This window comes from Lactococcus garvieae, assembly GCF_016027715.1.
In the GTDB taxonomy this organism is placed as follows: Bacteria; Bacillota; Bacilli; order Lactobacillales; family Streptococcaceae; genus Lactococcus; species Lactococcus garvieae_A.
The window spans coordinates 1,268,771-1,499,456 of the sequence record NZ_CP065691.1 but is presented as its reverse complement, the minus strand read 5'-3'; the positions used below and the strand labels follow the sequence as shown (position 1 = coordinate 1,499,456).

Annotated in this window: 221 protein-coding genes, 18 tRNA genes and 3 rRNA genes (1 of these 242 only partly in view); 201 read left to right on the top strand and 41 right to left on the bottom strand. The window is 38.3% G+C overall.

The window, feature by feature from the left end:
* Positions 1-197: 197 nt before the first annotated feature.
* Positions 198-1,031 carry a putative RNA methyltransferase gene (locus I6G50_RS07505; RefSeq protein WP_197908403.1) on the top strand — a complete coding sequence of 278 codons (834 nt, stop codon included), beginning with the start codon at positions 198-200 and terminating at the stop codon, positions 1,029-1,031.
* Between the two features lie 27 nt (positions 1,032-1,058).
* Here I6G50_RS07505 and I6G50_RS07500 read toward each other — a convergent pair whose 3' ends face one another.
* Positions 1,059-1,337: a DUF3270 family protein gene (locus I6G50_RS07500; RefSeq protein ID WP_004259761.1), complete on the bottom strand. Its 279-nt coding sequence runs from the start codon at positions 1,335-1,337 to the stop codon at positions 1,059-1,061.
* A gap of 171 nt (positions 1,338-1,508) precedes the next feature.
* Here I6G50_RS07500 and I6G50_RS07495 point away from each other — a divergent pair, with 171 nt between their 5' ends.
* The 11 genes from I6G50_RS07495 (at position 1,509) to I6G50_RS07445 (ending at position 14,462) form a co-directional block, all read left to right on the top strand.
* Positions 1,509-2,432: a peptidase U32 family protein gene (locus tag I6G50_RS07495; protein WP_197908402.1), complete on the top strand. Its 924-nt coding sequence runs from the start codon at positions 1,509-1,511 to the stop codon at positions 2,430-2,432.
* Positions 2,429-3,367 (top strand): zinc-binding dehydrogenase, encoded by a 939-nt coding sequence (locus tag I6G50_RS07490; RefSeq protein WP_197908401.1) that lies wholly within the window; start codon positions 2,429-2,431, stop codon positions 3,365-3,367. Before I6G50_RS07495 ends, I6G50_RS07490 begins: the two co-directional genes overlap by 4 nt.
* Before the next feature lie 70 nt (positions 3,368-3,437).
* Positions 3,438-4,727, top strand: a complete 1,290-nt coding sequence (locus I6G50_RS07485; protein ID WP_081168513.1) for a peptidase U32 family protein — start codon at positions 3,438-3,440, stop codon at positions 4,725-4,727.
* 27 nt (positions 4,728-4,754) lie between these two features.
* Positions 4,755-5,627: an adenylyltransferase/cytidyltransferase family protein gene (locus I6G50_RS07480; protein WP_197908400.1), complete on the top strand. Its 873-nt coding sequence runs from the start codon at positions 4,755-4,757 to the stop codon at positions 5,625-5,627.
* A 14-nt stretch (positions 5,628-5,641) separates the two neighbouring features.
* A complete protein-coding gene (locus I6G50_RS07475; protein WP_004259744.1) occupies positions 5,642-6,382 on the top strand; it encodes a MurR/RpiR family transcriptional regulator in 741 nt (246 codons plus the stop codon).
* Between the two features lie 173 nt (positions 6,383-6,555).
* On the top strand, positions 6,556-7,953 hold the full coding sequence (locus tag I6G50_RS07470; RefSeq protein WP_197908399.1) for a glycoside-pentoside-hexuronide (GPH):cation symporter: 1,398 nt from the start codon (positions 6,556-6,558) through the stop codon (positions 7,951-7,953).
* 69 nt (positions 7,954-8,022) lie between these two features.
* A complete protein-coding gene (locus tag I6G50_RS07465; RefSeq protein ID WP_197908398.1) occupies positions 8,023-9,048 on the top strand; it encodes a galactose-1-epimerase in 1,026 nt (341 codons plus the stop codon).
* 15 nt (positions 9,049-9,063) lie between these two features.
* The gene (locus I6G50_RS07460; RefSeq protein WP_197908397.1) at positions 9,064-10,263 is read left to right on the top strand and encodes a galactokinase; all 1,200 of its coding nucleotides are present in this window, start codon (positions 9,064-9,066) and stop codon (positions 10,261-10,263) included.
* Between the two features lie 15 nt (positions 10,264-10,278).
* A complete protein-coding gene (gene galT / locus I6G50_RS07455; RefSeq protein ID WP_197908396.1) occupies positions 10,279-11,757 on the top strand; it encodes a UDP-glucose--hexose-1-phosphate uridylyltransferase in 1,479 nt (492 codons plus the stop codon).
* Between the two features lie 76 nt (positions 11,758-11,833).
* On the top strand, positions 11,834-12,817 hold the full coding sequence (galE, locus tag I6G50_RS07450) for a UDP-glucose 4-epimerase GalE (RefSeq protein ID WP_197908395.1): 984 nt from the start codon (positions 11,834-11,836) through the stop codon (positions 12,815-12,817).
* Between the two features lie 184 nt (positions 12,818-13,001).
* On the top strand, positions 13,002-14,462 hold the full coding sequence (locus I6G50_RS07445; RefSeq protein ID WP_081168527.1) for a basic amino acid/polyamine antiporter: 1,461 nt from the start codon (positions 13,002-13,004) through the stop codon (positions 14,460-14,462).
* 22 nt (positions 14,463-14,484) lie between these two features.
* Here I6G50_RS07445 and I6G50_RS07440 read toward each other — a convergent pair whose 3' ends face one another.
* Genes I6G50_RS07440 through I6G50_RS07430 form a run of 3 tightly spaced genes read right to left on the bottom strand, consistent with a single transcriptional unit; the run spans position 14,485 to position 16,137 of the window.
* Positions 14,485-14,706, bottom strand: coding sequence for a hypothetical protein (locus I6G50_RS07440; RefSeq protein WP_004259713.1), 222 nt, complete (start codon positions 14,704-14,706; stop codon positions 14,485-14,487).
* Positions 14,657-15,772, bottom strand: a complete 1,116-nt coding sequence (gene recF / locus I6G50_RS07435) for a DNA replication/repair protein RecF (RefSeq protein WP_197908394.1) — start codon at positions 15,770-15,772, stop codon at positions 14,657-14,659. The genes I6G50_RS07440 and recF overlap by 50 nt, the downstream gene beginning before the upstream one ends.
* A 2-nt stretch (positions 15,773-15,774) precedes the next feature.
* Positions 15,775-16,137, bottom strand: a complete 363-nt coding sequence (locus tag I6G50_RS07430) for an RNA-binding S4 domain-containing protein (RefSeq protein WP_004259706.1) — start codon at positions 16,135-16,137, stop codon at positions 15,775-15,777.
* Positions 16,138-16,271: 134 nt separating this feature from the next.
* Between I6G50_RS07430 and yfmF the strand changes: the two genes are divergently transcribed.
* The 8 genes from yfmF to I6G50_RS07390 all read left to right on the top strand — a co-directional run bounded on the left by yfmF (position 16,272) and on the right by I6G50_RS07390 (position 25,563).
* The gene (gene yfmF / locus I6G50_RS07425; RefSeq protein ID WP_197908393.1) at positions 16,272-17,516 is read left to right on the top strand and encodes an EF-P 5-aminopentanol modification-associated protein YfmF; all 1,245 of its coding nucleotides are present in this window, start codon (positions 16,272-16,274) and stop codon (positions 17,514-17,516) included.
* Positions 17,497-18,780 (top strand): EF-P 5-aminopentanol modification-associated protein YfmH, encoded by a 1,284-nt coding sequence (gene yfmH, locus I6G50_RS07420; RefSeq protein ID WP_197908392.1) that lies wholly within the window; start codon positions 17,497-17,499, stop codon positions 18,778-18,780. The genes yfmF and yfmH overlap by 20 nt, the downstream gene beginning before the upstream one ends.
* Positions 18,781-18,831: 51 nt before the next feature.
* A complete protein-coding gene (locus tag I6G50_RS07415; protein ID WP_197908391.1) occupies positions 18,832-19,725 on the top strand; it encodes a helix-turn-helix domain-containing protein in 894 nt (297 codons plus the stop codon).
* Positions 19,726-19,773: 48 nt separating this feature from the next.
* The gene (pgsA, locus tag I6G50_RS07410; protein ID WP_004259695.1) at positions 19,774-20,325 is read left to right on the top strand and encodes a CDP-diacylglycerol--glycerol-3-phosphate 3-phosphatidyltransferase; all 552 of its coding nucleotides are present in this window, start codon (positions 19,774-19,776) and stop codon (positions 20,323-20,325) included.
* 270 nt (positions 20,326-20,595) lie between these two features.
* Positions 20,596-21,879: a histidine--tRNA ligase gene (gene hisS / locus I6G50_RS07405; RefSeq protein ID WP_081168537.1), complete on the top strand. Its 1,284-nt coding sequence runs from the start codon at positions 20,596-20,598 to the stop codon at positions 21,877-21,879.
* A 58-nt stretch (positions 21,880-21,937) separates the two neighbouring features.
* Positions 21,938-23,686 carry an aspartate--tRNA ligase gene (gene aspS, locus I6G50_RS07400; protein ID WP_197908390.1) on the top strand — a complete coding sequence of 583 codons (1,749 nt, stop codon included), beginning with the start codon at positions 21,938-21,940 and terminating at the stop codon, positions 23,684-23,686.
* A 10-nt stretch (positions 23,687-23,696) separates the two neighbouring features.
* Positions 23,697-24,560, top strand: a complete 864-nt coding sequence (locus tag I6G50_RS07395) for a YitT family protein (protein WP_004259686.1) — start codon at positions 23,697-23,699, stop codon at positions 24,558-24,560.
* A gap of 121 nt (positions 24,561-24,681) precedes the next feature.
* Positions 24,682-25,563, top strand: a complete 882-nt coding sequence (locus I6G50_RS07390; RefSeq protein ID WP_004259683.1) for a YitT family protein — start codon at positions 24,682-24,684, stop codon at positions 25,561-25,563.
* Between the two features lie 55 nt (positions 25,564-25,618).
* Here the strand turns inward: I6G50_RS07390 and I6G50_RS07385 are convergent, their stop codons facing one another.
* The 4 genes from I6G50_RS07385 to hslO all read right to left on the bottom strand — a co-directional run bounded on the left by I6G50_RS07385 (position 25,619) and on the right by hslO (position 29,438).
* The gene (locus I6G50_RS07385; RefSeq protein WP_004259680.1) at positions 25,619-25,861 is read right to left on the bottom strand and encodes a hypothetical protein; all 243 of its coding nucleotides are present in this window, start codon (positions 25,859-25,861) and stop codon (positions 25,619-25,621) included.
* A gap of 66 nt (positions 25,862-25,927) precedes the next feature.
* Complete coding sequence (dusB, locus tag I6G50_RS07380; RefSeq protein WP_004259677.1) at positions 25,928-26,923, bottom strand: tRNA dihydrouridine synthase DusB; 996 nt, start codon at positions 26,921-26,923, stop codon at positions 25,928-25,930.
* Between the two features lie 86 nt (positions 26,924-27,009).
* A complete protein-coding gene (locus I6G50_RS07375; RefSeq protein ID WP_197908389.1) occupies positions 27,010-28,557 on the bottom strand; it encodes a ClC family H(+)/Cl(-) exchange transporter in 1,548 nt (515 codons plus the stop codon).
* Positions 28,554-29,438: an Hsp33 family molecular chaperone HslO gene (gene hslO / locus I6G50_RS07370; RefSeq protein WP_197908388.1), complete on the bottom strand. Its 885-nt coding sequence runs from the start codon at positions 29,436-29,438 to the stop codon at positions 28,554-28,556. Before hslO ends, I6G50_RS07375 begins: the two co-directional genes overlap by 4 nt.
* Before the next feature lie 242 nt (positions 29,439-29,680).
* On the opposite strand from hslO, the gene I6G50_RS07365 reads away from it, so the two are divergent.
* The 5 genes from I6G50_RS07365 to I6G50_RS07345 all read left to right on the top strand — a co-directional run bounded on the left by I6G50_RS07365 (position 29,681) and on the right by I6G50_RS07345 (position 36,320).
* Complete coding sequence (locus I6G50_RS07365; protein WP_004259668.1) at positions 29,681-30,970, top strand: adenylosuccinate synthase; 1,290 nt, start codon at positions 29,681-29,683, stop codon at positions 30,968-30,970.
* A gap of 131 nt (positions 30,971-31,101) precedes the next feature.
* Positions 31,102-31,905, top strand: a complete 804-nt coding sequence (locus I6G50_RS07360; RefSeq protein WP_197908387.1) for a DUF6273 domain-containing protein — start codon at positions 31,102-31,104, stop codon at positions 31,903-31,905.
* Positions 31,906-31,919: 14 nt separating this feature from the next.
* Positions 31,920-32,717, top strand: coding sequence for a DUF6273 domain-containing protein (locus I6G50_RS07355; RefSeq protein ID WP_197908386.1), 798 nt, complete (start codon positions 31,920-31,922; stop codon positions 32,715-32,717).
* Between the two features lie 110 nt (positions 32,718-32,827).
* Positions 32,828-35,533 carry a VWA domain-containing protein gene (locus I6G50_RS07350; protein WP_232252345.1) on the top strand — a complete coding sequence of 902 codons (2,706 nt, stop codon included), beginning with the start codon at positions 32,828-32,830 and terminating at the stop codon, positions 35,531-35,533.
* Positions 35,514-36,320 carry a DUF6273 domain-containing protein gene (locus I6G50_RS07345; protein ID WP_197908384.1) on the top strand — a complete coding sequence of 269 codons (807 nt, stop codon included), beginning with the start codon at positions 35,514-35,516 and terminating at the stop codon, positions 36,318-36,320. Before I6G50_RS07350 ends, I6G50_RS07345 begins: the two co-directional genes overlap by 20 nt.
* Positions 36,321-36,360: 40 nt before the next feature.
* On the opposite strand, the gene I6G50_RS07340 is transcribed toward I6G50_RS07345, so the two are convergent.
* Positions 36,361-36,933, bottom strand: coding sequence for a TetR/AcrR family transcriptional regulator (locus I6G50_RS07340; RefSeq protein WP_197908383.1), 573 nt, complete (start codon positions 36,931-36,933; stop codon positions 36,361-36,363).
* Between the two features lie 371 nt (positions 36,934-37,304).
* Here I6G50_RS07340 and I6G50_RS07335 point away from each other — a divergent pair, with 371 nt between their 5' ends.
* The 5 genes from I6G50_RS07335 (at position 37,305) to I6G50_RS07315 (ending at position 44,105) form a co-directional block, all read left to right on the top strand.
* Complete coding sequence (locus I6G50_RS07335) at positions 37,305-38,324, top strand: hypothetical protein (RefSeq protein WP_197908382.1); 1,020 nt, start codon at positions 37,305-37,307, stop codon at positions 38,322-38,324.
* A 96-nt stretch (positions 38,325-38,420) separates the two neighbouring features.
* Positions 38,421-39,071 carry a hypothetical protein gene (locus tag I6G50_RS07330; protein WP_197908381.1) on the top strand — a complete coding sequence of 217 codons (651 nt, stop codon included), beginning with the start codon at positions 38,421-38,423 and terminating at the stop codon, positions 39,069-39,071.
* Positions 39,072-39,374: 303 nt separating this feature from the next.
* The gene (gene pheS / locus I6G50_RS07325; RefSeq protein WP_004259649.1) at positions 39,375-40,415 is read left to right on the top strand and encodes a phenylalanine--tRNA ligase subunit alpha; all 1,041 of its coding nucleotides are present in this window, start codon (positions 39,375-39,377) and stop codon (positions 40,413-40,415) included.
* Positions 40,416-40,464: 49 nt separating this feature from the next.
* Positions 40,465-42,873, top strand: coding sequence for a phenylalanine--tRNA ligase subunit beta (pheT, locus tag I6G50_RS07320; RefSeq protein WP_197908380.1), 2,409 nt, complete (start codon positions 40,465-40,467; stop codon positions 42,871-42,873).
* A gap of 179 nt (positions 42,874-43,052) precedes the next feature.
* Positions 43,053-44,105 (top strand): 3D domain-containing protein, encoded by a 1,053-nt coding sequence (locus I6G50_RS07315; RefSeq protein WP_081168564.1) that lies wholly within the window; start codon positions 43,053-43,055, stop codon positions 44,103-44,105.
* 88 nt (positions 44,106-44,193) lie between these two features.
* Here the strand turns inward: I6G50_RS07315 and I6G50_RS07310 are convergent, their stop codons facing one another.
* The 4 genes from I6G50_RS07310 to I6G50_RS07295 form a co-directional block, all read right to left on the bottom strand.
* Positions 44,194-44,391, bottom strand: a complete 198-nt coding sequence (locus I6G50_RS07310; protein WP_232252344.1) for a hypothetical protein — start codon at positions 44,389-44,391, stop codon at positions 44,194-44,196.
* A 26-nt stretch (positions 44,392-44,417) separates the two neighbouring features.
* A complete protein-coding gene (locus tag I6G50_RS07305) occupies positions 44,418-45,191 on the bottom strand; it encodes an XRE family transcriptional regulator (protein ID WP_197908379.1) in 774 nt (257 codons plus the stop codon).
* Between the two features lie 286 nt (positions 45,192-45,477).
* Positions 45,478-46,827 carry an MATE family efflux transporter gene (locus I6G50_RS07300; RefSeq protein WP_197908378.1) on the bottom strand — a complete coding sequence of 450 codons (1,350 nt, stop codon included), beginning with the start codon at positions 46,825-46,827 and terminating at the stop codon, positions 45,478-45,480.
* A gap of 16 nt (positions 46,828-46,843) precedes the next feature.
* On the bottom strand, positions 46,844-47,125 hold the full coding sequence (locus tag I6G50_RS07295) for a metal-sensitive transcriptional regulator (RefSeq protein ID WP_197908377.1): 282 nt from the start codon (positions 47,123-47,125) through the stop codon (positions 46,844-46,846).
* 102 nt (positions 47,126-47,227) lie between these two features.
* Here I6G50_RS07295 and I6G50_RS07290 point away from each other — a divergent pair, with 102 nt between their 5' ends.
* The 20 genes from I6G50_RS07290 (at position 47,228) to I6G50_RS07195 (ending at position 74,411) form a co-directional block, all read left to right on the top strand.
* The gene (locus I6G50_RS07290; protein ID WP_197908376.1) at positions 47,228-47,413 is read left to right on the top strand and encodes a hypothetical protein; all 186 of its coding nucleotides are present in this window, start codon (positions 47,228-47,230) and stop codon (positions 47,411-47,413) included.
* A 481-nt stretch (positions 47,414-47,894) separates the two neighbouring features.
* Positions 47,895-48,776, top strand: coding sequence for a ribosome small subunit-dependent GTPase A (rsgA, locus tag I6G50_RS07285; RefSeq protein WP_004259631.1), 882 nt, complete (start codon positions 47,895-47,897; stop codon positions 48,774-48,776).
* A complete protein-coding gene (locus I6G50_RS07280) occupies positions 48,748-48,954 on the top strand; it encodes a hypothetical protein (RefSeq protein ID WP_197908375.1) in 207 nt (68 codons plus the stop codon). The genes rsgA and I6G50_RS07280 overlap by 29 nt, the downstream gene beginning before the upstream one ends.
* 8 nt (positions 48,955-48,962) lie before the next feature.
* Positions 48,963-49,622 carry a ribulose-phosphate 3-epimerase gene (gene rpe, locus I6G50_RS07275; protein ID WP_197908374.1) on the top strand — a complete coding sequence of 220 codons (660 nt, stop codon included), beginning with the start codon at positions 48,963-48,965 and terminating at the stop codon, positions 49,620-49,622.
* On the top strand, positions 49,619-50,905 hold the full coding sequence (rmuC, locus tag I6G50_RS07270; RefSeq protein ID WP_197908373.1) for a DNA recombination protein RmuC: 1,287 nt from the start codon (positions 49,619-49,621) through the stop codon (positions 50,903-50,905). Before rpe ends, rmuC begins: the two co-directional genes overlap by 4 nt.
* A gap of 1 nt (position 50,906) precedes the next feature.
* Positions 50,907-51,851 carry a 3'-5' exoribonuclease YhaM family protein gene (locus I6G50_RS07265; RefSeq protein WP_004259616.1) on the top strand — a complete coding sequence of 315 codons (945 nt, stop codon included), beginning with the start codon at positions 50,907-50,909 and terminating at the stop codon, positions 51,849-51,851.
* Between the two features lie 13 nt (positions 51,852-51,864).
* Positions 51,865-52,734: an aldose 1-epimerase family protein gene (locus I6G50_RS07260; protein ID WP_197908372.1), complete on the top strand. Its 870-nt coding sequence runs from the start codon at positions 51,865-51,867 to the stop codon at positions 52,732-52,734.
* A gap of 89 nt (positions 52,735-52,823) precedes the next feature.
* Positions 52,824-53,951: a cation:proton antiporter gene (locus I6G50_RS07255; protein WP_004259610.1), complete on the top strand. Its 1,128-nt coding sequence runs from the start codon at positions 52,824-52,826 to the stop codon at positions 53,949-53,951.
* A 74-nt stretch (positions 53,952-54,025) separates the two neighbouring features.
* Positions 54,026-54,655: a uracil phosphoribosyltransferase gene (upp, locus tag I6G50_RS07250; protein WP_003133406.1), complete on the top strand. Its 630-nt coding sequence runs from the start codon at positions 54,026-54,028 to the stop codon at positions 54,653-54,655.
* Between the two features lie 164 nt (positions 54,656-54,819).
* Positions 54,820-55,428, top strand: coding sequence for a nitroreductase family protein (locus I6G50_RS07245; RefSeq protein ID WP_081168582.1), 609 nt, complete (start codon positions 54,820-54,822; stop codon positions 55,426-55,428).
* A gap of 187 nt (positions 55,429-55,615) precedes the next feature.
* Positions 55,616-55,933, top strand: coding sequence for an ATP cone domain-containing protein (locus I6G50_RS07240; RefSeq protein WP_197908371.1), 318 nt, complete (start codon positions 55,616-55,618; stop codon positions 55,931-55,933).
* 324 nt (positions 55,934-56,257) lie between these two features.
* On the top strand, positions 56,258-63,034 hold the full coding sequence (locus tag I6G50_RS07235) for an LPXTG cell wall anchor domain-containing protein (protein WP_197908370.1): 6,777 nt from the start codon (positions 56,258-56,260) through the stop codon (positions 63,032-63,034).
* 231 nt (positions 63,035-63,265) lie between these two features.
* The gene (hemH, locus tag I6G50_RS07230) at positions 63,266-64,213 is read left to right on the top strand and encodes a ferrochelatase (protein ID WP_197908369.1); all 948 of its coding nucleotides are present in this window, start codon (positions 63,266-63,268) and stop codon (positions 64,211-64,213) included.
* A 368-nt stretch (positions 64,214-64,581) separates the two neighbouring features.
* Positions 64,582-66,522: a threonine--tRNA ligase gene (thrS, locus tag I6G50_RS07225; protein ID WP_004259574.1), complete on the top strand. Its 1,941-nt coding sequence runs from the start codon at positions 64,582-64,584 to the stop codon at positions 66,520-66,522.
* Positions 66,523-66,679: 157 nt separating this feature from the next.
* Complete coding sequence (locus I6G50_RS07220; protein WP_004259571.1) at positions 66,680-67,576, top strand: class II fructose-bisphosphate aldolase; 897 nt, start codon at positions 66,680-66,682, stop codon at positions 67,574-67,576.
* A 382-nt stretch (positions 67,577-67,958) separates the two neighbouring features.
* A complete protein-coding gene (locus I6G50_RS07215) occupies positions 67,959-68,483 on the top strand; it encodes a YcjF family protein (RefSeq protein WP_232252343.1) in 525 nt (174 codons plus the stop codon).
* A gap of 189 nt (positions 68,484-68,672) precedes the next feature.
* Positions 68,673-69,512, top strand: coding sequence for a BglG family transcription antiterminator LicT (gene licT / locus I6G50_RS07210; protein WP_197908368.1), 840 nt, complete (start codon positions 68,673-68,675; stop codon positions 69,510-69,512).
* Between the two features lie 77 nt (positions 69,513-69,589).
* Complete coding sequence (locus tag I6G50_RS07205; protein WP_197908367.1) at positions 69,590-71,512, top strand: beta-glucoside-specific PTS transporter subunit IIABC; 1,923 nt, start codon at positions 69,590-69,592, stop codon at positions 71,510-71,512.
* 15 nt (positions 71,513-71,527) lie between these two features.
* Entirely contained in the window at positions 71,528-72,973 is a 1,446-nt protein-coding gene (locus I6G50_RS07200) for a glycoside hydrolase family 1 protein (RefSeq protein ID WP_197908366.1), read from the top strand.
* Between the two features lies 1 nt (position 72,974).
* On the top strand, positions 72,975-74,411 hold the full coding sequence (locus I6G50_RS07195; RefSeq protein WP_197908365.1) for a glycoside hydrolase family 1 protein: 1,437 nt from the start codon (positions 72,975-72,977) through the stop codon (positions 74,409-74,411).
* Between the two features lie 190 nt (positions 74,412-74,601).
* Here the strand turns inward: I6G50_RS07195 and I6G50_RS07190 are convergent, their stop codons facing one another.
* Positions 74,602-75,288, bottom strand: coding sequence for an alpha/beta fold hydrolase (locus I6G50_RS07190; RefSeq protein WP_197908364.1), 687 nt, complete (start codon positions 75,286-75,288; stop codon positions 74,602-74,604).
* Positions 75,289-75,488: 200 nt separating this feature from the next.
* On the opposite strand from I6G50_RS07190, the gene I6G50_RS07185 reads away from it, so the two are divergent.
* The 4 genes from I6G50_RS07185 to I6G50_RS07170 all read left to right on the top strand — a co-directional run bounded on the left by I6G50_RS07185 (position 75,489) and on the right by I6G50_RS07170 (position 78,983).
* Positions 75,489-77,114 carry a glucosaminidase domain-containing protein gene (locus tag I6G50_RS07185; RefSeq protein ID WP_197908363.1) on the top strand — a complete coding sequence of 542 codons (1,626 nt, stop codon included), beginning with the start codon at positions 75,489-75,491 and terminating at the stop codon, positions 77,112-77,114.
* A gap of 153 nt (positions 77,115-77,267) precedes the next feature.
* Positions 77,268-78,356, top strand: coding sequence for a DUF4097 family beta strand repeat-containing protein (locus I6G50_RS07180; RefSeq protein WP_004259547.1), 1,089 nt, complete (start codon positions 77,268-77,270; stop codon positions 78,354-78,356).
* A gap of 35 nt (positions 78,357-78,391) precedes the next feature.
* The gene (locus I6G50_RS07175; protein ID WP_004259545.1) at positions 78,392-78,589 is read left to right on the top strand and encodes a PspC domain-containing protein; all 198 of its coding nucleotides are present in this window, start codon (positions 78,392-78,394) and stop codon (positions 78,587-78,589) included.
* A gap of 34 nt (positions 78,590-78,623) precedes the next feature.
* A complete protein-coding gene (locus I6G50_RS07170) occupies positions 78,624-78,983 on the top strand; it encodes a PspC domain-containing protein (protein WP_004259541.1) in 360 nt (119 codons plus the stop codon).
* A 75-nt stretch (positions 78,984-79,058) separates the two neighbouring features.
* Here I6G50_RS07170 and I6G50_RS07165 read toward each other — a convergent pair whose 3' ends face one another.
* Positions 79,059-79,808 (bottom strand): biotin--[acetyl-CoA-carboxylase] ligase, encoded by a 750-nt coding sequence (locus I6G50_RS07165; protein ID WP_197908362.1) that lies wholly within the window; start codon positions 79,806-79,808, stop codon positions 79,059-79,061.
* A gap of 143 nt (positions 79,809-79,951) precedes the next feature.
* Between I6G50_RS07165 and metK the strand changes: the two genes are divergently transcribed.
* From metK to pknB, 12 genes are all read left to right on the top strand, one after another.
* Entirely contained in the window at positions 79,952-81,145 is a 1,194-nt protein-coding gene (gene metK, locus I6G50_RS07160) for a methionine adenosyltransferase (protein ID WP_197908361.1), read from the top strand.
* Between the two features lie 209 nt (positions 81,146-81,354).
* A complete protein-coding gene (gene rny / locus I6G50_RS07155) occupies positions 81,355-82,971 on the top strand; it encodes a ribonuclease Y (RefSeq protein ID WP_197908360.1) in 1,617 nt (538 codons plus the stop codon).
* 149 nt (positions 82,972-83,120) lie between these two features.
* Positions 83,121-83,735, top strand: a complete 615-nt coding sequence (gene gmk / locus I6G50_RS07150) for a guanylate kinase (RefSeq protein ID WP_004259524.1) — start codon at positions 83,121-83,123, stop codon at positions 83,733-83,735.
* Between the two features lie 22 nt (positions 83,736-83,757).
* A complete protein-coding gene (gene rpoZ, locus I6G50_RS07145; RefSeq protein WP_042753039.1) occupies positions 83,758-84,117 on the top strand; it encodes a DNA-directed RNA polymerase subunit omega in 360 nt (119 codons plus the stop codon).
* A 144-nt stretch (positions 84,118-84,261) separates the two neighbouring features.
* On the top strand, positions 84,262-86,589 hold the full coding sequence (locus I6G50_RS07140) for a primosomal protein N' (protein ID WP_197908359.1): 2,328 nt from the start codon (positions 84,262-84,264) through the stop codon (positions 86,587-86,589).
* Between the two features lie 311 nt (positions 86,590-86,900).
* Positions 86,901-87,557 carry a deoxynucleoside kinase gene (locus I6G50_RS07135; protein ID WP_004259512.1) on the top strand — a complete coding sequence of 219 codons (657 nt, stop codon included), beginning with the start codon at positions 86,901-86,903 and terminating at the stop codon, positions 87,555-87,557.
* A complete protein-coding gene (locus tag I6G50_RS07130) occupies positions 87,554-88,108 on the top strand; it encodes a TIGR00730 family Rossman fold protein (protein ID WP_081168609.1) in 555 nt (184 codons plus the stop codon). The genes I6G50_RS07135 and I6G50_RS07130 overlap by 4 nt, the downstream gene beginning before the upstream one ends.
* Positions 88,092-88,571, top strand: coding sequence for a nucleoside 2-deoxyribosyltransferase (locus tag I6G50_RS07125; RefSeq protein ID WP_081168611.1), 480 nt, complete (start codon positions 88,092-88,094; stop codon positions 88,569-88,571). The genes I6G50_RS07130 and I6G50_RS07125 overlap by 17 nt, the downstream gene beginning before the upstream one ends.
* A 386-nt stretch (positions 88,572-88,957) precedes the next feature.
* Positions 88,958-89,911, top strand: coding sequence for a methionyl-tRNA formyltransferase (gene fmt, locus I6G50_RS07120; protein ID WP_197908358.1), 954 nt, complete (start codon positions 88,958-88,960; stop codon positions 89,909-89,911).
* Complete coding sequence (gene rsmB, locus I6G50_RS07115; protein ID WP_197908357.1) at positions 89,901-91,172, top strand: 16S rRNA (cytosine(967)-C(5))-methyltransferase RsmB; 1,272 nt, start codon at positions 89,901-89,903, stop codon at positions 91,170-91,172. Before fmt ends, rsmB begins: the two co-directional genes overlap by 11 nt.
* A gap of 22 nt (positions 91,173-91,194) precedes the next feature.
* Positions 91,195-91,968 carry a Stp1/IreP family PP2C-type Ser/Thr phosphatase gene (locus tag I6G50_RS07110; protein WP_004259478.1) on the top strand — a complete coding sequence of 258 codons (774 nt, stop codon included), beginning with the start codon at positions 91,195-91,197 and terminating at the stop codon, positions 91,966-91,968.
* Positions 91,968-93,887 (top strand): Stk1 family PASTA domain-containing Ser/Thr kinase, encoded by a 1,920-nt coding sequence (gene pknB / locus I6G50_RS07105; RefSeq protein ID WP_197908356.1) that lies wholly within the window; start codon positions 91,968-91,970, stop codon positions 93,885-93,887. Before I6G50_RS07110 ends, pknB begins: the two co-directional genes overlap by 1 nt.
* A 90-nt stretch (positions 93,888-93,977) precedes the next feature.
* On the opposite strand, the gene rpsO is transcribed toward pknB, so the two are convergent.
* Both rpsO and proC read right to left on the bottom strand, forming a co-directional pair.
* Positions 93,978-94,247 (bottom strand): 30S ribosomal protein S15, encoded by a 270-nt coding sequence (gene rpsO, locus I6G50_RS07100; protein WP_004259474.1) that lies wholly within the window; start codon positions 94,245-94,247, stop codon positions 93,978-93,980.
* A 143-nt stretch (positions 94,248-94,390) separates the two neighbouring features.
* Positions 94,391-95,182: a pyrroline-5-carboxylate reductase gene (proC, locus tag I6G50_RS07095; protein WP_197908355.1), complete on the bottom strand. Its 792-nt coding sequence runs from the start codon at positions 95,180-95,182 to the stop codon at positions 94,391-94,393.
* Positions 95,183-95,341: 159 nt separating this feature from the next.
* Here proC and glmU point away from each other — a divergent pair, with 159 nt between their 5' ends.
* From glmU to ileS, 15 genes are all read left to right on the top strand, one after another.
* Complete coding sequence (gene glmU, locus I6G50_RS07090; RefSeq protein WP_197908354.1) at positions 95,342-96,718, top strand: bifunctional UDP-N-acetylglucosamine diphosphorylase/glucosamine-1-phosphate N-acetyltransferase GlmU; 1,377 nt, start codon at positions 95,342-95,344, stop codon at positions 96,716-96,718.
* A 33-nt stretch (positions 96,719-96,751) separates the two neighbouring features.
* Positions 96,752-97,336 (top strand): NUDIX hydrolase, encoded by a 585-nt coding sequence (locus I6G50_RS07085; protein ID WP_197908353.1) that lies wholly within the window; start codon positions 96,752-96,754, stop codon positions 97,334-97,336.
* The gene (gene macP / locus I6G50_RS07080; protein ID WP_004259460.1) at positions 97,329-97,607 is read left to right on the top strand and encodes a cell wall synthase accessory phosphoprotein MacP; all 279 of its coding nucleotides are present in this window, start codon (positions 97,329-97,331) and stop codon (positions 97,605-97,607) included. The genes I6G50_RS07085 and macP overlap by 8 nt, the downstream gene beginning before the upstream one ends.
* A 100-nt stretch (positions 97,608-97,707) precedes the next feature.
* The gene (locus I6G50_RS07075) at positions 97,708-98,388 is read left to right on the top strand and encodes a 5'-methylthioadenosine/adenosylhomocysteine nucleosidase (protein ID WP_004259455.1); all 681 of its coding nucleotides are present in this window, start codon (positions 97,708-97,710) and stop codon (positions 98,386-98,388) included.
* A 75-nt stretch (positions 98,389-98,463) separates the two neighbouring features.
* Complete coding sequence (gene pepC / locus I6G50_RS07070) at positions 98,464-99,774, top strand: aminopeptidase C (RefSeq protein ID WP_197908352.1); 1,311 nt, start codon at positions 98,464-98,466, stop codon at positions 99,772-99,774.
* A gap of 48 nt (positions 99,775-99,822) precedes the next feature.
* Positions 99,823-100,551, top strand: coding sequence for a 23S rRNA (guanosine(2251)-2'-O)-methyltransferase RlmB (gene rlmB, locus I6G50_RS07065; RefSeq protein ID WP_197908351.1), 729 nt, complete (start codon positions 99,823-99,825; stop codon positions 100,549-100,551).
* Positions 100,552-100,561: 10 nt separating this feature from the next.
* Complete coding sequence (locus I6G50_RS07060) at positions 100,562-101,437, top strand: DegV family protein (protein WP_197908350.1); 876 nt, start codon at positions 100,562-100,564, stop codon at positions 101,435-101,437.
* Positions 101,438-101,557: 120 nt separating this feature from the next.
* Positions 101,558-102,922: a cell division protein FtsA gene (gene ftsA, locus I6G50_RS07055; protein WP_004259440.1), complete on the top strand. Its 1,365-nt coding sequence runs from the start codon at positions 101,558-101,560 to the stop codon at positions 102,920-102,922.
* 28 nt (positions 102,923-102,950) lie between these two features.
* Positions 102,951-104,219 carry a cell division protein FtsZ gene (ftsZ, locus tag I6G50_RS07050; protein WP_081168627.1) on the top strand — a complete coding sequence of 423 codons (1,269 nt, stop codon included), beginning with the start codon at positions 102,951-102,953 and terminating at the stop codon, positions 104,217-104,219.
* Positions 104,219-104,890, top strand: coding sequence for a YggS family pyridoxal phosphate-dependent enzyme (locus I6G50_RS07045; RefSeq protein ID WP_197908349.1), 672 nt, complete (start codon positions 104,219-104,221; stop codon positions 104,888-104,890). The genes ftsZ and I6G50_RS07045 overlap by 1 nt, the downstream gene beginning before the upstream one ends.
* Before the next feature lie 40 nt (positions 104,891-104,930).
* Complete coding sequence (locus I6G50_RS07040; protein WP_004259429.1) at positions 104,931-105,512, top strand: cell division protein SepF; 582 nt, start codon at positions 104,931-104,933, stop codon at positions 105,510-105,512.
* A 6-nt stretch (positions 105,513-105,518) separates the two neighbouring features.
* Positions 105,519-105,764, top strand: coding sequence for a YggT family protein (locus tag I6G50_RS07035; protein ID WP_042753038.1), 246 nt, complete (start codon positions 105,519-105,521; stop codon positions 105,762-105,764).
* Positions 105,761-106,558: an RNA-binding protein gene (locus I6G50_RS07030; protein WP_004259422.1), complete on the top strand. Its 798-nt coding sequence runs from the start codon at positions 105,761-105,763 to the stop codon at positions 106,556-106,558. The genes I6G50_RS07035 and I6G50_RS07030 overlap by 4 nt, the downstream gene beginning before the upstream one ends.
* 26 nt (positions 106,559-106,584) lie before the next feature.
* Positions 106,585-107,427, top strand: a complete 843-nt coding sequence (locus tag I6G50_RS07025) for a DivIVA domain-containing protein (protein WP_197908348.1) — start codon at positions 106,585-106,587, stop codon at positions 107,425-107,427.
* Positions 107,428-107,762: 335 nt separating this feature from the next.
* Positions 107,763-110,549, top strand: coding sequence for an isoleucine--tRNA ligase (gene ileS / locus I6G50_RS07020; protein ID WP_197908347.1), 2,787 nt, complete (start codon positions 107,763-107,765; stop codon positions 110,547-110,549).
* Between the two features lie 66 nt (positions 110,550-110,615).
* On the opposite strand, the gene I6G50_RS07015 is transcribed toward ileS, so the two are convergent.
* Positions 110,616-110,732, bottom strand: a complete 117-nt coding sequence (locus tag I6G50_RS07015) for a DUF4044 domain-containing protein (protein ID WP_004259413.1) — start codon at positions 110,730-110,732, stop codon at positions 110,616-110,618.
* A gap of 65 nt (positions 110,733-110,797) precedes the next feature.
* A complete protein-coding gene (locus tag I6G50_RS07010; protein ID WP_081168635.1) occupies positions 110,798-110,980 on the bottom strand; it encodes an SPJ_0845 family protein in 183 nt (60 codons plus the stop codon).
* Positions 110,981-111,163: 183 nt separating this feature from the next.
* Between I6G50_RS07010 and tuf the strand changes: the two genes are divergently transcribed.
* The gene (tuf, locus tag I6G50_RS07005; RefSeq protein ID WP_004259403.1) at positions 111,164-112,351 is read left to right on the top strand and encodes an elongation factor Tu; all 1,188 of its coding nucleotides are present in this window, start codon (positions 111,164-111,166) and stop codon (positions 112,349-112,351) included.
* A gap of 92 nt (positions 112,352-112,443) precedes the next feature.
* Here tuf and I6G50_RS07000 read toward each other — a convergent pair whose 3' ends face one another.
* The 4 genes from I6G50_RS07000 to I6G50_RS06985 form a co-directional block, all read right to left on the bottom strand.
* Positions 112,444-112,788: a DUF1831 domain-containing protein gene (locus I6G50_RS07000; RefSeq protein WP_197908346.1), complete on the bottom strand. Its 345-nt coding sequence runs from the start codon at positions 112,786-112,788 to the stop codon at positions 112,444-112,446.
* A gap of 2 nt (positions 112,789-112,790) precedes the next feature.
* Positions 112,791-113,909, bottom strand: coding sequence for a cysteine desulfurase family protein (locus tag I6G50_RS06995; protein ID WP_197909420.1), 1,119 nt, complete (start codon positions 113,907-113,909; stop codon positions 112,791-112,793).
* A gap of 230 nt (positions 113,910-114,139) precedes the next feature.
* Positions 114,140-114,730: a hypothetical protein gene (locus I6G50_RS06990; RefSeq protein ID WP_004259394.1), complete on the bottom strand. Its 591-nt coding sequence runs from the start codon at positions 114,728-114,730 to the stop codon at positions 114,140-114,142.
* A gap of 11 nt (positions 114,731-114,741) precedes the next feature.
* A complete protein-coding gene (locus I6G50_RS06985; RefSeq protein ID WP_197908345.1) occupies positions 114,742-115,086 on the bottom strand; it encodes a helix-turn-helix domain-containing protein in 345 nt (114 codons plus the stop codon).
* Between the two features lie 321 nt (positions 115,087-115,407).
* Between I6G50_RS06985 and I6G50_RS06980 the strand changes: the two genes are divergently transcribed.
* The 3 genes from I6G50_RS06980 (at position 115,408) to I6G50_RS06970 (ending at position 116,538) form a co-directional block, all read left to right on the top strand.
* Positions 115,408-115,602, top strand: a complete 195-nt coding sequence (locus I6G50_RS06980) for a hypothetical protein (protein ID WP_004259387.1) — start codon at positions 115,408-115,410, stop codon at positions 115,600-115,602.
* Between the two features lie 128 nt (positions 115,603-115,730).
* Entirely contained in the window at positions 115,731-116,033 is a 303-nt protein-coding gene (locus I6G50_RS06975) for a hypothetical protein (protein ID WP_081168645.1), read from the top strand.
* Between the two features lie 157 nt (positions 116,034-116,190).
* Entirely contained in the window at positions 116,191-116,538 is a 348-nt protein-coding gene (locus tag I6G50_RS06970; RefSeq protein ID WP_004259379.1) for a YxeA family protein, read from the top strand.
* A 38-nt stretch (positions 116,539-116,576) separates the two neighbouring features.
* Here the strand turns inward: I6G50_RS06970 and I6G50_RS06965 are convergent, their stop codons facing one another.
* Positions 116,577-117,542, bottom strand: a complete 966-nt coding sequence (locus I6G50_RS06965; protein WP_004259375.1) for a ribose-phosphate diphosphokinase — start codon at positions 117,540-117,542, stop codon at positions 116,577-116,579.
* A 204-nt stretch (positions 117,543-117,746) separates the two neighbouring features.
* Between I6G50_RS06965 and I6G50_RS10530 the strand changes: the two genes are divergently transcribed.
* The 5 genes from I6G50_RS10530 to I6G50_RS06945 all read left to right on the top strand — a co-directional run bounded on the left by I6G50_RS10530 (position 117,747) and on the right by I6G50_RS06945 (position 121,787).
* Positions 117,747-118,334, top strand: coding sequence for a glycosyltransferase family 4 protein (locus tag I6G50_RS10530; RefSeq protein WP_232252341.1), 588 nt, complete (start codon positions 117,747-117,749; stop codon positions 118,332-118,334).
* 63 nt (positions 118,335-118,397) lie between these two features.
* Positions 118,398-118,874 carry a glycosyltransferase family 4 protein gene (locus I6G50_RS10525; RefSeq protein WP_232252340.1) on the top strand — a complete coding sequence of 159 codons (477 nt, stop codon included), beginning with the start codon at positions 118,398-118,400 and terminating at the stop codon, positions 118,872-118,874.
* A gap of 193 nt (positions 118,875-119,067) precedes the next feature.
* Complete coding sequence (locus I6G50_RS06955; RefSeq protein ID WP_004259363.1) at positions 119,068-120,009, top strand: ABC transporter substrate-binding protein; 942 nt, start codon at positions 119,068-119,070, stop codon at positions 120,007-120,009.
* Positions 119,987-121,006, top strand: coding sequence for a FecCD family ABC transporter permease (locus I6G50_RS06950; protein WP_197908344.1), 1,020 nt, complete (start codon positions 119,987-119,989; stop codon positions 121,004-121,006). The genes I6G50_RS06955 and I6G50_RS06950 overlap by 23 nt, the downstream gene beginning before the upstream one ends.
* Before the next feature lies 1 nt (position 121,007).
* Entirely contained in the window at positions 121,008-121,787 is a 780-nt protein-coding gene (locus tag I6G50_RS06945) for an ABC transporter ATP-binding protein (protein ID WP_197908343.1), read from the top strand.
* Positions 121,788-121,867: 80 nt separating this feature from the next.
* Here I6G50_RS06945 and I6G50_RS06940 read toward each other — a convergent pair whose 3' ends face one another.
* Complete coding sequence (locus tag I6G50_RS06940; protein ID WP_197908342.1) at positions 121,868-122,782, bottom strand: glycosyltransferase family 2 protein; 915 nt, start codon at positions 122,780-122,782, stop codon at positions 121,868-121,870.
* 139 nt (positions 122,783-122,921) lie between these two features.
* Between I6G50_RS06940 and I6G50_RS06935 the strand changes: the two genes are divergently transcribed.
* Genes I6G50_RS06935 through I6G50_RS06925 form a run of 3 tightly spaced genes read left to right on the top strand, consistent with a single transcriptional unit; the run spans position 122,922 to position 125,968 of the window.
* Complete coding sequence (locus I6G50_RS06935; protein ID WP_197908341.1) at positions 122,922-123,752, top strand: LicD family protein; 831 nt, start codon at positions 122,922-122,924, stop codon at positions 123,750-123,752.
* Positions 123,749-124,699: a glycosyltransferase gene (locus I6G50_RS06930; protein WP_197908340.1), complete on the top strand. Its 951-nt coding sequence runs from the start codon at positions 123,749-123,751 to the stop codon at positions 124,697-124,699. Before I6G50_RS06935 ends, I6G50_RS06930 begins: the two co-directional genes overlap by 4 nt.
* A gap of 15 nt (positions 124,700-124,714) precedes the next feature.
* Complete coding sequence (locus I6G50_RS06925) at positions 124,715-125,968, top strand: glycosyl transferase (RefSeq protein ID WP_197908339.1); 1,254 nt, start codon at positions 124,715-124,717, stop codon at positions 125,966-125,968.
* A 65-nt stretch (positions 125,969-126,033) separates the two neighbouring features.
* Here I6G50_RS06925 and I6G50_RS06920 read toward each other — a convergent pair whose 3' ends face one another.
* On the bottom strand, positions 126,034-127,554 hold the full coding sequence (locus I6G50_RS06920; protein ID WP_197908338.1) for a lipopolysaccharide biosynthesis protein: 1,521 nt from the start codon (positions 127,552-127,554) through the stop codon (positions 126,034-126,036).
* A gap of 299 nt (positions 127,555-127,853) precedes the next feature.
* Here I6G50_RS06920 and pnp point away from each other — a divergent pair, with 299 nt between their 5' ends.
* The 31 genes from pnp (at position 127,854) to I6G50_RS06765 (ending at position 149,358) form a co-directional block, all read left to right on the top strand.
* Positions 127,854-130,142 (top strand): polyribonucleotide nucleotidyltransferase, encoded by a 2,289-nt coding sequence (gene pnp, locus I6G50_RS06915; RefSeq protein ID WP_197908337.1) that lies wholly within the window; start codon positions 127,854-127,856, stop codon positions 130,140-130,142.
* A gap of 61 nt (positions 130,143-130,203) precedes the next feature.
* Positions 130,204-130,803 carry a serine O-acetyltransferase gene (gene cysE / locus I6G50_RS06910; RefSeq protein WP_081168659.1) on the top strand — a complete coding sequence of 200 codons (600 nt, stop codon included), beginning with the start codon at positions 130,204-130,206 and terminating at the stop codon, positions 130,801-130,803.
* Entirely contained in the window at positions 130,787-132,139 is a 1,353-nt protein-coding gene (gene cysS, locus I6G50_RS06905; RefSeq protein WP_197908336.1) for a cysteine--tRNA ligase, read from the top strand. Before cysE ends, cysS begins: the two co-directional genes overlap by 17 nt.
* Positions 132,132-132,533: a Mini-ribonuclease 3 gene (locus I6G50_RS06900; protein WP_003134585.1), complete on the top strand. Its 402-nt coding sequence runs from the start codon at positions 132,132-132,134 to the stop codon at positions 132,531-132,533. Before cysS ends, I6G50_RS06900 begins: the two co-directional genes overlap by 8 nt.
* 84 nt (positions 132,534-132,617) lie before the next feature.
* Positions 132,618-132,989: a DUF1033 family protein gene (locus tag I6G50_RS06895; RefSeq protein WP_042753034.1), complete on the top strand. Its 372-nt coding sequence runs from the start codon at positions 132,618-132,620 to the stop codon at positions 132,987-132,989.
* A gap of 142 nt (positions 132,990-133,131) precedes the next feature.
* Positions 133,132-133,668 (top strand): hypothetical protein, encoded by a 537-nt coding sequence (locus I6G50_RS06890; RefSeq protein WP_197908335.1) that lies wholly within the window; start codon positions 133,132-133,134, stop codon positions 133,666-133,668.
* 156 nt (positions 133,669-133,824) lie between these two features.
* The gene (mnmG, locus tag I6G50_RS06885; protein WP_197908334.1) at positions 133,825-135,699 is read left to right on the top strand and encodes a tRNA uridine-5-carboxymethylaminomethyl(34) synthesis enzyme MnmG; all 1,875 of its coding nucleotides are present in this window, start codon (positions 133,825-133,827) and stop codon (positions 135,697-135,699) included.
* Positions 135,700-136,004: 305 nt separating this feature from the next.
* Positions 136,005-137,553, top strand: a 16S ribosomal RNA gene (locus tag I6G50_RS06880).
* 110 nt (positions 137,554-137,663) lie between these two features.
* A tRNA-Ala gene (locus tag I6G50_RS06875) sits at positions 137,664-137,736 on the top strand.
* A 167-nt stretch (positions 137,737-137,903) separates the two neighbouring features.
* Positions 137,904-140,806, top strand: a 23S ribosomal RNA gene (locus I6G50_RS06870).
* Between the two features lie 84 nt (positions 140,807-140,890).
* Positions 140,891-141,006, top strand: a 5S ribosomal RNA gene (gene rrf, locus I6G50_RS06865).
* Together the 16S, 23S and 5S rRNA genes with 16 tRNA genes alongside form the textbook arrangement of a ribosomal RNA operon.
* A 4-nt stretch (positions 141,007-141,010) precedes the next feature.
* A tRNA-Val gene (locus I6G50_RS06860) sits at positions 141,011-141,083 on the top strand.
* Between the two features lie 2 nt (positions 141,084-141,085).
* Positions 141,086-141,158, top strand: a tRNA-Asp gene (locus I6G50_RS06855).
* A gap of 38 nt (positions 141,159-141,196) precedes the next feature.
* A tRNA-Lys gene (locus I6G50_RS06850) sits at positions 141,197-141,269 on the top strand.
* Between the two features lie 46 nt (positions 141,270-141,315).
* Positions 141,316-141,397 (top strand) — tRNA-Leu (locus I6G50_RS06845).
* An 11-nt stretch (positions 141,398-141,408) separates the two neighbouring features.
* A tRNA-Thr gene (locus I6G50_RS06840) sits at positions 141,409-141,481 on the top strand.
* Between the two features lie 50 nt (positions 141,482-141,531).
* Positions 141,532-141,603: transfer RNA gene (locus I6G50_RS06835), tRNA-Gly, on the top strand.
* Positions 141,604-141,619: 16 nt separating this feature from the next.
* Positions 141,620-141,693 (top strand) — tRNA-Arg (locus tag I6G50_RS06830).
* 42 nt (positions 141,694-141,735) lie between these two features.
* Positions 141,736-141,809 (top strand) — tRNA-Pro (locus I6G50_RS06825).
* A gap of 28 nt (positions 141,810-141,837) precedes the next feature.
* Positions 141,838-141,911 (top strand) — tRNA-Met (locus tag I6G50_RS06820).
* A gap of 16 nt (positions 141,912-141,927) precedes the next feature.
* A tRNA-Ile gene (locus I6G50_RS06815) sits at positions 141,928-142,001 on the top strand.
* A 5-nt stretch (positions 142,002-142,006) separates the two neighbouring features.
* A tRNA-Ser gene (locus tag I6G50_RS06810) sits at positions 142,007-142,096 on the top strand.
* Positions 142,097-142,103: 7 nt separating this feature from the next.
* A tRNA-Phe gene (locus I6G50_RS06805) sits at positions 142,104-142,176 on the top strand.
* Positions 142,177-142,179: 3 nt separating this feature from the next.
* A tRNA-Gly gene (locus I6G50_RS06800) sits at positions 142,180-142,250 on the top strand.
* Positions 142,251-142,287: 37 nt separating this feature from the next.
* A tRNA-Ile gene (locus I6G50_RS06795) sits at positions 142,288-142,361 on the top strand.
* Positions 142,362-142,399: 38 nt separating this feature from the next.
* Positions 142,400-142,487, top strand: a tRNA-Ser gene (locus I6G50_RS06790).
* A gap of 74 nt (positions 142,488-142,561) precedes the next feature.
* Complete coding sequence (gene dnaG, locus I6G50_RS06785; RefSeq protein ID WP_197908333.1) at positions 142,562-144,445, top strand: DNA primase; 1,884 nt, start codon at positions 142,562-142,564, stop codon at positions 144,443-144,445.
* 36 nt (positions 144,446-144,481) lie between these two features.
* Entirely contained in the window at positions 144,482-145,864 is a 1,383-nt protein-coding gene (gene rpoD, locus I6G50_RS06780) for an RNA polymerase sigma factor RpoD (protein ID WP_004260131.1), read from the top strand.
* A gap of 210 nt (positions 145,865-146,074) precedes the next feature.
* Positions 146,075-148,327, top strand: coding sequence for an ATP-dependent Clp protease ATP-binding subunit (locus I6G50_RS06775; protein WP_081164933.1), 2,253 nt, complete (start codon positions 146,075-146,077; stop codon positions 148,325-148,327).
* A gap of 180 nt (positions 148,328-148,507) precedes the next feature.
* Complete coding sequence (locus tag I6G50_RS06770) at positions 148,508-149,110, top strand: hypothetical protein (RefSeq protein WP_197908332.1); 603 nt, start codon at positions 148,508-148,510, stop codon at positions 149,108-149,110.
* 2 nt (positions 149,111-149,112) lie between these two features.
* The gene (locus tag I6G50_RS06765) at positions 149,113-149,358 is read left to right on the top strand and encodes a hypothetical protein (protein ID WP_004260136.1); all 246 of its coding nucleotides are present in this window, start codon (positions 149,113-149,115) and stop codon (positions 149,356-149,358) included.
* A gap of 40 nt (positions 149,359-149,398) precedes the next feature.
* Here I6G50_RS06765 and def read toward each other — a convergent pair whose 3' ends face one another.
* Positions 149,399-150,025 (bottom strand): peptide deformylase, encoded by a 627-nt coding sequence (gene def / locus I6G50_RS06760; RefSeq protein ID WP_004260137.1) that lies wholly within the window; start codon positions 150,023-150,025, stop codon positions 149,399-149,401.
* Positions 150,026-150,131: 106 nt separating this feature from the next.
* Between def and I6G50_RS06755 the strand changes: the two genes are divergently transcribed.
* From I6G50_RS06755 to I6G50_RS06720, 8 genes are all read left to right on the top strand, one after another.
* Positions 150,132-150,587 (top strand): RNA pyrophosphohydrolase, encoded by a 456-nt coding sequence (locus I6G50_RS06755; RefSeq protein ID WP_042753187.1) that lies wholly within the window; start codon positions 150,132-150,134, stop codon positions 150,585-150,587.
* The gene (uvrB, locus tag I6G50_RS06750; protein WP_004260139.1) at positions 150,584-152,572 is read left to right on the top strand and encodes an excinuclease ABC subunit UvrB; all 1,989 of its coding nucleotides are present in this window, start codon (positions 150,584-150,586) and stop codon (positions 152,570-152,572) included. The genes I6G50_RS06755 and uvrB overlap by 4 nt, the downstream gene beginning before the upstream one ends.
* A gap of 229 nt (positions 152,573-152,801) precedes the next feature.
* Positions 152,802-153,272 (top strand): PTS sugar transporter subunit IIA, encoded by a 471-nt coding sequence (locus tag I6G50_RS06745; protein ID WP_197908331.1) that lies wholly within the window; start codon positions 152,802-152,804, stop codon positions 153,270-153,272.
* Between the two features lie 57 nt (positions 153,273-153,329).
* Positions 153,330-154,640, top strand: a complete 1,311-nt coding sequence (locus I6G50_RS06740; RefSeq protein WP_197908330.1) for a 6-phospho-alpha-glucosidase — start codon at positions 153,330-153,332, stop codon at positions 154,638-154,640.
* A 10-nt stretch (positions 154,641-154,650) separates the two neighbouring features.
* Positions 154,651-155,400: a chitin disaccharide deacetylase gene (chbG, locus tag I6G50_RS06735; protein WP_004260144.1), complete on the top strand. Its 750-nt coding sequence runs from the start codon at positions 154,651-154,653 to the stop codon at positions 155,398-155,400.
* A gap of 40 nt (positions 155,401-155,440) precedes the next feature.
* Positions 155,441-157,051: a PTS transporter subunit EIIC gene (locus I6G50_RS06730; RefSeq protein ID WP_004260146.1), complete on the top strand. Its 1,611-nt coding sequence runs from the start codon at positions 155,441-155,443 to the stop codon at positions 157,049-157,051.
* A 131-nt stretch (positions 157,052-157,182) separates the two neighbouring features.
* A complete protein-coding gene (locus I6G50_RS06725) occupies positions 157,183-158,355 on the top strand; it encodes an MFS transporter (protein WP_197908329.1) in 1,173 nt (390 codons plus the stop codon).
* A 103-nt stretch (positions 158,356-158,458) separates the two neighbouring features.
* Positions 158,459-159,214 (top strand): MurR/RpiR family transcriptional regulator, encoded by a 756-nt coding sequence (locus tag I6G50_RS06720; protein ID WP_004260148.1) that lies wholly within the window; start codon positions 158,459-158,461, stop codon positions 159,212-159,214.
* 53 nt (positions 159,215-159,267) lie between these two features.
* On the opposite strand, the gene fabZ is transcribed toward I6G50_RS06720, so the two are convergent.
* The 5 genes from fabZ to I6G50_RS06695 form a co-directional block, all read right to left on the bottom strand.
* Complete coding sequence (fabZ, locus tag I6G50_RS06715; RefSeq protein WP_004260149.1) at positions 159,268-159,726, bottom strand: 3-hydroxyacyl-ACP dehydratase FabZ; 459 nt, start codon at positions 159,724-159,726, stop codon at positions 159,268-159,270.
* A 73-nt stretch (positions 159,727-159,799) separates the two neighbouring features.
* Positions 159,800-161,248 carry a recombinase family protein gene (locus I6G50_RS06710; protein ID WP_197908328.1) on the bottom strand — a complete coding sequence of 483 codons (1,449 nt, stop codon included), beginning with the start codon at positions 161,246-161,248 and terminating at the stop codon, positions 159,800-159,802.
* 126 nt (positions 161,249-161,374) lie between these two features.
* On the bottom strand, positions 161,375-162,169 hold the full coding sequence (locus I6G50_RS06705) for an Ltp family lipoprotein (protein ID WP_004260152.1): 795 nt from the start codon (positions 162,167-162,169) through the stop codon (positions 161,375-161,377).
* Between the two features lie 47 nt (positions 162,170-162,216).
* Positions 162,217-162,654, bottom strand: coding sequence for an ImmA/IrrE family metallo-endopeptidase (locus I6G50_RS06700; RefSeq protein ID WP_004260154.1), 438 nt, complete (start codon positions 162,652-162,654; stop codon positions 162,217-162,219).
* Between the two features lie 8 nt (positions 162,655-162,662).
* Positions 162,663-163,175 (bottom strand): helix-turn-helix domain-containing protein, encoded by a 513-nt coding sequence (locus I6G50_RS06695; protein WP_004260157.1) that lies wholly within the window; start codon positions 163,173-163,175, stop codon positions 162,663-162,665.
* A gap of 179 nt (positions 163,176-163,354) precedes the next feature.
* Between I6G50_RS06695 and I6G50_RS06690 the strand changes: the two genes are divergently transcribed.
* From I6G50_RS06690 to I6G50_RS06450, 49 genes are all read left to right on the top strand, one after another.
* Positions 163,355-163,591, top strand: coding sequence for a helix-turn-helix domain-containing protein (locus I6G50_RS06690; protein ID WP_004260159.1), 237 nt, complete (start codon positions 163,355-163,357; stop codon positions 163,589-163,591).
* Positions 163,592-163,600: 9 nt separating this feature from the next.
* Positions 163,601-163,786 (top strand): hypothetical protein, encoded by a 186-nt coding sequence (locus I6G50_RS06685; RefSeq protein ID WP_004260161.1) that lies wholly within the window; start codon positions 163,601-163,603, stop codon positions 163,784-163,786.
* 16 nt (positions 163,787-163,802) lie between these two features.
* Entirely contained in the window at positions 163,803-164,000 is a 198-nt protein-coding gene (locus I6G50_RS06680) for a hypothetical protein (RefSeq protein ID WP_197908327.1), read from the top strand.
* Between the two features lie 9 nt (positions 164,001-164,009).
* Positions 164,010-164,294: a hypothetical protein gene (locus I6G50_RS06675; RefSeq protein ID WP_197908326.1), complete on the top strand. Its 285-nt coding sequence runs from the start codon at positions 164,010-164,012 to the stop codon at positions 164,292-164,294.
* Positions 164,295-164,374: 80 nt separating this feature from the next.
* Positions 164,375-165,652 carry an AAA family ATPase gene (locus I6G50_RS06670; RefSeq protein WP_197908325.1) on the top strand — a complete coding sequence of 426 codons (1,278 nt, stop codon included), beginning with the start codon at positions 164,375-164,377 and terminating at the stop codon, positions 165,650-165,652.
* Between the two features lie 10 nt (positions 165,653-165,662).
* Positions 165,663-166,310 carry an HNH endonuclease gene (locus tag I6G50_RS06665; RefSeq protein WP_197908324.1) on the top strand — a complete coding sequence of 216 codons (648 nt, stop codon included), beginning with the start codon at positions 165,663-165,665 and terminating at the stop codon, positions 166,308-166,310.
* The gene (locus tag I6G50_RS06660; protein WP_197908323.1) at positions 166,288-166,578 is read left to right on the top strand and encodes a DUF4313 domain-containing protein; all 291 of its coding nucleotides are present in this window, start codon (positions 166,288-166,290) and stop codon (positions 166,576-166,578) included. Before I6G50_RS06665 ends, I6G50_RS06660 begins: the two co-directional genes overlap by 23 nt.
* A gap of 9 nt (positions 166,579-166,587) precedes the next feature.
* Entirely contained in the window at positions 166,588-167,616 is a 1,029-nt protein-coding gene (locus tag I6G50_RS06655) for an ATP-binding protein (protein WP_197908322.1), read from the top strand.
* 18 nt (positions 167,617-167,634) lie between these two features.
* The gene (locus I6G50_RS06650) at positions 167,635-168,279 is read left to right on the top strand and encodes a hypothetical protein (protein WP_197908321.1); all 645 of its coding nucleotides are present in this window, start codon (positions 167,635-167,637) and stop codon (positions 168,277-168,279) included.
* A gap of 11 nt (positions 168,280-168,290) precedes the next feature.
* The gene (locus I6G50_RS06645; RefSeq protein ID WP_197908320.1) at positions 168,291-168,521 is read left to right on the top strand and encodes a hypothetical protein; all 231 of its coding nucleotides are present in this window, start codon (positions 168,291-168,293) and stop codon (positions 168,519-168,521) included.
* Positions 168,522-170,117 carry a DEAD/DEAH box helicase gene (locus I6G50_RS06640; RefSeq protein WP_197908319.1) on the top strand — a complete coding sequence of 532 codons (1,596 nt, stop codon included), beginning with the start codon at positions 168,522-168,524 and terminating at the stop codon, positions 170,115-170,117. It abuts the gene before it with no gap.
* A 5-nt stretch (positions 170,118-170,122) separates the two neighbouring features.
* A complete protein-coding gene (locus I6G50_RS06635; protein WP_197908318.1) occupies positions 170,123-172,417 on the top strand; it encodes an AAA family ATPase in 2,295 nt (764 codons plus the stop codon).
* A gap of 321 nt (positions 172,418-172,738) precedes the next feature.
* Complete coding sequence (locus I6G50_RS06630) at positions 172,739-172,957, top strand: hypothetical protein (RefSeq protein ID WP_197908317.1); 219 nt, start codon at positions 172,739-172,741, stop codon at positions 172,955-172,957.
* Positions 172,954-173,232 carry a hypothetical protein gene (locus I6G50_RS06625; protein ID WP_197908316.1) on the top strand — a complete coding sequence of 93 codons (279 nt, stop codon included), beginning with the start codon at positions 172,954-172,956 and terminating at the stop codon, positions 173,230-173,232. The genes I6G50_RS06630 and I6G50_RS06625 overlap by 4 nt, the downstream gene beginning before the upstream one ends.
* Positions 173,233-173,236: 4 nt before the next feature.
* Positions 173,237-173,593, top strand: coding sequence for a DUF1064 domain-containing protein (locus tag I6G50_RS06620; RefSeq protein WP_197908315.1), 357 nt, complete (start codon positions 173,237-173,239; stop codon positions 173,591-173,593).
* Positions 173,593-174,108, top strand: coding sequence for a DUF1642 domain-containing protein (locus I6G50_RS06615; RefSeq protein WP_197908314.1), 516 nt, complete (start codon positions 173,593-173,595; stop codon positions 174,106-174,108). Before I6G50_RS06620 ends, I6G50_RS06615 begins: the two co-directional genes overlap by 1 nt.
* Positions 174,105-174,311: a hypothetical protein gene (locus tag I6G50_RS06610; protein WP_197908313.1), complete on the top strand. Its 207-nt coding sequence runs from the start codon at positions 174,105-174,107 to the stop codon at positions 174,309-174,311. The genes I6G50_RS06615 and I6G50_RS06610 overlap by 4 nt, the downstream gene beginning before the upstream one ends.
* A 15-nt stretch (positions 174,312-174,326) precedes the next feature.
* Positions 174,327-175,085: a DNA-methyltransferase gene (locus tag I6G50_RS06605; protein ID WP_197908312.1), complete on the top strand. Its 759-nt coding sequence runs from the start codon at positions 174,327-174,329 to the stop codon at positions 175,083-175,085.
* Entirely contained in the window at positions 175,082-175,315 is a 234-nt protein-coding gene (locus I6G50_RS06600) for a helix-turn-helix domain-containing protein (RefSeq protein ID WP_197908311.1), read from the top strand. The genes I6G50_RS06605 and I6G50_RS06600 overlap by 4 nt, the downstream gene beginning before the upstream one ends.
* 98 nt (positions 175,316-175,413) lie before the next feature.
* Positions 175,414-175,659 (top strand): hypothetical protein, encoded by a 246-nt coding sequence (locus I6G50_RS06595; RefSeq protein ID WP_197908310.1) that lies wholly within the window; start codon positions 175,414-175,416, stop codon positions 175,657-175,659.
* An 11-nt stretch (positions 175,660-175,670) separates the two neighbouring features.
* Positions 175,671-176,024 (top strand): hypothetical protein, encoded by a 354-nt coding sequence (locus tag I6G50_RS06590; RefSeq protein ID WP_197908309.1) that lies wholly within the window; start codon positions 175,671-175,673, stop codon positions 176,022-176,024.
* Positions 176,025-176,126: 102 nt separating this feature from the next.
* On the top strand, positions 176,127-176,327 hold the full coding sequence (locus tag I6G50_RS06585; protein WP_003136595.1) for a hypothetical protein: 201 nt from the start codon (positions 176,127-176,129) through the stop codon (positions 176,325-176,327).
* 189 nt (positions 176,328-176,516) lie between these two features.
* Positions 176,517-176,861, top strand: coding sequence for a hypothetical protein (locus I6G50_RS06580; RefSeq protein ID WP_003136594.1), 345 nt, complete (start codon positions 176,517-176,519; stop codon positions 176,859-176,861).
* Between the two features lie 84 nt (positions 176,862-176,945).
* A complete protein-coding gene (locus I6G50_RS06575) occupies positions 176,946-177,380 on the top strand; it encodes a terminase small subunit (RefSeq protein WP_197908308.1) in 435 nt (144 codons plus the stop codon).
* Positions 177,367-178,638 (top strand): PBSX family phage terminase large subunit, encoded by a 1,272-nt coding sequence (locus I6G50_RS06570; protein ID WP_232252390.1) that lies wholly within the window; start codon positions 177,367-177,369, stop codon positions 178,636-178,638. The genes I6G50_RS06575 and I6G50_RS06570 overlap by 14 nt, the downstream gene beginning before the upstream one ends.
* On the top strand, positions 178,635-179,981 hold the full coding sequence (locus I6G50_RS06565) for a phage portal protein (RefSeq protein WP_197908306.1): 1,347 nt from the start codon (positions 178,635-178,637) through the stop codon (positions 179,979-179,981). The genes I6G50_RS06570 and I6G50_RS06565 overlap by 4 nt, the downstream gene beginning before the upstream one ends.
* Before the next feature lie 16 nt (positions 179,982-179,997).
* A complete protein-coding gene (locus I6G50_RS06560; protein WP_197908305.1) occupies positions 179,998-181,782 on the top strand; it encodes a minor capsid protein in 1,785 nt (594 codons plus the stop codon).
* A gap of 5 nt (positions 181,783-181,787) precedes the next feature.
* Positions 181,788-182,006 carry a hypothetical protein gene (locus I6G50_RS06555; RefSeq protein ID WP_197908304.1) on the top strand — a complete coding sequence of 73 codons (219 nt, stop codon included), beginning with the start codon at positions 181,788-181,790 and terminating at the stop codon, positions 182,004-182,006.
* Positions 182,007-182,179: 173 nt separating this feature from the next.
* A complete protein-coding gene (locus tag I6G50_RS06550; protein WP_197908303.1) occupies positions 182,180-182,788 on the top strand; it encodes a capsid assembly scaffolding protein Gp46 family protein in 609 nt (202 codons plus the stop codon).
* Between the two features lie 3 nt (positions 182,789-182,791).
* The gene (locus I6G50_RS06545) at positions 182,792-183,634 is read left to right on the top strand and encodes a N4-gp56 family major capsid protein (RefSeq protein WP_197908302.1); all 843 of its coding nucleotides are present in this window, start codon (positions 182,792-182,794) and stop codon (positions 183,632-183,634) included.
* Positions 183,597-183,896, top strand: a complete 300-nt coding sequence (locus I6G50_RS10555) for an Ig-like domain-containing protein (RefSeq protein ID WP_332262348.1) — start codon at positions 183,597-183,599, stop codon at positions 183,894-183,896. Before I6G50_RS06545 ends, I6G50_RS10555 begins: the two co-directional genes overlap by 38 nt.
* A 16-nt stretch (positions 183,897-183,912) precedes the next feature.
* Positions 183,913-184,140: a hypothetical protein gene (locus I6G50_RS06535; protein ID WP_197909434.1), complete on the top strand. Its 228-nt coding sequence runs from the start codon at positions 183,913-183,915 to the stop codon at positions 184,138-184,140.
* Complete coding sequence (locus tag I6G50_RS06530; protein ID WP_197908301.1) at positions 184,140-184,484, top strand: phage head-tail connector protein; 345 nt, start codon at positions 184,140-184,142, stop codon at positions 184,482-184,484. Before I6G50_RS06535 ends, I6G50_RS06530 begins: the two co-directional genes overlap by 1 nt.
* Positions 184,481-184,786, top strand: coding sequence for a hypothetical protein (locus I6G50_RS06525; RefSeq protein WP_197908300.1), 306 nt, complete (start codon positions 184,481-184,483; stop codon positions 184,784-184,786). The genes I6G50_RS06530 and I6G50_RS06525 overlap by 4 nt, the downstream gene beginning before the upstream one ends.
* A complete protein-coding gene (locus I6G50_RS06520; protein ID WP_197908299.1) occupies positions 184,779-185,147 on the top strand; it encodes an HK97-gp10 family putative phage morphogenesis protein in 369 nt (122 codons plus the stop codon). The genes I6G50_RS06525 and I6G50_RS06520 overlap by 8 nt, the downstream gene beginning before the upstream one ends.
* Positions 185,144-185,518, top strand: coding sequence for a hypothetical protein (locus I6G50_RS06515; RefSeq protein WP_197908298.1), 375 nt, complete (start codon positions 185,144-185,146; stop codon positions 185,516-185,518). The genes I6G50_RS06520 and I6G50_RS06515 overlap by 4 nt, the downstream gene beginning before the upstream one ends.
* Before the next feature lie 15 nt (positions 185,519-185,533).
* A complete protein-coding gene (locus tag I6G50_RS06510; RefSeq protein ID WP_197908297.1) occupies positions 185,534-186,061 on the top strand; it encodes a phage major tail protein, TP901-1 family in 528 nt (175 codons plus the stop codon).
* Entirely contained in the window at positions 186,030-186,413 is a 384-nt protein-coding gene (locus tag I6G50_RS06505; protein ID WP_197908296.1) for a fibronectin type III domain-containing protein, read from the top strand. Before I6G50_RS06510 ends, I6G50_RS06505 begins: the two co-directional genes overlap by 32 nt.
* A gap of 17 nt (positions 186,414-186,430) precedes the next feature.
* Positions 186,431-186,805 carry a tail assembly chaperone gene (locus tag I6G50_RS06500; protein WP_197908295.1) on the top strand — a complete coding sequence of 125 codons (375 nt, stop codon included), beginning with the start codon at positions 186,431-186,433 and terminating at the stop codon, positions 186,803-186,805.
* 104 nt (positions 186,806-186,909) lie between these two features.
* Positions 186,910-187,155 carry a hypothetical protein gene (locus tag I6G50_RS06495; RefSeq protein ID WP_197908294.1) on the top strand — a complete coding sequence of 82 codons (246 nt, stop codon included), beginning with the start codon at positions 186,910-186,912 and terminating at the stop codon, positions 187,153-187,155.
* On the top strand, positions 187,155-191,198 hold the full coding sequence (locus I6G50_RS06490) for a tape measure protein (protein ID WP_197908293.1): 4,044 nt from the start codon (positions 187,155-187,157) through the stop codon (positions 191,196-191,198). The genes I6G50_RS06495 and I6G50_RS06490 overlap by 1 nt, the downstream gene beginning before the upstream one ends.
* The gene (locus I6G50_RS06485; RefSeq protein ID WP_197908292.1) at positions 191,198-192,886 is read left to right on the top strand and encodes a distal tail protein Dit; all 1,689 of its coding nucleotides are present in this window, start codon (positions 191,198-191,200) and stop codon (positions 192,884-192,886) included. Before I6G50_RS06490 ends, I6G50_RS06485 begins: the two co-directional genes overlap by 1 nt.
* The gene (locus tag I6G50_RS06480; RefSeq protein WP_197908291.1) at positions 192,886-195,645 is read left to right on the top strand and encodes a phage tail protein; all 2,760 of its coding nucleotides are present in this window, start codon (positions 192,886-192,888) and stop codon (positions 195,643-195,645) included. The genes I6G50_RS06485 and I6G50_RS06480 overlap by 1 nt, the downstream gene beginning before the upstream one ends.
* 2 nt (positions 195,646-195,647) lie before the next feature.
* The gene (locus tag I6G50_RS06475) at positions 195,648-197,135 is read left to right on the top strand and encodes a DUF859 family phage minor structural protein (RefSeq protein WP_197908290.1); all 1,488 of its coding nucleotides are present in this window, start codon (positions 195,648-195,650) and stop codon (positions 197,133-197,135) included.
* A gap of 20 nt (positions 197,136-197,155) precedes the next feature.
* Positions 197,156-197,497 carry a hypothetical protein gene (locus I6G50_RS06470; protein ID WP_003136549.1) on the top strand — a complete coding sequence of 114 codons (342 nt, stop codon included), beginning with the start codon at positions 197,156-197,158 and terminating at the stop codon, positions 197,495-197,497.
* Positions 197,498-197,502: 5 nt separating this feature from the next.
* Positions 197,503-197,715 carry a phage holin gene (locus I6G50_RS06465; protein ID WP_003136244.1) on the top strand — a complete coding sequence of 71 codons (213 nt, stop codon included), beginning with the start codon at positions 197,503-197,505 and terminating at the stop codon, positions 197,713-197,715.
* Between the two features lies 1 nt (position 197,716).
* On the top strand, positions 197,717-198,421 hold the full coding sequence (locus I6G50_RS06460; protein WP_197908289.1) for a CHAP domain-containing protein: 705 nt from the start codon (positions 197,717-197,719) through the stop codon (positions 198,419-198,421).
* Between the two features lie 162 nt (positions 198,422-198,583).
* Positions 198,584-198,657 (top strand) — tRNA-Ile (locus I6G50_RS06455).
* Between the two features lie 32 nt (positions 198,658-198,689).
* A tRNA-Ser gene (locus I6G50_RS06450) sits at positions 198,690-198,777 on the top strand.
* A gap of 390 nt (positions 198,778-199,167) precedes the next feature.
* On the opposite strand, the gene I6G50_RS06445 is transcribed toward I6G50_RS06450, so the two are convergent.
* Positions 199,168-199,866 carry an N-acetylmannosamine-6-phosphate 2-epimerase gene (locus I6G50_RS06445; protein ID WP_197908288.1) on the bottom strand — a complete coding sequence of 233 codons (699 nt, stop codon included), beginning with the start codon at positions 199,864-199,866 and terminating at the stop codon, positions 199,168-199,170.
* A gap of 210 nt (positions 199,867-200,076) precedes the next feature.
* Between I6G50_RS06445 and fabI the strand changes: the two genes are divergently transcribed.
* From fabI to I6G50_RS06425, 4 genes are all read left to right on the top strand, one after another.
* The gene (gene fabI / locus I6G50_RS06440) at positions 200,077-200,829 is read left to right on the top strand and encodes an enoyl-ACP reductase FabI (protein WP_003136545.1); all 753 of its coding nucleotides are present in this window, start codon (positions 200,077-200,079) and stop codon (positions 200,827-200,829) included.
* A 214-nt stretch (positions 200,830-201,043) separates the two neighbouring features.
* A complete protein-coding gene (locus tag I6G50_RS06435) occupies positions 201,044-201,247 on the top strand; it encodes a hypothetical protein (protein WP_003136544.1) in 204 nt (67 codons plus the stop codon).
* Between the two features lie 60 nt (positions 201,248-201,307).
* Positions 201,308-202,531: an MFS transporter gene (locus I6G50_RS06430; RefSeq protein WP_081164920.1), complete on the top strand. Its 1,224-nt coding sequence runs from the start codon at positions 201,308-201,310 to the stop codon at positions 202,529-202,531.
* A gap of 11 nt (positions 202,532-202,542) precedes the next feature.
* On the top strand, positions 202,543-203,199 hold the full coding sequence (locus tag I6G50_RS06425) for a Crp/Fnr family transcriptional regulator (RefSeq protein WP_197908287.1): 657 nt from the start codon (positions 202,543-202,545) through the stop codon (positions 203,197-203,199).
* 55 nt (positions 203,200-203,254) lie between these two features.
* Here I6G50_RS06425 and yidC read toward each other — a convergent pair whose 3' ends face one another.
* From yidC to I6G50_RS06400, 5 genes are all read right to left on the bottom strand, one after another.
* Positions 203,255-204,208, bottom strand: coding sequence for a membrane protein insertase YidC (yidC, locus tag I6G50_RS06420; protein ID WP_143466362.1), 954 nt, complete (start codon positions 204,206-204,208; stop codon positions 203,255-203,257).
* Between the two features lie 205 nt (positions 204,209-204,413).
* Positions 204,414-206,126, bottom strand: a complete 1,713-nt coding sequence (locus I6G50_RS06415; RefSeq protein ID WP_197908286.1) for a phospho-sugar mutase — start codon at positions 206,124-206,126, stop codon at positions 204,414-204,416.
* Positions 206,127-206,287: 161 nt separating this feature from the next.
* Entirely contained in the window at positions 206,288-206,869 is a 582-nt protein-coding gene (locus I6G50_RS06410) for an ECF transporter S component (protein ID WP_081164912.1), read from the bottom strand.
* Positions 206,870-206,872: 3 nt separating this feature from the next.
* The gene (gene coaC, locus I6G50_RS06405) at positions 206,873-207,424 is read right to left on the bottom strand and encodes a phosphopantothenoylcysteine decarboxylase (protein ID WP_081164910.1); all 552 of its coding nucleotides are present in this window, start codon (positions 207,422-207,424) and stop codon (positions 206,873-206,875) included.
* Complete coding sequence (locus tag I6G50_RS06400; protein WP_081164907.1) at positions 207,417-208,115, bottom strand: phosphopantothenate--cysteine ligase; 699 nt, start codon at positions 208,113-208,115, stop codon at positions 207,417-207,419. The genes coaC and I6G50_RS06400 overlap by 8 nt, the downstream gene beginning before the upstream one ends.
* Before the next feature lie 142 nt (positions 208,116-208,257).
* Here I6G50_RS06400 and I6G50_RS06395 point away from each other — a divergent pair, with 142 nt between their 5' ends.
* Positions 208,258-209,553: a serine dehydratase subunit alpha family protein gene (locus I6G50_RS06395; RefSeq protein WP_197908285.1), complete on the top strand. Its 1,296-nt coding sequence runs from the start codon at positions 208,258-208,260 to the stop codon at positions 209,551-209,553.
* An 18-nt stretch (positions 209,554-209,571) separates the two neighbouring features.
* On the opposite strand, the gene I6G50_RS06390 is transcribed toward I6G50_RS06395, so the two are convergent.
* Positions 209,572-209,751 (bottom strand): 2-hydroxymuconate tautomerase, encoded by a 180-nt coding sequence (locus I6G50_RS06390; RefSeq protein WP_081164902.1) that lies wholly within the window; start codon positions 209,749-209,751, stop codon positions 209,572-209,574.
* A 399-nt stretch (positions 209,752-210,150) separates the two neighbouring features.
* Between I6G50_RS06390 and I6G50_RS10520 the strand changes: the two genes are divergently transcribed.
* From I6G50_RS10520 to I6G50_RS06350, 6 genes are all read left to right on the top strand, one after another.
* A complete protein-coding gene (locus I6G50_RS10520; RefSeq protein ID WP_232252339.1) occupies positions 210,151-214,650 on the top strand; it encodes an Ig-like domain-containing protein in 4,500 nt (1,499 codons plus the stop codon).
* Between the two features lie 138 nt (positions 214,651-214,788).
* Positions 214,789-215,454: an MIP/aquaporin family protein gene (locus I6G50_RS06370; RefSeq protein WP_197908284.1), complete on the top strand. Its 666-nt coding sequence runs from the start codon at positions 214,789-214,791 to the stop codon at positions 215,452-215,454.
* Positions 215,455-215,581: 127 nt separating this feature from the next.
* Positions 215,582-217,435: a heavy metal translocating P-type ATPase gene (locus tag I6G50_RS06365; protein WP_197908283.1), complete on the top strand. Its 1,854-nt coding sequence runs from the start codon at positions 215,582-215,584 to the stop codon at positions 217,433-217,435.
* A 75-nt stretch (positions 217,436-217,510) separates the two neighbouring features.
* Positions 217,511-217,795: an iron-sulfur cluster repair di-iron protein, ric gene (locus I6G50_RS06360; protein WP_081168807.1), complete on the top strand. Its 285-nt coding sequence runs from the start codon at positions 217,511-217,513 to the stop codon at positions 217,793-217,795.
* A gap of 12 nt (positions 217,796-217,807) precedes the next feature.
* The gene (locus tag I6G50_RS06355; protein WP_197908282.1) at positions 217,808-218,041 is read left to right on the top strand and encodes a heavy-metal-associated domain-containing protein; all 234 of its coding nucleotides are present in this window, start codon (positions 217,808-217,810) and stop codon (positions 218,039-218,041) included.
* 72 nt (positions 218,042-218,113) lie between these two features.
* Positions 218,114-218,776 (top strand): Crp/Fnr family transcriptional regulator, encoded by a 663-nt coding sequence (locus tag I6G50_RS06350; RefSeq protein WP_081168811.1) that lies wholly within the window; start codon positions 218,114-218,116, stop codon positions 218,774-218,776.
* A 38-nt stretch (positions 218,777-218,814) separates the two neighbouring features.
* On the opposite strand, the gene I6G50_RS06345 is transcribed toward I6G50_RS06350, so the two are convergent.
* Positions 218,815-220,728: a collagen binding domain-containing protein gene (locus I6G50_RS06345; RefSeq protein ID WP_197908281.1), complete on the bottom strand. Its 1,914-nt coding sequence runs from the start codon at positions 220,726-220,728 to the stop codon at positions 218,815-218,817.
* A 175-nt stretch (positions 220,729-220,903) separates the two neighbouring features.
* Here I6G50_RS06345 and I6G50_RS06340 point away from each other — a divergent pair, with 175 nt between their 5' ends.
* Positions 220,904-221,692 carry a Cof-type HAD-IIB family hydrolase gene (locus I6G50_RS06340; RefSeq protein WP_197908280.1) on the top strand — a complete coding sequence of 263 codons (789 nt, stop codon included), beginning with the start codon at positions 220,904-220,906 and terminating at the stop codon, positions 221,690-221,692.
* Between the two features lie 50 nt (positions 221,693-221,742).
* On the opposite strand, the gene I6G50_RS06335 is transcribed toward I6G50_RS06340, so the two are convergent.
* On the bottom strand, positions 221,743-221,946 hold the full coding sequence (locus I6G50_RS06335; protein WP_003136033.1) for a CsbD family protein: 204 nt from the start codon (positions 221,944-221,946) through the stop codon (positions 221,743-221,745).
* Between the two features lie 216 nt (positions 221,947-222,162).
* Here I6G50_RS06335 and I6G50_RS06330 point away from each other — a divergent pair, with 216 nt between their 5' ends.
* The 8 genes from I6G50_RS06330 to wecB all read left to right on the top strand — a co-directional run.
* Complete coding sequence (locus I6G50_RS06330; RefSeq protein ID WP_003136031.1) at positions 222,163-222,726, top strand: TetR/AcrR family transcriptional regulator; 564 nt, start codon at positions 222,163-222,165, stop codon at positions 222,724-222,726.
* A 22-nt stretch (positions 222,727-222,748) separates the two neighbouring features.
* Positions 222,749-223,822 (top strand): ABC transporter permease, encoded by a 1,074-nt coding sequence (locus I6G50_RS06325; RefSeq protein ID WP_003136029.1) that lies wholly within the window; start codon positions 222,749-222,751, stop codon positions 223,820-223,822.
* Between the two features lies 1 nt (position 223,823).
* Positions 223,824-224,504: an ABC transporter ATP-binding protein gene (locus I6G50_RS06320; protein WP_003136028.1), complete on the top strand. Its 681-nt coding sequence runs from the start codon at positions 223,824-223,826 to the stop codon at positions 224,502-224,504.
* A gap of 323 nt (positions 224,505-224,827) precedes the next feature.
* Entirely contained in the window at positions 224,828-226,951 is a 2,124-nt protein-coding gene (locus tag I6G50_RS06315; RefSeq protein WP_420028278.1) for a glycosyltransferase, read from the top strand.
* Between the two features lie 40 nt (positions 226,952-226,991).
* Positions 226,992-227,678, top strand: coding sequence for an EAL domain-containing protein (locus tag I6G50_RS06310; protein WP_197908278.1), 687 nt, complete (start codon positions 226,992-226,994; stop codon positions 227,676-227,678).
* Between the two features lie 66 nt (positions 227,679-227,744).
* Positions 227,745-228,425: an EAL domain-containing protein gene (locus I6G50_RS06305; RefSeq protein ID WP_197908277.1), complete on the top strand. Its 681-nt coding sequence runs from the start codon at positions 227,745-227,747 to the stop codon at positions 228,423-228,425.
* 15 nt (positions 228,426-228,440) lie between these two features.
* Positions 228,441-229,580: a GGDEF domain-containing protein gene (locus I6G50_RS06300; protein ID WP_197908276.1), complete on the top strand. Its 1,140-nt coding sequence runs from the start codon at positions 228,441-228,443 to the stop codon at positions 229,578-229,580.
* A 35-nt stretch (positions 229,581-229,615) separates the two neighbouring features.
* Positions 229,616-230,686 carry the 5' portion of a non-hydrolyzing UDP-N-acetylglucosamine 2-epimerase gene (gene wecB / locus I6G50_RS06295; RefSeq protein WP_197908275.1) on the top strand. 12 nt of this gene lie beyond the right edge of the window, so 1,071 of the gene's 1,083 nt are visible here — the first part of the coding sequence; its start codon is at positions 229,616-229,618; its stop codon lies beyond the right edge, outside the window.

Sequence of the window (230,686 nt, the reverse complement as noted above, 5' to 3'; positions counted from 1 at the left end):
GAAAATTATATCACTCTGGTTGTTTTTGATGATAAAATTTGTCCCGCTAAATCTATACATTTGTAGTCTCATAGACTTGGACTTTGTCTTAAAAGAAATGGTAAAAAGCGAACGCCAGAACTCTGTCTCATGTAATACAGTGATGTTTTACGTGAAACTTATTAGACCTTACTTCACCGGTGTGGTAAACTAGGTGTATGTTAAAAAAAATTGAGAAAGCTTACTTATATCTAGAAAAAAATCTAGAAAGTTTACGCTGTCCCTTGTGTCATCATTCCTTTTCCATAGAGCCTTACGCCTTACGATGTGCGAAGAACCATACCTTTAATCTGAACAAGAAAGGTTATGTGAACTTTTTGCAAACCAAAGCAGATACGGAACATTATACGAAGAAAATGTTTGAGCCAAGACGGCGTCTCATATCAGCTGGGATGTACGGTCCTGTCTTGACAGAGATTACGGCACATCTTCAAGAGGGAAACCTGCTGGATGTGGGCACGGGCGAAGGAAAATTTTTGGAGCAATTAGCTTATGATGGGAACAAGTTTGGCTTTGATATTGCCAAGGATGGGATCGAGATGGCAACGGATCTGCCTTTTGCAAGTTTTCTAAGCTTGGCTGATTTGACGAATCTACCGTTTGCTGATGCTTCCATATCCACGGTGCTGAATATCTTCACACCATCAAACTATAAAGAGTTCAAGCGGGTCTTAAAGGACGAGGGAAATCTTATCAAGATCGTACCTGACCGATACTATCTACAAGAGCTGCGATCTGCTTATGGTTTTCCGATTGATTATGACAATAGTGAAGTCATTCAACGCTTCAAGCAGGAGTTTCCGGAGTTTGAGCAGAAAGAGTTGCACTACTCTTTCGCTATTCCGGAACACCTTCGTTTGGATTTTTTAGAAATGAGTCCGCTAGAGTGGGCGGTTGCGCCAGAAGTTAAAGAAAAAGCGCAAGAGATACCCCCTACCCAAGCAACCATTCATGTCCAACTTTTAGTCGGAAAAAAAGAAAAACCTCAGTAGACTGAGGTTTTTATATTTAGAAAATAATTATTTCATAAGTAAATGTACGAGTTTTTTAATCCCTTTTTTACAAATTAGAAAAACGACGAAACCAACAAGAAGCGCAGCTGGAACTGCAACTAAACTGCTTGTTACTGTAATAAAAAGATACATCATCATTGCCATGATAACTGAAAAACTTGCAACGTTAAGAAAGAAAGTCAATTCATGAACACGTTTAGTGAGGTGGCTTTCTTCTGAGTTTAGTTCATCATACGAATAGTACTCTTGCTTCTCGTAGAAATCGTTTAAATTTTTTAATTCCATAGTTTTTTCCCAAATTTCCCTGATACTTAAGCTCTATACTACATAATAACAAATTATGAAACTGTTTGCAATACAATAGCATAACGAATGTTACACTTTTTTTGAATAATAGATAAAATAAAATGAAAATCAGACGTGTCAAGAGGAATAAATAGTGCTATAATTTAGTTTATGATTAAAATTACTACTACAGCAGAAAGTATCGAGCAAGCCAAAGCTCTACTGGAAGCTGGCACTGACAATCTTTATATTGGTGAAGCCGAATTTGGACTACGACTGCCGACAGCACTTAGTCATGAGGAGATTCGGGAGATTACTGCGCTCGCACATGCAGCTGGAAAAACAGTCACAGTAGCGGTGAATGCGTTAATGCATGTCGACATGATGGCTAAAATCAAGCCTTTCTTAGACTTCTTACAAGAAATCAAAGTAGACATGATTGCTGTAGGTGATGCGGGTGTTATCTTTGTGCTTCAAAGAGACAAGTACAACCTCCCTTTCACTTATGATGCCTCTACAATGGTTGCTTCAAGTCGTCAAGTAAACTTCTGGGCAGGCCAAGGAGCCGTGGAAGCTGTATTGGCACGTGAATTACCGAAACCCGAGCTGGAAGCGATGTCTGGCAACCTCGATGTTCCGGGAGAAATCTTGGTTTATGGTGCCACGATTATCCACCAAAGTAAGCGTCCTTTACTCCAAAATTACTATAATTTCATTAAAACTGATGAAACAGGCAAAGATCGCGAACGTAACCTTTTTGTTTCAGAGCCTAAAAAGGAAGATACCCATTATAGTATTTTTGAAGACAATCACGGCACACATATTTTTGCCAATGATGACCTCAACATGATGAGTGAATTATCCGATCTTGTAGAAATGGGATTTGACCATTGGAAGTTAGATGGTATTTTCACTCGGGGGGAAGTATTTGTAGCTGTAACGAAGCTTTTTGTGGAAGCGAAAGAGCTGATTGAAGCTGGAAACTTTACACCGGATAAAGCCTTCCAGTTAGAAGAAGATGTTCGAAAACTTCATCCCGCAGGACGGACTTTGTCACACGGTTTCTATGACTTGGACCCAAGTAAAATCAAATGATGAATGCCCTATATTTTGAGGAGTTTGGAGACAGTAGTGTCCTCAACTACGGTAAAATCCCGCTCCCCCAAGTAAGTACAGAGGAAGTCTTAGTAAAGACGGCCTATATTGGCTTGAATTTTGCAGATATTTACCGCCGTCGTGGCGGTTACTATATTGAAGAACATCAGCCTTATATTAACGGCTATGAAGCCTCGGGCGAAATCGTCACAGGAGAGCATAAGGGAAGAAAAGTTCTCTTTGTTGATGTACCTTTCGCAAATGCTGAGTATGTTGCTGTGCCTAAAGATAAGCTGATTTATTTACCAGAAGCGATTGATCTTAAGCTGGCCGCCAGCATTGGTCTCCAAGGATTAACAGCTGATTTTTTGGCGCATGATTTGGGGCAGAACCAAGCAGGGGATAAGGTTTTTGTCACAGGTATAAGTGGTGGCGTGGGGCAAATTTTGTCGCAAATCCTTCTGGCGGACGGGATGAAAGTCTACGGCACAGCCTCAAGCATTGAAAAACAAGAGCTGGCTCTCTCTAAGGGAGTCAGCCAAGTCTTTCCAAGCCGTACCGATGAGTGGCGTCAGTCACTTGATATTAAGTTTGATACGGTATATGATGGTGTTGGCAGTACTGTCAATAAAAATCTGGATCTCCTGAAAAATAGAGGACGACTGGTTTTCTTTGGAATGGCAGGGGGCAACCCCTCAGATATTGATTTGGTGAAGATGATGTCTCAATCGAAAAGTATTTTGACTGGAGATCTTTGGGATTTCTTGACCAGCTTTTCTGAAAGAGAAGTCAGAAGCCAACGTCTCTTTTCTTACTTTGCAAAAGGAAAAATAGAGTTAGCAGAGGCTACTGTTTTTCCTTTGTCAGATGGGAAAAAAGCGCATGAATATTTAGAAGCTGGTAAAAATATCGGCAAGGTTTTATTAAAACCATAATTATTTAAAATTGAAAAAGTTTTGGTCGGCAGACCTTATCAAAAATCTTATCTTGAAAATAGGAGAAAAAATGCAAGAAAATTATACAAGACCTGAGGTTCTTTCACCTGCAGGCACACTGGAAAAGCTAAAAGTCGCTATTGATTATGGTGCAGATGCTGTCTATATTGGCGGGCAAGCTTACGGCTTACGTTCACGCGCAGGAAACTTCACTTTTGAAGAAATGCGCGAAGGCGTAGAGTATGCTGCGGCACACGATGCAAAAGTATATGTTGCCGCTAATATGGTTACACACGAAGGAAATGAAGAAGGTGCGGGCGAGTGGTTCCGTACCCTTCGTGACTTAGGCATATCTGCTGTTATCGTTTCAGACCCTGCCTTGATTGCGATATGTGCAGCAGAGGCTCCTGGTCTTCCTATTCATCTGTCTACACAGTCTTCAGCTACCAACTATGAGACTTTAGAATTTTGGCAAAGTTTAGGTTTAGAACGTGTGGTTTTGGCGCGTGAAGTTTCTATGGAAGAATTAGCTGAGATTCGTAAACACACCTCTGTGGAAATCGAAGCTTTCGTACATGGTGCCATGTGTATCTCTTACAGTGGGCGCTGTGTCCTTTCAAACTACATGAGTATGCGTGATGCGAACCGTGGAGGCTGTTCACAGTCTTGCCGTTGGAAATATGATCTTTATGATATGCCTTTTGGTGGAGAGCGTAAATCCATCCATGGGGAAATTCCTGAAGAGTTTTCAATGTCCGCTGTGGATATGAGTATGATTGAGCATATTCCAGATATGATTAAAAACGGTGTAAATTCGTTGAAAATCGAAGGACGTATGAAGTCCATCCACTATGTATCTACAGTTTCAAATGTTTACAAAGCAGCCATTGATGCTTACTTAGAAAGTCCGGAAAAGTTTGAAGAAATTAAACCAGACTTGGTCGATGAGCTTTGGAAAGTTGCACAAAGAGAGCTTGACACAGGTTTCTACTATGGTGTCCCTGATGAAAACAAACAACTTTTCGGCGCGCGTCGTAAGATTCCCGAGTACAAGTTTATTGGGGAAGTTGTAGCTTATGATGCGAACAGCAAAGTTGCAACGATCCGTCAACGTAACGTGATTACGGAAGGGGATACTATTGAATTTTATGGGCCTGGCTTCCGTCATTCGGAAACAACCATTCAAAACTTACGTTTGGCAGAAACGGGCGAGTCTATTGACCGTGCACCAAACCCAATGACACTCTTGCATATTGATGTGGAAACTCCAGTGGCTCCAGGTGACATGATTCGTAAATCAGGGGCAGGTTTAATCAACCTTTATGAAAAAACAGGTGCTGCAAAAACAGTGCGTGCCTAAAAGAAGAAAAGCAGTTAAGGTGAAGTGATGGCTGAAAAGAAAAAACTCGGTGTTTATTTTGGTACTTTTGCTCCTTTTCACAAAGGACATCAGCAGCAAATCTATAAGTGTGCAGCGCTTAATGACCAAGTTCTTTTAGTTGTATCCGGTTATAAAAATGACCGTGGAGACAAGATTGGCTTGCCCTTAGATCAGCGCTATACTTACTTAAAAGAAGCTTTTGAGGATGAAGCAGAAATTACTGTGGCAAAGCTCGATGAGACTGATTTGCCACCCATGCCTAAAGGTTGGGATGAGTGGGTTTCTCGCTTATTGAGCTTACTGAAAAACTTTACTCATGAAGTCATTACTTTTTACGTGGGTGAGGCTGATTATGTGACTGAATTGCAAGCACGTTTTCCGCAAGATGGGCGTGAGTACAGGGTAGAAATCGCGGACAGGCAGGATATTAAGATATCGGCTACGGAGATTCGTCAAAATCCTTTGTTGCATTGGAATGAAATTAATCCCATCTTTCGGCGGCACTTCACTAAAATTGTTGGTATAATTGGCGGTGAGCAAAGTGGGAAGTCAACTTTGGCGAGACGTTTAGCACGCTCTTTCAATAACGCCCCATTTTCAGACAATATCCCCCAAGCACTCGCTTCTCCGGGGAATCAAGGCTTGGTCTTTATCGATAATACTTTATCTCCTCATATGGATTTGGTTCTTTTGATTCCTTCAGATAAAGATGAAATTCTTTGGGAAAAAATAGCAGAATTAGGCCTTAAAGCAAAAACCGTCTACTTAGATGATGAAGAAACGTCACGGGATACGCAGGCTTATCTTGGACGTTATTATCATGCGATAGATGCGATTAGTCAATATACAAGTATAAAAATTGAGCGTTTAAAATACTAACAAGAGGAAGAAATATGGTAAACCAAAGTCTATCCAGTGCAGAAGCATATACTTGGCAAGTCATTCAGGAACATTATAATGAGATACCAAATCTTTCGATTTCAGACTTGTCAGAACTTGCGCATTGTTCATTATCGACAATCAATCGAACAGTCCGAAAGAAAGGTTTTTCGGGCTATGCTGAGTTTCGATATTCGGTAAAAGAAAAGCCCCTTCTTCATATCAACGGGTTTTCAAATGAAGTGCTGGCAGCTATCGGCAAAAATGAAGAGGAGCTTTTGCGGACGATTCATAACATCTCAGCTCCAGCCATTGAACAGGCAGTGCGGGCTATTGACCAAGCAGATGAGATCCTGATTTTTGCTCGGGGGTTATCCACACATGCTGCTGCGGAAATGATGAAAAAACTGCAACTTTTCCATAAACTTGTGACGATTCATGATGATTATAAATACATGACTTACTATGCAAGCTTTGTGAAAGAGAAGAGCTTGGTTATCAATCTTTCCCTCAGTGGAGACACTCCTGAACTCGTGGAAGCTACGGAAATTGCAAAAGCACAAGGCGCTCATATTTTGACACTTACAGTGACTGAACAAAGTCCTCTGTCCCGTTTAGCTGATGTTTCTTTGATTGGCTATAAGAGTTCTTTGGAAGTAAATTATTTTGAGTTGGATGTGCACAGTCGTTTGCCTCTCTACATTTTAGTAAGGGTCCTCTTTGACGCTTATTCTATTTATAAAACCCATCAGTAAAATAAAAATGAAGCTTTTTGGCTTCATTTTTTTTACGTTAAAACCTCTCGAATTCTTTTCGGAAGTATTTCCAGCACATGCAAAGGAATGGGAAACTTTTCCAAATAAGAAAGTGCTATCATAATGATGTAAGCGATTTCGGTGTAAGGAAATCGAAAAAAAGGAGGTTCCCGATGGAGGGAGGAAAAATGAAACAGAGAATTTCGTACGCTTTGGGTGCATTGGGTCATGACACCTACTATGCAGCAATTAGTGTATTCTTTATTGCTTTTGTTACGAGTCAGATGTTTGCTGGAAGCAAGCACGAGGATGCTATGATTGCCCTTGTGACATCACTTGTTGTTATTATTCGCTTGATTGAAATTGTTTTTGACCCGATTATCGGTAGCATTATTGATAATACACGTACACGTTGGGGGAAATTTAAGCCTTGGCTGGTTGCCGGTGGTCTCGTTTCTTCTGTCATGATTATCCTGATGTTTTCAGACTTTTTTGGACTTGCTAAAAGTTCAAACACTACTTTGTTCATCATCGTATTTATTATTTCCTTTGTCATTCTTGATGCTTTTTATTCCTTTAAGGATATTGCCTTTTGGTCAATGATACCTGCTCTTTCTGAAAAAAATGAAGAGCGTGAATCATTGGGGACATTTGCTCGTTTTGGTTCGGCTATTGGTGCTCAAGGAACAACTATTTTAGTTATTCCCATCACCTATGGCTTTACTCAAATGATGACGGGGCATCGTGCTCAAGGTGCTTCAGGTTGGTTTGCCTTTGGTGTTATCGCGGCTATCGTTTCTGGGGGTACAGCCTTAATCACAGCTTGGGGAACACAAGAAAAAGATTCAGTTATTCGTCAACAATCACAAAAGACAACAACAGTTGATGTCTTCAAAGCTTTGTTAAAAAATGACCAACTGATGTGGTTGTCACTCTCATATATTCTCTTCGCTTTAGCTTATGTGGCAACAACAGCAACGTTGATATTGATGTTTACCTTTGTTTTAGGCCATGCAGCCCTTTACTCCATAACAGGTATTGTCGGTTTCGTTGGTTCGATTGTTTTAGTTCCGCTTTTCCCAGTACTCGCTAAGAAGTTTGGACGTCGTAAAGTATTGACAGGGGCTATTATCTCAATGCTTGTGGGTTATGCTTTCTTCTTCTTTGGAAGTACAGTACCAATGACCGTTCTTGGTCTTATCTTCTTAACAACTCCTTATCAACTGGTCTTTCTCTCTGTCCTGATGACTATTACCGACTCTGTCGAGTATGGGCAATGGAAAAATGGCGTACGTAATGAAGCGGTGACTTTGGCGATGCGTCCCTTACTTGATAAGATTGCAGGAGCTTTCTCCAATGGTATCTTCGGTTTTGTCGCTATCGCAGCGGGTATGACAGGCTCAACCTTTGATCCGAATAAAGTGTATGGTGTCACTACCTTTAAACTTTATGCCTTTGCTCTTCCAGCGGTTCTTATGGTTATTTCATTGACAATCTATTTACTTAAGGTAAAATTAACTGAAAAGCGTCATAAAGAAATCGTTATTGAGCTAGAAAACAAGTTCAAATAAAAATTGAAAATTAAAAGAAGAACTAGTGGTAACACTAGCTCTCCTTATTTTAAAAAGCAGGTGTAACATATGGAAATTACAAAAAAAGATTTTGGCTTAGGCGCAGAGTTAATCTGTTTAACAAATGAAGCAGGAGATTCGATCTCCTTCAGTAATTACGGGGCCCGCATCGTGGATTGGACCGTAGAGGGTAAGAAAATTGTCCTTGGCTTTGACTCGACGCAAGAATATGTGGAAAAAGATAACTACCCTGGAGCCACCATTGGACGAACAGCTGGACGGATTAAGGACGGCCAAGTTGAAATAGCTGGCAAGAGTGTGCAGCTCCAACAAAACGAAGGTGCACAAACCTTGCACGGCGGTCAAGAAGCTTTCGAGTCCAAACTATGGCAATTTGAAATTTTCCAAGAGAAAGAGACGGTTAAAGTTCAGTTTTACTTGACTTCAAACGATGGGGCAAATGGCTATCCGGGACAAATGGATATTACTGTGACCCATAGTTTTGATGAGAAGGGCGCGTGGACGATAGAATACGATGCTGTTTCAGACAAAGACACAGTATTCAATCCAACTGGACACGTCTACTTCAACTTGACAGGCGACGTGAGTCAAAGTCTCGATAACCACCATTTGCGATTAGCTGCTTCCCGTTTTGTACCTTTGCGAGATAAAAGCGAAGTAGTACGCGGAGATATAGTTGATTTGACACATACCGATTTGGATATGCGAGCAGGTAAAATGCTGGCAGATGTCTTTAATAGTGAAATGGAACAAGTAACTTTAGTCGGTGGATTGGATCATCCCTTTCTTTTAGATGAGCCAGGATTAGCCAAGGAACAAGCACGTTTAAGTTTGGATGAGCTCAGTATATCGGTTTTTACAGATCGTCCAAGTATTGTCATATTCTCAGCAAACTTTGGCGACTCTGGTGCGGTATATCAGGGCAAAAAAGAAGTACACCATGGGGGAATCACCTTCGAAACGCAGGTTGCTCCGGGGAGCCAACAAATCCCGGAACTTGGTGATATTAGCTTAAAAGCAGGCGAAAGATATCACGCAACGACTATTTACAAATTAAATAAAGAAAAGAAATGATGAGGAGAAGTTAAAATGGCAACAATCGTAGAAAACAGCAAGGTACTTACAGGCTTGACCAATAGTTTTGAGAAAGTTTTTGGAGACACAAAAAATCTAGAGTATTTCTTCTCGCCCGGACGTATCAACCTGATTGGTGAGCATACAGACTATAACGGTGGTTATGTTTTCCCAGCTTCCATCACTATTGGAACGACAGGGCTTGCGCGTTTGCGTGAAGATACAAAAATCAGACTCTTTTCCCAAAACTTTCCAGAGGCAGGCTTGATTGAGTTTGACTTAGCTGATGTTCATGAAAAAGATGGCGGCAGTTGGGCAAACTATGTGAAGGGTATGATCGTTATGCTTGAAGGCGCAGGTTATAAGATTGATAAAGGGTTTGAACTTTTAATCAATGGTGAAATCCCTACAGCATCAGGTTTGTCTTCATCCGCTTCCTTGGAACTTTTAGTAGGTGTTGTTCTCGATGACCTTTTCCAACTGGAAGTCCCACGCTTGGAGTTGGTTCAATTAGGCCAAAAAACCGAAAATGAATTTATCGGTGTGAACTCCGGTATTTTGGACCAGTTTGCCATTGGGTTTGGTGAAGTCAAAAAAGCAATCCTGTTGGACTGTAATACACTTAAGTATGAAATGGTTCCTGTAGAATTACGTGACTATGATATCGTCATTATGAATACAAATAAACCGCGTGCTTTGACTGAATCAAAATACAATGAGCGTTTTGCTGAAACCCGTGAGGCTCTGAAACGTATGCAAAGCAAACTGGATATCAAATCTCTTGGAGAACTCTCAAATGAAGAGTTTGAGGCAAACACAGACCTGATTGGTGATGAAACATTGATCAAGCGTGCACGCCACGCAGTCTATGAAAATAACCGAACTAAGATTGCTCAAAAAGCTTTTGTGGCTGGTAACCTCACAAAGTTTGGTGAATTACTGAACGCCTCTCATGCCTCTTTAAAAGACGACTATGAAGTGACAGGTATTGAGCTAGATACTCTGGCAGAAACAGCTCAAAAGCAAGCGGGAGTATTAGGAGCACGCATGACCGGTGCAGGCTTTGGTGGTTGTGCTATCGCCTTAGTTGCGCATGATAAAGTTGCCGACTTTGAAGCAAAAGTCGGTGCCGAATATGAAAAAGTTGTCGGCTATCCAGCCAGCTTCTATGTGGCCCAGATTGGTTCTGGGTCCACAAAACTGGATGTCGAATAAGAAAGTAAGAAAAAAATGGAAAAGTATCAAGCTATTCAAGAATTTATTAATTTAGCAGAAAAGAATCAGAGAATTGAAGCGCTTGATAAAGTTTACTGGCGTAACCAACTCCTTCATTTCTTAGGGGAAAACGAGTGGAGGGAGCCACAAATTATTGAGCAGCATGAAGCCTTAGATGTGATGGATGTTCTCATGGATTTAGCGCGTGAAAATAAAGCTTTTCTTCCAGAAAATGAAGAGTTTTATGAAGCAGCACTTATGGACTTCATCAGTCCAACTCCAAGTCAAGTCAACCGTTCTTTTTGGAAAGCTTATCAAAGCAGCCATCAAAAAGCAACAGAATATTTTTACGGACTGGCTCAAGAAATCAATCAAGTGAAGTCGAGAGATATCAGCAAAAATATTGTTTTCAGCCATCATTCAAAATATGGTAATTTAGAAATTACGATTAATTTATCGAAACCTGAAAAAGATCCTAAAGCCATTGCTGCGGCCAAGCTCGTCAAAGATTCAACTTATCCAGCCTGCGCGCTGTGTATTGAAAACGAGGGACTCTATGGAGGAGGCAATAAGGCAGCACGCAGTAATCATCGCATGATTCGCATGCAACTTAATGGTGAAGAGTGGGGCTTCCAGTACTCGCCTTATGCCTATTATAATGAACATTCGATAGTCCTTAACTCCATACATCAACCGATGAAGATTAATCGGCGCTCTTTCAGTAATCTTTTAGGATTTTTGGATCAGTTTCCTCACTATATGATCGGATCCAATGCTGATTTGCCAATAGTGGGCGGGTCTATCTTGACTCACGATCACTACCAAGCAGGCCGTCATGAGTTTCCTATGGCTAAGGCGGAGTTACGCACCAAAGTCTTCTTCAAAGATTTTCCCGAAGTTCAGGCAGGTATTGTAAACTGGCCTATGAGTGTCCTCCGCTTGTCAGCCGATAATAAAGAAAAGCTTTTAGATCTCTCAGAGCATATTTTGCAAAAATGGCAAGACTATTCGGATTTTACCTTGGATATTGTCGCTCAAACAGAAGACGGTGTGCCTCATCATACAATAACTCCCATCGCACGAAAGCATGACGATGTTTATGAAATTGATCTGGTGTTACGGGACAATAATGTGAGTGCAGCCTATCCAGATGGTATTTTCCACCCCCATGCGGACCTGCATCATATCAAGAAAGAAAATATTGGCTTGATTGAGGTAATGGGCTTGGCTGTTCTACCACCAAGACTCAAAGAAGAACTCAAAGAAGTAGAAAATTACCTTCTCGGCCAGAAAAATCACATCAAAGATATGCACCTTCCTTGGGCACAGGAGCTAAAACGCAAGATGGAATATACATCAGAAAATGTTACTGAGGGTGTGAGGAGAGCGGTGGGTGATGTCTTTACACGCGTGTTGCAAGATGCAGGCGTCTTTAAAGATGATGCGATCGGTCAAGAAGGGTTTAAGCGCTTTATTGATTTTGTAAATAAATAAGGATATACTTATATTTAATATACAAATATTATCAATTAAAAGCTTTGTAATACAAAGTGATGGAGGATAAATTAAAATGACAGTGTTAGTACTTGGAGGAGCGGGTTATGTTGGTAGCCATGCGGTAGATATTCTTTTGGCTCGTGGCTACGATGTTGCAGTCGTAGATAACCTCGTGACAGGTCATCGTGAAGCCGTTCCTAAAAACGTACGGTTTTATGAAGGCGATGTACGTGACCATGAATTTTTAGCTGATGTCTTCAAAAAAGAAGAAAATATTGAAGGTTTGATGCATTTTTGTGCTTATTCATTGGTTGGAGAATCCATGCAAAAACCATTGATGTATTTTAATAATAATGTCGGTGGAGCGCAGGTTATTCTTGAGACAATGGAAGAATTTGGCATCAAGCATATCGTCTTTTCAAGTACAGCAGCGACATTTGGTATACCAGAAGAAAGTCCTATTTCAGAAAAAACGCCACAGAAACCAATCAATCCTTATGGTGAAAGCAAACTCATCATGGAAAAAATGATGAAATGGCAATCGGAAGCAACGGATATGACATATGTTGCACTGCGCTATTTTAACGTAGCCGGGGCCAAACATGATGGAACGATCGGTGAAGCGCATAAAAATGAAACACACTTGATTCCTCTTATTTTACAAACGGCTCTAGGTAAGCGTGACTTTATCACCATTTATGGCGATGATTATAATACCGCTGATGGCACATGTATTCGAGACTATATTGACATGGAAGACTTGATTGAGGCGCATATCAAAGCTCTAGAATATCTCAAAGCAGGTGGTGCATCTAATCAGTTTAATCTAGGTTCGTCTAAAGGCTATTCAAACCTTGAAGTTTTAGAAACAGCACGCCGTGTCACAGGCAAAGAAATCCCATCAAAAATGGGTGAACGTCGCCCTGGTGATCCGGATATGCTGGTAGCAGATTCCGCTAAAGCAGGCGAAGTTTTGAACTGGCATGTAAAAAATGACTTGGAACATATTATTGAGAATGCGTGGAAATGGCATTCTTCACATCCAGAAGGATATTAAGAAAGTAAGCTTAGTATTGTAATGATACTAAGTTTTTATTTACTTTAATAAAAAGCCTTAAAATTTTTAAAATCATGAATAAAAGCAGGATTTAAAGGGCTTAAGTTTGCATGAAAATACAAAAAATGTTATATTAAGGGAATATTTCAATACAAATAAAAATGAAATTATAGGAAAGGATTAAATGGAAAATAAAAAAGGAATAGGACTAATAGCCCTTGTGTCCCTCGTTGTGTCAAGTGCCATAGGCGGAGGGGTTTTTAACCTTTCCAATGATTTGGCGAATGGAGCTACAGCTGGTGGTGTCATTGTGGCCTGGTTCTTTGTAGGTCTAGGAATTCTGGCTTTAGTTTTAAGCTTGAATTATTTAATTATTAATAAGCCAGAGCTTTCAGGGGTTTCTGATTATGCCCGAGTAGGCTTTGGTGACATGGTCGGCTTTCTGTCAGGTTGGGGGTACTGGCTTTCTACTTGGTTAGGGAATATTGCTTTTGCGGTCTTGATGATGATATCAATGGATTATTTCTTCCCCGGAAAGTTTGCCAATGCTAACGGTAGTTTAACCATACTCGCAGTAGTAACAGTTTCCATTTTCTCTTGGCTCCTAGCGCTGCTGGTAAGTCGAGGTGTCGAATCTGCCGCAGTAGTCAATGCGATTGTCCTTGTCTGTAAGTTGATACCTATTTTTGTCTTTATGATAGTGGGTATTGTAATGTTTAAGACAGGAGTTTTCACTACAGGTTTCTGGAATAATGTTTCTGAAAATGCTCAAGGTATGGTTCAGGCGACTGGATCGATGACAGCAAACGGACTCTTAGAACAAGTGAAAAGTTCTTTGATGGTAATGATTTGGGTCTTTGTAGGTATCGAAGGTGCTGCAATGATGGGAGATCGTGCTAAGAAAAAATCTGATGCAGGACGTGCCACTATCATTGGTCTTGTAGTATTACTTTTTATTTATATCTTACTTTCACTCCTGCCTTTTGGTTATTATGAACAAGCAGAGTTAGCTGCGATGAAGACACCCGGCATGGTTTATATGCTCAAAGACATGTTAGGTAGCTTTGGTGGGGCTTTGATGGCAATCGGTCTCGTGGTTTCAGTCTTGGGTGCTTGGCTGTCATGGACAATGCTTCCTGTCGAATCCACAACACAGTTGGCAAATCAAAATTTATTACCTAAATGGTTTGGACGTCTGAATAAATACAATGCACCCTCAAATTCACTTTGGTTAACGCAGATTTTTGTTCAGTTTTTCATTATCGTAACCTTCTTTGTAGCGAACGCTTATAATGTAATGGTTTATCTTTGTACCGCATGTATTATGATTTGTTATGCTTTAGTTGGCGGTTATATGATGAAGCACGGCTTTGAAGAAAAAAATCCTAAAAATATTTTTCTTGGTTTTATCGCCTTTATGTTCCAAGCCTTAGCTCTTTGGTTATCTGGCTGGCAATACGTTTGGATGGCTTCTATCTTGTATGTCATTGGCTTCATCTTTTACTATATAGCTAAAAGAGAAAACAGGAAAAATCTTTCTCGTGTAGAAGTGCTTGCGATAGTAATAATTATTATCTTATCTATTTTTGCAGTAATAGGTTTGGTTACTAACCAGTATGGTCTAAGAGAATTGCTAGGTTTATAAAATTCAAATAAAAAATTCGGAATTAATGTTCCGAATTTTTTTGTTCTAATTGTGAGTAATGACTATTTTTGATATGGACTAAAAGGCGCAAGTCTTCTTCCAACTTGTCTTTTTGCTGACGCAGAGTACGTTCTTGCTCCACAAGAAGAGAAATTCTTTTCAGCAAGGTTATATCACCTTCTTGAGCCAATTGTTTAAATTTGATCAGATTCTCTGCTGTCAGAGGGGGTTCTTTCTTGTTCATTTTTTATAATTTCTCCTTGTTTTACGTTAAAAATACTCAAATTTTCAGGTAAGTTTTTGAGATGATCAAGAGTAGTAGTAGTTATGAAGGTCTGTGTTTTTCCGAGGGAAGTTTCCAGAAGATCGAGTTGTCGGCTATTATCTAATTCACTCATAACATCATCAAGTAAGAGGATAGGGTATTCGCCAGTCTCATCAAAAATCAAATCGATTTCTGCTAACTTGATAGACAAGGCAACTGTTCTTTGCTGCCCTTGGCTACCAAAATCAGCAACATTAATCCCATTGACAAAAAAAGCAAGGTCATCACGATGAGGGCCAACAGAGGTTTGGTGGCGAAAAAGATCCTTATCTCTCGCCTTCTTTAAGTCTTCTAAAAGCGAGTCAGAATTGGCCTTATAGGTAATCTGAAGCTCCTCTAAACCATGAGTAAGCTGACGATGAATCTTTTGCGCTAATGTTTCAAGTTTAGAGACAAAACTTTGGCGTTCTGCGCTAATCTTTTGGCCATGTTCCGCCAGCTGACTGTCGAGGACCTCTAAAAATGTGGTGTCAATCTGCTTGCGTTCCAACTTAAGATAGGCATTACGTTCTTTTAAGGCACGATTATAACGCACTGAGTCATACAGATAAACAGGGCGGATTTGGCCGATTTCCATATCTAGAAAGCGACGACGGATATTGGGTGCGCCCTTGACCAGCTCTAAGTCTTCCGGGGCAAACATGATTAAGTTCAGTTGGCCGATATAGTCCGCAAGGCGATTTTCTTTGAGATGATTCACATGAGCAACTCGACCTTTGGCTGTCAAAGCAACCTCCAAAGGTACAGTGCTGTGGCCTTTATGTACGGTGCCGGCTACTTTCATCTCTTTGGCATCCCAACGTATCAATTCACGATCATGATGGGTACGGTGACTGCGGGTAAGAGCCAAAAAGTAGATACTCTCTAGAATATTCGTTTTACCCTGAGCATTTTGTCCCAAAAAAATATTGAGATTAGGATGAAAATCAAGGGAAAGCTCTGCATAATTTCGAAAATTATAGAGCTGGATGTTGTTAAGCTTCATACTTATTTAGCGCCAGGGAATCTGGGTTTGGCTGCTTTCTTTGGTTTTTGAGTTTTGACTTTGGCGTTCATCTTTTTGACAAGCGCCTTAACGCGTTCTTCTTCAGCTTTTTCTTCTTCACGCTCCGAAATTTCTTCGGCGGAAGCTTGGACAAATTCAATTAAAAGTCCAAGTTTAGGAATTTCTAAAACATCACCTGCACGCAACTTTTTACCACGGCGATTTTCCGCAGAGTTGTTTAAAAAGATATTCCCTTCATTTTCGGAGAGAAAGAGCTTGGCTTGCCCTCCTGTATTGACGATAGCCAATTCTTTGATGACTTGTCCTAATGTAATATATTCTTCAAATAAAATGTAATTTTGCATAATTCTATTTTAGCATAAAGAGACTCAAAAATAGTGGAAATTTTGCTATAATAGAGATATTACAGTTCTTGCTCTTTTGGGGTTTGAATGGGTCTCCTTCAAACTTGAAAAAAAGGAGTAGACAAAGGATATCTATGAAATTAGCTAGCGGAGTAAATCTCCATGTTATAAAAGAAACAAAATTTAAGACGATACGTATAATGGTACGTTTACGCGAAGCTCTTACGCAAGAAAATATTGCCAAACGTGTGATTATCTCAAACTTATGGGAAACCACTAATGCAGCTTACCCAACAGCCCAAGCTTTCTCCAGTCGCCTATCAGAACTTTATGGCACTTCTTTTTCCACAGCGGTAAATAAAAAAGGCAGTCAACATCTCTTAAGTATCCACATGAATCTTGTCAATCCTAAATATGTGGATATAGATACTTTGGCAGGAGCTGTTGATTTTATGCACAAAGCTCTTTTCAAGCCAGATGAAAATGTTAAAGTATTTCAACGAGAAAAAACAAATTTAATCAACTATCTTAAAGCGATGAATGAAGATCGCTCTTACTATGCGAGCCGACAGTTGGCTACTCTGTTTTACAGTGACAACAAGCAAGCGCTCCCGGGTGTCTCCACAGTCGAGCTTCTGGAAGCAGAAACAGCAGAAGCTGTCTTTGCTTATTATAAAGAGATGTTGGATAATAATCTTATCGATATTTTTGTTTTAGGAGATGTCGATAAAAGCGAGATTGAGCAACTTTTCCAAGGTTTTGATTTCAAGGATCGTCACGCTTCATCCGATATCTTTTATAGTCAAGAATTAAAAGAATATCAGGAAAAAACGGAAGAAAAAGAAGTCCAACAGTCCATATTGCAGTTGGCTTTTGCACAGCCGACGACTTATGGTAGCGCCGACTATATGTCCTTACAAGTAATGAATGGTCTTTTTGGTGGTTTTGCCCATTCAAAATTATTTATGAATGTGCGTGAAAAAGCGAGCCTTGCCTACTATGCAAGCTCTGCTTTTGATAGTTTTACAGGACTTTTGAAAGTTAATGCTGGGATTGATGCCGGAAATTTCCAACTTGCACGTGAACTTATACTAGAGCAGCTTCAGGCGATGCAGTCCGGTAATTTTACAGACCAAGAAATTGAGCAAACTAAAACCATGCTCAAAAACTCTTATTTCATGTCCTTGGATTCTTCTTCAAACTTGATTGAGCAAGCTTTCATTCAAGAGATTTTACCAGAACGCTATGTTGATGCGGATAGATTTTTGAATGAACTTGAAGCTGTGACCAAAGAAGATATTATGCGTTTAGCACAAGGTTTAAAACTACAGGTCCAATATTTCATGAAGGGAGAAGTTCATGCAGAAGAGAACTTATGAGAAGACAGGTGAGATTTTATACACAGATGTTTTAGCAAATGGCTTGACTGTTTATTACCTGCCAAAGTCTGATTTCAATCGTACTTATGGACTTTTCACTACAAATTTTGGATCGCTTGACACATCTTTTAAGCCTTTAGGAAGTCCGGAAATGCAGACTTTTCCAGAAGGGATTGCGCATTTTTTGGAGCATAAACTTTTTGAAAAAAAAGATGGAGATGTTATGTATAAGTTTGGTGCCTATGGGGCCCAAACGAATGCTTTTACGAGTTTTTCACGCACGTCTTATCTTTTTTCTACACGAGAAAATATCTATGATTGTGTAGCCTTACTTCTTGATTTTGTTCAGGAACCTTATTTTACAGCCGAAAATGTGGCAAAAGAGCAAGGCATTATCCAGCAAGAAATACAGATGTACCAAGACGATAGTGATTGGCGCTTATTTGCGGGACTTCTGGCTTCACTTTATCCAGATTCACCATTGGCAGATGATATTGCTGGCACGCCTCAGTCGATAAAAGAGATTACAGCTGAGGATCTTTATGCTAATTATGAAACTTTCTATCATCCATCAAACATGAATCTCTTTTTGACGGGGCCTTTTGACATAGAGCAGATGGCTAAGTTTGTGGAGCAAAACCAAGAGCAAAAAAACTTTCCAGAAATTGAACCGATTCAAAGAGAAAACATTGAAGCAGGACAACCTCTTCCAGGAAAAAAACTGCAGTTTGAAGTTGCTATGCCCAAACTTGCCCTTGGTTTCCGCGGAGAAGATATTCTCCCCACTGATTCACGAGAATTACTGGAGTATAAGCTTTCTAATCAATTACTCTTAGACATGCTTTTTGGTAAAACAAGTCACCGTTACGAGGAGATGTATAATTCTGGCCTAGTTGATGATTCATTTGGCTATGGTTTTGATATGGACAAGAGTTTTCACTTTGCTAATATCACCGTGGATACAGAAAAACCCCAAGAAGTGAGTAAAGTTTTGCAGGAAGCTTTAAAAAGTTATAAAATAGATAAGGATTTTGAAAAAGAAAATCTAGAAATGCTTAAACGTGAGACACTTGGTGATTATTATAAATCACTCAATTCTTTAGAATATATAGCAAATCAATTTTCATCTAATATTTATGGTGATATTAATTTCTTCGATCTTCCTGAAATATTGTCAGGAATAACACTCGAAAAAATCAGTAGGCATGCTGAAAAATTTGTCGAAAATATGCAAATTGTAGATTTCATAATCTACCCTAAATAATACGAACAGTTATGAATAAGTCCATACATTTCATAAATCTGAGAGGAGGACATGGTGGCAATTAAAACAATAGGCGAAGTCCTCAAAGAAAAGAGAACGGATCTTGGCCTTGGGCTAAGCGAAGCCGAGAAACTTACAAATATTCCGAAATTATATATTATTGCTTTAGAAACAGGGGACTACAAAGCTTTACCCGGTGATTTTTATATTAAAGCTTACCTCAAACAATATGCTGAAAAACTTGAGCTTGACGCAGATCAAATCTTGCTGGCTTATGAAAAAGATGGGTCGATGACCGTTGAAGACCATGAAGATATCCAAGAAACTTATCGCTTTGTTAAACCCAGTGAGCGTGTAGAAGAAAGTGAGGAAGAAGAGGAAGTTGATGTTCCCGCATGGCGTCACTACGTGCCGATAATTTTACTTTCTGCTGTTGCTTTAGCAATCGTTGGTGGGGTTACGGCAGTTGTACTTCTCAGCCGTCCGCAAAGTAATGATTTAGAGGATGCTTCTTATACTTATAAGACCAGTGAAACAGTAAAATCCACGGAACAAAAGAAAACTTCAGAGTCAAAGGAAAAGCCTGTTGAGTCAAAACCAGCACCTGAAAACCAACTCACGGTAACAGGGAGTGGTGCACAGCTGAATGTTAAAGTAGATAATGCAACAAGTCCTACTAAGATTGTTTTTACTACAGCAGCAGGCACCGTAACGACTATTTCACTTACCAATGCTGACTGGGCTACCGTGCGTACCCTGTCTGATGCGGAAAATACAGCAACAGCAACACTTGGAGCTGGTTTGACGAATTCCGTGATTAATTTATCAAATACGCAAGGGCTCACGATGACCATCAATGGCAGCAATGTTGAGTTGTCTGCTTTAACCGTAGGCAGCGCAGTAAGTGTTCAATTAACAGTAGCTTATGCCAGTACAACAGAGTAAGCTTAGATCATACAGCTTACTCAATAATAATTTTCAAAGAAAGCAATTATGAAAAAAGAAAAACTTCCCAATCAATTAACAATACTACGAATCTTTATGATTCCCGTCTTTCTCATCGTGCTTTATCTGCCACAGGGTGCAGCGGTTGGTGCAAGTTATGTGTCATGGATTGTTGCAGCGGTTATCTTTGCTGTAGCCTCTATCACTGACTGGCTCGATGGCTATTTGGCTCGTAAATGGAAGGTCGTGTCAAACTTTGGTAAGTTTGCGGATCCATTGGCCGATAAGATGTTGACAATGGCAGCTTTTGTAATGCTGATTGCCTTAGGATTGGCGCCAGCTTGGGTTGTTGCAATCATTGTTTGTCGTGAACTCGCAGTAACAGGCCTTCGCCTCTTGCTTGTAGAACAAGGTGGAGCAGTACTTGCAGCAGCCATGCCAGGTAAGATTAAAACATTTACTCAGATGTTATCAATTATCTTTCTCTTGATTGGAGACCCCATCTATATCGGGACAATCTTACTTTATATTTGCCTCTTCTTTACTATCTATTCTGGTTATGATTATTTTGCAAAAAATATGCAGGTTTTCAAAAATTAATCTGAATTTAAAGCTTGAAAAAAAAAGAAGTCTGCGTTATACTTAATTGTATAGAGAGTGAGACGTGGCTGAAAGCTCACAAGGGAATGTGACTATAAAAAACGGTGGCTACGTTATAGCTAAACTGAGGTTCTGGAAGACAGGACAAATTTAGGTGGTACCGCGATAAGATTACTGACGCCCTAGAGCTTGATGCTTAGGGCGTTTTTTAATATTCACTACCGTCGAAAAGTTTCTAATCACAAATGTATTTAATTCAGAGGAGATAAAATGAAATTACAAAAACCTAAAGGTACAGCAGATATTCTGCCAAAAGAATCACAAAAATGGCAATATGTCGAAATGATAGCTCGTGCAGTATTTGAAGATTATAATTTCAAAGAAATTCGTACGCCACTTTTTGAAAGTTATGAACTATTTAGCCGAGCAACAGGGGAAACAAGTGATATCGTCACAAAAGAAATGTATGATTTCGAAGACAAGGGAGGGCGTCACATTGCGCTTCGTCCAGAAGGTACAGCTTCAACTGTCCGAGCATATATTGAAAATAAATTGTTTGCACCTGAAGTTCCTAAACCGGTGAAAATGTATTATACGGGTTCAATGTTCCGCTATGAACGTCCTCAATCAGGGCGCTTGCGTGAATTCCACCAGTTTGGTGTAGAATGTTTTGGCTCAAAAAATCCCGCTATTGATGTTGAAGTTATCGCTATGGCTCAGACTTTCTTCGAGCAAATAGGGATTACAGGTGTAACGCTTCACTTGAATTCACTCGGTGATTTAGAAACACGTAAGGCTTATCGTACAGCTTTGATTGAGTACTTAACACCTTTTGAAAATCAACTTTCAAAAGATAGCCAACGTCGTTTACATGAAAATCCACTTCGTGTTTTAGACAGTAAAGAAAAAGAAGATAAAGAAATCGTCAAAGGTGCCCCATCTGTTCTGGACTATCTGACAGAAGAATCACAAGCTCACTTTGAGATGACACGTAAACTTCTGGATGGCTTGGGCATCAAATATGTTATTGATACCAATATGGTCCGTGGTTTGGACTACTATAATGATACAATCTTCGAATTTATCGTTGATGTAAAAGGACAGGAACTTACTGTGTGTGCTGGTGGTCGTTATGACGGGCTGGTGGAGTACTTTGATGGACCAGCTACACCCGGCTTTGGTTTTGGACTTGGTGTGGAACGCTTGCTCATGATTGCCGAAATGCAAGGTGTTGATTTCCATGATGAGGATACACTTGATGTGTACATCGCTGTCATGGGAGACAAAGCAAGTCTCGAGGCGACAAAACTTGCTGAAAGTTTACGTGCTCAAGCTTTTAAAGTAGAACGTGATTTTTCAAACCGTAAACTAGGCGCGCAATTTAAGTCCGCTGAAAAAGCAGCTGCAGAAGTGATTATCACACTTGGGGACAATGAAGCCGAAACAGGAAACATCACCGTAAAACATAACCAAACCCGTAAAGAAGTAAAAACAAGTTTGACAGAAGTTAAGAAAAGTTTTGCACCGATTTTTGAAGAAGTAATTGGCGAGTGACGTTTAACTTTCCTGAACGACTAAAAAGTAAAGATGAGTGAAAAATAAGGAGAAAAAATTGAAAAGAACAAACTATGCAGGCAACATCACAGAGGAGTATTTAAATCAAGAAGTCACGGTAAAAGGTTGGGTGGCTAAACGCCGTAATCTTGGCGGTTTGATTTTTATAGACTTACGTGACCGAGAAGGCATCGTTCAAATTGTGGTAAATCCTGAAACAGCAGCTGCTGAAATCGTCGAAATTGCTGATAAAGTTCGTAACGAATATGTACTGGAAATTACAGGTAAAGTTGTTGAACGGGCGAGCAAAAATGCGAACATCAAAACAGGTAGCATCGAAATTGAAGCAAATCACATGCAAATCCTGAGCACATCCAAAACAACACCTTTTGAAATCAAAGATGGTGTGGAAGTGCTTGACGATACACGCTTGAAATACCGCTATCTTGACTTACGTCGTCCCGAGATGCTTAACAATATCACGATGCGTCATGCCACAACTCGTGCAATCCGTAGCTACTTAGATAACCAAGGATTCATCGATGTCGAAACACCTTTCTTGAATAAATCTACACCAGAAGGTGCGCGTGATTATCTTGTACCTTCTCGTGTGAATAAAGGGGAATTCTACGCTTTACCACAAAGTCCACAGCTTATGAAACAGTTGTTGATGACAGCGGGACTTGACCGTTATTATCAAATCGTGAAGTGCTTCCGTGATGAGGACTTACGTGGAGACCGTCAACCTGAGTTTACCCAGGTCGACTTGGAAACGAGCTTCCTTGGGGAAGAAGAAATTCAAGATTTGACAGAAGGCTTAATCGCAAAAGTTATGAAAGACGTTAAAAATGTTGATGTAACATTGCCGTTTCCCCGTATGAAATATGATGACGCCATGAATTTTTACGGCTCGGATAAGCCAGACACTCGTTATGAAATGCTACTCACAGATTTGACTGATTTTGCCAAAACAGTTGATTTTAAGGTCTTTAGTGAAGCACCTGTTGTAAAAGCTATTGTGGTGAAGAACAATGCGGATAAATATTCCCGTAAAGCAATCGACAAACTGACAGAGCAAGCGAAGCAAAATGGTGCTCAAGGCTTAGCTTGGATCAAGTTTGAACAAGACAATCTTTCAGGGCCAATCGCAAAATTCTTGACAGATAAAACAGCAGAATTTGTTGAAACTTTAGGTTTGGAAAACAATGACTTGGTTCTTTTCGTAGCGGACAGTTTGGAAGTCGCCAACTCAGCGCTTGGTGCACTTCGTCAGACGGTTGCAAAAGAACAAGGATTAGTTGATTATTCTAAATTTAACTTCCTTTGGGTTATCGACTGGCCGATGTTTGAATGGTCAGAAGAAGAAGGACGTTATATGAGTGCCCATCATCCATTTACTTTACCAACTGCTGAAACACAAGGGGAGTTGTCAGGAGATTTAAGTAAAGTACGTGCCCACGCTTACGATATTGTCTTGAATGGTTATGAGCTGGGTGGGGGTTCACTCCGTATTAATACGCGCGACCTACAAGAAGAAATGCTCAAGGCTCTCGGCTTTAGTCTTGAGGATGCCAATGAACAATTTGGTTTCTTGTTGGAAGCATTAGACTATGGTTTCCCTCCACATGGAGGTTTAGCCCTTGGTTTAGACCGTTTCGTTATGTTGCTTGCAGGAAAAGACAATATCCGTGAAGTTATTGCCTTCCCTAAAAATAATAAAGCCACAGACCCGATGACACAAGCACCATCAGCAGTCAGTGAGAGCCAACTGGAAGAATTGAGAATTAAACTTGAAAAACTTGACTAAATTTATCAACATGTTTGGTGGCTGGGAAAAGTTGACACATCGTTTCTCAGCATCTGTCTTATATGGAATCACCTCTGCTTTTGCATTGAATTTCTTTTATCAACCAGGACGTGTTTACTCAAGTGGTGCAACTGGTGCCGCTCAGGTCGCAACAGAAGTTTTAACGCGCCTTTTGGGGCACAACTATCTACCCATCTCCGCAACGCTCTTCTTAATTAATGTTCCATTAATGATTTTAGCGTGGTTCCGACTGGGGCGACAGTTCACTCTGTTCACTCTTTTGACCGTTACGATGAGCTCTATCTTCATCCACTTTGTTCCTGAAACAACTCTGACACCCGATCCAATTATTAATGCAATATTTGGGGGGACAATCATGGGTGCTGGTGTGGGCTATGCGATGCGTAATGGTATTTCCAGTGGAGGAACAGACATCATCGCACTTTATATCCGAAAAAAAACCGGACATAATGTTGGCACACTTGGCTTTATTGTCAATGGTGTAATCATCTTTACAGCCGGTGTTCTCTTTGGATGGGAATATATGCTTTATTCCATGATTGCTATCTTTGTCAGTTCACGTGTCACTGATGCAATCTTTACACGTCAAAAACGAATGCAAGTAATGATTGTTACTGAGAATCCAGAAATCATTATTAGAAAGCTTTTTGAAAAGATGCACCATAGTGCAACCATATTAAATAATGCAGAAGGTGCTTATACACATGAAAAGCGCACGATTTTATTTACCGTTATAACCATGTATGAGTATCAAGATTTCAAAGAAATCATTACTAAATATGACCCTAAAGCTTTTGTTTCTATCTCGGAAAATGTTCGAGTGATTGGTAATTTTAATGAGATTACCGATTAAGTTGACAAAATGGTCGTTTTAGTATAAATTAGAGAAGGCCTCTGTCAGTTTTGACAGAGGTTTTGCGAGAAATTATAAAGCTATTTTTATAGGATAAAATAGTATTAGATTGGAGAGTTGTATGAAGGATATGAGCCTCATTAAAATCCATTTTCGTAACTTTATTGCCATCAGTTTAGGAGCAATCATCTTTGCTTTTGGTTTTGTAAAGTTAAATATGGCCAATCAGTTGGCTGCAGGTGGCCTTTCCGGGATTACCTTGATATTGCATGCCTTGTTCAATCTGGACCCGGCCATAAGTCAGTTCATTCTGAATATCCCTTTGCTTTTTATTGGTTACCGTTTCTTAGGACAGCGGACCTTTATCTACACGGTTTATGCGATTGTTAATATTTCGCTTTTCCTTTCAGTCTTTCAGGCCATTGATTTTAATATCAATCTTTTGCATGATAACTTAGTTGCAGCTCTCTTAGCCGGGGTATTTGCGGGAACAGGAGTTGGGGTTATTTTCCGCTTTGGGGGAACAACAGGTGGCTCGGATATCATTGCACAGCTGTTGCAAATTAAGCGAGGAACAGCTGTTGGACGTGTTATCTTTACGCTTGATATCTTTGTGATGACACTTTCACTGACTTATATTGATGTCAACCATATGGTCTATACCCTCATTGCTAGCTTTGTTGGCGCTCAGGTTATTAATCTTATCCAGTCAGGTGGTTATACTGTTCGTGGTATGCTCATCATAAGTCCAAAATACCAAGAAATTTCCAATGCAATTCTTGCTGAACTTGGACGTGGCGCAACATTCTTACATGGGGAAGGCGCGTATTCGGGTACTGAGAAACGTGTTGTTTATGTTGTCCTCAACCCTCGAGAAGTTATGACGGTCAAAGCACTGATTTCGGAAATAGATCCACAAGCCTTTTCAACGGTTATAAATGTTCATGAAGTTATGGGTGACTTCACCTATCCACAAAGCAAATATAAACGTAAGAAAAAATAAATAATATATATAAAAAAGAAGGACCAGATACGGTTCTTCTTTTTTTGTATGAGGATTAATGAAACAGTTTAGAAGTTAAACGATCTCCTTCAAGACGACCAACAGAAGAAACACCTTCTACGTCTGAAGAATCTGCAGTAACGCCGTCCTTGATAATTTGTAAGCGGTCAATAGCTTGGTTGATTTGAATTAAACTTTGTGTTTGATTTTCAAAACTATAATTGCTGATTTCACGTTTAGCTTTCTTGAGGTGAATGATAGCCTTTTCGATTTCGACAAGTGCTTTTGATGTACGCATAGAGTCCCTCCTTGTTTTATGATACTAACTTTATTATAAACAAAAAGACTGGCAAAAGCCAATCTATTAGTTTTGAGCAACAAAATCATCTAAGATTTTAACAATTTCTGCTTGAGACTCTGCTTGGTTAACTGCTACTTTAACTTTGGCAGCACGTTTAGCACCTTTCAGATAGTAAGCAGCATGCTGACGGAACTCACGCGATGCTAAGTTATCTCCTTTAAGCTCAACAAGGCGTTGCAAGTGAATTTTAGCGATACGCATTTTTTCATCCACCGTTGGCTCTGGAAGTAGTTCACCTGTACGGAGATAATGTTCTGTACGATGAAGCATCCAAGGATTTCCTAAAGCTGCACGTCCGATCATTACCGCATCAACACCGGTTTCGTCAATCATACGTTTGGCATCCTCAGGTGTTTTAACATCCCCATTACCAATAAATGGGATATTGATATTGCTCGCTACTTTTTCGAGCCAAGTCCAGTCTGCTTTGCCTTCATAAAGTTGGGCGCGTGTACGTGCATGCATGGCTACGGCTGAACCACCTGCAGCTTCGATAGCTTTCGCATTCTCCACAGCATACAGATGATCAGAATCCCATCCGATACGGATTTTAACACTAAGGGGGAGGTCAATCGCAGAGCTGACTGCTTTAACCACATCGTAGACCTTATCTGGGTCAAGAAGGAGACGGCTTCCAGCTTCATTTTTGGTTACTTTAGGAACAGGACATCCCATGTTGATGTCAATAATGTCCGCAACTGTATTTTCTTGAACGAATTTTGCAGCTTCAACGAGAGTATCAACTTCGCCTCCAAAAATCTGCATTGATAAAGGATGAGGAACGCCTTCAAAGTCCATCATTTGTAGTGTTTTTTTATTACGGTGCTCGATTCCTTTATCGGAAATCATTTCTGTAACAACGAGTCCAGCACCGAACTCTTTAGCCGTTGTTAGGAAAGCTTTATTGTTAATTCCCGCCATGGGAGCGAGAACGATTTTATTGGCAATTTCTATATCCCCAATTTTCCAAGGGGCTGTGTATTTTGAATCCATAGTCATAGTGAATATTTTACCATTTTTTAGAGGATTTGCTAAGACTTTGCACTGAAAAATCCTCCGAGAAATTTCTCTAGAGGATTTTTGTTTTATTCATCTGTAAAGAGATCTTTTATTTTTTGACGGACACGTGTTTCTTGGATTTGTGTGGTCAAGAAAGTGGCGATATCTCCAGCGTAGAGGGTAGTATCTCCACGAGGAATGATTTTTTCTCCATTCCGCTGAATTGAAACAAGAAGTGTATCTTCTGGTAGTGCGAGATTTTGGACAAGTTCATGATCAGCCTTTGAGTCAAACTGAACAAGGACCTCAATCATAATATGACCTGTATTTTCCGCTGGAATTTCTGAATCGGTTGCTAAAAGATTATTCAATAAAGAATGATAAATTGGCTCAGAGTGTAAAAACTCAGCAACAAGATAAGAAATAAGAGAAACGAAAGCTAAAGGTAAGAGATGGTCAAAAGAGCCCGTCATCTCTACCAAAAGTAAAATACCAGTCATTGGCGCGCGCACAATAGCAGTAAAAGTAGCAGCCATCGCTAAAATAATAAAATTAGGAAAGAGCGCACCTGACAGATGAAACAAAGGAATAAAGACTGTCGCAAAAATACTGCCAAGACTAGCTCCTAAAACGAGAAGAGGAAAGAAAATCCCCCCTGGTACCCCAGAAGCATAACTTATAATGGATATGAAAAATTTTGAGATAAAGACAAGGCAGAGAAAAACGAGACCCCAACTTAGAGTGAGTTGATCAATCAAGTGATGCCCACTCCCACTGATGAGAGGGAAGAAAAGGGCAATAAGTGCAGAAGCAACAAAACTAAGTAAGACACGCAAAAAAGGACTGTGTATCTTCAACTTCATCAAACGTTGCCCTTGCAGAAGAGAATAATTATAAACGGCACCAAAAATCCCCATGAGTATCCCTAAAAGGAGGAGCAACCAGTAATCAGAAAGAGGAAAACTCGTGATAATCTGGAAGTCAAAGATACTTGCTGAGCCAAAGATGAGACGGGAGACCGCATCGGCGACAATAGCCGAAGTCATACACGTCAATAAAATCAAAGGTGAAAAATACTTGAAGACTTCTTCCAAGGTAAACATAATACCTGAGAGAGGCGCATTAAAGGCAGCGGATAAACCAGCAGAAGCCCCAGAAGCAATAAGCAAGCGTTGATGCCGTTCCGTATGAGAGAACTTTTGGGCGATAGCTTGTCCCATAGCTGCACCCAACTGAATAGAAGGGCCCTCACGCCCAAGAGAAAGCCCAGCGAACATGGCGAGAGTCCCCCCAACAAACTTGGCCCAAGCCGTTGAAAACCAGTCGGGTTTAAAGTATCCCAGTAATTGTCCTTTGACTTGAGGAATACCACTTCCTGAAGACATGGGGTATTTTTTCATCAACATGCTGACAATAAAGCTGAGAAAAAGCAGCGCGGGAAGTAGTAACATCAGATAGATAAGATGTCTCGAAGCTTGCTGGTAGAGCACCATGCCGTATTTTTCAGCGAGTGAGAGAACCAGACGATAAAAGCTGGCGAGAGTGCCAGCTGCAAGTCCAACCAATAAACTTAAAAAAATTAAGCCTATGTTTTTGTTTGAAGATTGAGAAAGGTCTTTAATCAGTAGTCTCATTTTTGAGCTGCTCCCAAGATTAAATCGTTGAGTTCTTTTTCAGTAAATTCATATTTACGCCCACAAAATTGGCAGAGAACTTCAGCACCATGATCTTCTTCGATGATTTCTGTAAGGGCTTCGTTTCCAAGACTTTGAAGTCCTGTAGTGAAACGTTCCTTTGAGCAATCACACTGAAAGGCAAGGGGTGATTCAGATAGAACAGTATAGTCCATCTCGCCGTAAATTTCAGCTAGCATTGCTTCAAGAGGGTTTTCACGTAAAAGCATCTCAGAGATACTTGGCATACCCTTGATATTTTTTTCCATAATAGAAATTTCTTCATCGGTAGCGTCAGGCAAGGCTTGAAGCATGAAACCTCCAGCGATTTTAACACTGTCTTCACCCTCGTTGAGTAGGACATTTAAACCGACAGAAGAAGGGGTTTGTTCACTTGAGAGAAAATACCAAGCAAGGTCTTCCCCAATTTCCCCTGTAATAAGATCGGTCTGACCCGTATAAGGTTGGCGAAGGCCCATATCCTTGATAACAACGAAGAAACCATTTCCGATGAAAGGTGCGACAAGTACTTCATCAGTTGAAGCTTTTTTATAGTCAATATCTTTGTTTTGAACGTAGCCTTTCACATTACCTTTTGCATCGGCTACTGCAACTATTGCACCCATTGCGCCATCGCCTAAGACTTTAACAGTAATTTTACTGTCTCCCTTTTCATTGGCTCCCAAAATTTGGGCAGCAATCAATGTACGTCCGAGAGCAACAGTAGAAGAAGGCATCGTTTGATGACGTTCTTGAGCTTCACGGACAGTCAAAGTAGAATCAAGAGCAAAGGCACGAAAGTGACCATTTTTTGAAATGGATTTTAATATTTTATCAGTCATAACTTCTTCTATTTTAACATATTTTTGAATTCATTTATGGTTGTGGTTTTGTGATTTAAAGTTAGATATTTCCGAACAAAAATTTGTTTTTTTTCCAAAAAATATATTTTACCATGAGAGTAAAATATATTTTTGCTATAATGGGAATAGTGCGATAGGAGCTTTTCAATATCAAAATGCCAGCTGTGTCCCTTGAAAGAGGGAGATAGAGCGTACAAATATTAAAAGAAAAGAGAGCTATTATGCCATCAGTTGTTGTTGTAGGAACGCAGTGGGGAGATGAAGGAAAAGGTAAAATTACTGATTTCCTCAGCTCAGACGCAGAAGTTATTGCGCGTTACCAAGGAGGGGACAATGCCGGCCACACTATCGTGATTGACGGCTTCAAGTACAAACTCCACCTTATCCCATCAGGTATCTTCTTTCCAGAAAAAACATCTGTTATCGGTAATGGTGTAGTTGTCAATCCCAAAGCTTTGGTTAAAGAAATTGCTTACCTTCACGAAAACGGTGTAACAACAGATAATCTTCGCATCTCAGACCGTGCCCATGTTATCTTACCTTACCATATCAAATTGGATGCTCTTCAAGAAGAAGCAAAAGGTGACAATAAAATCGGTACAACAATCAAAGGTATCGGCCCAGCTTACATGGATAAAGCTGCCCGTGTCGGTATCCGTATTGCAGATCTTCTTGATAAAGAAATTTTTGAAGAACGTCTGCGTACAAATCTTGAAAATAAAAACCGCGAGTTCGTTAAGCTTTATGACAGTGAAGCACTTGATTTCGATGAAATCTTTAACGAATACTATGAATATGGCCAACAAATCAAAAAATATGTGGCAGATACTTCAGTTATCTTAAATGATGCACTGGACGAAGGTCACCGCGTTCTCTTTGAAGGTGCGCAAGGCGTTATGTTGGACATTGACCAAGGTACGTATCCATTTGTTACATCATCAAACCCATTGGCAGGGGGTGTAGCTATTGGATCAGGTGTAGGTCCAACGAAGATTGATAAAGCAGTTGGTGTATGTAAAGCCTACACTTCACGTGTTGGTGATGGTCCTTTCCCAACAGAACTCTTTGATGAAACTGGTCATCAAATCCGTGAAGTTGGACATGAATATGGAACTACAACTGGCCGTCCACGTCGTGTGGGGTGGTTTGATGCAGTTGTAATGCGTCATTCACGTCGTGTATCAGGTTTGACTCACCTTAGCCTTAACTCTATCGATGTTCTTGCAGGCTTACCAACAGTTAAGATCTGTGTGGCTTATGAACTTGATGGAAAAGAAATCACTCACTATCCCGCAAGTCTTAAAGAATTGGAACGTTGTAAACCAATCTATGAAGAAATGCCAGGATGGTCTGAAGATATCACAGGTATGCGCACGCTTGAAGAATTGCCTGAAACAGCACGTAACTATGTGCTCCGTGTGGCAGAACTTGTAGGTGTTCGTATCGCTACTTTCTCAGTAGGACCAGACCGTGACCAAACGAACGTTTTAGAAAATGTTTGGGAAGATTAATAAAATAATTAAAGCTAAAAGCAAGCAATCACATTAGTGATTGCTTTTTTTATGCCTTTTTAGTGAGGATGCTTAATTTTGAACGTGCTAATAAGTGAAGGATTTTAGAAATGCCGTTGGAGGAGAGACCGTTGAAAAATAAAAAGAAAATAATTCTATTTTTAGCTTTAAGTTTTGCCCATATACTTATTGCTGTTTTTATAGTGATAAAAAGGGAGGATTTTATTTATATCTTTCCTGCAAAGGAACCAAAAACCTTAAGAGACTTAGCCTATGACAAAGACAAGCGTTTGGGCTACACCGTCCACATTAAGGAAGAAGGGAAGTTGGTACCTTATCTTGTCCTGACTAAAAATTATAGTGGTCAAGGGAATATTTTATTGCTTAGAAAATATCTATTAGATCCGCCGATGTCTTTTCGAGATGGCTGGGAGGAAGCCTATTACGGACAGAGCATACCGGACTCCTTTATGCACAAAGAACTTATCAAGCGTTTCTCTAACGACGTGCAAAAAAATATCCCCTCCACAGAGCTGGGGATAAAACCCTCGGAAGTAAATGCTGGAATAGGGCGTATAGAAAAAATAAAACGAAAACTCTTTCTGCTTTCAGATATTGATGTAGGAAACTATAAACAAAGAATTCGTTTAGAAGAAGAAAGAAACTTATTGTACTTTAAGAGGCAAGGGGGAGTGAAAGAGGCTAGATTAGCCTTTAGAGAAAATGATTCTACACCATATAGTTGGTGGCTTCGTACTGCTTTTTCTACGGATTCATCAGTGACTAATGTAATCAATTATGAAGGAAAATTTGGAGGCAACGGTGTTGCTTATATATCTTATGTCCGCCCAGCCTTCACGCTTCCACCAGAAACGGCAGTGGAGGAAAAAAAGAGTAGTGGACAGATCGTGTATGTGCTTAAGCTAGATAAATAAAGGAGTGAAAGTAAATGACCATTAAAAAAGTATTTCTCATTGTATTTTCTTTGTTTTTTAGTATTGCAGTACCGGTTCTTATGATAAATGGAGAAAAACTTGTGTATTTACTCCCAGCAAAAGAGCCACAAGTATTAAGAGACTTAGCCTATGACAAAGATAAACGTTTGGGCTACACCGTCCACATTAAGGAAGAAGAGAAGTTGGTGCCTTATCTTGTCCTGACTAAAAATTATAGTGGTCAAGGGAATGTTTTATTGCTTAGAAAATACCTATTGGATCCGCCGATGTCTTTTCAAGAAGGGTGGAAAAGGTTTTATTACGGGCACAGTATAATTGATTCATTTATGAACAAAGAGTTTATTAATCTTTTTTCTGCAGGTGTACAAGAAAATATCGCTTCTACTGAACTGGGAATAAAAGCTTTAAAGCCTAATTTTAAAGGAAGACATATAGATAAAATAAATAGAAAAATATTCTTGCTTTCAGATATTGATGTGGGAAACTATAAACAAAGAATTCGTTTAGAAGAAGAAAGAAACTTGTTGTACTTTAAGAGAAAAGGGGGAGTGAAAGAGGCTAGAATAGCTTTTAGAGAAAATGATTCTACTCCTTATAGTTGGTGGCTTCGTACTGCTTTTGAAACAGCATCTGCAGTAGTTAAAGTAACCAATTATGAAGGAAAAATTGGAGGCAACGGTGTTGCTTATATATCTTATGTTCGCCCAGCCTTCGCGCTTCCACCAGAAACAGCAGTGGAGGAAAAAAAGAGGAGTGGACAGACCGTATATGTGCTTAAGCTAGATAAATAAAGGAGCAAATGATGTTGAAGAAATTATGTTTATGGTTATTTATGCTATGTCAGCCGGTGTTTTTTGTTATGCAAGTATCTGCTACAGAAAAGAGGGATTTAGATTTAAGTATGAAATTTTCAGAATCCCAAAGACAGAAGATTACTTTTGATGCCTCTACTGACGGTGAAAGAAAGCAATCCAGCATTTTTCTGATTGACAGTTCAAAAAGTATGGGTGGAAAGAATATCAAGCAAGTCAAAGATATGGTCAAAAAGTTTGCAAAAGAAGCACTTGAGTCTAAGCAAGAGCACCAAATTGCACTTGTGAGTTTTGGAGATAAAGCGACAGCACTCCAAGCTTTTACTAATGATGAAAGGCAGTTGTTGTCCTCTTTGGAAAAAATAGAAACCAGGGGGAAAACCAACTTACACAGTGGCTTAAAACTAGCAGAGCAACTTTTACAAGAAACTCAAAGTAATGTACAAAGAAATATTTTTATTATCAGTGATCGGACACCGACAGCAGGTGAAAAGGTAAATATAGGCAAGTATGGAAGCAAAGACATCTACAGTTATCAGTTTGCCAATGCTGCGGATAATCTGGCACAAAAGATGAAAGTAGAGCAGCAGGTGAGCTTTCGAACTTTCGTATTTATTGATAGGATTGCAGACACGACAAAAGCGTTTGCCAAAACTTTTTTCCAGAATATCCAAACAGACGGTGCTTTTGATTTTAGAGATGTAAAAGATATGGATTTTGTTTTTAAAAGCAAGGAGGCAGGGAAAGTTTTCCAATCGGGTACTTTTAATTATGGTTCCGCACCTGTAGGAAAAGAAGGTCAGGATTCTAAGGCCATCTACCATTATAGTGATTCTTATTTTGAGCAGAGTGCCTATGCTTATCGTAAGGAGAAAAACCGTCCTTATGACCCGCGCTTGGCGACCATGTCACTCAATCTAGAGCTGTCTGCTTGGTCCAGCACCCAAGAAAAAAACTATCTTTTAAAAAATAGAAACGCTAAGGATTTATTGGAAGAGTTAGGATTTGAAAAATTCAAGGCCAATCAACATTTCCTAGAAAAGCCTTCAAAAGATTCGATCGGTGCGGTCATTGCTCAGAAAAAATTGACAGTCAAAGAAGAAGACTACACCTTGATTGCACTAGCCATCAGAGGCGGTGGCTACGAAGCAGAGTGGGCCAGTAACCTCACTCTTGGACAATCAGGCGAGCATCAAGGATTTAGAGAAGCCAGTCAAAAAGTATTAAACTTTTTAGATCAATACCTGAAAGAAAACAAAGTAACAGGTAAGATAAAACTCTGGATTAACGGCTATAGCCGTGCAGCAGCGGTAGCAAATCTGACGGCTGGGGCTTTGAATAATGGACATAAGTTGGCGAGCGGGGAGCTGAAATCAGAAGATATGTATGCCTTCTGTTTTGAGGCACCTGCGGGAACTGTAAAGGGGACGGGGAATAGAGAAGAACGGCATGATAATATAGTGAATATTATCAATGTTAATGATGTAGTGACGAAAGTTGGACCAGAGGTTTATCCCTATGAGTTTGGGCGTTATGGGAAAGATTCGCGATTACCAGATAAGAGCACCGTTTCAACGGATTCTTATATAAGCGTAAAAAGTCGAATGGAAGGCGAGTTAAAAAAATTAGAATCTAACTTAATCTATAAACTAGAAGAATATCAAGCTAAAAAAATTAATATACTGAATATTTTTGATGGTTTAATTGTTGATGACCTAGAGGGTAAGGGAATGGATAAATCTTTAGATGATTTCATTGACAGATTTGCAGTTGAACAGATAAAGAACAGAAACAAATATGTCAATGCCTACCAAGAAGATATAAGAGTATTAGCTGAACTCTATTTCACGACACGTGTTGAAGATAGGGAAAAGCTAACGAAAAATTTATTTAAAAACCTTGTCACTTCTATGATATTAGGAAGCGATGTGACGCAGGTAAAAAAATTTGTTATTGACTGGTTGAGAAATATGGGACTCGTCAATCACTCCGAGATACGAATTGAGTCTTTAGCAGAGACAGTTAGGGACCTGGTATTCAAATTTATGATTAAACACCCCAACCTTTCAGTGACTCTTATACAAAATTTAGAACCTGTGGCTCAAGCACACCATCCGGATCTCTGTTTAGCATGGCTGAGGGCGCAGGATGAAAATTATCAGAAGAAAAAAATTGCAGTACCGGACCAAAGTAAAACTTCCAAACGTATCATGATAGCAGGAGATGTGAGTATCAAAGTACAGAGTGAGTCAGGACAAGTAAAGGAACATTCTCTTGAGGAAGTTATGGAGTTTTCGGTTTCTGCAGCAGAAGATACGAGGGTAGTTATTCAAGCGAGCGAGGCGACCAAGGTGGATTACACTGTACAGACTATTGACAATACCAATGGTAGCGTCCTTTTGACCGAAGAGTTTGAAGACGTCGAATTAAGTTCAGGAGAAAGAATGGAGTTAAGCCTTTCTAAAGAATCAGAAAATAAAGGTACAGCACTTATCATGGATGGGGAGCGGTTGCCTGCAGAGACAAGTGATGAAGGGAAGTCATCAAAATACTATCCCACAAATATTATAGTGAATAACAAAAACTTAGGCTTCGTTCTAGGTGGTGGGATGACGCGCTTTGCCAACTATTCACCCCTGTATGCTATTCCAAGAGAAAATGCTGAGTTTGTAGGCTGGTATAGAGGGAATGAACTCTTATCTTCGGAGAAGACTTACAAGCACCAAGTAAAAGGTGAAGAGGAACTTATCGCTAAGTTTAGGGAGGTAAAGGCAGATGAGAAAAGGGACCAATAAAAAAATAACTCTCCTTATCTTTTCTTTACTCCTCAGTATTGCCCTCTCAACACTCTTTATAAAGAGAGAAGAACTTGTGTATTTACTTCCTGCTAAAGAGCCGCAAAACTTAAGAGATTTAGCCTACGATAGAGATAAACGTTTGGGCTACACCGTCTACGTCAAGGAAGAAGGCAAGTTAACCCCTTATATGGTACTTACTAAAGATTATCTCGATCAAGGGAATGTCTTGCTTTTAAGGCAGCATCTTGTAAATCCACCTATGTCTTTTCGAGAGGGATGGGAGGAAGCTTATTATGGACATAGCATACCAGACTCCTTTATGCACAAGGAATTTATCAAGCGTTTCTCTAAAGATGTGCAAAAAAATATCCCCTCCACAGAACTTGGGATAAACCCCTCGGAAGTAAATGCTCGTAGGGGGGACATAGAAAAAATAACTCGAAAACTCTTCTTACTTTCAGATATTGATGTAGGAAAATATAAAGACAAACTTCGCTTGGAGAAGGATGAAAACTTGCTATATTTTAAGAGAAAAGGGGGAATGAAAGAGGGTAAATTAGCCTTTTTAGAAAATAATTCTACTCCTTATAGTTGGTGGCTACGCACTACTTTTGAAACGGATTCGTCAGTAGCTAAAGTTATTGATTATGAAGGAAAGTTTGGAGGAAATGGGGTTGCTTATATCTCTTATGTCCGTCCAGCCTTCACCCTACCCCCAGACATGGAAATCGAGGAAAAAGAGATAGACGGTCAGAAAAATTATGTACTCAAGAGAGATAAATAAAGTTCCTCATTTTGAGGAACTTTATTACGTGGGAGAGCCATCAGCGGCCAATTCCCTTATAGATGAGGTCGTACATTGAAGTCTTAATGAGTTTGATAAATAGAGGTTTGAATTTCTCAGGTTCTAGAGGAATCTGGGCACTGAACCAAAGGGTAAAGATAATATCTAAGTAGGAAATCCAGAAAGATAAAAGCTGCTTAGAGGAGAAGTAAGGGTTGAGTTCGTGCTCTTTTACTAGATAATCATAACGCTCTTTCGCCCAGGGGAAAGTGAGGTCAATTGCTCCAGCATCCGTGCGGTATAAGAGGTTACTCGTTGCAAGGATATGGGCCTCATCACGATGCTGCCACAGAATGGGTAAGACGATATCAGCGAAAATTTCAACAGGTATTTCATTTGGGTCATGACGAAAAAGTTGCTCGTTTATTTCATGGAAAATGTCTAAATAGATGTATTCGATAATGCCCTCAATGCCCTTATCTCCAAAGTTATGGCGGATAGTATTTCGGGTAATCCCCGTACGACGGGTGATTTCTTCAACATTGACACGTCCCCCTTCAGCAGCAATGTTGAGCAAGGTACGTATAACGATTTCTTTAGTATTTTTAGCCATCTTATGTTTCCTTGTTTCTGTTTTATTTCATTATATTAAAAAAAGTTGTGAGAAAGAAATGAAATTCTTAATACAACATTTTAAAAGAAAAAAAACACAATTATCTAAGGAGTTTACGGGTTTTTACATCTAAACGTTCTAAAACACTAGTAAAAAGAGATGATAATAATTCAAAAATAAACTTCTTACCGTTAAAAATAGAGTTTTTCACCATCTATGATAACTAAAAATGACCGTTTCCATCAATTTTGTTATTGCTTTACATTACAAATGATACGAATATATAATATAAAGTATATAAAGCGTCATATAATCAATAAATAGGGAAAGTCGGATTAAAATATTTCTCCGATAAACATGAGGAAAATAAAATGAAGAATTTATTTGGAAACAATCGAAATGAAGAAAATGCTTTGAGTCGAAATGAAGAAGACTCTGCATTAAATCTTGGGGAATTTAATAAGCTTCGTGAAGAATTAGAACTGAATAATCATAGTTTGAAAGATGCTCTCCTTAAGTCAGAAGGGGAGAAACATAAAATAATTTTTGAAAGAAAGAAACTAGAGACAGAGCTTAAAAAACTTAAAGAGGAAAAATCAAAGCAATTGCTTGAAAAGGAACAGGAAGTTAAAAAATTGGAAGAAACTCTTGAACAAGGTGCTCAGAATAATCAGGAACATCTTGCAGCATTTGAAGAATTAAAACAGCAAAATAAAATGTTGCAAAAAGAGAATGTGGATATCCGTGCTCAGATTGCAGATTATATATTAGAACTCCAAAAAGAAAATGAAAAACATCAAGAAGCTCTTGATCAGGAAAAACTCGAGGTTTTAGAAAAAACTAAAATAGAGTGCAATGAGATTAAGCATAAGATGGAACGTGAAGCAAGCGCACTCAAAGCGAATGCCAAAAAAGAAGCTGCTAAGTTATTACAAGATATAGAAAATTTGAAAAAAGACACTCAGGAAGAGTGTGAAAAACTCAAAGAAAACACCCAGCAAGATATCGACAAAATGATCTTAGAAGCAGAGGCGCGTAAAGCATCGATGCTCAAAGATTATGAAAGACTAGAAGAAGAAGCTAAGCAAGGTGTGGAGCAAATAGAGCAACACGCAGAAGTTGTAAAGAAAGCGATTGAGGATGATAATAAAGCACTACGTTTTGAAGCCCAAAAAGAAAGTGCTGCGATTAAGAGAGACGCTGAAGCTTATGTAAATGAAAAACAAAAAGAAGCAGAGAAAATTATTGCGGATGCTGAACAAAAAGGAAAAGAAAGCTTAGTCAAATCTGAGCAAGAGTTACAAGAGCTCAATAATCAGATTTTAGAGACAAAAGAAGCTGCGAAAGAGTTGATTGGTCGATTGGGTGAACTCATGAAACTTGGCATTTAAGGAATTTTAAACAAGGTGTTAAAAATAAAAAGCGCTAGATAAAGCGCTTTTCAAGTGGGTTACGAGATTTGAAGTGAGCAGAGGTGAGTTTGGAACATGAGTCAGAACCAATATGAGGATTTATTTGCAAAGTCTGAAGACTTACTGCAACAAATGACACACATTATGGAAGAACCAGCAACCCCTCCTTCTCTTAAAAAAACTCCTCCGAAGAGTAAAAAGAAATCAAATAAACTGAGCAGAGGAGAGAGAATAACAGCCTTATTTGTCCTCCTTCTATTACTTGTTGCGCTGGCTCTAGGTGGAGGAAAAATTCTCCAAATTATAGGAGAAGATGATCCGATAAGTCCTGATGTCGAGGTTCAAAGTCAACCACAGAAAATAGAAGAAGAAAATTCAACAGATACTAATGATGAATATATAGATGAGAATCTGGCTAGAGTGAGAGTCTCTTTGGATATAAGGGTAAAAACAAACAGTAAAGTAGGGAAAATTATTGTACAAAATCTTCCAACCAATACAGCCCGTCTACGTTTTTCAGTGATAGCAGAAGGAACCGACGAGCCCTTTTTTCGCTCTGAAATGATCGCGCCAGGATATGCAGTTTACGAAATCCCTTTGCAGCACGAGTATCTTGTAGGAAAACATAAAGGACAAATTTTACTGGAGTTTTATGAAATGGAAGAAGAAAAGAAAATCACTGAAAGTTTAGTTGATATTATATTCAATGTTTCAGAAAATGAATAAAATGATGAAAACTATCGATTTGCTTTATTTTGTGGATTGATTAAAGATTGACAAATCAAAGAAATCTGCTAAAATAAGAACATAGAAAGAACGAGAAGAGTAGGTTACTGGAGCGTCTAAGGGAGTGGTGTCATCGACTGAAAATCACCACACGGGAAAGTTATTGAAGTTCACCTTGTTCTAATTTAAAATAGACTTTAATTAAGTGATAAAATAGGATGGTACCGCGGTTTTCGCTCCTTTTAATAAAGGTGGAAATCGTGGTCTTTTTTGCATTCACGGTTATAAGGTTGAGGAGAAAAAATGAATCTACAAGAAAAAATTGAGGCATTGCGTGAGCAGGCTTTGGAAAATTTGACAGCTGCTGTGGAAGAAAGAATGTTGAATGACTTGCGTACAGCCATTATGGGTAAAAAAGGCGAGTTAACCGAAATCCTTAAAGGAATGAAAGATTTAACAAATGAAGAACGTCCCGTCATTGGTGCACTAGCCAATGCCTTCCGTGATGAGTTTGGAGCAAAACTTGAAGAGAAAAAAGTAGAGATTGAAGAAGCAGCGATGAATGCAGCTTTAAGCTCTGAAACATTAGATGTAACTTTGCCAGGTCATGCCCCTAAAAAAGGTGCACGACACATCTTGACTCAAACAGCAGAAGAAATTGAAGAAATTTTCCTAGGAATGGGTTACGAAATCGTAGATGGTTATGAAGTCGAAACTGACCATTATAACTTTGAACGTATGAACTTACCAAAAGATCATCCTGCGCGTGACATGCAAGATACTTTCTATGTAACAAATGAAGTTTTGCTTCGTACACACACATCTCCGATGCAAGCGCGTACTATGGATAAACATGACTTTAGCAAAGGCGGGTTACGCATGATTGCACCAGGTCGTGTTTATCGTCGTGATACCGATGATGCAACCCACAGTCACCAATTCCACCAAGTTGAAGGTTTAGTTGTGGATAAAAATATTACAATGGCTGATCTTAAAGGGACGCTTGAACTTGTCATTCAAAAAATGTTTGGTGCTGACCGTGAAATTCGTTTACGCCCTTCATACTTCCCATTTACTGAACCTTCCGTTGAAGTAGATGTAAGCTGCTTTAAGTGCGGGGGCAAGGGATGTAACGTCTGCAAACATACGGGATGGATTGAAATTCTCGGTGCAGGTATGGTTCACCCTAATGTCTTAGAAATGAGCGGTATCGACAGTAAAGAATATTCAGGTTTTGCTTTTGGTATGGGTCAAGAACGTATTGCTATGCTCCGTTATGGTATCAACGACATCCGTGGCTTCTATCAAGGAGATTTGCGTTTCTTGGAGCAATTCGGAAAATAATTTCAGAAATAAGTACAAAGCAGAAAACGGAATAAAAGGAAAAAATAAAATGTTAGTATCATACAAATGGTTAAAAAAATTAGTCAACGGGATTGAGGATATACCGGTTGCTGATTTAGCAGAAAAAATGTCATTGTCAGGTATCGAAATCGAAGGAGTAACAGTACCTGGTGAAGGTTTATCAAAAATTGTAGTTGGTGAAGTCTTAACTTGTGAAGATGTGCCCGAAACACACTTGCACATTTGTCAAGTTGATGTCGGTGAAGAGGAACCCCTCCAAATCGTCTGTGGTGCTCCAAATGTTAAACCCGGTATCAAAGCAATCACTGCTCTTGTAGGAGCTCGTATCGCCGATAATTATAAAATTAAAAAAGGAAAAATCCGCGGGATGGTCTCACTAGGTATGTTGTGTGCACTTGATGAGATTGGAATTCCCGAGTCTGTTAATCCCATGAAACACGAAGATGGTATCTATATTTTGCCGGAAGATGCTGTGATTGGTGACAGTGTGTTACCTTATCTAGACTTGGATGATGAAATCATTGAACCAGACATCTTAGCGAACCGTGCCGATGCAATGTCTATGCGTGGCGTAGCGCATGAGGTAGCAGCTATCTATGGTAAAACAGTTAACTTTGAAGAAAAAACTGTGACAGAGGTGGACAAAAAAGCTGCGGATAAAGTAGCCGTTAAAGTAGAAACAAGTACAGAGCAAGTTCCGACTTATAAGATTCGTATGATTGAAAATGTCAAAATCGGCCCTTCACCACTCTGGTTGCAAAATACATTGATGAATGCAGGGATTCGTCCAATCAACAATGTTGTGGACGTGACTAACTATGTTTTGATGTACTATGGACAACCCTTACATGCTTTCGATTTTGATAAATTTGGCGCAGAAGAAATTGTCGTTCGTCAAGCTGAGCAAGGTGAAAAAATAGTTACCTTAGATGAGCAAGAACGTGAACTTAGCACAGAAGATATCGTTATTACAGCGAATGGCAAGCCAGTAGCTCTTGGTGGTGTGATGGGTGGTTTTGACAGTGAGATTACTGATCAGACAGTAACAGTGGCCTTGGAAGCAGCGCTTTTCAATGGCACTTCTATCCGCAAAACGTCACATAAGTTTGCCCTCCGCTCAGAATCGTCAAGTCGATTTGAAAAAGGAATCAACCAAGGTACCGTTCGTGAAGCTTTGGACTTTGCAGCTGCAATGATTCAAGAGCTAGCAGGGGGTGAAATTCTCTCTGGTGTAGTAGAATCTAATGACTTTATGCCAGAACCTCAAAAAGTTTCAATTACTTTAGAACGTATCAACGCTTCACTTGGAACAAATCTTAAGATTGAAGAAGTGCTACAAATTTTGGCACAGCTTGGTTTTGAAACCCAAGAAAATGATGGCGTGTTTGAGATCCAAATCCCGTCACGTCGCTGGGATATCAAGATTGAAGCTGATATTGTCGAAGAAGTCGCACGTATCTATGGCTATGATAACTTACCAAGTACTTTGCCATCAGGTGCCACAGCGGGCGAGTTAACAGCGATGCAAAAGTTACGTCGGAAAGTTCGTACAGCTGTAGAAGCCGCTGGATTGTCAGAAGTTATTGGTTATTCATTGACAACTACTGAAAAAGCACAAGAGTTTGTGGGAACTCAAGGAGCAACAACTTCGTTGATGTTACCTATGACAGAAGACCGCCAAACATTGCGTGGCAGCCAAATTCCAGGACTTTTGGATATTGTGAATTATAACCAAAACCGTAAAAATACAGATGTAGCTATCTATGAAGTCGGCAATATCTTTGTGGCAACAGATTCAGAAGACACACGTCCTTTAGAGATTCCACATCTTGCCTTCGCTATTTCTGGTAATGTAGAAAGTAAAACTTATAGCACTCCTGCTGTGGCTGTTGATTTCTATTATGCAAAAGCTATCATGGAAGAACTTTTAGCAGGCTATGATAATGTGTCCTTTGAAGCTTACTCAGACATCAAGGAAATGCACCCTGGACGTACAGCTCGTATCCTCATCGGTGAGCGTCAGGTAGGTTTTGTCGGACAAATACACCCTGCAACAGCAAAAGCTTATGATGTCAAGGAAACTTATGTGGGGTCTCTTGACTTGGCGGCGATGCTGGAGCTTGCCCCAGCACAAACTGTATTTGTTGAAATTCCAAAAGTACAGGCTGTACATCGTGATATTGCCATGCTTGTTGATGCAGATAAAACGCATGCAGAAATTGTAAACACAATTACTTCAAGTAAAGTTAAAACCTTGAATAAAGTTGAGCTCTTTGACATTTACCAAGGAGAAAACTTGCCAGCAGGCAAGAAGTCAATGGCTTATAGCTTGACTTTCCAAAGTCGTGAAAATACCATGACTGAAGAAGAAATTGCAAAAGCTATGTCTAAAATTTCGAAAAATCTGGTCGAAACACTTGCAGTTGAAATTCGTTAATCAAAAAACCTTTGAAGTTGTTTCAAAGGTTTTTTATTTTTCTAAGTTTTCTATAAAATGAGGAATTAGAAAAGTCAAGAGATGAAGTATTAATAAAAGCGGTTTACATTAAATTCATATTTCTATATGTAATTTGTATGAAATCTTAAGACCTTCCTTTTGTGTTAGAATGGTAAAATATGAAAAAGAACAATTGGAAAAAAGGTGCAACTTTACTAGGCTTGACAGTAGCAATGCTGACTTTGAGCTTACACGTTGCCAAAGCTGATGAAAGTTCGATTAACGGAGAAATTGAAAATTTTCAAAAACAGCTTAATTCAGAACTTTCTCAGACCAATGCAATCTATGCAAAAGCAAATGATTCCCAAACTAAACTGAAAGCCACACAAGCAAAGATTGACAGTTTAACTACAGAAATTGCAAAAACTGAAGATAAGCATGATTCTTTAAAGGCAAGAGTAGCGGAACAAATGCGGGCGACCCAATCCAAAGGAGGGGTTTCCACTTCTGTTATTGATATTATACTGAATGCTACAGACTTTCATGAAGCCATCCAAGCTTTGACGAGCTTGCAAGTAATATTGCATGCAGAAAACACACAGGCTAAAGATTTAGTGAATACTCAAAAAAACTTGGAAGACATGCAGAATTCGCTTTTGGACTCAAAAAAAGAGCTTGTAGCCACCCAAGCAGATTATCAGAAAAAAGTAGAAAATCTTGAAGACAGTATAGCTAATCTCAAAAATAAAGTAGCAGAAAATCAAGACATTCTAGCTGAAATGAAGGCTAAAGCAGAGCAAGAAAAAATCGAAAAAGCTGAGAAAGAAGCAAGTGAGCCAAAAATAGAAACACTATCTGCAGTGAAAACTGATGAAGAAGAAGTTTCAGCAGAGGACTCTTCTGCATCTTCAACGGACTCCTCAACGATGACTGAACCAAGTGCCGAAACAGGGTCCACTTTGACAGTTTCAGCAACAGCTTATTCGTCAGATAACGGTCTTGGTTTTATCACAGCCACAGGGATTAATCTTCACCAAAATCCAATGTGTATCGCAGTAGACCCATCAGTAATTCCTTTAGGGTCAATGGTTGAAGTCCCAGGATATGGGATTGCGATTGCTGGAGATACTGGTGGAGCCATTGTAGGTAACATCATCGATGTCCACTTCCCAACTACAGCGCAAGCCCAAGCATGGGGGCGTAAAACGATTCAAGTTAATGTTTTGAGCTAAAAGACGATTACAAATGAAAACCACTCTATACAAGTTATATAGAGTGGTTTTTTTATTTAGATGATTCACAACTCGATTTATGTTTCTTTCAAGAAACTTTTTGCCCCGTTCTTAGTTTCAACACAGCAGATAAATCGATGAGTTTCTTGGTTGCAACTTTTTTTTCTGCTTGGGCCTTACGAAGATCTCTTTCAGCTGGACTGAACCAAAGGGCAAGCTCATAGAGCGCTGCGAAACCTAGACCCATTCCACCAAATATTAAAACGATTTCTAAAAATTCCATCATAACCTTCTTTATCTTTTCTTTCTTTATTAGTTCTCAATTAATTCAGGACTGATTTCTTCAATACAATTTACAACAGGACCAACGATTCGCGAAGTTTCTTCATCTAGATAGAAATCTTTGTACTGGGGATCAGTATTAAGCGAATGACATCGAAAACTTTCGGAATCACGAAAAACTTGTTTACAGTAAAGCTGCTCTTCTCCTGGTCCACCTTCGGAGATAACATAAATATCTCCATCCCTATCAAAACCGGTGGTTACAAAGGTAACGATTGAAAAATTCGGATACTCAGGATGCATGGAGTCTCCCTTGATACGAGCCGCACCATCATAACGTCCAGGGCGCACATCTGTAAAAACAGTATAAGTTTCTTGGGTATCATTTAGAGCTTGACCAAAGCCAGCAGAAAGCTGTTCATCCGCTACCTCGATTGTGTAAAGTTCTTCGCGACGGTAGGTTTTCAAAGGTATAATATTGTCGGCCTTTGGACGAGATTCGACTTGCTGACTTGCAAGAAATTTAGAAAAATTCAGAACATTACTTTGTTGTTCAGCATCTAACTTCTTATAAATATTGAGAAGTTCAATAAAGGGAGAATTTTCTTTCTTATCGTTAAGGATAAGATCAGTTGGAAGTTTATAAATCTCTCCTAACTTGGCAATCATATCTAGAGCTGGATTGCTGTTTTTTTTCTCCCAAAGTGCATAAGTCCCTTGGGTAATATCAAGCTTTTCAGCAATCTCTTTTTGAGTAAAATGATGCTCTTTACGCAACTTTTTTAGATTTTGTCCTAGATTCATGTTTAGTCCTCTTTTATTGAATTTATCAATATTATAAGTTAAAATCGATTAAAAGTCAAGACTAAAAATTGAATGTATCAATAAAAAGAAATTAGATTTCCTCTCCCTTAAGTTATATATTTAAATTTTTACGGAATTTTTTGAAGATGTAGGAGCGGATATTAAAAAGGATAAAGAGTAAGTGCGTAAAATTTTAAGAGAGTTAAAAGATAAAAATAGGCTTAGTATATGTGTCACTAAAAGAAAAAAGTCGTTAGTAGCGGAAACTAAGGACTTTTTCTTTATGTTAAAAAATATTTGTATTTAAACGGTTAAGATTTTGATTGAACTTATAATGTAAGAATAAAGAACGGCTATATAAATCTAACCCGATAGCAATCCATACACCGGCAATACCCCAATTTAGATATTCTCCCAAAACTATGACCCCGACTACTCTGACTACCCACATCCCAAATGCGGTACTATATAAAGGGGACTTAGTGTCTCCCATTCCTTGAAGTGCACCTGTGATTATTAAGCTGAATGCTAAACCGGGCTGATTAAAGGCATCAATTCTTAGAGCAGTTACCACTTGATGAAGAGCTTCCGGATCTTTAGTAAATAATGTAGCAACATAGGGCGTCGCAAAAAATAATACAATACCTAATATGCTAAGAATAGTAACTCCGTATTTAATAGAAAGATATGCAATATTTCTAGTTTCAGCGTAGTCCTTTTTTCCTATGCTGTTACCTGTTAATGTAGCGGCCGCAGTAGCTAGCCCATAAGCAGGCATATACACAAAACTCTCGATACTGCCTGCAATAGAATGCGCAGCATAAGTTTTAACTCCTAAGGCAACAATTAAACCAAAATAAACAACCTGCCCCATTCTCATAACTAAGCGCTCTAGGGTAGCAGGTAGAGACAATCTTAGAAGCTCTGTATAATTACTTTTATCTAGCATTGAGAAAAATTTAAATTTAAGAACTGACTGTTGTACTTTACGATAAAGTAAAATGGTACCAATAATTCGAGAAATTAATGTACCAATAGCAGTACCAATAATTCCCAAAGCAGGTAGAGGACCTAGTCCAAAAATTAAAATAAAGTCCAATACTATATTTAAGAGGTTGGTAATAAAACCAATTTTCATCGGAGATTTTGTATCTCCAATTGCTCTTAACATACTTCCTAAAATAACCATTGTGGCAATAAAGATCGCTCCCCCACCGACAATACTAAAGAACTGCATCGCGTACTCTAAAGTTTGAGCAGTAGCTCCCATAGCAGTTAAAATTCTAGGGCCTGCAAAAATACTAACTATTCCTAGAATAAAACCCGTTACAATAGCTAGAAGAAGTGACTGTCTAGAAACAGTCTTTGCTTTTTCGATGTTTTCTGCACCAATACTCCTAGAGATGATTGAGGAAGTTCCTATTCCTAAAGCAATAAATAGAGCAATATAGACATTCAGTATAGCATTTGCGACACCTATACCTGCCACTGCTAACAAACCTATTTTAGAAATCATGAGGGAATCAATGAACCCTACAGAAGTTTCTAAAATATTTTCAACAGTAGCTGGGAGAGCAAGATCAACTATCTTCTTTTTTAAAGATAACATATCATTATCTTTATTTTTTTTCTTCATAATAGCGCGCTCACTTTTAGTTTATTTTATTGTATTGGGTGATAACTCTGCGCAACTTAATCATCTCTTCACTTAAATCATGTCCTTCACTCACATGCATTAAAGAGTGGTCGGCTTGTGCTTCTAATAGTATCTGACTAATTTTTTGAATAGCGGAGCGAGCAGAGTTTAATTGTATTAAAATGTCTTCATAGTTTTTTTCCTCTAGGACCATCTTTTTAATACCTGAGACTTGTCCTTCAATTCTGTTTAGCCGTTTAACGAGTTCGTTACTATGATGAGTTGTTAAATGTGACATATATCCTCCTATATAGGGGTACCCCCTACCCCCATATTATAATCCGCGCTATTCATATTGTCAAAAATTAAAGTTAACCTACCAGATATAGTAAAATTTGTATTGAAGGATAAGGCAGGTGATACTGTCCGAGTTTTATATGCTCACAATCCTGATGATTCAATGAGCGGTCCGAGTTATTGGGGGACTTATAATAGCCCTTCAAATAATAAGGGTACAGTTGATTCAAAAGTGGTAACAGTAACTTATGTTATTCAAGGATATGGTGCAATGATTCCCGCTCCTTAATAAAAAAGAAAAAAGTGGAAGAGTATCCGCTTTTTTTATTTAGAGTGAAAGTCAAAGAGTTATTTTGCGAGAGAAAAAAGCACATATATCTTAACAGTTATAAAAAGGCAAAGATATATAAGTTTATATGTAGAGTTTAATCAAGAACAACGGAGGAAAATGTTATAATACAAGGGTGTAGATATTTTATTGTTGAGACAACGATAAGAAAAATGCAGATGAAGTTTTCAATTGTTTAGTGAAGGAAGAGATATTCTATAACAATTTTGATGTATGAATTTTAATTTTCAATTGGCGAGCAAAGTAGGCAATATTTAGCTTTATGATGTGAAATTTTAGACTTTGAAAAACACAAAAAAAGAGAGGAAAACGGAGATATTCGTTATTATCTAAAATATAAAACAAGTAACTCTATGTAGTTTTATAGATGCTTAGAGGAGTATAGAGAGAATAAAAACGTGATTTCTGTTAAAATATCAATATGGTAAAAAAAGGACGTATTATTAAATCTTTAGCAGGCTTCTACAATGTAGAGTCTGAAGGACAAATCTATCAAACGCGTGCTAGAGGAAACTTTCGGAAAAAAGGGATGAAGCCTATTGTAGGTGATTTTGTTGACTTTTCGGCGGAAGAAAATTCTGAAGGTTATATTTTAGATATTCATAAGCGCAGAAACAGCTTAGTTCGTCCGTCGATTGCGAACATCGATCAGGCCGTTATTATTATGTCAACGGTCAATCCTGATTTCTCATTAAATCTTTTGGATCGCTTTCTTGTTTTCTTAGAGCATAAGGATATTCAACCTTTAATTTATATTTCAAAGCTTGATTTAATAGAAGATTTGACGGACTATCAAAAATTCAAGAAGGATTATGAAGAGATTGGTTATCAGATTTTCTTTGACTGGAAAGAACTGGTCAAAGTATTAGCTGATAAGGTGACTGTCTTTATGGGCCAAACAGGAGCAGGAAAGACCACTTTACTGAATTTGATTGCGCCAGAGATGAACTTAGCGACGGGGGAGACTTCAGACAAGCTGGGACGTGGCCGTCATACCACTCGTCATGTAGAATTTTTTGAAGTTGCCTCAGGACTTATTGCAGATACACCAGGTTTTTCTAACTTAGACTATGATGTATCGAATCAACCCGACTTAAATGCTGCCTTCCCAGAAATTTTGAAAGCAAGTCATGGCTGTAAATTCCGGGAATGTACACATACACATGAACCTTCCTGTGCAGTGAAAGTAGCACTTGAAGAAGGTGAAATTTTAGCGAGTCGTTATGACAACTATTTACAATTATTAACAGAAATAAATAACACGAGGGAAACTTATGCCAAGCAACGAAAAAAACAAAATTAAAGGTAATATTTGGATGAAACAGCTCGGATTTTTGGGCTTAGTTATCCTGTGGGCCTTGATTATTGTCTTTAAAAATAGTTTGGGCGATTGGAAATGGCCTTTATTTGGAATCCTTGTCGTTTTGACCGTATGGGGCTTATATCAAATTAATAAGGCCTTTTTTGGCTTGAAAAAATAGGGGGAAATATGAACGAAATTACAAATAAAATCGCACCATCAATACTTGCTGCAGACTTTGGAGCGTTTACTGCTGAAGTAGCAAAAATTGAAACAGCTGGGGCAGATTATGTACATATAGATGTTATGGATGGACACTTTGTAGATAACTTGACTTTTGGATCAGGTGTTGTTGCTGCTCTTCGTCCACAGACAGAACTCGTTTTAGATGTACATATGATGGTAGAAAAACCTGAAAAATATATAGAAGAATTTGCTAAGGCAGGTGCAGATATCATGAGTATTCATGTGGAAGCAACCTCTCATATTCATGGTGCACTTCAACAAATCAAGAGTGCAGGTATGAAAGCAAGCGTTGTTATTAATCCTGGAACGCCAGTGGCAGTTATAGAACCTGTATTGAGCATGGTAGACATGGTTTTGGTTATGACCGTTAACCCTGGCTTCGGTGGGCAAGCCTTTATTCCTGAAACAATGGAAAAAATTCGTGAGCTTGTGAAATTACGTGAAGCTAAGTCTTTGAATTTTGACATAGAAGTTGATGGCGGTATTGACGATAAGACTGTTGAACAAGCACGTGAAGCAGGAGCTAATATTTTTGTTGCTGGTTCATTTGTCTTTAAAGGTGATGTGTCTGCCAATATTCAAAAGTTAAGAGATAAACTATGAGTATCGTCATCATTATCCTTTTAATTCTGCTCATACTACTCGGACTTGCTAACTTTTTCAAAAAGCCTGCCTCTAATTCTAAGCTAAATGCACGTGTGGAGAACTTATCTTCAAATCTAACAGAATTACGTTTAGAAATGTCACAGCAACTTGGACAAAATCGCCAAGAAATCTCTGGAACTGTGTCAAGTTTGTCACATAATATGAATGGGAATTTATCTAATCTAACAGAAAATATTAATGCCAAATTTGACCATCAGTTCAAAGATTTACAGAATTCTAATGAACAAAAGCTAGATAAAATTTCTCAAAATTTAGCGGAAATGACCGAAGCAATCACAGAAAAATTTGATAGAAAATTTCAAAATTTACAAGATTCTAACGATAAAAAGCTAAGTCAAATTCAAAATACTGTGGATGAAAAACTTCAGGAAACACTGAATAAAAGAATTTCACAAAGTTTTGAACAAGTCACAAATCTCCTCACTTCTGTGGATAAAGGTCTGGGCGAGATGCGCAATCTGGCAAGTGATGTTGACAGTCTCCAAAGAGTGATGACCGGTGTGAAAACACGTGGTATTATTGGGGAAGTACAACTGGGACGCATTTTGGAGCAGATCTTCACACCTGCGCAATATCAAGAGCAGGTAAATATTCAAGAGCGCAATGCCGTTGATTTTGCAGTAATTATGCCCGGGAAAGTAGCAGGCAGTGATGTGTTACTACCGATAGATTCAAAATTTCCGCTTGAAGACTACCAACGTCTGCAAGATGCCTTGGAAACAAATGATACAGTAGCTATTGAAATTTCGCGTAAGGCACTATTTACGGCGATTAAGTTACAGGCAAAATCGATAGCTGAAAAGTACATCTTGCCACCAAAAACCACAGACTTTGCGATTATGTTTTTACCAATCGAAGGGCTCTTCATGGAGGTAGTCAATAACACGGAACTTTATGAACAATTAAGCCGAGAGTATAAAGTAAATGTTACTGGTCCAACAACGATGACAGCGGTTTTGAATAGTTTGCAAATGGGATTCAAGACACTCCAAATCGAGCAAAAATCGAGTGAAGTTTATGAAATGCTTGGGGCTGTCAAAACAGAATTTGGCAAGTTTGAAACTTCTCTTAAGAAAGTTCATGAACGCTTGCAACAATCAGAAAAAGAAATCAATACACTGATTACCACAAGAACAAATGTCATGAATCGTAAATTGCGCACGATTGATGCCGTTGATAAAGACACAAGTGCTGCGCTTTTAGAAATAGAAGGGGACTAATATGGTTCTGATAAAAAATTTATCTATGGGAGAATTTTTCGAGGGGTTTTACTTGATAAAATCAGTCGAACTCCGACGGACACGAGCAGGTAAGGACTTCCTTGCCATTGTTTTTCAAGACCGTACTGGAACAATTTCGGGAAATATCTGGGATGCAAATCCTAAAGCAGTCAAACAGTTTGTAGCTGGTAGAGTTGTCCATATGAAAGCCCTAAAAGAGCTCTACAATGGGATGCCACAAGTCAATCGGATCAGTTTGCGTTTGCCAGAAGGTAATGAACCTGCAAACCCAGCAGATTATCGAGAAAAAGCTCCAGTAAATGAAACAGATCTCCGTAAGTATGTTGAGAGTATTGTTTTTCGTATTGAAAATGCTACCTGGAATCGTGTCGTTCGCCATATTCTGAAAAAATTTGACCGTGAGTTTTATCAGTTCCCCGCAGCAAAGACGAATCACCATGCCTTTGAAGGTGGTCTGGCTTACCATACTACGACAATGCTACAGCTGGCAGAGAAGGTCTGTGAAGTTTATCCCCAACTTAACGAATCTTTGATGTTTGCTGGAATTCTTTTACACGATATGGCCAAGTGTTTAGAATTCACAGGTTTTGAAAATACAAGTTATACTTTACGTGGAAATCTGTTAGGGCACATCGTTCTCATTGATGAAGAAGTGAGCAAAGCCGCTATTGAATTAGATATCAGTGATGAAAAGGAAGATTTACTCTTGTTGCGCCATGTTCTCTTAAGCCATCATGGTCAGCTAGAGTACGGGAGTCCTGTACGTCCAAAAATTATGGAAGCAGAAGTTATTCACCAGATTGATATGATGGATGCGAGTATGATGATGATGATGACAGCTCTTAATAATGTTGAACCAGGGCAATCAAGCCAACGTGTTTTTGCCTTGGAAAATCGTAATTTTTATAAACCCTTGGATAATTAGATAGCGAGAAATGATGAAAAATACACTTAAAAATGATACATTAGTTATTTCAGTAGATACTTTCGGAGCAGAATTACATTCTGTACAAAAAGATGAAGTTGAATACCTCTGGCAAGCAGATTCTGCTTTTTGGGGACGTCACGCGCCAGTCCTCTTTCCTATTGTTGGTAAATTAAAAAATGGGCAGTACAGCTATGAAGATAAAAATTATCAAATGTCTGGACATGGTTTTGCACGTGACAGTGAGTTCACATTAATAAAAGAAGAAGCTGATGAACTGGTATATGAAATCACTTCAAATTCTCAGACACTTGCTGAGTATCCTTTTAAATTTAGCTTTAAAGTAGGCTATAAACTGACAGATAACCAACTTCGTGTTCGCTATCAAGTGGAAAATAAAGACGAGAAGACAATGATTTTTGGAGTGGGTGCCCATCCAGCGTTCAATGTCCCTCTAAAAAATGGAAGTTTCGAAGACTATAAGTTCACTGTATCTCCATCAGGAAAACGTACATTTATCCCTTTAGATGTACCTACTGGTACCTTGAAGCGAGAAGAACAGTCAGAAGTTGAAGTAAGTGACTTACCTCTTAGTCGAGAATTATTTGCTAAAGATGCACTTGTTTACACTTCTTCAGAGGAAATGTCGGTTGCTTTAACAAATAGTATTGATAGTCGTAGTGTGAAAGTGACATGGAAGGATATGCCTTTCTTTGGTCTTTGGAGTCCTTATCCAGCAGACGCCCCTTTTGTTTGTATTGAACCTTGGTGTGGAATAGCAGATGATGCAGATACAACAGGCCAACTTACTAACAAATTTGGGATGAACCAACTGCCTGCTAATGAAAAATTCAGTTGTGAATATGTAATTGAAATCAATTAATAAAGAAAAAATGGACAGTTAGTCTATTTTTTTTACTTTTTTGAGAAAAACCAAAGGAAAATTGACCTGTAAATTGTTATAATGAGAATATGAATGATATTTTCCAACTTACATTGATTTTGGTCGCATCTTTGATCGCGACTTTAATCGCAAGAAGAATTAAAATCCCAGCAGTAGTCGGTCAAATACTTATCGGTATTGTCTTGGCTCCTGCTGCTTTGGGATGGTTGCAAGGGGGCCACACGATTGAGGTTCTCTCTGAAATAGGTGTAATCTTGCTGATGTTTCTGGCAGGGCTAGAGAGTGATTTAGGTGTGCTGAAGAAAAACTTTAAGCCTGCTTTATTGGTCGCTTTAGCTGGAGTCGTTGTACCCTTACTCGTTTTTTGGGGCGTGACTGCACTGATGGGTTACGCATTTTCAACGGCTATTTTTTATGGTATAGTTTTTGCGGCCACCTCGGTCTCCATTACCGTTGAGGTTTTACAAGAATATGGTAAACTTTCTACAAAAGCAGGGTCTATCATCTTAGGAGCAGCAGTCGTTGATGATATCTTGGCTGTCCTTGCTTTATCAATCTTTACCTCGACCAACAGCTCCTCAGGTAATCTCCCTCAACAGTTCTTCATGGAGTTTCTCTTTTTAGTCTTTTTAGTCATTGTTCACAAGTTGATACCGAAGGTATGGCAATTTGTAGAGAAATTACCTGTCTATGCGAAGAATACGACAGCGGCTTTGATCCTTTGCTTGGTTTTGAGCCTTTTAGCTGATGCAGCAGGGATGTCCGCAGTTATTGGATCTTTCTTTGCAGGTTTGGCTTTGAGTCAAACTGATGTGTCACATAAGATTGAAGAATACAGCTCTGCGATAGCCTATGTTGTCTTTATACCCGTTTTCTTCGTTTCGATTGCTATTTCAGTAACTTTCGAGAGTATCTTTGAGCATCCATTATTGATTCTTTTCTTTACACTTTTAGCAGTCCTTACTAAGTTTGTTCCTGCATATTTTATTGGTAAATCAACAGGACTTACGACATCAGAAAGTGCCTTAGTGGGTACAGGTATGGTTTCGCGAGGAGAAATGGCGCTTATTATTGCTCAGATTGGTCTTGCTTCCCAGGTGATTAATAGCGATATTTATTCTGAACTGGTTATTGTGATTATCCTGAGTACGCTTATTGCACCATTCTTGATTAAACTCTCTTTGAAAAAAGGCTGAGTTGACAATAATAACAGACATATTACGATAAAAATGATAAAATAGTCAAAGTATAAAAAATGGAGGGGTTCCTTATGTCAAACTGTCAAGTAGTTAAACATCCACTTATTCAACACAAACTTTCAATCCTACGTCGTGCGGACGTATCAACAAAAGAGTTCCGTGAACTCGTAGATGAGATTGGTATGCTCATGGCTTATGAAGTATCTCGTGATTTGCCAGTACAAGATGTTGAAATCGATACACCTGTTGCGCATATGACTGCGCAAGAACTTGCAGGTAAAAAATTGGCCGTTGTACCTATTCTCCGTGCGGGTATTGGTATGGTTGACGGTATTTTGAAACTCATCCCCGCAGCGCGTGTAGGTCATATCGGTATGTACCGTGATGAAGAAACTTTTAAACCTGTGGAATACTTGGTAAAACTTCCAACAGATATTGCTGAGCGTCAAATCTTTTTGGTTGACCCAATGTTAGCTACTGGTGGCTCAGCGATTCTTGCAATTGACAGCCTTAAAAAACGCAATGCTAACAACATTAAATTCGTTTGTCTTGTAGCAGCACCAGAAGGTGTTAAAGCAGTTCAAGAAGCTCATCCTGATATCGATATCTACGTAGCAGCTCTTGATGACCATCTTAATGAGCATGGTTATATCGTTCCAGGTCTTGGAGATGCTGGAGATCGTTTGTTTGGAACAAAATAATTAGTGAAGATTTTAAAACACCTTACTGTGAGGTGTTTTTTTGTAAGAAAAAGCAGTTTGAAATAAAAAATAAAATTCTGAGCTTAAATAGTTTACAAACGTAAATTGATGTGTTAAGATTACAAGTGTAAACATAAAAAAAGAAAATAAAAGGAGACATTACTATGTCATTTATCAACTCACTTAAAAATCGTCGTTCAATCTATGCTCTTGGTAAAAATGTTAAAGATGGAGATCAAGCTGTAGAAACAATTAAAGACGCTGTAAAACATAGCCCATCAGCCTTTAACAGCCAAACAACTCGTGTACTCATCGTTACAGGTGATGCACAAGAAAAACTTTGGGGTCAAATCGTTGCTGACGAATTGAAAGCAGCAATGAAAGCTCAAGGTGTTCCAGACTCAGCTTGGGAAGGCACAAAAGCTAAACTTGATGGGTTCAAATCTGCGTATGGTACTGCTCTCTTCTTTGAAGATCAAGATGTCGTTAAAGGTTTGCAAGAACAATTTGCCCTTTATGCAGATAACTTCCCTGTATGGAGCGAACAAGCCTCAGGTATCACTTCAGTAAATGCTTGGACAGCTCTTGCTGAAATTGGTGTCGGAGCAAACTTGCAACACTACAACCCAGTTATTGATGAAGCTGTTGCTAAAGAATGGAATATTCCAGCAAACTGGAAATTACGTGGACAACTCGTATTTGGTTCTATTGAAGAAGAAGCTGGCGAAAAAACTTTCATGGAAGATGATGATCGTTTCATTATTGCTAAATAAAAAGAATAAAGGCCCTAGGGCTTTTTTTTGTGAGAAAAATTATAATCTGCTATAATTAAAGAAGTTAGAGCTAATCGTAAAGATTAGATAAGCTGTTATTTTAAAAAAGATTTGTCTGTTTATAAATGAAGCATGGGATATTCCTAAGTATCTTTAAACGGAGTGAACATTTAATAAAGGAGAATACATGGAAGCAAAATTACTCAATAAAGTAGTTATCAAGCGTAATGGTCGTGTCGTTGATTGGGATTCATTCCGTATTCAAACAGCTGTTTTTAAAGCTGCGATTAATGGAAAATATAAAGACAAACCACTGCATGCCAACATGATAGCAAACAATGTAGCTAAAGTTGTTGGAAAAGTCATTGCAGAAATTCCTTTTGATAAGATTGAAATTGACACGATTCAAAACCAAGTTGTTAACCAGCTCAATGACTTTGATAAAGAAGTAGCAAAAGATTTCTTAGAATATAAAGTCAAACAAGAAATCAATCGTAAACATTAAGCAATAAACAGCAAAATCAAAATATAAAAGAAAAACAGATTCTCCGAGAATCTGTTTTTTTAGTTCTTAGGCCGTATTTATAAAAAAATTATATTCTTTTAAAGGGATTTCACGCGTTTGTCATTAATTTAAAATTTATCGTAATATTATTTCTTTATATCTTTTCTTTTTGATAAAATTTGTAATATAAGAAGTTGTTAAGAGATATTACGTTATTGATATTATTTTCTAATACAATAAAAGTAATTATTTCATAAAATTATCAAAATTACGTTCAATAAAATTACAATAGATCCATTCATTTTAAGGAGGACTGTACCATATATGGCAGAAAGAAAAGTAATTAAAGCAAAAAAACAGGCGATACGGCGCGCACGACTAAAAAGGGCAGGCACTGTCGCAGCCATGCTTCCACTCGTCATGTCTAATGGAGCACCCGTAGCAATGCTTATCAGAGGTCGGCATAATGAAGCAACACCCGGGATTGAGCAGTTGGCGGAAGTTTCCGAGCAAGAGATAGCGGACGTTATACTGCCAGAGATTTCGGTAGAGGAAGAAGTCTCCATCCAGGAAGTATCAGAAGTTGCGCCACCGTTTACTCTACCCCAAAACTTTATCGCCCCAACTTTTTCAGAAACGGATTTTGCGCGTTATGAAAAAGAGAATGAAGCAGAACAAGGAGCTTATCTGGGAATTGCCCCTGTAGCGGGAGACTGGAGCGTAAAAGATACGTGGCCTTGGATGCAGATTCTCAACGTACGGTGGCTCACACATAATCGTGTTGAAATCCGGTTTGATACAATGCGTTTTGATAACGCGAACCCACCAGCTGAGATTGGCAGATTAGGTGGTGGTCAGATTAAAGACATGGAACTGAAAGTAGGGGTCGGCAATGATTTTTTGGATGAGGTAAGATTAATCAGTGGAGAAGGCAATAATACCTATGTGATTGTATTGGAGGGAATAACGGAAGATATCTTTGGTGACATTACTGTTTATGCCGGGGATATGCATCCTCAACAAGATAGGTCTTTCCGCCTTCAAGGCGGCTTCTTGCCACCTAATCCGCATGTGCCCATCGTTCTCACAGAGGAACATATACATCAGGGAAGTGTTGCTTACAAGTTTGTGGATGATGATGTTTCTGTTTTAGAATCTGGTGTGAGACATTGGCCCGTATTGGAACTCTCAATGCTAGGCTTTACAGGCACTTTTAATTTTAACCGTAAAATACAAGATATTCAGTTTGCAAGTACAGAACATGCCGGTCTCTCACAGATTAACTACGGGACGGTAAACTGGGTTGAGATTGCAAGCGAGATTGAACAGGAACTCAATCGGCAAGGTGCTCTCCTTGTAGGGCAATACTACGAAGTAGATGTTTCTGCCTTACAAGCGAGCTTCGTGAGTACAGGACTTTTTCAGCAAGGAGAAGTACGTGAAAATATTCCTGTGGCATTACAAGATATTAAGATTAATCGTGGTGAAGTAGCTTCTCGTCCTTTTGATGGTACTCGCTCGGTAGGGCATATCGTTGAGCATCTTTCTCTAGACTTTGAGATTAAAATGGCGAATGGCGATATCCATGAAGTTATAGGACTAGAAGTGAAACTTCCTGTGGAGAGTTTACTTTATGATCGCGCAGGACTTTGGGCTTCTTTTGTTCATCTCGATGGACATGAGAGGCAACATGAGAAAGTCCATGCAGCTGTTATTCAAGCTGTCGAATCCCTTTCGCTTTCGTATGAACTTGACGAAGCTTTAGTCCAGCTATTGACTAATCGTATTGTTGCCCAGTCAGCTGTAAATATTCCGACAAGTCGGGAGAATGGTCTTTATAGGGGACAGATAACACTTGCTGACGAAGGTTTTACGCCCACGCTTCTTAGTCAACTCCAAACAGTGAGCAGTAAGGAATTTGATAATACGAATATTGTCCGAGCTCAGAATAATCAAGAGCAATACACGTTTGAATTTGCCATCATGGGAGATAACTCTGTAGATGGAGGGAAACTCCGTTTTGCTACAGCTGTCTTATCTGTGAACCGTGAAGCTTTAAGTTTTGCCAACTCTTATGTTGGCACGCATCGAATCGAGGTAGATACAGATGTTTATCAGAACTTAGTATTTACTACTCGACAAGGCGATGCTTTTGACGCAGAAGACTTGCAGGCATTCAAAGCGCAATATGGGACTCAAATAACAGAAAAAATTCAAACCTTAGCAGAAAATGGCGGGCTCTTTAATGATGCCCAGATTACGCCTAGACCTGTGAGATGGACAGCAGGCCTTGTCGATAACAAGATTTATGATGGGACTACTGATGTGTCAGGAATTGTCCGCCCACGTTTAGAAGGCTTTATTGATGGTGATACTCAAATTATTGAAGTCGAGCTTGGCGATTTAAATGAACACCTCCGTTTTGCTAACAGTTTACCAGGGACCTGGCTGATTGAAGGGTTGGACTTTGAAGAAGAAAGTATGATTATCCGCCATGATCTTAACATCGCAGGGAACTTTAATTATGCGATTGTGGGAGAACCATCTTTTAATCCTGCCACTATCTCTCCTTTGGTTTTAGATATTAATGATATGGGCCTCCTTAACTTTGAAAAGGGGAAAATTACGCGTCAATATGATGGGACGAAAACTTATACTGGTAGTTTGAGTCCAATCTCTGTCATAATCGATGGTTTGGATGATGAAAATGCCTATCAGTTTGTTTTCTCTAGTGAAGCGGAATTTTATTTTGATGAGCGCCACGTCACAGGCGACTATATACCAGTACGTTTAGGGAACACAACTATTGGTTTGCGACGCGTTGGGGGAACAGTACAGCCTGTTGAACTCTCTGCAAACTTACAAGATAAACTCGTTGCTTTACTTTTCCTTGGTCAAATTACCCCACGTGAAGTTTTTTGGGAAATGGGAACAGTAGAGGACAAGGATTATGATGGAAATACTTCCGCTATTATTAGAAATATGCCTCAACTTTTCTCCACTCCTGCAAGTGAAGGAGATTTCGGAATTCATGACTTAGATAAAGTAGGCGTTGAGGCTCTTATAATAAATAATGGTTCAGCAGCTTTCCAGTCCGAAAATGTTGCTCATAATACTCAGGGAAGTATCACAGCCCAAGCAGTCATTGCAACAGACGGCTGGACTATCAGCGGTGGGACATATGCCCGCAACTATGTTATCGTCCCTCACCCTGATGCAGAAAGCATTGGCTTTGAGTTACCACAAACACTTTTTGGTCAGTCCGCTTTTGATATGCCAGATTTCTTCTATACAGAGCTTGTGAAGCCAAGGTTTGCTGATGCAACTATTCATCCGCTAGATGTGCATTTTGTCGGTGGCGCTTTACAAAATGACAGTAGGACGTATACAGGGATGAGGATAGTGCCCGAAAGACAGGAGTTCGATGTGCCAGTGCTAAGTACAATTCTTGGGGCTAAGCAAAACTTGTTGAACTCGGAGAAATCGACAGGTAGAGTAAGGGCAGTTGTGGGCGACTTTGTGCATAATAACAACCTTGATGTAGGTACAGCAGTTTCGGCCTTATCAGGGTGGAGCATAGAAGGGTACTATCATACTAACTATCGTTTAGTAAATTCTCCTGATATTGAGTGGGAAATCACTGCTAAGAAGATAGAACTATGGGAAGATGTAGCTGGTGCGCAGTCGGGATTTGTGACCAAACGATTTGATAACACTGTGAGCTTCTCCGAAGCTCAAGTCTTTACTCTACCTCGTTTGTTCACAGATAATTTGGATATTACAAACTGGCAACTTAGGTATAATTCGCCAAATGTACTGGGAGCGACCTCTCTCATTGTAGAAAATTCCGACTGGGTAGGCGAGCAACTCAATACCTTACTTGGCCCTAACCAAGTATTAGCCGATAATTTTGACTTTACGAGCCTCTTTGCAGCCCAAATAGAACCTCGTATCCTGAGCTGGGAAAATGGAACAATCCCTTCACGCCCATACAATGGTACAACTAGTATTAACACCGATAATATTGTTTTACCACACTTAGTTCCGAAAGGACCCGAGCATGAGATATTAGACAATCATGTAACGCTTGCTTATAACTCAAACCTTTTAGAGAATCTTACTTTTGATGATGTTCTTCCTGGAACTTATGAATTTAACTGGCATGAAGCAGTGGGGTTAGAAGTCTTATTTGATGAGAGCAGACATCAAGATAACTATATTGTTCCCCAGCTTAATAATGCGCATGCTTCCATCTTCCCAACAGCCTTTAATAAGGCAGATTTGGATGAAAACTTTAGTGCCAGTGGCCGAGAATATGATGGTCAGGTAGATATCATGGATAATCTCTTCATGGCTCATATTCAACTTGAAGGTGGGTTGATTCTCATTTTACCTTATCATGTGGAAGGGTTACGGTTTGCAAATCCAAACGCTGGTACTTATCAACTCGAATTTGACTCTATTACGCTTGACGTCAAATCAGAGCTTTTCTATCCTGAAGATATTGCTGATATTCAAGGACAAATTGAGACTGCAATTCTAGAATATCGTGATGCGCAAATCATCCCCCGTCATATCGAATGGACTGAAGGTCGAGTGGCTAACAAGGAATGGGACGACACTTATGATATATACCAAATCCTTGTCTTACCAGACTTAAGACGACCAGATAATGATTTTGAAAAGGCCATTGTGGCGCGTGATCAGGAGAGGTTCACTATAACTCAGGGAGGGGCAAGATTTACTCAAAAAGATGTAGGAATTGACATTCCAGTAGTATCTGACGGATACTGGAGTTGGTCGACTACTGACGGCTCTAGCCATCCCCTATCAAATTATATTTTTGAAGGGTACCAAGCCGGTATTTTACCTCAACCGAGTTTTGAGGCAGCCAGCATCACACAAGTTTCAGTCATAGATGTAAAACCAATGCCAGAAAATCCTAATGACATGAAAGCTAATATTCTTTACATTCAGTCAGGCTATATTGAACGGCAATATAATGGTACCTCTCAGATTGACTTAGTAGAAGATGTAAAGAGCCAGCCAGAGTTTTCTCTACGTAACGCACAAGATCAAGTTATCATGCTCTCACTAGAACAACTAGAAGAACTTACGGTTAATTTCTTAGATAAAGATGTCGCCTATGATAATAACAATGTTGCAGATAAAGAAGTTATTACAAATATCAGCGGCTTAACTCATACCGGTATTGAGCTTTCTGATAATCATATACGTGAGATTGAACGCCTACTCTTTACGGGTCGGATTACTCCATGGGAACTTAATAAAGAGGATGTTCACAACTTAGAGATCGCCTTTGAAGGTAATCGGGTGATTCATCATGTTTATAATGGTAAAACGGACTGGTTAGTTCCAGAGGGTCTGGATAATGATGGAAAGACGATTAAAATCTTCCCAGAACTTTGGATTGAGCTTGTGACCACAGGGGAGAATATACCCATCTTATTTAGTGAAAACTACGTTATATCCTTTGCGGATCGTCATGCAGGTACGGATAAGCAGGTAAACATAGATGGCTTCTATTTAGACTCTCAAAATGTAAGTCTGCACGGTGAACTTAAAGAATGGATGCGTAGTGAATTGATAACGGGGCATATCAGCCCTCTGACCATCCGCTGGACCAAAGGTCAGGTTGCAAGACGTCACTATGATGGTACGAAAGAGGCGGTAATTGATGTTCCACCTACATTGCCTATTTTTGCTATTGATCTCCCAGAAATTAATAATCCAGATGCAGGGGTAAATATTCAGACTGGCCAAGCCCACTTTGATACTGCCGATGTACGCTATGATGAGGCTGGAAATGTTATTGCTATGCCAGTTCATGCCTCGGGGACAGACGACTGGGGTATCTCAGGAAGATATTCAGGAAACTATTGGCTACAGCCTACACTCCTCAGTACCTTAGACTCGCTTCTTCCCTTAAATGAAGTACTCTCATCTTTCGTTCCTCGACCTGTACAACGTGTCAATCCATTATTTGAAAGCCAGATTATTGATCCTATTCGACTTGGATTTAACGGGCGAAAAATTGCGGAGCGTGTCTTCAACTATGACAGCTACTTTACGCCAGCGGAGAAGTCTTATGAGTACGGTAGCGAGGCTGGTTTCACGGATTCTGAGAAATGGATAAACATGGACACGGGACAACCTATGGATGTTATTGGGGATTATTACTTAACGATAAGCTTTGTGGAACAACTCTCACGTTTAGCCAATGGTCAGCCGCACGTTTCTGAAGACGAGTTAGTCTTTGTGGATAGTCAAGGCAATGTTATTGATAGGGCAGATGTTTTTGTCGAATTACGCGACGAACAAGGCAATCTCAACCGTAACTACGAGTATGTCTTTGGTGATGATGTTGAAACGATTGGGCGTATTACCAAAGCGGAGGGCTTCCCCGTGACTAAACCTCAAGCAGCGCATGTTGGGGAAACGGAGATTGAGCTCTTCAACTCTCACATCATGATGCACCGAAACTTCTTAGAAAATATGCCGATCATCTTTGAACCTTTTACTCTCAAGGAAGCTGATACAGCACTTCGTGAGTCGGAAAGTTCACTTGCTGAAGCTGCAACCTTTGATCCAGGCCCTTATCTTATCGAATATGCGGTTTCAAGGTCAGAAAGACCAGAGGATTTAAGTGATGATGCCTGGCAGACTTCAACTCTCTTTACAGGATTGTTGCCAAGCACGGAGTACTTCCTGTTTGCCCGCCAAGCCGACCATCATAATCGTTATGAGGGAGAGATTATTGTTGGAACTTCTGTAGTCACCCGAGAAGAAACCCCGCGTGAACCTGAAAACGGTGGAACAGAGGAAGAAGGTGAACGCCCAGATACTAATGGTTCAGGAGAAACAAATGATCCGGGAAATAATGATACCTCAGAGGATAATTATATTCAGCCGGAAGATGAAATCAGGGACGAAGAAGATAGAACAGAGAGAAGCGAAGCCCAAGGAACTAGGGCAGAATTACCAAGTACAGGTACTATGCTAGGTTTAGGACTAGGAATTACGGGTCTCGTCGCACTGGCAAGTGCAGCTATCTTGCGTAAAAAAAATAAAAAGGATTAAAATTTATTCTAATCTAAAAAACAGCCTTGGAAACGAGAAATTTTGTGTATTTTCTCGTTTTTTTGATGAGAATACTAAAAATAAACAATAGGATTTACTGTGTGCCAATATTGGCGGTAGAATCAAACTTTTTTCTGAATATGAATGAATAACGTGTGAAATTTAGGTAAAATAGAAAAGAGGATGAGAGTATTGTCCGCTAAATCTTAGATAATACAGGAGACATATATAATGAAAAAAAGAGGCATTCTCTTAGTTAATCTTGGTACCCCTGAAAGTACATCGCCCAAAGCACTAAGAAAGTACCTAAGAAAATTTCTGTCGGATAGGCGCGTGATTAAAACGCATCCGCTTCTATGGCAACCCCTCTTAAATGGGGTTATACTCAACACGCGCCCTAAAAAGTCAGCGAAGCTTTACGAAAAAATTGTTAAAGATGGAGAATTTCCTCTTCTGACTTATACTTTAGCACAGGAGAAAAACCTTAAAGCTCTCTGCCCAGAGATGGAAGTGGCTATAGGGATGTCTTATAGCGCACCAAGTATTGAGACAAGTTTGGATCAATTGCTAGCCAAAGGTGTTGAGGATCTGACTGTACTCCCCATGTACCCACAATATTCTGGCACTACGGTAGGTTCTGTATTTGACAGTGTAATGAACTATTTCATGAAAAAAGATCATATCGTTGACCTTAACTTTATCCGTTCTTTTTATAAAGAACCGCTTTATATTAAATATTTTGCTGATAAGATTAAAGAAGCTTTAGATAAAGAGGGCGATCTTGAGGCTATTGTTTTCTCCTATCATGGTATTCCCCTTTCCTATGTAAAGGATGGGGATGCTTATCCAGAAGAGTGCACAGAAACGACACGATTAATTATGAAACAGATAGGAGACGTTCCACATTACCAGACATATCAGTCCAAGTTTGGTCCAGCAGAGTGGCTAACGCCAGCCACAGATGATACTTTGAAAAAGCTACCCTCACAAGGTATTAAAAAAATACTGATTCTGGCGCCAGGTTTTGTAGTAGATTGTCTTGAAACCATTGAAGAACTTGAAGAAGAAAATAAAACATATTTCCTGGAAAATGGTGGCGAAAAATATATCTATCTTTCACCTTTCAATGATGAAATGGCTTTTGCAGAGCTTGTAAAAGAAAGAGTAGAGCGAAAATAAATATTCTTTTCAAAAAAATCAAATAATTTACAAAAAAGACTTGACAAAAGATAAATAAAGACCTAAAATGGTGAATAGAGACAAGTCTTTAACCAATTCTTTCCAAGAGAGCGAGTGGCTGGTGTAAACTCGTATTGTAATTGCTAAAGATACCACTCGAAAAATTCTTCCTGAGAACAGGGAGCGTCGCTGACACGTTACGTCAAAGATGAGAAAATTTTAAAGGTTTTTTGTAAACCCTAAAATTAACTAAGGTGGTAACACGCAGTTTGCGTCCTTTTATGAGGAAGCAAAACTGCGTTTTTTTATTTTCCTAAAACTCATCTCTGCAATACTAAACTACGTTAACAAAAAAATTGGAGGCTTATATGATAAAAATCACTTTCCCCGATGGTGCTGTCAAAGAATTTGAGGCAGGCATCTCAACCCTTGAAATCGCGAAATCAATCTCGCCTGGTTTGGCTAAAAAAGCCTTGGCTGGTAAAGTCAACGGCAAACTTATTGACGTGACCCGTCCAATCAAAGAAGATGCAGACTTTGAAATCGTGACACCTGATCATGAAGATGCTTTTGGACTTCTTCGTCACTCTGCAGCTCACCTTTTTGCACAAGCTGCTCGTCGTCACTTCCCAAATATCCATCTTGGTGTAGGTCCAGCTATCGAAAATGGTTTCTACTACGATACTGATAACGAAGAGGGTCAAATCTCAAATGATGATTTGGAAAAAATCGAAGAAGAAATGCGCCGTATTTCAAAAGAAAACTTCCCATCAATTCGTAAAGAGGTAACTAAAGAAGAAGCTAAAGAAATCTTTGCTGGCGATCCTTATAAACTTGAGCTTATTGAAGAACACAATGAAGATGAAGGGGGCTTGACTATTTATAGCCAAGGCGAATACACTGACCTTTGCCGTGGCCCACACGTCCCATCAACAGGCTTTATCAAATTCTTTAAATTGCTCAATGTAGCAGGTGCTTACTGGCGTGGAAACAGTGATAATGCCATGATGCAACGTGTTTACGGTACAGCTTGGTTTAACAAAGAAGACCTAGAAGAAAACCTTAGAATGCGTGAAGAAGCTAAAGAACGTGACCACCGTAAACTAGGACGCGAATTAGATCTCTTCTTCAATGAAGCTTCTTTGGGTGCTGGTACAGCTTACTGGCTTCCAGATGGTGCAACTATTCGTCGTACCATCCAACGTTTTGTGGAAGACCGTGAAATCGCTGCGGGTTACTTACATGTTAATACACCGAACTTGATGAACTTAGATGTTTATAAACAATCCGGTCACTGGCAACATTATCATGAAGATATGTTCCCACCAATGGATATGGGTGATGGTGAGCAAATGGAACTCCGCCCAATGAACTGTCCATCACATATCGCAATTTACAAACACCATGTACACAGTTACCGTGAATTGCCTATCCGTATCGCGGAATTCGGAACAATGCACCGTTATGAAAAATCAGGAGCACTTTCAGGACTTCAACGTGTACGTGTGATGCAGTTGAATGATGGTCATACATTTGTTACACCAGATCAAATCCAAGAAGAATTTGGTAAGATTCTTGAATTGATTATGGAGATGTATCATGATTTTGGTATCGATGATTACAGTTTCCGTCTGTCATATCGTGATCCAGAAGACACAGAAAAATACTTCCCAGATGATGCAATGTGGGAAAAGTCACAACGTATGCTTAAAGCAACCATGGATAATATGAATCTTGATTACGTTGAAGCAGAAGGTGAAGCAGCTTTCTATGGACCAAAATTGGATATTCAAGTGAAAACTGCTTTGGGTAATGAAGAAACACTTTCAACTATCCAATTGGACTTCCTTAACCCTGAAAACTTCGATATTACTTATGTGGGTGCCGATGGCGAAAAACACCGTCCAGTCATGATTCACCGTGGCGTAATCTCAACATTGGAACGCTTTACAGCTTACTTGATCGAACTTTATAAAGGTGCATTCCCAACTTGGTTGGCCCCTACACAAGCCATCATCATTCCAGTAAACAATGAAATCCACGCAGACTACGCATGGGAAATCAAAAAACGTTTGCAAGAAAAAGGTTTGCGTATCGTCGTTGATGAAACGAATGAAAAAATGGGTTATAAGATTCGTCAAGCCCAAACTCGCAAAGTTCCTTACCAAATTGTTGTGGGTGACCAAGAAATGGCAGATGGTACTGTGAACATCCGTCGTTATGGTTCTACTGATACTGAAGTAATCAGCCTTGACCAATTTATCGAAAACATCCAAGCAGATGTTGCAAACTACAGCCGTAGTAAATAATAAAAAGAGAGGAAACTCTCTTTTTATTATTTAGCTAGAAGAAGTCTTGTTTTCTAAAAAATCCAGAATACAAGCGCATTCACGACTTATAACTAGAAAAATAGTTCACAAAATGCTATACTAAGACAGTAATAGAAAATATTCGGAGGAATTTGAAATGGCAATCGTTTCAGCAGAAAAATTCGTACAAGCCGCTCGTGACAATGGTTACGCTATCGGTGGTTTTAACACAAACAACCTTGAATGGACTCAAGCTATCTTGCGCGCAGCAGAAGCTAAAAAGACTCCAGTACTTATCCAAACTTCAATGGGTGCTGCTAAATACATGGGTGGTTACAAAATGTGTAAACTCCTTATTGAAACTCTTGTAGAATCAATGGGTATCACTGTACCAGTAGCTATTCACCTTGACCACGGTCACTTTGATGATGCTTTGGAATGTATCGAAGTGGGTTACTCTTCATTGATGTTCGACGGTTCACACCTTCCAATCGAAGAAAACCTTAAACTTGCTGAAGAAGTTATCGCAAAAGCTCACGCTAAAGGTATCTCAGTTGAGTGTGAAGTTGGTTCTATCGGTGGTGAAGAAGACGGTATCGTTGGTGAAGGCGAACTTGCTCCTATCGAAGATGCAGTAGCTATGGCTAAACTTGGCGTTGACTTCCTTGCAGCTGGTATCGGTAATATCCACGGTCCTTACCCAGAAAACTGGAAAGGTCTCCACATCGATCACTTGACTAAATTGAACGAAGCTCTTGTTGAAGCTATGGGCAAAAATGTTCCTATCGTATTGCACGGTGGTTCAGGTATCCCTGACGAACAAATCCGCGAAGCTATCGCTAACGGTGTAGCTAAAATCAACGTAAACACAGAATGCCAACTTGCATTTGCAAAAGCAACTCGTGAATTCGTCGTTGAATTTAACGCTAACGAAGCTGAATACATGAAGAAAAAACTCTTCGACCCACGTAAATTCTTGAAACCTGGTTTCGACGCAATCACTGCATCAGTTGAAGAACGTATCGACGTTTTCGGTTCAGCAAACAAAGCTTAATCTCTGATTATGCCCAGAACAATTTCTTTAAAATTGTTCGAAACACAGCATAATTCGCTTTTAAAACATGATTAAATAAATGTCTGCCATTTTTGGCAGGCATTTTTTATTTTCTAAACTGATAATAATTTTAAATGCCCTTAGAATAAGAACTTAGGAAATAGTGAGAAAAAATGAAGTCAATAAGATTAAAAATGGAGAGATAAAATGGTAAACTTAAAGGAGTAGTAAAAAATCCTTGTAGAGCAGCATACTTTATCAGCAAATGTTGGTCTGTCAAGGTAGCCGAAGTTAATATTATCTCATTGAGTATGAAAATCGGTCTAAGTTTACTTAACTCCAGCGCATAGCAAAAGAGAATATGAGGATAAAAGGAGAAAATATGGTAGAAATAGCAAAATTTTCAACAAAAGGATTGAAGTTAAATAAAAAACGTAAGAGTGGAGCAGTTACAGACAACTCACAATTTAAAATACCTGAAACTGTTGAGAAAACCATTAGCAAGGAAAAAGCGCATAAGGTACATAGAACTATCCATGGCGCTTCACTTACAGCTGCGGGAGTAGGTGCATTGCCGCTTCCTATCGCGGATGCCTTAATTTTGGTACCTATTCAGCTGAAGATGTTGCGAAATATTTATAAAATATATGATGTAAAATTCAGTGACAAATTTGTAGTCAATTTTATTAGGGTAACACTTATCCCTTACATTGGGAGGTCTCTCTCTAGTTTGATTCCTGGTGTGGGAAATGTAGTGAATGCTTCAATTGCTGCAGCGATTACAGAAGCTGTTGGTTGGAGTGCGGCAGCCTCGTTAGAAAAAGGAATTGACTTTACAAAAGATACTGAAAAGATCGAAAGTTTAGTTACAGGAACTCTAAAAGATCTTATGAAGCATAAGAAATAAAAAAGAACTTGCTAATTTTAGCAGTTTTTTTTTTAAATTTTTTCTTGACAATAAATTAATAATAAAGTATACTAATATAAAAGCGGTTTCATAAAAACGGATAGTGATTATTAAGTTAAGCTAGACCTTATCATACTCTATTTTTACATAGGGAGATAAGGTCTATTTTTGTGGAATATGGGGTGAATTGTGGAAATCAGAAAGATCCTAAACAATAATGTAGTTATAGCAATCAACAGCAGAAATGAAGAAATCATTCTTATGGGTCTGGGTATCGGATTTTCAAAGAAAACGGGTCAAGCTGTTGAAGTAGATAAAATTGAAAAAGTATTTGGCTTAAAAGTGACTTCGGATATTCAGAGCTTTTCTGAAATATTAAATGAGATTCCAAGTAAAATTATTGAGTTGTCAATGTTAACCTTGGCTGAGGTTAAGACGAAGTTTGACAAAGAAATCTCAGATACAACTCTTGTTGCTTTTGCCGATCATCTTCATGCGGCCCTTTTAAGGACAGAAGAAAATATCTCAGTTAAAAATTTTCTGCTCTGGGATATAAAGCGTTTTTTCCCAGAAGAGTTCAAAATATGTCTAAAAGCATTGAAAAAAGTAAAAGAGCAGTACAATGTTGAACTGCCCGAGGACGAAGCAGGTTTCTTGACAATGCATATCGTCAATGGTACTTTGGGCGCTGGACATGAGTATGCGATGCAGCTGACCAAACTTATGGAAGAAATACTGACGACTTTGAAGTACACGCTGAAAATAACTTTTGATGAGCAAGATATCTACTTCCAGCGCTTTATTACCCACTTAAAGTTCTTTACTGAGAGGATTTTATCTGGAAGTGTCCGAGTGGAAGAAAATGATAAGGAACTTTTCGCCCTTATTATGCGTAAGTATCCCAGTGCTTTTCTAGGTACACGAAAGGTTTCTGAGTTTTTAAAGAAAACACGAGATTACGAAGTATCAGAAAGCGAACAGATTTATATGACCGTGCATCTTGCACGAATATTGGAGAAAGTCCAATAATCTTAACTTTGGTAACAAATGGATCGTGACATTAAGTTGGCGAAACCTCTAAAAAATATATTATTTGGAGGTTTGTGATGGGCAAATATGAAGCTCTTGCAAAAGACATTGTAGCAAATGTGGGAGGGAAAGAAAATATTCTCTCACTAACAAACTGTATTACGCGACTGCGTTTTAAGCTAAAGGATGAAACACTCGCAAATACAGACGTATTGAAGAAGACAGATGGCATTGTGACAGTGATGCAAGCAGGTGGTCAATATCAAGTTGTTATTGGCAACCATGTGCCAGATGTTAGAGCCGATGTGGATGGAGTTATTGGAAAGCTGGAACAGAACTCTTCACAGACAAAGAGCAAAGTCACTCTTTTTGATCAATTTGTTGAAATGATTTCTGGGATTTTCCAACCAATTCTCGCTCCTTTAGCTGCAGCTGGTATGATCAAGGGACTTAATGCAATTCTGTCCTTTGCACTTGGTGCAAGTTTCCAGGCATCTTCGACTTATGCCTTGCTTAACTCAATGGGAGATGGCTTGTTTTTATTCTTGCCTATCTTTATTGGTTATACGGCTATGAAAAAGTTCAATGGTTCACCTTTTGTGGGAATGATGATAGCCGCAGCTTTGGTTTATCCCGGTTTTGTAGATGGTGCAATTACGAAAACATTCGCTGAAAGTGGTGGCTTGAATTTCTTTGGCATCCCCTTCTCAGTTCCCCCTGCAGGTTATGGGTCATCAGTAATGCCGATCATTGCGATTACAGCTTTTGCTGCTTTTCTTGAAAAGCAACTAAAAAAAGTTATCCCGGATGTGGTGAAACTTTTCTTAACGCCATTTTTTACGGCTTTAATATCAATTCCGCTAGGCTTTCTCATCATTGGACCCGTAATGAATATCGCTTCTGATGGCTTAGGAAAAGGACTTATTGCTCTTCAAGGCTTTAGTCCAATAATATTCGGACTCGTATTAGGTTTTTCATGGCAAGTTTTGGTTATGTTTGGCTTACACTGGGCGATTGTACCTTTTGCAATCATCTCTCTCGCACAAGGGGAACCGACTTCATTATTGATAGCAGCAAGCTGTGCTTCCTTTGCACAAACAGGTGCTGTGGGAGCAGCCATGCTGAAAACTAAAGACAAACGTTTGAGAGAATTAGCCATTCCAGCTTTCATTTCAGGATGGTTTGGGGTTACAGAACCTGCTATTTATGGTATAACCCTTCCTAAAAAACGTCCATTTTGGGCTTCATGTGCAGTGAGCGGTATACTCGGGGCAGTCGCGATGGCGATGGGTATCCAAGGTTACACTATGGGTGGACTTGGTGTATTTAGTTTTACTACGAATATCAGTCTAGAAGGTGATATTTCTGGTGCTGTTAAGATGATGATTTTGGCAGCAATTGGTGTTGTTGCCGGATTCGTGCTCACATGGATGCTTGGATTTGAAGATGAAGTTCCTGAAAAAACAGAAAAATCAACTCATGACTTAAACGCTACTGTCTCAAAAAGAGCTAATGAAGAACATATTAGTACACCTTTAGAAGGAAAAGTCCTTCCACTTGCAGAAGCAAAAGATCCAGCCTTTGCTGCGGGAGTAATGGGGAAAGGTGTAGTGATTGAGCCAACTGTAGGGGAAGTGTATGCACCCTTCGATGGCAAAGTAATGACTGTTTTCCCAACTAAACATGCTATAGGTTTAATATCGGATCAAGGGACAGAAGTCCTTATCCATGTAGGTATTGATACTGTGCAGTTAGAGGGAGAAAACTTCGAAGCCTTTATTACACAAGGGCAAAATATCAAAAAAGGTGACTTACTTCTTAAATTTGATATCGCCGCAATTGAAGAAGCAGGCTATAGCACCCAGGTACCAATTATTGTGACAAATACAAGCGACTTTATTGATATCGTTCCTACAGAAAAAGTCTTTCTTCATAAAGGTGAGGAACTACTCACAGGTCTTGTCGAAAATGTCAGTAATTTGACAGTTCAGCCAATATAAGTAGAGGAGAGAAAAATGAGCTTTAAAAAAGACTTTTTATGGGGTGGTGCAATCGCTGCTAATCAAGCGGAAGGTGCTTATAATGTCGGAGGAAAAGGGCTGTCTGTTGCAGATATGAAAACTGTGGGAGGACGCACCAAAGAACGACTTTTTACACCAACTCTTGAAGAAAATACCTATTATCCTTCACATCGTGCTATTGATTTTTATCATCATTATAAAGAAGATATTGCTTTGTTTGCGGAAATGGGATTCAAAGTATTCAGACTAAGTATTAACTGGTCACGTATTTTTCCACAGGGAGATGAAAAAGAACCAAATGAAGAAGGTTTGCTCTTTTATGACAAAGTCTTTGATGAATGTATCAAACATGGCATTGAGCCTTTAGTCACGCTCAGTCACTTCGAAATTCCATTAGGGTTAATGGAGAAATATGATGGATTTTTAAGTAGAGAGACAATCGATTTCTATGTGAATTATGCCACAACTTGTTTTGAACGATATAAAGATAAGGTCAAATATTGGATTACCTTCAATGAGTTAAATTTTGGCACAATGCCCCACGGGGAACTTACTGTTCTAGGGCTTCATCCGCATGGTTCGTTTCCTCTCAATGCTATACCTGAAGATGAGACAAAGAGATTTCAGGCTTTACATCATACTTTTCTGGCAAGTGCAAAGGCAGTGATTGAAGGTCACAAGATTAACCCGGAATTTCAGATTGGTTGTATGATTGCCCACTTGACAATGTATCCTTTATCACCCAATCCTGCAGACATCCTTCAAACGAAAGAATATGATTTACTTGTGAATAAGTTTGTGGGTGATGTACAGGTCAAAGGCAAATATCCCCCATTAATAAAAACATATCTGAAGAATAAAAAGATTGAAATTAAAAAAGAAACTGGGGATGCTGAGCTGTTGCAAGAAGGAACAGTGGATATGTATACATTCAGCTATTATATGACGCTTTGTGTGACCACACAAGAAGGGGCAGAACCTTCTATGGGAAATCTCATGGGGGGAGCCGCAAATCCTTATTTAGAAGCCAGCGAGTATGGTTGGCAGATTGATCCTATTGGCCTTGAATATACTTTGACTGATTTGTATGATCGATATGAAGTTCCTTTGTTTGTAGTTGAAAATGGCTTAGGAATGGAAGATAAAGTGGAAGAAGATGGCACGATTAATGATGATTATCGCATCGAATACTTTGAGCAACATATAAAAGCTATGAATCGTGCGGTTGAGTCAGGTGTCGACTTACTCGGTTATACACCTTGGGGCTGTATTGACTTAGTTTCTGCTGGAACTGGTGAGATGCGCAAGAGATATGGTTTTATTTATGTAGATATGGATAATGACGGAGAAGGAACACTGAAACGTTCAAAGAAAAAATCATTTGATTGGTATAAAGAAGTAATTCGTTCAAATGCAGAAAATATTTTAAAGGAGAAATAAAATGACTTTTAAGCAAGATTTTTTATGGGGTGGAGCAACTGCAGCAAATCAACTGGAAGGGGCTTACGATGTTGATGGCAAAGGCCTCTCAGTTGCTGATGCTATGCCAGGAGGCAAAGAGCGCCTCTCCATCTTAAATTCAGAATCTTTTGATTGGACAATCGATGAGGATAAGTTTGTTTATCCTAACCATAAAGGTATTGATCATTATCATCATTTCAAAGAAGATATCGCCTTATTTGCAGAGATGGGTTTTAAAGCTTACCGTTTTTCGGTAGCATGGTCGCGTATATTTCCTAAAGGAGATGAACTAACGCCTAATGAAGCAGGGTTACAATTTTATGATCAGTTGATTGATGAGTGCTTAAAATATGATATTGAACCTGTTCTGACAATTTCTCACTATGAAATGCCGTTGCATCTTGCAAAAGAATACGGAGGCTGGAAAAATCGAGACTTGATTGAGTTTTATGTCCGCTATGCCAAAGTGTTATTGGAACGTTATCAAGACAAAGTAAAATACTGGATGACCTTTAACGAAATCAACTCCGCAACCTTCTTTGCTGCACTCAGTCAAGGCCTAGTTCCCTCAAACGGCGGAAATGATAAGAAAAATATCTTTCAAGCATGGCACAACCAATTCGTTGCTAGTGCCCAAGCAGTTGAATTTGGCCATTCCTTAAACAAAGACTTACAGATTGGATGTATGAGCATTTACTCTACAACCTATGCTTTTGATGCGAATCCTATAAATCAAATGGCAGCGCAACAAAGTATTCAAGAATTCAACTATTTTTGTAATGATGTCCAAGTACGTGGCGAATATCCAGCTTTCACCAAACGTCTTCATAAAAAATATAATGTAAATGAAGAAGATTTACTCATTACAAAAGAAGATTTGGAAGTGTTGAAGAGAGGCACGGTTGACTATATCGGTTTTAGTTACTATATGTCATCAGTAGAATCCCAAACAAAAGAAGGAGTGGAAGCAAGTGGTAATATGGTCCTTGGCGGTGTGAAAAATCCATTCCTTGAAGAAAGCGAATGGGGTTGGGCTGTAGATCCAGATGGTTTACGTTATGCTTTAAATGATTTGTATGGACGTTATCAGATTCCACTCTTTATAGTAGAAAATGGACTAGGTGCCATTGATAAAGTTGAAGCTGACGGAAGCATTCAGGATGATTATCGTATTGACTACTTACGCAGACACATTTCTGCTATGGAAGAAGCAGTGGAAGATGGCGTGGATCTTATGGGCTATACGCCTTGGGGGTGTATTGACCTTGTATCTGCATCAACAGGGGAGATGAGCAAACGCTATGGTTTTATCTATGTTGACTTAGATGATGCCACACAAGGTACAGGAAAGCGCTCAAAGAAAAAATCTTTTGACTGGTATAAAAAAGTTATTGCTTCAAACGGACAGATTTTATAAACCAAAAAACCACTAGAATATAGTGGTTTTTTATTAAACTTTCTCTCCTGGACGACAGTGATGATACTTAAAGTCTTTTCATTGACGTCATTCCAGGTATAGAAAAATTTTAGTATCTTAAAAAATTGATTTTTATTTTGATAATACTATTGACACATCTCGGGGGCTATTGCTGTATTTAGAAGTAAATTTAGTCTGCTAAAAAATCACAGACTATTCGGCTAAAATTATTAGGACGAAAATAAAAGCTAAGATGACTTCCTAATGGAATAATGAGTAGCTGGCTATTAGGGATGTTATTTGCAATATCTTGGGCGTGAGCTGTTTTTACCACATCAAATTGACCATTTACTACAAGTGTGGGTACTGTGATGGCACGGAGTTCCTTAATATCTTGCAGAACATCTTCTAAAAGAAGTTTTAGGGCTGGAGAATTTTTATGAGTGATACTAGAAAAAAGGTTGAGAAGTTTTACTGTTAGACGTACTAAGGAGTAGAGCCCACTATAATTAGAGTTCCCTGCATTGAGAATTAATCTATGCACCCGTGCAGGGTAACGACTAGCGAGAAGCATGGCAATATTTGCTCCATCGCTAAAACCCAGAAGATTAACCTTCTGGAGTTTTTCAGCTGCCATAACCTCTAAGACATCTTGAGTTAAGCGGCTAAAGCTCAGTTTTTTTCCTTTAAAGGTACTTTTGCCATGTCCACGTGTGTCAATAGCAAAGCAAGTATAGTGTAGTTTGAGTCTTTTAATGAGTCTCTTAAAAATATTGCGGGTCTGTGAATTACCATGCAGAAGAAGAAGAGCAGGCCCTTGCCCTTCTACAGTATAGTAAATCTTCACCTTGTCACTTGTAATAACATATTTTTCCATGTTTTTGTCCTTGATGTTAGTATAGCAAATTAAGCCTAAAAAGGGGATATATAAAAAATAAACAATGAATGTAAAATAATGACTTATATTGGTTGAGCAAACTACTTATTTTTGTTAGAATGAAGGGAAGAAATGGTTTATTAAAAAAAGATAATAAAAAAATATGGTTTTTCTATAATTTCGAGGAGAGAAAATTGTCTATGTCTAAAGTTAAATATAAACATATGAAGAAAAAAGAGCATAAAGCTTTTCCAAAAATTACTTTGAGCGCAGCAGCCGTTTTGGGTGTTACGGCTTTTGGTGCTACAGCTCATGCCGATAGTCAGCTAGCAGTTAGTGTGGAAAACCAAACAACACCAAGCACAGAAACTAATACAAATGAAGTAATAAATGTAGATTATGCTACTGGAGAACAGCTAGAAAATAATACGAATTCGGGTGAATCACTCAATACAGGTGAAGACGGAAGTGTTAGTACACCTGTTGATCCAGAAACACCAGTAGACCCAGAAACACCAGTTGATCCAGAAACACCAGTAGACCCAGAAACACCAGTTGATCCAGAAAAACCAGTAGACCCAGAAAAGCCGGTAGATCCAGAAACACCAGTAGACCCAGAAAAGCCGGTAGATCCAGAAAAACCAGTAGACCCAGAAAAACCGGTAAATCCAGAAAAACCTGAAAAACCAAAGCCAGAAAAACCAAAACCTTCAACACCAAAACCGCCAAAGCCAACTTCACCATCGAAACCAACAACCCCGAGCACTCCCGCACCTTCAACACCTAATTATAATAATTCAGCACCTGTTTATACCGCTCCAAGTTATACCGTACAAGATGCAGTAACAACTTATAAACAGGCCAATACAGATGGAAACTTGAAGTTTAATAAAACTAAAATTGCTGTACCACCTTTGACTAAAATCAATAATAAAACACTTGAAGATTTTATCAAGAGTATTGCACCACGTATTTCACAGCTGGCAGGTCAAAATAATCTCTACGCTTCTTTGATTATTGCTCAGGCTATTTTGGAATCTGGTTATGGACATAGTAACGTTGCTTCTATCTATCATAACTTGTTTAATATTATTGGAGCCTTCAATGGCCAATCAGTAACAATTTCTTCAGGAACTTATCGTGCATATGATACCTATGATCAGTCTCTCGTGGATTATGTCAATCTTATGCTGCATGGTACTACATGGAACAGTAAAATTTATGCTGGAAGTTGGAAGGTGAACAGCGACAATGTGGAAGATGCCGCACGTTCTCTACAAGGTATCTTTGCGACAGATCCCGAATATGCAGCAAAATTGATTCAAATTATTAAAGAATACAATTTAACACAATATGATGATATCGATAATTTGTCAGAAGAGTTTAAAAATCTTGCTGCCCCTGCGAGTCCAGTATTAGAAGCTATGCCAAGCGACTTGAAATTCCCTAAATATAACGGTAAACAATATCCAGGAGCTGCAAGCTATGCTTGGGGAAACTGTACACAGTATGTGTATAACCGTATTCTTCAATTAGGTGGAAAAATTGGACAATATATGGGTAATGGAGGCGTTTGGGGCTCAAATGCAGCCGCTCAAGGCTATTACACAACAACTATTCCACAGCTTGGCTATGCAGTAAGTTTCCCACCAGGTGTAGCGGGTGCCTCTGCAGAATACGGCCACGTTGCCTTTGTGGAGAAAGTAAACAAAGATGGTTCTATCCTCGTATCAGAAATGAATGTGAAGGGATTGAATGTTGTGGATTACCGTACAATCTCAGCAAGTGATGCAAGCTTATCCACATATATTCAACCTAAAAAGTAAAAAACTGTTTCGAAAGAATCAGTTTTTTTCTTAACTAAAAAAATAATAAAAAAAAATCAGTCCAAAGACTGATATTATCCACAGCAAAATATGAGATAATCTAAACATAGAGGTTGACATATACCTCAGTTCTATAACAGGAGGAACAAAAAAATGAATAAAAAAGATAGAATTATGGACTTGATGCGCCGAGGGATTATTTCGGAGGATGAAGCATTAGAATTGCTTGATAAATCCAATCCCATGGCTGAAGAAGGCCAAGCTGAAAACAAAGAAAAATTTAATTACACAGATACAGAAGGATTTGTCAATCATGATGTTGACTTTGTAGATTCATTCAAGGGTATCATGGATCAACTCGTATCCAAAGGAAAAGTCGTTTTCAAAGATGCTTCCAAAGCAATTGATGATAATATTGATTTTTCTAAAGGATTTCCTAAAGTAAAATCGACAACTAAAACTGTGGAAAAAGATATCAATGAAGAATTTAATTCAATCAACTTAGATATTAAAGCGGGTAAAATTGCCGTTTATCCTGGTGAAAATGCTCACGTTAAAGCAGAGTATAGAATCTATGGAGCAGTAGATCAAGAAAAGATTGAGGAATATCTTTCTGAAAAAACTAAACTTGAAGTTACAGATGGGATTTTAGAAATTTCTACATCAGACAGTCTACGTACTTCAGTAAATCTTGAGCTTTACTTACCTGAAAAAGTTTATGAAACCTTTGATTTTAAGTTTGCACATGGGGATATTAAAGTCGAAAAAATTTCTGTGGATAACTTGAAGATTGACCAAGTCAATGGCGAAGTTGAATTAACCGAAACAAAAAATAAAGATATTGATGTTTCCATTAAAAATGGTGAAATTAAGATTTTAGATGGCTTAACAAGTGGCCTTAAACTTACATCTGTGAATGGGAATATTAGAGTAACCTCTGCTTTTGAAGATGGTGAGGTGAACTTGGTCAATGGTAATATTCTATTGACTCAAACTCAAGATACAGCACGTAAATTAATGGTTAAAAATGTCAACGGAGATGTGAAACTCTCTGTGCCAGAATATCTTGGCTTAGTTGGACATGTCCGTACAGTTTTCGGAGGCTATAAAACACGTTTGAACTTGGATAATCCATTTGAGGCTAGCCGCAATGGTGCTGCAGTAGTCCGTACTGGTCCCGATACATTAACATTTGAACTTGAAACAAAATCTGGTACTATCTGGCTTAAAGATGTCGATTAAGTAACTCGCGTCCTAGACTTTAGAGAGGAAAGAATATGGCTCAAAAACAATTAACAAAATCATCAAGCAACCGTATGCTGACGGGAACCATTGCTGGTGTAGGTGAGTATTTTGGCTTAAGCCGTGATATAATTACCTTATTGCGCATTTTGTATGTGCTGTTGGCTTTTGGAAGTCTGGGGACGCTTGTACTTGTGTATATCGTTGCTAGCTTCTTGATTCCTAGCCCATAAGAATATGAAGGACAACTTCTAGAAAGGAAAGAAAATGTCTCAAAAACAATTAACAAAATCAGCGAACAATCGTATGTTGACGGGAACCATTGCGGGTATCTGTGAATACTTTGGTTGGAGCCGTGATATCATCACCTTTGTGCGTATCTTATACGTGCTCTTAGCTTTCGGAAGTTGGGGAAGTCTTATTCCTGTCTACTTCATAGCCAGCTGGATTATCCCCAGTCCAAATGGCAATACAGGAGGGCAAAATCCTCGTCGAGAAAACGAAGGCAACTGGTCCAGTTATGCGGATCGTTGGCAAGGCAAATCTTCTTCAAGCCCATCTGGTCGTAAGATGAAAGAAGCAGAGCCAATTGAAGATGATAAAAAAGATGATTGGTCAGACTTTTAAAAAACAATAATTCCGAATTTCCTAAAACTCCTAAATAATATAAATAATAAATGAAAAAATAAAAATGGACGTCCATCACGTCCATTTTTTTAGTGATATTTCTCCACTTGATAAGATTTTTTTTTGACCATCTTCTAATTGAATAATAAGTTGCCCGTCTTGTGTCAAATCTTCTGCTAAACCTTTATATTGAATTTTATTTTCTTCGAATTCAACTGTTTTTCCAAGAACGAGAGAATGGGATTTGTAGATGTCAAAAAAATCTCGATCAGACAGTCTCTGAAATTCTGACCAGATTTCTGCAACCAGCTCAGAGCGTGTCAGAGCAGGCTGCTCTGTAAATAAAGAGCCGGCTTTATCCGCAAGAGATTCAGGAAATGCTTCAATATGAAAATTAATCCCGATGCCTAAGGCGACTTGCATACTTCTATCAGGTTGAAGCTGTGCTTCGGCTAAGATCCCGACAATCTTTTTATTGTTCAGATAGATATCATTGACCCACTTAATCAACGGTTTTTTATCGGTTAAGTTTTCGATGGCTGAAACTACTGCGGCCGCTGCTAATAATGTATAATTTGGTAATTCTTCGAGAGATACTAAAGGCTTTAAGAGGAGTGTCATATAAATTCCTCCCTCAGGACTTGCAAAATATTCTCGTCCGAAACGACCATAGATACCTGTCTGCTTCTCAGACATATATAAGGTATTTGCTTGGCCATCAGCTTTTGCATCAAGTTGAGTCGAAACAGATTGTTCAAGAATTTTTACATCTTGAAGCCACGGATTAGCGCTTAAAATAATTTTTTTATCTAGAGGTTTGTTCATTTAGGCAAAGTATATCAAAAAATATCATTTTGTGCTAAAATAAAGAAGTTACAATTTCCGATGGCGGGAGAAACTCTCCGGTGAGCAATCACCACCATTAAGCCTGTAACCGAAAAATACTCAAGAAGTAGGGGAAATAAAGAATGTTAGAAAAACGTCTATTCACATCAGAATCAGTCTCAGAGGGACATCCAGATAAGGTTGCGGATCAAATTTCAGATGCAATCCTTGATGCCATTGTGGCTCAAGATCCAGATGCTCACGTAGCTTGTGAAACAGTAGTTTACACGGGAACGGTAAATATATTTGGTGAAATATCAACTTCCGCTTATGTTGATATTGCGGGAGTGGTTCGCGAGACAATTAAAAATATTGGTTATACAGATAGTGAGAACGGCTTTGACTATAAATCAGTTGGTGTGCATGTATCACTTGTTGAACAATCGCCAGATATTGCTCAAGGTGTAAACGAGGCCGAAGAAGTTCGTGGTAAAGATGGGGAAATCATTGACCCACTTGATCTTATCGGTGCTGGTGACCAAGGGATGATGTTTGGTTATGCTACAAACGAAACAGAAGAATATATGCCACTTGCGATTTCACTTAGTCACAAGTTAGTGAAAAAATTGGCAGATTTGCGTAAATCAGGAGAAATATCTTACTTACGCCCAGATGCTAAGTCACAAGTTACGGTTGAATATGATGAAGCAGGTCAAGCCAAACGCGTGGACACTGTTGTTATTTCAACACAACATGCAGCCGATGCGACAAATGAAGAAATTCATCAAGACGTCATCGAAAAAGTTATCAAAGAAGTTATTCCAGCACATCTTCTTGATGAAGAAACAAAATACTTCATCAATCCAACAGGACGCTTTGTCATTGGAGGACCTCAAGGAGATTCTGGTTTAACCGGTCGTAAAATTATTGTTGATACCTATGGAGGTTATGCACCTCATGGTGGTGGCGCCTTTTCAGGGAAAGATGCAACAAAGGTTGACCGTTCAGCTTCTTATGCAGCCCGCTATGTTGCTAAAAACATTGTGGCTGCAGGACTAGCAGATAAAGCTCAAGTCCAATTATCATATGCAATTGGTGTTGCTACACCAACTTCGGTTAATATTGAAACTTTTGGTACAGGTAAAGTTTCGGATGATGCTCTGCTCGTAGCTATTCGTGAAAACTTTGACTTACGTCCAGCGGGAATCATCAAAATGCTTGATCTACTGCGTCCAATCTATGGAAAAACAGCAGCGTATGGTCATTTTGGGCGTACTGATATTGATCTCCCATGGGAACACCTTGATAAAGTTGATGCACTTAAAAAATTACTTTAATTATAAAAAGACTGTGTGTTATCACACGGTTTTTTTATACTTTTAAAATCTATTTGTTAAAAACTTGAAAGCGGTAAAATACTTAATTGAAACATATCCCAAAAAATGGTAAAATATAAGGAGTGTTTCTTTGGAAACGCATATGAACTATAATCAAGCTATCTGCCCTATTGAACCGCGATAGAGTAGGTATGAATAAAAGGAGACAAATGAGCGTTATAACAATCGTTCTGCTTGTCTTATTGATTGTATTGGTTATTGCCTTTATTTTTTATGCTCAAAATATTAAGAAAAACAAGCAAGATGCTGAAAGTCTTTTTATGCAAGCAGAGAGCAAGGCAAATGAGATAACGGCAAATGCACAGCGTGATGCTGCACTTGTAAGAAAAGAAGCAGAAATCCTTAGAGATGAAGCAGAAACTTTCAAGAAAGAAGCGCGCTTTAATCTTCGTGAGGAAGAGCAAAAACAACGTCGTGAAATCGAAGATGAATTTAAGCAAGATCGTAAGGAGTTAAGAGAAACTGAACAACGCCTAAAACAACGTGAAGAAGTTCTAGATCGTAAGGATGATAAACTTACAAATAAAGAACGTAGCTTAGACTCTAAAGAGGAAGCGCTCTCTAAAAAAACTGATACACTCAATAAGCGTGAGCAAGAGATTTTAGAAATTGAAGAAAAGAAACAAGAAGAGTTGGAACGCATCGCTGCTTTGACCAAGGAAGAAGCAAAAGAAATTATTTTGACTGAAACGCGTGATGGTTTAACTAAAGAAATGGCACAGCTTATACGTTCCAGCGAAGAAAAAGCCCATGCGGAAGCTGATAAACGTGCTAAGAATATTGTTTCACTTGCTATCCAACGTGTCTCTAGTGATTCGGTGGCTGAACAAACCGTCTCAGTAGTAACATTACCAGATGATGGGATGAAGGGACGTATTATTGGTCGCGAAGGCCGTAATATTCGTACATTTGAAGCTTTAACTGGTATTGATGTTATTATTGATGATACCCCAGAAGCAGTTGTACTTTCTGGCTTTGATCCTATTAGACGAGAAATTGCCCGGATGACCTTGGAACAATTGGTACAAGATGGTCGTATTCATCCCGCTCGTATTGAAGAACTAGTTGAGAAGAATCGCAAAGCACTTGATCATAAGATGCGTGAATACGGGGAACAAGCTGCTTTTGAAGTTGGTGCTCATAACTTACATCCAGATTTGATGAAAATTATGGGACGCCTACATTTCCGTACTTCTTATGGACAAAATGTACTTGATCATTCGGTTGAAGTTGCGAATGTTGCAGGAAATCTGGCTGGTGAGATGGGTGAAAACGTTACCCTAGCTAAGCGTGCAGGTTTCTTACATGATATTGGTAAAGCTTTAGACCATGAAGTGGAAGGAAGTCACGTCGAGATTGGGACAGAACTTGCACGTAAGTACAAGGAAAATCCAATTGTTATTAATACGATTGCCAGTCACCATGGCGACACCGAGCCTAATAGCAATATTGCAACCTTGGTTGCGGCTGCTGATGCGCTTAGCGCGGCACGTCCAGGCGCTCGTCGTGAGTCGATTGAAAATTATATTAAACGCCTCCGTGATTTAGAAAATATTTCAACGAGCTTTGAAGGTGTCGAAAGTGCTTTTGCTTTACAAGCGGGGCGCGAAGTTCGTGTTATGGTTAAACCAGAAAAGCTTACTGATGACGAAATCATTATCTTGGCAAGAGATGTGAAAAATCGTATTGAAGACGAAATGGATTATCCAGGAAATATCAAAGTTACTGTTATTCGTGAAACACGGGCCATTGATTATGCCAAATAAGAAAACACTCATTGAGTGTTTTTTATTTCGTAAATTTAAAAACCTTATGTTACAATTAAGTTAATTAAAATTACCTTTTGTTACGTAGAGTGGATATAGCTTAGAGACTTTGCTAGAATAGATTGTAAACAATAAGTGAGGTTAAAGAGATGCCCGAACGTGGTTTATTAATTGTTTTTTCTGGTCCTTCGGGAGTTGGAAAAGGAACTGTCCGTGCGAAAATTTTTGAAAATGAAAATAATTTTGATTATTCCGTATCAATGACAACTCGTGCGCAACGCCCTGGTGAAGTTGATGGAAAAGATTATTATTTCCGGACACGTGAAGAATTTGAAGAAATGATCCGCAAAGGTGAGATGCTAGAGTATGCTGAATATGTTGGTAATTATTATGGCACACCCTTGACTTATGTCAATCAAACTTTAGATGAAGGCAAGGATGTTTTTCTTGAAATTGAAGTACAAGGTGCGCTTCAAGTGAAGGAAAAAGTACCAGATGGTGTATTTGTGTTCTTGACGCCACCAGATTTGGAAGAATTACGTGGACGTCTTGTGGGACGAGGAACAGATAGTGCTGAAGTTATTAATAACCGCATGAAGAAAGCGAAAGAAGAAATTCGTTTGATGAGTGAATACGATTATGCTGTAGTTAATGATAAAGTTGAACTTGCTGCTGAACGTGTTATTAAGATTATTGAAGCTGAACATTATCGTGTGGACCGTGTGTTGGAACGTTATGCACACATGATTGAAAAATTGGATTAAGAAGAGAAAAGAGGAAACTGATATGATGTTAGAACCTTCAATTGACAAACTGCTACAACATGTAGATTCAAAATATTCGCTCGTTGTTTTGGAAGCTAAACGCGCGCATGAGTTGCGTGATGGGGAACGTCCTACAATGGAATTCAAAGCTGTTAAACGTACGTTGCAAGCTTTAGAAGAAATTGCTGAGGGCAAAGTTACCATTCACCCTTCTCCCGATGCAAAACGTGAAACTTTGAAAGAGAAGCGTGAATTAGAACGCCTCCAACAAAAAATGGCTGAAAAACTTATCCGTGAACAAATCGCTAAAGAAGAAGCCGAAGAAGAAGCGAAACAAAAAGGTAATCGTGCCGCTAAAGCTGCAGCTGCTTCAGCTGAATAAGCAGAAAAAAGCTTTCAAAAGTTTAAAGACAAACTTTTGAGGCTTTTTGTTTTTCAAATAATCCAAAGTCCACTATAGAAGATATCTTTTTGTTATAATTTATATAGTGAATTCAAGTGTGAAAAAGAAAAGCAGGGGAGAAAAATGATAAAAAAAACAGCTAAAGTTATTGTAGATATTCCTCTGATGCAGACAGATAAACCTTTTTCTTATGCCATTCCTTCGGAGTTGGAGAGCATGATAGAGATAGGCATGCGTGTCCACATCCCCTTTGGCAAAGGAAATCGTCTGGTTCAAGGTATCGTTATTGACTTTTCGGAAGAGGAAGATGTAGAACTTAAAGAAGTTGCGGAACTCCTTGACTTAGAACCTGTTTTGACCGAAGAACAGCTTACTCTAGCGGATGAAATGCGCCATACTGTTTTTTCGTACAAAATTTCTTGCCTAAAAGCTATGTTGCCTAACTTACTCAATTCGAGTTACGACAAAATATTGACAGCACAAGATGGGCGCCAAACAAAATGGAGCACGCTTAGTGATACTCAAAGGTTAGAAGCTTTGAAAGAAGTCAAAGCAGGGAAAGTGGAAGTAAGTTATTCTGCGAAATCTAAAGAAAATAAGAAGACGGAAAAATATTTGGTGGCAAGCTCTAAATTAGCCAGTTTCGAGATAGGAAAGGCCGCCAAAAAACGGGCTGAATTAAAAAAATATCTTTTGGAGCAAGAAGATAAAGTACGACAAAAAGATCTTCCGTTTTCATCAGCAATTATTAAATATTTTGTGGATAATGGTTTGGTAGAGGTAACTGAACAGGAGATTTCTCGGACAGCTTCCGTATTTCAAGCCGTAGAGCCTGACTCTGCAAAGCTTTTAAATGAAGAGCAGCAAGTAGCTTTTGATACTATTATGGCCTCCTCTGATAAACCCTTTTTACTTGAAGGTATTACGGGTTCTGGAAAAACGGAAGTCTATTTACAAGTTATTCAGGAAGTTTTAAATGATGGAAAGACAGCAATTATGCTGGTTCCAGAGATTTCCCTTACCCCGCAAATGTCCAATCGGTTTATTGCTCGCTTTGGGGAAAAAGTTGCCATTATGCATTCAGGTTTGTCTGATGGAGAAAAATATGACGAATGGCGTAAAATCAAGGAAGGACGCGCACAGGTTGTTGTTGGTGCTCGTTCTGCAATTTTTGTGCCCTTAGAAAATATTGGTGTCATCATTATTGATGAAGAGCATGAAACGAGTTATAAACAGGATTCGAGTCCACGCTACCATGCTCGAGATATAGCATTGTTACGCGCAAAGTATCATCAAGCACGTGTGGTACTGGGGTCAGCAACGCCGAGTTTAGAAAGTCGTGCGCGTGCACAGCGGGATGTCTATCATCTGTTGAGACTTACCCAACGAGCAAATGAGGAAGCTTTTTTACCACAAGTGCAGATTGTGGATATGCGTAGTAATCTGAGTGATAAATCAGCCAATTTTTCTGAACTGCTTTTGGAAAAAATACAAGAAAAAGTTGATCGAAAAGAGCAGGTTATTCTGATGCTTAATCGCCGCGGGTATAGTTCTTTTGTCATGTGTCGAGACTGTGGTTTTGTCGTGGAGTGTCCTAACTGCGATATTTCTTTGACTTTGCACATGGATACGAAAACTTTAAATTGTCATTATTGTGGACATCAAGAGGCCATTCCTCATGCTTGTCCTAACTGTCAAAGCCGGAAGATTCGTTATTATGGTTCCGGCACTCAAAAAGTCCAAGAAGAATTAGAAAAATTACTTCCTCATATTCGTATTTTACGAATGGATGTTGATACGACGAAGACCAAAAATGCACATGAAAAGATTTTAAACAAATTTGGTGCACATGAAGCGGATATACTACTCGGCACACAGATGATAGCTAAAGGTTTGGATTTCCCAAATGTAACGCTAGTGGGTGTCATTAATGCAGATACAGGCTTAAATCTTCCCGACTTTCGTGCGAGTGAGCGAAGTTTTCAACTTTTGATGCAAGTTGCAGGCCGTGCAGGTCGTGCAAATAAAAAAGGTGAAGTCCTAATCCAAACTTTTAACCCTGGTCATTATGCGGTTAAGTTAGTGGCTGATCAGGATTATGAAACCTTTTATCGTCAAGAGATGTATTATCGTCAGCAACTTTCTTATCCTCCTTATTATTTTACTGTTCAGATTTTAGTCAGTCATAAAGATGAGGACATTGTGGCGAAAAAAGCCTATGAAATTGCGAGCTTGATTAAGGAAAAATTATCAGAGAAAGCTAAGATTTTAGGACCAACTCCTAAACCTATTGCACGTACACATAATCTTTATCATTATCAAATTCTTGTGAAGTATCGTTTTGAAGAACACTTAGAGAAGGTTTTAAACCAAGTTCTTGATTTAACACAAAAACGAGAGAATAAAGACGTAAGAGTCTTGATTGATAGTGAGCCTCAAAATTTTGTATAAAAATAGCAATCTGATTGCTATTTTTTTATCTCTTTAAAACCCACATCTTGAGGGGGAAATTAAGATTAAGAGACCTAATAGGGATAGGTTTTCATTGCTTACATTTTTCAAGCGAGCACTATATGTAGTGTTATGGTATAATAAAATATGTCTTGAGACACTATATGTAGTGTTTGTGTCTTAAGACCTTTTAAAGTGTGGTTATACATTTAAATGCAAATAATGGTTCATTTATTTAACAAGCAATGAGCCTTTTCGATATAAATATTCTAGTCTAAGGGATTAGATTAGCAGAAGTTAGGAAGGAAAAGATGGCAGTGTTAGTATTAGCTGGAACGATTGGAGCTGGCAAGAGTTCGCTCACTGAAATGTTAGCAGAAGAATTAGGAACCGAAGCTTTTTATGAGAGTGTAGACGATAATGAGGTTTTACCTTTATTTTATAAAGATCCTCAAAAATACGCCTTTTTATTACAAATCTACTTTTTGAATAAAAGATTTGATTCTATAAAACGAGCTCTCTCTCATAATAACAATGTATTGGACCGCTCTATCTATGAAGACAGTTTACTTTTTCATTTAAATGCTGATTTGGGACGTGCTACAGATATTGAAGTAGAAGTTTATGATTCATTATTAAGTAATATGCTTGAGGAAATTAATACGTTAACCTTTAAAAAGCGTCCAGACTTGTTAATCCATGTGAGTGTTTCTTTTGAAAAAATGTTGGAACGTATTCAAAAACGGGGACGAGAGTTTGAGCAGTTAGACTATGACAGTTCGCTTTATGCTTATTATCAAGAGTTGAATAAGAGATATGAAAAATGGTTTGAAGAGTTTGATATCTGTCCTAAAATCCAAATTGATGGTGATAAATATGATTTTGTAGAAGATGAGACAGCTAAAGTGTATGTTATTCAACAGATCAAAAATAAATTAGCAGAAATTGAGGGGGAAAAGAGCAAATGAATTTGACTGTTTTTTTATCTGCTCGTGATGGGAAAAGTCCTGCACATATACAACGTAGCAAGAAGCTAGGTGAAGAAATCACACGCTGTGGTCATACCTTGGTCTATGGAGGCTCTCAAGAAGGTTGTATGGGAGCTGTCTCCGAGGCTGTTTTAAGAAATAAGGGGCAAGTTATTGCTGTATATCCAGATGGTCTCTTGCCACTAGAGCCTCCAAGAGAAAATGCGACAGAGCTTTATTTAGCTAAAAATATGGATGAACGCAAACGTAAGTTAATTGACTTAGGAGAAGCCTTTATCATCTTACCTGGAGGTTTTGGTACGATGGAAGAAGTATTTCAACTTTTGACAGAAATGAGTATCGGACAAACAGAAATTCGTCCCGTTATTTTTATTGATAACGAATTTTATCTGCCTCTGTTTAACATGATTCAACTCCAAGCTCAAGAAGAAATGCTTTCAACAGAAGTTCTTGAAGCAGTTCATCTGGTAGAAACAACAGAACAAGCCATGCAATTATTAGGAGAATTAAATTATGAACAAGCCGTTTGAGCAAGCCGTAAAAGTTTATCTTGCAGCCCCCTTTTTTAGTGACAATCAGATTCAAAAAGTAGAACAATTAGAAGAAGCACTTTCTAAAAATGAAACAGTTGCATCTTACTTTAGCCCCATGCGTTGTCAACGTCCAGAAGGTCTGCCCGACGATGTAGAAGAGTTTACCCCAGTATGGGCCAAGGCGACAATGGAAAATGATGTTAAAGAGGTTGAAGCAGCGGATGTTATCGTAGCTATTCTGGATTATGATGGACAGGATACAGATTCTGGTACAGCTTGGGAACTTGGCTATGCCATAGCTAAAGGAATGCCTACTTATCTGGTCCGTTTTGAAGAAGAGGGCCCAGGAAATATTATGCTGACAGAGAGAAATACAGCCTTTTTTACAGATGCGGATCAAGTTGCGCAGTATGATTTCTTAACAGCACAACCGATTCCATATTCAGGTAAATATATATAATTCAAACCATTTATTAAGATATTTTTGACAAAAAGAGGATTATTTACCTCTTTTTTTTGCAGTAAAATAAGCAATAATTTAAAGGTGAAAATATCGGCCTAGAGTAGAGTTTAGATATTGCAGAATACCTTATAACAGAAGTAAAAATAGAACCGTAAGCTCCGCAAGTAAAATATAATTATTTTTGTGTGGTAGGATTAAGAAATAAGGCCTGAGAAAATGATATAATTAGTGACACATGTATATTATTTAATAGCTTGAAAAATTAAATCAGGAGGATAAAAATACAAGTCCTCTATTTTTCTTTGGCAACAGGAAGAGTGATTGTAGCTCTTTAGGAGGGCACAGGGGAGAAGTAGAAGGGACAATGTGTTAAAATGGACATTATGACAAAAACAAAAATAATTTTTATGGGGACTCCTCAGTTCTCACAAACGGTCTTGAAAGGTTTGATTTCTAGTCAAGAGTATGACATCTTAGCTGTTGTGACACAACCAGATCGCAAAGTAGGACGTAAGCAAGAATTACGGATGACACCCGTTAAAGAGCTAGCACTGGAGTCTGGTTTAAAAATTTTACAGCCGGAAAAATTATCAGGCTCTCCTGAGATGGAAGAACTAATAAACTTTGGCGCTCAAGGAGCAGGGATTGTGACAGCCGCCTTTGGACAATTTTTACCTGGTAAATTATTGGATGCTATGGCTTTTGCAGTAAACGTTCATGCTTCTTTACTGCCTAAGTATCGGGGTGGAGCTCCTATTCATTATGCTATTATGAATGGTGAAAAAGAAGCAGGAGTAACCATCATGGAAATGGTAAGAAAAATGGATGCTGGGGATATGGTTGCTAAAGATTCTATTCCTATCTTAGAAGAAGACAATGTTGGCACAATGTTTGAAAAATTAGCAGTTGTTGGACGCGATCTTCTTCTCGAAACTTTACCAAAATATGTTGCGGGTGAGATACAACCCCAAGCACAAGATGAAAGTCAAGCGACATTTTCTCCAAATATTAGCCCAGAAGAAGAAAGAATTGACTGGAACAAAACAAACCGCCAAATCTTTAATCAGATTCGCGGGATGAATCCCTTTCCTGTGGCTCATACGCTCTGGAATGAAGGTCGCTTTAAAATCTACGCGAGTCGCCCTGTAGAGACCGAAAAAAGTGGGCAACCCGGACAAATTATTGATAAAACAAAAAAATCTCTGCTGATAGCAACAGGCTCAGGAGCTTTGGAACTTCTTGAAGTTCAACCCGCAGGAAAACCAAAAATGGACATTGTTAGCTTCCTTAATGGTTTAGGACAGAAAGTAAATATAGGTGATCAATTTGGCAAATAATGCAAGACAAGTCGCACTCAATGTGCTCAATGATATTTTTGGAAATGATGCTTATGCCAACATTGCCTTGGATAGAACTTTACGTGAAGCGGAGCTTTCAGAATTAGATCGTAATTTTGTCACAGCACTAGTCTATGGCGTAGTTTCTAAAGAAAGACTGTTAGAGTGGTATTTGGAACCTTTCTTTAAGAAACAACCGAAACCATGGGCCAAAATGCTTTTGGTGATGACAATCTACCAAGTTCTTTTTATGGATAAAGTACCAACTTCGGCAGCAGTTGACGAGGCGGTAAAAATTGCAAAACGCAGGGATGGGCAACAAGCGGGTAATTTTGTTAATGCAGTATTGCGTAATTTTATGCGCTCAGAGCGAAGAAATGAAGAACCAAAAACGTGGGAAGTAAAATATTCCATGCCTAAACTTCTCTTGGACAAGATGGTTAAACAATTTGGTGGTAAACGAACAGGGGTCATTCTAGAAAGTTTGGAAAAACCAAGTAAAGCAAGTCTAAGAATAATTGATGCACAGGTGGATCTTCCAGGAACACAGCCTTCAGAACTTTCCCCCGTCGGACGTGTTGCAGACCACGGTAACTTTGCCCATACACAAGAGTTTATTGATGGGAAAATTACGATTCAAGATGAGACAAGTCAGTTAGTGGCTCCTCAACTTGAATTAACTGGAAATGAGCGTGTGCTAGATGCCTGTGCCGCACCTGGTGGTAAAACCACGCATATTGCTCAATATCTCGAAACTGGTCATGTGACAGCTTGTGACTTATATGATCATAAGTTGAAACTTATTGAAGATAATGCTGAGCGTCAAGGTGTTTGGGAAAAAATTACGACAGTAAAAGCAGATGCTACTCAGATTGCAGAACGGTTTGCTGATGAAGAAGACTTTGATCGTATACTCGTGGATGCCCCTTGTTCGGGTGTAGGCCTGATTCGTCGGAAACCAGATATACGGTATCGTAAAGAAAGTTCGGATTTTCTTGATTTGCAAGAACTTCAGTTGAAAATTTTGGATAGTGCTTCGAAAAAGCTGAAGAAAAATGGTATAATGGTTTACAGTACCTGCACAATTTTTGATGAGGAAAACTTTGAGGTTGTTAAGAAATTCCTTGAATCTCATCCAGAATTTGAACAGGTTGAAATCTCGCATGAAAAAGAAGATATCATCACAGAAGGTTGTATTTTTATCACACCAGAGATGTATCATACTGATGGTTTCTTTATTGCGAAGTTCAGAAAACTTTAATTCTTTATAACAAGGAGCAAAAGTGGAATATAGTATTTTATCAGATATTGGTATGAAACGTACTGCTAACCAGGACTTCGCTGGTACGTACGTAAACCGTGCAGGTTACCGTCTTTTTCTTTTGGCAGATGGTATGGGCGGTCATAAGGCAGGAAATGTCGCCAGTAAATTAACAGTGGAAGATTTGGGCAAACTTTGGTCGGAGTCATTTTTTGATGATGGCACACCAATCGCAACATTGGAAACTTGGTTGCGCAATCAAATTCGCAATGAAAGTGAAAATATTGCAGACCTAGGTAAACTTGATGAATATCAGGGTATGGGCACAACGCTTGAAGTTTTAGTTATGCAAGAAGGGCAAGTTATTTCAGCTCACGTTGGCGATAGCCGTACTTACTTGATACGCGATGGTGAATTACAAAAGATAACAACGGACCATTCTTTGGTACAGGAACTTGTAGATGCCGGTCAGATTACTGAAGAAGAAGCGGAAATTCATCCTAATAAAAATATCATTACACGTTCATTAGGACAGTCAGCTGAAGTTCAAGCAGATCTTCAAGCTGTGGAAGTCCAAGCAGGCGATTATCTTTTGATGAATTCTGATGGGCTGACAAATATGATTTCTTCAGAAGAAATTTTAGAAGTTGTCTATTCAGATGCTACTATAGCTGAGAAGACTGAGACATTGGTTGCTCTTGCTAATGAGGCTGGCGGACATGATAATATCACAGTAATTTTAGTAAAAATTGATGAACAGTCAGTGGCACTCAATGAAGATGGGGAGGTTGACTGATGATTCAAATCGGAAAAATCTTCGCAGATCGCTACAAAATTATCAAAGAAGTTGGGCGTGGTGGTATGGCAAACGTTTATCAAGGAGAAGATACATATCTTGATAATCGACAAGTCGCTATAAAAGTATTACGTTCAAATTTTGAAAATGATAATATCGCTATTGCCCGTTTCCAGAGAGAAGCGTTCGCGATGGCAGAACTTTCACATCCAAACATTGTCAGCATTTCTGATGTAGGAGAGTCTGAAAGTCAACAATATATCGTTATGGAATATGTTGATGGTATGACTCTGAAACAGTATATTAACGAGCACGCCCCTTTATCAAATGAAGAAGCTGTCAATATAACTACAGAAATCCTTTCCGCTATGGAATGTGCACATACACATGGAATTATTCACCGTGACTTGAAGCCCCAAAACGTCTTGCTTTCGCAAAGTGGGAATGTTAAGGTCACTGATTTTGGTATCGCTAAGGCGTTGACAGAAACAAGCCTGACACAGACAAATACAATGTTTGGGAGTGTGCATTATCTTTCTCCTGAACAAGCGCGTGGTGCGAATGCTACGCTTCAGTCAGATATCTATGCGATTGGGATTATCCTATTTGAGTTATTAACAGGACAAATTCCGTTTGATGGTGATTCTGCTGTGGCTATTGCTTTGAAGCATTTCCAAGAAAATGTACCTAGCATTATTAATATTAATAAGGATGTTCCTCAGGCATTAGAAAATGTAGTGATTAAAGCAACTGCTAAAGATATCCATAATCGTTACGCGAATGTTGAAGAAATGATGACAGACTTGGCAACTTCAACCAGTCTTGATCGGAAAGGGGAACCTAAACTTACTTTTGATAAGGATTTGGATGCGACGAAGGCTTTACCTAGCAAGCTCATCAATCCTTATGATACGAAGCCTTTAATCAATAAAGATTCAGATGAAGTTGAGAAAAAAGCAGATAAACCAGTAACTGAAGCACCAAAGAAGAAAAAATCTCGTAAAGCTTTAATCGCTTGGATTGTCCTTGCTCTTTTGCTAATAGGCGGTGGAGTGGCTGCTTGGATAATTACAACCCCACAAAATGTCTCTGTACCAGATGTCACAAATATGACTCAAGAAGAAGCAGAAACTACGATTAAAGAAAAAAATCTTACAGTTGGTAATATTATCCAAGAGTTAAGCACCAGTGTTGAAAAAGACAAAGTTACGCGTACAAATCCTGAGGCTGGATCAAATGTACGTAAAAATAGTAAAGTAGATATTTATATTTCCCAAGGAGCTAATGGCTTCAAGATGGAAGATTATGTTGGTAAAAAATACCAAGATGTCGTTGATGATTTGATGGTGAACAAAAACATCAGTAAAAATCAAATTAGCATAAATTACGTCACAAGTTCAGAACCTTCAGGTACGATTGTGAAGCAAACACCAGCAAAAGGTAATTTCTTCGATCCAACTGGGGATGGTCAAATCAGTTTTGATGTCTCTGAAGGTGATACAGTAACAATGCCAGCAATTGATTATACATCTGGTGGCTTGAGCTCAACATCCGCAATCAGTTATCTTAACCAGTTGGAAAGTCTAGGTGTACCTACTTCAAATATCACTTTTGTAGATGCAAGTTCGGCAAGTGAAGTTTCAAGCTCTAACTTGAATGGATATTATGTTACACAAACGAGTCCAGCACCAGGGGACAAATTTAATCCGTCGAATACAAAAATTACGTTGACAGTTGCTAAAGCAAATAATAGCAGCAACAGTGACAGTGATAATCAAACTTCTGAAACTACAACAGAAACGACTACTGAAACCACAACAACGGAAACAACTACAGAATCGACCCCTGATACAAATTCAGATCAGAAAACAGATGAAAATTCATCAACTACTACAACAACTACTGAAGTACCAAAGTAATAGATTATAAATAAAAGTCTTTCAGATATTCTGAAAGACTTTTATTTATAATAATATAAAAAAACTGTCTTTAGACAGTTTTTTTGAGTCTTAACGACGGAGACCAAGTGAAGCGATGAGTTCACGGTAACGTGGAACATCTTTTTCACGAAGGTAAGCAAGAAGGTTACGACGGTGACCGATTTTTTTCATCAATCCACGGTATGTTGCATGGTCTTTTTTGTGAGATTTGATGTGATCGTTAAGGTGGTTGATTTCCCAAGTCAAAACAGCGATTTGAACTTCAGGTGAACCAGTGTCGCCTTCAGTACGTGCATATTGCTTGATGAGTTCTTGTTTTTTTTCTTTTGAAATTGCCATGAGTTTTTCTCCTTTTTATTTAGTGCTCATACCGAGTAGGACGCGGGCAAAGCGTGAAACCAAGAATGAGTTGTAAAAAACTACTTACTTATCTTACACTATTTTTAATTTTTTTACAAGCTTATAGGGTACTTGCTTAAACTTTAACTCAAAGTAGATTCTTTATTAATCGTTGCAGTGATCGCATCAATTACAGTAGCTACAAAATTATTTTGCTCAAGAGAGACAACGCCAGCGACAGTGGTTCCACCTGGGCTTGAAACTTTGTCAACCAAGGTCCAAGGACCCTCACCAGACTCTAGAATCATCTGTGCAGATGCAGCAACGGTTTCCGCAACAATCTTTGTTGCTTGTTCTTTAGGGATGCCATGAAGAACTCCAGCTCGACTTAAGGCGTCGACAAACATATAGATGTAAGCAGGACTTGAACCAGCAATAGCTGTGAAAGTAGAAAAATCCTTTTCAGCCACTTCATGAACTGTACCAATTGAAGAGAAGATTTCTTGAGTCAATTGATAAACTTCAGGGCTTACATATTCATTGCGAACGATAGCAGAAGTTGATTTCTGAATTTGAGCGTTGATATTAGGCATGACACGAATGATTGGGAAATCATAAGTTTTTGACATATCCGACAAAGCTTCTAAATCAAAACCAGCTGCAATAGAAATGAGGGTTTTATCTTTAGTAAAAAGTGGTGAAATTTCTTCCATAATGTCAGGTAGAATTTGTGGTTTAACAGCCATGACGATAAGGTCAGACTGTTCCACAAGTTCACAGTGAGATTGGCTGGCAAATACGCCGAGTGTATCAGCTTGATCCTGCGTTTTTCTCAAATCACGTCCCGAAATAAGCACACGGACATTTGACTTATCAAGTCCGGTAATGATAGCAGATGCCATCTTACCGACACCTATAAAACCAATTGTTTTCATTTTAACTCCATTTTTTTTATAGTAAATCTCTCTTCATTTTAGCATATATTTTAGCATAATCATATAATCAAGGACAATAATTAGAATTACTCTTAGAATATGATATAATCATTGTATATATTAGATTACGAATTTTACAGTTTTGGAGGCCATATAAGAATGGAAAAATATGCGATTATATTAGCGGCTGGAAAAGGCACGCGAATGAAATCATCATTACCGAAAGTACTTCATAATGTAGCGGGTAAGTCAATGCTCGCACATGTTTTGGATAATGTGAGCCAAGTTGATATGACAAAACAAATTGTTATAGTTGGTCATGAAGCAGACAGAGTGATTGAAACCCTTCCTAAGGGGACAAATTTTGTGAAGCAAGATGAACAATTAGGTACTGGTCATGCTGTCCGTATTGCATCAGATTTGCTTGAAAATGAAGAAGGGGCTACATTAGTCATCGCAGGCGATACACCGTTGATTACTGGGGAAACTTTGAATGAATTATTTGAGTATCATGTTACTCAAAAAGCAACAGCCACTATTTTGACAGCTGTGGCACCTGATCCAACGGGATACGGACGTATTGTTCGTGATTCAGATGATTCTGTTCAAAAAATTGTTGAACAAAAAGATGCATCTGCGTCAGAGCAAGCCATTCAAGAGATTAATACAGGCACTTATATTTTTGATAATAAAGCGCTTTTCTCTGCTTTAGAAAATCTGACAACAGATAATGCTCAAGGCGAATATTATTTGACAGATGTTATCGAAATTTTCAAAAAGCAAAATAAGACAGTTGCAGCCCATACACTTAGCGACTTTGATGAAAGTTTAGGTGTTAATGATCGTGTAGCTCTTTCTCAAGCTGAAAAGACGATGCGACGCCGGATTAATCATCAACATATGGTCAATGGGGTAACATTAATTGACCCAGAAACTACTTATATTGATGCGGGTATCGAGATTGGTGAAGAAACAATTATTGAGCCAAATGTACAAATTAAAGGAAACACTGTAATTGGCAAAAAAACGCTGATTACAAGTGGCAGCCGCATTGAAGATTCAGAAATTCATTCACATTGTGAAATCCGCTCTTCATGGATTGAAAGCAGTAAAATGAATATTATGAGTAACGTGGGCCCTTATGCACATCTACGTCCAGGTACTGTTTTGAGTGAAAAAGTCCATGTTGGTAACTTTGTAGAAATCAAAGGCTCAACACTTGGAAAAGGAACCAAAGCCGGTCATTTAACTTACATTGGTAATGCAACAGTTGGGGAAAAAGTAAACTTTGGTGCAGGTACTATTACCGTAAACTATGATGGGCAAAATAAATACAATACAGAAATTGATGACTTTGCTTTTATTGGCTCAAATTCTACTTTAATTGCTCCACTTCGTGTAGGTAAGAATGCTTTGACTGCTGCTGGTTCAACGATTACTAAAGATGTGGCACCTGAAAGTATTGCTATTGGACGCTCTCGTCAAGTTGAGAAAGTAGGAGCAGCGCGTCGTTTACCACATTTTCGTGGTGAGTAAGATTACTAGAAAATAAAGATAACGGAGATTAAAATGCCAGAATATAACGAGAAAAAGTTTGAAGAAAGTACTTTGTCTCGTGAGCAAATTTTTCACGGACAAATTTTTCAAGTTGTTAAGGACTTGGTTAGCTTACCTGACGGCAGCATGAGTTCAAGAGAACTAGTTTTCCACAATGGAGGGGTTGCAGTTGCACCCATAACTGGAGATAAACTCATTTTAGTAGGGCAGTACCGTAAAGCTTTTGAAAAATTTATTTTTGAAGTCCCTGCAGGTAAATTAGAAGAGGATGAGTTAAACGATCCTAAAGCTGCTGCCTTGCGTGAGTTAGAAGAAGAAACTGGTTATACTGCAGAACGTCTAACAGAAATTACGAGTTTTTACGGTACACCAGGTTTTTCATCTGAAAAAACGTATCTTTATTTTCCAGTAGGTCTCACCAAGGTAGAAAGTCCTCGTCTTCATGATGAGGGAGAATTTCTTGAAATGATTGAAGTTACCTTACCTGAAGCAAAAATGATGATAGAAGCAGGACAAATTTGTGATGCTAAAACTATTATGGCTGTATGGTACTGGGAACTTCAAAATCTGAAAAAACAAGGAGATTTAGATGTCTAAACCACTTTTGACAGATGATATCATTGAAGATGCAGAAAGAAAAAGAAGACGTCTAGAAAGAAGTCTAAAAGAAGAGTTAGAAAATGATCGTGAGCTTTCAGAAAAGTATGATAGGCTTGAACGTGACTTATCTAAAAATTCAGTTTATAAAAGTCGTCGCATAGAAAATGCAAAACAGAAAAAAAGAAGTAGTCGTGTAAATAAATGGCTTCTTATTACCTCGCTCATCGTTATTGGTATAGGTATATTATTTTTCTGGTATTACTTTTAAAAGATACTCATGGCCCTCACATCTTACTGTGGGGTTTTATTTTAAAGTTTTATGCTATATAATATATTTGAAAGCTTAAGAAAATAAAGGAGAAATAAAAATGAAATTAGGAATTATTTGTGCGATGGAAGAAGAGTTGCGTACGCTTGTGGAAAATCTAGATGATGCCAGCAAACTGACACGCCATGGCTATATCTTCCACACTGGGTCAATTGGGCGACATGAAGTAGTTTTAGTACAATCTGGCATCGGTAAAGTAATGTCAGCCTTAGCTGTTGCTTTATTGGTAGAAGTATTTTCAGTAGATGGAATTGTTAACACGGGTTCAGCAGGGGCAGTAAGTCCTGAATTAAAAATTGGAGATGTGGTGGTGGCTGATAAGCTTGCTTATCACGATGTAGATGTGACTGCCTTCGGCTATTCATTTGGACAAATGGCGCAACAGCCTCTCTATTTTGAAAGCAGTAAATACTTTATTTCCGAGCTGAAAAAAGCTATAGATAATCCAGTTGTGGGATTGATTACAAGTTCAGATAGTTTTATTTCAAGTGATAGTCGTATTGCGGAAATTAAACGTCACTTTCCTAATGTTTTAGCTGTGGAAATGGAAGGCGCCTCCATTGCACAAGCAGCGACAGCCTTGAAGAAACCCTTTGTCATTATTCGTGCAATGTCAGATACAGCAAGTCATGATGCGAATGTCAAATTTGACGAGTTCATTATCGAAGCCGGTCGCAAATCTGCTGAAACATTAATGAATTTTCTAAATAATATGGAATAGATAAGAATTAGCTGATTTTTTCACTAAAAAAAGTTATAATGGTAAAACCAATATATGAAAGTGGAGAAGTATCAAATGACAATTACTCAAGATTTTACACAAAAACTTTATGACAATTTTGCCGGGAATCAAAAATTCCGTGCGGTCGAAAATGCAGCAACTAAGAATGGTCTTCTTAATGCTCTTGAAGTGCGTAGTTCACATGCAAACAATATCCCCGAGTTTTCAATCGATCTGACCAAAGATAAAGTAACCAATCAAAAACAATCAGGTCGTTGTTGGATGTTTGCGGCTTTAAACACTTTCCGTCATAAAATGATTGGGCAATACAAGTTGGAAAACTTTGAACTCTCCCAAGCTTATACATTCTTTTGGGATAAATATGAAAAATCAAATTGGTTTATGGAGCAAATTATCAATAATTTGGACATGGATGACCGCCGTTTGAAATTCCTTTTACAAACACCTCAACAAGATGGTGGACAATGGGATATGGTCGTTGCGCTATTTGAAAAATATGGTGTAGTACCGAAAGATATTTATCCTGAATCAGCAGCATCTTCAAACTCTCGTGAACTGAATCAATATTTGGATAAATTATTACGCCAAGATGCACAATTGCTAAGAGAGGCTTTGGAAAAAGGGCAAGATGTACATGAGCTTAAAGAAAATCTGTTAACAGAAATTTTTAACTTTTTGGCTGCCACACTTGGTTTGCCTCCGCAAAATTTTGAATATGCTTTTCGTGATAAAGAAAATACTCTGGAAAAATTCTCAGGCAGTGCCCAAGAGTTTTATGCTAAATATGTAGACATTCAACTTGACGATTATGTTTCAATTATTAATGCCCCAACTGCAGATAAACCTTACAACAAGTCATATACAGTTGAGTTTCTTGGAAATGTTGTAGGAGCTCGCGATGTTAAGCATTTGAATCTTGAAATGTCTCGCTTTAAAAAGTTAGCTATTGAACAAATGCAAGCAGGAGAGACAGTTTGGTTCGGGTGTGATGTCGGCCAAGTTTCTAATCGTAAAGATGGTTTGTTGACTTTAGATGCCTATGATTTTGAAACTTCTTTGGATATTCAATTTACACAAGATAAAGCTTCACGTTTAGATTATGCAGAGTCTCTGATGACGCATGCGATGGTTTTGACAGGAGTAGACTTGGATCAAAATGGAGAACCTACAAAGTGGAAAGTGGAAAATTCTTGGGGGAAAGATGTCGGTAAAGAAGGATATTTTGTTGCTTCCGACGCTTGGATGGATGAATACACTTACCAAATCGTTGTACGTAAAGACTTACTCACAGCGGAAGAACTTGCTGCTTATAATTCAGAACCCCAAGTATTGTTGCCGTGGGATCCGATGGGTGCTTTGGCTTAAAGATGGAAGATGTCCCAACTGGGCATCTTTTTTTGCTATAATATTATTATGGAAAATACGGATATTATCTACGGCTTACATGCTGTGACAGAATCTCTTAATGCGGGAGTAGTAAATAAGCTCTATGTTGAAGAAAAACTAAGAGGAAAGAATGTTGAAAAAATCAAAGAACTGGCACGAAAAAAGAAAGTAAATATCTCTTGGACGCCTAAGTCAGAGTTAAACAAAATGTCGGAAGATGGTGTACATCAAGGCTTTGTTGCGCGTGTGGCCGAATTTGCTTATGAAGAATTATCTACTATTTTGGCAAAAATAGCGGATAAAGAAGCTGCAACAGTCTTGATTTTAGATGAATTAACAGACCCTCATAATCTTGGGTCAATCGCACGTACTGCGGATGCTACAGGAGTCGATGCCATCATCATACCGAAACACCGCTCAGTGGGTATCACACCAACAGCTGTTAAAGCAAGTACCGGAGCACTTCAGCACGTTCCAGTAGTACGTGTGACTAATCTTTCACAAACTTTGGACAAATTAAAAGAAGCTGGCTTTTGGACTTTTGGCACAGATATGGATGGAACAACTTATTCCAAGTGGAACACTTCGGGTAAGATTGCTTTGATTATTGGAAATGAAGGCAAAGGTATCGGACAAAATCTTAAAAAGCAAGTGGATGAGATGATTACTATACCAATGGTGGGGCATGTTCAAAGTTTAAATGCAAGTGTCGCAGCAAGCGTATTAATGTATGAAATTTTTAGAAACAAGATGTAAAGGGGCAATAATGACTTTTCGTATTATTACAGATTCGACAGCGGATTTGAGTGCAGAGTATTTGGAAAAAAATGATGTAGCTGTTTTGGGTATGACTGTTACTATTGGGGACCAAACTTATCCCACTGTGGGTGAAGATGCTTTAGATAACAATCTTCTTTTAAGTGAAATCAAAGCGGGGAAGACGGTTCAAACCTCGCAAATTAACTCAGGACAATTTACGGAATTATTCAAAAAATACGTCACTCAAACTCCAGAAGAAGAAATCGTTTATCTGGCTTTTTCATCAGGCTTGTCAGGCACTTATCAATCTGCGATTATTGCCCGAGATATGGTTCTCGAACAGTTTCCAGAAGCTAAAATTACGATAGTTGACACTCTAGCAGCAGCTTCAGGAGAAGGGTATCTGGTACAAGAGATGGTAAATCTTCGGGATTCAGGCAAAAAATTATCTGAAGCTTTGCCCATTTTTGAGAGCCTAATCCTCCGCGTGAAAAGCTTATTTATGGTTGATGATTTAAACCACTTGGCACGTGGTGGACGGATACCTAAAGCCGTTGCTATGGTTGGGACTATGGCTAATATTAAACCATTGCTTACTGTAGACAAAGAAGGCAAGTTGACACAGATGTCGAAAGTTCGTGGTAAGAAGAAAGCAGTGAAAACTCTAGTTGACATGACATTAGAAGGAATGGACATGACTTATCCTCGTGTAATTGTTGCTTACTCTGGAAGTGATGCTATAGCACAAGAGGCTAAAGCTTTAATCCTTGAGCGAAAACTTGTTGACAGAGTTGACGTTCGTCCTTTGAGTCCAACGATTGTAACGCATACAGGGTCTGGTACTCTGGCGATTTTTTCGATTGCAGAAAAAAATAGAGCATAATGTAAAAAAATCACAGTTGAACTCTTGTTTTACTGTGATTTTGTGTTAAAATATAAGGTGAGTGTAAACTCGATAAATTGAAAATATGAATTGTGATATGTGAGGAAAGGGGTCGCTTTTATGCTAAAAAGTGGACTTTATACAGGCGTTGACATCGGTACAAACACCATCAAGGTGCTGGTAGCCGAGTACGTCTCAGATGAAATGAATATAATTGGTGTTGGAAATGCAAAATCTGATGGCCTAAAAAATGGAATTATTGTAGATATTGAAAAGGTCGCAACAGCTTTGCGTAAAGCTGTCAACGCGGCCGAAGAACGTGCGGGGATTACAATTGACAGAATCAATGTCAGTATTCCTGCAAACCAGCTCGAAATGGAAAACTGCCAAGGTATGGTACCCATCATCGGGACTTCAAAAGAAATTACAGAAGATGACGTGATGCAAACAGTGCAAAATGCGCTGATGCGTGGTGTTGTTCCGGAACGTGAAATTATTTCTGTAGAGACAACTGAGTTTACAGTGGATGATTTTACAGGTATTTCTGACCCTCGTGGCATGTTCGGTGTGCGTTTAGGTATGCGTGGTATCATTTACACAGGTCCAAAAACTCTTGTACATAATATCCGTAAGGTAGTTGAACGTGCAGGCTTGCTTGTAGAAAATCTTGTCATCGCACCACTTGCTATGTCACACTATGTTCTTTCAGAAGGTGAACGTGAGTTTGGTACAGTTATGATTGATCTCGGAGCAGGACAAACAACAGTGTCTGCAGTACGCGATCAACAATTAAAATTTGCGCATACAAGTCCAGAAGGTGGCGATTATGTAACGCGTGATATTTCTACCGTTTTAAATACTTCTTTAAGCGATGCAGAAGATTTAAAACTGAATTATGGTGAAGCCAGCACAGAACGTGCGAGCCAGGAAGAATATTTCCCAGTTGATGTAGTTGGTCAAGTAGATCCCGAAGAAATCACAGAATATTACCTGTCACAAATTATTGAAGCACGCTTAACACAAATTTTTAGTCGTGTTAAATCAGATTTGGAAAACAATCGCTCCTTGGATTATCCAGGAGGGGTAGTTCTACTTGGTGGTGCTGCGGCGATGCCAGGGACAGTTAATCTTGCTACTAAAATCATTGGCATGAATACTCGTCTTTTCGTTCCAAGTGAAATGGGCTTGCGTAACCCAGCCTTTGCTCAGGTTATCAGTGTTGTCAATTATGTTGGTGAGCGTACAGATATTGATCGTCTCGTAACACAAGCCATTGCAAGTGATAGCACTTATGTGGCTCCTTCTACACAATACGAAGAACCTGTTCTTCAATCTACTGCCCCTACGGACTATGATGAAGCAAGTAACCTCTACCAAACAGAAGCTCCTGCTCGTCCCGTTGCTCAACCAGCAGCTGAACCTGAAGAAGAAAAAGAAGGTGTTGTAGATCGCATGCGCAACATGTTCTCAAACCTTTTTGATTAAAACGACTTAATAACGGAGAAATAAAAACATGGAATTTTCATTTGATACAGAAATCGCTCAAGGCGCTGTAATTAAAGTTATCGGTGTTGGTGGCGGTGGCGGAAACGCAGTCAACCGTATGATTGAAGAAGGCGTTTCAGGCGTTGAATTCATCGTAGCTAACACTGACGTACAAGCTCTACGTAGCTCAAAAGCTGATACAGTAATCCAACTTGGCCCTAAATTGACACGTGGTCTTGGTGCTGGTGCCCAACCAGAAGTTGGTCGTCGTGCAGCTGAGGAATCAGCAGAAACTATTGCCCAATCTTTTGAAGGTGCAGATATGGTCTTCATCACTGCCGGTATGGGTGGTGGTACTGGTACAGGTGCTGCACCAGTCATCGCACAAATTGCTAAAGAAATTGGCGCTTTAACAGTAGCTGTTGTTACACGTCCATTTGGTTTTGAAGGATCAAAACGTAGCTATTTTGCAACAGAAGGTATCGAAGACCTTCGTGCGAATGTTGATACACTACTTATCATTTCAAATAACAACTTGCTTGAAATTGTAGACAAGAAAACACCTTTAACAGAAGCATTACGTGAAGCAGACAATGTCCTTCGCCAAGGTGTGCAAGGTGTAACAGACTTGATTACCAATCCAGGAATGATTAACCTTGACTTTGCCGATGTTAAGACAGTTATGGCAAATAAAGGTGATGCCCTTATGGGTATCGGAGTTGCAACTGGTGAAGATCGTGTCATCGAAGCAACTCGTAAAGCTATTTATTCACCATTGCTTGAAACAACAATTGAAGGTGCTGAAAATGTTCTTCTTAATGTTACAGGTGGTATGGATATGAGTCTTATTGAAGCACAAGATGCTTCAGAGATTGTTATTCAAGCCGCTGGTAACGATGTTAACATTTTGTTGGGAACATCTATTGATGACTCACTCAGTGACGAAATTCGTGTTACAGTAGTGGCAACTGGTGTTTCACGTGATGCAGCTGATGAGTACTTAGGATCACCTGCAACTCCCGTTGCAGAAGAACCACGTCGTCAACAACCTAGCTTTCAACATAATTCAATGAAACAAGCGTCAACACCAGCACCTCGTCCTACACAACCTTCACAAGGTCAACAAGCTCCTTCACAAAATTCAGGATCAGCTTTTGGTGATTGGGATCTTCGTCGTGATGCGTCACCGCGTCAAAATGGAAATCAAAATCGCGAAAATTCATCAAATGTAACAAGCTTCTCAGGTATTCCATCAACAGATGAAGATATCGATACACCACCATTTTTCCGTAAATAATGGGTATAGCAGAAAATGTTAAAAATATTTTGAACAAGGTAGATGTGGCGAAAGCCACATCTCCTTATTCAAATCAAGAGGTTCAGGTAATCGCCGTTACCAAGTATGTTGACGTTGCAAAAGCAACTCAGGTAGTTGAAGCGGGTATTCACCACTTAGCAGAAAATCGTACAGATTTGTTTCTTGAAAAATATAAAGCTTTGAAGGACAAAAATATTACTTGGCATCTGATTGGTAATCTACAACGTAGAAAAGTCAAAGATGTCGTTAATTTAGTGGATTATTTCCACGCTTTAGATTCCTTAAAACTTGCCAAAGAGATCGAGAAACGTGCAGAACATCGAATCCAATGCTTCTTGGAAGTTAACATTTCTGGTGAAGAGAGCAAACATGGTTTTGCTCCTGAAGCCATAAATGAAGCTTTAGAAGAAATTTCACACTTAAAAAATGTGAACATTGTCGGTTTAATGACTATGGCACCAATTGATGCTGATGATGAGCAATTGGATAACATTTTCGCTTCGATGAAGCAATTGCAAGTCGACATTGCGGCTCAGGGGATTTCTAATATTCCGTGTACTGAATTGAGTATGGGAATGAGTCGTGATTATACAAGAGCAATTCAACAAGGGGCAACTTTTGTTCGAATTGGTACAGCTTTCTTTGAATAAAGTTTGTATAAAATCTTAAGCATTGATAACGGAGGGAAGTATGGCCTTAAAAGACCAATTTGATAAATTAAAGAGATTTTTCGAAGAGGACGATGATGAATATGATGAGCCCGTTGTAGCGGCACAAAAGCCACAAGCGCAACCGCAAAAATCTTCAACAGTAAATAATACAGAAAAGAAAACAACAGGGACAAGTCGCCCAGTTCAGCAACAGGAAAGAGCGCAAGCTAAACCAGCTGGTAAACGTCCTATGTCATTTTCTTCACCCACAAATAACACTAAAACAACAGAGAAAAAAGTTCAAAAACCTATGATGAATCAAGCCACAACAAGTGCCGGACAAGTTATTGCAATCAAAGAGCCACGTGCATATTCTGATATTATGGAATCTGCCCGTATCGTAAAAAATGGAGAGTCAGTTTTGGTAAACTTCAAGTTTATGCCAGACAATCAAGCTCGCCGTTCAATCGACTTTTTGACGGGAGTAGTTTTCACACTTGATGGTGATGTTCAAAATGTTGGCGGACAAATTTTCTTACTCACCCCGGCGAATATCACAGTTGATGCTTCCCAAGAATTAAGTATCTTGGCGGGACAAAACTTTGAAAACTTCGATATTTAAAAAACTATGATTATATATATTTTAATACGACTAATTGGACTTTACACATGGGTCTTGGTAGCATATGCCTTGATGAGTTGGGTACCAAGTCTCTATAATACAGCAGTAGGCCGTTTTATTGTCAAAATCTCAAGACCATACCTCAGCTTATTTGAAGGTATTCCATTGCGCTTTGCAGGACTAGATTTTACTATTGTACTTGGTGTAATAGCTCTGCAAGTCATCCAACAAATTCTCTTGCGCTTGCTATGAGTCAAGAAAATATATATCAGCATTTTCATCCTGATGAAAAACAATTTATTGATCGAGTCTTAGACTGGATTGATAGCGTGGAAAACAATTATTCTGTAGTTACTACTTATTTTCTAAATCCTAGAGAAGTCGAAATTCTCGAATCTTTAGCAAATAAGCGGGAACTTCAGATTTTTTCTACTCAAGATATTGCAGAAACCGAATTGACTAAAATTATTTTGGCTCCAGAATTTTATCATTTAAATATTGACGATTTTGATTTGGTTTTATTAGAAATTTCTTATGCAAATAAGTACTATCATCTCAAACATTCGCAAATACTTGGTAGTTTTTTAGGACAAACAGGAATCCGTCGAACAGAGATTGGCGATATCGTTTTAAATGATGAAAGAGCACAAATTTTTGTGTCGAGACACCTGCTTGAAATTTTTCAGAAAAATATTGAAAAAATAGGTTCAGCGACAGTCCAATTTGTAGAAAAACCTTTTACAGAGCTTATTAAAACGGAAGCTACATCGATTGTAAAAGTTGTTCTCGTCTCTAGTTTGCGCATTGATAAAATCGTTGCAAGCACTTTCGAAATTTCTCGCAATATTGCCGTAAATATGTTACAATCAAGAAAGGTAAAGTTAAATTACCTTGAAATTGATAAAAAAGATTTTCCCGTGGGACAGGGTGATTTAATCAGTGTCCGCGGCCTTGGTCGCATCAAAATTCTAAGACTTTTAGGTGAGACAAAAAAAGGTAAGCAGAAAGTCGAATGTGAAATTACTAAGAATCATAAGAAAAAATAGAGTCTCTTAAGAGGTTGGAGGTACTTATGGCATTGAATAGTTTAGATGTTCAAAATAAAACATTTAACACGCAAATGCGTGGTTATAGCAAACACGAAATTGAAGAGTTTTTAGACATTATTGTTCGTGATTATGATGAGTTTGCGCAGAAAATTAAAGAACAAGATCGTGAACTCAAATCATTACGTGAACGTGTAAGATATTTTGATGATATGAAAGATTCATTGAACAAGTCAATTGTTGTGGCACAAGATGCAGCAGATAATTTGCGTGTTCAAGCACAAAGCGAGTCAAACAGTATCATTGCAGAAGCAAGCCAAAAAGGTCAATTAATCATTGAAGCTGCTAAAAAAGAAGCAGGAACGATTCTTAATCAAGCTTCTGATGACGCCCGTCGTTTGGTACGTGATACAGATGATTTAAAACGTAAGATGCGTCTTTACCATCAACGTATGACTTCAATTATTGAAGCTCAGTTAGCAAGTATTCATTCCGAAGATTGGCAAGATACGTTAGAATCTACATCCTCACATATTACAAATCCAGAAGAAAAGCTTCAAGAAATTGTGGATATGCAATTGAGTGATACATCATTATCAGGAAATGTGACACAACAAGAAGTGACAGATACTGAAAATATTGAAAAAGATACAAGTTCTGAGACTGTTGAAACATCTCAGCCAGAACCAGCAGTGGAAGAACCACAAGTTGTAGAAGAAGCTGTTACTCCAGTTGCGGAGGTGGAAGAGGAAAAACCCGAATTTCCCTCAGAAGAGACGGAAGATTCAGTTGATGAAACAAAGCCTTATCCAGTTTTTCCGGAATTGCAAACAGAAGTTCCAGAAGTAGAAACAACAGAAAATAAATAAAAATAAATTTAGGACAAGAAAAGAAAAATATATTTACAGCAAGTGAGTGTTGATGAGAGTCTCGCCTTCCCTGTTTTTCGGCTTATCACCTAGAATATTTTAAACTGAATAAAGTAAGTTTAAACGCTGTACACGTTACGTACATAAGAGTTTTCACTAAATTTACTAGTGGAAAAAATTAAGGTGGTACCACGGTCTTTCGTCCTTTTTCGAAGGCCGTTTTTTGTTTTTCTTCTTTTTATTTAAAAAATTAGAAAGAAAATATACAAGGAACCCAGTCACTTGTGGTTACTTATTTATTTGTAACTCAAAGCATTAAAAGAAAGGTATAAACTATGAAAATCAAAGATACATTAAACTTAGGGAAAACAGCTTTCCCAATGCGTGCAGGATTGCCTAATAAAGAATCCGGTTGGCAAAAAGAATGGTCAGATGCGAAGTTGTATGAAGCACGTCAAGAACTTAATGAAGGGAAGCCTTCCTTCATGCTACATGATGGACCTCCATATGCGAACGGTAACATTCATGTAGGTCATGCACTAAATAAAATCTCTAAAGATATTATTGTACGTTATAAATCAATGTCTGGTTTCCGTGCTCCATATGTACCAGGTTGGGATACACATGGCTTACCAATCGAACAGCAACTCTCAAAAGCAGGTATGAACCGTAAAGAGATGGATATGTTGGATTACCTCGAAGAATGCCGTAAATATGCCCTCAAACAAGTAGATATGCAACGTACAGATTTCAAATCCTTGGGTGTATTAGCAGATTGGGATCGCCCTTATATGACCCTCTTGCCAGAATATGAGGCTGCACAAATTCGCGTATTTGGGAAAATGGCTGAAAAAGGCTATATCTACAAAGGACAAAAACCAATCTATTGGTCACCATCATCAGAAAGCTCATTGGCGGAAGCGGAAATTGAGTATCAAGACGTACGTTCGGCATCAATCTTTGTAGCTTTTAAAGCCAAAGATGTTAAAGGAGTTTTGCCAGAAGATGCAGAGTTTGTTATCTGGACCACAACACCTTGGACACTTCCTGCTAATATGGGAATCTTTGTACATCCAGATTATGAATATTCAGTAGTTGAAGTGGGAGAACGCAAGTTCGTTGTTGCATCTGAAATGCTCAGCAAAGTAGCAGAAACTTTGGAATGGGAAAATCCTACTGTTCTCCAAACGGTTAAAGGTTCCGAAATGGATATGATGACAGCACAGCATCCATTTTACGACCGTGAATCATTAGTAATGAATGGGGATTATGTAACTCTTGATTCAGGTACAGGACTTGTTCATAGTGCACCTGGTCATGGGGAAGATGACTATTTCTTCAGTCGTAAGTACAAGCTTGAAGTTCTCTCTCCTGTGGATAACCGTGGTTATTATACTGATGAAGCTCCTGGTTTGGAAGGTATTTTCTATGATGAAGGAAATAAAGTTGTAAGTAAGTGGCTAGAAGAGAAAGGAGCTTTGCTTAAACTTGACTTCTTCACACACAGCTATCCTCATGATTGGCGTACAAAAAAACCAGTTATTTTCCGTGCAACTCCACAGTGGTTTGCTTCAATTGATGATTTCCGTGAAAACATTTTGCGTGAAATTGAACAAGTAGACTGGATTATTCCTTGGGGTAAAACACGTCTTTATAATATGGTACGTGATCGCGGAGACTGGGTTATTTCTCGTCAGCGCGCTTGGGGTGTTCCACTTCCGATCTTCTATGCAGAAAATGGGGAAGCGATTATCACACCTGAGACGATTGAACATGTTGCCAATCTTTTTGCAGAACATGGGTCAAAAGCTTGGGTAGAACGTGAAGCAAAAGACCTCTTGCCTGAAGGGTTTACTCATCCAGGTTCACCAAATGGTGAATTTACTAAAGAAAAAGACATTATGGATGTCTGGTTTGATTCGGGTTCATCATGGAATGGCGTCCTGAATGAACGCGACTATCTCTCTTATCCAGCGGATCTTTATTTGGAAGGTTCGGACCAATACCGTGGCTGGTTTAACTCATCAATCACAACTTCCGTGGCAGTTAATGGTATTTCTCCATATAAGGCTGTACTTTCACAAGGTTTTGTACTTGATGGAAAAGGCCGTAAAATGTCTAAATCAATTGGAAATACCATCTTACCATCAGATGTTACAGGAAAATTAGGAGCTGATATTCTTCGACTTTGGGTAGCCTCTGTTGATACAGAAGCAGATGTCCGTGTTTCAATGGAAATTCTTAATCAAGTTTCAGAAGTTTACCGTAAAATCCGCAATACAATGCGTTTCTTGATCGCTAACACTTCGGACTTTGATAAAAATAGAGACACAGTTTCATATGAAAAACTCCGTAGCGTAGATAAATATATGCTAGTGAAGTTTAATGAGCTCGTGAAATCAGTACGTGAAGCTTATGATTCTTATAATTTCATGAGTGTGTATAAGCAAATCATCAATTTCCTCACAAATGATTTGTCAGCTTTCTACCTTGACTTTGCAAAAGATGTTGTTTATATTGAAGCAGCCAATTCTGCAGATCGTCGTTCTATGCAAACTGTAATGTATACAATGCTTGCTGGTTTGACAAAGCTCTTGGTTCCTATCATCCCACACACAGCAGAAGAAATCTGGTCATATCTTGAAGCTGAGGAAGAAAAATTTGCGTATCTAGCAGAAATGCCTGAAGCTAAAATCTTTACTGCATCAGAAGAATTACTGGGAGAATGGGAAGCTTTCCTTGATTTCCGGGACAAGGTACTTAAGGCACTTGAAGAAGCACGAGAAGCTAAGTTAATCGGTAAATCCCTTGAAGCAAAAGTAACGGTTTATCCTAACGAAGTAGTATCAAGTCTACTTGTAAGTCTTGATGAAAACATTGCACAACTTCTTATTGTTTCTGATTTCTCTGTATCTACGGGTGTAGCACCTGAAAACGCAGTTAAATTTGATGATGTTGCAATTCTGGTAGAAGCAGCCGCTGGTCAAGTTTGTGAACGTTGCCGCCGTACAGATGAAACAGTTGGTCAAGAAGAAAATGAAAATCTTAAAAATCTATGTGCGAACTGTGCGGAAATCGTTAAAAATGAATTCCCTGAAGTTTTAACAGTTGGTTTTGAATAAAATAATAAAACCTGGCATAGCCAGGTTTTATTATTTTGTTTATATCAAACTGTGTGTCGCCGATTTTTAAAAAGCGGATAATGCCATAGCCAATGAGCTAAAGACAATAAGTAAAAGCATTGCTACGACAACCACCATTGTCACTTTTTGAAAAGTTGATTTTTGTTTCTTTTTGTAAGCCATAATTTCCTCTATTTATAATATTATTTCTTGACTCTATTCTAGCAAGAAAGAAGCAAAATGTCACTCTATTTACGAGTATCAGCTTTATTTTCTCTTGAAGTATCTTTTTTTTCTAGAAATTTTGCAAAAGGATCTTCTTGCTTCTTGAGTGTAGTAGAAGTCTTATCTGTATTTACATCCTCAGTAGATACACCTAAATCATCCATCATCTTATCAAAATCATCACGTTTTCTAAAAGTCAGTCCCATACCCTTATTTCTCCTTTACTATTTTTTATTTATTTTACTACGAATGGCCAAAAAAAGCTAGATAAATAGCAATAAAGTTTGCATTTACAGGGAAAATCCAGTATAATGTTAAGGAACGGTAGTTTGTGTAGTAACACTACTACCTATAAAAAATATATTTTTTCTCAAAGGAGACATTTTAAAATGGCTAAAGAAGTTTACGACCGTAGCAAACCGCACGTAAATATTGGTACTATCGGACACGTTGACCATGGTAAAACTACCCTCTCAGCTGCAATCTCTAAAGTATTGTCTGACAAAGGTTACTCTAAAGCGACTGATTTCGCATCTATCGATGCTGCTCCAGAAGAACGCGAACGTGGTATCACTATCAACACTGCTCACATCGAGTACGAAACTGACAAACGTCACTATGCCCACATCGATGCCCCAGGTCACGCGGACTACGTTAAAAACATGATCACTGGTGCTGCCCAAATGGACGGTGCGATCCTCGTAGTTGCTGCAACTGATGGACCAATGCCACAAACACGTGAACACATCTTGCTTTCACGTCAAGTTGGTGTTAAATACCTTATCGTATTCCTTAACAAAGCTGACCTCGTTGATGACGAAGAACTTATGGAACTCGTTGAAATGGAAGTACGTGACCTCTTGTCAGAATATGACTTCCCAGGTGACGATACTCCAGTAGTAGCTGGTTCAGCTCTTGGTGCTTTGAACGGTGAACCTCAATGGGTTGCTAAAGTTGAAGAACTTATGGACATCGTTGACGAATACATCCCAACTCCAGAACGTGACACTGACAAACCATTGTTGCTTCCAGTCGAAGACGTATTCTCAATCACTGGTCGTGGTACAGTTGCTTCAGGTCGTATCGAACGTGGTACTGTTAAAGTCAACGACGAAATCGAAATCGTTGGTATTAAAGAAGACACTAAAAAAGCTATCGTTACTGGTATCGAAATGTTCCGTAAAACACTTGACGAAGGTCTTGCCGGCGATAACGTTGGTGTACTCCTCCGTGGTGTTCAACGTGACGAAATCGAACGTGGTCAAGTTATCGCTAAACCAGGTTCAATCACTCCACACACAATGTTTGAAGGTGAAGTTTACGTATTGAGCAAAGAAGAAGGCGGACGTCACACTCCATTCTTCGACAACTACCGTCCTCAATTCTACTTCCACACAACTGACGTTACTGGTTCAGTTAAACTTCCAGAAGGTACTGAAATGGTAATGCCTGGTGATAACGTTCACATCGACGTAGAACTTATCCACCCAGTTGCCATCGAACAAGGAACTACTTTCTCTATCCGTGAAGGTGGACGTACTGTTGGTTCAGGTATCGTAGCTGAAATCAAAAAATAATTCGTAAAGAATAAAAAATTCTAACCCGTGGGTTAGATTTTTTTTATGGTAATAGTGAAGAAGGAATAAATAAAAACTCTCTTAGAGAGTTTTTATTTTTCGCTTTTTATAAACACATCCCGATCAACAAAAGTATCCATTTGGAAGTAAAATTTATCCTGAATAATCTCATTCGCATTTTTAAAAATATTGACATTGCGTAAACCGGATTTATCAGTAATAGACATCTTAAAACCAGTCAAATCAGGATTGATGATAATCTTAAGTAGAAAGCCTTGGCCAGAGTTTGGAACCTCTTCAAGCATACGTTTGAATTCAAAATTTCCGACATTATTTTGAATAAATGTTGTATCTTTAAGAGTGAATTTTTTTATATTTGGTGACAATTTATAGATGTATTTGCAGCCATCAAGTTGTTTTTCAGTGATAAAAGCCATAATTATAATGCCCTTTCTTTTAAGGTTTGAACAAAAGTACGAACGTCGTCTTCAGTGTTGAGTTCTGAAAAGGAAACACGAATGTTTTCTTTGAGTTTTGGTGATTGACTTCCATAAACAGCTTCAAGCACGTGAGAAGGATCTACTGTTCCAGCAGTACAAGCCGAACCAGTTGAGATGGCAACACCAGCTAAATCAAGTTTAGTCAGAAGTAGATCATGATTTTTTTCTGGAAACCCAAGATTAATGACGTGGGGCATCGATGGGCCGAATTCATGTTTATAAAAATTGATATCTGAAAGTTCTTCAAGAAGAAGCTCCTTCAGCATTTCAACATGTGCATAATTTTTGCTCATGTTTTCAGTAGCGATTTGTAAAGCCTTGGCCATACCCATCAGTGAATGGAGATTTTCAGTACCAGCACGTCGTTTTTCTTCTTGCTCACCGCCGTGAATGATGCTATCAAAACGGAGACCAGAACGATGGTAAAGAAAACCAACACCTTTAGGACCATGAAATTTATGCCCACTGGCTGAAAGAAAATCAATTTTTAATTCTTCAGGAAATACAGGTATTTTCCCCATTGTTTGTACAGAATCAACATGAAATACGGCTTGATGATTGTCTAAAAGTTGTCCAACTTCTTTGATGGGAAGTAATTGTCCAGTTTCGTTATTTGCCATCATCATTGAGACAAGGATTGTATCTTCACGAAGTGCATCCTCAATAAGTTGCGCAGGGAAAGCACCGTTTGATTGTGGCTGTACGAACGTAATTTCAAACCCATGTCGCTCTTGTAAATATTTTAGAGCATTCAGTACTGAAGGATGCTCCAAGGCTGTTGTAATAATATGATTTCCTTTGTGACGATTTGCTAAAGCATAACCGACTAAGGCGGTTGAGTTTGATTCACTCCCGCCAGAAGTAAAAGTAATTGTAGCAGGTGATACTTTAAGGGCTTTGGCTACTGTTTCACGCGCTTGACGCACGATTTGGCTTGCTTGGCGGCCAAAGTTATGGGTACTAGAAGGATTACCAAAGTTATTGATGAGCACATCCGTCATAACTTCAACAACTTCTGGTAATAAAGGCGTGGTCGCAGCATTATCTAGATATATAATTGTCTTTTCCTCTCTTTCGAGTAACTTCTAAACGATTTCTATAAAGGGGATTACAAGAAGTTATCTTCCATATTCTACTCGGCGTAGTTGAGTACTTACAGAATATACATTTTGGAGTATAACCTTGTTAAATCCCAATTGTATCTATCTTATCATGTTTTATATTTTTTGTCTGTAATCTTAGCACATCATCTATTAAAGGTATAGACTTATATTAGTAATCTAACTTCTTAATGTATATAATCTAATTTCAGCATTGATTTAAAAAGCCTTACAGCATCGTCATAGTTATCGTAAGAAAGGCTATAAGCTTCAAGAAATTGATAAGTGTTGATTTGCTCGATTACATCAAAGTGACTAATAAAGTCTATGACACATTCTTTTAAAGACATATTGCTAAAATCTCTTGCCTTCTTTTCTGGCTTATTTAATTCTTTTATTGCTTGTTCATTTACTTTGCATAAAAGAGTGAAAGATGTATCACAAGGGCAACCCGAGATTTCAATAAACTTTTGAAAGTTATTAAAATCGCCCCCTTCCGATATGAAAATATCCCAAAGAAACAGAATAGCTTCTCTATTAGTTCTCTTTTCTTGAGGGCTTGTGGTGTCGCACTCACCCAACCGATAACTGTCATTGTTTTTAATATGCATTAATTCATGGCATAATTTGAAAGCTTTAATCGTCGTGGGATTGAAAATCGTAATCTTTTTTCTGTTATGTGTAAGAGCATCCAATGGAAAATAGTTGTCCCCTATGACTTCAATTCCATATGCTTCAATCTCGTAAATTAGACGCTCTATCAATTCCTGTTCGTCCATAGAGCCTCCAGTCAGTCTTCCAGACGTTTACCCAAGATAAGTTTTAAAGCGGTCTTAACTTCATCGGTAAGAGGCTTTCCGTCAAAAGAAACCCACTCGTCCCAATCGACCTTATTTTCATCTACCAAATCGGCAAGGTCAATCGGTTCTTTGAGAGAAGGTTTTTCTTCACTACCTAATAAGTAGTCCACAGTGACGTGGAAAAAGTCAGCTACTAACTTTACATTATTCACGCCAGGATTTTTTCGGCCCCATTGTCTAATCGTACCATTTGCAATTCCAACTTTTTCTTCCAGCTGTCGAATAGAAATATGTTTCTGCGCTGCGAGCGCTTTTATTTTTTCGTATAAATCCAATGATATAAACCTTTCGAGTGAGTTCTTAAAACGTTGTAGAAAAAAGATACTCAATCCCTTGACAAAATAGTATCTATAATCTATAATTGTTTTTGTAAAGACTTATTGCTATTCCTAAGAAAACCATTATTACTCAAAAAATGCTGATTCATGCAAGAGAACTAACGTGTTTAATAGGCTTTTTAACTATGCTTTCATTATAGATTATTGATACTCATGTGTCAAGTGAAAATAGGGTAAATACAATAACTTTGTAAAAGTATGTAAGAAGTAGAAGTGGGAAAAGTAAAAGTACTGTATTTAAAATAGCAAGGGGGAGACATGTCAGTTAATAAATTATATGCCGTTTATGAGGGAGATAACTTCTTAGATTGTGGTACGGCTAGTGAACTTGCAGAGCGTTTTAATACAAACTTAGCAAATATATATTCAAAAGTGAGCAAAGAACGTAAGGCACGAAAAAAGGGGCAATCATTTTCTGATAATACTTTACATTGGTATTGTTTTGAAGAATAAAAATAATAAAAGAGATGTCAGATGACTTAAAGATTAGCAAAATTATATTGCCATACTTTTACACACCTGCCATCTTCTCTCATTTAGAGGAGGCTATTTAAATTAGATTAGAAAGGGAAGTACTCAAAATGGAAGAAATATTTAGACATACATGGCTACTTTTTACCGCACTCTTGAAAAACTGGCCCTCCTTGGTTATTGTGACGGGAATTTTGAGCGGTCTGTATCGCCGATTTTCCAAAAAACAACAAAGTCAGCTCAAAAATATCCAAATGCATATCAAGCGGATGGAGCTATTACAAGCCATTAATAATGATTATGGACTTCAAGTGGTGAGTGGAATATTTGATGATTATGAAGCGCTTGGAGGTAACCACTATGCTCATGATCAATTTGAAAAGTATAAAAAAAGAAAATTGGAAGAAAAATAATATTTAGTAAAATCCTCTCGGAAACAACTGGAGGAGGTGCAGTAAAAAATATCTTTTAATCAGATAATTCTTATTTGAGAGCAGAAATATTAATTTTTTTTATTAAAGGTAGTATAATATTCTAGGTAATAAAACCAATAGAACGTGTAGGATGAGAATGAAAAAAAGATTACTTCTTGTTATTGTAGGTGTATTATTTATGGATATCGGATATTTTTGGTACAGCTTTAATCATGGACATCTCAGTTATTTTGTTTCTCTTCAAAAGAATGAAGAAGTTGAAATTTCAAAGGATGAGGGTAAAGCAAATGCTGAGCTATATACTTATAAAGTCAAAGGATACAGTTCAAAGGGTGTAGAGAAAGATATTGAGCTGAAATCTAGAGAGAAATTAAAAAGCGAGGTCTATCTAGAAGTTTTATATGATAGGAAAAAAGGAGTGGTAAGTTGGAAAGAGAGAACGCGATATGAAGTTCCTAAAACAGCCCTAAAGCACTTGAAATAAAAAAAGCGACTAAGGGTCGCTTTTTTATAGATATATAATTAATCTTGGTTTTTATCAAATTTGAAGAGTGGTGATACTGGACGACCTTCATGAATACGAAGAATCGCATCAGCCAAATGTTTATCTACACTCAAGTATTTTGCATTGGCCGGTTTACGGTTTTTAGTTGCAACAGAGTCTGTGATTAATACCTCGCAGATACCAGAGTTTTCGAGTAAATCAGCAGCTGTATTTGTAAATAAACCGTGACTTGCTACAGCATAGACGTCATCTGCCCCCGCTTCACGCACAACAGATGCTGCGTTTGAGAAAGTTACACCTGTATTTAAGATATCGTCAATCAAGATAACTTTTTTACCTTCGACATTCCCAATGATGTAGCCATTTTCACGTTTTGCGTCATCATCTTCATAGTCAACGATAGCAATAGGAGATTCTAAATATTCAGCAAGGCTACGCGCACGTTTGATACCAGAATTTTTTGGCGCAACAACAACAACATCATCACCAAATAATCCTTGCTTCATGTAATATTCTGCAAATAGTGGAACAGTAAAGAGGTTATCCACAGGAATATCAAAGAAACCTTGAACTTGAACTGCATGAATATCTAAAGTCAATAGACGATCAGCACCAGCCTTTACAAGCATATCAGCGACAAGTTTAGCAGTGATAGGTTCACGACTTGAAGCAGTACGGTCTTGACGTGCATATCCAAAGTATGGCATAACGATATTGACAGAGTGTGCAGAGGCACGGACGCAAGCATCAATCATAATCAATAATTCCCAAATATTATCATTGACTGGACAACTTGTTGACTGGATAATATACACATCACGATTACGAACACTCTCTTCCATATTAATCATGATTTCTCCATCAGAAAATTGTTTTGAAGTTACTTTCCCCAATGGTACATCCATAATTTTGCTGATCTTATCAGCTAACTCCGGATTTGAGTTCAGTGAAAAAAGTTTAAGTTGTGCGTCAGAATAAGTCACAGTTTTTCTCCTATTATAATATGATATGTCTATTCTACCAAATTTGTGGGGGATTTCATAGCACCACTTACGTGAAAGGGTTCACGTAAAAATAAGATTGTGCTATAATAAGAACTAACTTAAATATACTTTACTTGAAATCAAAGCCATACCTTCTCAGAGGAGTAACGAAGCTAGATTTTAGAGTTTCAATGAGGAGGCGAAATGACGCGAACAGTCGCTTTTTTTAGTGGTTTTTATGTTCCTTTTTTCGGTGGAATAGAAAGATATACTTATAATATAGCAAAAAAGTTGATAGCACGAGGTTATCGAGTGATCATTGTCACTTCCAAGCATTCTGAAACATTATCTTATGAATCTATAGATGAAGGAATTAAAATATACCGACTGCCTATTTATGATTTTGGTAAAAGGCGTTATCCATTCCTTAAAAAGAACATCCTTTATCAAAAATTATTAAAAGAAATTAAAGAAGAAGATATCGATTACTATGTTATTAATACACGGTTTCAACTGCCTTCTCTGCTAGGAGCAACACTAGCCAAAGAGAAAGGGAAACAAGCAATTGTTATTGAGCACGGTACTACTTATCTTACAGTAAATAATAAATTATTTGATAGAATTTTGCATTGTATTGAACGTCTATTAATAGCCAAAGTGAAGAGAAATTCAAGAATCTTCTATGGTGTATCGCAAGAAGCAGCAAACTGGTTAGTAGAGTTTGGGATAGAGTCTAAGGGAGTTTTATATAATGCCATAGATAGTAGTGATTTTTTAAAATATTATCAATAAAAGAAATCTGATGGTAAAATAAGAATCAGCTATGCGGGCCGTCTACAGGCTAAGTTTAAAGGTGTGGAAACACTTTTATCTGCTTTTTCTAAATTATCACAGGAATATGATAACTTGGAGCTTACCATAGCTGGGGACGGGCCAATTTATAGTGAAATGATGTCACAGTATAACCAAAAAAACATTATCTTTTTAGGTCAAGTTTCTCATGAACGTGTAATGCAGATGAATAATGAATCAGATATTTTTGTACTTTTGTCAAAAATTGAAGGTTTTTCTACAGCTCTTTTAGAAGCAGCACTTCTAAAAAATGCCATAATTACCACTAATGTGGGAGGTGCCAAAGAGCTTTTACCAGATGAAACCTACGGCTATATTGTAGAAAATGATGAAGCAGCATTAATTGAAGCATTACGTGATCTAATTACTCATCCCCAAAAATGTGTGAATATGCAAAACAAAGTTTCAGAGCGAGTCTTGCAAAACTTCACTTGGGAAAATACTGCAGATGAATTTGAAACAGCATTTCTTGAATTATAAAATAAAAAAACGAGTTGAAAAATTCAGCTTGTTTTTTGATGGTTTGATTGAAGTATTAGGTTATGAGAAGTTGATACGAAGCATGGTAAAATAAGACTTGTAATTAGACAAGAGATAGGTAAGAATTATAAAAATATAAAGTTATAAAAGTACAATCACAATCAGTATAAGCCACGGAGTAAGGAAGGAAAGAATGAAAAATAAAATATTTAAATCAATCACACTACTGATTCTAGCATTAAGTTTATCCGCTTGTGCTAAAAATACACGAGATATAAAAGAAGCAACGACAGCAGAAATAACTGTTACAACGCCCCAAGGTGAAAAGATAACTATCCCCAAAGATGTCAGCCGAGTTGTTTCACTCTCGCCAGCGGTTACACAAGTGATTGATGAACTTGGACAGAAAAAGAAGTTGATTGCGGTGGACAGCCAAAGTCCCAAGTATGTTAAGGGATTAGATAAGCTAGACCAAACAGATATTATGAGTTTGGATCTGGAAAAAATATTGGCGCTAAAACCAGAGCTATTATTTGTAACAGATCTGACGATGTTCCAATCTTCAGATGCGATAAAGAAAATTCAAGAAAAAGGGACAAAAGTTATTGTGTTACCTTCAGAAAAGAGTCTGGCGGAGATTGAGAGCAATATCAAACTTGTTGCCACAAGCTTAGATCAAAAAGCAAGTGGGGAAAAAATCGTCTCTCAAATGGAGAAAGAGATTGCAGATATAAAAAAACAAGCAGAATCAATAACGAACCGAAAATCTGTATTATTTCAAATTGCTGCCTCTCCAGAAATTTATAGCATGGGAAAAGAAACCTTTATTAATGAGATGATTGAGGACATCGGAGCTACTAATGTCATGGCAAAAGAAACAGGATCAATCAAAGTGTCCGAAGAAGCTGCTATTATGTCCAATCCCGATGTGATTCTAACGAATGTTAATTATATCCCTCATCCAGTGGATGATATTCTTCAAATGAAAAGTTGGGCGGAAGTGAAAGCAGTGAAAAACAAGGACGTTTATGCAATAGACAATGAGAGAAGTTCCCTACCTAATCATCATGTCGTCCAAGCAATGAAAGAAATGGCAAAAGTGGTATATCCAGATGTTTTCAAGAATATTAAGTAAAAAAAAGTTTGCTTTAATACTCTTTCTCCTTATTTTATCCTTATTTGTAATAGTGGTTAGTGTCAGTATGGGAAGTGCACCAATATCTTTAGGGGACTTGATGAGAATAGGGACAGGAGGAGCGGAAAATGTATCTCCGCTTTTGAAAAGCATTCTTGTTGAGGTGCGAATACCTCGTGTATTGCTCAGTTTTTTGACTGGTTTAGCACTTGGAGCCAGTGGAACCGTAATGCAATCTCTATTGCAAAATCCTCTGGCCTCCTCTTATACTCTAGGCGTTTCTTCTGGGGCATCTTTGGGGGCTTCTATTGTAATGATGTCCGGACTTAGTCTCATGACACCTGCTCTTGCAATGAGTGCGGGTGGCTTTGTCTTTGGACTGATAACAGTGTTCTTAGTTTTAATTCTCGCTCAACGCTTTTCTAAAGCGATGGATAATCAGACAATTATCCTTGTAGGGATGGTTTTCTCCTTGTTTATCAATTCTTTTTTAACGATGCTCATGACTTTTTCACCAGATTATATGCAACGCATTATTTTTTGGCAGCTGGGAAGCTTTTCTGGAGCTTCTTGGTCTAATGTGCAGCTTCTTTTTGTTATATTATTATTCAGTTTCTTTTTCTTACTTTATTTTCACAGAGAAATGGATATTTTAAGTTTTGGGGATGAATTCGCCTTGAGCCAAGGTGTGGAAGTGAGACGAACGAAGTGGATTTTAATTAGTCTATCGACTTTATTAACTGGCGTTAGTGTAGCTATGACAGGAGTTATCGGTTTTATTGATCTGATCGCACCCCATATGGCTCGCCGCCTCTTTGGCTCTACACACAAATGGGTTTTACCTAGCTCAGCCCTTCTAGGAGGACTACTTTGTGTAGTTGCAGATACGCTAGCTAGAAGTGTTCTTTCTCCAAGAGAAGTTCCTATAGGAGCTGTAACCGCTCTGGTTGGGGCACCATTTTTCTGCTATATTTTCTTTAGAAAAGGAAAAGAATGATATGTTAGAAATAAAAAATTTAGCAGTTGCTTATGATAATAAAAAAGTACTCCAAGAAATAAATTTTTCAGTAGAAACTGGCCAACGGCTCGCAATTATTGGGCCCAATGGTAGCGGGAAAACAACTCTCTTAAAGGGTATTCTTGGTCTAATAGAACATCAAGGCCAAATCAAGTTTAATAACCGATCACTTTCCTCTTTTAAGAGACTTGAACGTGCAGAAAAAGTTGCCCTTTTGTCGCAAAATCCGACCCTATATTTTTCCTACACAGTTTATGAAACCTTAATGATGGGGCTCTATACTCAGCTACGAAAAAGATTCATGGCTGTGGCGGGGCGAGAAGATAAAGAGCGCGTTCTACAGGTGATGAAGGAACTCAACCTGTACGAAATAAGAAAGAGACAGCTTTCTACCCTTTCAGGAGGACAATTACAGCGGGTGTTTTTTGCTCGCACCCTTTTACAAAATCCTGATATCATTTTATTAGATGAGCCAAATAACCATTTAGATATATATTATCAGTTGGAAATGTTACGCTATCTAGATAAATATTTAGACCAAGAAAAAACAGTGATTGCTGTTTTTCATGATATTAATTTAGCACTTTCTTTCTCGGAAAATATTTTGGTATTGAAAGAAGGTAAAGTCTTATCTCATGGAAAAGCCGAAGAAATACTCACAAGAGATTTTTTGATACAACTCTACCAGACAGATGTTTTAGATTACATGCTGAAGAAACATACATTTTGGCAAAAAATTGAGGAGAAAAAGAAGAGTTAAAATTTTAACAGATGCTATTAAAAATACTTTTGGGCGCAAAATCTATAAAAACTAGCCTCCTAATTTGGAGGCTAGTTTTTTCATTGGGTATGAATTTTCTTTTTAGCGGCTTCAATCATTCTTGCTTTTTTTTCAAAGGCTCGCTCGAAGAAAGTATGGGAACCAAACTTTTCAGACAAGAAATCTTGCATATGTTGGTAGTTTGCTTCCATGTCTAAGATGTTGATAAGGCTAGGACGATCCGAAATACTGTCAGTGTTACTGAACTGATTATAATGATAGAGCGGTTTACATAAATAGGCAATCTTATGAGAAAAGAAGTAAAGCTGCGTGTTGATATAAACATCTTCTCCCATACTTTCAGCTTGAAAAGTCACTTGATCAAAAACTTCTTTTTTTACTAAACGATTCCAGAGCATATTGCCAAAGGCAAAGCTTCGTCCTTTAATACGCTTCAGTGATTGATTTTCTTCTAAAATTTTTGGTGCGTGCATGATTGTCCCATTTTTGTAGTAATCACAGTAGACCATATCGTAAGAGGGATCTTGTTGTGCGAAATGATACAAGTCTTCAAGCATAGTAGGTTCAATCCAATCATCACTGTCAATACAAAGAACATAAGTGCCTTTTGCTTTTTTTAGGGCATCACGCCGAGCAAAAGAAGAACCTTGGTTCTGAGCTTTATCAATAAGGTGAATACGAGAATCCCTATTTAGATAGTCTTTGACAATCATTAAAGAACGATCTGTGGAGGCGTCATCCACACAGATAATTTCGAAATTTTGATATGTCTGATTTAGAATACTATCGAGGCATTTTTCTAAACTGTGCTGTGCATTATAAATGGGAAGCAAGATAGAAATTTTTTCCTGTGTCGAAGGTTTGTTTTTGAGCTGATTTAAAATTTTTTGATGTTGTCTTCTTTTGTAGTTAGCGCGTGTTTCAAACAGGAGTATTTTTTTAGCAGCAGGAGTAATAAGGGCAGAAAGCTTCATTTGAGTCCTTTAAAAAATTAGTATTGTTTAAATATTATAACATATGCCTAACATAAGTAAGTCGGATATTGAGGAAGAATCATAATTTTGCTATACTTAGATGTTATATAGCATCAAAATGCTACTAAGGATATGGGAAATGAAAGAAATAACAAAAAATGAGCAGCGTGAGATTCAACTAGAACTCATGTCTTATATTGACAAGATTTGCCGTGAGCAAGGGATAGACTATTCTATCGGTGCTGGAACCCTTCTTGGTTCGGTCAAATATAAGGGGTATATTCCTTGGGATGATGATATAGATATGATGTTGACACGTCCTAACTATGAGCGCTTAATGACGGCTCTTATGGATGACTTACCTGAGCATTTTACACTCTTGTATTACAAAAATCACACTGCTTATTTACCGTTTGCTAAATTGTATGATAATCGTACTTACTTTGTAAGTGAGTTAGACACTTTAAATAAAGGTACCGGCCTTTTTATCGATATTTTTCCTCTGGATAGCTTACCTGAAGACAAACGTGAAGGGGAAAGATTTAAGAAAAAAGTACGCACAGCAGTAACGCAGCTTGTTTCTTCAGCACCCAACGGTTTGTCGTATGCTAGCTCTGAGAAACGTCTCTACTTTATAGCGAAGACTCTTCTATGGCTCCCTTATCATCTACGTTATCGTGGACGAAGCAGAAGCTTAGCGGAGAAAGTTGATTTGCTCATGCAAAAATACAATGATCAAAATCAAAAGTTCTGTAATTTTGTTTGGTCACCCCCAAAGAGAACGGCTTACTTTGACAAGGCAATTTTTACAGAATATGAAGATATTGACTTTGAAAATTTAAAGTTGAAAAAAATCAAAAATCATGATATCTATTTGACGGAGCTTTATGGATTATGGCGTAATCCCCCAAAGAAAAAGGCTGTTCGTAACCATAGTTATTACCACTGGTATTGGAAAGATGAGAAATGACCACAACTGCTGTACTTGTTGCCACTTATAATGGCGAAAAATTATTAAAAAAACAACTGGATACAATTCGGGAGCAAGAACTGAAACCAGACTTTGTACTTTTCCGAGATGATCGCTCTACCGATAATACAGTGAGCTTTTTGAAGTCTTATATTGAACAATATGCTCTAGAAAATTGGATAATCAAGATAAACGAGAAAAACATAGGTTGGCGTTTAAATTTTCGACAACTTTTAGTGGATACTCTTGATTATGATATCGATATTGCTTTCTTTTCCGATCAAGACAATATTTGGCATTTAGACAAGAATAAGCATCAAGTACAGGTTATGGAAGCACATCCTGAGATGGAGTTGCTTTCTGCAGATATCCAAGTTGAAAAAATTTCAGAAGAAGTTGCAGATTTACCACGTTGGTTTAAGTATTTTGAGTTTAATAAGGAACAAGCATTTTCAAAATATCCACCCCGTTTTGGTTATTCTTCTTATCGTGTAGGATGGGTCGTAGCTATGCGTCGTTCGTTTATTGCTGATATCGTCAAATATTGGAAGCCAGAATATAATATTACCCATGATGTACTGGTTGCGGCGCTTTCTAGTTTAACAGAGACAGGCTATAACCTCAACGAAATAGTGGGGACACATCTACTTCATGATCGCAATGCCACCGGTGATAAACTATTGACTTTAAGCTCACCAAAGCAGGTTCATGTGGAAGAGCTTTATAAGTTCGTTGGATTTTATGATGTCATGTATCAAGTTTTACAAATGCGTGGATCGCAGTATGCACCTCAAGTAAAAGCATATTATGACTTTTATGTAAAACGTCATGCCATGGCACGTGATAATAAGTTTTGGGGTGTGTTCACCCAGATATTTAGCGACTGGAAGTTTTATGGAGGAATGAGTGGTCGTTTACGTGATGTCATATTTGCTTTTAAAAAGTAGAGAGAAGGATTTTCAGTGTACGATCATTATTTAGAAAAATATATTGCTCGACATTTAGATCATCAGGATGATGAATACTACAAATTTGGCTATCGCGCTTTTGGTCCATATCTTTTTGGGCTAAGCACTTGGCTTTACCAAGATCTTAGAAAAAATAATTTGAACAGAATTTTATTTTTAGCACGAGATGGCTACATGGTCAAGAAAGCATTTGACCTCCTGTTTTCAGGTAATGACAAATATCAAGAAAAAATAAAGAGTAGTTACATCTATGCTTCGCGTCGGAGCTTTGCTGTGCCAACTTTGGTAAATTGCCAAAGTCCTAAGGAACTTTTTGAAAAATATCCTTACCTCAAAACCAGCTTTGGGAAAGCTTTAAAGAAATTAGGCTTAACAAATAAAGATTTGGACGGTTTACCAGAACCCTTACTCAATATAGTATTTAATGATTCAGAAGAGCTTTTAAAACATCAAGAGGCGCGTGGTGTATTAGAAGCACTATTTCCAAAAATTGTTCAAAATAGCCGACAAGAAGCTACGCTTTTACAGGCTTATTTTAAGCAAGAAGCCATCCAAGGAGATGTCGCTCTTTTTGACATCGGGTGGCATGGCACTTTACAAAAAGCCCTTTTTGAATTAAAAGCTGAACTCAGTATAAAGAGTGTGACAGGCTATTATACAGGCATACTCCCCAAAAAATCGGAGAGTGGCTTAACTCAAAGCAAGGGCTATTTGTTCGATACCCATCATGGTCAGGCTTACTATAAATTTATGGGCTTGAGCTTTCCGATCTTTGAGCGGCTTTTTCAGCCTCAGGAAGGATCTTGTATTGGATTCAAAAAGAAAGAAGACCGTATAGTACCTCTGCTGGAAGAATTTTTACATGATGTGGGAAGTCCCGATCAGCGGAATCTTTTGGCTATCCAAGCTGGTGCTTTAGCATTTGTCGAAAATTTTGCGTCAGATTTGCCAGAGGATAGCCCTTATTGGGACAAGAAAGATGCAATCTTTTGGTTTAGTGGTTTTGAGGCAGTCATTAAGACCCCTACTCAAGCGGAAGCTAAAGCACTAGGAAGCTTAACGTTGGAGAATGAAGGAGAGATATATTCTTTGGCCGCGCCGAAAAATGCTTTTGCTTATCTCTTTAGACCCAAGGACTTGATGAGAGATTTTAATAAGAGTTGGAAAGTAGCCTTTTTAAAAAGACTTGTGAAGCTGCCACTCCCATATTATGAACTTTTGAAAAAGTACTACAAATTAGATGTCTGAAATATAAAAAATCATATCAATTATTGATATGATTTTTTTTGAGAAAGTAGAGGATTTGGTTTACCTTAATTATGTTTAATCAAGCGGAGCATGAGACTCTTAAAATATTGAAATTCAGGTTTACGATGATAGATAAGTAGAAGTAAACCATTAGGTAAGAGGAGTGCTACAATCAAGCTAAGGAAGAAAACTAACCAATGATTTGTAAAAAGAGTTAATAATAGAATAGATAAGCTACTCAAAACCAAGATTAAACCAAAAACAGCAAGATATTTTATCTGTTCAATAATATAATCAGAAATAGGACGATCAAAAAGCGGAGAATAGATATATTTAGGGAAACTATAACCATATAAGATAAGAGTACTTAAAAAGGTTCCAAGAAGCACACCTGTCAGTCCCATAAAAGTTACAAAGAGGAGTGAAAGGCCTAGATTAAGGACAGCACCGATAACTGGGATATGTCGATTTTCGTAGAAAATACCTGACGCATCTTGGAAAAGACGAATTGGTTTGCGCATTCCTAAGATATAAAAATTAAGGACAATCATCACTAAAATCGGAAAGCTTAATATGAATTTTTCCCCGAGCCAGACAATGATGAAGGGCTGCATAACAAGGAGGAGTGCAGCAGATACAGCTGTAAAAATCCAGAAAGTAGCAAAACTTAAATTTTTATAAACCTCAAAGGATTTTTTTGTATCTTTTTCAGTCAGGAGATTTCCGATGCTGGCGGTTAAACCACCGAGTGCTGCCATTAAAAGCCCGGAAAGGTTACCAGTGATTAAGCTATAGTTAGAGTATAACCCCATCGTTGTTAAACCTAGAAACTTTGTAATGACTAAGCTATCTGAACCCATGACAACGAAGGTACCAATATTATGATAAAACATACCATAAATTTGCTTTTTGAATCGATGTAAGATTTCCGGTTCCAGCTTGCGGATATTTTTTTCTTTTAACCAGGGATAGCGTTTGTCAGCAAAAGCTTGAATTAAAATATTTTCAACGATTGAGAGGACTAAAGCTGAGATAAGATAAAGGATAAAGCTTTTGAAAACAAAAAGGACAATGATATAAGCAATATTGACAACGAGAGTGTAAAGTGTGTCAAAAATGTTCACAATATAATTCTTTTGGTCAGCATACAAAATACTGCGCTTGTAACTAAAAAGATACCCAGCTACACTATTAGCTAAAAAGAGCAAATAAATAATGAAGACATTATCGTTGATACCTTGATAAGAACTAAAAAAGTTCAAGAAAGGTAACAATAAGAGACCCAGAACAGTTACAATAACGGCAACGATACGGTAGGCTGTCCGATAAAAATGCATGAGAGACTTCATAGTCTCTGTATCATTTTCAGCAATATAGCGATACATATTAAACACAATAGCACTACCAATACCTAATTCCGCAATGGAGAGCATAGAAAGAATACTAGTAAACAATCCATTTAGTCCTTGGTAACTGATACCTAGCGTATAGATAAAGGCTGTCCGGGTTACAAAACCGAGAATCATGCCAATTATTTTTTGAATAATAGTAAAAGATGAATTTCGTAATGAGTTAACGACTCGCATCGAATTTTCCTTTTCAATTAATATTTAAAAATCACTTTAATTATAGCACTATTTTAAAGACTTCCGTCCTCTCTCTTGCGAGCGGGCTTAAAACTTGAGTAAAGCAAGCGCATTCTTTTTGCAAGAGATAAGTTTACAAAAGCCATAGGCACTGGTTTTATCAAGCTTTTTTTATACTAGAAAATATAGTATAATAGGCACAGTGCTGTTCTATGCAAAAATGAGTTGACTTGCTAAAAGAAAATTGATTTTTGGATAGAAGGTTGAAGCATAAAAAGCCTCAAAAAGTGGGAGAGAAAATGACAAAAAAAACTTTCAAAATGAATTTTGCAGGACGTAGCCTTGTGGTTGAAACAGGTCAAGTTGCCAAACAAGCTAATGGAGCTGTTGTCGTTCGTTATGGTGATACAACGGTACTTACTGCAGCAACCATGTCAAAGAAAAAGGCAGCAGGAGATTTTTTCCCACTGCAAGTCAACTATGAAGAAAAAATGTATGCCGCAGGTAAGTTCCCGGGTGGTTTTAACAAACGTGAAGCACGCCCCTCGACTTATGCTACATTAACTGCACGCTTAATTGACCGCCCTATTCGCCCAATGTTTGCCGAAGGATTCCGCAATGATGTTCAGGTTATTAATACTGTTCTTTCCTACGATGAAAATGCGAGTGGGCGTATGGCGGCGATGTTTGGTAGTTCACTAGCCCTTGCTATTTCTGATATACCCTTTGATGGTCCTATAGCAGGTGTTGAAGTAGGCTATGTGGATGGCGAAATCGTGATTAATCCAGATGTAGCCCAAGCAGAGGCCTCTGACTTAGAACTTGCAGTAGCAGGTAATATTGATGCCATTAACATGGTAGAGTCTGGTGCCAAAGAATTGTCAGAAGCGATCATGCTGGAGGCACTGCTTGCAGGGCATGCAGCAGTCAAAGAGTTGATTGCGTTCCAAAATGAAATCGTAGCGCAAGTAGGCAAAGAGAAAGTAGAAGTGGAGCTTCTTCGAGTGGATGAAGAGCTTAAAGCCGAAATCATTGCTGCCTATAATAAAGACTTGCAAGCAGCTGTACAAGTGGAAGAAAAACTTGCTCGTGAAGCTGCAACAGTAGCAGTGAAAGATCGCGTCAAGGAAGAATATGAAGAGAAGTACGCTGATCATGAAGAATTTTCACGCATTATGCGTGACGTATCCGAAATTCTTGAGGGTATGGAACATACAGAAGTCCGTCGCTTGATTACAGAAGATAAAGTCCGTCCTGATGGTCGTAAAGTAGATGAGATTCGTCCTTTAGCAGCAGAGATTGATTTCACGCCTAATACTATTACCCATGGTTCTGCTCTCTTTACTCGGGGGCAGACTCAAGCTTTGTCAACTTTGACTTTGGCTCCGATGAGAGAAGCTCAAACTATAGACGGTTTAGATTTGGAATATAAAAAACGCTTCATGCATCATTATAACTTCCCGCAGTATTCAGTAGGAGAAACGGGCCGCTATGGAGCGCCTGGCCGTCGTGAAATTGGGCATGGTGCTTTAGGGGAGCGGGCTTTGGAGCAAGTAATGCCCTCTTTGGAGGAATTTCCTTATGCGATTCGTTTAGTTGCAGAAGTTTTGGAATCAAACGGTTCCTCATCACAAGCTTCAATTTGTGCGGGTACTTTAGCCTTAATGGCTGGAGGTGTACCTATCAAAGCTCCTGTAGCCGGCATCGCGATGGGACTCATTTCAGATGGTGCAAATTATTCTATTTTGACAGATATTCAAGGACTTGAAGACCATTTTGGTGATATGGACTTCAAGGTTGCTGGAACACGAGAAGGCATTACAGCCCTACAAATGGATATTAAAATTTCAGGAATCACAGCAGAGATTTTGGCAGAGGCGCTCGCTCAAGCTAAACGTGCACGTTTGGAAATTTTAGATGTGATTGAAGCGACAATTGCGGAACCACGTGCTACACTTGCACCTTCTGCTCCTAAAATTGATACGATTAAGATTGATACAGACAAGATTAAGATTGTTATCGGTAAAGGTGGCGAAACGATAGATAAGATTATCGAAGAAACCGGGGTGAAAATTGATATTGATGAAGACGGCCTTTGTTCTATCTTTTCATCTGATCAAGCTGCCATTGATCATGCCAAGGAAATTATTGCAGAGCTTGTACGTGAAGCTAAGGTAGGTGATGTTTACGAGGCCAAAGTTGTTCGCATTGAAAAATTTGGAGCTTTCGTACATCTTTTCGGACGTACGGATGCGATGGTACATATTTCAGAAATGGCATGGCAGCGTACAAATAGAGTTGAAGATGTTGTGAAACTTGGAGATACAGTCAAAGTCAAAATTACAAAAATTGATGATAAAGGACGTGTCGACGCTTCTATGCGTGCATTGGTCGAAAAACCAAAAGACTATGTCGAACCAGAGCATAAACCACGTGAACGTCGTAATGGGAATGCGGGTAACGGCCGTCGTCCTTACGATAAAGGAAAAGACGGCAAAACAAAAGAGCATCCGTTTGAACGTCGTGAACGTAAAGCTCCCGGTGTAGATGAAGAATTTCCAGAGTTGTCAACGACAAGACCTGAATAATAAAAGAGTAAGGCGCAGTGCAATGCGCTTTTCCTATAGATTTTTGCTATAATAAATAAATATGAAAAATAAAAAGAGAGGCTTTTGGCAGGAAGCCATCCGTGTCACAAAGGAAAATGACCCTGCTGCACGAACAGGGCTAGAAGTTCTCTTAACCTATCCAGGAGTAAAAGCACTGGCTGCGCATCGTTTCAGTCACTGGCTTTGGAAACATAACTTTAAACTTTGGGCCAGAATGAATTCACAATTTTGGCGATTTTGGACTCAGATAGAAATTCATCCGGGAGCAAAAATTGCTCATGGTGTCTTTATTGACCACGGCTCAGGCTTGGTCATCGGAGAAACAGCCATTGTGGAAACCAATGTGAAACTTTACCATGGAGTTACCTTAGGGGGAACAGGTAAAGATAAAGGAAAACGGCATCCTACGGTACGTCAAGGTGCTTTGATTTCAGCGCACTCACAACTACTGGGTCCGATCGAAATTGGTGAAAATGCCAAAGTAGGTGCGGGGGCAGTTGTTGTAAGCGATGTCCCCTCTGATGTTACTGTTGTTGGAATTCCAGCTAAGGTGGTACGGGTTAAGGGACAAAAAGATTCAGATAAAATTTCGACGATAGAAGAAAAAAGGGAGGCCAGCTATCATGCTTCACATCTATAACACGATGACCAGAAAAATCGAGGAGTTTCATCCCCTCGAGAAAAATAAAATAAAAATGTATGTGTGTGGGCCGACAGTGTATAACTATATCCATATAGGAAATGCTCGATCTGTTGTTGCTTTTGACCTGGTGCGCAGATACATGGAATACCGTGGTTTTGAAGTAAACTATGTCTCTAACTTTACAGATGTTGATGATAAGATTATCAAGGGAGCTGCGCAAGAACACATGACAGCTCAAGAACTTTCAGACAAGTATATTTCCGCCTTTTACCAAGACATTGATGCACTGAATGTGAAGCGAGCCAGTGCGAATCCTCGTGCTACAGAGTATATTGACAAAATGATTGAGTTTATTCAAGAGTTAATAGCAAAAGGCTTTGCATACGAATCAGAAGGGGATGTTTATTTCCGTGTATCAAAATCAGAAGGATATGCAAAACTCGCTAACAAAAATTTAGAAGAGTTGCTAGAAGGCGCATCTGGTCGCACAGATGAGGAAACATCACGTAAAGAAAGTTCAGCTGATTTTGCCTTATGGAAAGCAGCAAAAGATGGTGAAGTTTCTTGGAAGAGCCCATGGGGCGAAGGACGTCCAGGCTGGCACATTGAATGCTCTGTAATGAGTAGCGATCTCTTGGGAGATACTCTGGATATCCATGCTGGTGGAGCAGACTTAGAATTTCCCCATCATACAAATGAAATAGCTCAATCGGAAGCAAAAACTGGGAAGAAATTCGTCAATTATTGGATGCATAACGGTTTTGTTAACGTGAGTGGTGAAAAAATGTCTAAGTCACTAGGAAATTTTAAAACTGTTCATGAAATGCTAGAAGTTGTGAATCCAACAGTACTTCGCTTTTTCTTGGCTACAACACATTATCGTCGTCCAGTTAATTTCACAGATGAAGCGGTTCAGGATGCGGAAAATAATGTGAAGAAGATTGAGAATGCTTATCGAAATCTTGATGTTTCTGATAGCAGTGACCTTGAAGTGCTTGGTAAATATAAAGCAGACTTTGAAGCAGCTATGGATGAAGATTTTAATATTGCAAATGGTCTGACGGTCTTTTATGATTTCATTAGCTGGGTGAACAAAGGCAATGGCGGTCCCGAAGTTAAAGCATTCTTTGACGATGTGCTTTTGATTTTAGGCGTCCAGTTTGACTCAGAAGTGAAGCAACTTGATGATGATATTGAAAAATTAATTGAAGCGAGAGAAGAAGCTCGTGCTGCGCGTGATTTTGCACAGGCTGATAAAATTCGTGATGATTTAAAGAGTCAAGGTATTATTTTAGAAGATACAACCCAAGGTGTGAGGTGGCACCGTGAATAAGAAAGATGCAGAATTACTGAATGGTGTTGCATTGGCTTATATTGGAGATGCAGTTTACGAGGTTTTTGTAAGAGATTATTTACTAAGTAAAGGCCTTACAAAGCCTGGAGAGCTACAACGTCAGGCCACCAAGTATGTATCAGCAAAAGCACAGGCTGCTTTGATTCGTAAGATGGAAGAAGAAAACTTTCTTACTGAAGAAGAGATGAACTATTTTAAGCGTGGGCGAAATGCTCACTCGAAGACTACCGCTAAAAATACAGATGTCGTAACTTATCGAATATCGACAGGTTTTGAGGCAGTTGTGGGCTTTTTACACTTGACTGAAAAGACAGAGCGTTTAAATAGTTTTGCGGAATTTTGTCTTAAAAATGCGGACATATCTGCAAAATAGTTCAAAATATTTCTCAAAAGTCTCTTTTTTAGTTACAATACATATCAAGAGATGTATATTAAAAAAAGAAGCTAGGCAAGAAATATGTATAGAGTAATTACAATGTCAGGCTACGACGAACCATGGTGGTTTTTTGAAGATTGGCAAAAAGATATTGAATCAGTAGATGAATACGAAGACTTCTATCAAGCTTTGAAAAAATATAAGAGTGAATGGCTAAAAATGGCCAAAAGCTATAAAGAGTTTAAGAGCCAAGATGATATGCTCGCAGCATTCTGGAGAAACGGAGATGAAATCTGGTGTGAAGAGTGTGCAGGATATCTTCAGCGCTATCAAAGCTTGATGCTTTTAGAAGATTGGCATGTGCTTCCAGCCGAAAAAAAACGCTGGGCTTATGGCAAATCATCTGGAGAATTACCTCCTAAATTCTGTAACAAGTTTTGGGATAAAGAGTAATCAGAAAAAAGACATTTAAAGGATATCCTTTAAATGTCTTTTTATCTAAACATAAGTTAAAGCAAAACATTATTGACTTTGGGTTTATTTTGTTATAATTATTTTATAATTAAATTCTAATCCGAAGGAAGGGAGGCTCAGTGTGAAAAAACTTTTGCTTATAACTGATATTGTTCTTATTCTTACAGCAGTCCTCTTGATTTTTGCAGTTCGTCAAACCCCACGACCAGCTGCTGCTCCTACGATTGAGAAAACTATTACGCATACGAAGACAATCGATATTGAACAGATTAAATTAGGAAATTTTGAGACGATTCATGGAGATTGGGTGAATTCAAAAAGTGACATTGATAACCGTAAGGCGAGTATCTTAGAAAATACAGTGACCAAGCAAAAGCGGGACTTCTATCTTCAATATGGCGGAGTGAACGATCAAACGGGTCAGGTTTATCTATGGATGTATCTCGAAGGAATTGCTCCGGAAAATGGTTCAAGATTTGAGATATATCCCAAGGGCTCCGTGATTCCAGTAAAATTAGAAAATGGTGATATTGATTATTCTGGCACACATGATCCAACTTCCAAAGAAAAGGATCGCATTCTCCCTGAAGGTTCAGTACGTACAGCAGAAGAACTTCATTCTTTAGTATTGTATCGGGACACGGAAATAATGCTTTAATTGATATTGAGGAAAATACTCTTGAAAAAATTTTTGAAAAGAGTTAAAATAGGTCTATCATAAAACTCGATGGTCAAGGCTCGGGAAGATATGTGCTTTTTGGCATGTATTTTTCACTAGCTTTGGCTTTTTGTTTTGTAAAAAAATGGAGAAATTATGGAATTTCAAGAAAAATATGATGTTATAGTGATTGGTGCAGGTCATGCCGGGGTAGAAGCAGCTCTAGCTTCAGCTCGCATGGGGACCAAAACACTTTTATTAACAATAAATCTCGACATGGTTGCTTTTATGCCTTGTAACCCTTCTATTGGTGGTTCTGCGAAAGGAATCGTGGTGAGGGAGATAGATGCCTTAGGCGGAGAAATGGGACGTAATATTGATAAAACTTACATCCAGATGAAAATGCTAAATACCGGTAAGGGGCCCGCAGTTCGTGCGCTCCGTGCCCAAGCAGACAAAGCCCTTTATTCTCAAGAAATGAAGCATACTATAGAAAACCAAGAAAACCTTACTTTGCGCCAAGCGATGGTTGAGGAGATTCTGGTGGAAGCTGAGAAAGTAACAGGAGTAAAGGTTACGACAGGAGCAAAATATGCCGCAGAAGCAGTAATCGTGACAACTGGTACCGCCTTGCGTGGGGAAATTATCATTGGGGAACTTAAATATTCTTCTGGACCAAACAACTCACTTGCCTCAGTTAGTTTAGCTGATAATTTACGTAACTTAGGATTTGAAATTGGTCGTTTCAAAACAGGAACACCTCCACGTGTGCTCTCTTCAAGCATTAACTATGATGCAACCGAGATACAACCTGGAGATGAGAAACCAAATCACTTTAGCTTCTTATCGAAAGATGAAGACTACCTTAAAGACCAAATCCCTTGTTGGTTAACTTATACAAGTAAAACCAGCCATGAAATTATTCAAGAGAATTTGCATCGAGCGCCAATGTTTTCTGGAATTGTAAAGGGAGTTGGACCTCGTTATTGTCCTTCTATAGAAGATAAAGTAGTAAGATTTGCTGACAAACCACGCCATCAACTTTTCTTAGAACCAGAAGGGCGTAATACAGAAGAAGTCTATATTCAAGGTTTATCAACGAGCTTGCCAGAAGATGTACAGTTTGATTTAGTTCGTTCTATTCCTGGACTTGAAGAAGCAAAAATGATGCGTACAGGTTATGCGATTGAATACGATGTAGTTCTTCCACACCAGCTTCGTCCAACATTAGAAACAAAACTAATTTCGGGATTGTTTACTGCTGGACAGACAAATGGGACTTCGGGTTATGAAGAAGCAGCAGGGCAAGGTTTAGTTGCGGGGATGAACGCGAGTCTTAAAGTTCAAGGCAAAGAAGAACTTATTCTTAAGCGCAGTGATGCCTATATTGGGGTAATGATTGACGACCTTGTAACAAAAGGAACACTTGAACCTTATCGTTTGTTGACTTCCCGTGCAGAATATCGCCTAATTTTACGACATGACAATGCAGATACGCGCTTAACAAATATCGGTCGTGAAATAGGCCTTGTTGATGATGAACGCTGGAATGCTTATCAAGAAAAAATGTCTTCTTATCAAGCAGAAATCACACGTCTTAACAAGGAAAAACTCAAACCTTTAGCTGAAACTCAAGAAAAACTAGGAATGATGGGATTTGGTCCAATTAAAGATGCATTGACCGGTGTCGAATTTTTAAAACGCCCAGAAGTTAAGTATGCGGACGTAATCAACTTTGTTGGTGCAGCACCCGTAGAGATAGATCGTACAGTAATTGAGCTTATTGAAACAGAAGTTACTTATGAAGGCTATATCAAAAAAGCGAAAGAGCAAGTAGAAAAAATGCACCGTTTAGAAGCGAAACGGATTCCTAAAAATATGAACTGGGACGCTCTTGACAGTATTGCTACGGAAGCACGCCAAAAATTCAAGAAGATTAATCCAGAAACTTTAGGCCAAGCCAGTCGTATTTCTGGTGTAAATCCTGCAGATATTTCTATTTTGATGGTTTATCTTGAAGGAAAAAGATAAAATAGTCCAAACAATCCAAAAGGATTGTTTTTTTTAGCGTTAAAGAAGCTGACAACGGCGGGGTTTTCCGAACGTAGGCGAAAAAAAAGGTAAAAATTCACAGTTTATTCTTGACAGCTGGGAGGTAGTTTGATAGAATATAATAGTTGTCGCGAGAGAGCACATCTCTTGAGAGAGCGATAGACCTTTGAAAACTGAATAAAGTAGAATGACTATATGCGAGAAGGGAACTTCTTGTATACCAACTGTCAATTCAATAATGAAAGACAAAACAAAAACACAGCCAGTTCATTTGTGAACTAAAATTAAATGAGAGTTTGATCCTGGCTCAGGACGAACGCTGGCGGCGTGCCTAATACATGCAAGTCGAGCGATGATTAGAGATAGCTTGCTATCTTTATGAAGAGCGGCGAACGGGTGAGTAACGCGTGGGAAATCTGCCGAGTAGCGGGGGACAACGTTTGGAAACGAACGCTAATACCGCATAACAATGAGGATCGCATGATTCTTATTTAAAAGAAGCAAATGCTTCACTACTTGATGATCCCGCGTTGTATTAGCTAGTTGGTAGTGTAAAGGACTACCAAGGCGATGATACATAGCCGACCTGAGAGGGTGATCGGCCACACTGGGACTGAGACACGGCCCAGACTCCTACGGGAGGCAGCAGTAGGGAATCTTCGGCAATGGGGGCAACCCTGACCGAGCAACGCCGCGTGAGTGAAGAAGGTTTTCGGATCGTAAAACTCTGTTGTTAGAGAAGAACGTTAAGTAGAGTGGAAAGTTACTTAAGTGACGGTATCTAACCAGAAAGGGACGGCTAACTACGTGCCAGCAGCCGCGGTAATACGTAGGTCCCAAGCGTTGTCCGGATTTATTGGGCGTAAAGCGAGCGCAGGTGGTTTCTTAAGTCTGATGTAAAAGGCAGTGGCTCAACCATTGTGTGCATTGGAAACTGGGAGACTTGAGTGCAGGAGAGGAGAGTGGAATTCCATGTGTAGCGGTGAAATGCGTAGATATATGGAGGAACACCGGAGGCGAAAGCGGCTCTCTGGCCTGTAACTGACACTGAGGCTCGAAAGCGTGGGGAGCAAACAGGATTAGATACCCTGGTAGTCCACGCCGTAAACGATGAGTGCTAGCTGTAGGGAGCTATAAGTTCTCTGTAGCGCAGCTAACGCATTAAGCACTCCGCCTGGGGAGTACGACCGCAAGGTTGAAACTCAAAGGAATTGACGGGGGCCCGCACAAGCGGTGGAGCATGTGGTTTAATTCGAAGCAACGCGAAGAACCTTACCAGGTCTTGACATACCAGTGCTATCCTTAGAGATAAGGAGTTCCTTCGGGACACTGGATACAGGTGGTGCATGGTTGTCGTCAGCTCGTGTCGTGAGATGTTGGGTTAAGTCCCGCAACGAGCGCAACCCTTATTACTAGTTGCCATCATTAAGTTGGGCACTCTAGTGAGACTGCCGGTGATAAACCGGAGGAAGGTGGGGATGACGTCAAATCATCATGCCCCTTATGACCTGGGCTACACACGTGCTACAATGGATGGTACAACGAGTCGCCAACCCGCGAGGGTGCGCTAATCTCTTAAAACCATTCTCAGTTCGGATTGCAGGCTGCAACTCGCCTGCATGAAGTCGGAATCGCTAGTAATCGCGGATCAGCACGCCGCGGTGAATACGTTCCCGGGCCTTGTACACACCGCCCGTCACACCACGGAAGTTGGGAGTACCCAAAGTAGGTTGCCTAACCGCAAGGAGGGCGCTTCCTAAGGTAAGACCGATGACTGGGGTGAAGTCGTAACAAGGTAGCCGTATCGGAAGGTGCGGCTGGATCACCTCCTTTCTAAGGAATATAAAAAAAGATGTTGTTCTACTTTATTCAGTTTTGAGGGGTCTATAAAGACCATACAAGCAGTCTTTTGATGCAAGATAGAGAAGATTGCGTTGAGAGAAGGGGCCTTAGCTCAGCTGGGAGAGCGCCTGCTTTGCACGCAGGAGGTCAGCGGTTCGATCCCGCTAGGCTCCATAAGATACGGAAGTATCTTGTCAACGAAGACGTAAAAATAGGAATTGATCATTGAAAACTAAATAACAATATCTTATAACGATAAATAAACCGAGAAATGTTTTAAACATTTCTGTAAAGCTGCGAATTATTTTAAATAGTTCGAAAAAACTTATACTTGTTTTAATGGCAAAGTTAATAAGGGCGCACGGTGGATGCCTTGGCATTAAGAGCCGAAGAAGGACGTGACTAACGACGATATTCTAGGGGGAGCAGTAAGTACGCATTGATCCCTAGGTCTCCGAATGGGGAAACCCACTATGTTATGCATAGTATCCGTAAGTGAATACATAGCTTACGTGAAGGTAACGCAGAGAACTGAAACATCTAAGTACCTGCAGGAAGAGAAAGTAAAAACGATTTCCTAAGTAGCGGCGAGCGAACGGGAAACAGGCCAAACCAAGAAGCTTGCTTCTTGGGGTTGTAGGACTGCAACGTGGACTTAAAGTTTATAGAAGAATTACCTGGGAAGGTAAGCCAAAGAGAGTAATAGCCTCGTATTTGAAATAGACTTTATACCTAGCAGTATCCTGAGTAGGGCTGGACACGCGAAATCCAGTTTGAATCCGGGAGGACCATCTCCCAAGCCTAAATACTCCTTAATGACCGATAGTGAACCAGTACCGTGAGGGAAAGGTGAAAAGAACCCCGGGAGGGGAGTGAAATAGCACCTGAAACCGTGTGCCTACAAGAAGTTCGAGCCCGTCAATGGGTGAGAGCGTGCCTTTTGTAGAATGAACCGGCGAGTTACGTTATGATGCGAGGTTAAGCTGAAGAGGCGGAGCCGTAGCGAAAGCGAGTCTGAATAGGGCGCTTTAGTATCATGATGTAGACCCGAAACCTAGTGACCTATCCATGAGCAGGTTGAAGGTGCGGTAAGACGCACTGGAGGACCGAACCAGGACACGTTGAAAAGTGTTTGGATGACTTGTGGATAGCGGAGAAATTCCAAACGAACTGGGAGATAGCTGGTTCTCTCCGAAATAGCTTTAGGGCTAGCGTCGCAATTTAAGTGTATTGGAGGTAGAGCACTGTTTGGATGAGGGGCCCATCTCGGGTTACCAATTTCAGATAAACTCCGAATGCTAATACACATGTGCGGCAGTCAGACTGCGAGTGCTAAGATCCGTAGTCGAAAGGGAAACAGCCCAGACCACCAGCTAAGGTCCCAAAATATATGTTAAGTGGAAAAGGATGTGGGGTTGCACAGACAACTAGGATGTTAGCTCAGAAGCAGCTATCATTCAAAGAGTGCGTAATAGCTCACTAGTCGAGTGACCCTGCGCCGAAAATGTACCGGGGCTAAACATATTACCGAAGCTGTGGATTTAATAATAATTAAATGGTAGGAGAGCGTTGTAATCAGCGATGAAGGTATACCGTGAGGGGTGCTGGAGCGATTACAAGTGAGAATGCCGGTATGAGTAGCGCAAGATAAGTGAGAATCTTATCCACCGTAAGACTAAGGTTTCCAGGGGAAGGCTCGTCCGCCCTGGGTTAGTCGGGACCTAAGGCGAGGCCGAAAGGCGTAGTCGATGGACAACAGGTTGATATTCCTGTACTAGTATTATAAGTGATGGAGGGACGCAGTAGGCTAAAGGGAGCCAGTTAATGGATTCTGGTCTAAGCAGTGAGGTGTGGAATGTGTCAAATGCATTTTCCTTTAACATTGAGCTGTGATGGGGAAGCAACTACGGTTGCGAAGCCCTTGATGTCACACTGCCAAGAAAATCTTCTAGCGTTTAATATAATACTACCCGTACCGCAAACCGACACAGGTAGTCGAGGCGAGTAGCCTCAGGTGATCGAGAGAACTCTCGTTAAGGAACTCGGCAAAATGACCCCGTAACTTCGGGAGAAGGGGTGCTGTACTATGTACAGCCGCAGTGAAAAGATCCAAGCAACTGTTTATCAAAAACACAGCTCTCTGCTAAACCGCAAGGTGATGTATAGGGGGTGACGCCTGCCCGGTGCTGGAAGGTTAAGAGGAGGGGTTAGACTTCGGTCGAAGCTCTGAATTGAAGCCCCAGTAAACGGCGGCCGTAACTATAACGGTCCTAAGGTAGCGAAATTCCTTGTCGGGTAAGTTCCGACCCGCACGAAAGGCGTAATGATTTGGATACTGTCTCAACGAGAGACTCGGTGAAATTTTAGTACCTGTGAAGATGCAGGTTACCCGCGACAGGACGGAAAGACCCCATGGAGCTTTACTGCAGATTGATATTGAGTACCTGTGAAGCATGTACAGGATAGGTAGGAGACTTTGACCTTGGGACGCTAGTTTCAAGTGAGTCGCTGTTGGGATACTACCCTTGCTTCATGGTTGCTCTAACCCACACGCATAATCGGCGTGGGAGACAGTGTCTGTCGGGCAGTTTGACTGGGGCGGTCGCCTCCTAAAGAGTAACGGAGGCGCCCAAAGGTTCCCTCAACATGGTTGGAAATCATGTGTAGAGTGTAAAGGTATAAGGGAGCTTGACTGCGAGAGCTACAACTCGAGCAGGTAGGAAACTAGGGCTTAGTGATCCGGTGGTACCGCATGGAAGGGCCATCGCTCAACGGATAAAAGCTACCCTGGGGATAACAGGCTTATCTCCCCCAAGAGTTCACATCGACGGGGAGGTTTGGCACCTCGATGTCGGCTCGTCGCATCCTGGGGCTGTAGTCGGTCCCAAGGGTTGGGCTGTTCGCCCATTAAAGCGGCACGCGAGCTGGGTTCAGAACGTCGTGAGACAGTTCGGTCCCTATCCGTCGCGGGCGTAGGAAATTTGAGAGGATCTGCCCTTAGTACGAGAGGACCGGGGTGGACTTACCGCTGGTGTACCAGTTGTTCCGCCAGGAGCACCGCTGGGTAGCTATGTAGGGAAGGGATAAGCGCTGAAAGCATCTAAGTGCGAAGCCCACCTCAAGATGAGATTTCCCATTCTTTATGAATTAAGAGCCCTGAGAGATGATCAGGTTGATAGGCTGGAAGTGGAAGTCCTGCGAGGGATGGAGCGGACCAGTACTAATAGCTCGAGGACTTTACCAAAGAATAGAACTTATGAGTTCAGCTTTACATATTTATTGTGAGATTGTTATTTAGTTTTGAGTGTTCAATACATTCAGACCATGATTTGGTATTCATTGCATAGGAGATACACCTGTTCCCATGTCGAACACAGAAGTTAAGTCCTATTACGCCGGAAGTAGTTGGGGGTTGCCCCCTGTGAGATATGGTAAATGCCAAGTGATTGGGAGTTTAGCTCAGCTGGGAGAGCATCTGCCTTACAAGCAGAGGGTCAGCGGTTCGATCCCGTTAACTCCCATAGGTTCCGTAGTGTAGCGGTTATCACGTCGCCCTGTCACGGCGAAGATCGCGGGTTCGATTCCCGTCGGAACCGTTTCAAGTAGAGATACTTGAAAGGAAATAGAAGAAATAGACTCGTTAGCTCAGTTGGTAGAGCATTTGACTTTTAATCAAAGGGTCGCTGGTTCGAGCCCAGCACGGGTCATACTTTAACATTAGGTTGAGGTATAAAGCGTAAAAGAACTTGTCAAGCGGATGTGGTGAAATTGGCAGACACGCTAGATTTAGGTTCTAGTGCTTTAGGGCGTGGGGGTTCAAGTCCCTTCATCCGCATTTCTTTTATAGCCGACTTAGCTCAGTTGGTAGAGCATCTGATTTGTAATCAGAGGGTCGCGTGTTCGAATCATGTAGTCGGCATTACTTTAACTGTTCGGACCTTCGGGTACAGCTAAAGGATTTCAAGCGTTGCGAACGTAGTTCAGGGGTAGAACACAACCTTGCCATGGTTGGGGTCGCGAGTTCGAATCTCGTCGTTCGCTTTACAATTTAATATATGCACCCGTGGCTCAACTGGATAGAGTACCTGACTACGAATCAGGCGGTTGCAGGTTCGAATCCTGCCGGGTGCATTGATTTCTAATTAGAAATCATGATGATAATAAACTTTATCTCGGGAAGTAGCTCAGCTTGGTAGAGTACTTGGTTTGGGACCAAGGTGTCGCAGGTTCGAATCCTGTCTTCCCGATTGATAGATATTTCTATCAGAAATTTTTGGCGGTGTAGCTCAGCTGGCTAGAGCGTTCGGTTCATACCCGAGAGGTCGGGGGTTCGATCCCCTTCGCCGCTATTATATTTTTACAGCTGGATCTTTAGCTCAGTTGGTTAGAGCTCTCGGCTCATAACCGAGCGGTCGTTGGTTCGAATCCAACAAGATCCACTTTTGGAGGATTACCCAAGTCCGGCTGAAGGGAACGGTCTTGAAAACCGTCAGGCGGGTAAAACCGTGCGTGGGTTCGAATCCCACATCCTCCTTTCCTTTGGCTCGGTAGCTCAGTTGGTAGAGCAATGGATTGAAGCTCCATGTGTCGGCGGTTCGATTCCGTCTCGCGCCATTTGCGGGTGTAGTTTAGTGGTAAAACCTCAGCCTTCCAAGCTGATGTTGTGAGTTCGATTCTCATCACCCGCTTAATTTGACTATTAATTTAGTAAAATTTTAAAACTTAGGGAGCATAGCTCAGTTGGTTAGAGCACTGTGTTGATAACGCAGGGGTCCGAGGTTCAAATCCTCGTGTTCCCATAGATGTTTATAATATCTATATATTGTGAATAACTGGTGGGGAGTTACTCAAGAGGCTGAAGAGGACGGTTTGCTAAATCGTTAGGTCGGGAAACCGGCGCGAGGGTTCGAATCCCTTACTCCCCTTCCGTACAACGACTATTGTTGAATAGTCGTTTTTTATGCTTTGTATAGAGTGCTATTCGATGAGAGGAGGTACTATGGCTTTTCTTACTAATGAAGAAGTAACTGAAATTAAGAGTCAGGTAAATATTGCAGATTTAATTTCACAGTATGTACCTCTAACCAAGTCAGGGAAAAACTACTTGGGACTTTGCCCATTTCATGGGGAAAAAACACCGAGCTTTAATGTCAATGCTAGCAAGGGTTTTTATCATTGCTTTGGTTGTGGGAAATCTGGGGATGCGATTGAATTTATAAAAGACTACAAGCAAGTTGGTTTTGTCGATGCAGTAAAGGAAGTGGCGAGTTTTGCAGGGATTACCTTAAATCTTGAGAGTTTTGACTCAGATGAAAAGGATAATCCAAATGCTCTTCTTTATGAGATAAATAATCAAGCTGCACGACTTTATAATATCGTTCTTACCTCTACGGAGATTGGAGAAAAAGCACGACTTTATTTAGAAAAACGTGGCATTACAGCAGAGATAATAAAGCAATTTAATATTGGTTTGGCACCTGATGAAAATGATTTTATCTTCAAAAATCTTTCAGGAAAGTTTGAGGAAGCTGTTCAAGCGAATTCAGGTCTATTTCATTTTTCAAGCAATAAGGTATTTGATGCCTTTCAAAATAGAATCATGTTTCCTCTGAAGAATGAATACGGACATGTGGTTGGTTTTTCGGGACGTAAATGGCAGGAGAACGATACAAGTAAGGCAAAGTATATTAATACCAGTGCTACAAGTATATTCGATAAGTCCTATGAGTTATATAATTTAGATCGAGCAAAACCTGTAATATCCAAAACGCGTGAAGTCTATTTGATGGAAGGCTTTATGGATGTAATAGCGGCTTACAAATCGGGAATATTTAATGTCGTAGCTACTATGGGAACAGCTTTGACTGAGAAGCATATCAGCCGTTTGCGAAAAATAGCAAATAACTATGTTCTCATCTACGATGGTGATAATGCTGGACAAAATGCGATTTATAAAGCTATTGATCTAATTGGCGAGGATAAAACGCAGATAGTTCGTGTTCCAGAGGGACTTGATCCCGATGACTATAGTAAAAAGTATTCTGCTGAGTCATTAGCTAATTTGATGGAAAATGCCCGGATACAGCCGACAGAATTTTTGATTGATTATCTTAAACCCGACAACCTTTCAAATTTACAGAATCAACTGGATTTTATTGAGCAAATGGCACCAGTAATTGCAAGGGTTTCCTCGATTACTGCTCAAGATGCATTTATAAGAAAATTAGTTGAGATTTTGCCTGATTTCGAGTATAATCAAGTAGAGCAATCTGTCAATTTAAAGCGTGAAAACGTCCTTAAATCAAGTGCAGAAGCGGGTAATTTTGATGAAGATTTCGGTAGCTATAATGAAGAGCAGTTTTCTTATTATCCTGATCCAGGATTAATAGCTACGGATCAAAACTATTTTGAAAGTTTTCCTCAGAAGCTGGAGGAATTAAGTCCTGTACAACAAAAAATTTCGCATCTTTCTAGAAGTGAACGTGCGGAGGAGCAACTTTTAAATCGGATGATTTACCATCAGAATGTTCTCCAGCGGTTTGCGGAGGATGAGACGTTTCGCTTTGTCCATCAGCGCTATCAAAATCTTTTTGATAAAATTATTCTTGAAGCCATGAGCTTTGATGAAATCGACCCTTCTCATCTAAGCGGATCCTTGGATGCTGAAGAAAAAAATATATTTTATCAAATCTTAAGTTTAGATTTACCAGACGAGACTAGTAGTCAAGAACTTGAAGATTTGGTAGCCGTTTTTGCCAAGGAAATGGAACAAATAAAGTTCAGCGAACTGCAAAAGCAACTAGAAAATGCCCGAAAAACGGGAAACAAGGAGCGTGAGCTTGAGCTCACTATCCAAATAATTAATCAGAAGAAAAAAATATAAGCTATTTACTTATATTGTTCATTGAGGAGGATTAAATTGGCAAGTAATAATAAAAAAAGAATCAGTCAAATTGCAAAAGAAACTGGAATTACTAATAAAGCTTTAATCGCAAAAGCACAAGAACTTGGCATGGCAGTTAAATCTCATTCAAGTTCAGTTTTTGAAGCTGAAGAAGCAAAAATCCTTGCAGCAATGGACTTTAAACCTATTATTGTTGAAAAAGTTGATGTGAATGAGCTTAAAGAAAAAGGCTCTAAAAATGTAACTTCTGTTAAAGAAAAAGCTGCTAAAAAGATAGATATTAAAGATTCAGATACTTTTGATAGTAAAGCTTTTGATAAAGCGGTAGCAGCTTATATCACTAAACGCAAACCTCTTGAAGAAGCTTTGGATGATGAGATCACTGATGAGCTCGTGGTTAAGTTTGGTTTGGAAGCAGAGGCTATTGAAGATTTACTCCAACAAATCCAAGATGCAGGAATTTCAATCGTAGATAAAGATGGTAATCCTAGTCCATTGGCATTACAAGCTGAAGAAGAAGAGAAGCTTGATGATAATGCAATGGATGAAATCGTAACAAATGTCCGTATCGATGATCCTGTACGCATGTACCTCAAGGAAATTGGACGTTATCCGCTGATTTCACTTGAAGAAGAAACAAAACTTGCTGAGGCGATTGTTGCTGGTGGTGAAGAAGCAGAGTTTGCAAAACAAATGCTGGCTGAAGCCAACTTACGTTTGGTTGTTTCAATCGCAAAACGTTACTCAGGCCGTGGTATGCAATTCTTAGATTTGATTCAAGAAGGAAATATGGGCTTGATGAAGGCTGTTGATAAATTTGACCACACTAAAGGGTTTAAATTTTCAACTTACGCGACATGGTGGATTCGCCAAGCAATTACACGTGCCATTGCTGACCAAGCACGTACAATTCGTATCCCAGTACACATGGTGGAAACAATCAACAAATTGATCCGGGTCCAACGTAATCTCTTGCAAGAGTTAGGACGTGACCCATTGCCAGAAGAAATTGGTAAAGAGTTACACATGACACCTGATAAAGTGCGTGAAGTCTTAAAAATTGCTCAAGAGCCTGTATCTTTGGAAACACCTATCGGTGAGGAAGACGATTCACATCTTGGTGATTTCATTGAAGATGATGTAATTGAAAGTCCAGTAGACTATACGAACCGAATCTTGCTACGTGAGCAACTTGATGAAGTTATGGATACATTGACAGACCGCGAAGAAAATGTACTACGTATGCGTTTTGGACTCGATGATGGACGTATGCATACCCTCGAAGATGTTGGTAAACAATTTAAGGTAACACGTGAACGTATTCGCCAAATCGAAGCGAAAGCAATTAAAAAATTGCGTCACCCACGTCGTAGCAAACCATTGCGTGATTTTATGTAAGAATAAGAATACTCTCGACAAATGTCGGGAGTTTTTTGAATTAAAGTAAATTATCATAGTACAAAAGATTTGATAATTTTTATAGAAGTGATATAATAAAAATTATTAAAGGTCAAAAAAGGTCAAACTTGAAGATGATCAGATTTGAGTTTTTAATTCTAAAAAAATAAGTTAAAATAAAGAAAAGATGTAACCACAAAGGAGGACGAAATGCTCTGCCAAAATTGTAAAATAAATGAAGCGACAATTCACCTTTACACCAATGTGAATGGTCAGCGCAAGCAAGTTGATTTATGCCAAAACTGTTATCAAATTATGAAATCAGGTGGTCAAGAAAGCTTATTTGCTGGGGCTACAAATATTTCTAATAATGATGATCCTTTCAATCCATTTCCTGATATTTTCCAAGCCTTACATGGCAATGATCAAGGACGTCCAATGACACCGCCAACTCAAGCAGGCGGTAGAGGTCCTGGTGGACCACAGAATCCTCGGGGAGGACAAGCTCCTAAAGGACTCTTAGAAGAATTTGGCGTTAATATTACAGATGCAGCACGCCGTGGAGAAATTGATCCAGTTATTGGCCGGGATTCCGAAATTACCCGTGTTATTGAAATTTTGAACCGTCGTACAAAAAATAACCCTGTTCTTATCGGGGAACCTGGTGTTGGGAAAACCGCAGTAGTAGAGGGACTAGCTCAGCAAATTGTTGACGGAGATGTTCCACAAAAACTGCAAAATAAAGAAGTTATTCGTCTTGATGTAGTTAGCTTAGTTCAAGGTACAGGTGTGCGTGGGCAGTTTGAAGAACGTATGCAAAAGCTGATGGAAGAAATTCGTAAACGTGATGATGTAATTCTCTTCATTGATGAAATTCATGAAATCGTTGGAGCAGGTTCAGCGGGCGAAGGAAATATGGATGCCGGTAATATTCTTAAACCAGCTTTGGCGCGTGGTGAACTTCAACTTGTCGGTGCAACTACACTAAATGAGTACAGAATTATTGAAAAAGATGCAGCCTTAGAGCGTCGGATGCAGCCGGTTAAAGTAGATGAGCCTTCAGTTGATGAAACGATTACTATTTTGCGTGGTATTCAAAAACGTTATGAAGATTATCATCATGTGAAGTATTCAGACGAAGCTATATTAGCTGCAGCCAATCTGTCTAATCGTTATATTCAAGACCGTTTCTTGCCAGATAAAGCGATTGACTTGCTTGACGAAGCAGGTTCTAAAAAGAACCTTACACTTAAATTCGTTGATCCAGAAGATATAAAGAAACGAATTGAACAAGCAGAATCTCAAAAAAATGATGCGATGCAACGTGAAGACTTTGAGAAAGCAGCGCATTTCCGTGATCAGATTGCTAAATTACGGGAACTCCAAAATCATGAAATTTCAGATACTGAAATGCCCAATATCACTGAAAAAGATATTGAAGCGATTGTTGAAGAGAAAACGCATATTCCAGTGGGAGATCTGAAAGAAAAAGAACAAACACAACTGATTAATCTAGCTGAAGATTTAAAGAATCATGTTATCGGGCAAGATGAAGCTATTGACAAAATTTCTAAAGCTGTTCGTCGCTCCCGTGTTGGGCTTGGTAAACCAAATCGTCCAATTGGTTCTTTCCTCTTTGTTGGTCCTACTGGTGTCGGTAAGACTGAGCTTGCAAAACAGCTTGCCCATGAACTCTTTGGTTCGGCGGACAGTATGATTCGTTTTGATATGTCGGAATATATGGAAAAACATAGTGTGGCCAAATTGATTGGTGCTCCTCCGGGCTATGTTGGCTATGAAGAAGCTGGTCAATTGACTGAGCGCGTACGTCGCAACCCATATAGTTTGATTCTGCTGGATGAAATTGAAAAAGCTCACCCCGATGTTATGCACATGTTCTTACAAATTCTTGATGATGGCCGTTTGACTGATGCGCAAGGCCGTACAGTTTCCTTTAAAGATGCCATTATCATTATGACTTCAAATGCAGGCACAGGTAAAGTAGAAGCAAATGTTGGATTTGGTGCAGCGCGTGAAGGGCGTACAAATTCGGTCCTAGGGGAATTAGATAACTTCTTTAGCCCAGAGTTTATGAACCGCTTTGATGCGATCATCGAGTTCTCAGCTTTAAGTAAAGAAAATCTTCTTAAGATTGTCGACCTTATGCTTGATGAAGTGAATGCTCAAATCAGTCAAAATGATATTCATTTAGATGTTACCCAAGCAGCCAAGGAAAAACTTGTGGACCTTGGTTACGATCCGAAGATGGGAGCACGTCCACTTCGTCGTACTATTCAGGATAATATTGAAGATGCTATTGCTGATTTCTATATCGAACATCCAGAATATAAAGAGTTACTTGCAGACTTGGTTGATGACAAAATTGTTATTGTGAATAAGCCTGAAGAAGTAAAGAAAGAAGAGAAACAAACTAAGGCTTTAGAAGAACCGGATGAAGAATAATTAGTTTAGTATGTTTCTAGAAAGACAAAAAAATAAAGGTTATTCAACCTTTATTTTTTTTTGTGAATATTGTATTTGTTTTTCGTACTAATACTTATATAAAAAGGAATTTATTATGGTGAAATGAGGGGAAATGTTGAGTTATTTTAATGAAAATTTCTTATTAAGAAAGGAGAAAATATGTTAAATAAGTATTTAAAAAAAATAGTATTAGTATTTGTACTTATCTTACTGCTATTCTCAGGAGTTTATCCTATTTTTTCTATAAAGGTTGGAGCAGAAGCTTACACAATAGTAGAGAATGAGACAAATGAAAATAATGAAGCCCTATTTTTAGGTTCTGAAGCAGAAAAGCTGAAAGAATTTCACCAACAGATGAATGAAGTAATGATTACTAAACAAGAAGGTAATCAGGAAACAGCAATGATTTCAGATGCAGATTTAGTACGAATATTAGAAAAGTCAGGTTATAAGGTTTCTACGGAGATTAAAAAGATAATGTTTCAGAGAGGAACTGGAGTGACGAAAATAGTATGGTATGGCAATCGTAAAAATGGAAATTATAATCTTTATCTTTCAAAGAGTATGTTGCAAGCTATAAAATATGCACAGTCAGGTATAAACGTCCTTTCCGCAGCTATGTCTGCTTTTTCTGGTAATTTATTTATGTTTACACGTGGTATGATAAGGGCGACTGTAAATATGATTAGGGCAAATGCGATTATTCATGGAAAAGTTTTTTATTCCCGTGCATGGATTCCTAGAGGCTCTGGAAATCAGTAATTATGCTCTGGAAAATTTTAAATGAAGAAGATATGGCTCGGAAATATGATCAAGAAACTTCTTCAAAATACACTACCTTTAACCAAGTCAATAATTATTTTATTGGTCCAATTAGTGGATGTGTGATAGTAATCGCTATGCCATCATATGTTTTCTTTGTTTACATCATCTACCTCTTCATTACAATTTTCCTTACTCTTCAGGACTACCGGATAAGGAAAAGACAGCTTGAAAAATTATTAAAATAAAAAAGAGTAAGCTTTTGGCTTATTCTTTTTGCTTGAAAATTTATTGGACAATCAGAAGGCCGTCTTTAATAGCCCAAGGTTCTTTCTCATCAATGTGATCGTAGAACATGATACCATTTGTATGATCGATTTCATGTTGTACACACATTGAAGGGAAATCTTTCAGACGGATTTTGTGTTTTTCATTGTTTTTATCGTAGTACTCTACTGTTACACGCGCGTGACGGATAACTAAGCCAGGCACTTCACGGTCAACAGAAAGACAACCTTCTCCTGATTCGATGGCTGCATCTTGAACAGAATGGCTCACGACTTTAGCATTATACATGATTTCTGCCATTTTATAAGCTTCTTTTGGGGCAATCTCATTACCGTCTTCGTCCATTTCAGGATCGTTAGGAATAAGTACAGCGATAATCTTTTTAGCAATATCGAGCTGGTTAGCAGCTAGACCGACACCTGGACGTAGCTGCATTTTTTCTGCAATAGCAGGATTTTGGGAATTTCGAAGAAATTCCATCATTTTTTCGCCTAAAATGATATCTTCATCAGACAGTGGCAAGCTGACTTCATCAGCAACTGTCCGAAGTGTTTCATTTCCTTCACGAACGATATCGTCCATGCTAATCATATGACTTGCTTTGATTAAGTTTTCTTGTACAGACATTTTTTTTTACTTCCTTGATATATTATTACTATTAGTTAATTATAGCATAAATTTTCTACCAAAAATGTTAAAATTGATTAAAGAGAAAGCTTATAAGGGGGCAGAAATGAAAACTTATAGAAAAAATACAGCAGCAATCATTTTGAATGCGGAAAATGAAATTTTACTTTTTCAACGTGCAGATTTGCCCCAAATTTGGGGCTTTCCGCAAGGCGGAATTGAAAAGGGAGAAAATGCTGAGCAGGCAGTAGTTAGAGAGCTGGAAGAGGAAATTGGTACGACTGATTTTGATATTGTTGGAAAATATCCAGAATTGTTACGTTATGATTTTCCAGACGGGGTGACATTTCACGCATGGAGCTACAAAGGACAAGAGCAGCAATATTTTCTTGTTAGGTTACATCCAGATGCTGTTCTCAATATGAAAACGAGTCATCCGGAGTTTATCAGTTATAAGGCTTTCCCTTTTGCTGAGATTGATTTCAACAGATTTAGTTTTAAGTCAGAAGTTTATCGCAAAGCTTTGACTTATTTTAAGAAAGAATTTAAGGAAATAAAATGATAGAACGTATAACAAATAATAAGTTTGATCTGGTCAGTAAATACGAACCAGCAGGAGATCAAGGTGAAGCTATTGAAACGCTTGTAGAGAATATTGAAAATGGAGAAAAAGCTCAAATTTTACGTGGAGCTACAGGTACAGGTAAGACCTACACCATGAGTCAAGTTATTGCGCGGACGAATAAACCAACCTTGGTTATGGCGCATAATAAAACGCTTGCGGGACAGCTTTATAGTGAGTTTAAAGAGTTTTTCCCGAATAACGCTGTGGAATACTTTGTCAGCTATTATGATTACTATCAACCAGAAGCTTATGTACCATCCTCAGACACTTACATTGAAAAAGACAGTTCCGTGAATGATGAGATTGATAAGCTCCGCCATAGTGCGACAAGTTCACTTTTAGAACGTAATGATGTCATTGTAGTGGCCTCTGTTTCATGTATTTATGGTTTAGGATCTCCTAAAGAATACCAAGATAGCGTAGTAAGTTTACGCCCAGGGCTTGAGATTTCTCGGGATAAATTATTGAATGACTTAGTAGGTATTCAGTTTGAACGGAATGATATTGATTTTCAACGTGGTCGCTTTCGTGTGCGAGGGGATGTTGTGGAAGTCTTCCCTGCTTCAAGAGATGAGCATGCCTTTCGTGTAGAATTTTTTGGTGATGAAATCGACCGTATACGTGAAATCGAAGCTTTGACAGGTCAGGTTTTAGGCGAGGTTGATCACTTGGCTATTTTCCCCGCGACTCACTTTATGACCAATGATGATCGTATGGAAGAGTCTATTGCTAAGATCGAAGCTGAATTGCAAGAGCAGCTGAAAGCTTTTCGAAGTGAAGGCAAACTTTTGGAAGCACAACGTTTGGAGCAAAGAACCAACTATGATATCGAGATGCTTCGGGAGATGGGCTACTGTAATGGGGTCGAAAACTATTCACGTCATATGGATGGGCGTACCGAAGGAGAACCACCATTTACTTTACTTGACTTCTTCCCTGATGATTTTATGATTATGATTGATGAAAGTCATATGACGATGGGTCAAGTCAAAGGGATGTATAATGGTGACCGAGCACGGAAAGATATGTTAGTAAATTATGGTTTCCGTCTGCCATCAGCTTTGGATAACCGTCCGTTACGTCGGGAAGAGTTTGAAAGTCATGTCCATCAGATTGTGTATGTATCTGCCACACCAGGTGATTATGAAATGGAACAGACAGATACAATAGTTGAGCAAATCATCCGTCCAACAGGATTGCTTGATCCGATCGTCGAAGTTCGACCAATGATGGGACAAATTGATGACCTTTTAGGAGAAATCAATGCGCGTGTTGAAAAAAATGAACGTGTCTTTGTGACAACCTTGACGAAGAAGATGGCAGAGGACTTAAGCTCTTATTTCAAAGAAATGGGAGTTAAGGTTAAATACATGCACAGTGATATTAAGACTTTAGAACGGACTGAAATTATCCGCGATTTGCGTCTTGGTGTATTTGATGTGTTAGTAGGGATTAACCTTTTACGGGAAGGGATTGACGTTCCGGAAGTATCTCTTGTAGCCATTTTGGATGCAGACAAAGAAGGTTTCTTACGTAATGAACGTGGCTTGATTCAGACAATTGGTCGTGCGGCTCGTAATTCTAATGGTCGTGTTATCATGTATGGTGATAAAATTACACAGTCTATGCAACGCGCCATGGATGAAACAAGTCGCCGTCGTGAGATCCAAATGGCTTATAATGAAAAACATGGCATAGTTCCTCAAACGATTAAGAAAGAAATCCGTGATTTAATCTCTATTAGTAAGCGAACAGAGTCTGGCGAAGTTGAAGAGGTTTCTGCTGAAGCAATGACTAAAAAAGAACGTAAAACATTGCTCAAGAAACTGGAGAAAGAGATGGCCGAAGCAGCAGGTGCGCTTGACTTTGAATCTGCTGCACAACTGCGTGATATGATTTTAGAAATCAAAGCTTTAGATTAAAATAGCTTAGAGTAGAAAACTAAATTAAAGAAAAAGATATGATGCCATTAGGGCGTCATATCTTTTTTGTATTTTGTCTAACTTTGAAGGAGAGTAGAAGAGTATTTAATACAGGGAACAAACCATCTTCTTTTTGTTATTTAGGAAATATTTTCTAAATGTTTGTAGCTTTTGTAAAATTTTCCTGAGATGTCCTGTTAAAATTATATTAAGAAAAGGAGGTTATGAAATGGTTTTTGGTCAATTGAAAACGGTATTTTCAAATAAAACAGAAGTCTACCAAACTGTAAGTGGTAATATAATTCCACTGTCTGAAGTAAAAGATGCTGTATTTTCAGAAGGAATGATGGGAGCAGGTTTTGCCGTACAACCCACTGAAAATGATATTTACTCCCCAGTTGAGGGAGCAGTAGAAAGTATTTTTCCCACCAAGCATGCAATACTGCTTAAAAGCAATAAAGGTCTGGGTGTTCTTGTACATATCGGTCTTGACACGGTTGAACTGGAAGGACAGGGCATTGATCTTCATGTTACTGAAGGCCAAGCTGTAACTAAAGACACCCACATCGCAACTGCTGATTTTGAAACAATTAAAGCGCAAGGTAAACAAACAGATGTCTTGATAATTATGCCAGAAATTGATGGTAAAACATCATTAGTTTTAAATAAGGAAATAAATACTCCTGTTTTCAGTATTTAATACTGGGTTCAAGAGAAATGATATAAAGTCTTAATAGGCTAAAAAGAGAGGAAAAAAATGAAAAATATTATTACAATCGCGGGAGCGGGAAGCGGTTATACACCTGGAATTCTACTAACAGCACTTAAATATGAGAAAGAATTTCCTATTGGGGAAATTCGCTTGTATGATATTGATGAGGTGCGCAATGCTGATATGGGAGTTATTATTCAATTTTTACTTGAAAAAAATAATTTGGATACAAAATTAGTTGTCACACAAGATCCAAAAGTAGCTTTCGAAGGTGTCAATTTTGTTTTTTCACAAATTCGTGCGGGTGGTATGGAAATGCGTGAAACCGATGAAAAGATTCCACTCAAGCATGGTCTAGTTGGTCAAGAAACATGTGGTTTGGGCGGTTTTGCTTATGGAATGCGTTCAATGAAAAGCTTTCTAGCAATGGTTCAACACATTCAAGATTATGCACCAGATGCTTGGATTCTGAATTATACTAACCCAGAGTCTATCGTTGCTGAATCTGTTCGCAGAAAATTTCCAAATATTAAAATCGTTAATGCATGTGATATGACTATAGGTATTGAAGAAGTTTTGGAAGATACTTTTGGGCTTAATCGTACCAACTTTATTTCTCAATACTATGGCTTGAATCATTTCGGCTGGTATAAGGAAATTTATGATGTTTCCCAAGGCAAAGATATTATGCCAGAAATTATTGAAGGTATTATCGAAAATGGCTTGAATACCGAAAGCCAAGATGAGTCATGGGCACATGCTTTTGATATCATGGCTGATTTAACTGTAGATTTTCCGACACATTTACCAAATAACTATTTACAATATTATCTTTACAATAACCGTATTGTGAAAGAAGCTAATCCAAATTACACACGCGCCAATGAAATTATGGATGACCGCTTGAAAAAGCTCAAAGAAACGGCAACAAAAATTATTGAAAATCGTGATTTAGATACGATTGATTATGAAGGAAGCGGACATGGTTTATATATAGTACAGATTGCGATTTCAATCTTGCATAATAAAAATGATCGCTTCATGTTGATTGTTCCAAATAAGGGAGCTATTCCAAACTTACGTGAAGATGCCGTCGTTGAAGTACCTTGTTATGTGAATGCGCGTGGTGTTGAACCGATTTCACTTCGTGAAGACATTCCAGATTTTCATAAAGGATTAATGGAAGCGCAGGTTGCTTCTGAGAAATTATTAGTAGATGCTTTCTTCGAAAATTCCTATCAAAAAGCGTTTGAGGCATTTACATTGAATCAATCAGTACCTAATGCCATCGTTGCTAAAAAAGTTTTGGATGAAATGATCGAGGTTAATGGCGACTATTGGGTAGAACTGAAATAAGGAGAAAACAATGGCTTTAATGATTATTAATGCAGATGATTTTGGATATGGTAATGGTATTAATCACGGCATCATCGAATCTCATCGCAATGGAATTCTAACTTCAACTACAATGATGGCAAATATGCCTGGTTTCGATCATGCTAAAGCACTTGCGAAAGAAAATCCTAATTTGGGAATTGGTGTACACTTAGTTTTGACTTGTGGAGCCCCACTTCGTACAGATGTTCCATCACTTGTTAATGAAAAAGGTAATTTTCATCATTTATCCTTCTATGAAGCAGATTTTGAAATTAATTTAGAAGAACTTTATCTCGAATGGAAATCACAAATTGAAAAGGTCATTCAGGCAGGTATTGAACCCACGCATTTAGATAGCCACCATCATGTAAATAGTATTGGTTCATTGACGGAAGTTTTTGAAAAATTAGCTAGGGAATACCATCTTCCTGTACGGAGTAATTATAAGGTGTCAGATGACTTATTGACAACCCGACGCTTCTTTCATACACTCGATAGCCTAGGGATGGAGAAAGAAATTTGGCGCCCTATGGCAATTCGTTCCCTGATTGATGATTGTTTGACTTTCGGAAGTGTCGAAGCGATGTGTCATCCTGGATATGTTGATGCGGAACTTTTAGATCGTTCAAGCTTTACATCAGGACGTGCTTATCAGGTACGCGAATTAACGAAAGAAAAGTACAAAATTTTATTTGACGAAATGGGAATTACTCTAGGAACTTATCGTGATCTTCAATAAACTTATAGATTTTTGAAGAAAATAAAAGTAAGGAAAATAAATGAAAGAAAAAATTCAAAAAGGAGCACAAACCTTCTCACGTGCTATTATTCAGCCTGTCATGTTTATGGCCGTTTCTGGTCTGATTATTTCAGTTGCCGCAGTATTAAAACTGGACTTTATGCCAGGAGCTATTAAAGAGTTTGGGACAGGTATTTTCACTGTTATTACAAATGGTGCAATTAGTCAATTATCTGTTATTTTCTGTGTCGGTATTGCAGCAGCCATGGCTAAGAAAAAGAAAACTGATGCTGCAATTTTAGGGATTACAACCTTTATGATTTTCTTGTTTGCTAATAATTACTGGCTTGACTTTACAGGAAGATTAGCCGAACCTGGCGAACAAGGTTTATTTGGTACTGGACAAAACTTAGTGCTTGGTATCCAAGTAACAGACATGGGTGTATTCTTAGGTATTGCCTTAGGAATCATGGTGGGTTACTTTGTTAATCGTTTTGGTGATGTTAAATTTCACAAATATCTCTCCCCTTATGAGGGAACGAAGTTTGCTTATGTCTTGATTATTGCTGTGACAATTCTTGCTGCAATTCTTGTCACTTATATTTGGCCACCAATCAATGGGGGTGTAAATGCAGCAGTAAATGCTATGAGCGGCATGGGTTCATTTGGCTTCTTCCTGTATGGTTTTCTTAATCGTATGCTTTTACCATTTGGTATGCACCACTTACTCTGGATGCCACTTTACTACACACCATTAGGTGGAACAGCAGAAATTGCAGGTCAAAGCTACCACGGTGCTATGAATATTTGGTTGGCACAGGTTGGTAACATTAATCAGATCAGTACAATTCATGAATCAATTGGTTACTTGGTTAACTTTGGTTATATTGCTTTACCAATCGGTATTGCTTTAGCCTTTATTAAAACTTCACTTCCAGAAAATAAACAGAAAGTTAAAGCAATTGTAATCCCAGCAGTATTTGCTGCAGCCTTTGCAGGAATTACTGAACCCTTAGAATTCTTGTTCTTATTCATTTCACCAATTCTTTGGTTTGCACATGCGATTGTTTACGGTTTTGGCTTATTTATTTCAAATGTTTTAGGACTTGAAATGTTTGTTGAAAATATTATTAATACAACCATGTACGCATTATCTGTACCGATGGAATTGGCAAACACTTGGTTACTAATTCCTATTGGGCTAGGACTGGCTGCGCTTGAGTACTTTGTCTTCAAGACAATGATTATCAAGCTTAACATTCCTACCATCGGCCGTCAAAAAATGGAAGAAGTAAAAGAAAAAATTAATAGTTTTAAAACAAAAAAATCTACAACATCAACCAATGAAACAGCAGTAGTCGAAAAAAATGAGAACTTAGACCTGATTATTGCCGGACTTGGTGGTGTGGATAATATTGAAAATATTTATAACTGCTTCACAAGACTGAGATTAGATGTTTATGAGGAAAGCAAGGTTGACATTAATAAGCTCAAAGAATATCCCTCTTCTGGGGTTGTTGATAAGCAAAAGCATATTCAAATTGTGGTTGGACTTGGGGTCGAGAGCGTAAAAGATTCACTTCAAGAATATGTAGAAGATTTGAGAAGTGGTAAGGTAGCTAATCACGATAATGTGTCTTCTCAGCAATAAATGAAAGTGTTTTTAAAATATAAAAATCGCACACTATATACAGACAATAATGGCTGGTGCGATTTTTATTTGTATTTGATATATTTTCAAAAAAGATGTTCTTAAAAAATTAATCGTAAAGGTATAAAAACGTGACAAATATAATATATCGTATTCAACTCTATATGTATTCAGTGCTAACAGCAATGTGGATTTTTCAATATGAACCGTTGATGCTAGTAAAAAATGTCGGGACTTCAGTGAGCTTACAAGTGCTGACCTTAGTACAACTTATCGTTATAGGCTCACTTTTTCTTTATGGTAAACTTTTGAAGCAGGGAAAGTGGCGTAATTTTGTGATATGTTGTACCTTAGTAGTGCGCATTGTACTTTCATTACTACTTTTTATCGTAAATGAGCCCACTATTTTTGTGATGGCTTTCATGATTTATCAAATAGGAGCAGTGGGATGCGATATTTTTTATGAAAGCTCCGTCTTAGAGGAAGTGAATCGTAAAGGGTTGGATTTTGGAAAATTTCGTATGTTTGGTTCATTGGGCTATGCGACCAGCGGCTTTATTGTGAGCGGTATTTTACTACTAGGCTTTGATATTTCCGCCTTAATGATTTTGTCAGCAGGGATCAATCTAATCTTGTTATTTTTACAACTCAAAGCTCCCTTTTCAAAAACTAGAAATCTACAAAATATAAGTCGTTCGAAAGTTAAAATTCCTTTCCAAGCAACCTTATTGATTCTTGCTTGTGCCTTGATAACGACTTTACCTGGATCTTTCGGATATCTCTTTAATGGCTATCTGCGTGAGCAATTCTCCTTGCCTTTGCAACAAGTTACACTTTACGTAAGTATTGCAGTTTTTCTCGGTTCTTGTGTGTCCGAAGTTTCGGCTTTTTATGTAGTGGATGCTTGGATACGTAAAGTGGGAGCACAGAGAATCCTCATAGTTGGCTTTTTGGCTTCCATTTTGCGATGGGCACTAGCCTTGATGAGTCCTAATGCATTGACTTTTATCGCCACCTATCTCTTACATGGTGTAAATTTTGCTTTTCTTTATGTTGGAGTTCTAACAATTCTAAAATCCCATCTAAGCGAAAAAATCATGGGGACACTAACTATGCGTTATATGTTTATAGCGAACCTGGCAGGGGTAGTACTGGCACAACTCTATGCTTCCACAATAGATTACATTGGTGTTCGCGGAATTCTGATGAGTTATCTGTTTATTAGCATTTTTGCATTTGGATTTGTAGTAATATTCTATAATAAGCTAACTACTAAAAGTAAAGAGTCAGAAGTGCATCAATAGAAGCCTTAGGATTTAGCTTGTTCCTTTTTAACATTTGTGTGAGTAATAGTTTTTAGTTACAATAGAATTAAGCTAGATAAGGGATAAGCGCGAAGGGATTACCATGAAAAAAGAAAAATTGACTCATACTGAACAGTATATTTATAGCTATTTGATAAATAACCCTGAGAATCTTAAAATGAATATCACCGAGCTTGCAAAGCTCATGCATGTGTCAACATCTAGTATTATCCGTACTTTAAAGAAAAAAGGGTACTCTGGCTATTCTGAATATCGGAGCTTGACCAAAAATAAAGTAACAAGAAGAGTTGGTAACTTTTCCGATGATATTAATGCTGTAATTAATAAAAATTTAGAAGAAGTTCTAAAAACAATTGATTTATTGTCGGCAGAACTTGTTGAGGAGATGGTTACAATTCTTCATAGGGCAGAGCACCTTTATATCTTTGCTTTGGGATCAACAACACCAATCGCCAATTATCTGGTTCGAAAATTTAATCTTTTAAATCGTTCGTGCTTTAATATTGATGATGATGACTTGTTACTATATTTTTCTAAACAGTCTACAAGTAGGGATGTGATCTTAGTTATTTCACAAAGTGGTGAAACACCAAGTCTCGTAAATGCAGTAAGATTAGCAAAATCAAAAGGGAGTAAGATATTACTTTTAAGCAGTGGTTTGGGCAGTACCCTAGAGCAAATTTCAGATTTAACGATGCTTTCTCACGAAAGTCCCTTAAAAAAATTAGAAATCGAAAGTGTAGATACAGCAAGTCGCATGTCTTTACAGATGAACGCCCGCATTTTATCTGACAGTTATGTGGTCTATCGGAACATGGGAAAAATAAAGTATAAGTAAATGAATATTAAAAAACATCCTATCTAGCAAGGAGGCTTTTTGATTGCTCTTTTTTATTTCTCTTGTTCAGCAGCTTCATCAACGATGAAAGTGAACTCACAAGTTGTTACTTTTTTGCCATCGACATAAGCAGCAGCGTCTGCTTTACCAACTTTACCACGGAATTTTGTAATTTCAAATTCTAATTTCATAACATCACCAGGTACAACCTTTTGACGGAATTTTGCTTTATCAATAGCTCCGATATAGGCCATTTTACCTTGAAATTCTTCTTTTTTGAGAATCAAGATAGAGCCAGCTTGTGCTAAACTCTCCAAAATCAAAACACCAGGGAAGGTCGGGTTACCAGGGAAATGTCCATTGAAAACTTCTTCATTGATTGTTACATTTTTTGTAGCAAGAATCTTGTTTTCTGAAATTTCGTCAACATAATCGATAAACATAATTGGATAGCGATTAGGAATAACTTCCATAACTTCTGTTGCTGAGAGTGCATACTTTGAATTTGTCATATTAATAGTACCTCATTTTTTATTTGTACTATCTTATTATATCACTATTTTTATTGTTTTATGTATAAAAACATTAGAAGTTCCATATTATAGAATATTCAGCATTGGTACATATAATTTTATTGATAATCGTGTTTACCATGATTTTTTGTTCACCATAAGGAAGTTCACTTATGTTTTTTGAAGAAAGAAGTTTTTTTGCTCTAGAGATACGGAGATTATTTACCTCAGTTTTATCTTGATTAAGTTGATTAATGATAGATTTTTTTCTAAGGGTATTCTGCTTAGTTTGTTCTTGAAGCTCTTCCAATGATATTGCATCAATCATATACATATTTTTATATTTGGCCAATTCTTTTTCAAGTCTATCAAGTTCTTTTTTTAATGACATAGTATCTACTTTGTTACTATCTTCCGTAGTGGATACAGCTGTTTCTAATAATTGATCATTGATTTGTAATTCTGAAATTGAATCTATTACATACTTCTCTAAAGCATCTTGTCGAAAATATCCGGAATCACAGGCATTATTTTCATTGAAATCAACAGGACGGCTCCCCCCTCCTGTTTTTCTGTAGTAACATTGATAACGATTGTTTGTAGTTCCATCTTTTTTCTTGTTACCCACAACAATAATTAGAGGTTTTCCACACTTTCCACATTTCAAGATACCTGATAGCATATATTTAGACTGAAAAGGTTTTGGATTATTATTTGCTTCTTTAACTTTTTTATTCCTTTTTGCTAGTTCATCTTGTACAGCCCAATAAACTTTTTCGTCAATTATGACATCATTATCTGTTTTATAGAGGTCACCTTTAAATAATTGAGACCCAATATATACTGGATTTGCAAGGGTTCTTCTGACTGTAGTTGGTGCCCAAAGTTTCTCTTTACCAATGTGCCCTTCGTCATTTAAAATTCTTACTATTTTAACGATGCTGACACCGTCCAGGTACATTTCAAATATACGTTTTACTATACTTGCTTGTAGTGGATTTGCTGATAATATTCCTTTTTCTTTATTGTAATCATAACCGAATGGCTGTATGCTATGAGCAGCCGTTTTACCGCTCTTTATTCGTCCAGCATATCCTAATGCCATACGCTCTTTAATCTGTTCACGTTCAAGCTGTGCAAAGACTGAGAGGATACCAATCATTGCTTTCCCAAAAGGAGTAGTAGTATCAAACTTTTCTTGTAGACTGACAAACCCAATTCCAATTTTATTGAAAACATCCTCAATAAGAAATAATGTATCTTTTTGAGAGCGACTTAGTCGATCTAACTTATACACAAGGACAGTATCAAATTTACTTTCTTTAGCATCTTTTATGAGTTGTTGCATTGCAGGACGTTCAATATTTGACCCAGTAAATCCGGCATCGGTATAAGTATTGTAGACTGTCCATCCCATTATTTCACAATATTTGGAAAGTTTGTCTGTTTGTTCTGAAATAGAGTAACCCTCTTCAGCTTGTACGGTAGTTGAAACACGGGCGTACACTGCTACTTTTTTCATTGTATTTGTACCTTTCTTTTTGTTATAATGGTACAAGAAAACTTCACGATTGCCGTGTTGTTTCTGTACTAGATCTAAATCCGTCCTGGGACTCGCCAAAGTTTAGGACGGATTTTTTATTTTAAGTTACTCTGGTAAATTATTTATAGCGTACTGAGCTTGCTCGGGGGTAAACTTATCATAGATTAATTGATCTTGAAGGTCTGCATTTGAGAACGACGAATAATCAAGATAAGATTTCGCAGTTTTAAGTGCTTGCTCGTTCCAATCAACTTTTACATTGTCAATTGCATATTGAGCAGCATCTTCAGGAAATTGTTCAAAAATTAATTGTTCTTTTAAACCCTCTTTTGAAAAAGATGAATAATCTAAATAATTATTAGCTGATGATAATGCATTTTGAAATTCTCTGGATACTTTACCAGCATCTTTATTTGTTGAAGGTTGTGAATCTTCTTTAGAACTTGAAGGGGTAATATTGGAAGAAGGACTGGTAGTTGCACTTTTACTCATTGATTTTGGTGTATAATCGTGGTCAGAATACCCAATAATTATGGTACTACCTTTTTTAGCATAATAGCTAATATCTGGATTATCATACTCATCAACATCAAAATATTCTACATTAGGTTGAGAACTAATCTGATCGCACATTCCTTTAATTATTTTTTTTGAATTTGACTCGGCCTTTTCATCAAAATTAGTTACTACAAATTTTACTTTTAGACCTAATTGATTAAATTCTTCTTGAACTTGTTCCTTTGGTTTAAAATATGGATCAGAAATTTTTATATAACCACTAGGAATTGGCTTTTTAGATTCTGATTTAGGTAGTTCTTCAGCTGTTTTATTAGAATTTGAACAAGCACTCAAAGCAATAATAGAAAATAGCATAACTATCATTAATCCCAATTTTTTCATTAATTATCTCCTTACCCTTTTAACGTGATTAGCGCACGTTCTTTTATTTAAACAGTTTCATAATACTCAGCATTATATTGCTCTAGCATATCCTCACATAAATGCTCAACTTTATATTCAAAATGATAAGCATTCATGAAACGTTGGACACTCAATTCCTCGGGAAGTGGAGCAAAATCCCAAGTTAGAAGCCATTCCTTAAATCTATAGGCTACCATATATGAATTGGCTTCTGCTTCCTGTTTACTACTATAGCCCTTTGAATGGCAATCGTAATGTACATGACCATAATAGCAATGGCCAAGTTCATGAAGAATAACATTTTCTTGTTCATATATTGTTAGATCATCACGTATATATATAACATTGTCATCCGGTAAGTAAACTCCCTTGGTGTCGCTTTCCAGTTCAACACCATTTTCGATAGCATTAAAATATATTATTTCAGCACCAAGTTCACGAGACAATTCTCTTAATTTTCCCATAAATCATTTTACTCCTCACGGTCAATTCTTTCTTGAAGAGTATTTTTTAAAAGACGCTTGAAAAACTCTTTGTCATTATCACTAAGTTCTCCGCCGCCATAAGCGCTGGCTTTATTAATCTGAGCATCAAGGTACTCATCGGATAATTTATAGTGATTTAATGATAAGACTTTTTCTGCTTCCTGCTCTTTATGTTGCTCTTTGGCAGTATCAAGCACAATTTTCTGACGAGGTTCATCAAGTTTTTTCATAGTTTCAACTGTTTCTTCTATAATAGGAAAATCAAGTTCTGATGTACTGGCTGTATCTTCCTTAGATATTCCCAATAGATATTCTGTAGAAATCCCTAAAACTTTAGCGAAGTCATCAGCACGATTCAAAGGAAATTCTCTTGTGAAATTAAAATATCTAGACACAGCAGACTTTGCCATATCTACACGGCGAGCGAGTTCAGATATGGAAAGATTTTGTTTGTCTTTTTCATCTATTAGTATTTTTACTATTTCTTCATTTGTTCGCATGTTTTTCTCTCTATTAAGTTGATAAAAACATTATATCATTGTTCCCAAAAAAGCACAAGAAGTAAATGTAAAATATTTTTTTGTGTTTTTTTATATCTTTTTTGTTGACAAGAGAGAACGATAATGTTATTATTATTTTGTTCTCGAAAAAGAACGATGAAGAGAAAGGAGAAAAATATATGACTATTGATTTAAGTAGAATCAAGGCAGAACGAATTGCTAAAGATTTAACTCAGGACGATGTTGCTAAACAGATGGGGTGGAAGTCAAGAGCTGCCTATGCAAAACGTGAAAATGGTATTGTTGCCATTGGTGCAAATGAACTAATTCAATTAGCTGCAATCTTTGGGTACAGTAAAGAAGACTTAGGTATTTTTTTTAAGTCGAACGTTCCCGATAAAGAACAAAAAATGTGAGGAGAATACATGGCTAAAGAAGAAAAAGATATCCCAATCAAGCACATCTTTCAAGATGGTCGGGTCATTATGGGTTCTACTCTTCACGGTTCCCCCGGACTGAGAGAGGTGTGTATTCCAGATGATCATAAGATTTATCAAGTTTTTGCTCGTATAAACCGAGAAGCTCTAAATCGAGAATCTGGTCATAATTAGAAAAAAGGAATTAAAAATGAACAAAACAAAATTTTATGCAGTACTTACTGCTAAACGCAAACAACTGGATCCAGACACAAAGAAATCTGTAACTGCAAAAAAAGACTTCATTGTAGGATTGGTTCAACCTATGCGAATTAATGCACGCCATGAAGCCGAAGCCATTGCTAAGCGTTCAAAAATGAAGCTTACTGGAATTCATCTATATAAGTAAGGAGTAAAGATGGCATTTATAACGAAACAACGACTTGCTGAGTTGGAACTTAAGGAAAGCCAATTTGAACATCTCAGACACAAGTACCAAGAGCAACAAATTGAACTTGAGATTCGCAAACGTAACGACTTCAGCCGAGAGAACATGATTAATTACCGTGAAAATATGGTAATTCATGAAGAACCAGATACAGGCCGGAAGGTACGTGAATTTACAACAACTCTAAAAACAGTTGTAGAAGATGAAGAAACACTTGCTAATTATTTAGAAAATAGCCCCTTCATCGCAAAATAAAAAGCTCCTGGCGGCAACCAGAAGCTGAGTAGAAATTTGAGAACTTTCTACTCCAATTATATCAAAAATTCGGAGGAAACATGATTAAAATCAATAAACTTGAAATTGAAAATGTAAAACGGGTTAAAGCAGTAAAGCTTGAACCTACAAAAAATGGCCTAACAATCATTGGCGGTCGTAATGGTCAAGGTAAAACTTCTATTCTTGACTCTATCGCCTGGGCACTTGGCGGGAATAAGCACAAACCTAGCCAACCACAGCGCGAAGGTAGCGTGTTACCACCTAGCTTGCACATTGTTATGAGCAATGGTCTAGAAGTTCGCAGAGATGGAAAGAATAGCGATTTAAAAGTTATTGATCCAAGTGGGAATAAAGCTGGCCAACAATTGCTCAATGGATTTGTTGAAGAACTGGCAATCAACTTGCCAAAGTTCATGGAAGCATCAAATACAGATAAGGCAAAGACCTTACTTCAAATTATCGGTGTAGGTGAGCAATTAGCACTTCTTGAGCAAAAAGAGAAAGAACTCTACAATGAACGCCACATGATTGGGCAGATTGCTGATCAGAAGCAGAAGTTTGCGGATGAACAAACCTATTATCCAGAAGCTCCTAAAGAGCCTGTCAGCGCCTCAGAACTTATTCAGCAACAACAAGCTATTCTTGCTAAAAACGCTGAAAATGGACGAATTAGAGGGCAGCGAGATAGCTTGAAACAAAGACAAGCAGAACTTGATTCCGAAATTGCTCGTCTCATTGAAGAAAAAGCTAAAGTTGACCAACAGCTTGTAATTGCTGAAAAATCGGCATTAGATTTGCATGATGAATCAACTGAAGAACTTGAACAAAATATCCAACAAGTGGATGAAATTAATCGTAAAGTTCGGGCTAATCTTGACAAAGATAAAGCCAATGAAGATGCTCAAGATTATAAAAATCAGTATCTGGAACTTGATGAAGATATTGCCAATGTCCGTCGAGATATGAAAAAGCTGCTTGATGATGCGGATCTTCCTCTTCCTGGTCTATCCGTTTCTGAAGGAGAACTTCTCTATAATGGCCAACGCTGGGACAATATGTCTGGAGCTGAGCAACTCAAAGTATCAACAGCTATTGTACGTAAATTGAAGCCTGAATGTGGATTTATCTTGATTGACAAGTTAGAGCAGATGGATGTAGAAACGCTTGAAGAGTTTGGCCAATGGCTTGAAGAAGAGCAGCTGCAAGCTATCGCAACACGAGTTTCAACTGGTGACGAGTGCTCAATTATTATCTCTGATGGTTACGGCGAGGAAGTGGAAACAACACATAAGAATGTCTTACCAGTTGCCCCGGAAGCACCTAAATATCAATTCTGAGGTATGAGCTATGGAAATAAGACAAATACCAGATTATCCTAACTATGGAGCTACAAAAGATGGAAGAATATTTTCCTATTACACAAATAAATTTTTAAAAGTTAAAAAGCAGCCACGTTGTGCACAAGTAATGCTAACTTTTGAAGGTTTAACTTTTTGGAAAACCGTGGGACGATTAGTATTTATAGCATTTTATGGTTATGAACCAGAATGTATTACATATCGAGACGGTGACGTTTATAATACACGACTAGATAATTTAGTAGAAACTACGAGGGCATTTGTAGCTCGATGGTCGTATTACAAAAAAGAAAAAATGGCAACGCGGGAGCCACTCAAATTTTGTAAAGTGAATCCAGAAACGTCGGAATTGGAAATTGTGGCACCTCGTCCTAAATCTCCCGAATATTTGGCAGCAATGCAATGTAGTAGATATAAAAGAATTACTTATAAAGGTTTTATATATTACAAAGTTGGAAAAAAAGAAGAATTAATTACCTCTTTGCAATACAGGATAAGGCATAATAATTGGCTTATTGAATCTGTGGAAATTGCTATTCCCATTCCTCGGGGGAAATTGAAGAAATTCAATTCAGATAATCAAAAATATATTGAAGTATTGAAAGGGATAAATGATGAACAAAACAATAACCTTTGATGGTAACCAATTAGTTCTGACTAAAACAACTTACACCCATGATCAAAGTCTAGCAGTAGCTGCAGAAACTCAGAGTAAAGAACTCTATGCAGTGCTAACTGTCAATCTTGATTTTCCAGTATTTGATAACAGCCAGTTCTTTGATATTAACATGTACAAAGGTAAGGAATTACTGGAGTTGTTGGTAAAAGAAGGAATTGTAGAAAAAACTGGCATGGAGTTAAGAAGTGGCTTTGTAAATTATCCAATGGTCACTTGGAATTTATAGGAGGAAGAAATGAGTTTTAACATTACAAGCGGTCCAACTGCTACCGCTCAAAAAGTAGTTTTGTATGGAGTCGAGGGAATTGGTAAATCAACCTTTGCTTCACAATTCCCATCACCTATCTTTATTGATACTGAGGGATCTACAGCAAATATGAATGTTCATCGAATGGATAAGCCCACAAGCTGGCAAATGCTGATGGATGAAGTGAACTACATTAAGCAAACACACATGTGTGAAACGTTGATTATTGACACAGCGGACTGGGCGGAAACACTGGCCAATCAAGCTGTTATTGCAAGTGACGTCAATGCACAGTCCATTGAAGATTTTGGTTATGGTAAAGGCTACACAATGGTGAAAGAAAAATTTGGAAAGCTCCTTAATCTTTTATCTGAACTTACCGATGCTGGTATCAATGTGGTTGTTACAGCCCATGCAGATATTAAGAAATTTGAAAAGCCTGATGAGATGGGAGCATTTGACCGCTACCAGCTTAAGCTTTCCAAACAGTGTGCGCCTTTGTTAAAAGAATGGGCGGACATGGTGCTATTTGCTAACTATGAAACCACAATTGTTACGGATAGTAAAACAAAATCCAAAAAAGCGACTGGTGGTAAACGTGTTATGTTCACTACACATCATCCAGCATGGGATGCAAAGAATCGTCATGGATTACCTGATCAATTGCCGTTTGAATTTGCTGCAATCGCTCATATCTTTCAAAAGGCTGCTCCAGTTCAACAACCTGTGACTGAACAAGTTCCACCAGCACAAGTTGCACCTACGGTTGAAACACCTCAAGAAAACCAATTTTCTCGCGATCCAATTACCATTGATCCAGCAATTCCAAAAGAATTAGCTCATCTTATGATGGCTAATGAAGTAACTGAAGAGGAAATTCGCGCACTGGTAGCTGAAAAAGGATTTAAACCCCTTGAAATGCCAATTCGTGATTATCCTTCAGACCTTATCCAAGGTGGACTAGTTGCACAATGGGATAAGATTTTCGCAGAAATTAAATCTAAAAGAGTTTATTAAAAAAAGGAGAACAAACAAATGAATAACGATATGGAAATTTTAGGCTGGGATGATGAAGTAGAAGAAGGGAGCCCCTTCGTCCTATTACCAGAAGGCGAATATCCTTTTGTGATTACAAACTTGGAAAAAGGAATTTATGAAAAACCAGCAAATCGCGAAAGTAAAATTCCAGCCAATGCCCCTAAAGCTACGGTGACGATTGAAATTCAAGCACCAACAGGTGAAACAACTACTTTGACAGAGAATTTTTATCTTTACAAAAAAATGCAGTGGAAAATCAATCAATTCTTTACTTCAATTGGAGCACCTAAAAATGCAGAAGGTAAGGTAAAAATGAACTGGGGCACAGTCTTGGGTGCACATGGAAAAGCTAAAATCATTGTCAACAATTATAAGGATCGTTCGGGTAATGATGCTCAAAGTAACCGTATTGATAGCTTCCTTGAACCAGAAACACCAAGTTATCAAAATACAGCCTCTAATACAGCTCCTAATACAGCACCTCAAGGCCAACAAATGCCACAACAAAATTACCAACAACCACCAATGCAACAGCAGCCAACTCCTGGTATGCAACAGCAACAACAAGGAAATGTGGCACCATTCCCAGGTAATACTGCAGCACCTCAAGGCCAACAACAAGCCCCTGGATACAACTTTTAAGGAGAATTTATATGTACGTTGAAAAAACAATTACAGGCAAGTTTACCTTTCAATTTGAACCGGCAACTAAAAAATTTATTCAGTGGTTATTGGATAATGAAAAAGATTTTTCATACAAAATGAATTCTAATTCGGTTACCGTTAAATTTACCGAAGATGATGAGTTTGACACTGCATTATCTATGCGGGATAAACTTGATAATGAGGCTAACCCGCAAATGCAGTTAGATTTGGAGGATTAGATGGAACTTCGTCCATACCAAAAAGAAGCCAATCAAAAAATCAAGGAAGAATGGGCGAGTGGCGTTAATAGAACGCTGCTCGTTCTTCCTACCGGGCTAGGAAAAACAGTTACCTTTTCTGATTTGACAAAAGATTTAGTGAGTGAAGGTGAGCGGGTCCTAATTATGGCCCATCGAGGTGAACTCTTAGATCAAGCTGCAGATAAGCTCTATAAAGTAACAGGATTAAGAGCTGCAGTTGAAAAAGCTGACCAGACCGCAAAAAATACGTTTTATAGTGTGACTGTGGGAAGTGTTCAAACTCTTATGCGTGAAAAGCGCTTGGAGCAGTTTCCAAAAGATTACTATGACACGATCATTGTTGATGAAGCTCACCATGTGTTGGCATCCAGTTATCAAAAAGTATTTTCTTACTTTGACCAAGCAAAAGTTTTGGGTGTAACTGCAACAGCGGACCGGACAGACAAGAAAAATCTTGGGACCTTCTTTGAGTCTTTGGCTTATGAGTACAGCTTACCGGATGCAATAAAAAATAAATACTTGTCGCCAATGAAGGCTTTGACTATTCCTTTAAAAATTGACTTGTCGGCAGTCTCAATGTCAGCCGGAGACTTTAAAGCTAGTGAAGTTGGCAGTGCTTTGGATCCGTATCTTTACCAGATCGCGGATGAAATGATTAAACATTGTCGAGATAGAAAGACAGTTGTTTTCCTTCCCTTGGTTGCGACTTCTAAAAAGTTCAGAGATATTCTAAATGAAAAAGGATTTAAAGCTGCAGAGGTTAATGGCGAATCTAAAGACCGTGCAGAAGTGCTTAAAGATTTTGACGATGGAAAATACAATGTTTTGTGTAACTCGATGCTGCTTACTGAGGGTTGGGACTCGCCAGAAGTTGATTGTGTGATTATGTTAAGACCAACAAAATCGCGCCCTCTCTATGTTCAATGTATTGGGCGAGGGCTTCGACTTGCGAAAGGAAAAGAAGATTGTTTAATCTTAGACTTCCTTTGGCATACTGAACGTCATGAGTTGGTACATCCAGCTCACTTAGTTGCAAAAGATGAAGAAGTTGCGAAAAAAATGACTGAGAAAATGGCTGAATTGGAAGATGAAGCAGAACCTATTCCCTTTGACTTGGAAGAGGTCGCGGAAATTGCAGAAGGTGAAGTTGTCCAGGATCGTGAAAATTCACTTGCAGAGCAGTTAGCAGCAATGAAAAAACGCAAAAGACAACTTGTGGATCCTTTGCAATTTGAAATGTCCATTCAAGCAGAAGACTTGGTAAATTATGCACCGTCCTTTGGTTGGGAAATGGCACCGGCTTCAGATAAACAAATTGCAGCCCTTGAAAAATTTGGGATTTTCCCAGAAGAAATTGAAAATGCAGGCAAGGCTAAAATCTTGCTGGATAAATTGAACAAACGAAAAATGTCGGGTCTGACTACACCTAAACAAATTCGTTTCTTGGAAAAGAAAGGTTTCCACCATGTGGGAACTTGGCAGTTCGATAAAGCACGTAAGCTTATTGACAGAATCGCTGGCAATGGCTGGCGGGTTCCAGCAGATATTAACCCTAGCCAATATACAGGAGTTTAATATAAATGGAAGAAAAATTTGACTTGATACCTCTTTTAGATTTTATCCCCCCAGCATCACTTGATTATACAGAGTGGGTGTCGGTTGGTATGGCCTTGAAGCATGAGGGGTATGGTTTTGAAACATGGGATCTTTGGTCTCAACCTGATTCACGATATAACGCAAGAGAGATGGAAGCTAAGTGGAATTCTCTTGGCAATAATGACGGGACACCAGTAACTGGAGCTTTTATCACAATGAAAGCAAAAGAAGGGGGCTGGCAACCACGTCAATATAAAGGAGATGATGGAAACGAATTTCTTGGTTGGGATGATGAAGTAAGTGCAGCACAAGAATATAAATTTATTGATAAGTCTTGGGTTGAAGGTCAAGAAATCCGAGAGCCGGATCATTGGGATCCTATTGAGCAATTAAAAACTTACATTCAAACTCTTTTCAAAAATGATGATTATATTGGCTATGTGGTTGACTCTTGGTTACGTGATGATGGGAAATATTCTGTCAGTGGTAAAGGTAACTACACGCGGACTGCAGAAGAAGTACTTAATCAATTAGAAAAGTACAAAAATGAAAAAGACCTAGGTTTTATTGTAGGAGATTCTAACCCTGAGGCTGGCGCTTGGATTCGTTTCAATCCTTTAGATGGTAAAGGTGTTAAAAATGATAACGTCACAGAGTTCAAATATGCTTTGGTAGAATCGGATAATCTGAGTATTGATAAGCAAAATGCAATCATGCGAGAACTTGAATTACCCATTGCAACGCTTGTTTATTCTGGTGGAAAATCAGTACATGCCATTGTAAAGATTGATGCTAAAGATAAAAATGAATACCGTGACCGCGTAGAGTACCTCTATAAAATTTGTAACAAGAATGGTCTGCAGGTTGATAGTCAAAATAAAAATCCGTCTCGACTTTCCAGAATGCCAGGTATCATCCGCGGAGAACATAAACAGTTTCTTATTGATACGAATATTGGTAAAGCAGACTGGGAGGAGTGGCAAACATGGATTGAAGACTTGAATGACGATTTACCAGAATTCGAAAGTCTCGCCGAAATGTTTGAAGAAGATCCGCCCCTGGCACCTGTTCTGATTGATAATGTACTACGCCGCGGGCATAAAATGCTCATTGCTGGACCGTCGAAAGCTGGTAAATCTTTTGCACTCATGGAAATGTGTATTGCAATTGCGGAAGGTATTCCTTGGTTTGGATTCAACTGTGAACGCGGAAAAGTACTCTATATCAATATGGAGCTTGACCGTCCTTCGGCCTACAAACGATTTAAGGATATTTACCGAGGCATGGGAATACGTCCGGACCATGTAAGAAATATTCATATTTGGAACATGCGTGGACATTCAATTCCAATGGATAAACTAACGCCCAAACTTATCAGACGTGCACAGAAAGAAAAATTTGATGCAGTGATTATTGACCCGATTTACAAAGTATTGACGGGTTCGGAAAACGATGCGGAGCAAATGGCTAAGTTTACCAATAACTTTGATAAAGTAGCCGCGGAACTTGGAACATCTGTTATTTACTGTCACCATCACTCAAAAGGTGCTCAAGGCGGAAAATCTTCCATGGACCGCAGTTCTGGTTCTGGTGTCTTTGCCCGTGATCCCGATGCAATTCTTGACTTGATTGAGCTTGAAGTTACGGACAATCTTCGGAAAATGCAAGAAGGACGTGCAACCGCGAACTTCTATGCAGAAAAAATCAGAAATGAAAATCCAACATATTTGAGTGAGATTGGGCAAGATGATTTCTTATCAGCATCAGCTATGCGGGAGCATCTTACTGCAGCACTTGGACAAGATAGAGCCTGGCAAATTTCAGGCTTTGAGCTTGGGGAAGTTCAAAAAGTTGTGAAGCTCATGTCGGCTTGGAGACTTGAAGGAACGCTTCGAGAATTTCCGAAATTTGAGCCGGTCAATCTTTGGTTCAATTATCCTCTACACACTCATGATGACGTTGGTAATTTGAAAGACTTAGATCCCGTTGGTAGTGAACCACCATATAAAAAGGGTGCTAAAAAAGGACATGCAACACAAAGTTCTGAGGAAAAGAAAGCTGCACGTATCAAGAAAAATACAGCAAATGTAATCACTGCTTTGGATAGTCTAGATATGGACGGAAAAGGAAAGGTCAGAATCGGAGAGCTTGAAACATATTTTGATAAGTCACGCAATACTATCAAGCAGTGGATAAAAGCTTCTGATTCTTTGGAAATTGATGACGAAGGTTATGTGTCTAAATGTGAAAAAAATGAAAGTTCTGATTCTAAAAATTAGAAAATATGTAGGGTGTCAAAACTGTCAATTTTTACTTAAATTGATACCCCTGTCAGTCCTGTCAGTTTGGCTGAAAGTGACAGGTAAAAAAGGGTGTCAAACCTATCAATTTTGACAAGTCTGACAGTGTCAAAAAGGGGTGTCAGTGATTTCTATACTTCCGTATAGAAATATCCTGGGGGTGTAGGTGTATTGACAAGTCAAATTTGCTTTTGGTGTTGCAAATTTTGACAAGTAAATGACACCCCACCGAGTTGCGCGAGGGTGGGTGGTGGTAAGAAGAAAAATTAAAAAGTTTTCTTAAGAAATGAGGTGGAAAATTTGGACTATGAAAAATTTTTCAACGATGTAAAAAATTGGATTTTAGAATGTAATTCTCAAGCGGTGAAGTTGGGTTTCGGAAATACTGAATTCTGGGACTGGGCTGTGATGTCACTTGGAGAGTTATCAACAAAATATGACAATCAACCGCTGGTCATGGCTCAAACAAATATGTTGCTTGACTGGTTAGAAGATACCTGGGAGGGAATGAAAAAATGAAATTAAGCGAGATTGAAGCAGCTGGAAGAACTACAACTATTTATGATAGCGATAATTATAAATGGACTGGGATTATAGCTGACAGAACACTTGCAAATTACGGTTCAGCAAGTGATTATCAAGACAAACGTGCACTGGACTTTGAAAAAAGTAGGATAGTGTACACAGCAGAGCAAATGCAAGAGTATGCAAAATCAAAAGTGGCTGAAGCCTTTGAAATTTATGATGTGGATTTACATGACGAAGTATTAGAAGAATTGTTTGGGGAGGCATAGGAGTATGTCTCATAAATATGGTGCAAAGAAAGTGACTGTTGATGGAATCACATTCGACAGTAAAGCAGAAAGTATTTACTATCAGCTGCACAAGGATGATCCTAACATGAAAATGCAAGAGAAATTTGTTCTGATGGACAAGTTCCGCTTGAATGGTAAAGCATACCGTGAGATTGCATATAAACCAGATTTTACTTTCTATGATGAACAAGGGAACTTGGTAAAAGTAATCGATGTAAAAGGTATGATCTTACCAGAGTTCAAAATTAAAGCAAAGCTATTTGCTAATCGTTATGGGATTCCAATTACGATTGCTAAAAAAGTTGCACGAAAAGATGAATTTACAGAAAAGGTGATGTGATGAAGAGGTTTGAAGAAGAATTCAATTATTTAATTGAGTTATCGGGAAAAGTCCTTACAGGTCAAATTGAAGTAGAAAAATTTGAAAAGCACAGAACAATTTTTCTAAATAAATATGCTGAAAAGCAGCAGTCAGAGATTCCAGAGTTCCTGGCGGCTGAAATTGAGCGAGTGAAAAATGAAGGTGCCAAAACACTAAGCGAATTATACAGTGCAGACATTAAATGGCTGACATACGGAACGACTTATCTTAATGGAAACGAGTTGAAGCTTGCTGAATGGTTTTATGATAATACAGAAACATTTGAATTAGCTTTTATCCACGGCTACACAGTCGCTAAGGAGAAGCGGTTTTATCTAGCTGATGTAAATTTTGGATTTTATATTTCTGATTTGAGTATTAAGGGGGTAACTAATCCAGTCACTATATATAAAGAACGTGCTAGGCAGTTTTCTCAGCAGGAAATCGACAGCATGGAAACTGGAAGCTATAAGCAGATTGAGGTGGAAGGATGAAAGAAAAATTTAAACAATGGATAAAACGTTGGGAACGAGAAGCAGAAAAATCTAGAAAGAAAATTGAAGCTCAAGAAGAACTCAGAAAAGCTGAAGGTGTATCTGAAAGTTCTTTATCTTGGATTGATACAAATATCAAGAAAGAAACAGATTACTTGAATATGTGTGAAGAGCGTATCTCAGAACTGCAGGCAAAGCTTTAGGAGGGATTGGACAGTATGATTGAACTAAACAAGATTTACAATGAGGATTGTTTGGAAGGTATGAAGCGAATTCCAGATGGTTCCGTAGATATGATCTTGTGTGATTTACCTTATGGAACTACTAACTGCTCATGGGATGTTATTATTCCATTTGGGAAACTTTGGGAACAATATGAGCGAATAATCAAGGATGCTGGCGCAATAGTTTTAACTGGGGCGGAACCGTTCAGTAGCCATCTAAGAATGAGTAATCTAAAGCTTTATAAATATGACTGGATATGGGACAAAGTAAAAGGGACAGGTTTTTTAAATGCCAAGAAGCAACCCATGAGAAATCATGAAATTGTTTCTGTTTTTTACAAAAATCAACCTACTTATAATCCACAAAAAACATCGGGCCATAATTTAAAAACTTCTTTTCGTTCAAACGAACATCAAACTGATGTATATGGAGAAATGAAACAAGATTATACTTACTCCTCTACTGAAAGATATCCTCGTAGCATTCAAATATTTAGCACAGACACGCAAAATAGTTCATTGCATCCCACACAAAAGCCAGTTGCTTTATTTGAATATTTGATTAAAACCTATACAAATAAAGGATATACAGTCCTAGATAATTGCATGGGTTCAGGAACAACAGCAATTGCATGTTTAAACACAGAGCGTAATTTCATAGGATTTGAAACAAATAAGGAATACTATGATAAATCTTTAGATCGTATCAAAAACAATGTGACACAACTAGACTTATTCGAGGAGGCGAAATGACAAAAACAAAGCTGCAAATCATGCGTGAGAAGGCAGAATATGATATCGGAGAGCTTGCAGATATTGTCTCTCCACTAATTGAAAAAACAGTTGTCAAAGGGTTGAGATTTGATCAAATTAATGCGCTAACTATTATGTATGAGTTTGGGCATATCAAATTTAATGATGATTTACTGAAAGTATATGCCCAAGCCCTCGGCTGCTCGGTAGATGAATTGAGGGAGGAGTGAAGATGGATAACACAACATCCAACACAATTTTTGCAGTTGCAATTATTTCAGCAATTGTAATTTGGCATTGGATTAACAAGAGATATGGAGACGATTAAATGACAAAAACAGCAAAAGACAACTTGAAAGATCACCTGTGGCCTTACAGTGATGAGGATATTGCAATAATTCGTGAAGAAAAAACACAGCTTGTAACTGCTGCAGAGTTTGCTGAGGCTGTTGAAGCTTTGAAAAAATCAAGGGAACGTCTAGGCGATTTCCAAGAACCTTGGAATGAACGTGAAAAAGAAGTCGACTTAATTCTTAGCGAGGCACTCGCAGAAATCGGAGGGGAAGATGAATAAGTACGTTAGCGTTGAAAAAACTTTTGAAAGAAATTAATCATGAAAAAGTTCCCGTTGCTCTTTATGGTAACGAAAAACTCAAAGGAGAATATGAAAAAGGGAAGTGTCATGGTCTTGAATTAGCTGAGGATAAAATTAAAGAGTTGGCAAAAAGAGAAGACCAACCTAAACTCAGCATACCGAAGAAGATTGCGGAAGAGCTTGATGAACTAGAATTTGATTGGGATATGATGGTTTTCCAAAATATTTCAGAAGGAGATTATCAAGAGCTATTTGATTACATAGATAGAGGTAACAGTCCTATCATAATGACTTACCTCGCAGGCGAGGCGCTCGGTGTTGATTTTCTGGAGGTTGAGGGATGAATTTAATTGTAACAATATCCTTGGTTATTACAGCAATATTCTCTTTGCTGAACTTTGGGCAACTGAGTAATATTTTGACTGAGATGAAGAAAGATAACTTAAATGGCGACAAATAAAAAAATCCCTTCAGGGATCAAAAGGCGAAGAGCAATTCCAGTACCGCAGCGGGAATTTGAACATGTACTTCCTGCAGCTATATCAGCAATAAGCAATAGGCTATCTGATGGTGTAGAAGTTTATGAAGTATATATTTGCTTGAAACAAGGTCGGGAAATGCTTAGTTATGATTATAAAAAAGAATAGGAAAAATGATAAAAAAAATAATCTGCAAGATATTGAGACACAAATGGGTTAGCTTTCATTATGCTTATGAAGTCTGTATACGTTGTGATGCAACTAGAATCAATCTTAAGTAGCAAAAAAAGCCCGCGGGTAATGGGCTTAGCAAACAATACTTTCTATCTCAATTATATCATATTTTGGAGGTAGAGAATGCGGAAGAAACAGGAGATAAGTTCCGAAACATTGGCTTTTCTTGAGGAACAGTTTCGAAGTTACCCACAGATTGGTTTTCTTAAAGCAGTAGCTGAAAAAAGAGATGCTAACAAGTCTGTGGAATACTATGACACATTGGAAAAAGATATTAATAATGCCTTTGAATGTTTATCAGAAGATTTACAAGAGATTGTAGAAGAATGCTTTTGGGGCAAAAATAGGCACCTTGATTGGGAAACAATTGGAGCAGTTTATTTAGGCGTGAAGCGTAGGAAGTCGTATGAAGTACGATATCAGATACTTGAAGAACTGGCACTAAAACAAGGATTATTAATAAGATAAGGGCACGAAAAGAGGTTTCTGTGCCCTTTTTTGTATGAAAAAATAATGATATGAAGCAGAAATCTATGAAAGGAGAAAAGAGGTGTGAAGCTAAATCAAAAACAAAAGCGCTTCTGTGAGGAGTACGTAAAGCTTGGCAATGCTACACAAGCCGCAATTAATGCGGGATATTCTAAAAAGACAGCTTACTCTCAAGGGCAGAGATTGTTGAAGAATGTTGAAGTCCAAGAATATATAGCCGAACTCAATGAAGAACTTAAAAAGGACAGTATAGCTGGAGCTGATGAAGTTTTGCAATTTCTAACTTCTGTCATGCGTGAAGAACAAACTGAGGAAGTTCTCAGATTAGATGGAGAAGGCGTTCAAGTCAAAGAAACCATTAAGGTTCAACCAAAAGACCGGATAAAAGCTGCTGAGCTTATTGGTAAGAGATATGCGTTATTCACTGATAAGAAAGAGGTTGAGGTCACTGATGTAACATTTGTCGATGACGTGCCAGAAGGTGATGACGTTGACTAAAATTAAAATGTCAATCAGCAAGGCTCTTGGTAAGGGCTATAACTCTTTTTATCATAGCCGGAATTTTTATAGAGTTGTAAAGGGATCACGTGGTTCGAAGAAATCAAAAGATACTGCGATTGATTACACTGTGAAAATACTGAAGTATCCCTGGGCAAATCTTTTAGTGGTCCGGCGATTCAGTAACACGAATAAACAATCAACTTATTCTGACTTTAAGTGGGCAGCTAACCGCCTGGGAGTTTATCATCTTTTCAAGTGGAATGACTCTATGCCAGAAATCACTGTCAAGAAGACAGGTCAAAAGATTCTCTTTCGCGGTCTTGATGATGAATTAAAGCTGACGTCTTTGTCAGTTGAAATTGGTTATTTATGTTGGGCCTGGTTTGAAGAAGCTTATCAAATTGAAAAAGAAGAAAAGTTTGACACGGTTGTTGAATCAATACGTGGGGCAAGTGATGAGCCGGGATTTTTCAAGCAGATTACTGTCACGTTTAACCCATGGAGTGAAAGACATTGGCTAAAGAAAAAGTTCTTTGATAGCGAGACAAAGGTAAAAGATGTTTTTGCTAGGACTACAACTTTTCGTATCAATGAGTGGCTTGATGAACAAGACAGGCAGCGCTATTTAGATTTATACCGTACGAATCCAAGGCGGGCAAGAGTGGTCTGTGATGGAGAGTGGGGAGTATCGGAAGGACTTGTCTTTGATAATTTTGAAGTTAGAGAGTTTGATATAGAAAAAGTTATCCAAGAAGTGGGTGAAACAACTCATGGAATGGACTTTGGATATACAAATGACCCTACTACATTGACAAGTTCAGTATTGGATCAAAAAAATAACACGCTCTACATTTACGATGAGCTTTATAAAACAGGAATGCTTATCAAAGATATTGTCAAAGAAGTTGGAAAACGGAATATGATGAAAACGGAGATTACCGCAGATAGTAGTAATCCAATGGTTATTGATGAGTTGAGAAACGCTGGCGTTCGAAGAATTCGAGGGGCAAAAAAAGGCCCTAACTCAATTGCATTTGGGATAGACTTCATGCAGAATTTAAAAATTGTTATCCATCCAAAATGTGAACACACAATTGAAGAATTTAATCTTTATCTTTACAAGCAGGATAAAGAAGGAAATTGGCTCAATGAACCCATTGATAAAAATAACCATATTATCGATGCACTTCGTTATTCTCTTGAGCAATATTCAATTGGTAAGCCGAAGATTAACATAATGAAAGGAATATTATGAGTAACATTTCACTATTGAAAAATAATGTGATGATTAGTTCTACAACTAATGTCACAGAAAGTCTTATCAGGGAGGCGCTCACACTTCATGCACAGCTCCTACACAAGTTTAAAGAGGATTATGACTATTATGTTGGTAAACATAAAATTTTGACTCAGAAGCCAAAAGAGAACGGAAAACCAGACCATCGAATCATGGTGAACTTTCCAAAGTATATCGTGGATAGATACACTTCCTATTTTATTGGTGTTCCTGTGAAAGTAACCAGTGATGATGAACAAGTAAATGAATTTGTTGATTTGTATCGAATGGAAAACGATATGGAAGATATGGAGTATGAAATTGCAAAGACAGCTTCTATTTATGGTCGCGCTTATGCTTATTTAGCGCAAGATGAAAATTCTGATACGTTAATCACCTATGCGACACCGCTTGAGGCTTTTGTTGTATATGATGATACAATATTCCAACGCCCATTGTTCTCGGTTTACTACAGCACCAACCAAACCACAGGCGAGTTTTCGGGAAGATATACAACAAGAACAGAAATAGTTGATTTTATAGGAGATACCTCAAACTTTGTAACCGATGATTCTCAAATTAATCCTTATGGTGGAATTCCTCTGATTGAGATAGTTGAGAATGAAGAGCGACAATCTGCTTTTGAAAATGTAAAAACACTTATTGACTCAGTCAATCGTACTTTATCTGAAAAGATGAATGATGTTGATGCTTTGGCTGATGCTTATTTAAAGATTTTAGGTGCAGAACTTGACAAAGAGGCACTTGAAAAACTAAGGGATAATCGAGTGATCAACATGGAAGGGGCAGATGGGAAGAGTATTGTTGTTGAATTCCTTACAAAGCCGAATGGTGACACTACACAAGAAAATTTACTTGATCGTCTCCAAGATTTAATTTTCCAAATTGCTATGGTTGCGAATATTAATGACAAAGACTTTGGCAGTGCAGCTAGCGGAGTATCATTGCAATATAAATTACAAGCTATGAAAGATCTTGCTCAAGCTAAGGAGCGTAAATTGAAGGTTGCCATGAAAGAGTGGTATAAAATGCTTTTCAAAGTACAGTCTATCACTGGGAAACTTCCAGAAAATGCTTGGAATAAACTAAATTACAAATTCACTCGTAATTTACCAAACAACATATCTGATGAAGCAGAAACAGCGAAGAATCTTGATGGAATTGTTCCAAAAGATATCCAACTCAGTGTCCTATCAATTGTGGATAATCCAAAGCAAGTAGCTAATGACATGGAAAAGGCGGCAGAACTTCCTAAATTGCCAGTGATGACAGATACAAACATGGAGAATGTAGATGAATAGTCGAGTATATTGGAGGATGCGGGAAAAGGAAAATCAATTAAAAGTTCTTAAAGACCAAAAAGAGTATGAACGTGAGCTGGCTCGTATATATGAGCAAGTGCAAAGAAATATTCAACGTGATATAAATAATTTCTATGCGAGATACTATAATCAAAAAGAAGGCTGGACTTTGGCAGATGTGAAGAAGGCTGTCAATCAATTTGATATAAAAGAATTTGAAAGCAAAGCAAAAGAATATGTTGAAAACAAAGACTTTTCCGCTGAAGCTAACGAACGATTAAAGCTTTATAATCTGACTATGAAAGTTAATCGTTTGGAGATGTTAAAATCTGAAATTGGTTTGGAAATGCTGAAAGGTAGCAGTGATTTAGACAAACACGTTAAAGAAAAATTACTAAAAGAAGCAAAAGCTGAAGCTGAACGTCAAGCAGGAATACTTGGGAGAACAGTCAATTCTCTTGATTTTAGCGACAAATACTTTAAGGTGTTGATTAATGGCAGCTGGAACCAATCGTCTTTCTCTGAGCGAATCTGGGGTTACAATGATAAATTAAAAGGTGTGCTTGATGGCTTAATTCCACAAATGATTATTCAAGGGAAGCATCCAACAGCGTTAACTAAAGACTTGAGTAGAATTTTTGGATCAGCAAGATTCGAAGCTGAAAGACTTTTACGAACAGAATCAAGCCGGATCTATGGTGAGATGGCAAAGGATGCTATCAAAAAGGCAGGTTATAAGCAATATGAATGGCTTGCAGAGCCTAAAGCGTGTGACATTTGTCGCCCCATGGATGGAAAAACATTCGATATAAAAAATGCGGAGTTTGGAAAGTCTTTATTTCCCATGCATCCAAACTGTCGTTGTTCAATTATTCCAGTCATTCCTGACTTTGATATTGATGATTATTTGGAAAGAGGAAATCAAGCTATAAACGAAGCTATGAAGTCCTATAATGGTTCTAACGATGAAGATGTTAAAAAAGCATTCGAGGGGTTGTTGGAAAAGAATAATGATATAATAAAAGTGAATAATCCTATAAATGATATAAAAAAATATATGAATGGTATCGATTTAAAGAAAGCCAGTCATAGTGATTTGATTAAACTTGGAGCATTAGTTAATGAGCAATTTGATATTGCAGGAAAAATAGGCCAAAAAGAAGAACTTAAGAAAATTTTCTCTAACTTCCGAGAAATTGGGGGAACAGTTCCAAAAGATGGGTGGGCTAAAGGTTCAGGTAAAGTAGCTAAAAGTCGTATTTCTGAGGCCTTCTCGTATTATCCCAAAGAATGGGCAGAATATGCTTACAACGCTGGGAAAAGTATTTATACAAAAGATACGCAGCGTGGATTCTTTAGCAATATAGGATTAAAAGGGAGAACATGGCGAAGTGGTATCGCTGATAATGCTGTAAGTATTATGCTTAGTAAAGGAAGCAACACTGTAAGTTATCATGAGATAGGACACTATGTAGAGCACTTTAATCCGGAAGCTTTAAAATTATCACAGGAATTTGTTGCATATCGGACAAAAGGTGAGCAAGAGATTGACATGCAGGATTTGCAGTATTGGTATCGCCGTGGAGAAAAAACCAAAAAAGATAATTTTATTAGTCCCTACATTGGTAAAAGCTACAATAATGCTACAGAGGTACTTAGTATGGGATTGGAAAGTATTTTTGAGCCAGGAAAAGGTAAGGTATTTGCACAACCTACTGAAAAAAGTGAGTTGATTCTGAAGAAAATCACTGATGACCTAGAATATCTTAACTTTATAATTGGAATGTACTTGAAAGGATGATGAAAATGGATAAATTTAAACTACTTGAAAAAAAGTATGAAGAACATTTTAATGTTTCATTTCCTCAAAGAATAATTGGGTTTTGGGATCCTGTTCATGACACTCCTCAATATATCCAAACTGTGGGTTATGATGAAATGAAAAAAGCTGTTGATGAAGCGATAGCTAAAAACGAACCATTTGAAGAAATACCGGAAGAAGAATGGGCGAGTATTGTATTTTAAAAATTGAGTACTGACAAATTAGTCAGTACTTTTTTTATTGAATAATTTTCAAAAGGGCACAAAACTGCATAGGAGTGCCCTTTTTTTTGCGCGAAAATTACTGTATAAGCCCATCAGTGTAAGGCTAAAAATATCACTAGATAGCTGCGGAGCTTTATACCAGGAGAATCATAATGAGTGAACAAACACCACCAGTTGAACTAAATGAAACACAAGTAGCTACACCGCCAGCAAATGAACCTACTCAACCACCAGTTGAAACTCCTCCAGCGGAGCCAACAAACGATGGACCTACAAATGCTGATTTTGCAAAAATGCGAGTTGAAAACAACAAGTTAAAAAAGCAACTTGAAGCATTTGAGGAAGAAAAGCGAGAGCGCGATTTTGCCAAAATGAGCAAAGAGCAACGTGCAAAAGCTGAATTTGATGAAGAACGTGAGAAGTTTGAAGCTGACCGTAAAGCATTTATTCAAGAAAAACAACAAGCTCAGATTGCTGCTGATTTATCTGAAAAAGGCTTGCCGAAGTCTTTTGCCAAGGTTTTGGCGCTACTTGATAGTGACGAAGATGTTCTATCACTTATTGATGAAGCTGTCAAAGAACAATCTGAATTGATTGATTCGAAAACAAAGGCGCTTCTTGCAGGTACTCCACCAAAAGTAAGTCGGAATACTGGGGAAGCACCAGTCACAAAAGAGGCATTTAACAAAATGAGTTATGCCCAAAAAATGGATCTTTATCAAACAGATAAAGAATTATACAACAAGCTAAAGGAGGCTTAATAAATGGTACAAGGAAAAACAACTACTGCTAATGTAGTTATCCCAGAGGTTATGGCTGACATGATTTCAGCAAAATTGCCAAGCAAATTGCGATTTGCAGGGCTTGCGGATATTGATGACACGCTCACTGGTAAACCAGGAGATACTATCACTTATCCAAAATGGAAATATATTGGCCCAGCTGAAGATGTTGCGGAGGGTGAAGCAATTCCATTAGATCAACTTGGAAAAGATGTTGCTGATGTAAAAGTGAAAAAAGCCGGTAAAGGTGTAGAAATTACTGATGAAGCAATGCTTTCAGGTCTTGGTGATCCAATCGGTGAAGCTGGACGTCAACTTACCTTGTCAATTGCAGACAAGGTTGATAATGACCTTTTAGCGTTAGTTGATACTTCGACTCAAAAAGTTGAAACAGCAACAGCTGGAAAAATTACACTTGCTGATTTGCGAAAAGCTATCGATGTATTTTCAGACGAAGACTTGCAAAATATGGTTCTTGTAACTTCCCGAACTGATGCAACAAATTTACGTGATGAATATCTTGCAGCTAACTCAGGTGCTGATGTTGCAGCAAATATGCAGACTGCCGGAGCATTTGCTCGTGTCTTAGGTGTGGATATTATCCGTTCAAATAAAATTGCTGCAGGTAAAGGGGCCTTGGTTAAAACTACAATTGATCCCGAAACTGAAGAAACAGGAAGTGCGTTCCGTATTGTTATGAAACGTGGTGTGCAAGTTGAATCAGATCGCGACATTATCAAAAAATCTACAGTGATTACAGCAGACGAACATTATGGTGTTTATCTCTATGATCCAACTAAGCTTGTCCTCATTACTACACCCTAAGGCTCCCCAGGAACCAACTGGGGTTACGCTAAATAAAACAACATTAACTCTTGCTGTTGGTGCAAAAGAAACACTGACTGCAACAGTTGAGCCTGTAGATGCTGTAGATAAAACTGTGACTTGGTCATCAAGTGATGAAACGATTGCTACAGTATCAGCACAAGGTGAAGTAGAAATTATTGCAGAGGGAATCGCAAATATCATAGCCTCGACAGTAAATGGAAAAACTGCAACTTGTGAAGTAACAGGCACAGCAGCTTAATAAAGTGAGGTGAAAAATGAGTATGCTATTACGTCGTTATCATCAAAAAGAAGAAGTCCAAGATGTTGTAAAGGACAATGAACTTCTTGATGATAATTCAAATGGTGAAAACCAAAGCAATGAAAAAATTGCCAAACCAAATTCAAGCTCAAAAAAAGATGATATCAAAGCTTACTTGACAAGTAACGGAATAGAATTTGACGAAAGTGCCAACAAGGATGTTCTTCTGGCATTGGTTGAATAATGTCTGCTATTGATGATCTTAAAGTAATGCTTGATTTTGATGGTGAGGACACAGCACGTGATAAAAGATTAAATCTGATTATCAAGAATGCTGAAGCTTCACTATTGACCCGATTACCTGGACAAAAGGAAATTCCTAATGAATTAAGTTATATCGTTGTTGAACTTGCCATTATTCGTTTTAACCGGATTGGAAATGAGGGTATGAAAACTTTCAGGCAAGAAGGTGAAGATATTACTTACGATTTAACAGATGATTTAGCTCCTTTTATGGATGCTATCAATGCTTGGTTGAATAACCAAGAAGATCCTCCAGGTAAAGCCGGAAAGGTCCAGTTTCTATGAGATACGGTGAAACAGTTATTTTTGTAAAAGTGATTGAAGGTGGGAAATATGATCCAGTTATTGGAGACTATAGCAAACCCACAGAAGTCCGAACTGTAAAGCAAGCTAATGTATCTGTAATGACCGCACAACGCCAGCAGGTGACCTATGGGGACGTGAAAAACACACGATTTACTATTAGGCTCCAAAGAGAATACACTGCCTCTTTTTCTCATATTGAGTATAAAGGCCACAAATACATGTTAGATACTGACAAAACACCTCGGAATTCGTCAGTGCTTACGGTGATTAGAAATGGCTAGTGTATCAATAAAAGGCGCAGATGCTTTAAAGAAAGCATTGCAGAAAAATTTAAAGCTTGAGGCTGCAAAAAAAGTTGTCAAAAATAACAGTGATCAATTGCATAATGCTCTTGTTCGAAATACGAGGAAAGGCGTTGTCTTTTCAAAAGGGTATTCAATGGAGCAAATCAATCAAGATATTGCTTCACGTATGCCTGAGTATAAGGATGGTGGCTTATCGTCTGAACAAGGGACAGCGAAAGATTATGCACCCTATTTGATCAACGGGACACGGTTTATGGAAGCAGAAGATTTCATGAAAGAACCTTTTGAGACACAACAGGAAAAATTCAAATCGGATATGGAGAGATTAGTTAAATGAAAACACAATGGCAAGATCTTCATGACAAATTATTCATGATTGCTCAAGGACAAGTAGGAGACGATAATGTCTATGACTACCGACAACTTGATGATGTGAAATATCCTTTTGTAGATTTCAATGATTCTGATTGGACTGCTTCTGGAACTAAAGTAGGCGGGGCAATAAAAAAATTCAATTTTACTTTAAATGTTTGGTCAGAAATAGAAGATTTAAAAAACTTGTCAAATTATGCTGAAAATATCATGAGTCAAGCTAGTAAAGCAAAAGGCTTTACACTACTTGTCAATGAATCGAGTATAAAATACTCCATTGACAGAACTGTCACGCCAAATGTTAGGCGGGCAATGATTACATTAACTTTTAGATAAAAAGGAGAAATAAAAATGGCTGGAGAAACAGTTACACCACAAGCGGTCCAAGGAAAAAATATTGTTTTCATGATTCGTAAATATGCAGACCGTAAAACTAAAGCTGCAAGTTCTGTTATTTTTCAAACAGATTATGGCCGTTCATTAAGCGCGGATAGTGATGCTACGGCAACTAAAGACGGTAACGTCAATACTTCTAAGCCTGCGGCAACAGAAGTTACAGCATCACTGATTTTGTCCACACAAGATGATCTAATTGATGAATTAGAAGAGGCTTGTCAAAATGGTGATTTACTTGAAATTTGGGAAATTAACCTTCAAAAACCTACCACAGAAGAAGGTACAACACCTATGAAATATAAAGGTAAGTACATGCAAGGGACTTTAACGTCATTTGAACTTTCTGCGAAAGCCGATGATCTTGCAACTTATGATAGTACCTTCTCAATCAATGGAAAACCACAAAAGGGCGAAGTTACTGTAAGTAAAGAAAATCAAGAAGAAATTGATTATGTCTTTGCAGACACAACTGCCACACCCTAATGCGCCCCAGAATGTAACTGGGGTAATTAATAGTGACGGATCTATTACTGTAAGTTGGGACAAGGTAGAAGGAGCGCTTGCGTATCTCACACATTATGGAGATGCTAACCAAGGTGCCTCTTCGGAACTTAAATACATGGGTTACTCTGAAACGAACTCATGGACTCTAGCTGCAGATAATGTTCCAGAGCTTCAAACAGGAGATTTTATTCTTGTAACGGTACAAACCTACAATGTAAAAGCACCTAGTGATATTCCTACGGAAGTAGAAAAGGCACAGTACCTCCATGATGGAGAGTTTACAGGCTCGGCTTGGAGTGAATCTGTGACACTAACATTAACAACTAATTAAGATATCAGGAGAAAAAAATGGAATTAGTAATCAACGAAAAAACTTACACTTTAAACTTTGGAATGCGCTTCTTGCGTGACATCAATAAAAAAGTTGAAACACCAATTGAATTTGGTTCAGCTATCAAGCAACAAATTGGATTGAAGTACTTTGTTTCTCTTCTTTTGGATGGAGATATCACAGCACTCGCAACAGTTATGATCACTGCAAATGCTGGTCAAAAACCTAACCTCACACAAGCAATCGTTGACAACTACTTTGACGATGAAGATACTGATATCGATGCTTTATTTGACAGCGTGATGGAGGGTTTAGAGACAGCGAATGCTACGAAGAAAGTAGTCATTCAACTCAAAGAGGCAGTGGAAGCAGCGGAAGCGCAACAAGAATAGATGCTGATGAATTCTATGAAGCGGTAGCAGTGAACTGCTTCCGTTTTTTTGGGATAACAAATTGGGATGAGATAGACCGACTGACATTAAAGCAATACAGAATTATGAGTGAGGCCTTACGATTGAGGAATATCGATGAAGAATTTTCAGCACATCGGCAAGCCTGGTTAAATCGTGAAGTTAAAGCTGAAAAAGAGGTCGGGAAGAGAATTGAACCAGTATATGCGACATTCAAACAATTCTTTGATTATGACAAATTAACTGGTGAAAAAACTGATGATACACATCAAGTGGAAACATTTGAAAGTCGAATCAGTAAAATGTATCAAAAACGGAAAGGAGGAAAATAATGTCAGAAAGCTATACAGTATCAGCAACGCTTAGTGCGAAAGACCAAGGCTTTACAAGTACTATGAAAGCAGGACTTGGTGCACTTGATTCTTTAACAGCAAAGGCTGCTAAGTCAGGAAGTATTTTTAAATCTGTTCTTGGTGCAAATGTCATTGGTTCAGGAATTACCAAAGGGCTTAGTTTGGTTAGTACTGGAGTTCGTGGTCTTGTTTCTGAGTTGGATGAATCCAGCAAAGCTTGGCAAGTCTTTCAAGGAAATATGGAAGAGTTGAAAATGCCAACTAAGGATATTCAGGCTGCTAAAAAGGATATGCAACAGTTTGCCACACAAACTATCTACTCTGCCTCTGACATGGCTTCAACGTATTCTCAGCTTGCAGCGGTAGGTATAAAGAATACAGGTGAGCTTGTCAAAGGTTTCGGGGGTCTTGCAGCAGCTTCTTCTGAACCAACACAGGCTATGAAGACATTGAGTCAACAAGCTACCCAAATGGCAGCTAAGCCTATGGTGCAATGGCAAGACTTTAAACTTATGCTTGAGCAAACTCCGGCAGGTATTTCAGCGGTTGCAAAAACCATGGGAATGAGTACCAAAGACTTAGTTAAAAATGTACAAGACGGTAAAGTGAAAACGCAAGAGTTCTTTGATGCAATTACAAAAACAGGGACAAATGCGAACTTTACAAAAATGGCTACTCAGTTCAAAAGTGTTGGCCAAGCTGTTGATGGACTGAAAGAAGGTCTGTCTAATAAACTCATGCCAATCTTTGAGAGAGTGAGTAAAAAAGGAATTGAGCTTGTCACGAACCTTTCGGACGCTATCGAAAAAATTGACTTTGAAAAGATAGCCAATAAGGCAATGAGATTTGTTGGAAATATAAAAAAAGGATTTTCTCAAATCTGGTCAGGTTTTAAAGATTCGGGAGCCATATCTGCACTGTCTTCAGCATTCTCCGCAATAGGTGCAGCAATTAAAAATGTTAAATCTGCTTTATCTGGCGGCGTGGGTGAAGGTTTGAAAAATCTTGGTTCGTCATTAGGAGGACTAACTTCTAAAGCTGCAGGCGTGATTGAATCAGTTGCTAACGCCATTGCAAAAATGTCTCCAGGACAAATTAACCAAGTTGTGGGAGCTTTAAAAGCAGCAGCAACTGCAATGATTGCTTTTAAAGTGGGATCAATGGCCTTCCAAAAAGGGTTGGCTGTCTACAATGGTGTAGCTAAAACAGTTGGTGTTATCAAAACCCTTACTTCAGCTTTGAAAGGTTTATCGTCAGTTCAAGGAGGCAAAGGGACTAAAGCCCTTGCAGATATTCCAACGGCTCCAGCAACTTCAAAACTTTCTGGTTGGACTGGAATTGCTAAAAGTGTAGGTATTATTGTTGCTATTGGTGGATCAATGAAATTGGTTGCCTCAGCTTTCAAAGATATGGCAAATATTCGAGTATCTTGGGGGCAACTTGGTAAGAATTTAGCACAAATGGGAACATTCCTTCTTGCTGCTGCAGTTTCTATGGGGGTTATAGGGGGAGCTATTCAACTCTTTCCACCTATTGCAACAGCTTTGGCTATCGGTGCCGGTGTGTTTGTTGGTTTAGCTGAAACAATGGGATTGGTTGGGAAAGGTTTAGAATCATTTGCAAAGAGTTCAGATTCTGCAATTAAAACAGTAAACAATATTAAATTTGATAAAAACTTCTCCAAGAAGCTAGTTGAACTTTTAGGAGCTATGGCAGGTCTTTCAGCAGTAGGAAGTTTTGCAGGAATTATAGGTGGTTTGTCAGCACCATTTGCTGTGCTAGGAGCAATTAGTTTTACAGCTATTTCCGCTACAATTACCAAGATTTCTAAATTTGCAACAGAACTTGACTCCATGAACATTCCGGAAGCTAATGTTATTAAGCCAAAGTTGAAGCAAGTTCAAGATATTGCTAATGCATTGGCATCATTCAAAGTTGGTAATGTTGGTAATATTGGAGCAGTATTCAGTACGGCTTTTGCAAATTTATCTACAGGAAATATTATTGGAACTTTTAAAAAAGTTTCTGATTTTGTTCAAGAAGTTAGCAAAATGCCAAGTATTGATTCATCGGTCTTGCAGTCTAAGTTCAAGATGCTAGCTGATGTTAGAAATGAATTAAATAAAATTACTCAGTCAAACTCTACTGGAGGAACAAGTATTGACGCGGCTATTAATTCATGGTTTGGAAAACTTGATACTTCAAATCTTGTTGCATCATTTCAGAAAGTGACGGATCTTGTAAAGAAAATTTCCTCTATGGAAACTGTAGATGCATCAAGTCTTGATGCTAAATTCAAAACGATAAAAGATGTGTTTGAAAAAATCCGAAGTTTTTCAAAAGAAAATTTTGACTCATCAATATTTGATAGTTTGAATTCACTTTTTGGAAAAATGGATACTTCAAACTTGGTCAACTCTTTTACAAAAGTTGCAGATTTGACTAATAAAATTGCAAACTTACCAACCATTGATAGTGGTGTTATCGATACAAAATTTAAAGCAATAAAAAATGTATTTACGAAGCTACATGACTTTAAAATTGAATCTTACACAGGGGATACTTCTAATTTATCGTCATATAACAAAATTATCAGTGCTATCAATGAATTATCAGGATTTGTCCAAAAGTTAGCTAGTACTAATATTGTTGATATTAGTGGTAAATTGAACCAAATAAAAACTACTATTACTCAATTATCTAAGTTCACAGTTCCTGCACCACCAGAGAACTTAACACAGACTTTGGATAATGTTAAGAAGACAGTGACACCGTTAGGAGAGATCGCTACTTCAATGGGTACTATCGCCAATATTCCTGATTTATCAGCTATAGGGCCTAAAATTGATCAGATTAAGGCAGCTGTAAATAAAATTGCTACTTTGGTTATTTCACCAATGGCGTCTGGACTTAAAGATTCCATAACAGGTCTTGAACCTGTCATTTCTAGCATTACAACAATTGCTCGTAGTCTCCAAGCTTTTAGTGGTGTTGTGATTAATGGTGAGGCAATTTCAGCAAGCCTTAACACAATAAAGTCTGTGCTTAATAATGGTGTTTGGGATGCAATGCAAACAGGTTTATCTAAACTAGGTACCATGGAAACTACATTTACTAGTGGAACTACGGCATTTCAGTCTCTAAAAACAATGGTTTCAGCAATGAATAATATTCCGGCAGCTTCAACAGCTATACAAGCAAACGTGGATAATATCCAAAAAGGATTAGACAAGCTATCAGGTATTAACTTCAGTGCTGATATCGCTGGCAAAGCTGCTCAGTACGCTGCAGCAGTGAACAGTCTTATTTCTTCTTTAAAAGGAATGGGTGGAAACTTTTCACCAGTAGGTAATGAATGGGCTTCAAAAATTACTCAAGGATTTGTTTCAGGAATTTCTTCGTCTACAGGAAGGGCGACATCTGCAATCAGAAGTTTAATTTCTGCAGTTAGAGGAGCCGGTGCTTCTAGTGCCGGACAATTTCAATCTGTTGGAGCCATGATTGGTGCTGGATTGGCATCTGGTATGTATAGCGCCCTTGGACAAGTAAGAGCTGCTGCAGATGCGTTAGTTGCGGAAGCAAATAGGGCAGCTCAAGCTAAAGCCAAAATTCATTCACCATCTCGTTTGTTCCGTGATGAAGTCGGTTGGTATATTGGCGCAGGGGTTGCAGTTGGTATAAGTAAGAGCACAGCAACAGTTGTAGGAGCTACTAAACAGCTTACTAACAAAACACTAAGTGCTGCTACAGCAGTGCTTCCAAAACTTCAAACAGTTAGCACAAAGATGTTAGATGCTGTTACTCCAGATTTATCTTCGTTGTCTAACTTTGCTCGGGATTCAAGAGCTAGATTTGAAAGTAAGCTCAATGCTAATTATAGTTACAATCAACCAATCTACGTGACTGCAGAAGTAATCTCAACTCTTGATGGAAAAGAAGTTGGGTATGGTACCGCAAGATACGTAAAACAAAAAAACGATGCAGAAGATGCACGTCATAGACGTTTAGGAGGGAAAATTTAATGTCTTATGAATTTAGAGACACTACAGATTTGTCTGATCATAAAGAGAGTATGTCAAGTGAGGCATTTTCTATTGATGGACTTTATCCCGAAAATGAATTATCCGAAATAAAATATCGTACATTGCAAGTTATAGGTCGAGAAGAACTAACCTATGATTTATATAAGGCAGACAGTATATATGGGGTAGACGGAGAAGCATTAATCAATAAACGACTGCCGGGGCGTGAGTTAACGATTAAATTTAAAATTGAAACTCAGACAGCAGCCGAATTTGCGACAGCTTATCGGAAACTCAAAGGATTTTTAGTAGGGAATCATAGACAGATTAAGTTTGATGATGAGCCTAATCTTGTTTATGTTGGGACTTTAGCTGCAATGGATAGTCCTGAACCTGGACAAGTACGAGGAACAAATACCTTCACATTTTTCTGTGATGATGTCCATCCCAAAAGTGTAGATACTAAAGTTCTAAATGCAACAAATTCTGGAGGGGTAAATGGCTCTATTGTAGCCAATGAAGACGGTTCTGTTACAGTCAATGTAAATAACCAAGGGACACTTGAGACTTATCCTCAAGTAAAAGTTACCCATACTTCAGACAATGGTTTTGTGGGATTGGTTAGTCCAGAATCAGTGGTTCAATTGGGAAGTATTGAAGAAATACTAATCAATAATAAAACCACCGAAAAAGTGAAATATAAAAGTGCGTGGCTCTTGAATGAAAAAAGAGGGAACAACACAAACTTTAAAGATTTTGCGAATTCCAAGGATACCAACCCTCAAAACGAAAAACTGGAAACAGATGGGACCATCGCTTTTAAAAATGATGGTTTGCGACTAACTGCTTTGGGGAGTCCACCGGTTTATGGTTCATATCTGACTATGGGGGGATTGAAAAAGTTTACGATTCCAGCTGATGAAAACAAAGAATCCGGTGCGCGGTTCTTCAGTTCTTATATGAATATTTTAGCCTGGGCAGGAAAAATGGGTCAAACTGGTCTATTACAAGTACTTTATATGACAAGTGCTAACAAGTTGATTTGTGGTTTTGGTATTTATAAAGATGATTCAAAAGGAAATACTGCTAATGCACAATATTATATTGGTGGAAATACCCAGCGTACGTTTCATAACTTTAAGTTTCCAGCAAATAATGCAGAATCAAATCAAAAGCCAAACAATAAAAATAAAAATTTCAACTCCTCAAAAGGTGGAGTAACTATCACCAAAAGCGCCGGTGGTAAATTTAAGTGGTCACTGACAGATACGAGTCAATCTTTAACTGTTCCAGAGTTAGACAGTGCCAAAGTTTCACATATCTATGTGTATATTGGCCAGCTTAAAGGAAGAACCATTAGTACAAATCATTTCATGTCAAACATTGTTTTGCGTGGATTGAGTTTCAGAAAAGATGATGTTGCCATGTATTTTGATGAAACAACTGACGTCGAAACGATTATACCGGCCAATCCTCACCATTATGGTGAAGGAGAAGTTCTTCTGGTAGATATGGGCAGTGCTAAAGTCTTTAAAAAAGATGGCTCTATTCCAGGTAATGATGAGTTAATAACAGGGTCAGAATTCTTTTCAATTCCTCCTGGAGAAAGTAGCTTTGATTTGTTTTTCTCTGATGAAATGACAACATTACCAGATATTGAAATAAGTTGGAAAGAGAGGTTCCTATAATGCAAATTAGTATTCATGACTCTTCGATGGAACGAGTAGCTTATATGAATAATGATTTACCTGATGCGCTCCACTACTTTGATGACAATTGGCACAGATATTTAGCTGAAGGGTCTTCTACCTTTGATTTTAAAGTCAGGAAAAATCATCCGGATGCTTCATTGATTACTTCCCAGGGATATGTCTCATTTACCTATGAAGATACAGATTATTTATTTGTTGTCATGATTAAAAAAGAAGATGATTATGTTCTTGAGGTTCAAGGAGATAACCTTAATCTTGAACTAATCAGTGAGCAACTTGATCCTTTCAAAAATACAGTCGCTCACACATTGGACTGGTATATTTGGAATGCCGCAGGTCTTTCGTCAAATGTAATTGCGATTGGAAACAATCCGTTTACAGATACAAAGATTCTAACTTTTGAGCAAGGAGAGACAAAGCTTGCTCGCTTGATTGCAATTATTCAAGCATGGGGTGGTGAATTTGAATTTATCACCTCACTCAAGAATAACGGTACATTAAATGAGCTAACTCTTAATATCTACCCAGAAGGCGGTGTGGGAGAAGTCAGGGAAGATGTCACTTTATATTATGGTCAAAACATAAAGGGTGTATCTCGTACAGAAGATAAGACAGGCTTGTTTAATGCAATAACTGTGACGGATTCTAAAGGTAAGTATAAGTGGAATAACCTTGAGAAAACTATTAAAAATAGCGATGGTAATATTGAATTTTATAAAAAACTCAATGAAACAACTGCTTATGCACCTATTTCAAGGGATCTATTTCCTTCTCAAATCAAATCGGGCACATCAGACCAATGGATCAGAAAAGATTTTAAGATTGAAGCTAAGTCGATTGAACATTTGTGGGACTATGCACTGACTCAATTAAAAGAAAATGCTTATCCAAAGGTTACATATGAGGTTGAAGCTACAAGTACAGCTGTTAGAAGTGAGCTAGGGAATGATAAGCGCTTGAATATTGGTGATACGGTGATTACTTATGATTCAAATTTTGATAAAGATGAAGGTGGTTTAATTCTTTCCACTAGAGTTTCTGAACAAGAGATTTCCTTTTCAAATCCCTTGAATGATAAGTTGACTTTTTCGAATTTTGTTAAATTAAAGAGCCGTATTTCTGATGATTTAATCGATCGTATGAATGATCTCATTAATCAAAATACACCCTATCGCTTAGAAATTTATACTGATAATGGTACAGTCTTTAAAAATTCTGCAGGCCAAACGACACTGTCTGCTCATATCTTCTTTGGTCAAGCAATCACTGAGAGTGAAGCAGATGCTATCCAATGGTACAAGGATGGAGAGGCGATTGTTTTAGGTACAGAAACAAGTTGGACAGTGAACGCAGAAGACATTGATGGAACTTCGGTTTATTACTATGAAGCTACAGTTGGTGAGAAGGTCTTCAAAAGTCTAGGATTGACTATTACAGATGTATCCGATGGTCTTGACGGAGTTGATGGCCGTTCAATTGTTTCAGTAGAACAGAAATACCAAATTACAAATAGTGAGACCGCTCCTCTGGATCCTTGGGAAGATAGTACATGGATTCCAGATACTCCTTTCCCAGACAAAGAACATCCGTACCTCTGGCAAATGACCAGGACGACCTATAATAAAGAACCTCTTACAAGTGATGTCACAGTTCTTGCGGGGACTTATGGCAAAGGAGAAGACGGTAAGCCAGGAGACGATGCCTGGGCAGTCAATATGACCTCAAGCAGCGTTACTCTTCCGGCAGACAATGAAGGGAAAGTATTGTCCTATGCGAACTCAGGGAATAGTTTCACAGTAATATCTGGCTCAGGCGGTTATCTAACTCCTCGGGCAAGTAGTGCAACTCTAGGTCCTAATGAGTTTCAAGTGACAGCCACTGCCACAAATTGTAAAGTTGGAGTATCCACAATTTTAACAGACACACATCAAGTCGCCTTTGCGAATATTAGTGAGATTCCAGATGGTGTTGGACGTACAGCTTTTATTGAATTTGCGATAAAAGTAAATATTGCGGGGCAAATCGCACATGTTTATAAGACACAGAACTTTGCGACAGCAACAGGTGGGAAACCTGGTCCTCCTGGACCAGATGGTGACCCTGTAACAGTTACAGGACAAAAAATTGATTATGCTTCATGGCCAAGTGCGACAGAATTTCCAGATGACGGTGCAGAATGGGTCAGTGAAATCCCAACGGTGCCAGAGGGTGAATATCTATGGACACGGATGATTATTCAATTCTCAGATGGAAGTGAATCAAGACCTTTCTACTCTATTGGAAATCAAATTGATTTAAATGCTGTTTACTCAAAAATTGAGCAAACAAAGGATGGAATCTTACAAACCGTGGGTGAGAATTACACTTCAAATGATGAGTTTCATCAATTACAAACCACGTTTGAACAAACTGCAGATTCTTTTCAAATGGGATTTGATAACATGTCGAAATTTATGGATGTAGGTGGAAATCTTACAGAGGATGAATTTGAGGTTGAAAGTAGCTTTATCAAGTTCGATGCGACAGGAATTACTCTGGGACAGTCAAGTAGCCCCATCCAACTTATCTTAAGTCCAACGCAACTTGTCTTTGACCAAGCGGGGTATCCCGTTGCAGTAATGAGCAATAATAAATTAACAATTAACAATGCGGAGATTGGCGAATTCCTGAAACTTGGGAACTTTGAATTCATTCCGCAAACTAATGGCAATCTAAGCTTTATGAAAGTGGGGTAAATATGGCAGGAGGATCAACTGCAGGATCACTAAAACTAAATAAATCAAGTTTCACTTTATCAGGAGTTACGAGTAATGACACCTTGACTTATACCACAGACGGTGGCGGTTCTATGTCCACACCTCGTGTAAAAGTGAGTGTCGAGACAGTAACATTAGTCAATGCAGCAGGAACGGTTTTACAAGACCTTCCTATTAAAGTTGCGGATGACCAAGTCAGTGTTACAGGATCTTATCAAATTCCTTTGGATTTAGCAAAGAGCTATCCATCAATTAATTATGCAAATCTTCGAGTGATTGCTCATTATAAACAGGTCACTCAATCCGATATGGGAGATACAACGACATATTTTGATTATGTTCAAAACTTGACGATTTATTTTACAAACGCTTTGTATGCACCGACTTGTGCACTGACTTATGAAGAAGCAACACCGGGACTCGCAGAAAAGTTTGGAGCTTTCATTCAAATCTATAGTTCTGTGAAAGCAACGCCTGAGTTTACAGGAAAATACGGGGCAACATTAAAAACTGGGACAGTCACCTTTGATGGTATGTTCAAAAACTTCAGCTCTGTGGATAGTGATATACTCTTTGGAAATATCAAAACATCAGGCAATCAAAAGCTAGAGTGTAAGGTGACAGACAGCAGGGGAAATACTTTCACTACTTCCTATACACTGAACGTTTTAGCTTATACGATACCTCAGTTGACTACCGTTGTTTTAGACCGTTGTGACGAAAATGGAGAGCACAACGACCATGGCCGATATGTTTTGGTAGAAGCAGCGGGTTCAATCACACCTCTTGGGGATAAGAATGATAAGTCGCTGATTGTGAATTATAAGTTGCCAGAAGATGCAGCGTGGGCTTCACAGGATATATCTTCCTTATTTGTTCGATATGTTATTGATGGTAAGGCAGTCGTTGGGACTGGTGATTTTGACCCTACACTCACTTATAATTTTAAGGTCAGTCTAACGGATGCATTCAATTCAACAGAGGTTTCTAAAAACATTACTACAGCGACACCGCTTCTTGATTTTCATAAGTCTGGTACAGGATTAGCCATTGGTGGGGCTGCGACGAAAGAAGATACTTTTGATGTCTTACTTCCGAACATGAGCGCAGTTAACTTGAATGTAGAAATGCTAGAAGTAGATGACAGTACTGTTTATGGTGTAACTACAAATAATGGATGGTATGAGGAAAAATTAGGGGATAACTTTTACCGATGGACCCAAATATTCAAGGTCAGTGCTAACATAGCCACAGCGTCTGGATCTCTTTATAATTCTGATACTTTAACTATACCAGCGGTACCAACAGGTTCAGCGAATGTCTATAGGGCGATTACCATATTAACGGCCCCATGGCCATGTTGGTCTGGATACTTTGCGACTGCGGGCGGTTTCCGGTTGTTCTCTACAGTAGTACGAACCTTCGGTGAAGTTACTCTTGAAGCAGTGTTATACGGTTCTAAAAATTAATGAAAAGGGGAAAATGAGAATTGGAGTTAGAAAAGCAGGTTAAACAGCACGAAGACAAACTTAAACAGCATGATAAAGAGTTATCTCGTTTAAACGACTTTACTTTACAAATGCAAAAAACGATGAATGAAGGATTAACACGGGTAGATGAGTCCAATCGGTTCTTGAGGGAACAGAATACACGTCAGTCAGAACAAAATGCAGAAATTTTACAAGCTGTGATTAAACGGAATGATATTTCAGACGATCGTCAATTTCAAATGAAAATTATAGATAAACAAAATTTTTGGAAAGCAGTATTTTCAATTGGAGGTGTTGCAGGAGCGATAATTGCAGCATCATTAAAACTATTAGGAGTATGAACGAAATGAATTTAAATAATAAAGCTTATAACATTATCAAATGGGTAGTTCTTACAGTATTACCAGCTCTAAGCGTACTTGTAGGGGCTCTGGGCAAAGCGTATGGCTGGGAGAGTACAGATTTATCAGTACTTACCATTAATGCTGTAGCAGTCTTTTTAGGGGCAGTTACAGGTGTAAGTGCTCTAAATTATAACAAACAACAAAAGGAGGAATAACATGAACAATGTAGCAGCAACTATAGGACCACTTGTTGGCAAGCAGGTTGGTTATTCTAGTAGTGCAGGACAATGTGGGGCTCTTGCCTCTTATTGGCTGTCTGTCCTTACAGATAAGGCTTATCAGTTTGCTTATGGAATGTCTGGAATCAATGCCAAATGGGTGCCAGGGTCAGACTGTAATACTGCATGGAATGTCTACACACAAACTAACTGGGAAGCTATAGGTTTTGAAAAGATAGATAATCCAAGTTTTAGCCAACTTAAAGCAGGAGATATTTTCTTCATTTCTGCACGAGACGGTTTGTCTACGGGCCATGTTGGCATTATAGCAAGCGTGGCAAACGTTAACGTAGTTACTTATGAGCAGAACGTTCTTGGTGCTATGTACGTTCAGGAGCTGCCAGATTCAAATAGTTGGTCATGGTATAACGGATTTAGCGGTGTGGTACGTAAGAAAGAAGAAAAACCATCAACAAGTGGTGGTTCAAATAACAATGTTCAATTAGGAGGACTTCAAATGTTTATTCAATATCCAGACGGGAAACAGTATATCATTAGTGCAACAGGAAAAAATTATATCGAAACAACGGAACAATCAAAAATACTTACACAATTCTTTGGAAAGCCAAAAATTGTAGGTAAGGACGTGAATCAACGTGAAGTTGATCAAGTCTTAGAAGCTTTGACAGGCGGTGAAAAATAAAAAATGCACTCGATCGATTGATCGGGTGTTTTTTTGTGTCGTTATTGATTTACAATACTCAAATGTATTGATATAATCATTTAGTCGGGTAGAACTAAGATCCTCATAAACCTTTGTTTTTTAACATGCCTGATAACTCTCTTGACAGGTCAAGGGAGTTTTGGTTCTTTAGCTTAGCTGGTTAAAGTCCTCCGCTCATAACGGAGTCAGCGCTGGTTCGAGTCCAGCAAGAACCATAAATTTATGATACAATAAATTTTGTTTTGATGGAGAATTACTCAAGAGGCTGAAGAGGACGGTTTGCTAAATCGTTAGACTGAGAAATCGGTGCATGGGTTCGAATCCCATATTCTCCTTGCCGTAAAGGCTATTCATCTAAGACGTCTGTCTGTTGCACAGGCGTTTTAATATGCTATAATATAACTCTGTTCTTACAGGTAAGTCCTCACTTCGGTGGGGATTTTTTTCTTATCTTATATAGAAGAAAGTATCAAAAAAGAGCCATATTAGCTCTTTTATTATTTAATGTATTTAGTCACAACGACTTCTGTTGCTGTCATAGCATATTTTTTGTCCATTGTGACACCTCAAATTTATTTTACTTTTCTATTATAGCATTTGTTTTATTATTTTATATATAAAAACATTTTGTTATACTAAACAATAAGTTTAAAAAAGGAAGACATTAAGCTTTAACCTCTTTGCTCAAAAAACTTCTGAAAGTTTAGAGTAAGTGGCTTGTGGTTTTAGTCTGCCTGCTTAATAGCAGAGATAAAGCGTTCAGTAATTTCATGAGGTCTTGTGATGGCTCCTCCAACAACTTGTGCAAGAACACCAAGCTCTTGAATTTGCTTTGCTTGCTCAGGAATATGAATACCACCTTCAGCTATGACGGGGAGATTTTCTGAGAGTAGAGCCTTGATCAGTTCTATATCCGGTTGAGGCTTGTGCTTTGTAGCTTCGGTGTACCCAGATAAAGTTGTTCCTATAAAATCACAACCTGCTTCATAAGCAGCTCTACCGGCTTCGAGGGTGTCAATATCGGCCATGAGAAGTTGGTTAGGATATTTCTCCTTGATTTGCTTAACAAAAGTTTGCATACTTAAGCCATCATGTCGTTCTCGCAAGGTACAGTCTAAAGCAATAACGGCAATGTTAAGTGCAGCTAATTCATCAATTTCACGCATTGTTGCAGTGATGTAAGGTTCTTGAGGGGGATAGTCTCGTTTTATTAAGCCAATAATAGGAACATCAACGACTTCCTTTATTTCTTCAATATCACGTACTGAATTTGCTCGAATTCCTACTGCCCCAGCATTTTGTACACCTAGAGCAATCAAAGGCATAATACCTCCATCTATACGATAAAGAGGCTCACCTGGAAGAGCTTGACAGGAAACGATAAGGCCACCACGGACTTTGTTAATAAATTCTTGCTTATTCATATAACCTCACTTTCATTATGAGTTTATTGTATCATCAATTTTATGAGATTTAAAACGTTTGCTTAGGGATAGGAGGAAACTTGACAATTACTTGCTTTTACTTTACAATGTTTTATGTAGTAAGTATTTTTATATACTAAACTATTTACTTATATTTTTAACTTATATTTTCTGAAATATATTTTTTTATTTTTAAGGGGACTTATTTATATGTTTTTAGAAGGAAAAAAAATCGTCGTTATGGGTGTAGCCAATAACAAGTCTATTGCTTGGGGTTGTGCTAAAGCTATGAAAGACCAAGGAGCTATCTTGATCTATACGTATCAAAATGAACGTATGGAAAAACAGCTTGCTAAGCTTGCAGGTCCAGAAGATTTACTTATCGAATGTGATGTAGTTTCAGATGAATCTATTCGTCGTGCATTTTCAACTATTGAAAGTCGCGTTGGTAAAATCGATGGATTAGTACATGCCATTGCTTACTCTAAAAAAGAAGAACTTGATGGAAATGTATCCGATATCTCACGTGATGGCTATGCCCTTGCACAAGATATCTCAGCTTATTCATTACTTGCTGTAGCAAAAGCAGCTAAACCTTTGTTTAATGAGGGTGCTGGTATTGTAACATTAAGCTATATGGGTTCTGTTCGTGCTATTCCAAACTATAATGTTATGGGAATTGCTAAGGCAGCTTTGGAAGCAACTGTACGTTACTTGGCAGCAGAAATGGCCCATGTTGGTGTCCACGTTAATGCTATCTCAGCAGGTGCAATCAAAACTCTTGCCGTTTCAGGTGTTGCAGGCTATAAAGATTTGATTAAAGAATCAAACAGCCGTACAGCTGATGGTAAAGGCGTTACAATTGAAGAAGTTGGTCAAACAGCAGCCTTCCTTGTTAGTCCTTTGGCATCAGGAGTTATTGGCGATGTAGTATATGTTGATAAAGGCGTTCACTTGACTTAGATTCAAAAAAAATAAAAGCATCCGATAGAGAAAACACTCTATCGGGTGTTTTTTTTATTACCAATAAAAGATGTTAGCAAATGTTGTACTTATTTTGGAGTATAAATTGTTGTAGCGATGTTACTCTTTTTTTTATATTATAAAGCTTGTAAATAAATCATCTAGAATTGATGTGGCCACTAAATCTAGAAAAAAAGAAAAGGACAAATGAACAATGAAATTTGAATTTAAAAGCTTATCTACTTATGAAGAAGATGCTACCCCAAACTTTATGGGGGGTGTGAATTATCATAGCCTTGTTGAGGAATTTGACTCTATGGCAGAAGCTGTGAAATATGTGACTGATCATCATGGTTACTTAATAACAGATAACGGTAAATTTGCTTTTGAAGTAAGAAATATCTCTGTAGTCAAATAAAGAAAATAAAAAATTGTAGTATCAAGCAGGATACTTATTAGTCAAGGAATAGAAGAAATCATGAAAAAAGAAAGTCTTTTTACAGCTACTTTCATTATTAACACACTTATTAGCTTTTTATTTTATATCGTTTTTTACGTTTTAACATCGTCAATAGGTACTTATGCGATGGAAGAATTACATCAATCAACAGTGGTTAGCTTATCACTGTCAAGTATATTTGTTATTGGGGCACTTATTGGCCGTGTATGGACAGGGATTTTTATCACACGTATTGGGATGAAAAAATTACTTTACGTCGGAGGGATCATCTTTCTAGTTTTAACACTGGGATATTATACAACGACTAACATTCCTTTACTGTTCATCATCCGTATTATCCAAGGTATGGGATTTGGTATTGGTGCTACAGCATCGGGGACTATTGCTGGGTATACGGTACCTGCTTCACGACGAGGGGAAGGTATTGGGTATTATGCTTTGTCAGTCACACTCGCTGCAGCTGTCGGGCCAGCTTTGAGTATTTCTATTTACTCTTCACCGCTTGGTTTCAATGGTCTCTTGGCTTTAGCGCTTACTTTACTCATCTTGACATTTGCCTTAATTTTCTTTGTGCGTGTGACAGAGTTATCAAAAGAAGAAGTTCATGAAGCAATGTTGAACACACCAAAAGGTTTAGATAAATATATCGAGAAGTCGGCTTTGCCAATTTCCTTTATTGCTTTCTTAGCAGGATTCATTGACTCTGCTATTTTAACAGGGATGGGTCCATTTACATCTTTCTTGCATATCTCGACTGCAGGATCATTATTCTTCACATTGTATGCCATCTTGATTTTCCTCTCACGTCCATTAACAGGTCGTATATTTGATACAAAAGGAGACAACTGGGTATTCCATCCTGTCTTTATCTTCTTTGCTATTTCCATGTTATTCGTTGGGCTTGCAGGATTTATGGGAACAGGGGCAGCCTTTATTATGTTACTTATCGCTGGGGGAACCTTTGGCTTGGGCTATGGAGGGGTTGCTCCATTTGGACAAGCTATTGCAATTCGTGAGGCACGCAAGGATCGTATTGGTGTTGCGACATCAACTTTCTTTGGCTTTTTAGACTTAGGTGTTGGCGGAGGCCCAATTATTTTAGGGGCGATTATTCCAATGCTTGGGCAAGGTATGGTGGGATTCCGTAACCTTTATCTCTACAGTGCTCCTGCAGTTGTTATTGTTTGGATTATTTATTACCTTATTCACGGCAAAAAACAAAGTCAAACCCACGTAGCTTAAAGAATGATAATATGAATGATATAGAGTATGTAACACAATTATTGGAAGATAAAGGCGTGACTGTGGTAACTCGGAAAAAACACAGTTATATTATGTATCAAGGTATCGAATCAGAATATCTCTACATACTTAAAGAGGGTGTAGTAAAAGTTAGCAGCATCTTGAGAAACGGGCGGGAGTTCAATATCACTTATGTCTGTGAGCCAGATTTTGTTTCGCTACTTGAAGAAGAGCAAATAGACGGAGTTTCAGCCCTGTTTAATGTCAGAATAGAGTCAGAGGAGGCAAGCTTTTATCGAGTTCCTCGTAAAGTTTTTTGGGAGTGGATTGATCAAGACCTTAAGTTATTTCGAATTGTGGATAAGTTTTATCAAAAACGGTTAATGATGATTTTAGAAGCACTTCAAAAAATGACAGTAAATGGTAAAAAAGGGGCAGTTTGTACTTGTTTATATAACTTTATTGACTATTTCGGTATTCAGAAGAAGGAAGGTATATTGATCGACTTTCCGGTTACAAATGAAGATATCGCTGGTTTTTGTGGTATCTCAACTCGGACTAGTGTGAACAGGATACTCCGAGAGTTAAGAGAAGAAAAAGTCATTGATGTAGTAGAACATAGGATTCTCGTTTGTGATCGTTACGCCTTGCAGAATTATATCAACTAAAGTTTAAAATAAAAAAATATCCGAATCTTTTAAAGATCGGATATTTTTTATTTGCTTATTTACGTTTTTGCTTACCAGCGTTACGCCCGTTATTGTTTTTCTTACGTGGAGCATCTAAATCTTTTAAGCCTTGTTGAGTAGCTGATCTAGGTGTCACATCTTTGGGAAGATCCGCCATCTTAGGAGGATTGTTTTTGAATTCTTCGTCGATTTTTTGACGCATACGAGGTTTCATAACATAGGTAATGATGATTTGTTGAATGACCATAACAATACCACCGACAGCCCAGTAAAGTGCCACACCCGCAGGAGACATAAAACTGAAGATGATAATCATTACAGGACTCATGATAAGCATTGTCAAACCAGTTTTCTTTTGCTCAGGAGTCATACTCTTCGTAGAAATCCAAGTTTGCAAGAAGTAGAAGACACCAGCAATAAGGGTGATAACGATACTTGAACGTCCGAGGTCAATACCGAAGAAAGTAGCTGTAGAGATACCAGGAGTGTAAGCTGCAGCATTATAAAGTGCAATGAAGAATGGCCATTGGATAAGTAATGGCAAGCAACCCATTGAAGATAACATATTAATTCCGTTATCTTTTTGAGCTTTCATCAGTGCTTGTTGTGCAGCCATACGTTCTTCTGGAGTTGTAGCAGCTTTCAAACGAGCATTCAAAGGCTCGAATACAGGAGCCAAGTAAGCTGTTTTTTCTTGCATATAAGTTGATTTATATGCTTGATTAAGGCCGAGAGGAAGGATGAGGAAGCGGATGATCAAAGTCACTAAGACAATTCCCCAACCATAACCAAGATGCATATTATTAGCAAAGAGGTCAACAAAGGCAGACATAGGTTTAACTAGAATTTGGTAAGTTAAACCCTGTGTCGCAGCTTCTGTAGGAACGCGTACTCCATCTACGATGTGGGTTTGGACACATCCACTAAGCAAGAGCAAACCAGCACTTGCAATACCCACTAGGGATAATTTTTTGTTCAAATTTTTCAAAATAAATTCGCTTTCTATAAATAAACGGTCTTTTACTATTTTACAGGAATTCCCTTCATTTTTCAATAGGTCTATAGTCTGAAAAAGACTTATTTTGTCGCTTTGAAAGGTTATTTAATCTGTTTGAAGTTAATAGAATATACTGTGATTTTTATTTGGATATGAAGAAATATAAAAACTACTTTTCAAAAGTAGTTTTTATATTTTAACCAATGAAACTTGTAATTTCTTTTTCAAAATGTTCAATTTTGTTTTGAGCTGCTTTTTCTGTATCGGCAACCGCTGCCAGATAGAATTTAATCTTAGGCTCAGTTCCTGAAGGTCGAACAGCAATCCAGCTTCCGTCTTCCAAGTGATATTTGAGAACATCAGAAGGAGGTGTAGTTAATTTTTCAATTTTACCACTGTGAGATTTTGCAGTAAGCTCTTTGAAATCTTCGGACAAGAGGATTTCTAAACCATCAAATTTTTCTGGAGCATTCGCACGGAATTTACCCATAATTTCAGCAATCTGTTCTTTACCTGTGCTACCCTCAAGAGTAACAGAAAGTGTTTTTTCTACAAAATAACCATATTCTGCATAGATATCTTGAATACCATCATAAAGTGTTTTACCTAACGAACGGTAGTAAGCAGCTACTTCACAAATAAGAAGCATAGCCTGAATGGCATCTTTATCACGAACAAAAGGTTTGATTAAGTAACCAAAGCTTTCTTCAAAGCCAAACATATAAGTGTGTTCACCCGTTGTTTCCCAGGCTTGGATTTTTTCACCAATAAATTTGAACCCTGTCAGCACATTAAACATTTCCACGTTGTAGCTTTCAGCAATATGGCTTACTAACTCGGTAGAAACGATTGATTTTGCCATAGCTGCATTAGCAGGCAATGTTCCTGCAGTTTTATGAGCTTCAAGGATATATTTAGCGAGAACAGCACCGATTTGATTTCCTGTAAGAGGTTGATAACTACCATCAGGCAAACGGACTTCCACGCCAATACGGTCAGCATCAGGGTCAGTAGCAACTAACATATCCGCACCGACTTTACGTCCCAGTTCTTCAGACATTGCAAAAGCAGCTTGGCTTTCAGGGTTTGGAGATTTTACTGTTGAAAAATCAGGATCTGGCACAGCTTGCTCTTCAACTACCGCTATTTTTTCAAACCCTGCAGTAGCAAGGGCACGGCGTCCAAGCATTTCACCTGTCCCGTGAAGGGGTGTGTACACGATGTTAAGGTCACGACCGTACTGGTTAATCAGTTCTTGATTAATAGTTACTGTTTCAATATTTTTGAGATATTTAGCATCGATGTCTTCACCAATGATTGTAATCATACCATCAGCGATATATTTGTCTGTATCTCCCAAAGTGATTGAGAAGATATCGTCAATTTGGCGAATATATTCTGTCAAAGCAGCAGCATCTTCAGGAGGCATTTGTCCTCCATCTTCACCGTAAACTTTGTAACCATTATAAGGTGCAGGATTGTGACTGGCAGTAATCATCACACCTGTCAAAGTTTTCAATTCACGAATAGTAAAGCTCAATGCTGGTGTAGGGCGGAGGCTGTCATACACATAGCTTGGAATGCCATGATCAGCAAGGATTGTAGCTGTTTCCATCGCAAATTCTTTTGAAAAATGGCGGCTATCATAAGCAATAGCTACACCACGTTTTTTCGCTTCACCCTTGCTATCCATTAGACGTGCAAGACCTTCAGTGGTCAAACGTACAGTGTAAATATTCATGCGGTTAGTTCCAGCACCTAGAAGACCGCGTTGACCAGCTGTACCAAATTCAAGATATGTATAAAAGGCATCTTCTTGTGTTTTTTCATCCATTTCAAGAAGCTCTTTATGCATTTCAGGTGTTAAGCCAGCCGATAGCCATTGTTCATAAATTTCATTGTATGACATTTTTATCCTCCAAAGCCAATTTTTAAAAGGCTTTAATTAGTTATTATTTATTAGAATTCTAACCGAAAATGAATTCGGTTTCAGATGTATTATACCATTTTTCATTTGTATTTTCCAAAACAAGTCAAAACAGCCTGATATTTCAGACTGTTTTATGGTTTCTAGCGTGTTTTTTCTAATGTTGGGACAATTGCTGCCGTTAATATTACGGCAATGATGACTTCCGCAATAGAGTTGCTCGTGATAATTAATTGGATAAGATTTGAAAAAGTCATGCCTGTATATTGACCGAAAAATAAAGTGATAAAACTTAAAACTAAAACGGTATTTGTGGCTGTCCCCACAAATGCAGCTAAGCCCGCACCTGTACGCGTTTTGAAAGCTTTGTAAATAAAGTAAGGAAAGACGCCAATTAAGATACGAGGGACGATAGCGACAACTAATGCCCATAGAGAGCCGTGGTTCGTCCCCGGGATAGGTTGCAGCGGACTAAATACATAACTTAAAGGCGTGGTAAGAATTGTTGAATTAATAACACTAATGATACCCATCACTAAACCTAAGAAAGCACCCTTACGCGCCCCTAATACAATAGATCCAATAATCACAGGGATGTGCAAGAGAGTGGGGACAATGGGAAGGGGCCAAACGCTATAAACAATTTGGCTCAATACTTGCACAACGACCATAATAGCGATAAAGATCGCAAGAATGGCAATGTCAGATGCTTTTGATTTTTTCATATTTTAAATTTCCTTAATTTTACTTGCTTGATCAAGTGTAGTAGCAATAGTTTCAATATCAGCTAAGGCACCTTCGCCAAAATCTCCACAAGCCAAAAGAGATTGCTTAGGCTGGATAACCTCAAATCCGACAGTTTTTAAAGTATCAATATTTTTCGTCGTTAAAGGATTTGTATACATATATGTATTCATTGCAGGAGCGATAAATTTAAGTTTACTTGGATGAAGAGCAAGCGCTACAGAAGTGACGATATCAGATGCTGCTCCATGTGAAAGACGGCTTATTGTATCTGCTGTTGCAGGAGCTACGACGAAAATATCGGTGTGCTTTGCTATATCAATGTGATTGACAACATTTGGATGTTCCTCATCCATAATATCGATATGAACCTTGTTTTTTGATAAAACTTGCAGAGTCAGTGGGGTAATAAACTGAGTTGCTGCTTTTGTCATTAGAACAGTTACATTATGTTGCTTCTTATTGAGTAGTGAAACCAGATCTGCAGCTTTATAAGCTGCAATACTGCCTGTAACGGCAAGAGTTATATTAGCCATGATATGTCTCCTCAGAATTTTTTACGATAGCTTGTGCAATCTCCGTTTTGGTATGAAGTCGAGTAATCTCTTCAGTCTCGCTAAGTAGGAAAGCGAGGTGCTGATCTGCTTTGATATTTGCTAAATCATTAGCAATAATGAAGTTGGCAGAAGTTTCATTGCGCTTGGATTGAGCTATTTCAAGTAAATGTTCTTCACTTACACCAGAAAGAAGTTTAAATCCAAAAAGAATTACCTCAGGTTTCCATTTTTTTATAAATGAAATAACTTTTGGTGTTTTTTCCAGTAACATAATCTGATGCTCAGACTGTGAAGAGATTTTTTTCTGAATTTCAGGTCGAAAATTAATAAGTTGTTCTTGAGTAAGAGGGTCGGGTAGATTTTCTAGCCCAGTCATATAAACAGGACGATAGTCAGAGACAGCCATACTATGGACGACAACGTCAGCTTGGGGAAGGCGTTCTTCCATCGTGTCTAATAGATTTTGTGTATCGCTGATTGGGATTATAGTTAAATTTTTATCGTGTTTGGGGAGCTGAGCAGAACGTCCAGCCAATAAAATGACTTGGTGTCCATTTGCTAAAAATTCCTCAGCAGTTAATTTTCCCAAACTTCCTGTAGCGAAATTAGTGATACCACGGACTGTATCAATAGATTCAGTTGTACCACCTGCTGTAATTAAAATCTTCATGGCTTTATTTTAACCTAAGTCTTTTAGCAATGCAAGAAGCTAGTACCTAGATAGGAAAGAAACGTAGGAAAACGCTTGCATTAATTTCTAATAAGTCTTATAATTTAAAGTGGAAAATTCAGAATATAAAAAGAGGTGAAAAATGCTTACAGAAGAAATCAGAAGAGACTTCTTACAAGCTTTAGAGACAGGGGTCAAACCTGCGACTGGATGTACAGAACCAGTGGCTGTGGCTTATGCTTCAGCAGTTTGTAGTAAATATTTGGGAAATCAACAGATAAAAAAAATAAAGGTCTGTGTCTCAGCGAATGTCATGAAGAATGCCCTTGCAGTAATAGTTCCGGGAACAGGAGAAGCTGGTGTAGAGGTAGCTGCAGCTACGGGTGCACTTGCGGGTGATGCTGAAGCAGGACTGAAAGTTATTTCGAGCGTGCCCGAGGGTTCGCTTGAGGAAATCCTTGAGCTTGCAAAATCAGACAAAGTGAGTGCAGAAGTCGCTGATGTTGAAGACAAACTTTATGTAGAAGTTTCCATTTGGTCAGTAAAAGATAAGGTAACTGTAAAGATTGTTGAGGGACATACAAATATTTGTTTGATTCAAAAAAATGAAACAATTATTTTTAAGAAAGAAAAAATCTTATCTAAGAAAGAGCCTTCCACTCTTGATGTTTTGAAAGAAAGTACTTTCAAGGATATTTGGGAATTTATAATGTCTCAAGATTTGAAAGATATTGAACAGCTCAAAAAAGCTAAGGATTTAAATATGCGTTTGGTGGAAGAAGGACTAAAGCATGATTATGGCATGAAGATGGGGCAGACCTTGCTGGCAGGTAGAAATCTTCGAGAACTTTCTTTAGAAGAAAGAATAGTTGTATGTACAGCAGCAGCTTCGGATGCGCGTATGGGAGGCAGTCAGCATGCGGCAATGACCAACTCTGGTTCAGGAAATCAGGGAATTACAGCAACCGTACCCGTCTGTGTATTTGGTGAAGCGAAAGCAATAACAGAGGAAAAACTGATTAGGGCATTGACTTTATCTCATTTGACAGCACTTTATATTCACGCTTTTTTGCCAGTACTTTCGGCTTATTGTGCTACTGATTCTGCTGCTATGGGGGCCGCGGCAGCTCTAATTTATATTGATTCAGCAGATGAAAGCAAGGCTGAGAAGGCTATTAAAAATATGATTGGAGATGCGGTTGGGATGATTTGTGATGGGGCAGGGTTTTCTTGTGCCGTAAAGGTAGTTAGCTCCGTATCTTCAATGTTTAGAGCAGTACGGCTTGCCCAAGCGGGGGTGGTTATTCCTGCTTCTAATGGCATTGTCTCTGAAAATGTGGATGATTGTATTCGTGATTTGGGCTTTTATGTTTCGCATGGAATGCAAGCCTCTGATCCAGTGATATTAGATATCATGTTAAATAAAAAACTCAGATAGATTTATCTGAGTTTTTTATTATTTTTTTGGCTCTCCATGGGGATAGAAGTTTTCCTTGGACATTTCATTATAAATTACATAGATAGCTTCGCGAGGCGCTCCTGTGTGTTTCATTACGGATTCCGTAATTTCTTTAGCTAGAGCTTTCTTTACTTCAGTACTACGCCCCTCAACTAATTCAACATGTACAAATGGCATGATAATGCCTCCTTATTAGTTATTTTATCCTTATATTTTATCATTTTTTTCATAAATGAGTAAGAGTAGAATGTAAGTAATCTAAATGTAAATATTAAGAAATTTTCTGAGTTGATTTCTTTGATTTAGAGTTTTTTATAATTTATAATTATGCATATAATGTAATTTTAGAAAAAGTGTTAACATTCTAATAATTAGAGTTTGTGGCATTTTTAACAACTATTTTCCTGATAGTTTAGTATTTAGAATAAGAGGAGGACATTGAATAAAAAAAGTTGTTGAATGAATATTTGATAAAGGAGGATGTATTGTGAAAAGTCAAAAAGGAAAATATTATCTCAAAAGTAGTCAGTACTTAAAAAAACATTTATTATCAGCCAGTATAACAGGTAACGTACTTTGGCAGGAGCTGTAGTAGCGGGGGCTTATAGTCTTTTTCCCAATCCTATCGTTGCGGAAGCAGCCGTTTTAGGAGTCGAAATTTTTGGAGATACAAATTCTTCAAATAATACAACTTCAAGCCTATCAGACCCATACCCAGAAGGAACGCAACAAAACGTTGACTTTACAATTTCGGGCTCATCGGTAGTGAACACCAACGTCTTATCAGGTACACGCTATGCAGTAATTGTGATACCTCCTGAGTTGCGCGGCGTAGTCACACCCGGTACAGCAACTGGACAGACCAATGTTTCAGTGGATTTGACTCAGATCCCACTTTTAACAGGTCTCGTTGGGACTCTCAATAATACTTTAGCAGGCTTAACAACTATCGTTGATACAGTAACGAGTACAGCAGGTCTCAGTTTTGATACGACCCGTCTTTATAGAGATTTAAATCTCCTGTCAAACGTGATGACGGTTGACCAAGGAAGCTGGACGCAAGCAGCTACTTTAAGTCAAGATGGTTCAATGATTATTGTCAATCTGGATAATGGAATCGGCCCAGTCTTGACAAATAATATTATTAACATTCTGCAGGATTTAGAAGAGGCTATAAATGAATTAAACGTTACGGTTACTGGAAATGACCCGCTCGGTCTTTTACATGCGACAGCTGCAACCCTTAATGGCACTTTAGCACCTGTTAAGAGTACGCTCGCACTTGCAGTTGATGGTGTCTTGTCCCCTCTTTTAAGTGATACAGGTGCTTTAACTCAACAATTGTTAGATGTGGCTGTTTTAGGAAGTACAACAGTAACCGTCCCAACAACGATTGATATTCCTACTACTTCAAGCACATCAGGGACTATTACTTCAAAATTTGTAGGTACAATTGTTCAGACTGATCTTTTGGATGTAAGTATCTTTAGTGGTTCAGACAGTTTCTCTAATATTTATTGGAATGGAAGAGCAGCACTTCCTAGTTCTCCTGTGATTTCAAGTGTTACAGGGAATTCGACAAATGGATACGTGGTGACAGGTACAGCGGATCCAGGCAACACCGTGAAAATCATTGATCCGGCTACAGGGCAAGTTATTGGGACAGCCGTAGCTGATGGTTCGGGGAATTATAGTGTTACATTACCCGCCGGTTCAATTGGGGCCAATGCTGATATCAACGCAACAGCGACGGATCCCTCAGGAAATGTAAGTGCTCCGACACCTGGTAAGACACCAGCTGACCCAGCGGACACCACCGCCCCAGATGCGCCAACCATTACCGCTGTAACCGGAAACTCTACCGATGGTTATACAGTCACCGGTACAGCGGAAGCCGACTCCACTGTTGAAGTTAAAGACGGTGCAGGCAATGTAATTGGCAGTACGACAGCCGATGGCTCAGGCAACTACACTGTCACACTTCCCGCAGGTTCCATCGGAGCGGAAGCAGATATTAGCGTCACTGCCACCGATGCGGCGGGCAATGTGAGTGATCCAGCCACAGGTACAACGCCTGCAGATTCTGCAGATACTACAGCCCCAGATGCCCCCGTTATTACTGGTGTAACAGGGAATTCTACCGATGGCTATACAGTCACCGGTACAGCGGAAGCCGACTCCACTGTTGAAGTTAAAGACGGAGCAGGCAATGTAATTGGAAGTGCGACAGCCGATGGCTCAGGCAACTACACTGTCACACTTCCTGCAGGTTCCATCGGAGCGGAAGCAGATATTAGCGTCACTGCCACCGATGCGGCGGGCAATGTGAGTGATCCAGCCACGGGAACAACCCCAGCCGACTCCACAGATACTACGGCTCCAGATGCACCAACCATTACGAATGTAACAGGAAATTCTACAAATGGCTATGTGGTGACAGGTACAGCGGAAGCGGGCACTACAGTTATTGTCAAAGATGCTTCAGGCAATACTCTAGGCAGCGCGACAGCTGACGGCTCAGGCAACTACAGTGTGACTCTTCCTGCAGGTTCCATTGGAGCGGAAGCAGATATCAGCGTGACTGCCACTGATGCGGCAGGAAATGTGAGTGACCCAGCCACAGGTACAACGCCAGCCGACTCCGCAGATACCACAGCTCCAGATGCGCCCGTAATCACAGGTGTAACAGGAAATTCTACCGATGGCTATACCGTTACTGGTACAGCGGAAGCTGGCTCTACAGTTATTGTTAAAGATGCTTCAGGCAATACTCTAGGCAGCGCAACAGCTGACGGCTCAGGCAACTACAATGTGACTCTTCCTGCAGGTTCCATCGGAGCGGAAGAAGATATTAGCGTCACTGCCACCGATGCGGCAGGTAATGTGAGTGACCCAGCCACAGGTACAACGCCTGCCGACTCCGCAGATACCACAGCTCCAGATGCCCCCGTAATCACAGGTGTAACTGGAGACTCTACAAATGGCTATACCGTTACTGGTACAGCAGAAGCCGGATCTACAGTAATTGTCAAAGATGCTTCAGGCAATAGTCTAGGTAGTGCCACCACTGATGGCTCAGGCAACTACACTGTCACACTTCCCGCAGGTTCCATCGGAGCGGAAGAAGATATTAGCGTCACTGCCACCGATCCAGCAGGGAATGTGAGTGACCCAGCCACAGGTACAACGCCAGCAGACTCTACAGATACTACGGCTCCAGATGCCCCCGTCATCACAGGTGTAACTGGAGACTCTACAAATGGCTATACCGTCACTGGTACAGCGGAGGCTGGCTCTACAGTTATTGTTAAAGATGCTTCAGGCAATACTCTAGGCAGCGCAACAGCTGACGGCTCTGGCAATTACAATGTGACTCTTCCTGCAGGTTCCATCGGAGCGGAGGAAGATATTAGCGTGACTGCCACTGATGCGGCAGGCAATGTGAGTGACCCAGCCACAGGTACCACGCCTGCCGACTCCGCAGATACTACTGCCCCAGATGCGCCTGTTATCACAGGTGTAACAGGAAATTCTACCGATGGTTATACAGTCACCGGTACAGCGGAAGCCGGCTCCACTGTTGAAGTTAAAGACGGTGCGGGCACTGTAATTGGCAGTGCGACAGCTGACAGCTCTGGCAATTACACTGTCACACTTCCTGCAGGTTCCATCGGAGCGGAAGAAGATATCAGCGTGACTGCCACTGATACGGCAGGCAATGTGAGTGACCCAGCCACAGGTACAACGCCTGCCGACTCCGCAGATACCACAGCTCCAGATGCGCCTGTTATCACAGGTGTAACAGGAAATTCTACCGATGGCTATACAGTCACTGGTACAGCGGAAGCGGGCTCTATAGTAATTGTTAAAGATGCTTCAGGCAATACACTGGGCAGTGCGACAGCTGACAGCTCTGGCAACTACAGCGTGAGCCTCCCTGGTTCAATTGGTGGAAATAAAGATATTAGCGTCACTGCCACCGATGCAGCGGGGAATATAAGTAACCCAACATCTGGTAAAACTCCAGCCGACTCTACAGATACAACGGCTCCAAAAGCACCAACCATTACGAATGTAACAGGAAATTCTACAAATGGATATGTGGTGACAGGTGCAGCGGAAGCGGTCTCTACAGTTATCGTTAAAGATGCTTCAGGAAACACCCTAGGCAGCGCAACAGCGGATAACTCAGGCAACTACAGTGTGACACTTCCCGCAGGTTCCATCGGAGCGGAAGCAGATATTAGCGTGACGGCCACCGATGCAGCAGGGAATGTAAGTGCCCCAGCCACAGGTACAACGCCAGCCGATCCTACTAAACCAGCAGACACTACACCTCCTAATGCCCCTACTATTTCATCAGTAACAGGAGATTCTAGTAAGGGTTATGTAGTTAAAGGTAAAGCTGAAGCTGAAGCAACTGTAGAGATAAGAGATAAAGCAGGTAAACTTTTAGGAACAGGAAAAGCGGATGCTTCGGGCAATTACAGTATTGTTCTTCCGGCAGGTTCTATCGGAGCAATGGCAGATATTATCGCGACTGCAACAGATGCGGCTGGTAATATTAGTAAGCAAACGACTGGTAAGACCCCAGCTGATCCAGCAGATACTACAGCTCCTGATGCACCTGTAATCTCAGGTGTCACAGAGAATCCAGCAGGTGGACATGATGTTAGTGGTAGTGCTGAACCGGGTTCTACAATCACAATTACTGATGGGAATGGTAATGTCATAGGAACAGGAACAGCTGATGATTCAGGGCACTTTACAGTTACACTTCCAGCTGGTAGTGTAAAACCTGGACAAGTTCTTAACGTAACAGCTACAGATGCAGCGGGAAATATCAGTAATCCAAGTCATGTACAAATACCATTTGATACTTTTGTACCAGTAACATTTGGAGGAACAGGTGAACTATATTCTAGTGGCTTACCTTCATCTTATGCAACAGATATGTATCTACCTGATACAGGAGAAAGTGATAACGTTGCTCAAACAGTTGCAGGCTTTAGTATCTTGGCATTTGCAAGTATGTTGATATCTAAATTGAGAAGAAAAAAAGATATTAAAGAATAAGTGAGTATACACAAAACTCAGGCTAATAGCCTGAGTTTTTTTGTACTTCTTTTTAGCAATTCTAAAATAATAAGCATTAAATTATATATATAATCTAATGCGATGTTATAATATTAATGAAGAAAGGATTTTATTTTTATGAGAAAATATTTTGCAGAATTTATTGGAACATTTGTTCTTGTATTTCTAGGTACAGGGACAGTAGCGATTGCCAACACTGGTGATACGGCTATTAGTTATTTGGGAATTGGTTTATCTTTTGGTTTAGCTATAACTATTATGGCTTGCGCCGTTGGAGGAGTATCTGGAGGGAATTTCAACCCTGCAGTGTCTCTTGCGATGATGATTAACAAACGTTTGGAAATCAAAGATGGTATTGCTTATATCATTTCACAATTTGTAGGGGCTATCGCCGCTTCTGCAGTTCTCTCAATCTTTATCAAGGCACTGAACTTGCCTAAAGATGGTTTTGGACAAACAGATTTTCCAAATATTACAGCAGGGGAAGCTTTCTTATTTGAAGCAATTATTACCTTCCTATTTGTATTTGTTATTTTGATGGTTACAAGTGAAAAGTATGGTAATGTTGCTTTGGCCCCAATTGCTATCGGTTTAGTATTATCTTTCTTGATTATTGTAGCCTTAAATTTGACTGGTGGATCATTAAATCCAGCACGTAGCTTTGGACCTGCAGTCTTTGCAGGCGGAACAGCCTTGTCACATTACTGGGTATACTTATTAGCTCCATTGGTAGGTTCAGCTATTGCAGCTGTAGCCGCAAAACTTATGGGCAGCGAAGAATAAAGCTAAAAGAGCAGAAAGAATATTCTGCTCTTTTTATTTAAATAAAGAACAGACTTGATTTTTATCAAGTTTTTTTCTTTGGAAGAAAGTTATACTTCAACTATAGACTAAAGAAGGAGAAATAATCATGCAAAAATATTTTCTGAAACAAAAGGATAAGATGACTTTTATCAATGCTGGTTTGCTTATCTTAGCACTATTGTCCCATTTCGTATTGAAAAATGTAGAGATAGAAGGCGTTTTATTAATAAGTGCCGCAATTATAGGTCTTATACCGATTGCTATTCAAGCTTTTCAAGCTCTTCGTATCCACTTCATTAGTATTGATCTACTCGTTACGATAGCTGTAGTTGGTGCTTTTTTCATTAAGAATTACGAAGAAGCTGCTGTTGTTGTTTTTCTTTTCCTATTTGGCGCATATCTAGAAAAAATAACTTTGCGAAAAACAGGCACAGCTTTAAATAAACTGGTCTCCATGATTCCTGAAACAGTGCTACTCAAAACTGAAAATGGAGACTTTATCGAAAAAGATATTGAATCAGTGGCAGAAGGAGATATTCTTTTAGTAAAAACAGGATCAAAGATTCCAGTAGATGGGACTATTTTAAATGGTCAAGGGTATACAAATGAAGCTAATATCACGGGTGAATCCTTACCTCAGCGAAAAAGAAAAGGAGCAGAGGTTTTTGCGGGAACTCTCTTAGAAAATGGTACCTTACAAGTTCAAGCAGATAAAGTCGGAGAAGCAACGACTTTTGGTCAAATTATTGAACTTGTGGAGGAAGCTCAAGACTCCAAGTCTCAGGCGGAAAAAATCATTGATAGGTTTTCAAAATACTACACACCCATAATCTTAATATTATCTTTGTTTGTTTGGATTTTCTCTCATAATTTCGAACTAGCAATTACGATTCTGGTACTCGGATGTCCGGGCGCTCTGGTTATTGGTGTACCTGTATCGAATGTTTCAGGAATTGGAAATGCAGCTAAAAAAGGTATTTTACTTAAAGGGAGTGAGGTGACGAGCCAACTGAGTCAGGCAGATACCGTCGTTTTTGATAAAACAGGAACCTTAACCTTAGGCAATCCAGAAGTATCAGAACAAATCATTTACGGCGAGGTAGAGAACAGTCTAGATTATTTAGCAAGTGTGGAGGAAGAATCAGATCATCCCTTAGCTAAAGCTATTGTCTCCTCTATCAAAAACTATGAAAAGTTAAAAATAGAACAGACAGAAGTAATAAAAGGAGGAGGAATACGTGCGCAGATTAAAGGACGTGAAGTCTTAGTTGGCAATCTGAGGTTGATGGAGAACAATCAGGTGGAGATGAGTGTGAAAATAGATAAAGATACAAAAGCTTTAGAACAAAGAGGAAATTCAATCGTTTTACTAGCCATAGATAAAAAAGTCCAACTTTTGCTAGGTATCCGCGATAAGATACGACCAAATGCAAGAGAAAATCTTCAAAAAATGAGAAAACTTGGAATGAAAGAGCTCATTCTACTTTCAGGAGATAACCAAGATACTGTAAATCTCATTGCTGATGAGCTAGAAATAAAACAGGCTTATGGAAATATGCATCCAGAAGATAAGGCTACCTTTATAAAAAATCTACAAGAACAGTCAAAAAAAGTCATTTTTGTAGGGGATGGGGTTAATGATAGCCCATCCTTAGCACATGCTGATGTCGGCGTTGCCATGGGAAATGGTACAGATGTCGCAATTGAAACTTCTGACTTGGTCTTGTTGAACTCAGACTTAGATAAATTGCCTTATGCTTTGGGATTGAGTAAAGCAACTACTCGAAACATGAAGGGAAATATTATTATAGCCATAGCAGTAGTAATCTTTTTACTTTTAAGTCTTATCTTTAGTCATTGGATGAATATGATGATTGGGATGTTGGTTCATGAGGGCAGTATATTGATTGTGATTTTAAACGGGATGAGGTTACTAAATTTTTCACTGAAAAATAAATAAAATCTTGACTATTATCAATTTTTTATTTGAGATATAGTTTTATACTGTTCATATAAATAAGAGAGGAGCAATAAAATGGATAAATTACAAACTTATTTAAAGAAAAATAAAGAAGTCTTGGATTTATATAGCCATGCTATCACTAAAGCACATGGAGATAATCATCCAGAAGTTTTTGAAGTCAGAGCTATTTACTTAAAAATCCAAGAAAAAGCAGGAGAAGAAAACTTAGACTCAGAGTTCAAGCGTTTGAGAGAAATCACGGATGATTATAAAATTCCCAATGATGTATGTCAGACATTTGAAAAAACATACTGTTTATTAGAAGAAGCTGACACAATTTATAAAGTTGAAAAGTAAAGGAGAGTGAAGATGAAAAAGGCAGTTTTGACATTAGAAACACTTGCCTGTCCAACATGTGTGCAAAAAATAGAGAAGGCTGTAACCCGCATTGAGGGTGTCGATAAAGATAGTGTTACCATGATGTTCAATGCACATAAACTTAAAGCAAAATTTGACTCTGAAAAGGTAACGCTTAATGATATCGGTAAAGCAGTGGAAAGCCTTGGCTATAGGGTAGAAAAAGCTGTAGAAAAATTACTGTGAAACACTTAGTCTCTTTCATATGTTATGATGATAAAAGCAACACCTAAATAGAATTTTGAGAGGAAAATCATTATGCCCCAAGCTCATTTGTGTGTGGGTCTTGTACCACTATTTAACCACTTGTTGATTGAGGAGCAGGAGCGGATTGAACACTTGCTGGTTCATCAATCGCTAGAAAAAGGCGAAATGATATTCACACCAGATTCGGAACCCCGTTTAATCATTGTAGCTCAAGGGAGCATGCGTGTTTATCGTCTGGCTATGACTGGAAAGGAACATCTTATTCGGGTACTGGAAACAGGCGAATATGAAGGGGAAAATCAGCTTTTTGGTGTGGAAAACAAGACGAATTTTGCCGAAGCACTATGCGCTACTGAAATTTGTATCCTTAGGCAATCGGACTTTAATAAATTATTATTAACTTACCCACGGTTGGCCCTCAAATTGCTAGAAATGAATGCAAAGAAAGCTTCCAGCTTAGAACAACATACCCAATATCTAATGCGAGAAAAAGTAGAAGGACGTCTTGCCGCCTATATTCTGGATTTGATGGTGGATAATCATACAAAGAATATTTCTTTGCCACTAAAAATGAAGGAACTTGCAATATTTTTAGGAACAAGACCAGAAACACTGTCAAGAAAGTTTAGAGAGCTAGAAGAAAAAAAGGCGATTCAGCGGAACGGTAGAGAGATTTTTGTAACAGATATAGACTATCTAGAAGAACTTACCTAAGAAAAAAATGCCTCCATTATGAGTGCATTTTTTTTACTTTAAATTTTGTTCTTTCTGCGAAGGAAAAAACTTGCAGAAGTTATACTAAGAAGGAGTAGTCCAAGAATGTTAAGAAGATAATTCTTAGTATCACCTGTTTTAGGCAATGCTTTTCCTTGTTGGACTGTAACATTTTGAGAGGTAACCCCTGTAGATAAGTTTTGGATTTCAACTGTAGTACTTGTCTGAAGTGAGGTGTGTTTTTGCTTAGCTGGATTTTTTTCGTTACTCACTTCATTGATATCAACAGGATTTATTTTTACTGCATTGTTTGCATTATCCTCAATATCGGTAGGCGTAATTTTTTCAGTAACGATAGGGTCGATCTCTTCAAGTTTTTCCGATTCATCCGTAATTGTTTCTTCAGAAGTGTCGATGTTTGTTTCTATTTGATGAGACTCAGCTATATTGTTTGTATTATCTTCAGTATCGGTAGGTGTTATATTCTCAGGAATAATAGGATCAATCCCTTCAAGCATTTCTGATTCATCCGTAATTGTTTCTTCGGATGGGCTGATGTTTGTTTCTATTTGATGAGACTCAGCTATATTGTTTGTATTATCTTCAGTATCCGTAGGTGTTATATTCTCAGTAACGATAGGGTCAATTTCTTCAAGCATTTCTGATTCATCCGTAATTGTTTCTTCGGAAGTGTCGATGTTTGTTTCTATTTGATGAGACTCAGCTGTATTGTTTGTATTATCTTCAGTATCGGTAGGTGTTATATTCTCAGGAATGATAGGATCAATCTCTTCAAGTTTTTCCGATTCATCCGTAATTGTTTCTTCGGAGGTGTCGATGTTTGTTTCTATTTGATGAGACTCAGCTGTATTGTTTGTATTATCTTCAGTATCGGTAGGTGTTATATTCTCAGGAATGATAGGGTCAATCTCTTCAAGTTTTTCCGATTCATCAATGAGGGTTTCTTCATTTGCTTCCTTGATACCTTTTTCACCATTCGCATCACCATCTGCAAAGAGATTGACAACATCAAAGCTTCCTTGATCTTGAATAGCATTTTCTCCATAAGGCTGATAGCTAATGTCACACGTATTGGTAAAAGATTTAATTGTGTTATCTGTAATATTTGTGCTGTACATAAAGCTGAAAGAGGCTAGACGCGCGTGCTCACGATTGATTGTGATAACAAAAGAATCATCCGTATGTACTTCAATACTGCCATACCCTTGAGCCACAAATTCATCTCCAGTGAGTTGGAAACGCCCTAAAGAGTTATCAATGATGACATTGAAAGATGTTGTATCAAGCTGTTGTCCTGCACCATGTGTATCAGTTAAAACAATATCGCCTGACAAATCTTCCTTGTTCATATTCGCATTGATAAACCAGCGCACAGTATTCTTCTCGCCCAGCATATCGCCACTTTTCCAGAAAAAAGGAAGAACTCCAGGTTGTTCATTTTCTCCAGTATCACCTTGAATCGTGATTTCCTGCGCTATGGCAGTGGTGTTTAAATTCGTTGTGATAGTGGTCTTATTTGGATTCTTTGTGCGTGTTGCTTCTATACCAAAGTTAAAATGACCTTTCACACGTTCGAGATCATTTACCTTTTCGTTAAAGGTGGCAATAACGCGGTCTTTATAGATTAAAGCTTGCCCAAGTTCGCCTAAAGCTACCGCCCGAGGTGAACCGTCAGTTTCAGTCATACCTTGGAGTTCATCCGGAAGTAAGAAGGTAATGGTATCTCCAGCTTTTACTTTAATATCGTCTTTACTACTAAATTCTACACGCAAAGAAGTCGTCTGGCCTTGTACAAGGTTAGTATCAGAAAAGTGGATACTATCAATAAAGTTGGTATTGCTTAATTCGGCTGCTGATGCTTTAGTGGGGCAAAGGAGCAAACCAAAAAAAGCGGTAAAAAAAATGAGCAATATCTGAATTGTTCGTTTCATATAAAAATATATTTTCCTTTTTGTCTTTCTTTTTCGTTAATTGACTTTTTCAGTCTGTTAAAAATTTTAGCAAATTGATTTTCAAAACACAAAGGAAGCGACTTACCTCAGAATATAATTAACATAAAAATATATAATTTGATAAAATAGAGGATAGCAAAGGGGAGTCAATCAAATGATAACAGCTATCGCAACAGATATGGACGGAACATTTTTAGATGAGAAGTCTACTTATGATAAAAAGCACTTTTCGCGTATACAGGAAGCCTTAAATAAAAAAGGTATTCGTTTTATTGTGGCAAGTGGTAATCAGTATTTTAAATTAAAGTCGTATTTCGAGGATACAACAGATATTATTTTTATTTCTGAAAATGGTGGTATTATCACAATTAATGATGATATGGAAATGGTTTCGAGTTTTACACATGATGAAGTGAGAGATGTACTTGGTTTGCTTTCAAGCCATAATATACCGGTGGTCTTATGTGGTGCTCAAAGTGCCTATACTTTAGACTCTGTTTCGGAAGAATTTGAAACTTTTGCTCACAAATATTATGAAAAGCTACAACTCCTTCCTTCTTTTGATAAATTACCTGATGATACATTTGTCAAATTTGCAACTATCATCCCAGAAGAAGATTTGACTACAGTTACAGCAGAATTAAATGCCAATTTTAAAGAAGGTATAAAGGCTGTGACAAGTGGAAATATCTATCTTGATATTGTACTTGAAGGAAGTAATAAAGGAGCGGCAATTAAGAAAGTATTAAGTGAATTAGAACTTTCAGCAGAGGATTTAGCTGCATTTGGTGATGCCAATAATGACTTGGAAATGTTAGAAATGGCGGGCTATTCTTATGCTGTTGCAAATGCCAATGATCAAGCGAAGGCAAAGTCAAAAAAGATTATCGGAAGCAATAGAGAAAAAGCAGTACTGGCTGAAATAGAGAAAATCATTCAATGAACAAACAAAAAAGCACATTCTTAATGTGCTTTTTTAGATTTCTAAAAATCTTATTTTTTGTGGTGATCCATCTTTTCTTTGACACCATCAACAGCATCTTCTGATGCGTCTTTGATATCTGAAGCAACTTCTTTTACCTTACCGATTGTTTTATCAAGGAAGCCTTCAGCTTTTTTCTTGTCATCACCTGTAACATCACCAACAACTTCTTTAGTGTTACCTTTAAGTTTGTCTACTGTACCTCTGTCTGTCATAAAAAATTCCTCCTTGTTATTTATACTTCCATTTTACTGGTTATCGACTCAATTTGCAATATATTCAACTTGCAAATTGAGTCTCCTTTTTATTGGGGTAGCAGACCTAAGTTATCCTTAAGTAAAAGCTAATATATTTGACGTGGGTATTTGAATTTGGTAAACTTTATAAAAGTGACACGGTGTCATTTCAAACCTAAAAACAGGAGAAGGAAAGTGCCTAAAGCTACATATCTCAAACTTCCAGAATCAAAAAAGCAACGCATTTACGCAGTTTGTAAAAAAGAATTTTCTGATAAACCTTTTCATCAAGCAACGGTCAGGGACATCGTGCAAGCTTTGGAAATTCCGCGTGGCAGTTTTTATCAGTATTTTGAAGATTTAACGGACTGTTACATGTATGTCCTGTCTCAAGAGACGAAGGAGCTTCATAATCTTTTTATAGATTTGATTCAGAAACTTCCATTAATGGAAGCTTTGGAAGAATACAAACACTTATTGTTAAAAGAGTTGGTACATAATGAAAATTATTCCCTTTATAAGTACAGATTTTTAGACTGGAACTATGAGTTAAGCTTGGCTTGGAAAAAGTATAACCATCAAACATTTGTGACAAAAGAACCTGTCTCACCCATGATTTCTGTTTTCAAATCAGTGGTTCATGACCTTGTCTACAGATTGTTTGCTGAGGAATGGGATGACAATGAGTTTATTACACATTACGACAATGAAATCGCAATTATTATGAATGGCGTTTCAATGAGCCATATTCATCACTAAAAAGGAGAACGAGGAGACATATATGTTTTTATCACTTAAAGAAATTTTTTACTACAAAACAAGGTATGCCTTGATTGCAACAATAATCTTTTTAGTTTCATATGTTGTTTTTATTCTTTCTGGTCTATCAACAGGCTTAGCGAGTCAATTCAAGCAGGCAGTTGTAGACTGGAATGCAGAAAAGATCGTACTTTCGGATAGCTCTAATAATATTTTATCGGCTTCGCAAATATCTGAAGCAGAACTTCAAAAGATTGAAGGAGATGCTTTATCTCCTGTTTCCATTTTCTCGACATCTATTAATCAAGGAAATGACCAGAGAGAAAATATCACTGTGATGGGCCTGCCCACGGACTCCAATGTTATGCCGAGTATTGAGGACGGTGAAAACTTCTCAGAAGATGGTAAAGAAATAATTATTCCGAAAAACTTAGCAGACAAAGGTTATAAAGTCGGAGATAAAATCAAAGTAGGCAATAACGACGTTGAATTAAAAATTGTCGGTATTGTAAAAGAAACTTATTATTCGGCAACTCCCGTTGTTTATGGTTCCTTCACTACTCTTTCAGCGATTAAAAATATGAATGCAGCTCCTGCTGATGCTTCCGTTAATGGGGTAATTGTAAAATCTGGGAATGTAAGCCTTAAAGGTACAAGTGGGGATAAGTTAAATGTCATAACTATTTCACAACTGATAGATAATATCCCAGGTTACTCTGCTCAGAAAACAACCTTGAATGCCATGATTTATTTCTTGTTCTTAATAGTGCTGTTAATCATTGCTGTATTTATGTACGTTATTACCTTGCAAAAAGTGCCTATCTTTGGGATTATGAAGGCGCAGGGAATCTCAAACTTCCATATTATGAAATCCATCTTATGGCAAAGTTTCTGGCTGTCTTTAGTGGGAGTAGCTTTAGCATTTTTCGGAAGTTATTTGACAAGCTTTGTGCTCCCGCAAGCAATGCCGTTTTCAATTGATTTTTCTATCTGGGCTATTTATAGTCTTATCCTGATTTTCGTTTCGATATTGGGCTCTGTGTTCTCTCTTTACACGATTAGAAAAATTGATCCTACACAAGCAATTGGAGGTTAAAATGAAAGAAATTTTACTTATGGATGAGGTCACAAAGAGCTTTGGTACAGGCCGAACAGAAGTTCAAGCATTAAAAGGAATTGACCTGCGTGTTCAAGCAGGAGAATTTATTTCTATTATAGGCCCTTCTGGATCTGGTAAAAGTACTTTTTTGACAATAGCAGGTGGCTTGCAGTCCTCAACAACTGGTACGACGAAGATAAACACAATTAATTTTAACAAGCTCTCTGAAAAAGAGCGCTCAAAAGTTAGATTTAAGGAAGTCGGTTTTATTTTACAAGCTTCTAATCTAATCCCTTATCTCACAGTTGGAGAGCAATTAAAACTTGTAGATAAGATAAATAAAAAAAGTATCAATCGAGATAAAATTAATGAAATGCTAGATTCTTTAGATATTCTAGAATTACAAAATAAATATCCGAGTGAACTGTCAGGTGGGGAAAGGCAACGTGTAGCGATAACACGCGCGCTGTATAATGATCCCAGCTTAATTCTAGCTGATGAACCCACAGCCAGTTTAGATACTGAGAGAGCCTATCAGGTAGTGGATATCTTAAGAAAAGAAGCCCATGAAAAAAATAAAGCGACCATCATGGTTACACACGACTCGCGTATGATAAAAAATAGTGACAGTGTTTATAGAATTGAGGATGGTAATCTTTTTAAAGTCGATGATTTTTAAAAGTTAGCTAAAAAAATGAGGTAGTATTTACCTCTTTTTTTATTTATACTTTATTCTCTTTTTCTCTAAAATAAAATTTTTAAGAATAGAGGTAAATTATCTAAATTATTAGACTGTATCCTTTCAAATAATGGCAAAAAATAAAATAAGATTAAAATACTTCTCTATGAATTATTAAATTGAAGTATTAACTTCTTTAATATATAATTAAGAGAGAACAAAGAGATGTGTAAAGGATATGAGATAATATAATATTTTTTTATTATAAATACATTATATTCACGAAGGAAAAGTTAGAATAGGGAGTTGTAGTAGTGAAAAAAATGGAAGTAAGTATTTATAGGATGATTTATGCCTTTTTAGGTGTGACTTTAACTGTTGATGTTTTATTATCCTTGAGCCGTGGGACACTTTATCAAAACTTAAGTTCAACCGTGCTATTAGTTGCTCCTATTTTGATAATGGTTTATATTATATCAACACAAAGGGATAGAGAAAGATCTTGGAAAACAGTCCTTATATTTTTAATGCTGTCTCTCATCTTTATATTAGAAGCAGGTGTTTTTCTAGGTCATGGTTTAAAACCTATTCCCCTCTTTAATGCTTTAAGCCTTCTTATTTATGTCGGGCTCTTCCGCGTTTTTTCCGAACATAAAGAGGGCATAAGCGATATAGAAATAAAAAGATGGGCCTTTGGTTTGTCGGGATTTTACATAGCACTTGTCCCTGCTTTTGCCTTTTTATCTATAAATCAAGAAACTTTTGCTCTTTTTAGCAATATCCAAACCTTCTTGGTTATTATGACTTTACTTTTAGAATTTATAATTGTTGTTTTTTCAGCGATGGCGCTTTTTAAAAAGTTTCAAAAGAAGATAGGTAAATTCATTTGGGCTGTTTTAGCTGTCTTTCTTGTTGTTTTTGGGGCAATACTTTTAAATGTTTTAAGCCCTGAGGTTAATGCACAGTTAATATCACGTTTCTTATTACTTGTACAGATAGTAATGGTAATTGCTTTGATTGGTGAGAGTATATATACTGGACTTTCGAATTATTTTAGGTCCGATCAGAAGCTCTTACTGTATGTTATATCTGTTCTGCCCCTCGTTTTTCTTTTTGAAAATAAGTTTTGGGGTTTAAGTTATCTTAAAGAGATATTTGAGATTCTTATCGATAAATTAACGTGGTTTGCCATTTTCTTTTCAATTCTTACATTTATCTACTATACATTAGAAACAATATTGCTGTGGTATGCCTATAGTACAAAGAGCTACACCCGTGAATTAAGCCATGTAAAAATAGAAACACACCATCGTATCCTTGTATTGATTCCCTGCATGAATGAAGAACTTGTCATCAAAAACACTGTCAAAAGTCTATTGAATACAAATTATGAGAACTTAGATATCTATGTGATTGATGATGCCAGTATAGACAATACTGTTAAAGAAGTAGAGGAGTTTAAGGGTAATAAGAGATTTCATCTCTTACAAAGATTCCAGCCTGAGGCACAACAAGGAAAAGGAGAGGCTCTCAACTGGGCTTATAAAAAAATAACAGAATCTTATCTAGATAAAGGCTATATTTTTGAAGAAACGCTTATCACGATTATTGATGCTGATTCGAGTGTGGAAACAGACTATTTTGATAAAGTTAACTTGGTCTTTAATTCAGACTTTGAGCTAACAGGTCTACAGTCTAAAGTTCAAGTCATCAACCGAAACCGAGACACTTCTCAGGATTTAGAGTTCGGAGAAATCATCAATGCGACACAGTCCTTAAGAAGTAAAACTAATACCGTAGCTTTTGGTGGAAATGGGCAGTTTTGTAAACTAAGTACGCTTTATTCATTGCATGAAGCGCCTTGGACAACTTCACTAGTCGAAGATTTTGACTTATCACTGCGCCTGTTTCTCTCAGACATATATAATGTACGTAATGTGCAATATGATGATATTAAAATAAAACAAACGGGTATTTATGATGATCCGATGTCCTTGGTTAAACAGCGCGTGAGATGGGCGCAAGGAAATATTCAGACCTTTAAATATATTTTCCCAATTATTAAGTCCGAAAACTTAGAACTCAAGCAAAAGACAGAGCTTTGCTTTACCTTAATCAAGCCATGGCTCATGGCTATAGAATATATGGTAGTTATCTACACAGGTATTGTGTTATTTGGGACACTATTAATATATGGTCTCACACAAGCAGTGCAAAGCTTTGTTCTGGTATTTATTTTTATGGTTTTCTATATATTTCTTATCAATATTGTTTGGGCAGTTCTTTATAATAGAAATAATCAAGAAAAATTTAAAATCAGTCATGTTCTGAAAGATGCTTATTATTTAACAAAGTTTCTCATTATACTGAGTCAGATATATCCTCAAGCAATATTCAGATATTTCAATTCACAAAATACTTGGGATAAAACGAAACGTCAGGCTTAGATTTTAAATTTAACTCATGTAGATTAGAAAGGAAGTAACTTTGAAAAAAAAGATTTTTGACGAAAATAATTATATATATTTTTACAATAAAATATATGACCAAGAACGTAAAATCAAAGGTGCGGAGTGTGTACTGAGAGAACAAAATGCTGAGCAAGAATGGATACTTCCTCCAAATATTGACTCCCTCCCGTTTTTTATATTAAAAGATCAGATAAAAGAAGGTATAGTTGATGTTGAAGCTGAACATTTTAAAGTTTTAATAAAATTAACAATTCAACAATTTCTGAGCCGGAAGTTTAAAAAATCTATTCAATCAATCGTGGAAGAGTTGAAGCCTTTCGATATTGTTATTGAAATTTCGCATAATGAGATTGTGAAATTGAAGCATTTAAGAAGGGTGAGCCGTAGAATTAAATATTGTAAAACTTATGGTATACTTTTCTCCATTAATAATCTTGGTGCAGAATTTTATTTTGCACGAAATATTCACCGCTTGCTCCCTTTAATCGATATATTAAAGCTGGATATGCGACATTTTAATGATAAGGAAAAATGGCTAGATTTAACCATTAAATTTTGGCTTAAACTGGCAAAGAAGTATCAACTTGAACTAGTGGTATCTGGTGTTGAAACCAAGGAAGATGAGAAGCTTGTTGATTTACTTAAAATTAATTTGAGGCAAGGTTACCTATATGGGCCCCCTCAAAAATCAATCCAGGGATGAAGGGTTCTTTTCCCCCGTGGAGAAGAAAAAGAACCCACCATTTTTATATAGAGGAGAAAAGTAGGTTTGAAATTTGATGAATTAATTTTTTATAGACAGAAAATTATTAATTTTGCTGAGGATAAAGAAGTAGAATACGAGCTATTATTACGTTTAAGAACATCAGACGGCTGCTATTTTCCAAGTGAAATGTTTGATGAGATAGTCTCAGATCATGAGAAACACAATTTGTACTTAAAACGATTAGATGAACTATTGCAAGAACAACTTAAGAAAGACGATTACACCTACTCCCTAAACTTGGATTACCAAGAACTTTATTTTGATGAAACTGTCGAATTTTTGAGAGATTTCAAATATAAAAACAGGTTAAGAATCGAGCTTACTGAACGTTTACCGGTAAATTGCTATGATGAAGAAAATGTTTTACCTTTAGAAGCAATAAAATCAATTAAGGAAATGGGATACGCCATCGCCTTAGATGATTTTCTGTCGGGTATTAACCATTACACAACTTTGTTTGTACTAAATGCTTATGTGGACCGTGTTAAAATTTCTGCATTAGATTTTAATAGCTATTTATCTCATGATGAGTTGCAGAAATTTATATTTTCTATTGTGAATACTATCGCGTTTCTTGAAAAAGAGATTGTTATAGAGGGAGTCGAAGAGGAAGAAGTTCTTGCGGCTTTTCCCAAGGAATGGCTTCAGCAAACTTATTATTATGACAGGCCTCATGACTTCTAATGGAGGAGAAGAAAGATGATTCATATTGAAGATATATTAGGAAGTAACTTTATTGATAAAATTTTCTTGATGCCAACTGTACTGGGTATAATGTTTATTGCTAAATATATGATTCAATACTACCAATTGGATCAAAATAAAATCACAGCTTATATTTTAAATTCGAGTAATTTTGCACTTTTTATTATCCTTCTTAAATTTTTATTTAGTGATATTGACCAAGGCTCGCCATATGGTTACCTCATCAGTGATATTTCGCTAGTTTTTATTGCAATTTCTGTGGTCTATCTGGTTACACCGCTCTATAAAAATATTGAATATGAAATATTGCCTCAATTTATCATATACTATCTTTTGTACTTGCATGTCTATGGTTTTCATTTGAGATCCACCTTATTAGTGCTCTCAGGCTTGACTCTGTTTTGGTTAGTTATTTATGCACTATGCAATTATCGAAAAGTCATCACGGCGCACTATATATCCTACTTTTTCCTGAGTGTTTTTATCACACTTGCAGCCGTTTTAGTAGCAATTTCCCAATTCCATGTTCCGATAAGTTATACGATAGGTATTTTCTTTAAGATTCTTGCTGTGTTAGTTATTGCGAAGGTCGCTATTTATTTGATCAGTATCATTGCATTGATGTATTCAGATTTGAAGCGAGATGCCTATATTGATATTTTAACAGGTACCTATAATCGTAAAAAATTCGAGGATGTGCTTAATGAAGTTCTATTCAGTAAAAATGTGCCTAGCTTTTCAATTGCTTTGTTTGATATAGATGCTTTTAAATCTATTAATGACAACTATGGACACTTAGCAGGAGATTACGTCCTTAGAGAAATTAGTACAGATATCCGAGAACTATTGATGCAGGAACACAGTAATGGACAGCTTTTCCGATATGGTGGTGATGAATTTTTCATAGTATTTAGAAACCAGACAGGTGAGGAAGCCTATAGGATGATGACTCAAATTACGAAGAATATTTCAGATAAAGAGTTTGCATATAATGATATTCCATTTAACGTCTCAATCTCTGTAGGTGTTGCTGAAATAACTGATGAAAAGAACCCTGAAACGATTATTGATAAGGTAGATAAAAATCTGTATGTAGCAAAAGCAAACGGAAAAAATCAAGTCTATTATGTTTAAAAGGAAAGCTAGAAAAAGTAGAAATGGAAGAAGATATGAAAAAAATAATGCTTGTCTTTGGAACACGACCTGAAGCAATAAAAATGGCACCTTTGGTCAAGGCTATAGAAAAAGATGCTCGCTTCCAAGCAGTGACAGTTGTAACTGCTCAGCATAGAGAAATGTTAGATCAAGTCTTGGACATCTTTGAGATAGTACCTGATTATGACTTGGATATTATGGGAAAAAATCAAACTCGGAGTCAAATTACTACGCGAGTGATTGATGCAATTGACCAAGTGCTTGTAGAAGAGTCTCCAGATATAATGCTGGTACATGGCGATACTTCCACAACCTTTGCAGCCTCTATCGCCGCTTTTTACCATAAAGTTATTTTGGGACATGTTGAAGCTGGTTTAAGAACTTGGAACAAATATTCTCCTTTCCCAGAAGAGATGAACCGACAAGTAACAGATGTTCTCTCAGATATCTATTTTGCACCAACAGAAGAGAGTAAGCAAAATTTGCTAAAAGAAAATCATGCAGCAGATAATATCTATGTTACAGGGAACACTGCCATTGATGCCTTAAGGTTCACGGTTCCTGCTCATCTGCAAAAAGATCGTCGTCAGATTCTTGTTACCATGCATCGTCGTGAAAACCTTGGGGAGCCAATGGAAAATGTCTTTAGAGCCATTAAAGATATTTGTAGAGACTATCCGCAATTTGAAATGGTCTACCCGCTTCACAAAAATCCAAAAGTCCGAGAAATTGCTTATCGCATACTTGGTGACTTACCAAATGTTCGCCTGATTGAACCACTAAATGTTGTTGATTTCCACCGCATGGAAAATGAAAGTTATATTATTTTGACAGATTCAGGTGGTGTGCAAGAAGAAGCTCCGTCATTTGGTGTACCTGTTCTTGTTTTACGTGACACAACCGAACGTCCTGAGGGCGTTGAAGCAGGGGCTCTTAAGCTCGTGGGTACTGGGCAAGAAGAAGTCTACCGCGCTATCCGTGAACTTATTGAAAATGAGGAAGTCTATCAAAAAATGAGCAACTCCCAAAACCCATATGGGGATGGACATGCCAGTGAAAAGATTCTGGATGCTATTGATCAGTAT

What these genes read in the sequence shown, in the direction of transcription:
- I6G50_RS07505 (WP_197908403.1), top strand. Translation starts at nt 198, where the DNA reads ATGTTAAAAAAAATTGAGAAAGCTTACTTATATCTAGAAAAAAATCTA.
- I6G50_RS07500 (WP_004259761.1), bottom strand. Translation starts at nt 1,337, where the DNA reads ATGGAATTAAAAAATTTAAACGATTTCTACGAGAAGCAAGAGTACTAT.
- I6G50_RS07495 (WP_197908402.1), top strand. Translation starts at nt 1,509, where the DNA reads ATGATTAAAATTACTACTACAGCAGAAAGTATCGAGCAAGCCAAAGCT.
- I6G50_RS07490 (WP_197908401.1), top strand. Translation starts at nt 2,429, where the DNA reads ATGATGAATGCCCTATATTTTGAGGAGTTTGGAGACAGTAGTGTCCTC.
- I6G50_RS07485 (WP_081168513.1), top strand. Translation starts at nt 3,438, where the DNA reads ATGCAAGAAAATTATACAAGACCTGAGGTTCTTTCACCTGCAGGCACA.
- I6G50_RS07480 (WP_197908400.1), top strand. Translation starts at nt 4,755, where the DNA reads ATGGCTGAAAAGAAAAAACTCGGTGTTTATTTTGGTACTTTTGCTCCT.
- I6G50_RS07475 (WP_004259744.1), top strand. Translation starts at nt 5,642, where the DNA reads ATGGTAAACCAAAGTCTATCCAGTGCAGAAGCATATACTTGGCAAGTC.
- I6G50_RS07470 (WP_197908399.1), top strand. Translation starts at nt 6,556, where the DNA reads ATGGAGGGAGGAAAAATGAAACAGAGAATTTCGTACGCTTTGGGTGCA.
- I6G50_RS07465 (WP_197908398.1), top strand. Translation starts at nt 8,023, where the DNA reads ATGGAAATTACAAAAAAAGATTTTGGCTTAGGCGCAGAGTTAATCTGT.
- I6G50_RS07460 (WP_197908397.1), top strand. Translation starts at nt 9,064, where the DNA reads ATGGCAACAATCGTAGAAAACAGCAAGGTACTTACAGGCTTGACCAAT.
- galT (WP_197908396.1), top strand. Translation starts at nt 10,279, where the DNA reads ATGGAAAAGTATCAAGCTATTCAAGAATTTATTAATTTAGCAGAAAAG.
- galE (WP_197908395.1), top strand. Translation starts at nt 11,834, where the DNA reads ATGACAGTGTTAGTACTTGGAGGAGCGGGTTATGTTGGTAGCCATGCG.
- I6G50_RS07445 (WP_081168527.1), top strand. Translation starts at nt 13,002, where the DNA reads ATGGAAAATAAAAAAGGAATAGGACTAATAGCCCTTGTGTCCCTCGTT.
- I6G50_RS07440 (WP_004259713.1), bottom strand. Translation starts at nt 14,706, where the DNA reads ATGAACAAGAAAGAACCCCCTCTGACAGCAGAGAATCTGATCAAATTT.
- recF (WP_197908394.1), bottom strand. Translation starts at nt 15,772, where the DNA reads ATGAAGCTTAACAACATCCAGCTCTATAATTTTCGAAATTATGCAGAG.
- I6G50_RS07430 (WP_004259706.1), bottom strand. Translation starts at nt 16,137, where the DNA reads ATGCAAAATTACATTTTATTTGAAGAATATATTACATTAGGACAAGTC.
- yfmF (WP_197908393.1), top strand. Translation starts at nt 16,272, where the DNA reads ATGAAATTAGCTAGCGGAGTAAATCTCCATGTTATAAAAGAAACAAAA.
- yfmH (WP_197908392.1), top strand. Translation starts at nt 17,497, where the DNA reads ATGCAGAAGAGAACTTATGAGAAGACAGGTGAGATTTTATACACAGAT.
- I6G50_RS07415 (WP_197908391.1), top strand. Translation starts at nt 18,832, where the DNA reads ATGGTGGCAATTAAAACAATAGGCGAAGTCCTCAAAGAAAAGAGAACG.
- pgsA (WP_004259695.1), top strand. Translation starts at nt 19,774, where the DNA reads ATGAAAAAAGAAAAACTTCCCAATCAATTAACAATACTACGAATCTTT.
- hisS (WP_081168537.1), top strand. Translation starts at nt 20,596, where the DNA reads ATGAAATTACAAAAACCTAAAGGTACAGCAGATATTCTGCCAAAAGAA.
- I6G50_RS07395 (WP_004259686.1), top strand. Translation starts at nt 23,697, where the DNA reads ATGTTTGGTGGCTGGGAAAAGTTGACACATCGTTTCTCAGCATCTGTC.
- I6G50_RS07390 (WP_004259683.1), top strand. Translation starts at nt 24,682, where the DNA reads ATGAAGGATATGAGCCTCATTAAAATCCATTTTCGTAACTTTATTGCC.
- I6G50_RS07385 (WP_004259680.1), bottom strand. Translation starts at nt 25,861, where the DNA reads ATGCGTACATCAAAAGCACTTGTCGAAATCGAAAAGGCTATCATTCAC.
- dusB (WP_004259677.1), bottom strand. Translation starts at nt 26,923, where the DNA reads ATGACTATGGATTCAAAATACACAGCCCCTTGGAAAATTGGGGATATA.
- I6G50_RS07375 (WP_197908389.1), bottom strand. Translation starts at nt 28,557, where the DNA reads ATGAGACTACTGATTAAAGACCTTTCTCAATCTTCAAACAAAAACATA.
- hslO (WP_197908388.1), bottom strand. Translation starts at nt 29,438, where the DNA reads ATGACTGATAAAATATTAAAATCCATTTCAAAAAATGGTCACTTTCGT.
- I6G50_RS07365 (WP_004259668.1), top strand. Translation starts at nt 29,681, where the DNA reads ATGCCATCAGTTGTTGTTGTAGGAACGCAGTGGGGAGATGAAGGAAAA.
- I6G50_RS07355 (WP_197908386.1), top strand. Translation starts at nt 31,920, where the DNA reads ATGACCATTAAAAAAGTATTTCTCATTGTATTTTCTTTGTTTTTTAGT.
- I6G50_RS07350 (WP_232252345.1), top strand. Translation starts at nt 32,828, where the DNA reads ATGAAATTTTCAGAATCCCAAAGACAGAAGATTACTTTTGATGCCTCT.
- I6G50_RS07345 (WP_197908384.1), top strand. Translation starts at nt 35,514, where the DNA reads ATGAGAAAAGGGACCAATAAAAAAATAACTCTCCTTATCTTTTCTTTA.
- I6G50_RS07340 (WP_197908383.1), bottom strand. Translation starts at nt 36,933, where the DNA reads ATGGCTAAAAATACTAAAGAAATCGTTATACGTACCTTGCTCAACATT.
- I6G50_RS07335 (WP_197908382.1), top strand. Translation starts at nt 37,305, where the DNA reads ATGAAGAATTTATTTGGAAACAATCGAAATGAAGAAAATGCTTTGAGT.
- I6G50_RS07330 (WP_197908381.1), top strand. Translation starts at nt 38,421, where the DNA reads ATGAGTCAGAACCAATATGAGGATTTATTTGCAAAGTCTGAAGACTTA.
- pheS (WP_004259649.1), top strand. Translation starts at nt 39,375, where the DNA reads ATGAATCTACAAGAAAAAATTGAGGCATTGCGTGAGCAGGCTTTGGAA.
- pheT (WP_197908380.1), top strand. Translation starts at nt 40,465, where the DNA reads ATGTTAGTATCATACAAATGGTTAAAAAAATTAGTCAACGGGATTGAG.
- I6G50_RS07315 (WP_081168564.1), top strand. Translation starts at nt 43,053, where the DNA reads ATGAAAAAGAACAATTGGAAAAAAGGTGCAACTTTACTAGGCTTGACA.
- I6G50_RS07310 (WP_232252344.1), bottom strand. Translation starts at nt 44,391, where the DNA reads ATGATGGAATTTTTAGAAATCGTTTTAATATTTGGTGGAATGGGTCTA.
- I6G50_RS07305 (WP_197908379.1), bottom strand. Translation starts at nt 45,191, where the DNA reads ATGAATCTAGGACAAAATCTAAAAAAGTTGCGTAAAGAGCATCATTTT.
- I6G50_RS07300 (WP_197908378.1), bottom strand. Translation starts at nt 46,827, where the DNA reads ATGAAGAAAAAAAATAAAGATAATGATATGTTATCTTTAAAAAAGAAG.
- I6G50_RS07295 (WP_197908377.1), bottom strand. Translation starts at nt 47,125, where the DNA reads ATGTCACATTTAACAACTCATCATAGTAACGAACTCGTTAAACGGCTA.
- rsgA (WP_004259631.1), top strand. Translation starts at nt 47,895, where the DNA reads ATGGTAAAAAAAGGACGTATTATTAAATCTTTAGCAGGCTTCTACAAT.
- I6G50_RS07280 (WP_197908375.1), top strand. Translation starts at nt 48,748, where the DNA reads ATGCCAAGCAACGAAAAAAACAAAATTAAAGGTAATATTTGGATGAAA.
- rpe (WP_197908374.1), top strand. Translation starts at nt 48,963, where the DNA reads ATGAACGAAATTACAAATAAAATCGCACCATCAATACTTGCTGCAGAC.
- rmuC (WP_197908373.1), top strand. Translation starts at nt 49,619, where the DNA reads ATGAGTATCGTCATCATTATCCTTTTAATTCTGCTCATACTACTCGGA.
- I6G50_RS07265 (WP_004259616.1), top strand. Translation starts at nt 50,907, where the DNA reads ATGGTTCTGATAAAAAATTTATCTATGGGAGAATTTTTCGAGGGGTTT.
- I6G50_RS07260 (WP_197908372.1), top strand. Translation starts at nt 51,865, where the DNA reads ATGAAAAATACACTTAAAAATGATACATTAGTTATTTCAGTAGATACT.
- I6G50_RS07255 (WP_004259610.1), top strand. Translation starts at nt 52,824, where the DNA reads ATGAATGATATTTTCCAACTTACATTGATTTTGGTCGCATCTTTGATC.
- upp (WP_003133406.1), top strand. Translation starts at nt 54,026, where the DNA reads ATGTCAAACTGTCAAGTAGTTAAACATCCACTTATTCAACACAAACTT.
- I6G50_RS07245 (WP_081168582.1), top strand. Translation starts at nt 54,820, where the DNA reads ATGTCATTTATCAACTCACTTAAAAATCGTCGTTCAATCTATGCTCTT.
- I6G50_RS07240 (WP_197908371.1), top strand. Translation starts at nt 55,616, where the DNA reads ATGGAAGCAAAATTACTCAATAAAGTAGTTATCAAGCGTAATGGTCGT.
- I6G50_RS07235 (WP_197908370.1), top strand. Translation starts at nt 56,258, where the DNA reads ATGGCAGAAAGAAAAGTAATTAAAGCAAAAAAACAGGCGATACGGCGC.
- hemH (WP_197908369.1), top strand. Translation starts at nt 63,266, where the DNA reads ATGAAAAAAAGAGGCATTCTCTTAGTTAATCTTGGTACCCCTGAAAGT.
- thrS (WP_004259574.1), top strand. Translation starts at nt 64,582, where the DNA reads ATGATAAAAATCACTTTCCCCGATGGTGCTGTCAAAGAATTTGAGGCA.
- I6G50_RS07220 (WP_004259571.1), top strand. Translation starts at nt 66,680, where the DNA reads ATGGCAATCGTTTCAGCAGAAAAATTCGTACAAGCCGCTCGTGACAAT.
- I6G50_RS07215 (WP_232252343.1), top strand. Translation starts at nt 67,959, where the DNA reads ATGGTAGAAATAGCAAAATTTTCAACAAAAGGATTGAAGTTAAATAAA.
- I6G50_RS07205 (WP_197908367.1), top strand. Translation starts at nt 69,590, where the DNA reads ATGGGCAAATATGAAGCTCTTGCAAAAGACATTGTAGCAAATGTGGGA.
- I6G50_RS07200 (WP_197908366.1), top strand. Translation starts at nt 71,528, where the DNA reads ATGAGCTTTAAAAAAGACTTTTTATGGGGTGGTGCAATCGCTGCTAAT.
- I6G50_RS07195 (WP_197908365.1), top strand. Translation starts at nt 72,975, where the DNA reads ATGACTTTTAAGCAAGATTTTTTATGGGGTGGAGCAACTGCAGCAAAT.
- I6G50_RS07190 (WP_197908364.1), bottom strand. Translation starts at nt 75,288, where the DNA reads ATGGAAAAATATGTTATTACAAGTGACAAGGTGAAGATTTACTATACT.
- I6G50_RS07185 (WP_197908363.1), top strand. Translation starts at nt 75,489, where the DNA reads ATGTCTAAAGTTAAATATAAACATATGAAGAAAAAAGAGCATAAAGCT.
- I6G50_RS07180 (WP_004259547.1), top strand. Translation starts at nt 77,268, where the DNA reads ATGAATAAAAAAGATAGAATTATGGACTTGATGCGCCGAGGGATTATT.
- I6G50_RS07175 (WP_004259545.1), top strand. Translation starts at nt 78,392, where the DNA reads ATGGCTCAAAAACAATTAACAAAATCATCAAGCAACCGTATGCTGACG.
- I6G50_RS07170 (WP_004259541.1), top strand. Translation starts at nt 78,624, where the DNA reads ATGTCTCAAAAACAATTAACAAAATCAGCGAACAATCGTATGTTGACG.
- I6G50_RS07165 (WP_197908362.1), bottom strand. Translation starts at nt 79,808, where the DNA reads ATGAACAAACCTCTAGATAAAAAAATTATTTTAAGCGCTAATCCGTGG.
- metK (WP_197908361.1), top strand. Translation starts at nt 79,952, where the DNA reads ATGTTAGAAAAACGTCTATTCACATCAGAATCAGTCTCAGAGGGACAT.
- rny (WP_197908360.1), top strand. Translation starts at nt 81,355, where the DNA reads ATGAGCGTTATAACAATCGTTCTGCTTGTCTTATTGATTGTATTGGTT.
- gmk (WP_004259524.1), top strand. Translation starts at nt 83,121, where the DNA reads ATGCCCGAACGTGGTTTATTAATTGTTTTTTCTGGTCCTTCGGGAGTT.
- rpoZ (WP_042753039.1), top strand. Translation starts at nt 83,758, where the DNA reads ATGATGTTAGAACCTTCAATTGACAAACTGCTACAACATGTAGATTCA.
- I6G50_RS07140 (WP_197908359.1), top strand. Translation starts at nt 84,262, where the DNA reads ATGATAAAAAAAACAGCTAAAGTTATTGTAGATATTCCTCTGATGCAG.
- I6G50_RS07135 (WP_004259512.1), top strand. Translation starts at nt 86,901, where the DNA reads ATGGCAGTGTTAGTATTAGCTGGAACGATTGGAGCTGGCAAGAGTTCG.
- I6G50_RS07130 (WP_081168609.1), top strand. Translation starts at nt 87,554, where the DNA reads ATGAATTTGACTGTTTTTTTATCTGCTCGTGATGGGAAAAGTCCTGCA.
- I6G50_RS07125 (WP_081168611.1), top strand. Translation starts at nt 88,092, where the DNA reads ATGAACAAGCCGTTTGAGCAAGCCGTAAAAGTTTATCTTGCAGCCCCC.
- fmt (WP_197908358.1), top strand. Translation starts at nt 88,958, where the DNA reads ATGACAAAAACAAAAATAATTTTTATGGGGACTCCTCAGTTCTCACAA.
- pknB (WP_197908356.1), top strand. Translation starts at nt 91,968, where the DNA reads ATGATTCAAATCGGAAAAATCTTCGCAGATCGCTACAAAATTATCAAA.
- rpsO (WP_004259474.1), bottom strand. Translation starts at nt 94,247, where the DNA reads ATGGCAATTTCAAAAGAAAAAAAACAAGAACTCATCAAGCAATATGCA.
- proC (WP_197908355.1), bottom strand. Translation starts at nt 95,182, where the DNA reads ATGAAAACAATTGGTTTTATAGGTGTCGGTAAGATGGCATCTGCTATC.
- glmU (WP_197908354.1), top strand. Translation starts at nt 95,342, where the DNA reads ATGGAAAAATATGCGATTATATTAGCGGCTGGAAAAGGCACGCGAATG.
- I6G50_RS07085 (WP_197908353.1), top strand. Translation starts at nt 96,752, where the DNA reads ATGCCAGAATATAACGAGAAAAAGTTTGAAGAAAGTACTTTGTCTCGT.
- macP (WP_004259460.1), top strand. Translation starts at nt 97,329, where the DNA reads ATGTCTAAACCACTTTTGACAGATGATATCATTGAAGATGCAGAAAGA.
- I6G50_RS07075 (WP_004259455.1), top strand. Translation starts at nt 97,708, where the DNA reads ATGAAATTAGGAATTATTTGTGCGATGGAAGAAGAGTTGCGTACGCTT.
- pepC (WP_197908352.1), top strand. Translation starts at nt 98,464, where the DNA reads ATGACAATTACTCAAGATTTTACACAAAAACTTTATGACAATTTTGCC.
- rlmB (WP_197908351.1), top strand. Translation starts at nt 99,823, where the DNA reads ATGGAAAATACGGATATTATCTACGGCTTACATGCTGTGACAGAATCT.
- I6G50_RS07060 (WP_197908350.1), top strand. Translation starts at nt 100,562, where the DNA reads ATGACTTTTCGTATTATTACAGATTCGACAGCGGATTTGAGTGCAGAG.
- ftsA (WP_004259440.1), top strand. Translation starts at nt 101,558, where the DNA reads ATGCTAAAAAGTGGACTTTATACAGGCGTTGACATCGGTACAAACACC.
- ftsZ (WP_081168627.1), top strand. Translation starts at nt 102,951, where the DNA reads ATGGAATTTTCATTTGATACAGAAATCGCTCAAGGCGCTGTAATTAAA.
- I6G50_RS07045 (WP_197908349.1), top strand. Translation starts at nt 104,219, where the DNA reads ATGGGTATAGCAGAAAATGTTAAAAATATTTTGAACAAGGTAGATGTG.
- I6G50_RS07040 (WP_004259429.1), top strand. Translation starts at nt 104,931, where the DNA reads ATGGCCTTAAAAGACCAATTTGATAAATTAAAGAGATTTTTCGAAGAG.
- I6G50_RS07035 (WP_042753038.1), top strand. Translation starts at nt 105,519, where the DNA reads ATGATTATATATATTTTAATACGACTAATTGGACTTTACACATGGGTC.
- I6G50_RS07030 (WP_004259422.1), top strand. Translation starts at nt 105,761, where the DNA reads ATGAGTCAAGAAAATATATATCAGCATTTTCATCCTGATGAAAAACAA.
- I6G50_RS07025 (WP_197908348.1), top strand. Translation starts at nt 106,585, where the DNA reads ATGGCATTGAATAGTTTAGATGTTCAAAATAAAACATTTAACACGCAA.
- ileS (WP_197908347.1), top strand. Translation starts at nt 107,763, where the DNA reads ATGAAAATCAAAGATACATTAAACTTAGGGAAAACAGCTTTCCCAATG.
- I6G50_RS07015 (WP_004259413.1), bottom strand. Translation starts at nt 110,732, where the DNA reads ATGGCTTACAAAAAGAAACAAAAATCAACTTTTCAAAAAGTGACAATG.
- I6G50_RS07010 (WP_081168635.1), bottom strand. Translation starts at nt 110,980, where the DNA reads ATGGGACTGACTTTTAGAAAACGTGATGATTTTGATAAGATGATGGAT.
- tuf (WP_004259403.1), top strand. Translation starts at nt 111,164, where the DNA reads ATGGCTAAAGAAGTTTACGACCGTAGCAAACCGCACGTAAATATTGGT.
- I6G50_RS07000 (WP_197908346.1), bottom strand. Translation starts at nt 112,788, where the DNA reads ATGGCTTTTATCACTGAAAAACAACTTGATGGCTGCAAATACATCTAT.
- I6G50_RS06990 (WP_004259394.1), bottom strand. Translation starts at nt 114,730, where the DNA reads ATGGACGAACAGGAATTGATAGAGCGTCTAATTTACGAGATTGAAGCA.
- I6G50_RS06980 (WP_004259387.1), top strand. Translation starts at nt 115,408, where the DNA reads ATGTCAGTTAATAAATTATATGCCGTTTATGAGGGAGATAACTTCTTA.
- I6G50_RS06975 (WP_081168645.1), top strand. Translation starts at nt 115,731, where the DNA reads ATGGAAGAAATATTTAGACATACATGGCTACTTTTTACCGCACTCTTG.
- I6G50_RS06970 (WP_004259379.1), top strand. Translation starts at nt 116,191, where the DNA reads ATGAAAAAAAGATTACTTCTTGTTATTGTAGGTGTATTATTTATGGAT.
- I6G50_RS10530 (WP_232252341.1), top strand. Translation starts at nt 117,747, where the DNA reads ATGACGCGAACAGTCGCTTTTTTTAGTGGTTTTTATGTTCCTTTTTTC.
- I6G50_RS06955 (WP_004259363.1), top strand. Translation starts at nt 119,068, where the DNA reads ATGAAAAATAAAATATTTAAATCAATCACACTACTGATTCTAGCATTA.
- I6G50_RS06950 (WP_197908344.1), top strand. Translation starts at nt 119,987, where the DNA reads ATGTTTTCAAGAATATTAAGTAAAAAAAAGTTTGCTTTAATACTCTTT.
- I6G50_RS06945 (WP_197908343.1), top strand. Translation starts at nt 121,008, where the DNA reads ATGTTAGAAATAAAAAATTTAGCAGTTGCTTATGATAATAAAAAAGTA.
- I6G50_RS06940 (WP_197908342.1), bottom strand. Translation starts at nt 122,782, where the DNA reads ATGAAGCTTTCTGCCCTTATTACTCCTGCTGCTAAAAAAATACTCCTG.
- I6G50_RS06935 (WP_197908341.1), top strand. Translation starts at nt 122,922, where the DNA reads ATGAAAGAAATAACAAAAAATGAGCAGCGTGAGATTCAACTAGAACTC.
- I6G50_RS06930 (WP_197908340.1), top strand. Translation starts at nt 123,749, where the DNA reads ATGACCACAACTGCTGTACTTGTTGCCACTTATAATGGCGAAAAATTA.
- I6G50_RS06920 (WP_197908338.1), bottom strand. Translation starts at nt 127,554, where the DNA reads ATGCGAGTCGTTAACTCATTACGAAATTCATCTTTTACTATTATTCAA.
- pnp (WP_197908337.1), top strand. Translation starts at nt 127,854, where the DNA reads ATGACAAAAAAAACTTTCAAAATGAATTTTGCAGGACGTAGCCTTGTG.
- cysE (WP_081168659.1), top strand. Translation starts at nt 130,204, where the DNA reads ATGAAAAATAAAAAGAGAGGCTTTTGGCAGGAAGCCATCCGTGTCACA.
- cysS (WP_197908336.1), top strand. Translation starts at nt 130,787, where the DNA reads ATGCTTCACATCTATAACACGATGACCAGAAAAATCGAGGAGTTTCAT.
- I6G50_RS06895 (WP_042753034.1), top strand. Translation starts at nt 132,618, where the DNA reads ATGTATAGAGTAATTACAATGTCAGGCTACGACGAACCATGGTGGTTT.
- mnmG (WP_197908334.1), top strand. Translation starts at nt 133,825, where the DNA reads ATGGAATTTCAAGAAAAATATGATGTTATAGTGATTGGTGCAGGTCAT.
- dnaG (WP_197908333.1), top strand. Translation starts at nt 142,562, where the DNA reads ATGGCTTTTCTTACTAATGAAGAAGTAACTGAAATTAAGAGTCAGGTA.
- I6G50_RS06775 (WP_081164933.1), top strand. Translation starts at nt 146,075, where the DNA reads ATGCTCTGCCAAAATTGTAAAATAAATGAAGCGACAATTCACCTTTAC.
- I6G50_RS06770 (WP_197908332.1), top strand. Translation starts at nt 148,508, where the DNA reads ATGTTAAATAAGTATTTAAAAAAAATAGTATTAGTATTTGTACTTATC.
- I6G50_RS06765 (WP_004260136.1), top strand. Translation starts at nt 149,113, where the DNA reads ATGCTCTGGAAAATTTTAAATGAAGAAGATATGGCTCGGAAATATGAT.
- def (WP_004260137.1), bottom strand. Translation starts at nt 150,025, where the DNA reads ATGTCTGTACAAGAAAACTTAATCAAAGCAAGTCATATGATTAGCATG.
- I6G50_RS06755 (WP_042753187.1), top strand. Translation starts at nt 150,132, where the DNA reads ATGAAAACTTATAGAAAAAATACAGCAGCAATCATTTTGAATGCGGAA.
- uvrB (WP_004260139.1), top strand. Translation starts at nt 150,584, where the DNA reads ATGATAGAACGTATAACAAATAATAAGTTTGATCTGGTCAGTAAATAC.
- I6G50_RS06745 (WP_197908331.1), top strand. Translation starts at nt 152,802, where the DNA reads ATGGTTTTTGGTCAATTGAAAACGGTATTTTCAAATAAAACAGAAGTC.
- I6G50_RS06740 (WP_197908330.1), top strand. Translation starts at nt 153,330, where the DNA reads ATGAAAAATATTATTACAATCGCGGGAGCGGGAAGCGGTTATACACCT.
- chbG (WP_004260144.1), top strand. Translation starts at nt 154,651, where the DNA reads ATGGCTTTAATGATTATTAATGCAGATGATTTTGGATATGGTAATGGT.
- I6G50_RS06730 (WP_004260146.1), top strand. Translation starts at nt 155,441, where the DNA reads ATGAAAGAAAAAATTCAAAAAGGAGCACAAACCTTCTCACGTGCTATT.
- I6G50_RS06720 (WP_004260148.1), top strand. Translation starts at nt 158,459, where the DNA reads ATGAAAAAAGAAAAATTGACTCATACTGAACAGTATATTTATAGCTAT.
- fabZ (WP_004260149.1), bottom strand. Translation starts at nt 159,726, where the DNA reads ATGACAAATTCAAAGTATGCACTCTCAGCAACAGAAGTTATGGAAGTT.
- I6G50_RS06710 (WP_197908328.1), bottom strand. Translation starts at nt 161,248, where the DNA reads ATGAAAAAAGTAGCAGTGTACGCCCGTGTTTCAACTACCGTACAAGCT.
- I6G50_RS06705 (WP_004260152.1), bottom strand. Translation starts at nt 162,169, where the DNA reads ATGAAAAAATTGGGATTAATGATAGTTATGCTATTTTCTATTATTGCT.
- I6G50_RS06700 (WP_004260154.1), bottom strand. Translation starts at nt 162,654, where the DNA reads ATGGGAAAATTAAGAGAATTGTCTCGTGAACTTGGTGCTGAAATAATA.
- I6G50_RS06695 (WP_004260157.1), bottom strand. Translation starts at nt 163,175, where the DNA reads ATGCGAACAAATGAAGAAATAGTAAAAATACTAATAGATGAAAAAGAC.
- I6G50_RS06690 (WP_004260159.1), top strand. Translation starts at nt 163,355, where the DNA reads ATGACTATTGATTTAAGTAGAATCAAGGCAGAACGAATTGCTAAAGAT.
- I6G50_RS06685 (WP_004260161.1), top strand. Translation starts at nt 163,601, where the DNA reads ATGGCTAAAGAAGAAAAAGATATCCCAATCAAGCACATCTTTCAAGAT.
- I6G50_RS06680 (WP_197908327.1), top strand. Translation starts at nt 163,803, where the DNA reads ATGAACAAAACAAAATTTTATGCAGTACTTACTGCTAAACGCAAACAA.
- I6G50_RS06675 (WP_197908326.1), top strand. Translation starts at nt 164,010, where the DNA reads ATGGCATTTATAACGAAACAACGACTTGCTGAGTTGGAACTTAAGGAA.
- I6G50_RS06670 (WP_197908325.1), top strand. Translation starts at nt 164,375, where the DNA reads ATGATTAAAATCAATAAACTTGAAATTGAAAATGTAAAACGGGTTAAA.
- I6G50_RS06665 (WP_197908324.1), top strand. Translation starts at nt 165,663, where the DNA reads ATGGAAATAAGACAAATACCAGATTATCCTAACTATGGAGCTACAAAA.
- I6G50_RS06660 (WP_197908323.1), top strand. Translation starts at nt 166,288, where the DNA reads ATGAACAAAACAATAACCTTTGATGGTAACCAATTAGTTCTGACTAAA.
- I6G50_RS06655 (WP_197908322.1), top strand. Translation starts at nt 166,588, where the DNA reads ATGAGTTTTAACATTACAAGCGGTCCAACTGCTACCGCTCAAAAAGTA.
- I6G50_RS06650 (WP_197908321.1), top strand. Translation starts at nt 167,635, where the DNA reads ATGAATAACGATATGGAAATTTTAGGCTGGGATGATGAAGTAGAAGAA.
- I6G50_RS06645 (WP_197908320.1), top strand. Translation starts at nt 168,291, where the DNA reads ATGTACGTTGAAAAAACAATTACAGGCAAGTTTACCTTTCAATTTGAA.
- I6G50_RS06640 (WP_197908319.1), top strand. Translation starts at nt 168,522, where the DNA reads ATGGAACTTCGTCCATACCAAAAAGAAGCCAATCAAAAAATCAAGGAA.
- I6G50_RS06635 (WP_197908318.1), top strand. Translation starts at nt 170,123, where the DNA reads ATGGAAGAAAAATTTGACTTGATACCTCTTTTAGATTTTATCCCCCCA.
- I6G50_RS06625 (WP_197908316.1), top strand. Translation starts at nt 172,954, where the DNA reads ATGAAATTAAGCGAGATTGAAGCAGCTGGAAGAACTACAACTATTTAT.
- I6G50_RS06620 (WP_197908315.1), top strand. Translation starts at nt 173,237, where the DNA reads ATGTCTCATAAATATGGTGCAAAGAAAGTGACTGTTGATGGAATCACA.
- I6G50_RS06615 (WP_197908314.1), top strand. Translation starts at nt 173,593, where the DNA reads ATGAAGAGGTTTGAAGAAGAATTCAATTATTTAATTGAGTTATCGGGA.
- I6G50_RS06610 (WP_197908313.1), top strand. Translation starts at nt 174,105, where the DNA reads ATGAAAGAAAAATTTAAACAATGGATAAAACGTTGGGAACGAGAAGCA.
- I6G50_RS06605 (WP_197908312.1), top strand. Translation starts at nt 174,327, where the DNA reads ATGATTGAACTAAACAAGATTTACAATGAGGATTGTTTGGAAGGTATG.
- I6G50_RS06600 (WP_197908311.1), top strand. Translation starts at nt 175,082, where the DNA reads ATGACAAAAACAAAGCTGCAAATCATGCGTGAGAAGGCAGAATATGAT.
- I6G50_RS06595 (WP_197908310.1), top strand. Translation starts at nt 175,414, where the DNA reads ATGACAAAAACAGCAAAAGACAACTTGAAAGATCACCTGTGGCCTTAC.
- I6G50_RS06585 (WP_003136595.1), top strand. Translation starts at nt 176,127, where the DNA reads ATGGCGACAAATAAAAAAATCCCTTCAGGGATCAAAAGGCGAAGAGCA.
- I6G50_RS06580 (WP_003136594.1), top strand. Translation starts at nt 176,517, where the DNA reads ATGCGGAAGAAACAGGAGATAAGTTCCGAAACATTGGCTTTTCTTGAG.
- I6G50_RS06570 (WP_232252390.1), top strand. Translation starts at nt 177,367, where the DNA reads ATGACGTTGACTAAAATTAAAATGTCAATCAGCAAGGCTCTTGGTAAG.
- I6G50_RS06565 (WP_197908306.1), top strand. Translation starts at nt 178,635, where the DNA reads ATGAGTAACATTTCACTATTGAAAAATAATGTGATGATTAGTTCTACA.
- I6G50_RS06560 (WP_197908305.1), top strand. Translation starts at nt 179,998, where the DNA reads ATGCGGGAAAAGGAAAATCAATTAAAAGTTCTTAAAGACCAAAAAGAG.
- I6G50_RS06555 (WP_197908304.1), top strand. Translation starts at nt 181,788, where the DNA reads ATGGATAAATTTAAACTACTTGAAAAAAAGTATGAAGAACATTTTAAT.
- I6G50_RS06550 (WP_197908303.1), top strand. Translation starts at nt 182,180, where the DNA reads ATGAGTGAACAAACACCACCAGTTGAACTAAATGAAACACAAGTAGCT.
- I6G50_RS06545 (WP_197908302.1), top strand. Translation starts at nt 182,792, where the DNA reads ATGGTACAAGGAAAAACAACTACTGCTAATGTAGTTATCCCAGAGGTT.
- I6G50_RS10555 (WP_332262348.1), top strand. Translation starts at nt 183,597, where the DNA reads ATGATCCAACTAAGCTTGTCCTCATTACTACACCCTAAGGCTCCCCAG.
- I6G50_RS06535 (WP_197909434.1), top strand. Translation starts at nt 183,913, where the DNA reads ATGAGTATGCTATTACGTCGTTATCATCAAAAAGAAGAAGTCCAAGAT.
- I6G50_RS06530 (WP_197908301.1), top strand. Translation starts at nt 184,140, where the DNA reads ATGTCTGCTATTGATGATCTTAAAGTAATGCTTGATTTTGATGGTGAG.
- I6G50_RS06525 (WP_197908300.1), top strand. Translation starts at nt 184,481, where the DNA reads ATGAGATACGGTGAAACAGTTATTTTTGTAAAAGTGATTGAAGGTGGG.
- I6G50_RS06520 (WP_197908299.1), top strand. Translation starts at nt 184,779, where the DNA reads ATGGCTAGTGTATCAATAAAAGGCGCAGATGCTTTAAAGAAAGCATTG.
- I6G50_RS06515 (WP_197908298.1), top strand. Translation starts at nt 185,144, where the DNA reads ATGAAAACACAATGGCAAGATCTTCATGACAAATTATTCATGATTGCT.
- I6G50_RS06510 (WP_197908297.1), top strand. Translation starts at nt 185,534, where the DNA reads ATGGCTGGAGAAACAGTTACACCACAAGCGGTCCAAGGAAAAAATATT.
- I6G50_RS06505 (WP_197908296.1), top strand. Translation starts at nt 186,030, where the DNA reads ATGTCTTTGCAGACACAACTGCCACACCCTAATGCGCCCCAGAATGTA.
- I6G50_RS06500 (WP_197908295.1), top strand. Translation starts at nt 186,431, where the DNA reads ATGGAATTAGTAATCAACGAAAAAACTTACACTTTAAACTTTGGAATG.
- I6G50_RS06495 (WP_197908294.1), top strand. Translation starts at nt 186,910, where the DNA reads ATGAGTGAGGCCTTACGATTGAGGAATATCGATGAAGAATTTTCAGCA.
- I6G50_RS06490 (WP_197908293.1), top strand. Translation starts at nt 187,155, where the DNA reads ATGTCAGAAAGCTATACAGTATCAGCAACGCTTAGTGCGAAAGACCAA.
- I6G50_RS06485 (WP_197908292.1), top strand. Translation starts at nt 191,198, where the DNA reads ATGTCTTATGAATTTAGAGACACTACAGATTTGTCTGATCATAAAGAG.
- I6G50_RS06480 (WP_197908291.1), top strand. Translation starts at nt 192,886, where the DNA reads ATGCAAATTAGTATTCATGACTCTTCGATGGAACGAGTAGCTTATATG.
- I6G50_RS06475 (WP_197908290.1), top strand. Translation starts at nt 195,648, where the DNA reads ATGGCAGGAGGATCAACTGCAGGATCACTAAAACTAAATAAATCAAGT.
- I6G50_RS06465 (WP_003136244.1), top strand. Translation starts at nt 197,503, where the DNA reads ATGAATTTAAATAATAAAGCTTATAACATTATCAAATGGGTAGTTCTT.
- I6G50_RS06460 (WP_197908289.1), top strand. Translation starts at nt 197,717, where the DNA reads ATGAACAATGTAGCAGCAACTATAGGACCACTTGTTGGCAAGCAGGTT.
- I6G50_RS06445 (WP_197908288.1), bottom strand. Translation starts at nt 199,866, where the DNA reads ATGAATAAGCAAGAATTTATTAACAAAGTCCGTGGTGGCCTTATCGTT.
- fabI (WP_003136545.1), top strand. Translation starts at nt 200,077, where the DNA reads ATGTTTTTAGAAGGAAAAAAAATCGTCGTTATGGGTGTAGCCAATAAC.
- I6G50_RS06435 (WP_003136544.1), top strand. Translation starts at nt 201,044, where the DNA reads ATGAAATTTGAATTTAAAAGCTTATCTACTTATGAAGAAGATGCTACC.
- I6G50_RS06430 (WP_081164920.1), top strand. Translation starts at nt 201,308, where the DNA reads ATGAAAAAAGAAAGTCTTTTTACAGCTACTTTCATTATTAACACACTT.
- I6G50_RS06425 (WP_197908287.1), top strand. Translation starts at nt 202,543, where the DNA reads ATGAATGATATAGAGTATGTAACACAATTATTGGAAGATAAAGGCGTG.
- I6G50_RS06415 (WP_197908286.1), bottom strand. Translation starts at nt 206,126, where the DNA reads ATGTCATACAATGAAATTTATGAACAATGGCTATCGGCTGGCTTAACA.
- I6G50_RS06410 (WP_081164912.1), bottom strand. Translation starts at nt 206,869, where the DNA reads ATGAAAAAATCAAAAGCATCTGACATTGCCATTCTTGCGATCTTTATC.
- coaC (WP_081164910.1), bottom strand. Translation starts at nt 207,424, where the DNA reads ATGGCTAATATAACTCTTGCCGTTACAGGCAGTATTGCAGCTTATAAA.
- I6G50_RS06400 (WP_081164907.1), bottom strand. Translation starts at nt 208,115, where the DNA reads ATGAAGATTTTAATTACAGCAGGTGGTACAACTGAATCTATTGATACA.
- I6G50_RS06395 (WP_197908285.1), top strand. Translation starts at nt 208,258, where the DNA reads ATGCTTACAGAAGAAATCAGAAGAGACTTCTTACAAGCTTTAGAGACA.
- I6G50_RS06390 (WP_081164902.1), bottom strand. Translation starts at nt 209,751, where the DNA reads ATGCCATTTGTACATGTTGAATTAGTTGAGGGGCGTAGTACTGAAGTA.
- I6G50_RS06370 (WP_197908284.1), top strand. Translation starts at nt 214,789, where the DNA reads ATGAGAAAATATTTTGCAGAATTTATTGGAACATTTGTTCTTGTATTT.
- I6G50_RS06365 (WP_197908283.1), top strand. Translation starts at nt 215,582, where the DNA reads ATGCAAAAATATTTTCTGAAACAAAAGGATAAGATGACTTTTATCAAT.
- I6G50_RS06360 (WP_081168807.1), top strand. Translation starts at nt 217,511, where the DNA reads ATGGATAAATTACAAACTTATTTAAAGAAAAATAAAGAAGTCTTGGAT.
- I6G50_RS06355 (WP_197908282.1), top strand. Translation starts at nt 217,808, where the DNA reads ATGAAAAAGGCAGTTTTGACATTAGAAACACTTGCCTGTCCAACATGT.
- I6G50_RS06350 (WP_081168811.1), top strand. Translation starts at nt 218,114, where the DNA reads ATGCCCCAAGCTCATTTGTGTGTGGGTCTTGTACCACTATTTAACCAC.
- I6G50_RS06345 (WP_197908281.1), bottom strand. Translation starts at nt 220,728, where the DNA reads ATGAAACGAACAATTCAGATATTGCTCATTTTTTTTACCGCTTTTTTT.
- I6G50_RS06340 (WP_197908280.1), top strand. Translation starts at nt 220,904, where the DNA reads ATGATAACAGCTATCGCAACAGATATGGACGGAACATTTTTAGATGAG.
- I6G50_RS06335 (WP_003136033.1), bottom strand. Translation starts at nt 221,946, where the DNA reads ATGACAGACAGAGGTACAGTAGACAAACTTAAAGGTAACACTAAAGAA.
- I6G50_RS06325 (WP_003136029.1), top strand. Translation starts at nt 222,749, where the DNA reads ATGTTTTTATCACTTAAAGAAATTTTTTACTACAAAACAAGGTATGCC.
- I6G50_RS06320 (WP_003136028.1), top strand. Translation starts at nt 223,824, where the DNA reads ATGAAAGAAATTTTACTTATGGATGAGGTCACAAAGAGCTTTGGTACA.
- I6G50_RS06315 (WP_420028278.1), top strand. Translation starts at nt 224,828, where the DNA reads ATGGAAGTAAGTATTTATAGGATGATTTATGCCTTTTTAGGTGTGACT.
- I6G50_RS06300 (WP_197908276.1), top strand. Translation starts at nt 228,441, where the DNA reads ATGATTCATATTGAAGATATATTAGGAAGTAACTTTATTGATAAAATT.